185 protein-coding genes, 5 tRNA genes, 3 rRNA genes, 1 other RNA gene and 3 pseudogenes (1 of these 197 only partly in view) are annotated in these 230,686 nt (G+C 59.1%); 87 read left to right on the plus strand and 110 right to left on the minus strand.

The genetic code is table 11. The features are described from left to right. Nucleotides 1–898: 898 nt before the first annotated feature. The 8 genes from ACP3TY_RS21305 to ACP3TY_RS21340 all read left to right on the plus strand — a co-directional run bounded on the left by ACP3TY_RS21305 (nt 899) and on the right by ACP3TY_RS21340 (nt 11,668). Nucleotides 899–2,524 carry an ABC transporter substrate-binding protein gene (locus ACP3TY_RS21305; RefSeq protein WP_159815357.1) on the plus strand — a complete coding sequence of 542 codons (1,626 nt, stop codon included), beginning with the start codon at nt 899–901 and terminating at the stop codon, nt 2,522–2,524. A 299-nt stretch (nt 2,525–2,823) separates the two neighbouring features. After that, nucleotides 2,824–4,422 carry an ABC transporter substrate-binding protein gene (locus ACP3TY_RS21310; RefSeq protein ID WP_426618421.1) on the plus strand — a complete coding sequence of 533 codons (1,599 nt, stop codon included), beginning with the start codon at nt 2,824–2,826 and terminating at the stop codon, nt 4,420–4,422. A 174-nt stretch (nt 4,423–4,596) separates the two neighbouring features. After that, the gene (locus tag ACP3TY_RS21315) at nt 4,597–6,015 is read left to right on the plus strand and encodes an OprD family porin (RefSeq protein ID WP_426618422.1); all 1,419 of its coding nucleotides are present in this window, start codon (nt 4,597–4,599) and stop codon (nt 6,013–6,015) included. 76 nt (nt 6,016–6,091) lie between these two features. Beyond that, on the plus strand, nt 6,092–7,687 hold the full coding sequence (locus ACP3TY_RS21320; RefSeq protein ID WP_426618423.1) for an ABC transporter substrate-binding protein: 1,596 nt from the start codon (nt 6,092–6,094) through the stop codon (nt 7,685–7,687). A gap of 73 nt (nt 7,688–7,760) precedes the next feature. Beyond that, the gene (locus ACP3TY_RS21325; protein WP_053117067.1) at nt 7,761–8,771 is read left to right on the plus strand and encodes an ABC transporter permease subunit; all 1,011 of its coding nucleotides are present in this window, start codon (nt 7,761–7,763) and stop codon (nt 8,769–8,771) included. An 11-nt stretch (nt 8,772–8,782) separates the two neighbouring features. Then, a complete protein-coding gene (locus tag ACP3TY_RS21330; protein ID WP_159815353.1) occupies nt 8,783–9,709 on the plus strand; it encodes an ABC transporter permease subunit in 927 nt (308 codons plus the stop codon). A 10-nt stretch (nt 9,710–9,719) separates the two neighbouring features. After that, the gene (locus tag ACP3TY_RS21335) at nt 9,720–10,688 is read left to right on the plus strand and encodes an ABC transporter ATP-binding protein (protein ID WP_129389065.1); all 969 of its coding nucleotides are present in this window, start codon (nt 9,720–9,722) and stop codon (nt 10,686–10,688) included. Continuing rightward, the gene (locus ACP3TY_RS21340; protein ID WP_053117064.1) at nt 10,688–11,668 is read left to right on the plus strand and encodes a peptide ABC transporter ATP-binding protein; all 981 of its coding nucleotides are present in this window, start codon (nt 10,688–10,690) and stop codon (nt 11,666–11,668) included. Before ACP3TY_RS21335 ends, ACP3TY_RS21340 begins: the two co-directional genes overlap by 1 nt. 267 nt (nt 11,669–11,935) lie before the next feature. Here ACP3TY_RS21340 and ACP3TY_RS21345 read toward each other — a convergent pair whose 3' ends face one another. The 3 genes from ACP3TY_RS21345 to ACP3TY_RS21355 all read right to left on the minus strand — a co-directional run bounded on the left by ACP3TY_RS21345 (nt 11,936) and on the right by ACP3TY_RS21355 (nt 15,416). Continuing rightward, a complete protein-coding gene (locus ACP3TY_RS21345) occupies nt 11,936–12,352 on the minus strand; it encodes a hypothetical protein (protein WP_426618424.1) in 417 nt (138 codons plus the stop codon). A 305-nt stretch (nt 12,353–12,657) separates the two neighbouring features. Continuing rightward, the gene (locus ACP3TY_RS21350; RefSeq protein WP_426618425.1) at nt 12,658–12,918 is read right to left on the minus strand and encodes a hypothetical protein; all 261 of its coding nucleotides are present in this window, start codon (nt 12,916–12,918) and stop codon (nt 12,658–12,660) included. A gap of 914 nt (nt 12,919–13,832) precedes the next feature. Next, nucleotides 13,833–15,416, minus strand: coding sequence for a peptide chain release factor 3 (locus ACP3TY_RS21355; protein ID WP_053117061.1), 1,584 nt, complete (start codon nt 15,414–15,416; stop codon nt 13,833–13,835). 422 nt (nt 15,417–15,838) lie between these two features. On the opposite strand from ACP3TY_RS21355, the gene ACP3TY_RS21360 reads away from it, so the two are divergent. The 5 genes from ACP3TY_RS21360 (at nt 15,839) to ACP3TY_RS21380 (ending at nt 21,113) form a co-directional block, all read left to right on the plus strand. Next, the gene (locus tag ACP3TY_RS21360) at nt 15,839–16,555 is read left to right on the plus strand and encodes an ABC transporter permease (protein ID WP_053117060.1); all 717 of its coding nucleotides are present in this window, start codon (nt 15,839–15,841) and stop codon (nt 16,553–16,555) included. A gap of 21 nt (nt 16,556–16,576) precedes the next feature. Further along, entirely contained in the window at nt 16,577–17,482 is a 906-nt protein-coding gene (locus ACP3TY_RS21365; protein ID WP_426618426.1) for a glycine betaine ABC transporter substrate-binding protein, read from the plus strand. A 13-nt stretch (nt 17,483–17,495) separates the two neighbouring features. Beyond that, complete coding sequence (locus ACP3TY_RS21370; RefSeq protein WP_053117058.1) at nt 17,496–18,149, plus strand: ABC transporter permease; 654 nt, start codon at nt 17,496–17,498, stop codon at nt 18,147–18,149. Further along, entirely contained in the window at nt 18,146–19,303 is a 1,158-nt protein-coding gene (locus ACP3TY_RS21375; RefSeq protein ID WP_053117057.1) for a betaine/proline/choline family ABC transporter ATP-binding protein, read from the plus strand. Before ACP3TY_RS21370 ends, ACP3TY_RS21375 begins: the two co-directional genes overlap by 4 nt. A 646-nt stretch (nt 19,304–19,949) precedes the next feature. Continuing rightward, nucleotides 19,950–21,113, plus strand: coding sequence for a type III PLP-dependent enzyme (locus tag ACP3TY_RS21380; RefSeq protein ID WP_053117055.1), 1,164 nt, complete (start codon nt 19,950–19,952; stop codon nt 21,111–21,113). 51 nt (nt 21,114–21,164) lie between these two features. On the opposite strand, the gene ACP3TY_RS21385 is transcribed toward ACP3TY_RS21380, so the two are convergent. The 4 genes from ACP3TY_RS21385 to ACP3TY_RS21400 form a co-directional block, all read right to left on the minus strand. Next, nucleotides 21,165–22,058: a hypothetical protein gene (locus ACP3TY_RS21385; protein WP_426618427.1), complete on the minus strand. Its 894-nt coding sequence runs from the start codon at nt 22,056–22,058 to the stop codon at nt 21,165–21,167. A gap of 114 nt (nt 22,059–22,172) precedes the next feature. After that, complete coding sequence (locus ACP3TY_RS21390) at nt 22,173–24,437, minus strand: alpha-xenorhabdolysin family binary toxin subunit A (protein WP_426618428.1); 2,265 nt, start codon at nt 24,435–24,437, stop codon at nt 22,173–22,175. 162 nt (nt 24,438–24,599) lie between these two features. Continuing rightward, nucleotides 24,600–25,352, minus strand: a complete 753-nt coding sequence (locus ACP3TY_RS21395; protein ID WP_426618429.1) for a tetratricopeptide repeat protein — start codon at nt 25,350–25,352, stop codon at nt 24,600–24,602. After that, the gene (locus tag ACP3TY_RS21400; protein ID WP_426618430.1) at nt 25,349–26,029 is read right to left on the minus strand and encodes a Fe2+-dependent dioxygenase; all 681 of its coding nucleotides are present in this window, start codon (nt 26,027–26,029) and stop codon (nt 25,349–25,351) included. Before ACP3TY_RS21400 ends, ACP3TY_RS21395 begins: the two co-directional genes overlap by 4 nt. 207 nt (nt 26,030–26,236) lie before the next feature. Between ACP3TY_RS21400 and ACP3TY_RS21405 the strand changes: the two genes are divergently transcribed. Further along, nucleotides 26,237–28,552, plus strand: coding sequence for a TonB-dependent receptor (locus ACP3TY_RS21405; RefSeq protein ID WP_212544091.1), 2,316 nt, complete (start codon nt 26,237–26,239; stop codon nt 28,550–28,552). A 207-nt stretch (nt 28,553–28,759) separates the two neighbouring features. Continuing rightward, nucleotides 28,760–31,288: a PepSY domain-containing protein gene (locus ACP3TY_RS21410; RefSeq protein WP_426620510.1), complete on the plus strand. Its 2,529-nt coding sequence runs from the start codon at nt 28,760–28,762 to the stop codon at nt 31,286–31,288. 108 nt (nt 31,289–31,396) lie between these two features. Here ACP3TY_RS21410 and ACP3TY_RS21415 read toward each other — a convergent pair whose 3' ends face one another. From ACP3TY_RS21415 to ptsP, 4 genes are all read right to left on the minus strand, one after another. Continuing rightward, nucleotides 31,397–32,938, minus strand: a complete 1,542-nt coding sequence (locus ACP3TY_RS21415; protein WP_426618431.1) for an alkaline phosphatase D family protein — start codon at nt 32,936–32,938, stop codon at nt 31,397–31,399. A gap of 175 nt (nt 32,939–33,113) precedes the next feature. Then, on the minus strand, nt 33,114–34,847 hold the full coding sequence (locus ACP3TY_RS21420) for a PTS fructose-like transporter subunit IIB (protein ID WP_212544093.1): 1,734 nt from the start codon (nt 34,845–34,847) through the stop codon (nt 33,114–33,116). Between the two features lie 11 nt (nt 34,848–34,858). Next, entirely contained in the window at nt 34,859–35,800 is a 942-nt protein-coding gene (pfkB, locus tag ACP3TY_RS21425; RefSeq protein WP_426618432.1) for a 1-phosphofructokinase, read from the minus strand. Continuing rightward, complete coding sequence (gene ptsP, locus ACP3TY_RS21430; RefSeq protein WP_426618433.1) at nt 35,800–38,661, minus strand: phosphoenolpyruvate--protein phosphotransferase; 2,862 nt, start codon at nt 38,659–38,661, stop codon at nt 35,800–35,802. Before ptsP ends, pfkB begins: the two co-directional genes overlap by 1 nt. A 305-nt stretch (nt 38,662–38,966) precedes the next feature. Here ptsP and cra point away from each other — a divergent pair, with 305 nt between their 5' ends. Both cra and ACP3TY_RS21440 read left to right on the plus strand, forming a co-directional pair. Next, nucleotides 38,967–39,962, plus strand: a complete 996-nt coding sequence (gene cra / locus ACP3TY_RS21435; RefSeq protein WP_212544096.1) for a catabolite repressor/activator — start codon at nt 38,967–38,969, stop codon at nt 39,960–39,962. Between the two features lie 3 nt (nt 39,963–39,965). Then, the gene (locus tag ACP3TY_RS21440) at nt 39,966–40,742 is read left to right on the plus strand and encodes a TatD family hydrolase (protein WP_426618434.1); all 777 of its coding nucleotides are present in this window, start codon (nt 39,966–39,968) and stop codon (nt 40,740–40,742) included. 116 nt (nt 40,743–40,858) lie between these two features. On the opposite strand, the gene ACP3TY_RS21445 is transcribed toward ACP3TY_RS21440, so the two are convergent. The 5 genes and pseudogenes from ACP3TY_RS21445 to ACP3TY_RS21465 all read right to left on the minus strand — a co-directional run bounded on the left by ACP3TY_RS21445 (nt 40,859) and on the right by ACP3TY_RS21465 (nt 46,736). Further along, a complete protein-coding gene (locus ACP3TY_RS21445) occupies nt 40,859–41,788 on the minus strand; it encodes a methyl-accepting chemotaxis protein (protein WP_426620511.1) in 930 nt (309 codons plus the stop codon). Continuing rightward, a pseudogene (locus tag ACP3TY_RS21450) lies at nt 41,765–42,856 on the minus strand (methyl-accepting chemotaxis protein); the annotation flags it as partial. The pseudogene ACP3TY_RS21450 and the gene ACP3TY_RS21445, both read right to left, overlap by 24 nt. Before the next feature lie 247 nt (nt 42,857–43,103). Next, complete coding sequence (ampE, locus tag ACP3TY_RS21455) at nt 43,104–43,943, minus strand: regulatory signaling modulator protein AmpE (protein WP_053117042.1); 840 nt, start codon at nt 43,941–43,943, stop codon at nt 43,104–43,106. Next, a complete protein-coding gene (gene ampD / locus ACP3TY_RS21460) occupies nt 43,940–44,500 on the minus strand; it encodes a 1,6-anhydro-N-acetylmuramyl-L-alanine amidase AmpD (protein WP_053117041.1) in 561 nt (186 codons plus the stop codon). Before ampD ends, ampE begins: the two co-directional genes overlap by 4 nt. 64 nt (nt 44,501–44,564) lie before the next feature. Further along, nucleotides 44,565–46,736, minus strand: a complete 2,172-nt coding sequence (locus ACP3TY_RS21465) for a DUF1631 domain-containing protein (RefSeq protein WP_426618435.1) — start codon at nt 46,734–46,736, stop codon at nt 44,565–44,567. Nucleotides 46,737–47,111: 375 nt separating this feature from the next. Between ACP3TY_RS21465 and nadC the strand changes: the two genes are divergently transcribed. Next, nucleotides 47,112–47,960, plus strand: a complete 849-nt coding sequence (gene nadC, locus ACP3TY_RS21470; protein WP_426618436.1) for a carboxylating nicotinate-nucleotide diphosphorylase — start codon at nt 47,112–47,114, stop codon at nt 47,958–47,960. 88 nt (nt 47,961–48,048) lie between these two features. On the opposite strand, the gene ACP3TY_RS21475 is transcribed toward nadC, so the two are convergent. From ACP3TY_RS21475 to rlmE, 17 genes are all read right to left on the minus strand, one after another. Next, nucleotides 48,049–48,348 carry a DUF6388 family protein gene (locus ACP3TY_RS21475; protein ID WP_159812909.1) on the minus strand — a complete coding sequence of 100 codons (300 nt, stop codon included), beginning with the start codon at nt 48,346–48,348 and terminating at the stop codon, nt 48,049–48,051. Between the two features lie 229 nt (nt 48,349–48,577). Further along, nucleotides 48,578–48,653 (minus strand) — tRNA-Thr (locus ACP3TY_RS21480). A gap of 194 nt (nt 48,654–48,847) precedes the next feature. After that, nucleotides 48,848–50,953, minus strand: a complete 2,106-nt coding sequence (gene pnp, locus ACP3TY_RS21485) for a polyribonucleotide nucleotidyltransferase (protein WP_053117036.1) — start codon at nt 50,951–50,953, stop codon at nt 48,848–48,850. 193 nt (nt 50,954–51,146) lie between these two features. Continuing rightward, entirely contained in the window at nt 51,147–51,416 is a 270-nt protein-coding gene (rpsO, locus tag ACP3TY_RS21490; protein ID WP_003177875.1) for a 30S ribosomal protein S15, read from the minus strand. 142 nt (nt 51,417–51,558) lie between these two features. Further along, on the minus strand, nt 51,559–52,476 hold the full coding sequence (gene truB / locus ACP3TY_RS21495; RefSeq protein WP_053117035.1) for a tRNA pseudouridine(55) synthase TruB: 918 nt from the start codon (nt 52,474–52,476) through the stop codon (nt 51,559–51,561). A 4-nt stretch (nt 52,477–52,480) separates the two neighbouring features. Continuing rightward, the gene (gene rbfA / locus ACP3TY_RS21500) at nt 52,481–52,882 is read right to left on the minus strand and encodes a 30S ribosome-binding factor RbfA (protein ID WP_007915259.1); all 402 of its coding nucleotides are present in this window, start codon (nt 52,880–52,882) and stop codon (nt 52,481–52,483) included. Nucleotides 52,883–53,042: 160 nt separating this feature from the next. Beyond that, complete coding sequence (gene infB, locus ACP3TY_RS21505) at nt 53,043–55,574, minus strand: translation initiation factor IF-2 (protein WP_159812897.1); 2,532 nt, start codon at nt 55,572–55,574, stop codon at nt 53,043–53,045. Between the two features lie 27 nt (nt 55,575–55,601). After that, nucleotides 55,602–57,083, minus strand: coding sequence for a transcription termination factor NusA (nusA, locus tag ACP3TY_RS21510; RefSeq protein WP_426618437.1), 1,482 nt, complete (start codon nt 57,081–57,083; stop codon nt 55,602–55,604). A gap of 47 nt (nt 57,084–57,130) precedes the next feature. Then, complete coding sequence (gene rimP / locus ACP3TY_RS21515; protein ID WP_008088338.1) at nt 57,131–57,589, minus strand: ribosome maturation factor RimP; 459 nt, start codon at nt 57,587–57,589, stop codon at nt 57,131–57,133. 139 nt (nt 57,590–57,728) lie between these two features. After that, nucleotides 57,729–57,805: transfer RNA gene (locus ACP3TY_RS21520), tRNA-Met, on the minus strand. 97 nt (nt 57,806–57,902) lie between these two features. Continuing rightward, nucleotides 57,903–57,988 (minus strand) — tRNA-Leu (locus ACP3TY_RS21525). Nucleotides 57,989–58,010: 22 nt separating this feature from the next. Beyond that, entirely contained in the window at nt 58,011–58,397 is a 387-nt protein-coding gene (gene secG, locus ACP3TY_RS21530) for a preprotein translocase subunit SecG (protein ID WP_016986497.1), read from the minus strand. Between the two features lie 4 nt (nt 58,398–58,401). Beyond that, on the minus strand, nt 58,402–59,157 hold the full coding sequence (gene tpiA, locus ACP3TY_RS21535) for a triose-phosphate isomerase (RefSeq protein WP_053117032.1): 756 nt from the start codon (nt 59,155–59,157) through the stop codon (nt 58,402–58,404). 65 nt (nt 59,158–59,222) lie between these two features. Further along, nucleotides 59,223–60,560 carry a phosphoglucosamine mutase gene (glmM, locus tag ACP3TY_RS21540; RefSeq protein ID WP_053117031.1) on the minus strand — a complete coding sequence of 446 codons (1,338 nt, stop codon included), beginning with the start codon at nt 60,558–60,560 and terminating at the stop codon, nt 59,223–59,225. 16 nt (nt 60,561–60,576) lie between these two features. Next, complete coding sequence (folP, locus tag ACP3TY_RS21545; RefSeq protein WP_426618438.1) at nt 60,577–61,428, minus strand: dihydropteroate synthase; 852 nt, start codon at nt 61,426–61,428, stop codon at nt 60,577–60,579. Between the two features lie 8 nt (nt 61,429–61,436). Continuing rightward, nucleotides 61,437–63,347 carry an ATP-dependent zinc metalloprotease FtsH gene (gene ftsH, locus ACP3TY_RS21550; protein ID WP_053117029.1) on the minus strand — a complete coding sequence of 637 codons (1,911 nt, stop codon included), beginning with the start codon at nt 63,345–63,347 and terminating at the stop codon, nt 61,437–61,439. A 203-nt stretch (nt 63,348–63,550) separates the two neighbouring features. Then, nucleotides 63,551–64,180: a 23S rRNA (uridine(2552)-2'-O)-methyltransferase RlmE gene (rlmE, locus tag ACP3TY_RS21555; protein WP_053117028.1), complete on the minus strand. Its 630-nt coding sequence runs from the start codon at nt 64,178–64,180 to the stop codon at nt 63,551–63,553. A 101-nt stretch (nt 64,181–64,281) separates the two neighbouring features. Here rlmE and ACP3TY_RS21560 point away from each other — a divergent pair, with 101 nt between their 5' ends. Next, nucleotides 64,282–64,590, plus strand: coding sequence for a YhbY family RNA-binding protein (locus ACP3TY_RS21560; RefSeq protein WP_053117027.1), 309 nt, complete (start codon nt 64,282–64,284; stop codon nt 64,588–64,590). 9 nt (nt 64,591–64,599) lie between these two features. Here the strand turns inward: ACP3TY_RS21560 and ACP3TY_RS21565 are convergent, their stop codons facing one another. The 4 genes from ACP3TY_RS21565 to carA all read right to left on the minus strand — a co-directional run bounded on the left by ACP3TY_RS21565 (nt 64,600) and on the right by carA (nt 69,995). Continuing rightward, nucleotides 64,600–65,004: a hypothetical protein gene (locus tag ACP3TY_RS21565; protein ID WP_053117026.1), complete on the minus strand. Its 405-nt coding sequence runs from the start codon at nt 65,002–65,004 to the stop codon at nt 64,600–64,602. A gap of 28 nt (nt 65,005–65,032) precedes the next feature. Beyond that, nucleotides 65,033–65,509, minus strand: a complete 477-nt coding sequence (gene greA / locus ACP3TY_RS21570) for a transcription elongation factor GreA (protein ID WP_053117947.1) — start codon at nt 65,507–65,509, stop codon at nt 65,033–65,035. 2 nt (nt 65,510–65,511) lie between these two features. Next, a complete protein-coding gene (carB, locus tag ACP3TY_RS21575; RefSeq protein ID WP_426618439.1) occupies nt 65,512–68,733 on the minus strand; it encodes a carbamoyl-phosphate synthase large subunit in 3,222 nt (1,073 codons plus the stop codon). A 125-nt stretch (nt 68,734–68,858) separates the two neighbouring features. Continuing rightward, the gene (carA, locus tag ACP3TY_RS21580) at nt 68,859–69,995 is read right to left on the minus strand and encodes a glutamine-hydrolyzing carbamoyl-phosphate synthase small subunit (RefSeq protein ID WP_053117024.1); all 1,137 of its coding nucleotides are present in this window, start codon (nt 69,993–69,995) and stop codon (nt 68,859–68,861) included. Between the two features lie 288 nt (nt 69,996–70,283). On the opposite strand from carA, the gene ACP3TY_RS21585 reads away from it, so the two are divergent. Then, the gene (locus ACP3TY_RS21585) at nt 70,284–71,699 is read left to right on the plus strand and encodes a DNA cytosine methyltransferase (protein ID WP_053117023.1); all 1,416 of its coding nucleotides are present in this window, start codon (nt 70,284–70,286) and stop codon (nt 71,697–71,699) included. Between the two features lie 41 nt (nt 71,700–71,740). Here the strand turns inward: ACP3TY_RS21585 and ACP3TY_RS21590 are convergent, their stop codons facing one another. The 5 genes from ACP3TY_RS21590 to grpE form a co-directional block, all read right to left on the minus strand. Continuing rightward, nucleotides 71,741–72,478 (minus strand): PmeII family type II restriction endonuclease, encoded by a 738-nt coding sequence (locus ACP3TY_RS21590; RefSeq protein WP_159812894.1) that lies wholly within the window; start codon nt 72,476–72,478, stop codon nt 71,741–71,743. Nucleotides 72,479–72,557: 79 nt separating this feature from the next. Beyond that, on the minus strand, nt 72,558–73,364 hold the full coding sequence (gene dapB / locus ACP3TY_RS21595; RefSeq protein ID WP_212549748.1) for a 4-hydroxy-tetrahydrodipicolinate reductase: 807 nt from the start codon (nt 73,362–73,364) through the stop codon (nt 72,558–72,560). Nucleotides 73,365–73,373: 9 nt separating this feature from the next. Next, nucleotides 73,374–74,495: a molecular chaperone DnaJ gene (gene dnaJ, locus ACP3TY_RS21600; protein ID WP_426618440.1), complete on the minus strand. Its 1,122-nt coding sequence runs from the start codon at nt 74,493–74,495 to the stop codon at nt 73,374–73,376. A 296-nt stretch (nt 74,496–74,791) separates the two neighbouring features. After that, nucleotides 74,792–76,708 (minus strand): molecular chaperone DnaK, encoded by a 1,917-nt coding sequence (dnaK, locus tag ACP3TY_RS21605; RefSeq protein WP_158830202.1) that lies wholly within the window; start codon nt 76,706–76,708, stop codon nt 74,792–74,794. 102 nt (nt 76,709–76,810) lie between these two features. After that, on the minus strand, nt 76,811–77,377 hold the full coding sequence (gene grpE / locus ACP3TY_RS21610) for a nucleotide exchange factor GrpE (protein ID WP_053117018.1): 567 nt from the start codon (nt 77,375–77,377) through the stop codon (nt 76,811–76,813). Nucleotides 77,378–77,617: 240 nt separating this feature from the next. On the opposite strand from grpE, the gene recN reads away from it, so the two are divergent. Then, a complete protein-coding gene (gene recN / locus ACP3TY_RS21615) occupies nt 77,618–79,291 on the plus strand; it encodes a DNA repair protein RecN (RefSeq protein ID WP_053117017.1) in 1,674 nt (557 codons plus the stop codon). Between the two features lie 81 nt (nt 79,292–79,372). Here recN and fur read toward each other — a convergent pair whose 3' ends face one another. Then, nucleotides 79,373–79,777 (minus strand): ferric iron uptake transcriptional regulator, encoded by a 405-nt coding sequence (gene fur, locus ACP3TY_RS21620; RefSeq protein WP_008088309.1) that lies wholly within the window; start codon nt 79,775–79,777, stop codon nt 79,373–79,375. A 97-nt stretch (nt 79,778–79,874) separates the two neighbouring features. Between fur and ACP3TY_RS21625 the strand changes: the two genes are divergently transcribed. After that, nucleotides 79,875–80,402 carry an outer membrane protein assembly factor BamE gene (locus tag ACP3TY_RS21625; RefSeq protein WP_053117016.1) on the plus strand — a complete coding sequence of 176 codons (528 nt, stop codon included), beginning with the start codon at nt 79,875–79,877 and terminating at the stop codon, nt 80,400–80,402. 61 nt (nt 80,403–80,463) lie between these two features. Here the strand turns inward: ACP3TY_RS21625 and ACP3TY_RS21630 are convergent, their stop codons facing one another. Genes ACP3TY_RS21630 through ACP3TY_RS21640 form a run of 3 tightly spaced genes read right to left on the minus strand, consistent with a single transcriptional unit; the run spans nt 80,464 to nt 82,616 of the window. Continuing rightward, on the minus strand, nt 80,464–80,808 hold the full coding sequence (locus ACP3TY_RS21630; protein ID WP_426618441.1) for an RnfH family protein: 345 nt from the start codon (nt 80,806–80,808) through the stop codon (nt 80,464–80,466). Further along, on the minus strand, nt 80,771–81,205 hold the full coding sequence (locus ACP3TY_RS21635) for a type II toxin-antitoxin system RatA family toxin (protein WP_159812890.1): 435 nt from the start codon (nt 81,203–81,205) through the stop codon (nt 80,771–80,773). Before ACP3TY_RS21635 ends, ACP3TY_RS21630 begins: the two co-directional genes overlap by 38 nt. Nucleotides 81,206–81,212: 7 nt before the next feature. Next, a complete protein-coding gene (locus ACP3TY_RS21640; protein ID WP_426618442.1) occupies nt 81,213–82,616 on the minus strand; it encodes a sodium-dependent transporter in 1,404 nt (467 codons plus the stop codon). Nucleotides 82,617–82,735: 119 nt separating this feature from the next. On the opposite strand from ACP3TY_RS21640, the gene smpB reads away from it, so the two are divergent. After that, entirely contained in the window at nt 82,736–83,218 is a 483-nt protein-coding gene (gene smpB / locus ACP3TY_RS21645; protein WP_008088297.1) for an SsrA-binding protein SmpB, read from the plus strand. A gap of 119 nt (nt 83,219–83,337) precedes the next feature. On the opposite strand, the gene ACP3TY_RS21650 is transcribed toward smpB, so the two are convergent. Next, nucleotides 83,338–84,105 carry an FCD domain-containing protein gene (locus tag ACP3TY_RS21650; RefSeq protein ID WP_212544105.1) on the minus strand — a complete coding sequence of 256 codons (768 nt, stop codon included), beginning with the start codon at nt 84,103–84,105 and terminating at the stop codon, nt 83,338–83,340. 262 nt (nt 84,106–84,367) lie between these two features. Here ACP3TY_RS21650 and ACP3TY_RS21655 point away from each other — a divergent pair, with 262 nt between their 5' ends. The 8 genes from ACP3TY_RS21655 to ssrA all read left to right on the plus strand — a co-directional run bounded on the left by ACP3TY_RS21655 (nt 84,368) and on the right by ssrA (nt 93,303). Next, entirely contained in the window at nt 84,368–86,062 is a 1,695-nt protein-coding gene (locus ACP3TY_RS21655; protein WP_426618443.1) for a lactate permease LctP family transporter, read from the plus strand. A 150-nt stretch (nt 86,063–86,212) separates the two neighbouring features. Further along, nucleotides 86,213–87,037 (plus strand): (Fe-S)-binding protein, encoded by an 825-nt coding sequence (locus tag ACP3TY_RS21660; RefSeq protein ID WP_426618444.1) that lies wholly within the window; start codon nt 86,213–86,215, stop codon nt 87,035–87,037. After that, nucleotides 87,034–88,488, plus strand: a complete 1,455-nt coding sequence (locus ACP3TY_RS21665; RefSeq protein WP_426618445.1) for a LutB/LldF family L-lactate oxidation iron-sulfur protein — start codon at nt 87,034–87,036, stop codon at nt 88,486–88,488. The genes ACP3TY_RS21660 and ACP3TY_RS21665 overlap by 4 nt, the downstream gene beginning before the upstream one ends. Then, nucleotides 88,488–89,159, plus strand: coding sequence for a LutC/YkgG family protein (locus ACP3TY_RS21670; RefSeq protein WP_426618446.1), 672 nt, complete (start codon nt 88,488–88,490; stop codon nt 89,157–89,159). Before ACP3TY_RS21665 ends, ACP3TY_RS21670 begins: the two co-directional genes overlap by 1 nt. Continuing rightward, complete coding sequence (locus ACP3TY_RS21675; RefSeq protein ID WP_426618447.1) at nt 89,156–91,966, plus strand: FAD-binding and (Fe-S)-binding domain-containing protein; 2,811 nt, start codon at nt 89,156–89,158, stop codon at nt 91,964–91,966. The genes ACP3TY_RS21670 and ACP3TY_RS21675 overlap by 4 nt, the downstream gene beginning before the upstream one ends. A 129-nt stretch (nt 91,967–92,095) precedes the next feature. Next, entirely contained in the window at nt 92,096–92,374 is a 279-nt protein-coding gene (locus ACP3TY_RS21680; protein ID WP_053117007.1) for a hypothetical protein, read from the plus strand. Between the two features lie 160 nt (nt 92,375–92,534). Next, complete coding sequence (locus ACP3TY_RS21685; protein WP_053117006.1) at nt 92,535–92,810, plus strand: hypothetical protein; 276 nt, start codon at nt 92,535–92,537, stop codon at nt 92,808–92,810. A 96-nt stretch (nt 92,811–92,906) separates the two neighbouring features. Next, nucleotides 92,907–93,303, plus strand: a transfer-messenger RNA (tmRNA) gene (ssrA, locus tag ACP3TY_RS21690). Between the two features lie 143 nt (nt 93,304–93,446). Here ssrA and ACP3TY_RS21695 read toward each other — a convergent pair. The 3 genes and pseudogenes from ACP3TY_RS21695 to ACP3TY_RS21705 all read right to left on the minus strand — a co-directional run bounded on the left by ACP3TY_RS21695 (nt 93,447) and on the right by ACP3TY_RS21705 (nt 96,630). Then, a complete protein-coding gene (locus tag ACP3TY_RS21695; protein ID WP_426618448.1) occupies nt 93,447–94,358 on the minus strand; it encodes a restriction endonuclease in 912 nt (303 codons plus the stop codon). Between the two features lie 29 nt (nt 94,359–94,387). Beyond that, nucleotides 94,388–95,863, minus strand: a pseudogene (locus ACP3TY_RS21700) (type I restriction enzyme subunit R domain-containing protein); the annotation flags it as partial. Continuing rightward, nucleotides 95,827–96,630: a YeeE/YedE thiosulfate transporter family protein gene (locus ACP3TY_RS21705; protein WP_426618449.1), complete on the minus strand. Its 804-nt coding sequence runs from the start codon at nt 96,628–96,630 to the stop codon at nt 95,827–95,829. The gene ACP3TY_RS21705 and the pseudogene ACP3TY_RS21700, both read right to left, overlap by 37 nt. A 138-nt stretch (nt 96,631–96,768) precedes the next feature. On the opposite strand from ACP3TY_RS21705, the gene ACP3TY_RS21710 reads away from it, so the two are divergent. From ACP3TY_RS21710 to ACP3TY_RS21720, 3 genes are all read left to right on the plus strand, one after another. After that, nucleotides 96,769–98,175 (plus strand): DUF2252 domain-containing protein, encoded by a 1,407-nt coding sequence (locus ACP3TY_RS21710; protein ID WP_426618450.1) that lies wholly within the window; start codon nt 96,769–96,771, stop codon nt 98,173–98,175. A 310-nt stretch (nt 98,176–98,485) separates the two neighbouring features. Continuing rightward, nucleotides 98,486–99,073 carry a ribosomal protein S5-alanine N-acetyltransferase gene (gene rimJ, locus ACP3TY_RS21715; RefSeq protein WP_426618451.1) on the plus strand — a complete coding sequence of 196 codons (588 nt, stop codon included), beginning with the start codon at nt 98,486–98,488 and terminating at the stop codon, nt 99,071–99,073. A 69-nt stretch (nt 99,074–99,142) separates the two neighbouring features. After that, nucleotides 99,143–100,582: an ArnT family glycosyltransferase gene (locus ACP3TY_RS21720; protein ID WP_426618452.1), complete on the plus strand. Its 1,440-nt coding sequence runs from the start codon at nt 99,143–99,145 to the stop codon at nt 100,580–100,582. A gap of 124 nt (nt 100,583–100,706) precedes the next feature. Here the strand turns inward: ACP3TY_RS21720 and ACP3TY_RS21725 are convergent, their stop codons facing one another. Both ACP3TY_RS21725 and ACP3TY_RS21730 read right to left on the minus strand, forming a co-directional pair. Continuing rightward, entirely contained in the window at nt 100,707–101,525 is an 819-nt protein-coding gene (locus tag ACP3TY_RS21725; protein WP_426618453.1) for a phosphatase PAP2 family protein, read from the minus strand. After that, complete coding sequence (locus ACP3TY_RS21730) at nt 101,522–102,193, minus strand: histidine phosphatase family protein (RefSeq protein WP_426618454.1); 672 nt, start codon at nt 102,191–102,193, stop codon at nt 101,522–101,524. The genes ACP3TY_RS21725 and ACP3TY_RS21730 overlap by 4 nt, the downstream gene beginning before the upstream one ends. A gap of 389 nt (nt 102,194–102,582) precedes the next feature. Here ACP3TY_RS21730 and ACP3TY_RS21735 point away from each other — a divergent pair. Together ACP3TY_RS21735 and ACP3TY_RS21740 are read left to right on the plus strand one after the other, a co-directional pair. Further along, nucleotides 102,583–103,509, plus strand: a pseudogene (locus tag ACP3TY_RS21735) (methyl-accepting chemotaxis protein); the annotation flags it as partial. After that, nucleotides 103,504–104,367, plus strand: coding sequence for a methyl-accepting chemotaxis protein (locus tag ACP3TY_RS21740; RefSeq protein ID WP_371262359.1), 864 nt, complete (start codon nt 103,504–103,506; stop codon nt 104,365–104,367). The pseudogene ACP3TY_RS21735 and the gene ACP3TY_RS21740, both read left to right, overlap by 6 nt. A gap of 287 nt (nt 104,368–104,654) precedes the next feature. Here ACP3TY_RS21740 and ACP3TY_RS21745 read toward each other — a convergent pair whose 3' ends face one another. The 6 genes from ACP3TY_RS21745 to ACP3TY_RS21770 form a co-directional block, all read right to left on the minus strand. Next, nucleotides 104,655–106,046, minus strand: coding sequence for a DUF1329 domain-containing protein (locus ACP3TY_RS21745; RefSeq protein ID WP_426618455.1), 1,392 nt, complete (start codon nt 106,044–106,046; stop codon nt 104,655–104,657). Between the two features lie 131 nt (nt 106,047–106,177). Then, nucleotides 106,178–108,136 (minus strand): DUF1302 domain-containing protein, encoded by a 1,959-nt coding sequence (locus tag ACP3TY_RS21750; protein WP_426618456.1) that lies wholly within the window; start codon nt 108,134–108,136, stop codon nt 106,178–106,180. Between the two features lie 48 nt (nt 108,137–108,184). Continuing rightward, nucleotides 108,185–109,474: a phospholipase gene (locus ACP3TY_RS21755; RefSeq protein ID WP_426618457.1), complete on the minus strand. Its 1,290-nt coding sequence runs from the start codon at nt 109,472–109,474 to the stop codon at nt 108,185–108,187. A gap of 614 nt (nt 109,475–110,088) precedes the next feature. After that, nucleotides 110,089–111,657: an FGGY-family carbohydrate kinase gene (locus ACP3TY_RS21760; protein WP_426618458.1), complete on the minus strand. Its 1,569-nt coding sequence runs from the start codon at nt 111,655–111,657 to the stop codon at nt 110,089–110,091. A 20-nt stretch (nt 111,658–111,677) separates the two neighbouring features. Beyond that, a complete protein-coding gene (locus tag ACP3TY_RS21765; protein WP_426618459.1) occupies nt 111,678–113,273 on the minus strand; it encodes a glycerol-3-phosphate dehydrogenase/oxidase in 1,596 nt (531 codons plus the stop codon). Nucleotides 113,274–113,278: 5 nt separating this feature from the next. After that, nucleotides 113,279–114,874 carry an FAD-binding oxidoreductase gene (locus ACP3TY_RS21770; protein WP_426618460.1) on the minus strand — a complete coding sequence of 532 codons (1,596 nt, stop codon included), beginning with the start codon at nt 114,872–114,874 and terminating at the stop codon, nt 113,279–113,281. Nucleotides 114,875–115,083: 209 nt separating this feature from the next. Here ACP3TY_RS21770 and ACP3TY_RS21775 point away from each other — a divergent pair, with 209 nt between their 5' ends. Together ACP3TY_RS21775 and ACP3TY_RS21780 are read left to right on the plus strand one after the other, a co-directional pair. Next, a complete protein-coding gene (locus ACP3TY_RS21775) occupies nt 115,084–116,100 on the plus strand; it encodes an AraC family transcriptional regulator (RefSeq protein ID WP_053116985.1) in 1,017 nt (338 codons plus the stop codon). A 513-nt stretch (nt 116,101–116,613) separates the two neighbouring features. Next, entirely contained in the window at nt 116,614–116,979 is a 366-nt protein-coding gene (locus ACP3TY_RS21780) for a DUF6124 family protein (protein ID WP_212549777.1), read from the plus strand. Between the two features lie 266 nt (nt 116,980–117,245). On the opposite strand, the gene ACP3TY_RS21785 is transcribed toward ACP3TY_RS21780, so the two are convergent. The 4 genes from ACP3TY_RS21785 to ACP3TY_RS21800 all read right to left on the minus strand — a co-directional run bounded on the left by ACP3TY_RS21785 (nt 117,246) and on the right by ACP3TY_RS21800 (nt 121,451). After that, nucleotides 117,246–117,614, minus strand: a complete 369-nt coding sequence (locus ACP3TY_RS21785) for a glyoxalase superfamily protein (RefSeq protein WP_126359889.1) — start codon at nt 117,612–117,614, stop codon at nt 117,246–117,248. Nucleotides 117,615–117,748: 134 nt separating this feature from the next. Continuing rightward, entirely contained in the window at nt 117,749–119,224 is a 1,476-nt protein-coding gene (locus ACP3TY_RS21790) for an N-acyl-D-amino-acid deacylase family protein (RefSeq protein ID WP_426618461.1), read from the minus strand. Nucleotide 119,225: 1 nt separating this feature from the next. Next, nucleotides 119,226–120,086, minus strand: a complete 861-nt coding sequence (locus ACP3TY_RS21795) for a MurR/RpiR family transcriptional regulator (RefSeq protein ID WP_426618462.1) — start codon at nt 120,084–120,086, stop codon at nt 119,226–119,228. A gap of 15 nt (nt 120,087–120,101) precedes the next feature. Continuing rightward, entirely contained in the window at nt 120,102–121,451 is a 1,350-nt protein-coding gene (locus ACP3TY_RS21800) for a GntP family permease (RefSeq protein WP_159812847.1), read from the minus strand. Nucleotides 121,452–121,918: 467 nt separating this feature from the next. On the opposite strand from ACP3TY_RS21800, the gene ACP3TY_RS21805 reads away from it, so the two are divergent. Further along, the gene (locus ACP3TY_RS21805; protein ID WP_426618463.1) at nt 121,919–122,080 is read left to right on the plus strand and encodes a hypothetical protein; all 162 of its coding nucleotides are present in this window, start codon (nt 121,919–121,921) and stop codon (nt 122,078–122,080) included. Between the two features lie 10 nt (nt 122,081–122,090). On the opposite strand, the gene ACP3TY_RS21810 is transcribed toward ACP3TY_RS21805, so the two are convergent. From ACP3TY_RS21810 to ACP3TY_RS21825, 4 genes are all read right to left on the minus strand, one after another. Continuing rightward, on the minus strand, nt 122,091–122,708 hold the full coding sequence (locus ACP3TY_RS21810; protein ID WP_426618464.1) for a Fic/DOC family protein: 618 nt from the start codon (nt 122,706–122,708) through the stop codon (nt 122,091–122,093). A gap of 139 nt (nt 122,709–122,847) precedes the next feature. Further along, the gene (locus ACP3TY_RS21815) at nt 122,848–123,741 is read right to left on the minus strand and encodes an NAD-dependent epimerase/dehydratase family protein (RefSeq protein WP_426618465.1); all 894 of its coding nucleotides are present in this window, start codon (nt 123,739–123,741) and stop codon (nt 122,848–122,850) included. Between the two features lie 103 nt (nt 123,742–123,844). Further along, nucleotides 123,845–124,756 (minus strand): LysR substrate-binding domain-containing protein, encoded by a 912-nt coding sequence (locus ACP3TY_RS21820; protein ID WP_426618466.1) that lies wholly within the window; start codon nt 124,754–124,756, stop codon nt 123,845–123,847. A gap of 120 nt (nt 124,757–124,876) precedes the next feature. Continuing rightward, nucleotides 124,877–125,467: an NAD(P)H-dependent oxidoreductase gene (locus ACP3TY_RS21825; RefSeq protein WP_053117939.1), complete on the minus strand. Its 591-nt coding sequence runs from the start codon at nt 125,465–125,467 to the stop codon at nt 124,877–124,879. A 185-nt stretch (nt 125,468–125,652) separates the two neighbouring features. Here ACP3TY_RS21825 and ACP3TY_RS21830 point away from each other — a divergent pair, with 185 nt between their 5' ends. Beyond that, entirely contained in the window at nt 125,653–125,967 is a 315-nt protein-coding gene (locus ACP3TY_RS21830; RefSeq protein ID WP_426618467.1) for a putative quinol monooxygenase, read from the plus strand. Here the strand turns inward: ACP3TY_RS21830 and ACP3TY_RS21835 are convergent. Further along, nucleotides 125,957–126,721: a sulfite exporter TauE/SafE family protein gene (locus ACP3TY_RS21835; protein ID WP_426618468.1), complete on the minus strand. Its 765-nt coding sequence runs from the start codon at nt 126,719–126,721 to the stop codon at nt 125,957–125,959. The two genes, ACP3TY_RS21830 and ACP3TY_RS21835, sit on opposite strands and share 11 nt — an antisense overlap. A gap of 212 nt (nt 126,722–126,933) precedes the next feature. On the opposite strand from ACP3TY_RS21835, the gene ACP3TY_RS21840 reads away from it, so the two are divergent. Together ACP3TY_RS21840 and ACP3TY_RS21845 are read left to right on the plus strand one after the other, a co-directional pair. Continuing rightward, nucleotides 126,934–127,815, plus strand: a complete 882-nt coding sequence (locus ACP3TY_RS21840) for a LysR substrate-binding domain-containing protein (protein WP_426618469.1) — start codon at nt 126,934–126,936, stop codon at nt 127,813–127,815. Nucleotides 127,816–127,962: 147 nt separating this feature from the next. Then, complete coding sequence (locus tag ACP3TY_RS21845; RefSeq protein WP_103303269.1) at nt 127,963–128,313, plus strand: cupin domain-containing protein; 351 nt, start codon at nt 127,963–127,965, stop codon at nt 128,311–128,313. A gap of 335 nt (nt 128,314–128,648) precedes the next feature. On the opposite strand, the gene mmsB is transcribed toward ACP3TY_RS21845, so the two are convergent. Next, entirely contained in the window at nt 128,649–129,536 is an 888-nt protein-coding gene (gene mmsB, locus ACP3TY_RS21850; RefSeq protein ID WP_212544191.1) for a 3-hydroxyisobutyrate dehydrogenase, read from the minus strand. A 9-nt stretch (nt 129,537–129,545) separates the two neighbouring features. Continuing rightward, nucleotides 129,546–131,072 carry a CoA-acylating methylmalonate-semialdehyde dehydrogenase gene (locus tag ACP3TY_RS21855; RefSeq protein WP_400648894.1) on the minus strand — a complete coding sequence of 509 codons (1,527 nt, stop codon included), beginning with the start codon at nt 131,070–131,072 and terminating at the stop codon, nt 129,546–129,548. A gap of 149 nt (nt 131,073–131,221) precedes the next feature. Between ACP3TY_RS21855 and ACP3TY_RS21860 the strand changes: the two genes are divergently transcribed. Next, nucleotides 131,222–132,169: a LysR family transcriptional regulator gene (locus ACP3TY_RS21860; protein WP_426618470.1), complete on the plus strand. Its 948-nt coding sequence runs from the start codon at nt 131,222–131,224 to the stop codon at nt 132,167–132,169. On the opposite strand, the gene ACP3TY_RS21865 is transcribed toward ACP3TY_RS21860, so the two are convergent. From ACP3TY_RS21865 to ACP3TY_RS21925, 13 genes are all read right to left on the minus strand, one after another. After that, on the minus strand, nt 132,166–132,618 hold the full coding sequence (locus ACP3TY_RS21865) for an OmpA family protein (RefSeq protein WP_426620512.1): 453 nt from the start codon (nt 132,616–132,618) through the stop codon (nt 132,166–132,168). The two genes, ACP3TY_RS21860 and ACP3TY_RS21865, sit on opposite strands and share 4 nt — an antisense overlap. A 47-nt stretch (nt 132,619–132,665) precedes the next feature. Then, entirely contained in the window at nt 132,666–133,934 is a 1,269-nt protein-coding gene (locus tag ACP3TY_RS21870) for a diguanylate cyclase domain-containing protein (protein WP_426618471.1), read from the minus strand. Continuing rightward, on the minus strand, nt 133,931–134,506 hold the full coding sequence (locus ACP3TY_RS21875; RefSeq protein ID WP_159812829.1) for a YfiR family protein: 576 nt from the start codon (nt 134,504–134,506) through the stop codon (nt 133,931–133,933). The genes ACP3TY_RS21870 and ACP3TY_RS21875 overlap by 4 nt, the downstream gene beginning before the upstream one ends. 119 nt (nt 134,507–134,625) lie before the next feature. Continuing rightward, nucleotides 134,626–136,734: an exodeoxyribonuclease V subunit alpha gene (recD, locus tag ACP3TY_RS21880; protein ID WP_426618472.1), complete on the minus strand. Its 2,109-nt coding sequence runs from the start codon at nt 136,732–136,734 to the stop codon at nt 134,626–134,628. Next, complete coding sequence (gene recB / locus ACP3TY_RS21885; protein WP_426618473.1) at nt 136,731–140,420, minus strand: exodeoxyribonuclease V subunit beta; 3,690 nt, start codon at nt 140,418–140,420, stop codon at nt 136,731–136,733. The genes recD and recB overlap by 4 nt, the downstream gene beginning before the upstream one ends. Next, nucleotides 140,417–143,869 carry an exodeoxyribonuclease V subunit gamma gene (recC, locus tag ACP3TY_RS21890; protein WP_426618474.1) on the minus strand — a complete coding sequence of 1,151 codons (3,453 nt, stop codon included), beginning with the start codon at nt 143,867–143,869 and terminating at the stop codon, nt 140,417–140,419. Before recC ends, recB begins: the two co-directional genes overlap by 4 nt. A gap of 154 nt (nt 143,870–144,023) precedes the next feature. Next, nucleotides 144,024–144,139, minus strand: a 5S ribosomal RNA gene (rrf, locus tag ACP3TY_RS21895). A 156-nt stretch (nt 144,140–144,295) separates the two neighbouring features. Continuing rightward, nucleotides 144,296–147,189: ribosomal RNA gene (locus ACP3TY_RS21900) — 23S ribosomal RNA — on the minus strand. 247 nt (nt 147,190–147,436) lie between these two features. Beyond that, a tRNA-Ala gene (locus ACP3TY_RS21905) sits at nt 147,437–147,512 on the minus strand. A gap of 30 nt (nt 147,513–147,542) precedes the next feature. After that, nucleotides 147,543–147,619 (minus strand) — tRNA-Ile (locus ACP3TY_RS21910). Between the two features lie 81 nt (nt 147,620–147,700). After that, a 16S ribosomal RNA gene (locus ACP3TY_RS21915) occupies nt 147,701–149,237 on the minus strand. The 16S, 23S and 5S rRNA genes sit together here with 2 tRNA genes alongside, the layout of an rRNA operon. Before the next feature lie 575 nt (nt 149,238–149,812). Then, nucleotides 149,813–151,306, minus strand: coding sequence for a CoA-acylating methylmalonate-semialdehyde dehydrogenase (locus ACP3TY_RS21920; protein ID WP_053116963.1), 1,494 nt, complete (start codon nt 151,304–151,306; stop codon nt 149,813–149,815). A gap of 77 nt (nt 151,307–151,383) precedes the next feature. Then, nucleotides 151,384–152,733, minus strand: a complete 1,350-nt coding sequence (locus tag ACP3TY_RS21925; protein ID WP_008088681.1) for an aspartate aminotransferase family protein — start codon at nt 152,731–152,733, stop codon at nt 151,384–151,386. A gap of 138 nt (nt 152,734–152,871) precedes the next feature. Here ACP3TY_RS21925 and ACP3TY_RS21930 point away from each other — a divergent pair, with 138 nt between their 5' ends. The 7 genes from ACP3TY_RS21930 to ACP3TY_RS21960 all read left to right on the plus strand — a co-directional run bounded on the left by ACP3TY_RS21930 (nt 152,872) and on the right by ACP3TY_RS21960 (nt 160,840). After that, entirely contained in the window at nt 152,872–153,792 is a 921-nt protein-coding gene (locus ACP3TY_RS21930) for a LysR family transcriptional regulator (RefSeq protein ID WP_426618475.1), read from the plus strand. Between the two features lie 131 nt (nt 153,793–153,923). Then, nucleotides 153,924–155,312, plus strand: coding sequence for a uracil-xanthine permease family protein (locus ACP3TY_RS21935; protein ID WP_426618476.1), 1,389 nt, complete (start codon nt 153,924–153,926; stop codon nt 155,310–155,312). Between the two features lie 88 nt (nt 155,313–155,400). Then, on the plus strand, nt 155,401–156,051 hold the full coding sequence (locus tag ACP3TY_RS21940; protein WP_008088675.1) for a TetR/AcrR family transcriptional regulator: 651 nt from the start codon (nt 155,401–155,403) through the stop codon (nt 156,049–156,051). A 7-nt stretch (nt 156,052–156,058) separates the two neighbouring features. Beyond that, nucleotides 156,059–156,640 (plus strand): IMPACT family protein, encoded by a 582-nt coding sequence (locus tag ACP3TY_RS21945; protein WP_426618477.1) that lies wholly within the window; start codon nt 156,059–156,061, stop codon nt 156,638–156,640. Between the two features lie 607 nt (nt 156,641–157,247). After that, nucleotides 157,248–158,795, plus strand: a complete 1,548-nt coding sequence (locus ACP3TY_RS21950) for an ABC transporter ATP-binding protein (protein ID WP_426618478.1) — start codon at nt 157,248–157,250, stop codon at nt 158,793–158,795. 12 nt (nt 158,796–158,807) lie between these two features. Further along, nucleotides 158,808–159,914, plus strand: a complete 1,107-nt coding sequence (locus ACP3TY_RS21955) for an ABC transporter permease (RefSeq protein WP_158832351.1) — start codon at nt 158,808–158,810, stop codon at nt 159,912–159,914. Then, nucleotides 159,914–160,840 (plus strand): ABC transporter permease, encoded by a 927-nt coding sequence (locus tag ACP3TY_RS21960; RefSeq protein WP_008088667.1) that lies wholly within the window; start codon nt 159,914–159,916, stop codon nt 160,838–160,840. The genes ACP3TY_RS21955 and ACP3TY_RS21960 overlap by 1 nt, the downstream gene beginning before the upstream one ends. A gap of 41 nt (nt 160,841–160,881) precedes the next feature. Here ACP3TY_RS21960 and ACP3TY_RS21965 read toward each other — a convergent pair whose 3' ends face one another. Continuing rightward, nucleotides 160,882–161,313, minus strand: a complete 432-nt coding sequence (locus tag ACP3TY_RS21965) for a hypothetical protein (RefSeq protein ID WP_426618479.1) — start codon at nt 161,311–161,313, stop codon at nt 160,882–160,884. A gap of 83 nt (nt 161,314–161,396) precedes the next feature. Here ACP3TY_RS21965 and ACP3TY_RS21970 point away from each other — a divergent pair, with 83 nt between their 5' ends. From ACP3TY_RS21970 to ACP3TY_RS21980, 3 genes are all read left to right on the plus strand, one after another. Continuing rightward, nucleotides 161,397–161,747 (plus strand): MerR family transcriptional regulator, encoded by a 351-nt coding sequence (locus tag ACP3TY_RS21970; protein ID WP_008088665.1) that lies wholly within the window; start codon nt 161,397–161,399, stop codon nt 161,745–161,747. A 25-nt stretch (nt 161,748–161,772) separates the two neighbouring features. Next, nucleotides 161,773–162,456, plus strand: coding sequence for an SDR family oxidoreductase (locus ACP3TY_RS21975; RefSeq protein ID WP_426618480.1), 684 nt, complete (start codon nt 161,773–161,775; stop codon nt 162,454–162,456). Between the two features lie 300 nt (nt 162,457–162,756). Beyond that, nucleotides 162,757–164,115: an 8-oxoguanine deaminase gene (locus tag ACP3TY_RS21980; RefSeq protein ID WP_400752555.1), complete on the plus strand. Its 1,359-nt coding sequence runs from the start codon at nt 162,757–162,759 to the stop codon at nt 164,113–164,115. Nucleotides 164,116–164,239: 124 nt separating this feature from the next. Here the strand turns inward: ACP3TY_RS21980 and ACP3TY_RS21985 are convergent, their stop codons facing one another. Next, nucleotides 164,240–165,331: a calcium:proton antiporter gene (locus tag ACP3TY_RS21985; RefSeq protein ID WP_426618481.1), complete on the minus strand. Its 1,092-nt coding sequence runs from the start codon at nt 165,329–165,331 to the stop codon at nt 164,240–164,242. Nucleotides 165,332–165,606: 275 nt separating this feature from the next. On the opposite strand from ACP3TY_RS21985, the gene ACP3TY_RS21990 reads away from it, so the two are divergent. The 3 genes from ACP3TY_RS21990 (at nt 165,607) to ACP3TY_RS22000 (ending at nt 168,825) form a co-directional block, all read left to right on the plus strand. Continuing rightward, nucleotides 165,607–166,680 (plus strand): BMP family ABC transporter substrate-binding protein, encoded by a 1,074-nt coding sequence (locus tag ACP3TY_RS21990; protein ID WP_053116955.1) that lies wholly within the window; start codon nt 165,607–165,609, stop codon nt 166,678–166,680. A gap of 145 nt (nt 166,681–166,825) precedes the next feature. Continuing rightward, on the plus strand, nt 166,826–167,791 hold the full coding sequence (locus tag ACP3TY_RS21995) for a 2-oxoglutarate and iron-dependent oxygenase domain-containing protein (RefSeq protein ID WP_426618482.1): 966 nt from the start codon (nt 166,826–166,828) through the stop codon (nt 167,789–167,791). An 80-nt stretch (nt 167,792–167,871) separates the two neighbouring features. Then, complete coding sequence (locus tag ACP3TY_RS22000; protein ID WP_008082147.1) at nt 167,872–168,825, plus strand: adenosine deaminase; 954 nt, start codon at nt 167,872–167,874, stop codon at nt 168,823–168,825. Nucleotides 168,826–168,904: 79 nt separating this feature from the next. Here the strand turns inward: ACP3TY_RS22000 and ACP3TY_RS22005 are convergent, their stop codons facing one another. The 3 genes from ACP3TY_RS22005 to ACP3TY_RS22015 all read right to left on the minus strand — a co-directional run bounded on the left by ACP3TY_RS22005 (nt 168,905) and on the right by ACP3TY_RS22015 (nt 172,366). Then, nucleotides 168,905–170,278, minus strand: coding sequence for an MFS transporter (locus ACP3TY_RS22005; RefSeq protein WP_426618483.1), 1,374 nt, complete (start codon nt 170,276–170,278; stop codon nt 168,905–168,907). Nucleotides 170,279–170,386: 108 nt separating this feature from the next. Then, a complete protein-coding gene (locus ACP3TY_RS22010; protein ID WP_053116947.1) occupies nt 170,387–171,121 on the minus strand; it encodes an ArsR/SmtB family transcription factor in 735 nt (244 codons plus the stop codon). 315 nt (nt 171,122–171,436) lie between these two features. Then, nucleotides 171,437–172,366 (minus strand): LysR family transcriptional regulator, encoded by a 930-nt coding sequence (locus tag ACP3TY_RS22015; RefSeq protein WP_053116946.1) that lies wholly within the window; start codon nt 172,364–172,366, stop codon nt 171,437–171,439. A gap of 119 nt (nt 172,367–172,485) precedes the next feature. On the opposite strand from ACP3TY_RS22015, the gene ACP3TY_RS22020 reads away from it, so the two are divergent. The 3 genes from ACP3TY_RS22020 (at nt 172,486) to ACP3TY_RS22030 (ending at nt 174,195) form a co-directional block, all read left to right on the plus strand. After that, complete coding sequence (locus tag ACP3TY_RS22020) at nt 172,486–172,779, plus strand: putative quinol monooxygenase (RefSeq protein WP_426618484.1); 294 nt, start codon at nt 172,486–172,488, stop codon at nt 172,777–172,779. Nucleotides 172,780–172,811: 32 nt separating this feature from the next. Continuing rightward, complete coding sequence (locus tag ACP3TY_RS22025; RefSeq protein ID WP_426618485.1) at nt 172,812–173,825, plus strand: zinc-binding alcohol dehydrogenase family protein; 1,014 nt, start codon at nt 172,812–172,814, stop codon at nt 173,823–173,825. Between the two features lie 196 nt (nt 173,826–174,021). Then, a complete protein-coding gene (locus tag ACP3TY_RS22030; RefSeq protein ID WP_172680068.1) occupies nt 174,022–174,195 on the plus strand; it encodes a hypothetical protein in 174 nt (57 codons plus the stop codon). 5 nt (nt 174,196–174,200) lie between these two features. Here the strand turns inward: ACP3TY_RS22030 and ACP3TY_RS22035 are convergent, their stop codons facing one another. Next, the gene (locus tag ACP3TY_RS22035; RefSeq protein ID WP_053116943.1) at nt 174,201–175,403 is read right to left on the minus strand and encodes a multidrug effflux MFS transporter; all 1,203 of its coding nucleotides are present in this window, start codon (nt 175,401–175,403) and stop codon (nt 174,201–174,203) included. 170 nt (nt 175,404–175,573) lie between these two features. Beyond that, entirely contained in the window at nt 175,574–175,771 is a 198-nt protein-coding gene (locus ACP3TY_RS22040; protein WP_025111719.1) for a cation transporter, read from the minus strand. 148 nt (nt 175,772–175,919) lie between these two features. Between ACP3TY_RS22040 and ACP3TY_RS22045 the strand changes: the two genes are divergently transcribed. From ACP3TY_RS22045 to cueR, 3 genes are all read left to right on the plus strand, one after another. Beyond that, the gene (locus ACP3TY_RS22045; protein WP_053116942.1) at nt 175,920–176,303 is read left to right on the plus strand and encodes a hypothetical protein; all 384 of its coding nucleotides are present in this window, start codon (nt 175,920–175,922) and stop codon (nt 176,301–176,303) included. 198 nt (nt 176,304–176,501) lie between these two features. Beyond that, nucleotides 176,502–178,895, plus strand: coding sequence for a copper resistance metal-translocating P1-type ATPase CueA (cueA, locus tag ACP3TY_RS22050; protein ID WP_426618486.1), 2,394 nt, complete (start codon nt 176,502–176,504; stop codon nt 178,893–178,895). After that, a complete protein-coding gene (cueR, locus tag ACP3TY_RS22055) occupies nt 178,892–179,305 on the plus strand; it encodes a Cu(I)-responsive transcriptional regulator (RefSeq protein ID WP_064387762.1) in 414 nt (137 codons plus the stop codon). Before cueA ends, cueR begins: the two co-directional genes overlap by 4 nt. Here the strand turns inward: cueR and ACP3TY_RS22060 are convergent. The 3 genes from ACP3TY_RS22060 to ACP3TY_RS22070 form a co-directional block, all read right to left on the minus strand. After that, nucleotides 179,259–180,467 carry an MFS transporter gene (locus ACP3TY_RS22060; protein WP_426618487.1) on the minus strand — a complete coding sequence of 403 codons (1,209 nt, stop codon included), beginning with the start codon at nt 180,465–180,467 and terminating at the stop codon, nt 179,259–179,261. The two genes, cueR and ACP3TY_RS22060, sit on opposite strands and share 47 nt — an antisense overlap. A gap of 158 nt (nt 180,468–180,625) precedes the next feature. Then, nucleotides 180,626–181,522: a PA4780 family RIO1-like protein kinase gene (locus tag ACP3TY_RS22065; RefSeq protein WP_053116938.1), complete on the minus strand. Its 897-nt coding sequence runs from the start codon at nt 181,520–181,522 to the stop codon at nt 180,626–180,628. A 424-nt stretch (nt 181,523–181,946) separates the two neighbouring features. Then, nucleotides 181,947–183,224, minus strand: coding sequence for an acetyl-CoA C-acetyltransferase (locus ACP3TY_RS22070; protein ID WP_426618488.1), 1,278 nt, complete (start codon nt 183,222–183,224; stop codon nt 181,947–181,949). Between the two features lie 257 nt (nt 183,225–183,481). Between ACP3TY_RS22070 and ACP3TY_RS22075 the strand changes: the two genes are divergently transcribed. The 4 genes from ACP3TY_RS22075 to ACP3TY_RS22090 all read left to right on the plus strand — a co-directional run bounded on the left by ACP3TY_RS22075 (nt 183,482) and on the right by ACP3TY_RS22090 (nt 189,777). Then, a complete protein-coding gene (locus ACP3TY_RS22075) occupies nt 183,482–184,834 on the plus strand; it encodes a 3-oxoacyl-ACP reductase (protein ID WP_426618489.1) in 1,353 nt (450 codons plus the stop codon). 3 nt (nt 184,835–184,837) lie between these two features. Continuing rightward, nucleotides 184,838–185,692 carry a MaoC family dehydratase gene (locus tag ACP3TY_RS22080; RefSeq protein ID WP_426618490.1) on the plus strand — a complete coding sequence of 285 codons (855 nt, stop codon included), beginning with the start codon at nt 184,838–184,840 and terminating at the stop codon, nt 185,690–185,692. A 357-nt stretch (nt 185,693–186,049) separates the two neighbouring features. Beyond that, nucleotides 186,050–187,975 carry a collagen-like triple helix repeat-containing protein gene (locus ACP3TY_RS22085; protein WP_426618491.1) on the plus strand — a complete coding sequence of 642 codons (1,926 nt, stop codon included), beginning with the start codon at nt 186,050–186,052 and terminating at the stop codon, nt 187,973–187,975. 131 nt (nt 187,976–188,106) lie between these two features. Beyond that, entirely contained in the window at nt 188,107–189,777 is a 1,671-nt protein-coding gene (locus ACP3TY_RS22090; RefSeq protein ID WP_400648969.1) for a ShlB/FhaC/HecB family hemolysin secretion/activation protein, read from the plus strand. Nucleotides 189,778–189,907: 130 nt separating this feature from the next. Here the strand turns inward: ACP3TY_RS22090 and ACP3TY_RS22095 are convergent, their stop codons facing one another. From ACP3TY_RS22095 to ACP3TY_RS22110, 4 genes are all read right to left on the minus strand, one after another. After that, nucleotides 189,908–190,717, minus strand: a complete 810-nt coding sequence (locus ACP3TY_RS22095; RefSeq protein WP_426618492.1) for a hypothetical protein — start codon at nt 190,715–190,717, stop codon at nt 189,908–189,910. Nucleotides 190,718–191,429: 712 nt separating this feature from the next. Beyond that, complete coding sequence (locus ACP3TY_RS22100; protein ID WP_053116932.1) at nt 191,430–191,840, minus strand: response regulator; 411 nt, start codon at nt 191,838–191,840, stop codon at nt 191,430–191,432. A gap of 63 nt (nt 191,841–191,903) precedes the next feature. Then, on the minus strand, nt 191,904–192,116 hold the full coding sequence (locus tag ACP3TY_RS22105; RefSeq protein WP_159813475.1) for a Flp family type IVb pilin: 213 nt from the start codon (nt 192,114–192,116) through the stop codon (nt 191,904–191,906). A 118-nt stretch (nt 192,117–192,234) separates the two neighbouring features. Beyond that, the gene (locus ACP3TY_RS22110; RefSeq protein ID WP_053116954.1) at nt 192,235–192,441 is read right to left on the minus strand and encodes a Flp family type IVb pilin; all 207 of its coding nucleotides are present in this window, start codon (nt 192,439–192,441) and stop codon (nt 192,235–192,237) included. Between the two features lie 338 nt (nt 192,442–192,779). Here ACP3TY_RS22110 and cpaB point away from each other — a divergent pair, with 338 nt between their 5' ends. Genes cpaB through ACP3TY_RS22150 form a run of 8 tightly spaced genes read left to right on the plus strand, consistent with a single transcriptional unit; the run spans nt 192,780 to nt 200,235 of the window. Then, nucleotides 192,780–193,721 carry a Flp pilus assembly protein CpaB gene (gene cpaB / locus ACP3TY_RS22115; RefSeq protein WP_053116930.1) on the plus strand — a complete coding sequence of 314 codons (942 nt, stop codon included), beginning with the start codon at nt 192,780–192,782 and terminating at the stop codon, nt 193,719–193,721. A 20-nt stretch (nt 193,722–193,741) separates the two neighbouring features. Further along, nucleotides 193,742–194,965, plus strand: coding sequence for a type II and III secretion system protein family protein (locus ACP3TY_RS22120; RefSeq protein WP_212546352.1), 1,224 nt, complete (start codon nt 193,742–193,744; stop codon nt 194,963–194,965). Beyond that, nucleotides 194,962–196,152 carry a pilus assembly protein gene (locus ACP3TY_RS22125; RefSeq protein ID WP_053116928.1) on the plus strand — a complete coding sequence of 397 codons (1,191 nt, stop codon included), beginning with the start codon at nt 194,962–194,964 and terminating at the stop codon, nt 196,150–196,152. The genes ACP3TY_RS22120 and ACP3TY_RS22125 overlap by 4 nt, the downstream gene beginning before the upstream one ends. After that, nucleotides 196,149–197,417, plus strand: coding sequence for a CpaF family protein (locus tag ACP3TY_RS22130; RefSeq protein WP_053116927.1), 1,269 nt, complete (start codon nt 196,149–196,151; stop codon nt 197,415–197,417). Before ACP3TY_RS22125 ends, ACP3TY_RS22130 begins: the two co-directional genes overlap by 4 nt. Before the next feature lie 18 nt (nt 197,418–197,435). Beyond that, nucleotides 197,436–198,320 (plus strand): type II secretion system F family protein, encoded by an 885-nt coding sequence (locus ACP3TY_RS22135; RefSeq protein WP_212551574.1) that lies wholly within the window; start codon nt 197,436–197,438, stop codon nt 198,318–198,320. Between the two features lies 1 nt (nt 198,321). After that, complete coding sequence (locus tag ACP3TY_RS22140; protein WP_426618493.1) at nt 198,322–199,206, plus strand: type II secretion system F family protein; 885 nt, start codon at nt 198,322–198,324, stop codon at nt 199,204–199,206. Nucleotides 199,207–199,229: 23 nt separating this feature from the next. Then, nucleotides 199,230–199,952, plus strand: a complete 723-nt coding sequence (locus ACP3TY_RS22145; protein WP_053116924.1) for a tetratricopeptide repeat protein — start codon at nt 199,230–199,232, stop codon at nt 199,950–199,952. 10 nt (nt 199,953–199,962) lie between these two features. Next, nucleotides 199,963–200,235, plus strand: a complete 273-nt coding sequence (locus tag ACP3TY_RS22150) for a DUF3613 domain-containing protein (protein ID WP_053116923.1) — start codon at nt 199,963–199,965, stop codon at nt 200,233–200,235. Nucleotides 200,236–201,231: 996 nt separating this feature from the next. Here ACP3TY_RS22150 and ACP3TY_RS22155 read toward each other — a convergent pair. Then, nucleotides 201,232–201,999 carry a response regulator transcription factor gene (locus ACP3TY_RS22155; RefSeq protein ID WP_159813489.1) on the minus strand — a complete coding sequence of 256 codons (768 nt, stop codon included), beginning with the start codon at nt 201,997–201,999 and terminating at the stop codon, nt 201,232–201,234. A gap of 126 nt (nt 202,000–202,125) precedes the next feature. After that, nucleotides 202,126–202,596, minus strand: a complete 471-nt coding sequence (locus ACP3TY_RS22160) for an A24 family peptidase (RefSeq protein WP_426618494.1) — start codon at nt 202,594–202,596, stop codon at nt 202,126–202,128. Between the two features lie 75 nt (nt 202,597–202,671). Between ACP3TY_RS22160 and ACP3TY_RS22165 the strand changes: the two genes are divergently transcribed. Next, a complete protein-coding gene (locus tag ACP3TY_RS22165) occupies nt 202,672–203,127 on the plus strand; it encodes a TadE/TadG family type IV pilus assembly protein (protein ID WP_053116921.1) in 456 nt (151 codons plus the stop codon). After that, nucleotides 203,124–205,877 (plus strand): ATP-binding protein, encoded by a 2,754-nt coding sequence (locus ACP3TY_RS22170; protein ID WP_426618495.1) that lies wholly within the window; start codon nt 203,124–203,126, stop codon nt 205,875–205,877. The genes ACP3TY_RS22165 and ACP3TY_RS22170 overlap by 4 nt, the downstream gene beginning before the upstream one ends. On the opposite strand, the gene ACP3TY_RS22175 is transcribed toward ACP3TY_RS22170, so the two are convergent. The 5 genes from ACP3TY_RS22175 to ACP3TY_RS22195 form a co-directional block, all read right to left on the minus strand. Beyond that, nucleotides 205,874–207,871 (minus strand): pilus assembly protein TadG-related protein, encoded by a 1,998-nt coding sequence (locus tag ACP3TY_RS22175; protein WP_426618496.1) that lies wholly within the window; start codon nt 207,869–207,871, stop codon nt 205,874–205,876. The genes ACP3TY_RS22170 and ACP3TY_RS22175 overlap by 4 nt on opposite strands. 195 nt (nt 207,872–208,066) lie before the next feature. After that, a complete protein-coding gene (locus tag ACP3TY_RS22180; protein WP_053116918.1) occupies nt 208,067–208,624 on the minus strand; it encodes a DUF4136 domain-containing protein in 558 nt (185 codons plus the stop codon). A gap of 53 nt (nt 208,625–208,677) precedes the next feature. Beyond that, nucleotides 208,678–209,292, minus strand: coding sequence for a DUF4136 domain-containing protein (locus ACP3TY_RS22185; protein ID WP_053116917.1), 615 nt, complete (start codon nt 209,290–209,292; stop codon nt 208,678–208,680). Between the two features lie 12 nt (nt 209,293–209,304). Beyond that, nucleotides 209,305–210,054, minus strand: a complete 750-nt coding sequence (locus ACP3TY_RS22190; RefSeq protein ID WP_282359306.1) for a methyltransferase — start codon at nt 210,052–210,054, stop codon at nt 209,305–209,307. Continuing rightward, nucleotides 210,054–210,356, minus strand: a complete 303-nt coding sequence (locus tag ACP3TY_RS22195; RefSeq protein ID WP_053116915.1) for a MazG-like family protein — start codon at nt 210,354–210,356, stop codon at nt 210,054–210,056. Before ACP3TY_RS22195 ends, ACP3TY_RS22190 begins: the two co-directional genes overlap by 1 nt. A gap of 240 nt (nt 210,357–210,596) precedes the next feature. Here ACP3TY_RS22195 and ACP3TY_RS22200 point away from each other — a divergent pair, with 240 nt between their 5' ends. Continuing rightward, nucleotides 210,597–210,890 (plus strand): hypothetical protein, encoded by a 294-nt coding sequence (locus ACP3TY_RS22200; RefSeq protein ID WP_007914623.1) that lies wholly within the window; start codon nt 210,597–210,599, stop codon nt 210,888–210,890. A gap of 149 nt (nt 210,891–211,039) precedes the next feature. Beyond that, a complete protein-coding gene (locus ACP3TY_RS22205; RefSeq protein WP_053116914.1) occupies nt 211,040–212,389 on the plus strand; it encodes an MATE family efflux transporter in 1,350 nt (449 codons plus the stop codon). Here the strand turns inward: ACP3TY_RS22205 and ACP3TY_RS22210 are convergent. From ACP3TY_RS22210 to ACP3TY_RS22240, 7 genes are all read right to left on the minus strand, one after another. Further along, nucleotides 212,383–213,258, minus strand: coding sequence for an alpha/beta hydrolase (locus ACP3TY_RS22210; RefSeq protein WP_426618497.1), 876 nt, complete (start codon nt 213,256–213,258; stop codon nt 212,383–212,385). The two genes, ACP3TY_RS22205 and ACP3TY_RS22210, sit on opposite strands and share 7 nt — an antisense overlap. An 18-nt stretch (nt 213,259–213,276) precedes the next feature. After that, nucleotides 213,277–214,071 carry a DUF4123 domain-containing protein gene (locus ACP3TY_RS22215; protein WP_426618498.1) on the minus strand — a complete coding sequence of 265 codons (795 nt, stop codon included), beginning with the start codon at nt 214,069–214,071 and terminating at the stop codon, nt 213,277–213,279. Further along, a complete protein-coding gene (locus tag ACP3TY_RS22220) occupies nt 214,068–215,411 on the minus strand; it encodes a contractile injection system protein, VgrG/Pvc8 family (RefSeq protein ID WP_426618499.1) in 1,344 nt (447 codons plus the stop codon). Before ACP3TY_RS22220 ends, ACP3TY_RS22215 begins: the two co-directional genes overlap by 4 nt. Before the next feature lie 234 nt (nt 215,412–215,645). Continuing rightward, on the minus strand, nt 215,646–217,559 hold the full coding sequence (speA, locus tag ACP3TY_RS22225; protein WP_053116910.1) for an arginine decarboxylase: 1,914 nt from the start codon (nt 217,557–217,559) through the stop codon (nt 215,646–215,648). A gap of 219 nt (nt 217,560–217,778) precedes the next feature. Then, nucleotides 217,779–218,150, minus strand: coding sequence for a translation initiation factor Sui1 (locus ACP3TY_RS22230; RefSeq protein ID WP_007914613.1), 372 nt, complete (start codon nt 218,148–218,150; stop codon nt 217,779–217,781). 328 nt (nt 218,151–218,478) lie between these two features. Next, nucleotides 218,479–219,036 carry an NUDIX hydrolase gene (locus ACP3TY_RS22235; RefSeq protein WP_282358802.1) on the minus strand — a complete coding sequence of 186 codons (558 nt, stop codon included), beginning with the start codon at nt 219,034–219,036 and terminating at the stop codon, nt 218,479–218,481. A gap of 3 nt (nt 219,037–219,039) precedes the next feature. Beyond that, on the minus strand, nt 219,040–220,107 hold the full coding sequence (locus tag ACP3TY_RS22240; RefSeq protein WP_053116908.1) for a DUF2333 family protein: 1,068 nt from the start codon (nt 220,105–220,107) through the stop codon (nt 219,040–219,042). Between the two features lie 435 nt (nt 220,108–220,542). Between ACP3TY_RS22240 and gcbA the strand changes: the two genes are divergently transcribed. The 9 genes from gcbA to fis all read left to right on the plus strand — a co-directional run. Beyond that, the gene (gene gcbA, locus ACP3TY_RS22245; protein ID WP_053116907.1) at nt 220,543–222,213 is read left to right on the plus strand and encodes a diguanylate cyclase GcbA; all 1,671 of its coding nucleotides are present in this window, start codon (nt 220,543–220,545) and stop codon (nt 222,211–222,213) included. Nucleotides 222,214–223,167: 954 nt separating this feature from the next. Further along, nucleotides 223,168–224,211, plus strand: a complete 1,044-nt coding sequence (locus tag ACP3TY_RS22250; protein WP_426620514.1) for a methyl-accepting chemotaxis protein — start codon at nt 223,168–223,170, stop codon at nt 224,209–224,211. A gap of 247 nt (nt 224,212–224,458) precedes the next feature. Then, complete coding sequence (gene aroQ / locus ACP3TY_RS22255; protein ID WP_008078187.1) at nt 224,459–224,911, plus strand: type II 3-dehydroquinate dehydratase; 453 nt, start codon at nt 224,459–224,461, stop codon at nt 224,909–224,911. Nucleotides 224,912–224,959: 48 nt separating this feature from the next. Next, nucleotides 224,960–225,418: an acetyl-CoA carboxylase biotin carboxyl carrier protein gene (gene accB, locus ACP3TY_RS22260; RefSeq protein ID WP_008078186.1), complete on the plus strand. Its 459-nt coding sequence runs from the start codon at nt 224,960–224,962 to the stop codon at nt 225,416–225,418. A gap of 17 nt (nt 225,419–225,435) precedes the next feature. Continuing rightward, a complete protein-coding gene (accC, locus tag ACP3TY_RS22265; protein WP_102899385.1) occupies nt 225,436–226,794 on the plus strand; it encodes an acetyl-CoA carboxylase biotin carboxylase subunit in 1,359 nt (452 codons plus the stop codon). 237 nt (nt 226,795–227,031) lie between these two features. After that, complete coding sequence (gene prmA / locus ACP3TY_RS22270; RefSeq protein ID WP_053116905.1) at nt 227,032–227,910, plus strand: 50S ribosomal protein L11 methyltransferase; 879 nt, start codon at nt 227,032–227,034, stop codon at nt 227,908–227,910. 30 nt (nt 227,911–227,940) lie between these two features. After that, on the plus strand, nt 227,941–229,227 hold the full coding sequence (locus ACP3TY_RS22275) for a DUF3426 domain-containing protein (protein WP_426618500.1): 1,287 nt from the start codon (nt 227,941–227,943) through the stop codon (nt 229,225–229,227). A gap of 185 nt (nt 229,228–229,412) precedes the next feature. Continuing rightward, complete coding sequence (gene dusB, locus ACP3TY_RS22280) at nt 229,413–230,423, plus strand: tRNA dihydrouridine synthase DusB (RefSeq protein ID WP_053116903.1); 1,011 nt, start codon at nt 229,413–229,415, stop codon at nt 230,421–230,423. Continuing rightward, nucleotides 230,420–230,686 carry the 5' portion of a DNA-binding transcriptional regulator Fis gene (fis, locus tag ACP3TY_RS22285; protein ID WP_003221275.1) on the plus strand. 54 nt of this gene lie beyond the right edge of the window, so 267 of the gene's 321 nt are visible here — the first part of the coding sequence; the start codon lies at nt 230,420–230,422; the stop codon falls past the right edge of the window. Before dusB ends, fis begins: the two co-directional genes overlap by 4 nt.

Below are 230,686 nucleotides of genomic sequence, written 5' to 3' on the forward strand. Positions count from 1 at the left end.
AAACCCTCACCCTAGCCCTCTCCCTGAGGGAGAGGGGACTGATCGGGGTGTATGGGCGAGGTACGCCGACGTGAGATATCGAGTCGAACTCAGATTTTGAGAAGCCCACCATCGGCCCCCTCTCCCTCGAGAGAGGGCTGGGGGTGAGGGGCGATTCCAACGAAGATCAAAAGATCGCAGCCTTCGGCAGCTCCTACATGAAATCGCGGAAAACCCACGCCAACCACTAGGCCGAGTGTCAGCTCGCCTGCTTTTGATTTTGATCCTAGAGCCCGTCGGGAGGCTGAGCGGGAGGGATTCATACGGGGAAAGCATCGAGAGGAGGTGCAGCGAAGCAAACCGTAGGCGATGCCCCCGGATGAACCCGGAGCGAAGGAACCCGAGCCTTAGCGAGGGCCGGACGTCAGGGCACAGACCTTTTGGTTACTTTTGGGGCGTTTGCCAAAAGTGACCCGCCGTAAGGGCGGAACCATAATCCGCAACACCCGAAGAACCGGATATTCACCCAAGGCGCTACCAAAAGAAGCACCCCCAGTTGCACCCAGTACAACCTCCAAAAAATCCACAACCCAACCCCCACCAAGCCCCCACCCAAACCTCAGAAAAATCCTACAAAAACCAACAGTATAAATAAGTAACACCCAGCCCCACCCCGGCGCACACAACGTGACCAACGCACCGTTTTGGGGCTCCATTTGCACCGTAAAAAACCCGCGCAAACGGTCAAATGCGTCAAAACTTACACAGATGCGACATTAAGGTACGTACGTGCCACCGTTTAACGCTCGCACACACTCTGGATCTTGCAATGGGTATGGCCCCTGCATAAGTATCCGCAGGCACGACTCACGAGGTCGTACCTCACTACTAAAAAATGACAACAAATCATGAGGCCAACATGCTTAAACACGCGGTCATTCCGTTTCTAGTCGGCGCAGGCTTGTTAGCCTCCGCACCTTTCGCATCCGCTGCGACTAACCTGGTGTTCTGCTCCGAAGGCAGCCCGGCCGGTTTCGACCCGGGCCAGTACACCACCGGAACCGACTTCGACGCCTCAGCTGAAACCATGTTCAACCGTCTGACCCAGTTCGAACGCGGCGGCACTGCTGTGATTCCTGGTCTAGCGACCAAGTGGGACATCTCCGACGATGGCCTCACTTACACCTTCCACCTGCGTGAAGGCGTCAAGTTCCACACCACCCCGTATTTCAAGCCGACTCGTGAGTTCAACGCCGACGACGTGCTGTTCACCTTTAATCGCATGATTAACAAGGATGACCCGTTCCGTAAGGCGTACCCGACCGAATTCCCGTACTTCACCGACATGGGGATGGACACCAACATCACCAAGATCGATAAAGTCGACGACCACACCGTCAAGTTCACCCTGAAAGAAGTCGACGCCGCGTTCATCCAGAACATGGCCATGAGCTTCGCTTCGGTGCAATCCGCCGAGTACGCTGCCCAGCTGCTCAAGGAAGGCAAAGCCGCCGACATCAACCAGAAGCCGATCGGCACTGGCCCGTTCGTGTTCAAGAGCTACCAGAAAGACTCCAACATCCGCTACACCGGGAACAAAGACTACTGGAAGCCTGAAGACGTGAAGATCGACAACCTGATCTTCGCCATCACCACCGACCCGTCGGTACGTATTCAGAAGCTGAAAAAGAACGAGTGCCAGGTCACCCTGTTCCCGCGTCCGGCCGACCTGAAAGCGCTGAAAGAAGATCCAGCACTGAAGATGCCTGACCAGGCGGGTTTCAACCTGGGTTACATCGCCTACAACGTGATGGACAAAGTCAAAGGCAGCAACGAAGCAAACCCGCTGGCTGACCTGCGCGTGCGTCAGGCGCTGGACATGGCTGTGAACAAGCCACAGATCATCGATTCGGTTTACCAGGGCGCAGGCCAATTGGCCGTCAACGCCATGCCGCCGACGCAGTGGTCTTACGACACCACCATCAAAGATGCCAAATACGATCCTGAGAAAGCCAAACAGCTGCTCAAGGAAGCCGGCGTCAAGGAAGGTACCGAGATCGTTCTGTGGGCGATGCCGGTTCAGCGTCCATACAACCCGAACGCCAAACTGATGGCCGAAATGCTCCAGTCCGACTGGGCCAAGATCGGCTTGAAAGTGAAGATCACCAGCTACGAGTGGGGCGAGTACATCAAGCGCTCCAAAGGTGGCGAGAACCAGGCCATGATCATTGGCTGGAGCGGTGACAATGGTGATCCGGACAACTGGCTGAACGTGCTGTTCGGCTGCGACTCGCTCAGCGGCAACAACTTCTCCAAGTGGTGCGACAAGAAGTTCGACGGCCTCGTCAAAGAAGCCAAGCGCACAACCGACCAAGGTAAGCGCACCGAACTGTACAAAGAGGCACAACACGTCCTCAAAGATGCAGTCCCAATGACACCTATCGCTCACTCGACGGTGTACCAACCCATGCGCGCCAACGTGCAGGACTTCAAGATCAGCCCATTCGGCTTGAATTCCTTCTACGGCGTCAGCGTCAGCAAATAAGGCACTGCAGCGGCGACGTTTATGACGTCGCCGCTGTTTTACCTGCCGGGAAGTTAGGAATTTGCCTACAGCCGATTCCGCTGCAGACACCTGCAGTGGCGGGGCCGCGTCGCCTTTTCCTACGAGGTTTTCAGGCTTTTACGCATTTACTGCCAGGCCCACGGCTAATACCGTCGGGTTCTGACCAGTTTCTGTGTGGGCCACCGGTTTGCCGTACGTATTGGATTGAGCTCAATGCGACCACAACGTTTCAGGACGAGACGCGGCGCATTGCACAACACTAAAAAAGAGGGAGCGTCATGCGCCATACCTTGGTTTTTTCCGCATTGCTGGGCGCCGGCCTGATGGCCGCTACGTCCGCGAGTTTCGCCGCCAGCAAAAGTCTGGTGTTCTGCTCTGAAGGCAGCCCCGCGGGTTTCGACACCGCGCAATACACCACGGCCACCGATAACGATGCCGCCGAACCGATCTACAACCGTCTGGTCGAGTTCGAAAAAGGCGCGACCAATGTCGTACCGGGTCTGGCCACCAAGTGGGACATTTCCGAGGATGGTCTCAAGTACACGTTTCACTTACGTGAAGGTGTGAAATTTCATACAACGCCGTACTTCAAGCCGACCCGCGATTTCAACGCCGACGACGTGCTGTTCACGTTTAATCGCATGCTTGATCCACAGCAGCCATTCCGTAAGGCTTATCCGACCGAGTTCCCGTATTTCAACGGGATGAGCCTGAACAAGAACATCGCCAAGGTCGAGAAGACCGGGCCGCTGACCGTGGAGTTCACGCTCAACAGCGTCGACGCCGCGTTCATCCAGAACCTCGCCATGAGCTTCGCTGCCGTTCTGTCCGCCGAATACGCCGACAAACTGCTGGCCGACGGCAAACCGAGCGACATCAACCAGAAGCCAATCGGCACCGGGCCGTTCGTGTTCAAGAGCTATCAGAAAGACTCGAACATCCGCTTCACCGGCAACAAGCAGTACTGGGATCCGAGCCGGGTCAAACTCGACAACCTGATTTTCGCGATCAACACCGACGCCTCCGTGCGCGTGCAGAAGCTCAAGGCTGACGAGTGCCAGATCACCCTGCATCCGCGTCCGGCCGATGTCGACGCGCTGAAGAACGATCCGAAACTGCAACTGATCTCCAAACCGGGTTTCAACCTCGGTTACATCGCCTACAACGTCCGCCACAAGCCGTTCGATCAGCTCGAAGTGCGTCAGGCATTGGACATGGCGGTGAATAAACAAGGGATTCTCAACGCTGTTTATCAAGGCGCCGGCCAATTGGCCGTCAACGCCATGCCACCCACCCAGTGGTCTTACGACGACAGCATCAAAGACGCCGCCTACAACCCGGAAAAAGCCAAAGAGCTGCTCAAGGCTGCGGGCGTCAAGGAAGGCACCGAAATCACCCTGTGGGCGATGCCGGTGCAGCGTCCGTACAACCCGAACGCCAAACTGATGGCCGAAATGCTCCAGGCTGACTGGGCCAAGATCGGTCTGAAAGTGAAGATCGTCAGCTACGAATGGGGCGAGTACATCAAGCGCACCAAGAATGGCGAGCACGACGTCAGCCTGATTGGCTGGACCGGCGACAACGGTGATCCCGACAACTGGCTCGGCACGCTGTACAGCTGCGACGCCATTGGCGGCAACAACTACTCCATGTGGTGCGATCCGGCGTACGACAAGCTGATCAAACAGGCCAAGGTCGTCACCGACCGCGACCAGCGCACCGTTCTCTATAAACAGGCTCAGCAGTTGCTGAAACAGCAAGTGCCGATCACGCCTGTCGCCCACTCGACGGTCAACCAGCCGCTGAGCACGAAAATCGAAGGGTTCAAGGTGAGCCCCTTCGGACGCAACGTTTTCTCGGGTGTCAGCATCGATTAACCCAACCGATTAGCCGCAACGCTGAGGGGCCCGTCTAGCCCCTCACGCAAGCGCTTTGCCGAAATTCGCCAATCAGGCATTTGGCAAACGTTTGCGATGTGTGAATGAGTTCTAAACCAATAACCGGCCAACCCAAAAAAGCCGGCATAAAAAGAAAGTAAAGGAGCTTCACCCATGAAACTGAGCAGCACCGCGATACTGGCCTTGGCCATAAGCAGCATCACCGCAACCGCTTATGCGGAAACCCAGAGCCAGGCGTTCACCCCGGTGACGATCAACGACAAGAGCGCCCAGGCGGAAGCCACCGGTTTCGTCGAAGGTCAATCGATCAGCGGTTCGACCCGTAACTGGTACGCCAACGAGCAACTGAAGCGTGGCGCCAAGTTCGCCTACAAAAAGGACGGTCAACTGGCTGAGACTGATCGCCGGATCAACTGGGTTCAGGGCACCATCGTCAAGTACAACTCGGGCTTCACCGAGGGTACTGTCGGTTTCAGCACTGAAATCGCGGCCTACAACGCCCTCGCGCTGGAGCGTGATCGCGAGAACCTGGCCTCCGGTAACGGTGGCGCGCCGAAAACCGGCCCGGCCTCCGGTAACAACCGTACCCTGACCCATAAAGACAACGGCGAAGCGGTTGATCAGTGGAGCAAACTGGGTCTGGCCAACATCAAGGCGCGTGTTTCCAACACCACCCTGACCGCCGGCCGCATGAACTTCAGCAGCCCGCAAGTCGACGTGATCGGTAACCGTGCCCTGCCTTCGAGCTTCGAAGGTGTCGCGATCCACAGCGAAGAGCTCAACAACCTGGCATTCGACGTGGCGACCTTCGACCGCGTCTCGCCACGTTCGGAACAGAGCCTGCAAAAATTCCGCACCGAGTACGGTAACGGCCGGGTGGAGTCCGATCACGTCAAGACCGCCGGTATTTCCTACCAGCCATTCGCCAGCCTGACCACCAGCCTCTGGGGCACGCAGGCCGAAGACATCTGGAACCAGTACTACTTCGGCGCCACGCACGTATTGGGCGACAGCTCGGTACTGAGCCTGACCACCGGCCTGAACTACTACAAAACCGTCGACGAAGGCAAAAAGCTGCTGGGCGAAATCGACAACGATACCTACTCGCTGTCGTTCGGCCTGACTCACCTGGCCCACACCCTGACTTTCTCGTATCAGGAAGTGAACGGTAACGAGTACTTCGACTACCTGCACGAAACCAACGGCATCTACCTGGCCAACTCCCTGCTGTCCGACTTCAACGGCCCGAACGAGAAATCCTTCCAGGTTTCCTACGGCATCAACATGGCCGAATACGGCGTGCCAGGCCTGAAGTTCAACATCTACCAGGCGCGCGGCTGGGGCATCGACGGCACTCACTACAAGGGTGGCGGTTACGACGGCGTGCAGGCGATGGACGGCGAAACCCACTATGAATACGGCATCGGTGCAACCTACGCGGTACAGAGCGGCCCGCTCAAAGCCACCACGGTTCGCGGCACTTACACCGCTCACCGTGCCAGCGAAAACCAGGCTGACGGCAGCATCAACGAGTTCCGTCTGGTGACCACCATTCCGTTCAACATTCTGTAAAACGCCTGCCGACGGCTGACTCATGATGAGTCGGCCGTTCGGCTTTTTGTCTTCAACCGATTGCAGAGGGTTATCGATGAAAATGCTTCCCCTACGTGCGGCCATCGCGGCTGCGTTGCTGAGTGTCGCTGTTGGCGTCTCGGCCAAACCCCTAGTCGTCTGCACCGAAGCCAGCCCGGAAGGCTTCGATATGGTTCAGTACACAACTGCAGTCACGGCAGACGCTGTGGCCGAAACCATCTTCAACCGCCTGGCCGATTTCAAACCCGGCAGCACTGAAGTGATCCCGGCGCTCGCCGAATCCTGGGACATCAGCGAAGACGGTCTGACGTACACCTTCCATCTGCGCAAAGGCGTCAAATTTCACACCACCGAATACTTCAAGCCGACCCGCGACATGAACGCCGACGATGTGGTCTGGAGCTTCCAGCGTCAGCTGGATCCGAATCACCCGTGGCACAAACTGTCGAGCGTGGGCTTCCCGTACTTTGAAAGCATGGGCTTCAAAGAACTGCTCAAAAGCGTAGAAAAAGTCGACGACAACACGGTCAAGTTCACCCTGACCCGCCGCGAAGCGCCATTCCTGGCCGACATCGCGATGGCGTTCTCCTCGATCTACCCGGCCGAATACGCCGACCAGTTGCTCAAGGCCAACAAGACCGGCAACCTGAACAGCAAGCCGATCGGCACCGGCCCGTTCATCTTCCAGCGTTACGCCAAAGATGCGCAGGTACGTTTCAAGGCCAACCCGGACTACTTCCGTGGCAAGCCGCCAGCCGACGCGTTGATTCTGGCGATCGCCATCGACAACAACGTGCGCCTGCAAAAACTCAAGGCCAACGAGTGCCAGGTCACGCTATACCCGAAACCGGATGACATCCCGAGCATCAAGAAAGACAGCAATCTGAAAGTCGACGAACTGGACGCAATGACCGTTGCCTACATCGCCTTGAACACTCAGCACAAGTACATGAGTGACGTGCGGGTGCGTAAAGCGATCGACATTGCCTTCGACAAGGAAGCCTACGTCAACGCTGTGTTCGGCAAGGGCAACGCTACCGTAGCGGTCAACCCATACCCGCCGACCTTGCTCGGCTACAACCACGACCTGAAAAACCCGCCTCGCGACCTCGACAAGGCCCGCGCCCTGCTGAAGGAAGCCGGAGTACCGGAAGGCACCGTGTTTACCCTGTTTACCCGTAACGGCGGCGGCCCGACCAACCCGAATCCGATGCTCGGCGCGCAAATGATGCAGGCTGATCTGGCGAAAGTCGGGATCAAAATCGACATCCGCGTGATGGAATGGGGCGAAATGCTTAAACGCGCCAAGAACGGCGAGCACGACATGGTGTCTGCCGGATGGGCGGGTGACAACGGCGACCCGGATAACTTCCTGACGCCTATGCTCAGTTGTGAAGCGGCCAAGAACGGCGAAAACTATGCACGTTGGTGCAACGAGAAATTCCAGGCACTGCTGGATGAAGCACGGGCTAAAGTAGATCCGGCCGAACGCGCCGCGCTCTACGAACAGGCGCAAGTGCTGTTTAATCAGGATCAGCCATGGATCAGCATGGCCCACACCAGGATGTTCACGGCAATGCGCAACAACGTAGAGGGTTATCAAATCAGCCCTCTCACAACCAATAACTTCGCCACCACCCAGGTGAAGTAGATAAGAAACTCCCCGCGTCCCTGACCCCAGGGACGCCGGGCACGCCTAACCGGCTGATGAGGTACTACACAAGATGTTTAGTTTTATTGCCCGCCGACTGGGGTTATTGATCCCCACGTTTTTCGGCATCACCTTGCTGACCTTCGCGTTGATTCGCATGATCCCTGGCGACCCCGTGGAAGTGATGATGGGCGAACGTCGGGTCGACCCCGAAATGCACGCTCAGGCAATGGAACGCCTAGGTCTGAACAAACCGTTGTATGCCCAGTATCTGGACTACATCGGTAAACTGGCTCAAGGCGATCTCGGTGAATCCCTGCGCACGCGCACCAGCGTATGGACCGAGTTCTCCTCTCTATTCCCGGCGACCCTGGAACTGTCCATGGCCGCCCTGCTGTTCGCCGGCATTCTCGGCCTTCTGGCCGGGGTGATTGCGGCACTCAAGCGAGGATCCCTGTTCGACCATGGGGTGATGGGCATCTCCCTCGCGGGGTATTCGATGCCGATCTTCTGGTGGGGCCTGATCCTCATCATGTTCTTCTCGGTGAGCCTGGGCTGGACGCCGGTTTCCGGGCGGATCGACCTGCTCTACGACATCGAGCCGCGCACCGGTTTCATGCTGATCGACACGCTGCTGGCCGATGACGTCGGGGCGTTCTTCGACGCGCTGCATCACCTGATCCTGCCGGCCATCGTGCTCGGCACCATTCCGCTGGCGGTGATCGCGCGGATGACCCGTTCGTCGATGCTCGAAGTACTGCGCGAAGACTACATCCGCACCGCCAAGGCCAAAGGCCTGTCGCCGTCGCGCGTGGTGTTCGTCCACGGTCTGCGTAACGCGCTGATTCCGGTACTCACCGTGGTCGGCCTGCAAGTCGGCACGCTGCTGGCCGGTGCAGTCCTGACCGAAACCATTTTCTCCTGGCCCGGCATCGGTAAATGGCTGATCGAAGCCATCGGCGCCCGGGACTACCCGGTTGTGCAAAACGGCATCCTGTTAATCGCCTGCCTGGTGATTCTGGTCAACTTCGTAGTGGACATCCTCTACGGCTTTGCCAACCCACGCATCCGTCATCAGCGCTGAGGTCCAATCCAATGAGCACTCCAACTTCCTCAGTAGCGACGTCCGCCACCACCGCGGATCAAAGCCTGCTGTACCCGTCTCCGTACAAAGAATTCTGGCAAGCCTTCTCCAAGAACAAGGGCGCGGTCGCCGGCCTGCTGTTCATGTTGCTGGTGATTTTCTGCGCGCTGTTCGCGCCGTGGGTCGCCCCGCACAACCCGAGCGAGCAATACCGCGACTTCCTGCTGACGCCGCCGGCGTGGCTTGAAGGCGGGCAGATTCAGTTCCTGCTCGGCACCGATGAACTCGGCCGTGATTTGCTGTCGCGTCTGATTCAGGGCTCGCGCCTGTCGCTGCTGATCGGCTTGTCTTCGGTGGTGATGTCGCTGATTCCGGGGATCCTCCTCGGTCTGTTCGCCGGTTTCTTTCCGAAGATGATTGGCCCGACCATCATGCGTCTGATGGACATCATGCTGGCCCTGCCGTCATTGCTGCTGGCTGTGGCGATTGTCGCCATCCTCGGCCCTGGCCTGATCAACACCGTGATTGCGATTGCTGTGGTTTCCCTGCCGTCCTACGTGCGTCTGACCCGTGCCGCCGTGATGGGCGAACTGAACCGCGACTACGTGACCGCCGCGCGCCTCGCTGGTGCCGGTCTGCCGCGTCTGATGTTCATCACCGTGCTGCCGAACTGCATGGCACCGCTGATCGTTCAGGCGACCCTGAGCTTCTCCTCGGCGATTCTCGATGCCGCTGCGTTGGGCTTCCTCGGCCTTGGCGTACAACCGCCAACCCCTGAGTGGGGCACCATGCTGGCTTCGGCCCGCGACTACATCGAACGCGCCTGGTGGGTTGTGAGCCTGCCTGGTTTGACCATTTTGCTCAGCGTGCTGGCAATCAACTTGATGGGCGACGGTCTGCGCGATGCGCTCGACCCGAAACTCAAGAACGCCGCCTGAGGAGATTCCCATGTCACTGCTAGAAATCAAGAATCTCAACGTTCGCTTCGGCGACAAGACCGCGACCCCGGTGGTCGACGGCCTCGACCTGAAAGTCGACAAAGGCGAAGTACTGGCCATCGTCGGTGAATCGGGCTCGGGTAAATCCGTGACCATGATGGCGCTGATGGGCCTGATCGAGCATCCCGGCATCGTCACCGCCGACTCGCTCAACTTTGACGGCAAAGACATGCTCAAGCTGAGCAATCGTCAGCGTCGGCAGATCGTCGGCAAAGACCTGTCGATGGTCTTCCAGGATCCGATGACCGCGCTGAACCCGAGTTACACCGTCGGTTTCCAGATCGAAGAAGTGCTGCGTCTGCACCTGAAAATGTCCGGCAAGCAAGCGCGCAAACGTGCGATCGAACTGCTGGAAAAAGTCGAAATCCCGGGCGCCGCCAGCCGTATGGACGCCTACCCGCATCAACTGTCCGGCGGTATGAGCCAGCGCGTCGCGATCGCCATGGCGATTGCCGGCGAGCCGAAACTGCTGATCGCCGACGAACCGACCACGGCACTCGACGTGACGATTCAGGCGCAGATCATGGATCTGCTGCTGGCGTTGCAGAAAGAACAGAACATGGGCCTGGTGCTGATCACTCACGACCTCGCGGTCGTGGCAGAAACCGCCCAGCGCGTCTGCGTGATGTACGCCGGGCAAGCCGTGGAAGTCGGCCAAGTGCCGCAACTGTTCGACATCCCGGCGCACCCGTACAGCGAAGCGCTGCTCAAGGCGATTCCCGAGCACAGCCTTGGCGCCTCACGCCTGTCGACCTTGCCGGGCATCGTTCCGGGCCGTTACGACCGTCCGCAGGGTTGCCTGCTGTCGCCGCGTTGCCCGTACGTGCAGGACAGCTGCCGCGCGCAGCGTCCAGGCCTTGATCCGAAAGCCCACAGCCTCGCCCGCTGCTTCTACCCGCTGAACCAGGAGGTGGCGTAATGGCCGTCGTACTTACCGCCCGCGACCTCACCCGTCACTACGAAGTCTCCCGTGGCCTGTTCAAGGGTCACGCGACCGTGCGCGCCCTGAACGGCGTGTCGTTCGAACTGGAAGCCGGCAAGACCCTCGCTGTTGTAGGCGAGTCGGGTTGCGGCAAATCCACCCTCGCCCGTGCGTTGACGCTGATTGAAGAGCCTTCGTCCGGCTCGTTGAAAATCGCCGGACAGGAAGTCGCCGGCGCCGACAAGGCTCAGCGCAAGCAACTGCGCAAAGACGTGCAGATGGTGTTCCAGAGCCCGTACGCCTCGTTGAATCCACGGCAGAAAGTTGGTGACCAGCTCGGCGAACCGCTGCTGATCAACACAAACCTCTCCGCCGCCGAACGTCGCGAGAAAGTCCAGGCGATGATGAAGCAGGTCGGCTTGCGTCCTGAGCACTATCAGCGTTATCCGCACATGTTCTCCGGCGGCCAGCGTCAGCGTATTGCCCTGGCGCGCGCGATGATGCTGCAACCGAAAGTGCTGGTGGCGGACGAACCGACCTCGGCACTTGACGTATCGATTCAGGCGCAGGTGCTCAACCTGTTCATGGATCTGCAGCAGGAGTTCAACACCGCCTACGTGTTCATCTCGCACAACCTCGCGGTGGTGCAACACGTCGCCGATGACGTGATGGTGATGTACCTCGGCCGCCCGGTGGAAATGGGCCCGAAGAACGACATCTACGAACGCCCGCTGCACCCGTACACCCAGGCGCTGCTGTCGGCGACCCCGACCATTCACCCGGATCCAAACAAGCCGAAGATCAAAATCGTCGGCGAACTGCCTAACCCGCTGAACCCGCCACCAGGCTGTGCTTTCCACAAGCGCTGCCCGTACGCGACCGAGCGTTGCAGCACCGAAGAACCGGCACTGCGTCCGCTGGATAATCGGCAGGTGGCTTGCCACTACGCCGAGCAATTCCTCGACGGCGCGGCGTAAGCAAAACCTGCGAGGAGACACAAAACCTGTAGGAGCTGCGGCACGCTGCGATCTTTTGATCTGGATTTTAAGGATCAAAAGATCGCAGCGTGCCGCAGCTCCTACAGGAGTATCGCGAGGCAGTATTGATCCTCTTTGACTTCAACGGGATACAGATCACCCTCATCTGATTCAGCAACTGTGCGAAAGTGATTCTCTACCTATCAAAAAAAAACGAAGCGGACATCAATACAACGCTTTTCTCGCCAATAATCTCCTCATGCCAAACTATGAAAATCCTTTAAAATCAGCTTCAACCAAGACCTCGACTTCCTCCACCTGATCATGACTGTGCTGTAACGCCTTAACTTTGATAACAGCCTTCTGAAGCGCCTTATCGAATACTTCAATCTTTACCGTCCCAGAGTCAGCCCTGAATAAAACTCCGTCATCAGTTGAGAAAAACACATTCGCTTTACCCGGCAGCCCCCCAGCGGTTATTTCATAAGTTGTCCCCGCCACAATATCTTCCGCATCCACGTAAACATTAAGAGTATGAAGAATTCCTGATAAATTTTCAGCCCCAGCGAATCCAGTTATAGAACCACGCTGATATGCTTGAACATTAGTGGTTACAAAGCCTTCAACATTAAGGCCCGACGCTACCATTTGCCCTGTCGTTTGAGTATTCGCACTGTTTATCATAATGAAACTCCTTCCATTGGGTTTGATCTTTAAACCTCCAAATTACGAATGTATTTGTAATGACCCAATGAAGATTCGTCTACTGTCATATCTGACAGGTGTCTCTACATAATCCTGATAATCTGACAAACGGCTCCAGACGAAAATTCGATCTTGCTCGATCCGGACAACCCGTTGTTAGAACTGTAGGAGCTGCGGCACGCTGCGATCTTTAGATTCTGATTGATAAAATCCAGATCAAAAGATCGCAGCGTGCCGCAGCTCCTACAGGGATATCGCAACCAAGGGTTTATTTGATCTTAGAATTACGTCTGGCTATCGCCCTCATCCGAATCATCAGTGTCCGGCTCGTCAGTGGTCGAGTCGTCATCGTCGGCGGCACCGCCCTGCCCCTGATCGCCCGGCTCGGATTCGGATTTGGCGAGCATCAAACCGCTGTGCCCCACCTGCCCGTTGAAGGCCTGAGAATCATGATCCTCGCACTCGGCCCAGGCCGTCGCGGTGCCGAGGGACAGCATCACCATCACTTTCAATAGCAATAAAACGCGTAGCAATCTGCTCTTCATAGCCGACTCCATCCTTTTCCAGGTGAGACATACGTGCCTGACTGGCGCTGTGTGAAATCTAGTTCCGATCAGCCGTGTTCACCAGATAGGACGCTAAAGGCCGAGTGGAAATGCCCTCGAAGGACAGATTGCTTTTGAATAACACTGATAGCTGAATCACCTAAGTGAAGGTTTGTGCGGGGTGGACGAACGAGTGGCTTGGCGGGTCAACGGAATTTAAACAGCACAAGCACCGTACTGGCCAGCCAAACGTCGTGGCCAAGTACATCGAGAGATTACAAAAAACCGACTTGAGATCAAAAGCCCCTCACCCTAACCCTCTCCCGGAGGGAGAGGGGACTGATCTGAGGTGATTGGGAGAGGTAGGCCGACGTGGGATACCGAGTCGAGCCCAGATTCTGAAAGGCTCACAAATCGGCTCCCACTCCCTCTGGAGAGGCCTGGGCGGGCGGCGTTCCGATGAGGGGCAAAAACACCACAAATCCAAAGCCGAAACCTTGCTCCTCACCACTCAATAGGCCGAGTGTCAGCTCGCCTGCTCTTGATCTTGATCTTGATTTTGATCCACAGGCGACATCGGAAGGCTGAGTGGAGGGATTGATCCGGGCGTGGGAGCGCAGCGACCGTTTGGCGCAGCCAAACACAGCGAGAGGAGGTGCAGCGCAGCAAACCGTAGGCGCTGCGCCCGGATCGATCCCGCAGCGAAGGAACCCCGAGCCCCAGCGAGCGGGCCGCACGTAGGAGCAAGCGTTTTTTTGCTTACTTTTTTTAGGCGTTTGTAAAAAAAGTGAGTCGCCGTAAGGGCGAAACCGTAATCAGAAACTCCCGCAGAAACGGATATGCCCCCAAACCCAAGGCAATAAAAAACCCCCAAGGCATACACCTTGGGGGCTTCGGACAAAACAGTTCAGAGCTTAGTGATGCTCACGCGTCGCACGGAATTTCACATCCGGCCAACGCTCCTCCATCAACGCCAGATTAACCCGCGTCGGCGCCAGGTAAGTCAGGTGCCCACCGCCATCAACCGCCAGGTTCTCCACAGCCTTGTTGGAAAACTCCTCAAGCTTCTTCTTGTCGCTGCACTCAATCCAGCGCGCGGAATACACAGTGATCGGCTCATACGAGCACTCAACCTTGTATTCCTCCTTCAAACGGCTGGCGACCACATCAAACTGCAGCACACCCACGGCGCCAAGAATGATGTCGTTGCTGCGCTCCGGGAAGAACACCTGCGTTGCACCCTCTTCGGCCAACTGCTGCAGACCCTGACGCAACTGCTTGGACTTCAGCGGATCACGCAGACGCACACGACGGAACAGCTCCGGCGCAAAGTGCGGAATGCCGGTGAACCCGAGAACTTCACCTTCGCTGAAGGTGTCGCCGATCTGGATGGTGCCGTGGTTGTGCAGGCCGATGATGTCGCCCGCAAAAGCCTCTTCCAGTTGCTCACGCTCGGAGGAGAAGAACGTCAGGGCGTCGCCGATGCGCACGTCCTTGCCGGTGCGCACGTGGCGCATCTTCATGCCTTTCTCGTACTTGCCGGAGCAGATACGCATGAACGCGATACGGTCGCGGTGCTTGGGATCCATGTTTGCCTGGATCTTGAAGATGAAGCCCGAGAACTTCTCTTCGACCGGCTCAACGGTACGTTCGTTGGCGACACGGGCCAATGGACGCGGCGCCCAATCGACAACGGCGTCGAGGACATGGTCAACACCGAAGTTGCCCAAAGCCGTACCGAAGAACACCGGGGTCAGCTGACCGTCGAGGAATTCCTGCTGGTTGAATTCGTGGCAGGCGCCCTGAACCAGCTCCAGTTGATCGATGAAACGGTCGTACTCGTCACCCAGGTGTGCGCGGGCTTCGTCGGAGTCGAGTTTCTCGATGATCTTGGTTTCGGTGCGCTCGTGACCATGACCGGCGGTGTAAACAATGATGTAGTCATCGGCCAGGTGGTACACGCCTTTGAAGTCGCGGTAGCAACCGATCGGCCAGGTGATCGGCGCGGCTTTGATCTTCAGAACGGCTTCGATTTCGTCGAGCAGTTCGATCGGGTCGCGGATGTCACGGTCGAGTTTGTTGATGAAGCTGACGATCGGCGTGTCACGCAGACGGCAGACGTCCATCAGCGCGATGGTACGCGGCTCAACGCCTTTACCGCCGTCGAGCACCATCAGCGCCGAGTCGACCGCCGTCAAGGTGCGATAAGTATCTTCAGAGAAGTCTTCGTGGCCCGGGGTGTCGAGCAGGTTGATCATGTGTTCGCGATACGGGAACTGCATGACCGACGTGGTAATGGAAATACCCCGCTGCTTCTCCATCTCCATCCAGTCGGATGTCGCATGGCGATCGGATTTACGGGATTTCACCGTACCGGCCACTGCAATCGCCTTGCCCATCAACAGGAGCTTTTCGGTGATCGTGGTTTTACCGGCATCGGGGTGGGAAATAATGGCGAAAGTGCGGCGTTTCGCGACTTCGGCGGCCTGGTTGGTCATGGGAAATCGCCTGGCGGTGATTCAAAAAAGGGCGGCGAGTATAGCTTAAAAAGTAACCGCCGAACCACCGTCCCTCGGGCCCGCAAAACCCTGTAGGAGCTGCCGCAGGCTGCGATCTTTTGCTCTGTTGCGCTAGAACAAAGTCAAAAGATCGCAGCCTTCGGCAGCTCCTGCAGGTGGCCAGATGGCATCTTATGTGGGAACCTTTCAGCGCTCGGAGACGTCCATCCCCTGTTACGAATTTTCGTCAGGGGCTGAAAAATCAGCAAGTTAGCCTGACGAGGCTGCGCTCATGGCTCGCTTTCAGCCCCCTTTTGCGGCGCTGAAAAACGGCTACTTTTCGCGAACGACGCTCCCGGCAGCCAAGGTTTGGCCTGCCACACGGGACTGCGCTCGCCGACTACAAAAAAAGGAGTCCGCCTGTGGCTATCCGCTATGGCAAAGGGCTGATTGGAGGTGCGGTGGTGATCGCGCTCCTGGCCCTGCTGGTCCACTGGATCGGCATCAACACGATCGAACACTACCGCGACGATTTGTTGTTTTACCTGCAAGCTCATCTGATTCTCGTCCTCGCTTCAATGCTGGCCGCCCTTGTCGTGGGCATCCCCGCCGGCATCTTCCTCAGTCGCCCGACCATGGTCGGACGCGCCGAGCGCTTCATGCAAATCTTCAATATCGGTAACACCGTGCCGCCGCTGGCCGTGCTCGCGATTGCCTTGGGCGTCCTCGGCATCGGCAGTGGCCCGGCGATCTTCGCTTTATTCCTCGCCTCCTTGTTGCCGATTGTGCGCAACACCTACGAAGGCCTTAAAAACGTTCAGGGATCGCTTAAAGAAGCGGCCGTCGGCATCGGCATGACGCCGCGCCAGGTGCTGTGGAAAGTCGAATTGCCCAACGCCGTGCCGATCATTGTCGGCGGTGTGCGTGTGGCCCTGGCGATCAACGTCGGCACCGCGCCGCTGGCATTCCTGATCGGCGCCAACAGCCTCGGCAGTCTGATCTTCCCCGGCATCGCCCTGAACAATCAGCCGCAACTGGTACTCGGCGCTGCGTGCACCGCACTGCTCGCGTTGCTGCTCGATGGCGTCGTCACGCTTGCCAGCCGTCTCTGGCTGGAACGCGGTTTGCGCACGTCTTAAGGCTTTTGCGAAGGAATACCTATGAAACGATTTAGCTTGATTCTAAGCCTGATGCTGAGCAGCGCCCTGCTGTTCGCCGGCATCGCGCACGCCGCTGACAAACCGGTGATTCGCCTCGGCGCCCGGGTCTTCACCGAGCAGACCCTGCTCGCGGAAATCACCGCGCAATACCTGCGCAGCAAAGGCTACGACGCGCAGATCACTGGCGGTCTGGGCAGCAACCTCGCCCGCAGCGCTCACGAAAGCGGGCAACTGGACTTGCTCTGGGAGTACACCGGCGTGTCGCTGGTGGCTTACAACCATGTCACCGAGAAACTCGACAGCGCTCAGTCCTACGCCCGGGTGAAAGAACTCGACGCCAAAAAAGGCCTGATCTGGTTGACGCCGTCGAAATTCAGCAACACCTACGCCCTCGCGCTGCCGAAAAAAGTGGCTGAGGAATATCCGCAGATCACCAACATCAGTCAGTTGAACGAGGTGCTGCGCGCTGAAGCCAAGACCAATCATCTGGTGGCGCTGGACACCGAGTTTGCCAACCGCTCCGACGGCCTGATCGGCATGGTCGACCTCTACGGCATGAACCTGACCCGCAAGAACATCCGCCAGATGGATGCCGGGCTGGTTTACACGGCGTTGCGCAACGGTCAGGTGTTCGCCGGTCTGGTCTACACCACCGACGGCCGCCTCAGCGCCTTTGGCCTGAAACTGCTCGAAGACGACAAACACTACTTCCCCGATTACACCGCAGCCCCGGTAGTGCGCCAGGCAACACTCGACGCCAACCCGAAACTGGCCGAGCAACTCAAGCCGCTGGCCGAACTGTTCGACGACGAAACCATGCGCCAGCTCAACGCGCGGGTCGATGTCGATCATGAAAGCCCATCGTCCGTTGCCGCCGATTTCCTGCGCCAACATCCGCTGAATTAAAGGAGGAAAAGTCATGGAATTCTTCAACGCCTTTTCCCATCTCGACTGGCAACAGGTGATGCACCTGACCTGGCAGCACATCACCCTGGTCGGCATCGCTGTAACGTTGGCGATTGTCGTCGGCGTGCCGCTGGGCATTTTGATGACGCGCTTCCCGAGTCTCGCCGGCCCGCTACAGGCCAGCGCCACCGTGCTGCTGACCGTGCCGTCGATTGCGCTGTTCGGTTTGCTGCTGCCGTTCTACTCGAAGTTCGGTCAGGGCCTCGGCCCGATGCCGGCGATCACCGCCGTGTTCCTCTATTCACTGCTGCCGATCATGCGCAACACCTACCTCGCCCTCACCGGCGTCGAACCCGGCATACGTGAAGCCGCACGCGGCATCGGCATGACCTTCGGCCAGCGCCTGCGCATGGTCGAACTGCCAATCGCGGTGCCGGTCATCCTCGCCGGCGTGCGCACCGCCGTGGTGATGAACATCGGCGTAATGACCATCGCCGCGACCATCGGCGCTGGCGGCCTCGGTGTGTTGATCCTCGCTTCTATCAGCCGCAGTGACATGTCGATGCTGATCGTCGGCGCGCTGCTGGTCAGTCTTCTGGCCATTTTCGCTGACCTGTTTCTCCAATGGCTGCAACGCTCGTTGACTCCAAAAGGACTCCTCAAATGATCGAACTTCAAAACCTCAGCAAAACTTTCCAAAGCAACGGCAAAGACGTCAAAGCCGTGGACTCGGTGAGCCTGACCGTCAATGAAGGCGAGATCTGTGTGTTCCTCGGGCCATCGGGTTGCGGCAAAAGCACCACGCTGAAAATGATCAACCGCCTGATCAAACCGACCTCGGGCAAGATCCTCATTAATGGTGAAGACACCACCGATCTCGACGAAGTGACCCTGCGTCGCAACATCGGTTACGTGATCCAGCAGATCGGTCTGTTCCCGAACATGACCATCGAAGAAAACATCGTCGTCGTGCCGAAACTGCTCGGCTGGGACAAACAGAAATGCCACGACCGCGCCCGCGAGTTGATGAGCATGATCAAGCTTGAGCCCAAGCAGTATCTGCATCGTTATCCGCGTGAACTGTCCGGTGGTCAGCAACAGCGCATCGGCGTGATCCGTGCACTGGCAGCCGATGCGCCGCTGCTGCTGATGGATGAGCCGTTCGGTGCGGTCGACCCGATCAACCGCGAGATGATCCAGAACGAATTCTTCGAGATGCAGCGGGCGCTGAACAAGACCGTGATCATGGTCAGCCACGACATCGACGAAGCGATCAAACTCGGCGACAAGATCGCGATTTTCCGCGCCGGCAAACTGCTGCAGATCGATCACCCGGACACGCTGCTCGCGCACCCGGCGGACGATTTTGTCAGCAACTTCGTCGGCCAGGACAGCACGCTCAAACGCCTGCTGTTGGTGAAAGCGGAAGATGCGGCGGACAACGCGCCATCGGTGAGCCCGGAAACGCCAGTGGCCGATGCGCTGGAATTGATGGACGAACATGACCGTCGCTACGTGGTGGTTACCTGCGCCGACAACAAGGCACTGGGCTATGTGCGTCGTCGTGATCTGCACCGTCAGACCGGCACTTGCGCGCAGTTCTTGCGTGAATTCAACGCCACCGCCGCGTACGACGAGCATCTGCGCATTCTGTTGTCGCGCATGTACGAGTTCAACCGTTCGTGGTTGCCGGTGATGGACGCCGAGCGAGTGTTCCTCGGTGAGGTAACGCAGGAGTCGATTGCCGAGTATCTGAGCTCCGGCAAATCCCGCGGCGGCAAGACCAGCATCGTCTCGCCAGCTGAGGCCGTAGTCGCCTGATTTTCGGGCAAGAAACACAAATCCATGTAGGAGTGAGCCTGCTCGCGATTGGCAATCTCAGTCGATGAAGATGTCGACTGAAAAAAAGTCATCGCGAGCAGGCTCACTCCTACAGGATGGGGGTGTGACCAAGGCATTCACAAGGCGGAAAAGAATCTCAACACCCGCCACTCGGAATTGTTCTCGAACCTCCTGCTCAAACTAGCCAAATCCCCCCTCATACCCTCCCCTCGCCGCCAACGTCGCCGATGTTGCCGCCATCACACTTATCCACGACTTCGCCGACATAATCCGCGAACGTGCAGGTATTTTTAACACTTCAAAATTCTCGGGGAACATCTGTCCGTCATCTCGGTCGGCTACAAAGAGTGATCAAAGCGACGCACGTCAGAAGCGTGCAAAAACGCGACATTTTTAGTTGATCTCAGGCCCCTCACGCCCTAAAGTTCGCGCCGAACGTCCATGCTGGAAACGATCCATCCGGCTCAAGTACTGACGACGAGACAGCAAGGCCAAGGGCAAATCCGCCCGTGGCCTTTTTGCTTTCGGCGACATGCCTTGGGAAGTAGGCGAACCAAAGTGGGGATACGGAGGGCGTTCATTTGCACCCATTGTTTTTACGAGTTTGCCCATAGGAGCTCCCAGCATGTCGATCAATGTCGAAGACTATTTCGCGCGCGCCACTTTTGACAAAATGAAGGCGTTTGCCGACAAACAGGAAACCCCGTTCGTGGTGATCGACACCGCGATGATCAGCCAGGCCTACGATGACCTGCGCGCCGGTTTCGAATTCGCCAAGGTCTACTACGCGGTCAAGGCCAACCCGGCCGTCGAGATCATCGACCTGCTCAAAGAGAAGGGTTCGAGCTTCGACATCGCCTCGATCTACGAGCTGGATAAGGTGATGGATCGCGGCGTCAGCGCCGACCGTATCAGCTACGGCAACACCATCAAGAAATCCAAGGACATCCGCTACTTCTACGAGAAGGGCGTGCGCCTGTTCTCCACCGACTCCGAAGCTGACCTGCGTAACATCGCCAAGGCTGCACCGGGCTCGAAAGTCTATGTGCGCATCCTCACCGAAGGCTCGACCACGGCTGACTGGCCACTGTCGCGCAAATTCGGCTGCCAGACCGACATGGCCATGGATCTGCTGATCCTCGCTCGCGACCTCGGCCTGGTGCCTTACGGCATCTCCTTCCACGTTGGTTCGCAGCAGCGCGACATCAGCGTCTGGGACGCAGCGATCGCCAAGGTCAAAGTGATCTTCGAGCGTCTGAAAGAAGAAGACGGCATCCACCTCAAGCTGATCAACATGGGCGGTGGCTTCCCGGCCAACTACATCACCCGCACCAACAGCCTGGAAACCTACGCCGAAGAAATCATCCGCTTCCTCAAGGAAGACTTCGGTGATGACCTGCCGGAAATCATTCTGGAGCCAGGCCGTTCGTTGATCGCCAACGCCGGTATTCTGGTCAGCGAAGTGGTACTGGTCGCACGCAAGTCGCGCACGGCTGTTGAACGCTGGGTGTACACCGATGTGGGCAAGTTCTCCGGCCTGATCGAAACCATGGACGAAGCGATCAAGTTCCCGATCTGGACCGAGAAGAAAGGCGAGATGGAAGAAGTGGTCATCGCCGGCCCGACTTGCGACAGCGCCGACATCATGTATGAAAACTACAAGTACGGTTTGCCGCTGAACCTGGCGATTGGTGACCGGTTGTACTGGTTGTCGACCGGTGCTTACACCACCAGTTACAGCGCGGTTGAGTTCAATGGTTTTCCGCCGTTGAAGTCGTATTACGTGTAAGCGTCTTACCCGTAACGCAAAAAGCCCATGACCTGTCATGGGCTTTTTGCGTTACAGCCGGGTCAATTTGCCCAGTTGGTCCGACATGCTTTGCACATCGTTCAACGGCCCCTTGAGCATCGGCAGCGCAGATTTCGCCCGCGCCATCGTCATCGCCGGATAATGGTCTCGAAGCATCTGTTGCGCTTCATCCAGCATGCACGACATCCGATGGCAGAAATCGCTGAGGTTGTTCGCCGCACTGGCAGCGCGTCGGCGCAGGTTGAACAGAAACTCGACATGTTCTTTGGACTGCGCGATTCGCTCCTCATGCGAATACAACCGGCCTGGCTCATAAGTCGTGCCGGGCAGACCGATTTTACCCAGACTGTAATAGGCCTCGATCTTGGGGATCGGTTTATCGCACGTGCATATCGGCATCGTCAGGCACTCGATGAAACGCACGAAGATGCCGTGGATCGACTCGGCCAGTCCGATCACCCGGGTTTTGAAATTGAGCACCATGCCCCGATATTGCTCAAGCCGGCGATCCATTTCGCGCAGCACATCGATGATGCTTTCGGCAGGTGCATTACCCCAGGCAGGCGACCTCACCAGTGAAAATTGCCGCGGATCAATCGTGACGATCGTCTTTCGGCGATTGTCGGCCTCTGAAACGACTGCCTGAAACTCTTCGATAAAGGCAAAAATCTCAAGCAACACCTGCGCAGAACGGCTGCCAAGCGCCGGTGTGGCCACCTGTATCGCCCGCCAACACATTTCACTGGTTTGTGCAGCCTGCCTCAGGCTTTGAACATTCGGCGGCGGCACCATGATGTGCTTTTGCCGTTCGAAGATCCCGGTAAACTCGGTCATTTCCTGCAAGGCAGGGGGTAGATCCTGCAGAAACTTCACATACTGCTTCAATGCAGCGAAGTTTTTTTCTGCCAGTAAATATTCAAGCATCAGCCTCTCCTTAGTCTGATCGTACTTTTCATTGCCGATGGAACCGTGCCCATCGGCAATCCTGCGCGGGACTCTGATATCACACACAAATGCAGAGCACGCCTACCGGCAGACTCAGCGCTGCGGAACGGACAGCGGATTAAGGAAAGCGATAAACAGTGGCGCATGCTGTTTCAACGCGGCACTGAGTGCATCACAGTCGTCCGACACTTCGACATCGATTGCATCGCGCAACTGCTCAAAAGCATTCACGGCAGGACGGTAGGTGGCGGCATATTCGGCGCGACAGTCTTCCATGGCGTGAATGGCCTTCAGGTAAGTGACCTTGCCTTGCGAATCACGGATACCCGCGCGCTCGCTTTCAATCTCGGCCTGCACGCCATCGATTTTCAGCTTCAGCTTGTCGCTCTCACGCACCATGTCCAGGAAGCGCACAGACTCACGAATGCCAATAAGGGTTCGCTTCAGTTGGTCGATGGCCGCCATCACCAGTTTGATTTCCGGCGGAGCCAGGCCCAGTTCGGTGATCTTGGCGATGGTCAGCTCAACGTCCTTGCCCAGATTCTCGATACCGCTTTTTTCCAGCAGATTGACCCCGTCAATGATGACCTTTCGATCAGCCGCAAGCTCTGCAAGTTTGCTGTCCAGCTGCGCAATTTCTGCATCGGCCACGAGCGCGTCGCGCTGGAAATCGGCGATGTAAGCCTGCGTCAGACGCATATCAAACCGTGCATCAATATTGCGCAAGGCGTTACGCACCAGAGTTGCCTGCTTGGTCATGGCAGAGGAAATCGAACGCAAAATGTCCTTGCGCTCATCGTCGATTTCTTCAATGACCTCAGGATCGGTTTCTTTCAACCGATCCTTCTCGTTGCGGGCGAGACGTCGCAGGCAGTTTTGCAGATCATTCACTCCGGTCTGGGCCGAATCCTGCAATTGGTTTTGGCATTGCCCCATGCCACTCACAGTGCGCTTGAAGCGGTCAAACAGATCAGGCAGGTAACCCAGTTTAGTCTTCAAGACTTCTGCCTGAGTGCGAGCTTCACGCATCTGTTCGACAGTGGAGGCCAAAGTGGCCATGTCCACAGGCGGATAGCTCACTGTCGCGCTGAGACTGATCACACGCGAGGTTCGCGTGCTGAACGAATAGTTGCGCTCGTATTCTTCATCAGCCTCTTTGAAGACCTGAATAAGCTTGTCCGAGTCGGTCTCGATGGTTTTCCATGGCAGCACGACTTCTTCGAACTCGGTACCGAAGACCCGCAGGCTCAAGGCATCGTTGACGCGGCCCATCGCAGCGACCGAGTTGGAAATGTGCAGGTAGAGGCTTTTCCAGACATGCATCAGGTTCTGCGTGGCGATGTCGGCATCGATGGCCACGATCATCAGACTTTGCAGGTCATGTTTGACGCGGGCAAGAGAACCGAGTGTCTGGTTCTTGCTCGCCAACACCTGGATATCCCGTTCCTGTTCGGCATACAACGCTTTGCGTGCAGCACGAATATTTTCCGCCTCCACCCCCATGTAGATAGCCATGGCCAGGCCCACGATGTTCATCCCGGCGGCAGACTTCAATGCCTCCTGAACAGCGGCCTTGTATTCAGTGTTTTTGATATCGATTTCTTTGGCACGATTATCGATGTCATTCTTCAATACCTTGATATCTGCTGCCAACGTACTGCTGTCGATCAAGCCGACCCTGAGTTTGATATTGGGCAGGACATGTTCGCGCAGATCATAACCAAATAAGTCCAGGTCATTCTTGATGCCTTGCACATCGCTGAGGTTTTTATTGATCCGCTCGAATATTCGCTGCAGGTAATAGTCCAACGTCGCGATGGTATCCGGATCAATTTCAATATCCGGAAACTTGTCACCCAATTCAATTTCGAGAGCTTTAAGCTGGGCAAGTGTTTTAATCTTGTTTTTCTTGAGGAACGCGACCGAATCATCGTCGCTCAAGACTTCCTGAATCGCCTTGCCATAATTGAGCATGCTGCTGGCAAAGCTCTTCAGCCCCTGCCCGGTCATCATGATGCGTTCACGCAGCGGCGACCAGCGTCTTGCGTGGTTGCGGGTGTTTACAAAGGTCGAGAGGAAATCTGTCGGATTCAGCCCTGGGCCGCCGTTCTGCCCTGCGCCATAACGCAGATAATCTTCGACATCCTTCAGGGTATGCGGCAGCGCCAGGCCGGCGGCTTCATATTTACGCAAATCAATGATCTGCTTTTTAGTGAGGAGCAACCCTCTGTCGCGTACTACTTCATCGCCATCCGACGTCGATGCGTCACTTAGTAACTTTGGCGCCGCCGCCATCTGCATAACTTGTTCAGGCGAGGCATTATTCAGGGCATCGCCCCATAAGCTGGAAGAAGACATGATCATTCCTTTAATCAGTTTGGTAAGAACTTAAACTTGCCAGACAGACTTAAGCATAAAAGCCGCACTTAAAAAAAGCGCTTCATGACTTCAATATATTTATAAAGAATACTAACAACTGGACATACGACTCGATACTTGCGAACAGCGCCTTGAATTCAACTAGACGCTGATATGCCCTGCGCGTTCTTTATACTCTTGAGCCAATGCCTGAATGGCCGTGTGTGCTGCGCTCTCCAAAGTCTGGGCAGCCACGCCGAGAAACGCAGCATGCCCCCCGAACATTGCCTTGCGGTACCAGCCTGACGCCTCTTCAATCTGTGAGCGCTCGGCCAGCACGCTGGCATAACTGAACTGGCCACGGAAGTCGCCGGCCTGCGCCGAGCGGCGATACCAGTCGAAGGCTGCGGCAGGGTCCGCGCGACAATGGCGCCCCTCTTCAAGATAACGCCCGAGCAGGTTCATCGACTTGGCGTGTCCGGACTCGGCGGCCTGGCGATAAAGCGCCAATGCTTGCGGCTGATCGACCGCCACGCCGCGCCCGGTCGCCAAGAGATTTGCCAGGTTGTACATCGCCCAATCCAGGCCTGCCTGCGCCGCGACTCGATAATGCTGCGCGGCAACCCCGGCATCGGCGGCACACCCCCAGCCATGCTCATGACAACGCCCGAGCATGTTGCGCGCCATCAGGTGCCCGCGTCCGGCGGCGATGCCGAACCAGCGCAGCGCCAGCGGCGGGTCCTGCGCGATACCCTGGCCGTCCAGCAGGATTTGCCCGAGCAATGCCTGCGCTTCAACCTCGCCCTCGCCCGCTGCCAGCAAAATGGCTTGGGCCGCACGGGCCGGACTTTCAGTGAGCATGGCGCTGAGTTGTTCGCCGTTGAGGACTTCCTCGCGACGCAATAGAAAACTCATACCTCGACCCAGCGACGCAGCAGGTTGTGATAGGTGCCGGTTAAGCGAATCAGCGAAGGGTGATCGGGCATGTCTTGAGTGAGTTCCTGGATCGCGCCGTCCATCTCGAACAGCAGCGCGCGCTGGCTGTCTTCGCGCACCAGGCTTTGCGTCCAGAAGAACGACGCATAACGCGCGCCGCGAGTGACCGCGTTGACCTTGTGCAGGCTGGTGCCGGGGTACAACACCATGTCGCCGGCGGGCAGTTTCACTTGTTGCGTGCCGAAGGTGTCCTGAATCTCCAGTTCGCCGCCGTCGTAATCCTCAGGCTCGCTGAAAAACAACGTTGCCGACAGATCGGTGCGCACGCGCTCGATGCTGCCCTTCGGTTGGCGCACGGCGTTGTCGATGTGGAAATCGAAGCTGCCACCGGCCGTGTAACAGTTCACCAACGGCGGGAAGACTTTGTGCGGCAATGCGGCGGACATGAACAGTGGATTTTTCCACAGCCGCTCGAGCATCGCCGCGCCGATTTCCTTGGCCAGCGGATGGCCTTCGGGCAGTTGCAGATTGTGCTTGGCCTTGGCCGACTGGAAGCCAGCGGTGATCTTGCCATCGGCCCAGTCAGCCTGCTGCAAAGCCTGGCGAATGCGCTGCACCTCGTCTTTCGCGAACAGTGCGGGGATGTGCAGCAGCATGGCGATGTCACCTGATGGCAAAGAGGCGGCAATGGTATTGATTCTTATTTTCTGTGTAAAACCCGGGAGACGAATGAACTGGCAGAAACCGTAAGGTTAAATTGTAAAGAATGTAAATTCAGTGCGAATAACAATGTTTCGCAATTGATACGAATACCTGTTTACCCTATATTCCGCCGCCTCAAATCCTTGGGGAGGGGAATAAAAATGGCACGTCAACACGCACAATTACCGGTCAGTTCACCACGTCTGCTCGCCTCTGCAATCGGCGTCGCAATTACCGCCGGCTCCGCTGGCCAGATGGTGTTCGCTGCCGAGAAAACCGACAGCAAAGCGTCCGGCAATGCCATCGCTCTGGACGCCACCGCCATCACCGGCGAAGCGCAGGACTCGACGTCCTACCAGGTCGAAAAAGCCTCCTCGCCCAAGTACACCGCGCCGCTGGTCGACACGCCGCGCTCGGTCACCGTGATCCCGCAACAAGTACTTAAAGACACCGGCGCCCTGAACATGCAGGACGCGCTGCGCACCGTGCCGGGCATCACTTTCGGCGCCGGTGAAGGCGGCAACCCGCAGGGCGACCGTCCGTTCATTCGTGGTTTCGACGCCCAGGGCGACACCTACCTCGACGGCGTGCGCGACACCGGTTCGCAGAGCCGCGAAATCTTCGCCGTGGAAAACATTGAAGTCAGCAAGGGCCCGAACTCCGCCATCGGCGGTCGTGGCGCAGCAGGCGGCAGCATCAACCTGGTGAGCAAGAAAGCGCACCTCGGCAACTCGTTCGACGGTGGTTTCACCTGGGGTTCCGACCAGACCCAGCGTTACACCCTCGACGGCAACTACCAGTTCAGCGACACCGCCGCTGGCCGTCTGAATCTGATGAGCCACGAAAGCAACGTCGCCGGCCGTGACAAGGTCGATTACGACCGTTGGGGCATCGCCCCGTCTCTGGCGTTTGGTCTGGGCACCGACACCCGCGTCAACCTCGATTACTACCATCTGGAAAGCAACGACACTCCGGACTCCGGCGTGCCGTACACCATTCCGCTCGGCGGCTCGGCGGCACGCAGCAAATCCAATCCGGACAAGCCGTACTCGGGTGGCGACCACAGCAACTTCTACGGTCTGGATCGCGATTTCCGCAAGGGCCGCACCGACACCGCGACCTTCGCCATCGAACACGATTTGAGCGACTCGCTGACGATCAAGAACACCCTGCGTCATGGCACCAGCATGCAGGATTACATCCTGACCCAACCGGACGACAGCAAGGGCAACGTCAACAACGGTACGGTCTGGCGTCGTGCGAACACTCGGGTGAGCAACACCGAGACCACCACCAACCAGACTGACCTGTTCGGTAACTTCTACGTTGCAGGCTTCAAGAACAGCTTCTCCACCGGTGTGGAATACACCCGTGAGGAGAGCCAGAAGTCCTCGTACAACGTCAACACTGACACCACGCCGCGCACCACCGCCGCGACCACTAACTGCAACCCGGGGCTGATCGGCGCAGCCAGTGGCTACAACTGCACCTCGCTGTCAAACCCGAACCCGAACGATCCGTGGAACGGCGCGATCTCGCGTAACTACGCCGGCACCGACACCCAGTCCGATACGTACGCGCTGTATGCGTTCGACACCCTGGAGTTGTCCGAGCAGTGGCTGGTGAATATGGGCCTGCGTTACGACCACTTCGAAACCGGCTACAAGACTTACACCAACGCCGGCACCACCACTTCGAAGGGTGCTGACACCAGCGAGTTCGTCACCGGTCAGTTCGGCGTGGTTTATAAGCCAGCGGAAAACGGCAGCATCTATGCGTCTTACGCGACCTCTGCCACGCCGCCGGGCAACACCTTGGGCGAAGGTCAGGAAGGCAACCCGTTGGGCGGCAGCACTGACCGTGCCGGCAACCTGCTGAGCAGCGACATGGAGCCGGAAACCACCAAGAACTACGAAATCGGTACCAAGTGGGACCTGCTCAACGATCGTTTGTCGCTGACCGCTGACATCTTCCGCACCGAGAAAGAAAACGCTCGGGTACAAGTCGACACCACTTCGTACGAAAACGCCGGCAAGACCCGCGTGCAAGGTTTCGAACTGTCGGCCAGCGGCAAGATCACCGAGAAATGGCAAGTGTTCGCCGGTTACGCGTTCATGGACAGCGAGCAAGTTGACGGCGGCCCGCTGAACCGCGCCACCGACGGCAACGAACTGCCAAACACGCCGAAAAACAGCGCCAGCCTGTGGACCACTTATCAGGTCACACCGAAGCTGACCCTCGGTGGCGGCGCGTTCTATGTCGACGACGTTTACGGCAGCGTGGCCAACACCACCATGGTCGATTCGTATGTGCGTTACGACGCGATGGCGGCGTACAAGCTGACCAAGAACGTCGACCTGCAACTCAACGTGCAGAACCTGACAAACGAAACCTACTACGACAAAGCCTTCTCGACCCATTTCGCCAACCAGGCGGCGGGCCGTACGGCATTGTTGAGCACCAACTTCCACTTCTGACCCTGTAGGAGCTGCGGCACGCTGCGATCTGTTGATCCTGATCTTAAAAGTAAAAACAAAGATCGCAGCGTGCCGCAGCTCCTACAAAAACAGTCGGCCCCGTTCATTCAATTGAACGGGGCTTTTCTGCGTAATAAAGAACGCTTCTCGATAACCCACGGCATAATGCGCGCCGTGATGACAATTTCCGAACGGACGGCGAGTGACGTGTTGAAGAAAACCCTGTTCCAGTTGCACTGGTTTTTTGGCATCACCGCAGGCCTGGTGCTGGCGTTGATGGGCATCACCGGCGCGACCTATTCGTTTCAGGACGAAATCCTGCGGGCGCTGAATCCCTCCGTCCTGCAAGTGGAAAAACAAGTCGCCGGCGTCTTGCCACCGGTCGAACTGGTCGAGCGCATCGAAGCCGCGTCCGGCAAAAAAGTCTCGATGCTCTCGGTCGAGACCGACAGCGGCAGCGCAGCGAAAGTGTTTTTCACCCCGCCCAAGGGTGAACGTCGCGGCGAGATGCGCTACTTCGATCCGTACACCGGCGAGTTCATGGGCGATGCCGTCGGCCAGGACTTCTTCGGCCTGATGCTGCAACTGCACCGCTTCCTCGCCATCGGCGATACCGGCCGCAACATCACTGGCGCCTGCACGCTGATCCTGCTGTTTTTCTGCCTCTCCGGGTTGTACCTGCGCTGGCCGCGTCAGTGGAACAGCTGGCGTGTGTGGCTGACCCTCGACTGGAAGAAAAAGGGCCGCGCCTTCAATTGGGATCTGCACTCGGTGGCGGGTACATGGTGCCTGTTGGTCTATTTGCTGCTGGCGCTGACCGGGTTGTCGTGGTCGTACGAGTGGTACAACAAAGGCCTGACCAAACTGCTTTCCGATGCGCCGCAAAACGAACGCGTGCGCGGTGGTCGTGGCCCGGCACCGCAAGGCCCGGCGCCGACTGCCGATTACGCGGCGATGTGGAGCAGCATCTACAGCGCCGCCGGCCCCGGCCTGTCTGCCTACAACATTCGTATGCCGCCCGTGGCTGGCCAACCGGCGACCGTGTTTTATCTGCTGGAAAACTCGCCGCATGAGCGCGCGCTCAACCAGATCACCCTCGACCCGGCCACCGGCATCGTCAAACGCGTCGACCGCTACGCCGACAAGAGCTTCAAGGCGCAACTGCTGACCAGCATTTATGCACTGCACGTCGGCAGCTATTTCGGCCTGATCGGACGGATCATCATCACCCTCGCGGCGGTGTGCATGCCGCTGTTTTTCATCACCGGCTGGCTGCTGTACCTCGATCGTCGGCGCAAGAAAAAGCAGATCAAGGACGCACGTAAAGGCCTCGAACAACCGGCGGGCGATGCACCGGCGTGGCTGATCGGTTTCGCCAGCCAGAGCGGTTTCGCCGAACAACTGGCGTGGCAAACCGCCGGGCAATTGCAGGCCGCCGGTTTGCCGGTGAAGGTGCAGCCGCTGGCGAATGTCAGCGAGCAGGATCTGCGTGAATCGAACAACGCGCTGTTCGTCGTCAGCACCTTCGGCGACGGCGAAGCACCGGACAGCGCCCGTGGTTTCGAGCGCAAAGTGCTGGGCAAAGCTTCGACACTGGACAGCTTGAACTACGCGGTGCTTGGACTCGGCGATCGTCAGTACCAGCACTTCTGCGGCTTTGCCAAACGTCTGCATCAGTGGCTCGGCGAGCATGGTGGCAAGACACTGTTTGCGCCGGTGGAAGTCGACAGCGGCGATCCCTATGCGCTGCGTCACTGGCAGACGCAACTTGGTCTGCTCACCGGACAAGCGCCGGTCGATACCTGGCAAGCACCGAGCTACGACAACTGGACGCTGACCCGCCGCGAATTGATGAACCCGGACAGCAGCGGTTCGCCGGTTTATCTGTTGGGCCTGAGCGCACCGAACACCAGCAGTTGGCTGGCTGGTGATCTGGTCGAAGTGCTGCCGCGCAACTGCCCGTGGGTCATCGAACATTTCCTCGACGGCCTCGGTATTCGTGGCGAGACCATGGTGAAAATCAACGGCCTCGACGAGCCGCTGGAAGTTGCATTGGCTTCGCGTCAATTGCCGGAGCATCGCGCGCATCTGGTCGGTTTGCATGCGCAGTCGCTGGTCGATGCGATGGTGCCGCTGGCCATGCGCGAATACTCGATCGCCTCGATTGCCGCCGACGGTGTGCTGGAGCTGATCGTGCGTCAGGAACAGCATGCCGATGGCACGCTGGGCATTGGTTCCGGCTGGTTGACCGAGCATGCGCCGGTCGGTGGCAGCATCAGCCTGCGCGTGCGTCGCAACAGCGGGTTCCACCTGCCGAACGAGCCGGTGCCGATGATTCTACTGGGCAACGGCACCGGTCTGGCCGGGCTGCGCAGTTTGCTCAAGGCACGGGTTGCCGACGGTCAGCAGCGCCAGTGGTTGCTGTTTGGCGAGCGTAACCGTGAACACGATTTCCTCTGCCGTGCGGAGCTGGAAGAGTGGTTGATCAACGGTGATCTGGAACGGCTGGATCTGGCGTTTTCGCGGGATCAGGCGGAGAAGGTTTATGTGCAGGATCGCTTGCGTGAATCGGCGGGTGAGTTGAAGAAGTGGCTGGCGGATGGGGCTGTCATCTACATCTGCGGCAGCCTTCAGGGCATGGCTTCAGGCGTGGATCAGGTGCTCAAGGACATTCTCGGCAGCGCTGAAGTCGAGCGCCTGATCGAACAGGGCCGCTATCGCCGTGACGTCTACTGACACAGCGCTTTCCCTGTAGGAGCTGCCGCAGGCTGCGATCTTTTGATCTTGATCTTTTCAAAAGCAAAATCAAAAGATCGCAGCCTTCGGCAGCTCCTACAGAGGGGGTCAGACGGGTTGTAGTTTCTGCTCGAAAACCGCCACTCCATCCAGATCCCGCAACACTACACTCATCTCCCCGCTCTGCCCTTCAATATTCACCTCACCAAAAAACTGAAACCCGGCAAACGGCGAGGTGTTCTGTACCGCCGGGGCCTTCTCGAACACCACCTGTGGCCCAAAGGTTTTATCCAGCGGATTCGGCCCGAAACTCCCGGCATTCAACGGCCCCGCAACAAATTCCCAGAACGGCTCGAAATCCTGAAACGCCGCCCGATCCGGGTGATAGTGATGCGCCGCGCAGTAATGCACGTCCGCCGTCAAAAAGACGAAGTTGCGCACCTGCTGCGCGCGCAAAAAACCGAGCAATTCGGCGATCTCTAACTCACGTCCCTGCGCCGGGCCCGGGTCGCCATTGGCCACCGCTTCCCATCGCGCCACACCCGGACTGACTTCACCGTCCGGCACGCCAAGTCCGATCGGCATGTCCGCAGCAATGACTTTCCACTGTGCCTTCGACGCCTTCAATTCACGCTTGAGCCAGTCCAGTTGTTCACGCCCGAGAAACGGTTTTTCCGCGCCCAGATTGTCGTCATTCGCCTCGCGATAACTGCGCATATCCAGCACAAATACATCGAGCATCGGCCCGTAACTGAGCTTGCGATAGATCCGCCCGCCACCGTCGGCGGCCTGCAAACGCATCGGCGCATTTTCCAGCCACGCCTGCCGCGCGCGCCCCACCAAGGTGTGGATATCTTTTTCCTGATAACGCTCATCCAGTTGCTTGCCCGGCGACCAGTTGTTGACCACTTCATGGTCGTCCCACTGCCAGATCTGCGGCACTTCGGCGTTGAAGCGGCGGATGTTTTCGTCCATCAAGTTGTAGCGATAGTTACCGCGATAATCGTCGAGGGTTTGCGCGACTTTGCTCTTCGCTTCAGTGGTGAGATTGCGCCAGATACGCCCGCCTTCGGTGGTGAACTGCGCAGGCACCGGGCCGTCGGCGTAGATGGTGTCGCCGCTGTGGATAAAGAAGTCCGGCAGGCGCAAGCGCATGGCTTCGTAGATGCGCATGCCGCCGATGTCCGGGTTGATGCCGAAGCCTTGGCCGACAGTGTCGCCGCTCCAGACAAAACGGATATCGCGTCTGGCCGTCGGCACACTGCGCAAATGGCCGAACCACGGTTCGCTGGCGACGCCGGTCTGGGCGTCTTCGAAATACACGCGATAGAAAATCGCCTGATTGGCGGGAAGTCCGGTGAGCTCGACGCGGGCGGTGAAATCAGTACGCGCGTCGGCCAGTGCCGAGATGAATTTACGCGGGTTACCGAACAGGCTGCGGGTGTCCCACTCGACCACCATGCGCGCGGGGCGATCGCTGCGACTCCAGATCATCGCGCGATCGCCGAGCAGGTCACCGGACTGCACGCCATCGGTCAATTGCGGACGATCCTTGACCGAAGCAATCACCGCCGGCGCCAGCCCCGGCAGCAACAGCCCGGCGCCGATCCCTTGCATGACACGCCGGCGACCGAGATTGAAATCGCTCATGGGGTTCTCCCTGGAAAAAGGGAAACTTAAGCACGCCCACATGAAACAGACATGACACCCGCCCTTGTAGGAGCCGAGCTTGCTCGCGAAGAGGCCATGTCAGTCGACATCTTCGGTGAATGCCAGACCGCTTTCGCGAGCAAGCTCAGCTCCTACAAAGGTTTCGCGGTGTTAGTTAAGCCTTGGCAGGTTCGAGGGCCAGTTCGACGGCTTCGGGGCGTTTGACTGTGGCGTAGACGACAGCGGTCAACAAACTTCCGGCGACAATCGCCAGCAGATACAACAGCGCATGGTTGATCGCATTCGGAATCGCCAACACAAACAAGCCACCGTGCGGCGCCATCAGTTTGCAGCCGAAATACATCGACAACGCACCGGTCAACGCACCACCGGCAATGCTCGCCGGAATCACCCGCAACGGGTCTTTCGCGGCAAACGGAATCGCCCCTTCAGAGATAAAGCACAGCCCCAATACCAACGCGGCTTTACCCGCCTCGCGTTCGGTCTGCGCGAACTTGCGCCGCGCAATAAACGTGGCAATGCCCAGACCAATCGGCGGCACCATCCCCGCTGCCATCGTTGCCGCCATCGGTGCATAACTCTGCGACGCCAGCAGCCCCACCGAGAACGCGTACGCGGCTTTGTTGATCGGCCCGCCGAGGTCGACGCACATCATGCCGCCAAGCACCACGCCGAGCAGGATCGCGTTGGTGGTGCCCATGCTGTCGAGAAAACTCGTCAGCGCCAACAGCATCCCGGCGACCGGTTTGCCGACCACGTAAATCATCACCAGCCCGGTAAACAGACTGGCAAACAACGGGATGATCAGAATCGGTTTCAGCGCTTCCAGACTCTGCGGCAACGCTACATAACGGCTGATCGCCTTCGCCGCATAACCGGCGATAAAACCGGCGACGATGCCACCGATAAACCCGGCGCCCAACGTACTCGCGAGCAAGCCGCCAATCATTCCCGGCGCCAGGCCCGGACGGTCAGCAATCGAATAAGCGATGTAACCCGCCAGCAGCGGCACCATCAGTTTGAACGCGGTCTCGCCACCGATCTGCATCAGCGCCGCCGCCAGCGTGCCTTCTTCCTTGAACGCGGTGATGCCGAACACGAACGACAGCGCGATCATCAAACCGCCCGCCACCACCATCGGCAGCATGAACGACACGCCGGTCAGCAGGTGTTTATAGACGCCGGTTTTCTCTTGCCTGGCCGGTGCTTTGCCGTCACTCGCCGCGCTTTCCACAGCCCCTTCGGCCAAGGCTTTTTTCAGCGTGGCTTCGGACTGCTTCAACGCGATGCCGGTGCCGCAACGATAGATTTTCTTACCGGCGAAACGCTCGGTGGCGACTTCGATATCCGCCGCCAGCAACACCACATCCGCTTCAGCAATCGCCGCCGCGCTCAACGGGGTTTTCGCGCCCACCGAGCCTTGGGTTTCGACTTGCAGCTCATAGCCCAAACGCTTGGCAGTTTGCTGCAAGGCTTCGGCGGCCATGAAGGTATGAGCAACACCGGTCGGGCACGCGGTGATGGCGACGATGCGCGGCACACGCGACGCATCAGCGACCGGTTCAGCGGCGCTGGCAACGTAGACTGATGCCTCTTCCGCGCCACGCCGCAGCACCGCTTCGACATCCTGTAGCGCCTGTGCCGGGGCAATCTGGAAAACTCGCTTGCCGACAAAACGCGTCATGTCGACCGCCCCCGTGGCGACCAACAAAACCCACTCCGCCGCGGCAATCGTCGCCGCCGACAATTCGCGTTCCGGGTGCGCCGCATCGACCACTTCAACGCTGGTGCTCCAGCCCTGACGCTGCGCCGCCGCATCAAGCAAACGCGCACACAGCACACTGGTGACCATGCCGTTCGGGCAAGCCGTAACAATGGCTAATTTCATGACAAACCCTCTTATTGTTCTGTCAGGGGGCGCACGCGCACGCCCTGTTCGAGCTGCGCCAGTTGCGCACGGTCGTGGATGCCGAAACCGATCTGGGTCACCGCCATCGCCGCAATCGCGGTGGCCGTGCGCAGGGTCTGCTCGGGCGTGTCGGCGCTGAGCAAACCGTGGAGCATGCCGGCCAGCAACGAATCACCGGCACCGACCGTGCTGGCGACGCTGACCTTCGGCGGCGTGGCGTGCAGCGCCGAACCGACGCTGAACCAGTTCACGCCGTCAGCACCGTGGGAGATCACCACGTGCTCGATGCCTTGCGCATGCAAACGCGCCGCTGCCTGCGCTTCCGCCGTGTGCGAAACCACCTCGCAACCGAGCGCATCGGCGAGTTCTTCAGTGTTCGGTTTGATCAGCCATGGACTGGCTTTCAATGCTTCGCGCAACGCTTCGCCGCTGGAATCGAGGGCGACTTTCAAGCCGAGCTGATTGAGCCGTTCGATCAGCTCACGCAACCACTGCGCCGTGACGCCACGCGGCAAACTGCCGGCGACCACCACCGCGTCATGACCCGGTGCAATCTGCCCCAAACGATCAAGCAACGCCTGCTGCGCGGCAGCATCGACCACCGGCCCCGGGCCGTTGATGTCGGTGATGCGGCCGTCCTGTTCAGCGACTTTGATGTTGCTGCGCGTCTCACCCGGCACGCGGATAAATGCGTCGACAAAACCACGCTTGGCGAACAGGGTTTCGAACGCTTGCAGATTGTCTTCGCCGAGAAAGCCACTGACCGTCAGTTGATGACCGAGGTCGGCGAGCACCTGCGCGACGTTCACGCCTTTGCCGGCGGCATGGGTGTGCATCTCGTCGCTGCGGTTGACCTGACCGGCGTCCAGCCGTGGCAGTTCGACGGTAAGGTCGAGCGCCGGGTTGAGGGTCAGGGTAAGAATCTTGGCCATTACAGGGCCTCCACTAATGCGCGCACTTCGTTGGCGCTGCCCACGGCCAGGGCCTGTTGAGCAAGGGTTTGCGCCTGCGTCAGGCTGAGTTCACGGATGCGCGCCTTCACTTCAGCAATGCTGCGCCCGGACACGCTGAGCTCATCGACACCGAGACCAACCAGCACCGGCACCGCCAGCGGATCCGCCGCCAACTCACCGCAAACACCGACCCATTTGCCGTGGGCATGGGCCGCGCGCACGGTGATGTCGATCAGTTGCAGCACTGCCGGGTGCAGGCCGTCCGCCTGCGCCGACAAGGTCGGATGACCACGGTCGATGGCCAGGGTGTATTGCGTGAGGTCGTTGGTGCCAACGCTGAAGAAGTCGACTTCCTTGGCCAGCACCGGCGCCAGCAATGCGGCGGACGGCACTTCGATCATGATCCCCAGTTGCAGATCGGCGACCGGGATTTCCAGACGCAGACGCTCGGTCATGTCGCGGGCCTGACGCCATTCTTCAACGCTGCCGACCATCGGGAACATGATCCGCAACGGACGGTTATCCGCCGACCGCAGCAGGGCGCGCAGTTGCGCTTCCATGATCTGCGGACGTTGCAAGGTCAAGCGAATGCCGCGCACGCCGAGGAACGGATTTTCTTCTTTGGCGATCGGCCAATACGGCAGCGGTTTGTCGCCGCCGACATCCAGCGTGCGAACGACCAGCGGACGCCCGGCGAGGCCGTCGAGCACACGACGATATTCAGCTTCTTGCGTGGCCTCGTCCGGCGCTTGCGAATGGGCCATGAAAATCAGTTCGGTGCGCAGTAGACCGATGCCTTCGGCGCCCTGCTCTACCGCGCTGATTACGCCCGCGCTTTCACCGATGTTGGCAAACACTTCGACCGCGTGACCGTCGGTGGTGTGTGCCGGTTGGTGGCGCTGTTCGGCGGCAATCTTCAAGCGTTGTTCGCGGGTGTCGCGTTCTTCAGTGGCTCGTTGCAGGGTCGCAGCATCGGCGTCGACATGCAGGCGACCGCGTTGACCGTCGAGCAGCAACGGCGTGCCCGGCGCCAGCAACAACACTGCGGCGCCAGCACCGACCAGCGCCGGAATCCCGAGCGCTCGCGCAACGATGGCACTGTGCGCGGTGGCGCCGCCGCGTGCGGTGAGAATCCCCGCCACACGCGCCGGATCCAGCCGCGCGACGTCGGACGGGCCGACCTCGTCCATCACCAGAATGTACGGTTGCTCAGGCTCGCTCGGGGTTTGCACACCACACAGTTGCGCCAGCACGCGGCGGCCGATGTCACGCAGATCCGCCGCGCGCTCGGCGAGCAAGGCGTCTTGCAGCGATTCCTGTTGTTTGGCCGCCGCTTCGATCACCGCCATCCACGCCGCTTCGGCGCTTTCGCCTTGCTTGAGGCGGGTGTCGACTTCGTCGGTGAGTTCCGGGTCGTCGAGCATCTCCTGATGGGTGATGAAGATCTCGCGGATGGCTTTGGCCTTGCTGCGTTCAATCAGACCCTGAATGTCGTTGCGCACATCGCTGAGCGCTTGTTTGAGGCGCTCGCGTTCGATCGCGGCGGACTCGCCCCGCATCGGGTAATCGATGGTTTGTTGTACTTGAATATGCGCCGGGCCGATGGCAATGCCGGGCGCGGCGGGGATGGCTTGCAACTGAGTGCCGGACGCCGGGGCGACCAGCACTTCAGCGATGTCGGCAAAAACTTCACGGTGCTCACTGATGGCGGGCAGCGGCTCGACTTCTTCACCGAGACCTTCCTCGATAGCCGCAAGCAAGGCCGGCAAGGCGTCGCCAGCGATGCTCGGTTCGGCAATCAGCTCAAGCACCTGACCGCGACGGGCGCCGAGGCTGAGCAGTTTGCTCAAACTCTTCACCGATACAGCACTGTCCTGACCGTCGACGATGCGCACACGAATCTCACCATCAAAACGCTTCGCCAGTTGCGCGAGGATCTTCGCCGGACGCGCGTGCAAGCCGTGGGCGTTGGCCAGCGCAATGCGCGCGCTCGGCCAGTCGGCGGGCAATTCACCGCCGAGCACTTCAAGGACTTTGCGGCTGCTGGTGGCGCGGCCCAATTCATGGCCGCGACCTTCGATCAGCAATGCACACAAACGTTCGAGCAGCGCCTGGTGCGCTTCGCCGAGGCTGGCCAGACAGAACAGACCGCTGAGCGGCTGGCCGAGGTAGCGCATCGGTTTGTCCGGCGTGACGAACGCCAGGCCCGGACGCTTCACCGTTTGTTCGCTGTGCAACCACCACAAGCCGTCGCCCAGCGGCAGCGCTTCGACCTGTTGCAGCACCGCCGAGAAACCGTTGCTCACACAATCGGCCTGACGCAGCAAACGCGCGCCTCGCCAGACCAGTTCTTCGAAATCGTCAGCCGACACGCCGAGGCCGATCATCTGTGCATCCAGCGCCAGTTCCTGCGGCGCGCCTTGCAGCAGTTTCAGCAGCGCTTCCGGCGAACTGGCGCGACGCAGGGCCTGGCCCAGATCGGTCTCGCCGAGGGCGCGGGTCAGCAATTGCAGCAGACGCAAATGTTCGTCGGATTTGGCCGCGATGCCGATCGCCAGATAAACGATCTGGCCATCGCCCCAATCCACACCCTCAGGGAATTGCATCAGGCGCACGCCCGTGGCGAACACCTGATCGCGGGTTTCCGGGGTGCCATGGGGGATGGCAATACCTTGACCGAGAAAGGTCGAGCCCTGCGCTTCCCGGGCCTGCAAACCGGCGAGGTAACCGTCGGCGACCAGACCATCCGCCACCAGATGATCGGCCAGCAGTTGCAAGGCAGCGGGTTTATCCACAGCCGATTGGCCCATGGATATCTGCTCTATAGTGAGCTCGAGCATGCAATCTCCTTTTTGACGCTGGATGCGCCAGGTATTGTTTTGAATGGTCACAGCTTAGGCGCTGGATTGCTTCGCTTTTCAGCGGCAGTTTTGGCGGTTTCACGGCAGAACCGGCCAAAGGCGTCTAAAACGTAGAAAATACGCTTGCTGAAACGTTTAATCTAGATTGATCGGCACGTTACTCGATAATGTCCCATCCTTGAAGTCCAACTTGTCGGATGCGTTGCGACAATAGTCGTCTGCCCTAATCGGGTAGGATTGGCGAAAATGTTGCGGCAAGCTCGAAAAAACAAGGAAATCCCGGGTTGAAACTCAGTGATATCGCGCGGTTGGCCGGAGTGTCCGTGACCACCGCCAGCTACGTCATCAACGGCAAGGCCGAACAGCAGCGCATCAGCACCGCCACCGTCGAACGTGTGCGGGCGGTGGTCGATCTGCATGGCTTTACACCCAATCCTCAAGCGGCCGGGCTGCGCAGTCGGCATACGCGCACGCTGGGTTTTATCCTGCCGGATCTGGAAAACCCCAGTTACGCGCGGATCGCCAAGCTGCTGGAGCAAGGTGCGCGAGCGCGCGGCTATCAACTGCTGATCGCCAGCTCGGACGATGCGCCGGACAGCGAGCGCCAGTTGCTGCAACTGTTCCGCGCGCGTCGTTGCGATGCGCTGATCGTCGCCAGTTGCCTGCCGGCCGGTGATGACAGTTATCGGCAGTTGCAGGCCAAGGGCACGCCGATCATCGCCATCGACCGGGTCATGGAGCCGGAGCATTTTTGCTCGGTGATCAGTGACGACCGCGAGGCCAGTCAGCACCTGACGCAAAGCCTGCTCGAACCGCAGCTCAAGCAAATCGTACTGCTCGGTGCGCGGCCTGAGCTGAGTATCAGCCAGGAACGTGCCGCCGGTTTCAAACAAGCCTTGGCCGATTTCAAAGGCGAAGTGCTCGTGGAGCACGCCGAAGCCTTCAGCCGCGAATGTGGCAAGCAATTGATGGAAGAACTCCTGCAACGTCTGGGGCATTTGCCCGACGCGCTGGTGACAACTTCCTACGTGCTGTTGCAGGGCGTGTTCGATGCGCTGCATGACTTCCCGTTGAAATCGCGGCCGCTGCGCCTCGGCACCTTTGGCGACACGCAGTTGCTGGATTTCCTGCCGTTGCCGGTCAACGCCATGGCCCAGCAGCACCAATTGATCGCCGACAAGGCGCTGGAACTGGCGCTCGCTGCCGTCGAGCAATCGGAATACAAGCCCGGCGTGCAGGCCATTGCGCGAACCTTCAAGCAGCGTATTCACCGGGACTGAGCCGTGGAGCTGATCGACAGCCACACCCACCTCGACTTCCCCGACTTCGACGCCGATCGCCCGGCGTTGCTCGCCGAAAGCCGCGCCCTCGGGGTGCGGCGGATGGTGGTGTTGGGCGTGTACGAGGGCAACTGGCAACGGGTGTGGGATCTGGTGCAGAGCGATGCTGATTTGCACGCGGCGTTCGGCTTGCACCCGGTGTATCTCGATCAACATCGTCCTGAAGATTTGACGGCACTCGGTGATTGGCTGACCCGATTAAAGGGTCATCGACAGTTGTGCGCGGTCGGCGAGATCGGTCTGGATTACTTCATCGAAACGCTGGATCGCGAGCGGCAACAGTCGTTGTTCGAAGCACAGCTGCAACTCGCTGCGGATTTTCAATTGCCGGCGCTGATCCATGTGCGGCGCAGCCATGCAGCGGTGATCGCCACGCTCAAGCGCTTCAAGCTCAAACGCGCGGGGATCATCCACGCCTTTGCCGGCAGCCGTGAAGAGGCGCGGGAGTACATCAAACTCGGTTTCAAACTGGGTCTGGGCGGCGCGCCGACGTGGCCGCAGGCGTTGCGTATGCATCGGGTATTGGCGGACTTGCCGCTGGACTCGATCGTGCTGGAAACCGATTCACCGGACATGGCGCCGGCAATGTTTCCCGGTGTCCGCAATACACCGGCGCACTTGCCGGCGATTTGCGCGGCATTGGCTGAATTGATGCAGATCCCCCCACAACAACTCGCCGCCGCGAGCACCGCCAACAGCTGCGAAGTGTTCGGCTGGTAACACATCTCACCCTGTAGGAGCTGTCGAGTGAAACGAGGCTGCGATCTTTTGATCTTTGAAATCAAGAGCAAAAGATCGCAGCGTGCCGCAGCTCCTACAGGGGGTTTGTGTATGGCTCAGACGCGGAAGGCGCTGATCAGTTGTTTTAGCTCGACGACCTGGGCAGACAGCGCGCGACTGGCGTCTTCGGTCTGGTGCGCGCCTTGCGCCGTGCGCTCGCCGGCGCGATTGATCTCGACGATGTTCTGATCAATGTCATGGGCCACCGCCGTTTGCTGCTCCACCGCCGCCGCAATCTGCTGGTTCTGATCGACGATCATGCCCACAGCGCCGAGTATGTTTTCCAAGGCCTGCTGTACCTTTTCCGACTGCCCGACCGTGCCATTGGCCATCTGATGGCTGACGCCCATGGCCTTCACCGCCGCGCCGACACCGCCGTGCAACTTGGCGATCATCTGCTCGATCTCTTCGGTCGATTGCTGAGTGCGTTTGGCCAGCGTGCGTACTTCGTCCGCCACTACCGCAAAACCGCGGCCCTGCTCGCCAGCCCGCGCGGCTTCGATTGCGGCGTTGAGCGCCAGCAAGTTGGTCTGCTCGGCGATGCTTTTGATCACTTCCAATACGCGGCTGATCGACTGGCTGTCGCTCGCCAGTTGATTGATCACCAGCACCGACTGATCAATCTCGCTGGCCAACGCAGCAATGCTGCCCTGCTGCGACTCGACCAATCCACGCCCGCTGAGGGTTTCGTTATTGACGCTGTGGGCGCTGCTCACCGCCGCTGCGGCACTGCGCGCGACTTCCAGCGAGGTCGCCGACATCTGATTCATCGCCGTCGCCACTTGCTCGATCTGCGTGCGTTGCCCCGCGACTGCCTGATTACTCTGCGCCGAGACGTTTTCTACCTGCCCAGCCTGACGCTCGACTTCGCCAACTGTCTGGCCGACACGTTCGATCAGGTCGTGAATCTTCCTCACCGTGCCGTTAAACACTTCGCCCAACTCACCCAACTCATCGCGGCTATTGGCTTTGAAGTTGACCGTCATGTCACCCGCCGCAACCTTGTCCATCATCGCGCCGAGGCGTTTGAGCGTGGTGCGGGTCGAGGCGTAGAAACCACCATAGAGATAGAAAATCAGTACAAACACCACCGACAGCGCCACAGCCTGCAAGATCATGTGCGTGCGGTTATGCGCCAGACGTTGCTGCAATTGGCTGTCGAGAAATTTCAGCGAAGCTTCGTTGAGCGCGTAGGTTTTATCCATCAACGCGGTGACCTGGTCGTAAAACGCCTGCCACGGCGCATCGAGGGTGTCGGCCATCACCACCTGTTCTTCGAACAATTCGCTGGCTTGCTTCAGCGATGCCTTGCTGTTGTCGGCCTCGACGCTGAGGTCGTCCCGCGAGGATTTGCTGGAAGCGAGGGCGTCCTGCAGTTTCAAGCCGTACTCGCCCTGGAGTTTTTCGATCTTCACCAGCAGTTCGTCGAACCGCGTACTGGAGGCACTGTTGAGAAAGCCCTGCGCCAGCGAGTACGAACCGATCGCCCGGCCTTCGCCGAGGGTTTGGGTGACGCCGGGGGTGATCAGGGTGACCAGCTCGCTGAGCTGACGGATATCGCCCTGATTGTCGCGGCTCAAACCAGCCTGGCTGGTGATGATCTGGCTGAAAATCTGCGCACTGGCGAGTAATTTGCCGATCAGCGCACTTTTGCTTTGCAGTGAGCTTTCCACTTGCTGGGCTTTGAACGCGGCAATCATTTCATCGCGTTTGCCGTCGAACACCTTGATCTGCTCGGGATCGTCGGCCATCGCCGTCAGCCCTTGCAGGCGTGTCAGCACGGCTTGTTCGAGGCTGGTGATTTTCGATTCGATGTTGCCCGCCTTGCCAGACTGGCCAAGGGTGACGTTGATCTGCACCAGATTGTTGAGGGTTTCCAGATCCCGGCGCAGGGTCAGGCTGCTGCCCAGCAGATCGAGGCTCTGCAATTCGACGCGGGTGCCTTGGAATTCGCGATAGGAATCGCGCACCAGATAGAAATTGGTCACCAGCATCGGCACCAGGAACAGCACGCTGATCAAGCTGAACTTCATGCCGAAGCTCAGACGGTTCATCAGCGAGACGGCGGGATAGAGCAAGCTCTTCACTGGAAGTCTCCCTTGGTTTTTCTTGTTTTTATTGGCAGGCGCGGGACGACAGCAGATAGCCACTATCCGGCGCCATCACTGTATAGCTCAAATCGGCGGGAGGTTTTGTAACTTAAGGTTAACGAAAAAAAAGATCGCAGCCTGCGGCATCTCCTACAAAAACCAATCTCTGTAGGAGCTGCCGCAGGCTGCGATCTTTTGATCTTTGTTTAAATCAGTGAATCAAGACTGTCCACAGCGCAAACCCGGCATACCACAACACCGCCGCGCGCAGCAGCAGTTCCCACAGACTGTCGAGGGTAGTAATGCCTTCCGGCCCGACCGCAGCGGGCGGGATCTCCCCCGCTGCCAAGCCGACCTTGTTGATCAGTTGCGCAGCGCTGATATTCCAGTTCAGCAACTCATGCAACATCACCCGGCCAACCGCAACGAAATTGCCGACCAAGGCAAAACTCGCCGCCAGCAGTCGCACCGGTACCCAATCAAAGGCATGGCGCAATTGCGCGGCGCGTTCGACCAGCGCCGGGTTCGTGCCGTGTTCTTCAGCCAGCGCCAGCAAGCGATACGCCAACGCCGCCACCGGGCCGAGCACGAAGTACCAGAAGATCACCGCGAAAAAGCTCTGATAGGCCTCCCACAGCAAATGCCCTTGCACGCGATCGAGCAGCTCTTCGCCACTGTCGGCGCAGATATTCAGATCGCGCTTGGCGACATGCGCCGCCGCTTGCAGATCTTCACGGCGCCAGGCATCGCGGAACGGCCCGAGACCGCCGAGCAAATCGCCGCGTCCCAGACTGTAAATCACCACCAGCAGATGTACCGGCAACGCCAGCAGACCGTAAGCCACCGGTTCCAGCACCACCAGCAACAGCGCCAGCAGCGCCACCGGAAACAGCACCAGAATGGTCAGCACCAGCCACGGTTTACCCGCCAGTCGCTCGCTGCTTTCGAGTTTGTTCAGTTCGCGGATCCATCCGCCATCGCGTTGAACCCGATGGCGCAGGGCCGAGAACTTCTCGATCCAGACGGCCAGCAGTAACACCAGAAAACTCATTGTCCTTCCTCTTGTGCCAGGGCTGCGCGGTAACGCGCCCAGTCGAATGCCGGGCCAGGATCGGTCTTACGCCCGGGTGCGATGTCGCTGTGCCCGCAAATACGGGCGCCGGTGATGGCCGGAAATGCTCTTTGCAACTGACGGGTGAGCACGGTCAGCGCTTGATACTGCGCATCGGTGAAGGGCAGATCATCGGTGCCTTCGAGCTCAATGCCCACGGAAAAATCGTTACAGGTTTCGCGACCGTCAAAAATCGACACGCCCGCATGCCACGCCCGTTCCAGACAGGAGACAAACTGGGTGACCTTGCCGTCACGTTCAATCAGAAAATGCGCCGAGACGCGTAGGTCGGCGATCCCTGCAAAGTAGGGATGTTCGGTGACATCCAGACGGTTCTGGAAAAATTCCTGCACCTTGCCGGTGGCGAATTGCGCCGGTGGCAGGCTGATGTTGTGGATGACCAACAGGGAAACTTCGCCCGCCGGGCGTTCATTGAAATTGGGCGATGGGCACACCTGCACCCCGTGACACCACCCGCTAGCGGGATCCAGCTGCATAACGATTCCTTCAGCGCCGACTGTGTTGGCGTCCAGTATGCCGTGATCGGCACCCGGCGCGCGATCACTTGGAACGATTGAGTCGCCGCAGGTTGCCCAGCACCGACTCCAGTGCCCGGTCAAACAGCAAGGTGTCGTCCAGTGTTCGCGCGGCGCCACGCTGGAATTCCACCGCCAGTGCTGCGCGACTGCGCTCGAGGACTTTCATGCCAGTGCGGTCGACAAAGACGTATTTGTCAGTGGCGTCGATGATCGCCGCGAGTTTGCAGCGCAAGCTGTGTTCTTCGTCTTCCTGAAACGCCACCCAACTGCCCAGACGCAATTGATCGACCTGGCGCAGACCGGCGGCATCGTCCGGCAGATGCGTAGAGTTTTTCGCCATTGCGCCCTCATCGGCGGAAGGCAAAACAATCTGCTGCGAAACTTCGATCATCGGATCGGCCTCGCTGGCAGGTTCGAGCACCCTCACGTGCAGGGTTTCGAGCTCGCTGAAAAATTCGCTGGTGGCAAATGGATCGAATGCCGCACGAGTCAGGCCATCTCGCAGCGATTTGAGCAGGCCGGGCACCAAAGCCAACAGACGCAGACCGGATTCCGCGTCGTTGTGACGCTGCACGCTCCAGACCAGTTGTTCCATGGTCTGCACGTCGTCACGCCACTGGGCGGAAGCCTCGCCATGTTTGAGACAGGTCAGCAGCAGCACTTTGCTCCAGGCATCCTCAACAAACGTCACCACTGCCGGCGGCAACACTTTGCCCAACAGCGCTTGATTCAACGCCCGTTCGACCCGGCGCCTAGCCAGCTCGGTTTTCGCCCGGCCCTCTTCGGCATCGCGCAAACGTTGTTCAAGCAGTTCGCTGCGGCGGCGTTCGTCGCTGGTGAACGCGAGGAAGTCCGCCAACAGCTCGGAAAAAATTGCCGGATCGTCGACAAAATCCGTGAGCAGGCGCTGCACCACTTGTTCGATACGCAGATACAGGTTGTCGCGCGCTTCGTTGTCACTATCGCCCCAGCCCATTGCGGCAGCGGCGATTTCATTGAGCAGGCGCCGTGCCGGGTGGCTGCTGCGGCTGAAGAAACTCTTGTCGAGCACCGCCACTTTGAGCATCGGAATCTGCAATCGCGCGATCAGCGCTTTGAGCGAATCCGGCACATTACGGTCATCCAGAATGCATTCGAAGACCATGGCGATCAGGTTGATCACGTCTTCGTCCGCGCCCTCGACAATCCGTGATTTGCCACTTCTGAGGCTGACCCGCGTCAACAACTGTTCAAGCTGATTGCGCAGATCGAAATCGTCCTGCGCCGCGAGTGCCGGCACGTATTGTTGCAAGTGCGAGAGCAGACGCAGCAGGTCGCGGGTGCTGATCGGCTGCGTAGCAGCGCTGGGCTCGAGTGTTGGCGCGACGCTGCCGCGCACTTGCAGTAACAGTTCCTGCAACGCGGCGAAGACTTCTTGCACACCCTCGTCGGCCGGCAGCGGTTCTTCACTGTCTTCGCTGTGCACGTTGGCCATCGCGCGATCAAGCGCACGTCGCGCCGGCGCCGGCTTCAGCTCGGGCAGTACGCCGGTGACGCTGAGCAGTTGGTTGGCTTCGGCATACAACTGCTCGGTGTCGGCGAGGACATAGCGCTCGAACAGTTTGAGCAGGATCAGCTTGACCTTGATCTCCACGCCGAGGTTGCGCCCGGCCTGCAAGAAGTACTCACAGAGCATCGCCGGGGCGAGCGGGTTGTGCTGCGCGTCGAGAGGTTTGCCGAGCAAAACGCTGAGCCGTGCACTGAGTTGATCCAGCGCAAAGCCATCGCGCTTGAGCACCCGGCCAACCATGGTCTCAATCGCCACGCTGCGCTCCATGTCGTCGGTGCGTGGCGCCGACTCGTCGAACATCAGTGCGGGCGGCAAGGCGTTGGGTGAGGCGTCGTATTGAGTGAGGCCGACGAAAGCCTCGAAAAACAGTTCGAGAAAACCACGCTCGATGTTTTTGCGCTTCAGGCGCAGGTCGCGCATGGCTTCGAAAAAGATGTTCTGTTCGACGTCATTGCGTGCGCGATCCGCCATTTCGAAGAGAGTGTCGTCGGCGTTATCGAACAACTCCTGCAAGCCGTGGCGCAGTTGCTGCGCAGCCTTGTCGCGAACCTGAAGCAGAATCACAGGCAGGCGGGCGAGCGGCGAATGGTTCGCCTGATCCGTAGTCCCCTTGTGAAAAGGCACTACTTTCCCGTCGTTGTGCATCCAAGCCTCCTGAAACGGTGATTCAATCGGTCAAGCCAACCCGGATCCCCTGTGGGAGCGAGCCTGCTCGCGAAGGCGGTATGTCAGCCGCAGCAATGTCACTGAAAGAATGCATTCGCGAGCAGGCTCGCTCCCACAATTTCAATCAGGACGTCAAAGCCATGACGTCAAATGCAAGGCGGATTATCTTGCAAAAGGTGTCACCGCCGCTATAGCCGTCAGGGTTTCCCCTATACCTCGCCCCTTGCATTGACCACGTCGGCCGGCCTTTGCTCAAAGAAATTCGACCGGATGCAGTCAACCACGCACGTTCACGCCTTGGGTTGGCTCGCGCCATGCCCCTATAATCGAATCACTTTGTTTGTGGAGCCCGTTATGCCGAATCTACGTCTCGCCGATTTGACCGCCGAAATCGAAGCCAACGTGCGCCGTGCGTTGCTCGAAGACGTCGGCAGCGGCGACATCACCGCGCAACTGATCCCGGCCGAACGTCTGGCCAAAGCCACCATCATCACCCGTGACGACGCCGTCATCTGCGGCACAGCGTGGGTTGATACGGTTTTTCGTCAGCTCGACCCGCGCGTCGCGGTGCATTGGCAAGTAGTAGATGGTCAGCGGGTGAAACCCAATCAGCCGCTTTTTCATCTGGAAGGCCCGGCCCGTTCGCTGCTGACCGGCGAGCGCAGTGCGCTGAACTTCCTGCAACTGCTGTCCGGCGTGGCGACGCGGGCGCAGTACCTTGCGGATTTTGTCGGCGAGACTCAGGTCAAGCTGCTCGACACCCGCAAGACCCTGCCGGGGCTGCGTCTGGCGCAGAAATACGCAGTGACCTGCGGCGGCTGCCACAACCATCGCATCGGCCTTTACGACGCGTTCCTGATCAAGGAAAACCACATCGCTGCCAGCGGCGGAATCCCGCAGGCCATCGCGGCCGCGCACAAGATTGCGCCGGGCAAACCGGTGGAAATCGAAGTGGAAAGTTTGCAAGAGCTGAAAGAAGCGTTGGAAGCCGGCGCCGACATCATCATGCTCGATGAGCTGAGCCTGGGCGACATGCGCGAAGCCGTGCGCCTGAACGGCGGCAAGGCGAAACTGGAGGCCAGCGGTGGCATCAACGAAAGCACGCTGCTGCCAATCGCCGAAACCGGGGTGGATTACATCTCGATCGGCGCGATGACCAAGGATGTCAAAGCGGTCGACCTGTCGATGCGCTTGAGTCTTTAACAGCAGCGGCAAACTGCGAGCTACAAGCTACAAGCCACAGCGCTTTTGCTCCGACTTGTAGCTTGCCGCTTGAGACTCGCTGCTGCTCTTATACGACGAGATTATTCATCTCGCAGTACTCTTCCCAATCGACACCCAGCACTTCCGCCGCCTCTTTGTGCAGCACGAGGCGCTGCGCCTCGAACTCCTCCGGCGTGCTCGTGTACTTGAGCGTCAGTTCCCACGGCTGCAGGCCCTGGGCCTCGGCTTCGTCTTCGAATGCCCACTGAATCTGGTCTTTCTGATCGTCAGGACTCAAGTCCTTGATCTCTTCCAACAGCTGGGGCGCGTCGAGTTTGTATTTCTCCAGCGCTTGTTCGTGACGTTGCTCTTGAGTTAATTCGGTCATGGCGTTCTCGCTGATCGTAAGAATGGAGGATGGATCTGGATCATCAAGGATCTCTCTGACGCGGTTTTTTCCGGCCTTCGGAACCATTCGGGATCATCTGAAAACTGCTAAGCGATGCTCATGCAGGCACCGAATATAGGACGTTTGCATGACGAATTACACGGGTCTTTACATCTCTCTCACAAAAACTTTGACCTGAGGGACATAAATCGAGGGGGCATGAGGGAAATGGTGCCCGAGACAGGAATCGAACCTGCGACCTTCGCGTTACGAGTGCGCTGCTCTACCGGCTGAGCTACACGGGCGGTGGGCCAAACCTAGCACCGGTTTTCACAAAAGCAAAGATCGCAGCCTGCGGCAGCTCCTACATGATCGGGTTATCACACCACTTGTGTAGGAGCTGCCGCAGGCTGCGATCTTTTGATCTTTATGCCAGACAAAAAAATGCCCCACCGTTTTCACGGCGGGGCATTTTTATTGCGCTAACGCTTTGGGCTGATTAAACGCCCGAAGCCTTGGCTGCTGCCACGTCTTTGATGGACAGCTTGATACGGCCGCGGTTGTCCACGTCCAGTACCAGCACTTCCACTTCCTGGCCTTCTTTCAGGATGTCGGTCACTTTCTCTACGCGAGCGTCGCTCAGCATCGAAATGTGCACCAGACCGTCCTTGCCCGGCAGGATGTTGACGAATGCGCCGAAGTCGACGATGCGCTCAACCTTGCCCACGTAGATCTTGCCGATCTCGGCTTCAGCGGTGATGCCCAGAACGCGCTGACGTGCAGCTTCAGCAGCTTCCTTGGTTTCGCCGAAGATCTTGATCGAACCGTCGTCTTCGATGTCGATCGAAGCCTTGGTTTCTTCGCAGATCGCACGGATGGTCGCGCCACCTTTACCGATAACGTCACGGATTTTGTCGGTGTCGATTTTCATCGCGATCATGGTCGGAGCGTTGGCCGACAGTTCGGTACGCGACTGGCCAATGATCTGGTTCATCTGACCGAGGATATTCAGGCGCGCTTCCAGGGCTTGGCCCAGAGCGATTTCCATGATTTCTTCGGTGATGCCTTTGATCTTGATGTCCATCTGCAGCGCGGTAACACCTTTGGCGGTACCGGCTACTTTGAAGTCCATGTCGCCCAAGTGGTCTTCGTCACCGAGGATGTCGGTCAGAACGGCGAATTTCTCGCCTTCTTTAACCAGACCCATGGCGATACCGGCAACTGGCGCCTTCATCGGCACACCAGCGTCCATCAGGGCCAGGGAAGCGCCGCAAACGGAAGCCATCGAGCTCGAACCGTTGGATTCGGTAATTTCCGAAACCACGCGGATGGTGTACGGGAACACGTCAGCGGCTGGCAGCATGGCCGAAACCGAACGACGGGCCAGACGGCCGTGACCGATTTCACGACGACCAGCACCACCCATGCGACCACACTCGCCTACCGAGAACGGAGGGAAGTTGTAGTGCAGCATGAACGGGTCTTTTTTCTCGCCTTCCAGGGTGTCCAGCAGCTGTGCGTCACGGGCAGTACCCAGAGTCGCGACTACCAGAGCCTGGGTTTCACCACGGGTGAACAGCGCCGAACCGTGAGTCTTCGGCAGAACGCCGACTTCGATGTTCAGCGGACGTACGGTTTTGGTGTCGCGACCGTCGATACGTGGCTTGCCGTTTACGATGTTTTCGCGAACGGTGCGGTATTCGATTTCGCCGAAGGCAGCTTTGACTTCGCTGGACGAAGGCTGGCCTTCTTCACCGGACAGCTTGGCAACAACCTGATCCTTCAACTCACCCAGGCGAGCGTAACGGTCGGCCTTGATGGTGATGGTGTAAGCCTGGGAGATCGCTTCGCCGAACTCGGCACGGATAGCGCCCAGCAGTTCGGTGGCTTCTGGCGCAGGAGCCCAGTTCCAGGTTGGCTTGGCAGCTTCAGCGGCCAGTTCTTTAACCGCATTAATCACAACCTGGAATTCGTCGTGAGCAAACAGTACGGCGCCCAGCATCTGGTCTTCGGTCAGCTCTTTGGCTTCCGATTCAACCATCAGCACGGCGTCCGAAGTACCGGCAACGACCATGTCCAGGCTCGAAGCAGCTTGCTGCTCGTAAGTCGGGTTCAGCAGGTAGCCGGTGCTTTCGTGGAAAGCTACACGAGCGGCGCCGATCGGGCCGTCGAACGGAATACCCGAGATGGCCAGGGCAGCCGAGGTACCGATCATCGCAGCGATGTCCGGATCGGTCTTCTTGCTGGTGGAAACGACGGTGCAGACAACCTGCACTTCGTTCATGAAGCCTTCTGGGAACAGCGGACGGATCGGACGGTCGATCAGTCGGGAAGTCAGGGTTTCTTTTTCGGAAGGACGGCCTTCACGCTTGAAGAAACCGCCAGGGATCTTACCGGCAGCGTAAGTCTTTTCCTGGTAGTGAACCGACAGAGGGAAGAAGCCCTTGCCTGGATCGGCTTGTTTTGCACCGACTACAGTCACCAATACGCTGACGTCGTCGTCAACGGTGACCAATACTGCGCCGGAGGCCTGACGGGCGATACGGCCAGTCTCGAGGGTAACGGTCGATTGACCGAACTGGAATTTTTTGATTACCGGGTTCACGGTGTCCTACCTTCTTTGTGGCTCTTGGGGGAACTGGTTTCTTGCGAATTCTTGGGCAATGTCGGGAATCGGCCCAACGCCTGTCCAGGGTAAAACGTGTATCCAGATAAAACTTGAGGCTGGGAGCCTGCAAGCCGCCGGCGGTAAACCGCTGACGTCCGACAGACAACCAACCTCATAGCGCAATCACTGATTAGCGACGCAGACCCAGGCGACCGATCAGAGTCTGATAACGACCCAGATCCTTGCCTTTCAGGTAGTCCAGCAGCTTGCGACGCTGGTTTACCATGCGGATCAGACCACGACGGGAGTGGTGATCTTTACCGTTGGCCTTGAAGTGACCTTGCAGCTTGTTGATGTTGTGGGTCAGCAGTGCAACTTGCACTTCTGGCGAACCAGTGTCACCAACAGCTTGCTGGTAGTCAGCAACGATTTGAGCTTTTTCTTGAACGTCGAGAGCCATGAGGCAATCCTTTTATCAGGAAACTGTTTCAAAGAAACAGCTTCAACAGGCCAGGGACAAATCCCTGTATCTATAAATGAGTAGTGACCGTGCCTGTTAACAGCCACCCTCGCCAGCCTGCTTTGACACAGACCGGTTTCGGTCATTCCGACCGAATCAGTCGACGTGGCGCAATGCGCCCGTCTTCGCTCACTTCACCGATACCGATGAAGCGACCATTGTGATCCTGTACCCGCACCATGCCGAACTTCGGAGCATCCGGGGCACGTACCGGCTGGCCGTTGAGCCAGTAGAACGCGCTCGCTTCCGAGAAGTGCAGCAGCGGCCAATCCTGCAAGCCGCTGTCCGATGGCATCAGGAAGCGATCAACCGCTTCGTTGCCGCCTTCGGCATGTACCGCTTCCAGCTCTTCGAGGGTCACGGTCTGCGCCAAGGTGAAAGGCCCGGCCTGGGTACGGCGCAATTCAGCGACGTACGCACCACAACCGAGTTGCTCACCGATATCCTCCACCAGGGTGCGAATATAGGTGCCCTTGCTGCAATCCACCGCAAGACGCGCAGTATCGCCTTCGAAGGCCAGTAATTCCAAGCGCGCAATAGTAACAGAACGCGGTTCGCGCTCCACTACTTCGCCTGCACGCGCCAGCTTGTACAGCGGCTGGCCATCACGCTTGAGCGCCGAGTACATCGGCGGTATCTGACTGATTTGCCCACGAAATTTCGGCAATGCCGCTTCGACATCGGTGCGACCAACGGTCACCGGACGCTCCTGCAAAACCTCACCCTCGGCATCGGCCGTGGTGGTGGTCTTGCCCAGCTGCGCCAGGGTTTCATAGGCCTTGTCGGAATCGAGCAGGTATTGCGAGAACTTGGTCGCCTCGCCAAAGCACAACGGCAAGACGCCGGTGGCCAGCGGGTCGAGGCTGCCGGTGTGACCGGCCTTCTCGGCGTTGAGCAACCAGCGAACCTTCTGCAACGCGGCGTTGGAGGTAAACCCCAACGGCTTGTCGAGCAGGATAATGCCGCTGACGTTACGACGGATACGTTTGACCTGAGCCACCGAATTACTCCTTGGTGTCTTCAGGTTCAGCAGCGACCGGGTGCTGATTGTCTTCAGCCACGGCACGCTCGATCAGCGCTGACAAATGCGCGCCACGCACGACGGATTCGTCGTAGTGAAAGTGCAGTTGCGGCACGCTGCGCAGCTTCATTTCACGGGCCAGTTGCATGCGCAGGAAACCTGCGGCGGCATTCAGCACCTTGATGCTTTGCGCGATGTCTTCAGCGTTGTCCTGCCCCATTACGGTGATGAAAATCTTCGCGTGACCGACGTCACGGCTGACTTCAACAGCGGTAATGGTGACCAGACCCACACGTGGATCTTTGACTTCACGACGGATCAGTTGGGCCAGCTCGCGCTGCATCTGATCGCCGATACGTTGGGTACGGCTGTATTCTTTTGCCATGATTTTGTTACCTGTTACTGCCCTGCGGTGAAACCCGCAAGGTCTGAAAGCGGCAAACGCCCGGCCTGACAAATGCCAGACCGGGCGTTGCGTTTAGAGTCCTTGTGATGCGCCACACCCTTGAGTGCGGCCGGCCATCACGGCTCCTGAAGTGCGCGAGTTAGAGGCTGCGAGCAACCTGAACCTTCTCGAAGACTTCGATCTTGTCGCCGACTTTAACGTCGTTGTAGCTCTTAACGCCGATACCGCATTCCATGCCGGCACGTACTTCGGAAGCGTCATCCTTGAAGCGGCGCAGGGATTCCAGCTCGCCTTCGAAGATAACGATGTCTTCACGCAGTACGCGGATCGGACGGTTACGGTGCACAACACCTTCGATCACCATGCAACCAGCGATCGCGCCAAACTTCGGCGAACGGAACACGTCACGCACTTCGGCGATACCCAGGATGTTCTCGCGAACATCGCTGCCGAGCATACCGGTCAGGGCTTTCTTGACGTCTTCGATGATGTCGTAGATCACGTTGTAGTAACGCATATCCAGACCTTCCTGCTCGACGATCTTCCGTGCGCCAGCATCGGCACGCACGTTGAAGCCGAACAGTACAGCGTTCGAAGCCAGTGCCAGGTTAGCGTCGGATTCGGTGATACCACCCACGCCGCCGCCTACTACGCGCACTTGTACTTCGTCGTTGCCCAGGCCATTCAAGGCACCGTTCAACGCTTCCAGCGAACCACGGACGTCGGATTTGAGGACGATGTTGAGCGTCTTCTTCTCTGCCTGACCCATGTTTTCGAAGATGTTTTCCAGCTTGCCGGCGTGAGCGCGAGCCAGTTTGACTTCGCGGAACTTGCCTTGACGGAACAGAGCCACTTCACGGGCTTTCTTCTCGTCAGCAACAACGCTCATCTCGTCGCCAGCGTCCGGGGTACCGTCCAGGCCGAGGATCTCGACTGGGATGGAAGGACCGGCTTCTTTGATTGGCTTGCCGTTCTCGTCGAGCATGGCGCGCACGCGGCCATAGTTCGAACCGACCAGCACCATGTCGCCTTGGCGCAGGGTACCGTCTTGAACCAGAACGGTTGCAACCGGGCCACGACCTTTGTCGAGACGCGATTCAACCACAACGCCACGGCCAGGAGCCGATGGTGTTGCTTTCAGTTCGAGAACTTCAGCTTGCAGCAGAACGGCTTCCAGCAGCTCGTCCACGCCAGTACCGACTTTCGCCGAAACCGGAACGAACGGCGTATCACCGCCCCACTCTTCAGACGTCACGCCGTGAACCGACAGTTCGCTACGGATGCGATCAAGATCGGCGCCCGGCTTGTCGATTTTGTTCACTGCTACAACCAGTGGAACGCCAGCCGCTACCGCGTGCTGAACAGCTTCAATGGTCTGCGGCATCACGCCGTCGTCCGCTGCAACCACCAGGATCACGATGTCAGTCGCCTTGGCACCACGAGCACGCATTGCGGTAAACGCGGCGTGACCCGGGGTGTCGAGGAAGGTGACCATGCCGCGTTCGGTTTCAACGTGGTACGCACCGATGTGCTGGGTGATACCACCGGCTTCGCCAGCAGCTACCTTGGCACGACGGATGTAGTCGAGCAGGGAAGTTTTACCGTGGTCAACGTGACCCATTACGGTCACAACTGGCGCACGGGAGAACGACTCACCTTCAAACTTCAGGGACTCGGCCAGGGAATCTTCCAGGGCGGTGTCGCTGACCAGGGTCACTTTGTGGCCCAGTTCTTCGGCTACCAGTTGAGCAGTTTCCTGATCAAGCACCTGGTTGATGGTCGCTGGAGTACCCAGTTTGAACATGAACTTGATGATTTCAGCAGCCTTGACCGACATCTGATTGGCGAGATCGCCAACAGTGATGGTCTCGCCGATCTGCACATCACGCACGACAGGGCCGGTTGGGCTCTGGAAACCGTGCGCGTTGCGCTTCTTCAGCTTGGCCTTGCCGCGACCACCACGACGGAAGCCATCGCTTTCTTCGTCGGTAGTGCGTGGCGCCACACGTGGAGCCGGCGCTTTTTCTTTGACCGAGGCGCGATGCGGAGCGTTTTTGCGCTCGCCATCACCGCCACCGCTGCGACGATTGTTATCGTCAGCACGTGGCTTGTCCGGACGGCGCTGTTCGTTCTGCTTGTTGCGAACTTCAGCAGACGGAGCTGGAGCAGCGGCAGCGACCGGTGCGCTTTCGCGTACAGGTTCGGCAGCGGCAACCGGCGCAGCAGCAGGGGCGCTATTAGCATTCTGCGCAGCAGCAGGCTGGTTACGCGCTTCTACTTCGGCGCGTTGCTTGGCTTCTTCTTCAGCCTTCTGACGGGCAGCATTTTCTACTGCGCGACGCTCATCCAGTTCACGCTTGCGCTCGGCTTCGATTTCTTCCGGGCTGCGCTGTACGAAAACTTTCTTTTTGCGGACTTCAACGCTGATGCTTTTGCTGCCAGCAACACGCAGGGTGCTGGTGGTTTTACGCTGCAGCGTGATCTTGCGTGGTTCTTCCACTTTCGCCTTGTGGCTGCTTTTCAAGTGAGTCAGCAGGGACTGCTTCTCACTGTCAGTCACATTTTCTTCGGCGGCGGTGTGCGGCAGACCTGCCTCACGCATCTGCTGCAACAGGCGCTCTACCGGTGTTTTGACCTCATCGGCCAGTTGTTTCACCGTGACTTGCGTCATGCACTTCTCTCCTCAGGCCGCGCCTAATTACTCGAACCAGTGGGCTCGGGCGGCCATGATCAACTTGCCGGCACGATCATCGTCAATGCCGTCGATGTCGAGCAGGTCGTCAATAGACTGCTCGGCCAGGTCTTCGCGGGTAATTACGCCGCGCACCGCCAGTTCCATCGCCAAATCCTTGTCCATACCCTCAAGCGAGAGCAGGTCTTCGGCCGGATGGGCGTCTGCCAGCTTTTCCTCAGTAGCGATGGCTTTGGTCAACAAACGATCCTTGGCACGAGCGCGAAGCTCGTTGACGGTATCTTCGTCAAAGCCGTCGATGTTGAGCATTTCTTCCACCGGTACGTAGGCAATCTCTTCCAGGCTGGTGAAGCCTTCATCTACCAGCACCTGAGCCAGGTCTTCGTCGACTTCCAGCTCGTCGATGAAGTTGCGCAGGATGTCGCCGGTTTCTGCTTGCTGCTTAGCCTGGATGTCCGATTCGGTCATCACGTTCAGGGTCCAGCCAGTCAACTGGCTGGCCAGACGCACGTTCTGACCACCGCGACCGATGGCCTGAGCCAGATTGTCTGCGCCAACGGCGATGTCCATTGCGTGGGCATCTTCGTCAACGATAATTGCCGCAACCTCAGCCGGGGACATGGCGTTGATCACGAACTGAGCCGGGTTGTCGTCCCAAAGAACGATATCAACACGCTCACCGCCCAACTCACCCGACACTGCCTGGACGCGCGAACCGCGCATACCGATGCAAGCACCTTGTGGGTCAATGCGTTTGTCCTTGGAGCGGACGGCGATCTTGGCGCGCGAACCCGGATCACGGGACGCTGCCATTACTTCGATCAGGCCTTCAGCAATTTCCGGCACTTCGATGCGGAACAACTCGATCAGCATTTCCGGCGCGGTACGCGACAGGATCAGCTGCGGGCCGCGGTTCTCGGTGCGGATTTCCTTGAGCAGCGCACGCAGACGCACGCCGACACGGAAGGTTTCGCGAGAAATGATGTCTTCACGGGCCAGCAACGCTTCAGCGTTGTTACCCAGATCGACGATCACGTTGTCGCGGGTGACTTTCTTCACGGTGCCGGAGATGATTTCTCCCAGGCGCTCGCGATAAGCGTCGACCACTTGAGCGCGCTCGGCTTCACGCACTTTCTGCACGATGACTTGTTTGGCAGTCTGTGCAGCAATGCGGCCGAACTCGATGGATTCGATCTTTTCTTCGACGACGTCGCCAACGTTGGCACCCGGATGCGTTTCAGCAACCTTGCTCGGCCAGGTTTCGATGGCCGGATCGTCGAGATCATCCTCTTCGACGACCGTCCAGCGACGGAAAGTTTCGTATGCCCCGGTGTGGCGGTTAATTTCCACACGCAGGTCAACTTCGTCTTCAAAACGCTTTTTGGTAGCAGTGGCCAAAGCCAGCTCCAGCGCTTCAAAAATTACGCTTGCCGGTACGCCCTTTTCATTGGATACCGACTCAACAACCAGCAGTACTTCTTTGCTCATCGTACGCCTCGCCTTTCGCAAGCCATTGGATCCGCGGGATCCGCGTCTCAGTCAAAACTGGGAATAATGTTGGCCTTGTCGATCATATCGATCGGCAACAGGAATTCATGGTCGTCTACCTGCACCACGACATCCTGTTCTTCTACACCGCGCAGAAGGCCCTGAAAGTTGCGTCGACCTTCAAAAGGCGAGCGCAGCTTGATCTTCACTTGTTCACCGACAAACTGGGCGAACTGCTCAATAGTGAACAGTGGGCGCTCCATGCCAGGCGAGGAAACTTCAAGGGTGTATTCAACGGTGATTGGATCTTCAACATCCAGCACACCACTGATCTGACGGCTGACAATGGCGCAATCGTCCACCAGCACGCCACCCTCTTTATCGATATAAACGCGCAACATCGAGTGACGACCCTGAGCCGAAAACTCGATACCCCAGCATTCATAGCCCAGGGCCACGACCACCGGGGCCAGCAAGGCCTGCAACTCTTCTAGCTTGCTCGACACCTGAACCCCCTAGTGCATGATATGTGCATGCTTTGCAAAATAAAAAAATGGGCGAAACGCCCATCCTTGAAACGCCGTCGAACAGCGGCGTTGAAAGTGTCCAGCTAACAAAAAGCCCCTGAAAAGGGGCTCCTTAAACTGGTTGCGGGGGCCGGATTTGAACCGACGACCTTCGGGTTATGAGCCCGACGAGCTACCAGACTGCTCCACCCCGCGACAAAGCTGGGGCGGAAGTATACGACCGATCCCTTATAGGGTCAATGTAACCTTCCACCTGCAAGAAAGCCCGCAACAGCGGGCTCTCCTGACTAATTGGTACCGAGAAGGGGACTCGAACCCCTACACCCTATGGGCACAACCACCTCAAGGTTGCGTGTCTACCAATTCCACCACCTCGGCAAAACTACGTTTGAAACCCTTCTTACTTCTGCTCTTGAGCTGGAGGTACGTCAGTCGCTGGAGTAGCCGACTTTTGCTCTTGAAGCACCGGGACATCATCAGAAGCCGGTTGTTGTTGCTTAGGTACTTCCAACACTGCCGGGTTTGGCAAACCTGCTTGAGTCAGCTGGTGAGCTTTCTCTTTAGCAAAGTAACCTAACCCTAAGCTGGTTATGAAGAAACCGGCGGCAAGTATAGCAGTAAACTTACTAAGAAAGGTAGAGGAACCTTGGCTTCCGAACACAGTATTTGAAGCACCTGCTCCGAAAGACGCGCCAGCGTCCGCACCCTTACCCTGCTGCAGCAAAACCAGAGCAACTACGCCCAATGCACCCAGCAGATGAAAAACGACTACGACTGTTTCCAGCATTTTTTCAGTTTCCCGCGGCGCGACAGATCGCACCGAACTCATCTGCATTCAGGGAAGCTCCACCAATGAGCCCCCCATCGATATCCGGCATGCCGAACAGTTCGACCGCATTGGCCGCCTTCACGCTGCCGCCGTATAGAAGCCGCACACCTCGTGCGACTTCAGAATTCTCTGCCGCCAACTGCTCGCGAATGGCTTTATGCACATCCTGCGCCTGTTGCGGCGTTGCAGTCAGTCCGGTGCCAATGGCCCAGACAGGCTCGTAAGCAATGACTGCTTTTGCAAAAGCACCAACACCCAGCTCCTCGATGATACTGCCCAGCTGACGCCCGACAACCTCAAGAGTTTTCCCGGCTTCGCGCTGCTCGAGGGTTTCCCCTACACACAACACCGGAATCAAGCCACATGCCTGTGCCGCTGCGAACTTGCGATTCAGCATCCCGTCTCGCTCACCCATGATCTGGCGGCGTTCGGAGTGCCCGACAAGCACAAGGGAACAACCTGCATCCACCAACTGACTCGGTGCAATTTCACCGGTCAATGCACCTTGCATGGATTCCACCGCAGAATTCTGCGCACCGACCGAAATCGATTTACCTTTCAAGCCATCAACCACTTGATTGATATACAAGCAAGGCGGGAATACCGCGACATCAACACCGCTTGGCAAGGCCAGATGACGAAGGCCGTTGATCAGCTCAGCGACGCTGGCGCGGGTACCGTGCATCTTCCAGTTACCAGCTACCATAGGGCGACGCATGCTGTACCTCGTCGGTCAAAGTGGGCGCAGATGTTACCCAACACAATCATGCCTTGCAAGCCGAATCAGGCAGAAACTTCAGTTACCAGTTTTGCCAGTTCTTCGGCGTAGCTGCGAACCTGGGTTTCGTCCTCGCCTTCGACCATGACGCGCACCAGAGGCTCTGTCCCGGACTTGCGCAAAAGCACACGACCACGACCCGCCATTGCCTGGGTCACACGCGCACTGGCTTCCTTGACAGCAGGATGCTCCAGCGGATTATCGCCGCCGCCAAAACGCACGTTGATCAGCACTTGAGGGCACTTGCGCAGCGCCTGACGGCTTTGCGCCAGACCCTCGTTACGAGTCTTGAGCGCCATCAGCACCTGCAACGCCGCGATGATCGCATCACCGGTCGTGGTGTGATTGAAGCAAACGATGTGCCCGGAATTTTCACCACCGACCAGCCAGTTGCGTTCGAGCAATTCAGCAATCACATAGCGGTCACCGACATTGGCACGGATAAACGGAATTGAAAGCTCCGCCAGCGCCAACTCAAGACCCAGGTTGCTCATCAGTGTACCGACTACGCCGCCCTGCAGCTTGCCGCGCTCATGCAGGTCACGGGCGATGATGAACAACAGCTCGTCACCATCAACGATGGCACCGGTGTGATCGACCATCAACACGCGATCACCATCGCCATCGAAGGCAATACCCAGATCAGCATGCTCAGCCAGCACCGCCGCCTGCAACTGGCCCATATGGGTCGAGCCGCAGTTGTCGTTGATGTTCAGGCCATTAGGTTGCGCCGACAGCACCACCACTTCCGCACCCAGCTCACGGAACACGCTAGGCGCTACCTTGTAGGTCGCACCGTGGGCGCAGTCGATAACAATTTTCAGCCCGGAGAAGCTGGTACCGGTCGGCACACTGCTTTTGCAGAACTCGATGTAACGACCGGATGCGTCGTTGATACGCGACACCTTGCCGATCTTGCTCGACTCAACCACCGTCATCGGCGTATCGAGCAGCTCTTCAATCATCAACTCCAGCTCATCTGGCAGCTTGGTGCCTTTGCCGGAGAAAAACTTGATACCGTTATCGTCGTGTGGATTGTGCGAGGCACTGATCACAATGCCGGCTTCAGCCTGGAACGTACGCGACAGGTAAGCGATCGCGGGCGTCGGCATCGGGCCCAGCAGCATCACATCGGCACCCGCCGAAGTCAGGCCGGCTTCAAGCGCCGATTCGAACATGTAGCCGGAAATCCGCGTGTCCTTGCCGACCAGCACCTTGCAGGCACCCATCTTGCGGAACGCCATGCCGGCAGCCCAGCCAAGCTTGAGCATGAAGTCAGGGGTAATCGGGTATTCACCGACTCGACCACGAATGCCGTCAGTACCAAAATATTTCTTGCTCATAAGTGCTCCATCATTCTTATTCAGCTGATTCCACGGCCGCGAGCATCCGCACCACGTCTACCGTTTCCGCCACATCATGGACACGCAATATACGCGCACCTTTCAGCGACGCCAGTGCCGCCAGTGCCAAACCGCCGTGCAGCCGCTCACCGACAGGACGATTCAGCGCCTGCCCGATCATGCTTTTACGAGAAACGCCCACCAGCAGCGGCCGGCCCAACGCATGCAGGGCCTCCATGTGCTTGAACAAGCTTAGATTGTGCTGCAGGGTTTTGGCGAAGCCAAATCCCGGGTCGAGAATGATTCGCTCGGCAGGAATACCGGCAGCCGCACATTGCGTCATGCGCTCGGCGAGAAACTCACCGACTTCCCGAGTGACATCCTGATAGTGCGGATTGTCCTGCATATCGCCAGGCTCACCCAGCATATGCATCAGGCACACCGGCAAACCAGTTGCCGCTGCCGCATCCAGAGCACCATCACGCTGCAATGAACGGACATCGTTAATCAGGCCAGCACCGAGACGAGCCGTTTCGCGCATCACCGCGGGCGTCGAGGTATCAACTGAAATAACTACATCAAGTTCGCGATTGATCAGCTCCACGATTGGCGCGACGCGCTCAAGCTCTTCTAGCGGCGAAACCGCACGCGCACCGGGTCGGGTCGACTCGCCGCCAACATCGATCAGCGTCGCACCGGCGGCGACCATGGCTTCCGCGTGGCGCAGGGCCGCGTCGAGCTGGCTGTATTGGCCGCCATCGGAAAAGGAATCGGGAGTGACATTGAGAATGCCCATGACATGCGTATGGGCCAAATCAAGAACCCGGTTGCCGCAAGGCAACCGGGTCAGGGACTGTGCAAAAGTCATTTCAAACCTTAAACGTCAGCAGCCGGACCGCCAATCGGTGTTTCCGGACGCTCATCCTGTACAACCGGAGGCGGCGGCGGTGTACCCGTGCCACCCGACCAGTCGCGAGGTTCGCGAGGTGTGCGACCGGCCATGATGTCGTCGATCTGTTCAGCATCGATCGTTTCGTACTTCATCAGAGCGTCAGCCATGGCATCGAGCTTGTCACGGTTGTCCGTGAGGATCTGCTTGGCCGTGCCGTAGCATTGATCAATGATGCTGCGCACTTCGGAGTCGATGAGCTTGGCAGTCTCACCGGAGAAGCTGGCCGCCTGACCACCACCGCCGCGGCCGAGGAACACTTCGCCCTCTTCTTCGGCGTACATCAGCGGACCGAGTTTTTCCGACAGGCCCCATTTCGTCACCATATTCCGTGCAATCTGGCTGGCACGCATGATGTCGTTGGAAGCACCGGTGGTGACACCGTCGAAGCCCAGGGTCATTTCCTCAGCGATACGGCCGCCGTACAGCGAGCAGATCTGACTGATCAGTGCGCGCTTGGACAGGCTGTAGCGATCTTCTTCCGGCAGGAACATGGTCACACCCAGCGCACGACCGCGCGGGATGATCGACACCTTGTAGACCGGATCATGCTCAGGCACGACGCGACCCACAATGGCGTGGCCCGCTTCGTGATAAGCAGTGTTCTGCTTTTCTTTCTCGGACATGACCATCGATTTGCGCTCGGCGCCCATCATGATCTTGTCTTTGGCCAGTTCGAATTCTTTCATCTCGACGATGCGCTTGCCGCTACGTGCAGCGAACAGCGACGCTTCGTTGACCAGGTTAGCCAGGTCAGCACCGGAGAAGCCCGGAGTACCACGTGCGATCACGGCCGGAGCGACGTCGTCACCCATTGGCACTTTGCGCATGTGGACTTTGAGGATCTGCTCGCGACCACGGATATCCGGCAGACCGACCACAACCTGACGGTCGAAACGGCCCGGACGCAGCAGCGCAGGGTCGAGTACGTCAGGACGGTTGGTTGCAGCGATAACAATGATGCCGTCGTTCATTTCGAAGCCGTCCATCTCAACCAGCAACTGGTTGAGAGTCTGCTCACGCTCATCGTGACCACCACCCATGCCGGCGCCACGATGGCGGCCGACGGCGTCGATTTCATCGATGAAGATGATGCAAGGCGCGTGTTTCTTCGCCTGCTCGAACATGTCACGCACACGGCTGGCACCGACACCGACGAACATCTCGACGAAGTCAGAACCGGAAATGGTGAAGAACGGCACTTTGGCTTCGCCGGCAATCGCCTTGGCCAGCAAGGTTTTACCGGTACCCGGAGGACCGACCATCAGCACGCCGCGAGGAATACGACCGCCCAGGCGCTGGAACTTGCCCGGGTCACGGAGGAATTCAACCAGCTCGCCCACTTCTTCCTTGGCTTCGTCGCAACCGGCAACGTCAGCCAACGTGGTTTTTACCTGATCTTCGGAGAGCAGGCGCGCCTTGCTCTTGCCGAAGCTCATCGGCCCGCCCTTGCCGCCGGCACCGCCCTGCATCTGGCGCATGAAGAACATGAACACCGCGATGATCACCAGGATCGGGAAGCTGGCCACCAGAAGCTGGGTCCAGATGCTTTGCTGCTCAGGCTGTTTGCCTTCAACCACAACGTGATTGTCGACCAGATCGCCGATCAGGCCATTGTCCTGAATCGCCGGACGAATGGTCTTGAAGCTGTCGCCATCGTTGCGTTTGCCGGTAATCACATAGCCATCAACCGCTACGCGTTCGACCTTGCCATCCTTGACCTGCTGGATGAAGTCGGAATAGTTGAGGGTCTGCGGCTCGTTAGGGCTGGAGAAGTTGTTCATCACTGTCACCAGGACAGCCGCGATGATCAACCACAGGATCAGATTCTTTGCCATATCGTTCAATTAACTACCCTCTGAAGCAAGCTCCGCTACTGGCGCGCGCTTCGCATGATATTCACCGGCCTAACTTACTACATTACCTACGGCTCTGGCAGGCGCCGTCTGTAACCCTTTGTGAAACACTTTCTACACAATATTCGCTAATGCGCTCGGGGCGAAATACGAAAAACCTATCACCCCGCCAAAAAAACTCCGTTTTACTCACTACGCCCGCGGTAGCCCCAAGCCAGCATGTATTGCTCGCGGGAGGTGCCTCGAGAAGAGTCCGGCTTGATCATCTGGATCTTGTCGAACTTCTTGCGAGCATCCTTCAGGTAGGTATCGAACCCTTCACCCTGAAAAATCTTGATTACAAAATTACCGCCCGGCTTGAGGATTCGCTCCGCCAAGTCTAGCGCCAGTTCGCAAAGAAACATGGCTTTGGGCATGTCCACTTCGGGCGTACCACTCATATTGGGGGCCATATCGGAAATCACAAGGTCCACCTGCGAATTACCTACCGCCTCAAGGATCTGCGCGAGCACCGCGTCCTCAGTGAAGTCACCTTGAATGAAAGTCACGTCCGGAATGCTGTCCATTTCCAGAATGTCCGAGGCGATCAGACGCCCCTGACCGCCGATCAACCGGCTGGTGACCTGCGACCAGCCGCCAGGCGCTGCGCCCAGGTCGACAACGCTCATGCCGGGACGGATCAGCTTGTACTTCTCCTGGACTTCCAGAAGCTTGTAACTCGCACGCGAGCGGTAGCCATCCTTCTGGGCCTGCTTCACATACGGGTCATTAACATGTCTTTTCAGCCAACCAAGGCTTGTCTTGGAACGCGCCATTGGGCACCTCGATAATTAGGGTCGTGATTAATTGGGCGGATCCACGAGCCCTCGGGTAAAATGGCCGCCATTTTACAGAATCCAGACGAAAGGGTCAGATTATGCCGCTCACTCAAGAGCAGAAGAAACAGTACAAATCCATTGGCCACCATCTGAAACCCGTTTTGACGGTAGCCGACAATGGTTTGACTGAAGGTGTGTTAGCCGAATTTGAACGTGCATTGGCGGATCACGAGCTGATCAAGATCAAGCTCACCATCCTTGATCGCGAAGCGCGCCTGGCGCAAATCGCAGAGCTGTGCAAGGTCGGCAAAGCGGATCTGGTACAGGTCATCGGCAAGATGGCACTGGTGTATCGCAAGAACTTCAGCGCCAACAAGCAGCTGTCGAACGTTCATCGCTTCAAGTGATGACAGGGGTCAAGGGTGTGCTTCGCGCACCCTGACACTCCACCCCGGCACCGGTTGCATTACCAGTATCAAACCGGAAAAGCCCAGAATCAGAAAACTGAATTCCTGCCAGCGCTGCGCCTCTGGCCAGCCGACACGCACCGCGACAAACATCGCGCACGCGTACAACGCCATCAGCAGCACCTGCCCGCGAAAATCCCGCCATAGACTGGCAAGGCCTTCGGCCTGAACCAGCACCAAAGCCTGAAATATCACGCAAGCGGCAGCGAATCCCACCACCAGCACTTCAAATGCAGCGGCTACTTCATCGATCAGCAGCGGCGCCAGGCCAATTTTGCCCAGTGCCGGCTGCAAACCGAGATGAATAAGCCATAGACCGCCGACCCATAACATCTGGGTCAGCTGCCAAAGCATGGCGCCCGCGTGCAGCGGGCGCCCTTTTTCAGATGTGACGGACTTCGACAATCTCGTACTCGATCACGCCACCAGGCGTTTTAACCGCCACCACATCACCCTCTTCCTTAGCAATCAAGGCTCGGGCCAGTGGCGAACCGACGGAAATCTTGCCGAGTTTGAAGTCAGCCTCGTCCTCACCCACGATGTGGTAAGTAACGCGCTCATCCGTCTCGACGTTGGCAATTTCCACGGTCGTGCCGAAAATCACTTTGCCAGTGTGCGGGATCGACGTGACATCAATGATGACCTGATTCTGAATCCGGCCTTCGATGTCACGAATCCGCGCCTCGACCATGCCTTGCTGTTCGCGCGCGGCATGGTATTCAGCGTTTTCCTTCAAGTCACCCAGCTCGCGAGCCGTACCGATGTCCTGGCTGAGCTTCGGACGGACGACCTTGGTCAGGTGAGTGTGTTCTTCTTCCAGGGCTTTGGCGCCCTGAACAGTCATTGGGTATTTGGTTATGCTCATGCCTTCAATCCTGCGTGTAGATCTTGCAAGCGGCGCACGGTCTTTTCCGGACCGAACTTCAGCGCTTCACAGATAGCTTCGCCAGCAGCAATGGTAGTGGTGCAGTAGATCTTGTGCTGCAAGGCATTACGACGAATGGAGTACGAATCAGCGATCGACTGACGACCTTCGGTGGTGTTGATGATCAGCGTGACTTCGTCATTCTTGATCATGTCGACCACGTGCGGACGACCCTCGGTCACCTTGTTCACACGGCGCACTTTCAGACCTGCGGCTTCGATCAGCTTGGCAGTACCGGCAGTGGCAACCACTTCGAAGCCCAAGTTGATCAGATCACGGGCCACGCCTGCAACCAATGGCTTGTCGTCGTCACGTACGCTGATGAACGCAGTACCGCCGGTCGGCAGCACTTCGCTCGCGCCCATCTGGGCTTTGGCGAATGCTTCACCGAAGGTGTCGCCGACGCCCATCACTTCACCGGTCGACTTCATTTCTGGGCCGAGGATCGGGTCAACGCCAGGGAATTTGGCGAACGGGAAGACCGCCTCTTTCACGCTGTAGAAGTTCGGGATGATTTCTTTGGTGAAGCCGATTTCTTTCAGGGTCTTACCAGCCATCACGCGGGCAGCGATCATCGCCAGGGAGACACCGATGCACTTCGACACGAACGGTACGGTGCGGGAGGCACGCGGGTTGACTTCGATGACGTAAATGTCTTCGCCTTGCAGCGCCAACTGTACGTTCATCAGGCCGACAACGCCCAGCTCCAGGGCCATTTTCTTGACCTGTTCGCGCATCTCGTCCTGGATGTGCGCAGGCAGCGAGTACGGCGGCAGCGAGCACGCCGAGTCACCGGAGTGAACGCCAGCCTGTTCGATGTGCTGCATGATCGCGCCAATGACGACGTCTTTGCCGTCGCAGACCGCATCCACGTCCATTTCAATGGCGCAGTTGAGGAAGTGGTCGAGCAGCACCGGGCTGTCGTTGGACACTTTCACCGCATCACGCAGGTAGCGCTTGAGCTCTTCTTCTTCGTAAACGATTTCCATCGCGCGGCCACCCAGCACATAGGATGGGCGTACGACCAACGGGTAACCGATCTTGCTGGCGGCACGAATTGCTTCGTCTTCGCTGCGCACGGTGGCGTTTGGCGGCTGACGCAGGTTCAGGCGCTCAACCATTTGCTGGAAACGCTCACGGTCTTCGGCGCGGTCGATCGCGTCCGGGCTGGTGCCGATGATTGGCACGCCTGCGGCTTCCAGAGCGCGAGCCAGTTTCAGTGGAGTCTGGCCGCCGTACTGGACGATCACGCCTTTTGGCTTCTCGACGCGGCAGATTTCCAGCACGTCTTCGAGGGTTACCGATTCGAAGTACAGACGATCGGAGGTGTCGTAGTCAGTGGAAACAGTTTCCGGGTTGCAGTTGACCATGATGGTTTCGTAGCCGTCTTCGCGCAGTGCGAGGGCAGCGTGAACGCAGCAGTAGTCGAACTCGATACCTTGGCCGATACGGTTCGGGCCACCACCCAGAATCATGATCTTGTCGCGATCCGACGGCGCGGCTTCGCACTCTTCTTCGTAAGTCGAATAGAGATAAGCGGTGTCGGTGGCGAACTCGGCGGCGCAGGTGTCAACGCGCTTGTAGACCGGGAACACTTCCAGCTTGTGACGGTGAGTCCGCAGGTTCTTCTCGGTCACACCCAGCAGCTTGGCCAGACGCTGATCGGAGAAGCCTTTGCGCTTGAGCTTGTACATCACGTCGCGGTCGATCGCGGACAGACCGAGGGTCTTGACCTTCTCTTCGTCCTTGATCAGATCTTCGATCTGTACCAGGAACCAAGGGTCGATCATGTTCATCGCGAAGATTTCTTCGACGGTCATGCCGGCGCGGAAAGCGTCTGCCACGTACCAGATGCGCTCGGCGCCTGGCACGGTCAGTTCGCGCTTGAGCACGCTCATGCTTTCCGGGTTGCTCAGGTCGAGCTTCTCGTCCAGACCGCAAACGCCAACTTCCAGACCGCGCAGAGCTTTCTGCAGGGATTCCTGGAAGGTACGGCCGATGGCCATGACCTCACCGACCGACTTCATTTGCGTGGTCAGACGTGCGTCAGCCTTGGCGAACTTCTCGAAAGCGAAGCGTGGCAGCTTGGTGACGACGTAGTCGATCGACGGCTCGAAGGACGCCGGGGTTTTGCCGCCGGTGATGTCGTTCGACAGTTCGTCGAGGGTGTAGCCCACAGCCAGTTTGGCCGCGACTTTGGCGATCGGGAAACCGGTGGCTTTCGAAGCCAGCGCCGAGGAACGCGATACGCGCGGGTTCATTTCGATCACGACCATACGGCCAGTGTCCGGGCAGATACCGAATTGCACGTTGGAACCGCCGGTCTCGACGCCGATCTCGCGCAGTACCGCCAGGGAGGCGTTACGCAGGATCTGGTATTCCTTGTCGGTCAGGGTTTGTGCTGGAGCCACGGTGATCGAGTCACCGGTGTGCACGCCCATCGGGTCAAAGTTTTCGATCGAGCAGACGATGATGCAGTTGTCCTTTTTGTCGCGGACAACTTCCATTTCATATTCTTTCCAGCCGATCAGCGATTCGTCGATCAGCAGCTCTTTGGTCGGCGACAGGTCGAGACCGCGGGCGCAGATTTCTTCGAACTCTTCACGGTTGTACGCGATGCCACCACCGGTGCCGCCCATGGTGAAGGACGGACGGATGATGCACGGGAAGCCGAGGGTTTCGAGAACCGCGTTGGCTTCTTCCATGCTGTGGGCGATACCGGAGCGCGGGCACGCCAGGCCGATGGATTTCATCGCCTTGTCGAAACGCGAACGGTCTTCAGCCTTGTCGATGGTGTCGGCGTTGGCGCCGATCATTTCTACGCCGAACTTCTCCAGAATGCCTTCGCGTTCCAGGTCCAGGGCGCAGTTCAGAGCAGTCTGGCCGCCCATGGTTGGCAACACGGCGTCCGGACGCTCTTTCTCGATGATCTTGGCAACGGTCTGCCACTTGATCGGCTCGATGTAGGTCGCGTCGGCCATGTCCGGGTCGGTCATGATGGTGGCCGGGTTGGAGTTCACCAGGATGACGCGGTAGCCCTCTTCGCGCAGGGCTTTACAGGCCTGGGCGCCGGAGTAGTCGAATTCGCAGGCCTGGCCGATAACGATCGGGCCAGCGCCGAGAATCAGGATGCTTTTAATGTCTGTACGTTTTGGCATGGGTTTGTCACTCAAATCCGCAGGTCAGTCGGCAAGCCGTCTTGATCGATTTCTGAAGTCCCGAGGGGGCCGCCGGTGCCGGGGCCGCCCTCGAGGGCTTCTCTCTACAGTCTCAAGGCGAACGCTTAGCGTCGCTTGGCCATCTCGTTGATGAAGCGGTCGAACAGTGGCGCGACGTCGTTCGGGCCCGGGCTCGCTTCAGGGTGACCCTGGAAGCTGAACGCGCTCTTGTCGGTGCGCTCGATGCCTTGCAGGGTGCCGTCGAACAGCGATTTGTGGATCGCACGCACGTTGGCTGGCAGGGTTTCTTCGTCTACCGCGAAACCGTGGTTCTGGCTGGTGATCATCACAACGCCAGTGTCCAGATCCTGTACCGGGTGGTTGGCACCGTGGTGGCCATGGCCCATTTTCAGGGTCTTGGCGCCGGAGGCCAGAGCCAGCAGTTGGTGACCGAGGCAGATGCCGAATACCGGAATTTCGGTTTCCAGGACTTCCTTGATCGCCTTGATCGCGTAGTCGCATGGCTCCGGATCGCCCGGGCCGTTGGACAGGAACACGCCGTCCGGCTTCAGTGCCAGCACGTCGGCAGCGGGAGTCTGAGCAGGCACCACGGTGACGCGGCAGCCGCGCTCGACCAGCATGCGCAGGATGTTGACCTTGACGCCGTAGTCGTAGGCAACCACATGGTAAGGCAGCTCGGAAGCTTCGATGGTCGCGTGGCTGTCGGTCTTCAGATCCCAGACAGTCGAGCGCCATTCGTATTGCTTCTTGGTGCTGACGACTTTCGCCAGATCCATGCCCTTCAGGCCCGGGAAGCCTTGCGCAGCAGCGATTGCCGCTTCTTCGGAGATGTTGTCGCCGGCCATGATGCAGCCGTTCTGTGCGCCTTTTTCACGCAGGATGCGGGTCAGGCGGCGGGTGTCGATACCGGCGATTGCCACAACGTTGTTGGCTTTCAGGTAATCGGACAGGGACATCGTGTTACGCCAGTTGCTCGCTACCAGCGGCAGGTCACGAATGACCAGGCCAGCGGACCAGACGCGGTCGGACTCGGCGTCTTCCGGCGTGGTGCCGGTGTTGCCGATGTGCGGGTAAGTCAGGGTAACGATTTGTTGGGCGTAGGAAGGATCGGTAAGGATTTCCTGATAGCCGGTCATTGCGGTGTTGAACACCACCTCACCAACGGTCTGACCGTCGGCTCCAATGGCTTCGCCGCGAAAAATGCTGCCATCAGCAAGGGCGAGTATGGCTGGCTTAGTCAAGAAGACCTCCCGTAAATAAAGCATGAAGGGGCAATCGCAGGTTGTAAAAAAGCGGAGTGACGTATGGACACGTCACCCCGCTTCTTCACTGAATTATTCTGCGCGCTTTTAGTGGACACACTAAAGCTGTAGCTTACAGGAAAGACCTCGATTTCGGAAGGGCGAAACACACACAAACTCGCCTTATAAAGGCATGGCGACGCGCGGCCACAGTGATGGCACGGTTGACACCCCTTCACCCCTCTTTAGAATAGGTACCCATCTCAAGTTTCGAGCAAGAAACCCTGAATGAGTACCCACATCAGCATCGCTGACGCCGCCACGCTGCTGAATGTCAGTACGCAACGGGTCAGAACCCTTTGCCGCAACGGCGACCTCCAGTCCGAAAAGATCGGTAACACCTGGATCATCGACCACGCCAGCTTAAAAAATTACGGGCTCCGAACCGCACATATGATTGCACAAGATCACCCTGCTTACGCCGTGCAGACGTCGTCGAGCGAGCGCAAACCTATCGCTCTGAGTTTTTTCTCCGGCGCCATGGGCCTCGATCTCGGCCTGGAAAAGGCTGGTTTCGATATCCGCCTGGCCTGCGAATCGAACAAGCATTGCCGCCAGACCATCACCCTGAATCGCCCCAACACCGCGCTGCTCGGTGACATCAATGACTGCACCGCCGAGCAAGTGCTGGAAGCCGCACAGGTGCGCGCCGAAGACGTCGACCTGATCGTCGGCGGCCCGCCCTGCCAGGCCTTCAGCACCGCCGGCAAGCGCAAGGCGTTCAATGATGATCGCGGCAACGCCTTCCTCAAGTACATCGATCTGGCGCTGGAAATTCGCCCACGCTTCATCGTGATCGAGAACGTGCGCGGGCTGTTGTCGTGCCCAATGGATCATCGCCCGCACAATCAGCGCGGCAGCGAATTCCCCGATCTGTCCCTCGACGAAATGAAGGGCGGCGCGCTCAACTTCGTCATTAGCGTGCTACGACGTGCCGGCTACACCTGCACGTTCAACCTGTACAACTCGGCAAACTTCGGCACGCCGCAGATTCGCGAGCGGGTCATCATTGTCTGCTCCCGCGACGGCAAAGAAGCGCCATTCCTGACGCCAACCCACTCCGAAGACGGCTCCCACGGCCTGCCGGTCTGGAACAAGCTGCGCGGCGCACTGGTCGGTCTGGATCAGCACACGCACCTGAACTTCCCGGAAAAACGCCTCAAGTACTACCGCATGCTCACCGCCGGACAGAACTGGCGCAGCCTGACTCCGGACTTGCAGCAAGAAGCTCTCGGTAAGTCGTATTTCTCCGGCGGCGGCAAAACCGGTTTCCTGCGCCGTCTGCATTGGGAAAAACCCTCGCCGACGCTGGTCACTCACCCGGCCATGCCGGCCACCGACCTCGCGCACCCGGAAGAGGATCGCCCGCTGTCGATTCAGGAATACAAACGCATCCAGGAGTTTCCGGACGACTGGCAACTGGCTGGCCCGCTGATCGAGCAATACAAACAGGTCGGCAACGCCGTTCCGGTCAGCCTCGGCCACGCAGTTGGCAAATTGATTCGCGACCTGCTCAGCGGCACCGATCAGGCACCGCCGCAGGACTTCCGCTTCTCGCGCTACCAGGCCACGTCGCACAACGACTGGCTGCAAGTGTTCGAGCAGCAGAAGAAGAAGCTCCAATTCGACCTGGAACTGGCCTGATTCACTGCCGAGGGAGCGCCTGCTCCCTCACGCCTCACGCCTCACTCATCGCTTGAAGAGTTGAGGCGTACCAGACGATCCCACTGGATCGCACCCTCAGCGTTGCAAAACTCGCGGGTGAATTCTTCCGTGAACTGGTTGACCAGTTGCGTGTACGAGTCCTGGAATTGGGCATTACGCTCGTGCGCCTTAAAGCCCAGCGGCCCGATCAGCTCGACAAACAGATCCGGGTCGCCCGAGATAAACTCCCAGAAACGCTGCCCGCAGAGTTTGCTGTAGTCGCCCTTGTCCGGATTGTTATCACGCCCGTAGCAGCAACCGTTGACGGCAACGATGTTCAGGCCGGACTGGCTGGTACGCAACGTGCGCTGCGCCGTTTTGAAGTTGGTGCGCATTTGGGTGATCTGCGAGCTGTTGCCCCAGTTCGGCCCGGACTTGATCGCGACCAGATGACGGCGCCCGTCTTTATCAAACTCCAGATCAACACCGGCGACCGCTGACTTCCATCCTCCATAGGTCTTGCCATTGATGAAGATCGCCAGCCCTTCCAGCCAATCGCCGAACAGGGTTTCCTCGTTAGAAGACACGTGCGCATCAACAATCCCGCGAACGATCTGCTCCGCCGTCTGCATGTCCTTGGCTTTGAACATGTAGGGATTCTTGCGCTTGAGCACACTCTTGAGCTTCAACCGCGACAGGCTGTCGAGACGCTTCTGGTGAAACGTGCCGATATTGTCTTCGACGTACTTGGCCACATCGGCCAGATCCAATGGTTGCATCCGTTGCATTCCTTTCAAAAATTGAAACTTCAGACAAAACAAAGGCGCTTTACGCGCCTTGTTTTTTTTCACGATCGAATTACTTCAGATCGAGCACATCCTGCATGTCATACAGGCCCGGCTCACGCCCGTCGAGCCACAGCGCAGCACGCACCGCGCCCTTGGCGAAGGTCATGCGGCTGGAAGCCTTGTGGGTGATTTCCAGACGCTCGCCCTCACAGGCAAACAGCACGGTGTGATCGCCGACCACATCACCGCCGCGAACCGTGGCAAAACCGATGGTTTCACGCTCACGCGCGCCGGTGTGACCTTCACGCCCATAGACCGCAACCTTCTGCAGATCACGATCCAGCGCATCGGCAATCACTTCGCCCATGCGCAGCGCGGTACCCGAAGGTGCGTCGATCTTGTGCCGGTGATGAGCTTCGATGATCTCGATGTCAGCCTCATCGCCCAGCACCCGCGCGGTCATCTCGAGCAATTTCAGCGACAGGTTGACCCCGACGCTGAAGTTGGCAGCAAACACGATCGGGATATCTTTCCCGGCATCGGCCAGCAATTGCTTCTGCGCCGCGTCCAGCCCGGTGGTACCGATAACCATGGCTTTGCCTGCCTTGCGGCAGAACGCCAGGTTTTTCAGCATCACTTCGGGCAGGGTGAAGTCGATCAGTACGTCGAACTCTTCAGCCACGGCTTCGATATGACCGGACAGTGGCACGCCAATACGACCCAACGAAGCCAGCTCACCGGCATCGACGCCGATCAACGTGCTACCCGGACGCACCACGGCAGCGGTCAAACCGGTCAGCGGCGCGCGCTGTTGCACGGCTTCGACCAGAATCTTACCCATGCGCCCAGCAGCGCCCATCACAGCTATACGTCGCATGCCGACTCCTTACAGATCGCCGAAGAAACGCTTCACACCGTCAAACCAACCGGTGGTTTTCGGTGAATGGCTGTTGTCGTCGGCCAGCGAGCTGCGGAATTCTTCCAGCAGTTCGCGCTGACGACGGTTCAGATTCACCGGCGTTTCGACCGCAACGCGGCACATCAGATCGCCTGCACCGCCGCCACGCACCGGCGCAACGCCTTTGCCACGCACACGGAACTGCTTGCCGGTCTGGGTGCCTTCAGGGATTTTCAGTTTGACGCGACCGTCGAGGGTCGGGATTTCCAGCTCGCCGCCCAATGCTGCGTCGACGAAGCTGATCGGCACTTCACAGAACAGATGCTTGCCGTCACGCTGGAAGATATCGTGCTCGCGCACGTTGATGACCACGTACAGGTCGCCCGTCGGGCCGCCCTGCGTACCCGCTTCGCCTTCGCCGGACAGACGAATGCGGTCGCCGGTGTCGACGCCGGCCGGTACTTTGACCGACAGGGTTTTGTACTCTTCAACGCGACCGTCACCGTGGCAGGAATCGCACGGATCGGAAATGATCTTGCCTTGGCCATGGCAACGCGGGCAGGTTTGCTGCACCGAGAAGAAGCCTTGCTGCATGCGCACCTGACCGATGCCGCCGCAGGTTGGGCACGTCGATGGCGAGGAGCCTTTCTTGGCACCCGAACCGTCGCACGGCTTGCAGTTGACCAGTGTCGGAACGCGGATATTCACCGACGTGCCGCGCACCGCTTCTTCCAGATTCAGCTCGAGGGTGTAGCGCAGATCACTGCCACGCTGAGCGCCGCCACGACCACCGCCGCGACCGCCACCGAAGAAATCACTGAAGACATCGCCAAAGATGTCAGAGAAGTTCTGACCGCCAAAACCGGCACCGCCGCCCATGCTTGGGTCGACGCCGGCATGACCGTACTGGTCGTAAGCCGCACGCTTGCTGGAATCGGACAGTACTTCGTAGGCCTCATTGGCCTCTTTGAACAGTTCTTCCGACGCTTTGTCATCGGGATTACGGTCCGGGTGATGCTTCATCGCCAGACGACGATAGGCCTTCTTCAGGTCTGCATCGCTTGAGCCACGCTCAACACCCAACACTTCGTAATAGTCACGCTTTGCCATAAGTCTTCTGCACTCTTGAGGACGTCCGGCAAACCCCTCCTGAGGATCGCCAAACTCGTTGAGCCCCAATACAGGCCCGGACCCAACTCACGTCAATTCAACGATCCTGGTCTTTGATTCTGCGGTACTTGCGGCGCGAAAAGCAGGAGCATTCCCGGCCATACCGCCAGCATCCGAACGTTGTCGCATGCTGTAAAAATTCGCGTATTCCAGATACGCCAACGCGGGAGCTAGCTCCCGCGCGGCGACATCCTACCAGTCACTGCCCGAAGGCAGTCAACCGGCCGACCAACAACTTACTTGTGGTCTTTGACTTCTTCGAACTCTGCATCGACAACGTCGTCAGCCTTCTCAGCCGATTCGCCTTGCGGGGCTGCGCCATCAGCTGGCTGAGCCTGTTCGGCGTACATCTTCTGAGCAACCGGAGCGGAGACTTTCGACAACTCTTCAACCTTCGCTTCGATAGCAGCCTTGTCGTCGCCTTTGACAGCGGCTTCCAGAGCAACCACAGCCGCTTCGATCGCAGTCTTCTCTTCGGCGGTGACTTTGTCGCCCGCGTCAGCAACCATTTTGCGAGTCGAGTGAACCAGTGCATCACCCTGGTTACGGGCAGCGGCCAGTTCTTCGAACTTGCGGTCTTCTTCAGCGTTGACTTCAGCATCACGAATCATTTGCTGAATTTCGTCATCGGACAGACCGGAGTTGGCCTTGATCACGATCGACTGAGTCTTGCCGGTAGCCTTGTCTTTCGCGCCGACGTGCAGGATGCCGTTGGCGTCGATGTCGAAGGTTACTTCGATCTGTGGCACGCCACGTGGAGCAGGTGGAATGTCGGCCAGGTCGAACTTGCCCAAGGACTTGTTCTGAGTGGCTTGCTTACGCTCACCCTGCAGCACGTGAATGGTCACAGCGCCCTGGTTGTCGTCGGCAGTCGAGAACACTTGCGATTTCTTGGTAGGAATCGTGGTGTTTTTCTCGATCAGCGCGGTCATCACGCCACCCATGGTTTCGATACCCAGGGTCAGCGGGCTGACGTCGAGCAACAGAACGTCTTTCACGTCACCGGCCAGAACAGCGCCCTGAATCGCAGCACCCATGGCAACAGCTTCGTCCGGGTTAACGTCTTTACGTGCTTCTTTACCGAAGAAATCGGTTACCAGCTTCTGTACCAGCGGCATACGGGTCTGACCACCGACCAGAATCACGTCGTTGATCGCGCCAACGTCCAGACCAGCGTCTTTCATGGCGATGCGGCAAGGTTCGATGGTGCGCTGAACCAGGTCTTCAACCAGTGCTTCAAGCTTGGCACGCGAGATTTTCACGTTCAGGTGCTTAGGACCGGTCGCATCTGCAGTGATGTACGGCAGGTTAACGTCGGTCGACTGGCTCGAGGACAGTTCGATCTTGGCTTTCTCAGCGGCTTCTTTCAGGCGCTGCATCGCCAGCGGGTCACCTTTGAGGTTCATGCCGCTTTCTTTCTTGAATTCGTCGACGAGGTAGTCGATCAGACGAATGTCAAAGTCTTCACCGCCCAGGAACGTGTCACCGTTGGTGGCCAACACTTCGAACTGGTGCTCGCCGTCAACTTCAGCGATTTCGATCACGGAGACGTCGAAAGTACCGCCACCCAGGTCATAAACGATCACGGTGTGATCGCCCTTGGCCTTGTCCATACCGTAAGCCAGAGCGGCTGCGGTTGGTTCGTTGATGATACGTTTTACGTCCAGACCCGCGATGCGGCCGGCGTCTTTGGTCGCCTGACGCTGGCTGTCGTTGAAGTAGGCCGGAACGGTAATGACCGCTTCAGTCACTGGCTCGCCGAGGTAGTCTTCGGCGGTCTTCTTCATCTTCTTCAGAATTTCAGCCGAGATTTGTGGCGGCGCCATTTTCTGGCCGTTCACTTCAACCCAGGCGTCGCCGTTGTCAGCCTTGGCGATCTTGTACGGAACCATCTGAATGTCTTTCTGCACAACTTCTTCGTCGAAACGACGACCGATCAGACGCTTTACTGCGTACAGAGTGTTGTGCGGGTTGGTCACAGCCTGACGCTTGGCCGACTGACCTACCAGGATTTCGCCATCGTTGGCGTAAGCGATGATCGACGGCGTGGTACGCGCGCCTTCAGCGTTTTCAATAACTTTTGCTTTGCCGTTTTCCAGCACGGAGACGCAGGAGTTGGTGGTCCCCAGGTCGATACCGATAATTTTGCCCATGTTAACTCTCCCGAAACTTTGGATTTGGATGCCGCAGCAGTGGTGGCTGACTGCGGTAGCACTTAAACGCTTGACTTCTAAATGGGGGCCTTGCGGCTAATTTCAAGCCTTCTCGTCAATCGAAGGCGAAATTGGCGCAGGCGCCTTGCTGACCACAACCATGGCCGGGCGCAACAGGCGACCGTTGAGCTGGTAGCCTTTCTGAAACACCTTCAGAACGCTGTTCGGTTCTACGTCGGCGCTTTCTTGTGCAGCCATCGCCTGATGGTAAACAGCGTTGAACGGTTCGCCATGCGGATCGATCGCTTCAAGCTGATAACGCTTGAGGGTGTCGTGGAACATTTTCAGCGTCAGCTCGATGCCTTCACGCATCGGACGGATGCTTTCGTCGTCCGGGTTCGACAACTCGAGACCGCGCTCCAAACTGTCGACGATCGGCAGCAGGTCGCTGGCGAATTTCTCCAGGGCGAATTTGTGCGCCTTCTCGACGTCCAATTCGGCACGGCGGCGGACGTTCTGCAGATCGGCAGCTACGCGCAGAGATTGATCTTGCGCTGCGGCCAATTGCTCTTCGAGCACTTGCACACGGGTCGCCAGGTCATCACTCGAACCTTCCGGCGCCTGAGGGGCATCTGGGTTTTGCGTATCTACTGTCTGTTCGTCAGCCATAGAATTCTCCTTTCAATTTCTTCCGCGAGCCTGACCCGCGCTTCTGTCCCGATATATGGGGCCGCAAAATCAGGCTTCAAGGGCCTTCAAGCATTAACCCTACAAAAAAGTGCCGCATTCTCATTCCCTGATGCGCTAAGAAGTTTTGCGGTTCAAGCAAATCGAGCTAAGCGAGGGCATTGTCAGGCCGAAACAAAACACTGTATAAATAACCAGACCTAAAGCCTGGGAGCGGCCTTTATGCTGGTGCACCTGTCCGTACATAACTACGCCATCGTTGAACATCTCGATCTCGAACTTGATCGCGGGATGAGCGTGATCACAGGGGAAACCGGCGCCGGCAAGTCGATCATGCTCGACGCCCTCGGCCTGACCCTGGGCGATCGTGCCGACAGCGGCGTGGTTCGCCCGGGCGCCGACAAGGCCGACATCCTCGCGACGTTCGATCTGGTCGACATCCCCGAGGCCAGCGCCTGGCTGGCCGAGCGCGATCTGGACATCGACGGCCCGTGCATCCTCCGTCGGGTCATCACCAGCGAAGGCCGTTCGCGTGGCTACATCAACGGCACGCCCTGCCCGCTCGGCGACCTCAAGTCCCTTGGCGAATTGCTGATCGATATCCACAGCCAGCATGAACACCAGTCGCTGCTGAAAACCGATACCCATCGCCGTTTGCTCGACGAATACGCCGGCGCGACCGATCTGGCCCGTCAGGTTCAACTGGCTGCCCAGCGCTGGCGCCAGACCCGTCAGGAACTGGAGCGCCTTTCCAATTCCGGCGACGAACAACGCGCGCGCCATCAACTGCTCAGCTATCAGCTCGAAGAACTGGAAAACCTCGGTCTCGGCGATAACGAACTGGAGCAACTGGAGCAGGAACACAAGAATCTGACCAACGCCGAAACCTTGCTGGGCATTTGCCGGCAAGTGGTCGAGCAATGCAGCGAAAGTGACTCGGGTAATGTCCTGAACGCACTGACCGCCAGTCTCAATCGCCTGTCGAGCGTGAATAATTCGGTCGGTGCTCTGGGCGAAGCCAGCAGCTTGCTGACCAGCGCGCAGATTCAGGTTGAAGAGGCTGTCGGTGAACTCAATCGCTTCCTCGACAACTTCGATGCCGATCCGGCACGCCTGCAATATCTGGAAGAACGCCTCGACGCTATTTATACGCTGGCGCGCAAACACCGAATCCAGCCGACCGAAGTCGCGGAAATGCAGCAGAAGCTGCTGGATGAAATCGAAACCCTGAATGCCAACGACGAATCCATCGAGCGCCTGGGTGAGGAGCTGGCGTCTTACGCCCGTCATTATCAAGAGAAGGCCCGCGAGCTGAGCGATCTGCGCCATCAGGCCGCCGGCAGCCTTGCCAGTGCAGTGGAACAAGAGATTCAGCGTCTGGGCATGCCCGGCGGCCGATTCACCATCGAGCTGCGCGCCAACAGCAGTGACGAACTGCTGCCGAACGGCTTGGAACAGGTCGAATTGTTGGTCAGCGCCAACCCTGGACAACCGTTGAAGGCGTTGGCGAAAGTGGCGTCCGGTGGTGAGCTGTCGCGGATCAGCCTGGCGATTCAGGTGATCACTGCGCAGACATCCCGGGTGCCAACGCTGGTATTCGACGAAGTGGACGTGGGCATTGGTGGCCCGACGGCGGAAATTGTCGGCCAGTTGCTACGTCGTTTGGGTGAACGCGGGCAGGTACTGACGGTGACGCATTTGCCGCAGGTGGCCGCGCAGGGTCATCAGCACCTGTTTGTGCACAAGGTGCGTGGCGATGAGGCAACCCACACAGCTGTGTCCAAGCTGAGCAAGACCGAACGAATAGAAGAAGTCGCGCGGATGCTCGGCGGCATCGATCTGACCAAGGAATCGTTGGCTCACGCGAAAAAAATGGTGGTTACGGCGAAAGTTTAAGATTTTGAAACAATAGAAAGCACGAAGGCGACCCTTGGGTCGCCTTCGCTCGTTTCGCAAACCTGAATTCGCGCGACATGCTTACTTTTTCTTGCGGACGTACAGCACCAGGTTGTGATCAACCATCTCAAAGCCATGCTTCTCGACGATCGACTTCTGAAGTTTTTCGATTTCTTCGTCGAAGAACTCGATCACTTCACCGGTTTCCACGTTGACCATATGGTCATGGTGGCCACCGTCAGCCAGTTCGAATACCGCGTGGCCGCCGTCGAAGTTGTGACGGACCACCAGGCCAGCTGCTTCGAACTGGGTCAGAACACGGTAAACCGTGGCCAGACCGACGTCCTCGCCAGCTTCCATCAACGCCTTGTAGACGTCCTCGGCACTCATGTGACGCTGCTCGGTAGAGTCGAGCATTTGCAGGATCTTGACCCGTGGCAGGGTCACTTTGAGGCCGGCTTTGCGTAGTTCGCTATTTTCAACCATGGTCAGCTTTCTCGCGATGCTGCTTCGCAGCTTCTCTTAATGCGGGTATGATCGGCGTTTACGTTGTCCCAGCCAAGATAGTGGAAGTCGCCCACCGATGCAAAACACCAAGCTCTTGCTAACCAGTTTCACCTTTGTGGGACTGCTCGCACTCGCCGGTTGTTCATTCCCCGGGGTTTACAAAATCGACATCCAGCAGGGCAATGTCGTCACGCAGGATATGATAGACCAGTTACGCCCGGGAATGACCCGGCCGCAAGTACGGTTTATTATGGGTAACCCCCTGCTGACCGACACGTTCCATGCCGATCGCTGGGATTACCTGTATAGCCTGCAACCGGGTGGCGGTGAACGCCAACAGGAACGCGTCAGCGTTATCTTCAATTCTAACGACCAGCTTGTCAGCTTGTCCGGTGACTTTATGCCGGGCGTCAGCCGTGACGAAGCCATTCTCGGTAAGGACAGTGGCACTAACGTGACCGCTCCTGCTGAAAACACCGAGAAGCCAGCACCGGAAAAACCGGTCAAGCCAGGTTCCTTGCTGGATCAGATCCAGAAGGACGTCGATGGTGTGGAAACCGTTCCGGTTCCAACACCAGAGCCGCTGGACACCACGCCGCAATAATTTGCGACGCAATAAAAAACCCGGAAATTCCGGGTTTTTTATTGTCTGGCGTTTGGCTTATTTAAAGATTTCGCGCTTTAGCCTCAGCTGCTTTGGCCGCACGCAAGCGTCGAACTTCTTTCGGATCAGCGAGCAGAGGGCGGTAAATCTCAATGCGCTCGCCTGCCTGAATCACCCGCGAGTCTGGATCCGGCACGACCTTGCCGAAAATCCCCAACGGACATTCCGCCAGATTCAGCTCAGGAAACTCTTCAGCAATCCCCGAAGCGAGCACCGCAGCACGCACTGTCGTGCCCTCTGCCACGCTGACCGTGCCCAGAACCTGGCGATCAACCGCGGCATACACCACTTCTATCTCGATCACCGGCTTAACCCTGCATCTGCTTGGCGCGCTGGCAGAACGCATCCACCAACGTGTTGGCAGCCTGATTGAACAGCGGCCCCAACGTCGCACGCACCAGCGGCCCGGCGTAATCGAACGATAAATCCAGGCTGATCTTGCAGGCCTTCTCGTTCAACGCCTTGAATACCCAAACGCCGTGCAACTGGTTGAACGGGCCTTCCTCAAGATTCATCTCGATCGACTGTCCCGGCACCAGCGTATTGCGCGTGACGAAATGCTGACTCAGCCCGCCCTTCGCCACGCCAACACTGGCGCGCATGTGCTCAGGCGAGCTTTCCAGCACCTCAGCCGCCGAGCACCACGGCAGAAATTCCGGGTAACGCGCCACGTCGTTGACCAGGTCGTAAAGGAATTGCGCCGGGTATGGCAACAGGGCTGAGCGTTGAATATGAGTCGTCATGTAAGCGTTACTTCCAGAGCTGAGCGGCAAACACTACAACAATGCCGATTGGCGCCACGTAGCGCATCAAGAACAGAGACAGGGCAAACAGTTTCGGGTTGCGGATCGACAACTCGTCACGCACCGCTTCACGCCCCATCACCCATCCGGCGAACAATACAAAACACAGGCCACCGAGCGGCAACATCATCCGCGAGGTGAAGAAATCGATCACACCGAAGAAGTCCAGACCGCTCTTCGCACCCCATTGGTAGAGGTGGAACAGACCGTCTTCGTTCACGAAAAATTTGGCTTCCTTCCAGATATTGAAGGAGAACACCGTGCCCAAACCGACGAACCAGCAGGTAAACGCCAACCAGAACGTCACCCAGGCGCGGCTGACTTTGGTGCGTTCAACCAGATACGCCACCATCGGCTCGAGCAGGGAAATCGCCGAGCTCCAGGCCGCGACGGCGACCAGCACGAAGAACACCACGCCCATCAATTGGCCGAAGGCTACGTTACCAAAGGCAAATGGCAGGCTGACGAACATCAGGCCCGGGCCTTCGCTCGGGTTCAGGCCGGCGGCGAAGACGATCGGAAACAACGCCAGACCGGCGACCAGCGAGACAAAGGTATCAAGCAGCGCCACGCCGACCACCGTGCCGGACAGCGACGCGTTCTTCGGCATGTACGCGCCGTAGATCATGATCGAGCCGACGCCAACGCTCAGCGAGAAGAACGCGTGGCCCATCGCAGGCAGCAGACCGTCGAGAACTTTTTCCGGGTGGAAGTCGAACATGAAATGCACGCCTTCCATGAAATGCCCGGTGGTCATGCTGTAACCCAGCAGAACCAACACCATCACAAACAGCAACGGCATCATGATGCGCAAGCTGCGTTCCAGCCCGGCGACCACGCCTTTAGCGATGACGAAGGCGGACAGCAGCATAAAAATCGTGTGCCAAAGTGTCAGGCGCCATGGATCGGCGATGACATTGCCGAAATACGTGCCGACTTGATCGGCCGTCGCGCCTTGGAAGTCACCGCGACCCATGTCGACGATGTAATCCAGCGACCAGCCGCCGACCACACTATAGAAAGACAGGATCAGCAATGCCGTGATCATCCCGGCAAACGCGCCCCACGACCATCTGGCCGAGTGCCCGGCTTCCAGCGCCAATACCTTCAAGGCGTTCGCCGGACTCTGCCGTGCGCGGCGGCCAATCAGGGTTTCAGCGAGCATGACCGGGATGCCGATCAGGGCGATACACGCCAGAAACATCAGTACAAACGCACCGCCGCCGTAGACCCCGACCATGTAGGGGAATTTCCAGATACTACCCAGTCCCACGGCCGAACCGGTCGCGGCGAGTATGAATACCCAGCGGCTAGCCCAACTGCCGTGGACAGAAACCTTGTCTGTCGACATCGTTTATCACGCCCAAGCGTTAGAAAAAGAGGCCGCATTGTCCGGGATTCACTCAACCTGCTCAAGCACGCAGCATCACCGTAGCCGACGGCCGTTTATCTCCATATAATGCCGCCCCTATGGCTAAACAGAAGAAACACCCAACAGGGACCATCGCGCAGAACAAAAAGGCGCGACACGATTACTTCATCGAGCATAAGTTCGAGGCTGGTCTGGTCCTGGCCGGCTGGGAAGTAAAAAGTCTGCGGGCAAGCAAGCTACAGCTGGTTGACAGCTATGTCCTGCTCAAGGATGGCGAAGCGTGGCTGCTCGGTAGCCACATCACGCCTCTGATGACCGCAAGTACCCACGTCATCGCTGACCCGGTGCGCACACGCAAATTGCTGCTCAACCGCCGCGAGCTGGAAAAGCTTGCCGCGATGGTGCAGCAAAAGGGTTACGCCTGCGTCTGCCTGTCCTGGTACTGGAGCAAGCACATGGTCAAGTGCGAGATTGCTCTGGGCAAGGGCAAGAAGGAATACGACAAGCGTGACACCGAGCGCGAACGCGACGCCGGTCGTGAGCTGCAGCGTGCTGTGCGCAACAAGGGCAAGGAAGACTAGTCTTCGCCTTTGGAAGCAAAGATCGTCCGATCGCGGCCCGAGCCTTCGGCAGCTCCTACACAGGAATTCGCATTTCCCTGTAGGAGCTGCCGCAGGCTGTGATCTTTTGCTTTAAAAAATCACATGCCCTTGCGCCGCTCCGCCCGAGCCATGCGCTGAACCTCCTGCCGCACCTCTTCCAGCACTTCCTGCACATACAAAATGTGTCGGCTGGAGACTTCCCGCGCCTGCTCCGCGCGACCTTCAATAATCGCCAGATACAATTCCCGATGCTGGGTGATCAGCATGTCGCGGGTTTCCGTGCGCTGCTTGTACATGCCGCCAATGTTGGTCACCACGTTGCGCTTGAGCAAATCGAACAAGCCACGAATGGTGTGCAGCAACACCGCGTTATGACTGGCTTCAGCAATCGCCAGATGGAATTTCGCATCTGCCGCGCCCTCCTCCACCCGACTGACTTCGTCGTGGCGCGAGTAGCAATCCTGCAACTCATCGAACGCCGCCGTCAGCCGTTCACGATCGACGTCCGTCGCGCGCAATGCTGCGTAATAGGCACACGATGCCTCCAGGGTGTGGCGAAACTCGAGCAAGTCGCGCTGCGCTTCAGGATTGTTTTCGAGCAGATGCAGCAGCGGATCGCTGAACGTCGAGCCCAGGCTTTCCACCACATAATTGCCGCCGCCCTGACGGCTGACCAGCAAGCCTTTGGCCGCGAGCTTCTGAATCGCCTCACGCAATGACGGACGCGATACGCCGAATTGCTCGGCCAGCGTGCGCTCCGCCGGAAGCCGTTCACCGGACTTCAGCGTGCCCTCAAGGATCATCCCCTCGAGTCGCTCGACAATATCGTCAGACAAACGGCGCTGACGTATCTGATCAAACCCCATAACTCACTTCTCCACGATCCCGACCGCTCGCCGGGCTCTCTATTCTGGCCTATCGGCGCCTTGCCGACACCTACCAGACGCCACTTCGTCGAAGCGGATCAGACGCGATCTGCGCTGCACGTTCGACAAAAGTTTTAGGGCGACAAATTGACACACCGACACCAAGGCTTTTACCCTAGCCAACAGCGATTGTAAATTGGTCTTACCAATTAACCAAGAACGCTGACAGTGCCTGACCAACAACAATTAGGGGCCACCCCATATGCAAACCTGGCAACAGCTCTACAGCCCGCTCGGCAGTCTCGGCGTGTCCGCACTCGCGGCCGTCATCCCCATCGTGTTCTTTTTCCTCGCGCTGGCGGTGTTCCGTCTCAAGGGCCACGTGGCCGGGAGCATCACCCTCGCCCTGTCGATTGCCGTGGCGATCTTCGCGTTTCAGATGCCGGTCGACATGGCTTTCGCCGCCGCCGGTTATGGTTTCGCCTACGGTTTGTGGCCGATTGCCTGGATCATTGTCGCGGCGGTGTTCCTCTACAAACTGACGGTGAAAAGTGGTCAGTTCGAGGTCATTCGCAGTTCGGTGTTATCGATTACTGACGACCAGCGCCTGCAAGTGCTGCTGATCGGTTTCTGCTTCGGTGCATTCCTGGAAGGTGCCGCCGGTTTCGGCGCGCCCGTGGCGATTACTGCGGCATTGCTTGTCGGACTGGGCTTCAACCCGCTGTACGCCGCTGGCCTGTGCCTGATCGCCAACACCGCACCGGTTGCGTTCGGCGCCTTGGGGATTCCGATCATCGTTGCCGGCCAAGTGACCGGGATTGACGCGTTCAAGATCGGCGCCATGACCGGTCGCCAACTGCCGCTGCTGTCGCTGTTCGTGCCGTTCTGGCTGGTGTTCATGATGGACGGCCTGCGCGGCGTTCGTGAAACCTGGCCGGCTGCATTGGTCGCGGGCCTGAGCTTCGCCATCACCCAATACTTCACCTCCAACTTCATTGGCCCGGAACTGCCGGACATCACTTCGGCGCTAGCGAGCCTGATTTCCCTGACCCTGTTCCTCAAAGTCTGGCAACCGAAACGCGCCGCCGGCGCACAAATCGCAGGCGCTACCTCCAGCGCAGCGATTACCGCCAGCGTCGGTGGTTTCGGCCAGAAGCGCACCACCGTGGCTTCGCCTTACAGCCTCGGGGAAATTTTTAAAGCGTGGTCGCCGTTCCTGATCCTCACCGTGCTGGTGACCATCTGGACGCTGAAGCCTTTCAAAGCGATGTTCGCCGCTGGCGGCTCGATGTACAGCTGGGTGTTCAACTTTGCGATTCCGCACCTTGATCAACTGGTGATCAAGACCGCACCGATCGTTGCTGCGCCAACCGCGATTCCAGCGGTGTTCAAACTCGATCCGATTTCCGCGACCGGCACGGCGATTTTCTTCTCGGCGCTGATCTCGATGCTGGTGCTGAAGATCAATTTCAAAACTGGTCTGACCACTTTGAAAGAGACTTTCTACGAACTGCGCTGGCCTATTCTGTCGATCGGCATGGTGTTGGCGTTTGCTTTCGTCACCAATTATTCCGGCATGTCCTCGACCATGGCCCTCGTGCTGGCCGGCACTGGCGCGGCGTTCCCGTTCTTCTCGCCGTTCCTCGGCTGGCTCGGCGTGTTCTTGACCGGTTCCGATACATCGTCCAACGCACTGTTCAGTTCGCTGCAAGCGACCACTGCACACCAGATCGGCGTTAATGACGTCCTGCTGGTAGCGGCCAATACCAGCGGCGGCGTGACCGGCAAAATGATCTCGCCACAATCGATCGCCGTGGCCTGCGCCGCGACCGGTTTGGTGGGCAAGGAATCGGATCTGTTCCGCTTCACCCTCAAGCACAGCCTATTCTTTGCAACGATTGTCGGTCTGATCACCCTGGCTCAGGCCTACTGGTTCACCGGCATGCTGGTGCACTAAACCTACAAGAACCATGGAAAAAACCGACGCCGGTTCGTGATGCCGGCGTCAGCAATTCACCACCCGGTCTGTAAGGCTGCTGAAAGCAACACTCTCTATATTCAGCAGCCTCAGCGGACGGATAACCGGGTTCACCCGGAGACACGCCTGATGAGCGAGCTTTTTTACAACGCTGTGCCGAACGCGACCCGCGTGGCACCGCCACTGCCCGAACCTCGGCAATACCCCAGCGAGAAACCGTCGCGGGTTTATCTGTTCGGGACGTGCGTGGTTGATCTGTTCTACCCCGAAGCCGGTATGGACGCGATCCACTTGCTGGAGCGCGAAGGGATTCGGGTCGAGTACCCGCAAGGGCAGAGCTGCTGCGGTCAACCCGCCTACACCTCGGGTTACACCGAGCAGGCGCGGACGGTAGCGCGCTCGCAACTGGCGCTGTTTGCCGGCGATTATCCGGTGGTGGTGCCGTCGGGTTCCTGCGCGGGCATGCTGCGCGAGCATTACGCCGACTTGTTCAAGGACGAGCCGGACACGTTGAAACAGGTTCAGGCCCTCGCGGCCCGCACCTATGAACTGGCCGAGTTTCTGCTGTTCGTCTGCAAGGTGCAGCTCAAGGACAGCGGCGACCCGGTCAAAGTCGCCCTGCACACTTCGTGTTCGGCACGCCGCGAAATGAACACCCACCTGCACGGTCGCGAGTTGTTGGCGCAGTTGAGCAACGTGGAACGGGTCAACCACGACCACGAAAGCGAATGCTGTGGCTTCGGCGGAACATTCAGCGTCCGTATGCCAGACATTTCCGGCGCGATGGTGGCTGACAAGACCCGATCGCTGAAGGATTCCGGCGCGCATCAGGTCTTGAGCGCCGACTGTGGCTGTTTGATGAACATCAACGGCGCATTGGAGAAACAAAAAGAAACGCTACGCGGGCAACATCTCGCCAGCTTTCTGTGGCAACGAACCGGAGGTGCGCAATGAGCACTTCCGCGATTATTCCTACGGTCGCCGTAGAAGAAGATTTCCGCACCCGGGCGCACAACGCCTTGGGTGATCAGCAGTTGCGGAAAAACTTCCGTACTGCGATGGATTCACTGATGACCAAACGGGCAGCGGCTTTCGGCGATGCCCACGAAAGAGAACACTTGCGTGCTCTGGGCAACTCGATCAGAGCCCGCGCGCTCTCCAAGTTGCCCGACCTGCTCGAGCAACTGGAAACAAACCTGACCCGCAACGGTGTGACAGTGCACTGGGCGGAAACGGTGGACGAGGCCAATGGCATCGTCTTATCGATCATCCGTGCTCACGAGGCGCGGCAAGTGATCAAGGGCAAATCGATGGTCAGCGAAGAGATGGAGATGAACCATTTCCTCGAGGCTCAAGGCATTGAATGCCTGGAGTCGGATATGGGGGAATACATCGTCCAGCTCGACCACGAGAAGCCTTCACACATCATTATGCCGGCGATCCACAAGAATGCCGGTCAGGTCGCGTCCTTGTTCCACGACAAACTTGGCGTGGAATACACCAAGGACGTTGACCAACTCATTCAAATCGGTCGCAGAGTCCTGCGGCAGAAATTCTTCGAAGCGGACATCGGCGTCTCCGGTGTCAACTTCGCCGTCGCCGAAACCGGCACCCTGCTGCTGGTGGAAAACGAAGGCAACGGCCGTATGACCACCACCGTGCCGCCGGTGCACATCGCCGTCACCGGCATCGAAAAGGTTGTGGAAAACTTGCGCGACGTGGTGCCGTTACTGTCGCTGCTGACACGCTCGGCGCTGGGCATTCCGATCACCACTTACGTCAACATGATCTCCGGCCCGCGCAAAGAACACGAACTCGACGGCCCGCAGGAAGTGCATCTTGTGCTGCTCGACAACGGTCGCAGCCAGGCTTTCGCCGACAGTGAATTGCGTCAGACCCTGAACTGCATCCGCTGTGGCGCCTGCATGAACCATTGCCCGGTATACACCCGCGTCGGTGGTCACACTTATGGCGAGGTGTATCCGGGGCCGATTGGCAAAATCATCACCCCGCACATGGTTGGCCTGGCCAAGGTTCCGGATCACCCGAGCGCGTCATCGCTGTGCGGTGCCTGCGGTGAAGTCTGCCCGGTAAAAATTCCCATCCCGGCAATCCTGCGGCGCTTGCGCGAAGAAAACGTCAAAGCCCCGGACAGTCCCCATCAAGTGATGCGCGGTCAGGGCAGCAAGTATTCGCGCAAGGAACGTTTTATCTGGAACGCCTGGGCCAGGCTCAACAGCTCGCCAATTTTGTATCGATTATTCGGATTCTTCGCCACGCGCCTGCGGGCGCTGACGCCAAGCAACGTCGGCCCGTGGACACAAAACCACAGCGCCCCAAAACCCGCCGCCCGCTCACTGCACGACATGGCCCGCGAGCATCTGGCCAAACAGGGAGATCGCTGATGAGCGCCAAGCAAAATATCCTCGGCAAACTGCGGAAAAGTCTGACCGGCACCACGCCGATAGCCGACGACTTCGATATCGATCTGGTAACGCAGCCGTACACCTACAGCGCCGAACAACGCATCCCGCAACTGCGCAAACTGATGGAAGCGGTACACACCGAAATCCACATGACCTCGGGCGAAGAGTGGCCAGCGCTGCTTGCGCAATTGCTGCGTGATCGTCAGCTACCGAGCCTGTTGATTGCACCGACTACCGCCCACGGGCAGAAAATCACACAACACTGGGCGAATAATCCTGAGCTGCCGACGCTGAAATCCTACGACCGGCCGATGGAAGAATGGAAAGCCGAACTGTTCAACGACACTCCGGCCAGCCTCACCGGCACCCTTGGCGCGATCGCCGCCACCGGCAGCCTCATCCTGTGGCCAACCCGCGAAGAACCACGGCTGATGAGTCTGGTGCCGCCGGTGCATTTCGCTCTGCTCAAGGCCAGCGAAATCCGCGACAACTTTTATCAGGTTCAACAGGAATTCGAATGGGCGCAAGGCATGCCGACCAATGCGTTGCTGGTGTCCGGCCCGTCGAAAACCGCCGACATTGAACAAGTGCTGGCCTACGGCGCCCACGGCCCGAAAGACCTCGTGGTGCTGATCCTGGAGGACCAATGACGCTTCCAGTGAATTTCCTGCGTGATGCGCAGCAACTGATTCCGGCCGAGCGCCGTTTTGATGATCCGTTATCGACGCTGGCCTTCGGCACCGATGCGAGTTTTTATCGGCTGATTCCGCAGTTGGTGATCCGCGTTGAATCTGAAGACGAAGTCGTGGCGCTGCTGAAGTTGGCTCAACGTGACCATGTCCCGGTGACCTTCCGCGCGGCGGGTACCAGTCTGTCCGGGCAAGCAATCAGCGATTCCGTGTTGATTGTGCTTGGGGATAACTGGAACGCGCGCGAGATTCGTGGCCAAGGTACGCAAATCCGCCTGCAACCGGGCGTGATTGGTGCGCAAGCCAATGCGTGGCTGGCGCCGTTCGGACGCAAGATCGGCCCGGATCCGGCGTCGATCAATGCCTGTAAAATCGGCGGCATCGTCGCCAACAACGCCAGCGGTATGTGCTGCGGCACCGCGCAAAACACCTATCACACGCTGGCCGGCATTCGTCTGGTGCTGGCCGATGGCACACGGCTCGATACCGAAGACGCGGCGAGTGTCGCGGCATTCCACGCCAGCCACGGCGATCTGCTTGAACGCTTGGCGACTTTAGGCCGCGAGACCCGCGCCAACGCCGAACTCGCTGCACGAATCCGCCACAAATACCGTCTGAAAAATACCACCGGCCTGTCACTCAACGCCTTGGTGGATTTCGATGACCCTGTGGATATCTTGAGCCACTTGCTGGTCGGCTCCGAAGGCACGCTCGGCTTCATCAGCGCGGTGACGTACGACACAGTAATCGATCACCCGAACAAGGCCTCGGCGCTGATCGTCTTCCCCGATGTGGAAACCTGCTGCAACGCGGTTACCGTGCTGAAAAGCCAACCGGTGTCCGCCGTAGAACTGCTGGATCGCCGCAGTCTGCGCTCGGTGCAAGACAAACCCGGCATGCCCGCTTTCGTACAACAGCTGTCGAAGAATGCCTGCGCCTTGCTGATCGAATCCCGCGCAGCGACCTCTGCACTCCTACAGGAACAACTGGCGCAGGTCATGGCGTCGCTCAATGGTTTCCCGGTGGAGAAGCAGATCGACTTCACCGAAGACCCTGCCGAAAACGTCAAACTCTGGGCCATTCGCAAAGACACCTTCCCTGCCGTCGGCGCCGTACGTAAAACCGGCACCACGGTGATCATCGAAGACGTGACCTTCCCGGTCGAACAACTGGCCATCGGTGTGAACCGCTTGATCGAGTTGTTCGACAAACATTCCTACGACGAAGCGATCCTTTTCGGACACGCGCTGGAAGGCAATCTGCACTTCGTCTTCACTCAAGGCTTCAACAACCCGGAAGAAGTCGCACGCTATCAAGCGTTCATGGATGACGTCGCGCAACTGGTCGCCGTGGAGTTTGGCGGCTCGCTGAAAGCCGAACACGGCACCGGGCGCAACATGGCGCCGTTCGTGGAACTGGAGTGGGGCAGCGACGCTTACCAACTGATGTGGCAGCTCAAACGGCTGCTCGACCCTAACGGAATTCTCAACCCGGACGTGGTGCTCAGCGAAGATCCGCAGATCCACCTCAAGCACCTGAAGCCACTGCCGGCGGCCGATGAGATTGTGGATAAGTGCATCGAGTGCGGCTTCTGCGAACCGGTTTGCCCGTCGAAAGGACTGACCCTGAGCCCGCGCCAGCGCATCGTGATCTGGCGCGATATTCAGGCGAAAAAACGTGCCGGCGTCGACACCACCGAACTGGAAAAAGCCTACGAATACCAAGGCATCGAAACCTGCGCCGCCACCGGTCTCTGCGCACAACGTTGTCCTGTAGGCATCAACACCGGCGAGCTGGTGAAAAAGCTCCGTGGCCGACACGCAACGCATCAGAAAACGGCTGACTGGATTGAAGGAAATTTCGCCAAGACTCTGCAGGGGGCACGCTTCACTCTGCATGTCGCTAATGGTGCGCGGATGATGCTCGGCGCGCCGCGTCTGGCGAAACTGTCGGCAACGATTACGCGCCTGTCCAAAGGCCAGGTACCGTTGTGGACAAATGCGATGCCGCAACCGGAGAAAGTCATTCGCTTCAGCCCGAACGTGTCGGACGAACGCCCGCGTGTGGTGTATCTGGCCGCGTGTGTCTCGCGAGTCATGGGCCCGGCGGCGGGTGATAAAGAGCAGATGTCGCTCTACGACAAAACCCGTGGTCTGCTGGAAAAGGCCGGTTACCAAGTGGTCTTCCCGGACAATCAGGACAACCTCTGCTGCGGTCAGCCCTTCGCCTCAAAAGGCTACGCCGAGCAAGCCGAACACAAGCGTCAGGAGTTGATCAGCGCCTTGCTCCACGCCAGTCGCGGCGGTCTCGATCCGATTTATTGCGACACCAGCCCATGCACGTTGCGCCTGGTTCAAGACGGAGGAGAAACCCGTCTGGATCTGTACGACCCGGTGCGCTTCATCCGTACGCATCTTCTCGATCGACTGGATTTCACCCCGCAAGACGCACCGATTGCCGTGCATGTGACCTGCAGCACTCAGCACCTGGGCGAAAGCCAAGCGTTGATCGATCTGGCGCGCAAATGCAGCAAAACCGTGGTGATTCCGGAAGGCATTCACTGCTGCGGTTTTGCCGGCGACAAGGGCTTCACCACGCCGGAGCTGAACAGCCATTCGCTACGCACTTTGAAGGACGCGGTGCAACATTGCAGTGAGGGAATTTCCACCAGTCGCACCTGCGAAATCGGCCTGACGCAACACGGCGGCATCGACTATCACGGTCTGGTTTATCTGGTCGATCGAGTCACTCAGGCGAAGGCCTGCTGAAGAAAACAGAACCCTTGCGCAAGACCGCAGTCCACAGAACAGGCCCCGAACACTCGGGGCCGTTCCTTCTTTCGGTGACCGGCACTCCGGGTCAGCGAAGTCTGGATCCCTCAGCGCAAGGAGATACACATGAAACGTTCTGTACTGCTCGGTCTGTTCGTTACTGCCTCGGTGATGGCGTCGACTTCGTTTGCCGCTGGACCAGACAGCCTGTGCGAAGCCAATCTGCAAACCATCAATAACGCGAAATCGGAGTATCAGACTTCATCGGAGCTGAACGCGCGCGTCTCCGCCAGTGTGGCAAAAGCCCAAGCCCTCAAGGCCCAAGGCAAGATTGACGACTGCGTCGCGGAAACCCAGCAAACAATTCTGGAAATCCAGAAAACCTCGGGGGACACCAAGAAGTGATCGTGAGCAGGCGTTTTGATACCAGATGTAAAAAAAACCGAATTCCTGCGTAGCGCGACGGTCGATTGAACAGGCCCTACGCTAACGTAGCCTGTTATGACCTCGGCATCGCCGCCAGACCGTCCGGCAGCACCGAGACCTACCGTTCAAGGAGATACCCATGAAGCATTCTGCAATTGCTGGATTGTTCATCGCTGGTGCACTTCTGGCGTCGCCGGTGTTTGCGGCGGATAAAGACCTGTGTGCCGGGAATCTTCAAGTTATCAAAGACTTTGTCACCAGCCAGCCTTCCATTCCGGAAACCTCGCTGAACAACGTCAAGACCGCCCAGGAAGACGCCATGAAGGCGCAGGCTGCCGGGGACGATGGCAAATGCGTTGAAATCACCAACGGCATGATCACGAAAATGCAGATCCGCAATCCAACGCGTAACTGACACACCCGGAAGCCAACCTTCGGGTTGGCCTTCCCGGCCGATTGACGTACACTGCACAGGCTTGTTGCTCAAACAGATGTACTGAGCAATGAGTTCGGGGCCGTTTAGGATTCGACGCCGGTTGCGAAACTTTAGGTGCATGCCGACTTGGTAACAGAAGTCGTAAATCCACTGTTGCAACTACTTATAGTTGCCAATGACGAAAACTACGGCCAGGAATTCGCTCTCGCTGCGTAAGCAGCCTTAGCCCTGAGCTTCTGGTACCTTCGGGTCCAGCAATCACCAGGGGATGTCTGTAAACCCAAAGTGATTGTCATATAGAACAGAATCGCCGTGCAGTACGTTGTGGACGAAGCGGCTAAAACTTACACAACTCGCCCAAAGCACCCTGCCCTTCGGGTCGCTGAGGGTTAACTTAATAGAAACGGCTAAGCATGTAGTACCGACAGCGGAGTACTGGCGGACGGGGGTTCAAATCCCCCCGGCTCCACCAAATAAGCGTTACAAATCAGGCACTTAGCGTTTCTCGCAGGTGCCTTTTTTGTGCCTGCCAGATCCGTTTTGATTCTGGAAAATGGCGTGATGGAAGCCGTAGAAGCCAAACCGAATTTCGATAAACGCTGTCATAGCAACGAGTCACTCTCCCGCGAAGTAATCACTGTCCAGCTGCTTCACCTCGTAGACCTGCTTAACGCTGACGCCCAAATTGTTCTCGACCATCAGCCGCGCAAGCTCAACGCCATCAATCAGCACAACTTTGATATCCAATCCAAGCGCGGCAGTGCGGGCTCCGTCGGAGAACTCCGAGGTGGTTATAAACACCCCCTTGCGCGCACGCTGGCGAGTCAGTGCGCCGATAAATTTGTCGATCTCCGGGCGATGCACCGTGTTGGCCCAGCGTTTTGCCTGCAGGTAGATCACGTCGAGGCCAAGCGTGTCTTCTTTGATGATGCCGTCGATGCCGTCATCATTGGTCGCCTGGGTCGCTTTTCCGGCCTCCTTGCGCGAACCGCCGTAACCCATAGAGATCATCAGATCGACCACCAACTGTTCGAAGAAGCTGGGGGTGGCCGCCCGAACTTGCGCCAGCAATTCCTCTACGAGGGATTGCATCAACGCCTGATGCGCATCGGCCAACTGCTCGTCTGGTGTAATTTCGGCAATATCAACATTGAGCATGGCGGATGCTTCAACAGATTGAGGCTTGGCCGTATGGAAATCCGCAAACTCGGGAAACTGCTTTAACCAGCTCACCGTGATTCGCTGCGGCCCCTTGGCCAAAGCATCGAGACCGCGTGGGGTGATCTGCACCATGCCCTTGGCTGGAATGCAGAGCAGCCCCGCCTTGTTCAAATAAGTGCGAGCCCAGCCTACGCGATTGTTAATCACCGTCTGATGACCGGAAGGCAGGCGTTCCTTACGTTCGTCCTCGGTCAGTTGAAACTGATCCGCCACTTGCTCACGCAACTCATTGAGCGGCAGCGACTCACCGTTTTGAACGGTGCTCAGCACTGGACGCATCACGCTTTGAAAATCCGGAATTGCCACAATTACTCCCTATCCCTGCTCGCGACTTTCTAGTCGCCGCGCACGCCGCTGTCATCGAGGGCTGCGGCTGTCTTCAGCATCTTCAAAATCACCAGTGCAAACGCCCGGCTCTTCGTTTCGTTATCCAATACTTCCAGTGACAGCTTCTCGTGGTCGGTCATGGCGTCCAGCACGGTGTCGAGGACGCGCTTGGGAAACAGGCCGTGCATCACTTGATCAACCGAATGGTTGTTCACCTGGGCCATCACATCTTCCTGGCGGCTGATGCGCTGAGCAATGCCAGTGAGAAATTGCAGTTGATCGTCATCGCTAACTTCAGCACCGAAGATATCGTTCAATGCATCAATGATTTCCGACAAACGCTTCTTCTCTGGGTCATGGGGCTTCCCGCTGCCCACATCACTGCCAGGTTTAAGAGTGTACTCGCCAGTTTCCTCGTGCAGGCGAAGCTGGTGTTCGGCGCGCTTACTCAGGCGGTAGTGGCTCAACTGCAACTCGCCCACATCGACGTCGTCTTGTAGCAGGCGATCTACACGCAAGAGCGGATGCAGGTGCTTTGCGTACACACACAACTGCTCCAGCTCACGATCCTCGTAAGGCACTATCTGCGAAAGAAACTCGTACAGGCGCACAAAGCCTTGCAGGTTCTTGCGGAACAGGTCGAGCTGATCAACCTGCTCACCGGCTTCTTTCAGCGCGTGCTCGGCTTTTTTCAAGCCGACGCTATCCCCATTGGCTTCAGCGGTTCGTTTGTAATCAAGCGCCTGCTGACGAGATTCAAGCGAGAAGGCATAGCGCTTGGCAAAACGCTCTTTGGCCGGCGCGCAGTAATAACTGAGCTTGCTGGCTTGCGCCTTAGGGTCGAAGAAGGCCAAGGCAAACGCTTCTACCTCTTGCCAGTAATAGATGCCCTCGGCATCTAGCTTCTTCTGCAGGTCATAAATGATCTGCGGGTCGGTCACATCAGTCAGCTCGGCCTTGGTGTAGTACGGCAAGAAGGCGTCGAGAATATCCTGCGGCTCGTTAAAGAAGTCGAGGATAAAGGTTTGCTTGTTGTCACCAAAGGTGCGGTTCAACCGCGATAGGGTTTGCACGCAGTCCACACCTTGCAGCTTTTTGTCGACGTACATGGCGCACAGCTTGGGCTGATCGAAGCCGGTCTGGTACTTATTGGCCGCGATCATCACGTTGAAGTCTTGGGTGTCGAAAGCGTCCGCCAGGTCGCGACCGTTAAGGCCCGCGTTGAGCAGGCTACTATTTTCCGTCACCTCTTCGGGGATTACTTCATCCGATAATACGCTTCCGGAGAACGCCACCAGCGGGTGCACATCGTTGTAACCCATCTGCTGCACATAAGCTTTTAATGCCAGCTGATAACGGACAGCTTCTTGACGGCTGCTCGTCACTACCATGGCCTTGGCCTGACCATTGAGCAGACCGCGAATATTGGCGCGAAAATGCTCGACGATCACCTCGACCTTCTGGCTGATGTTGTACGGGTGTAAATCCCCATCAGCATCCCGGCCAGTAAATGCCGAACAACCGGCAACCACTGCAACCGCTGATAACAAAACGTCCGTCGCTGCAACGTGTACACCAGCATCCCCAGCAGCAACATGCCAAACACCGCCACTCGCTGAACCGTCAACGCGCCCTCATCCATCGCCCAGAACATCCGCGACAAGTCATAAAAGAACACGCTCGGCGTCCACTGCGGTTCGAACGTGTAGAGCGCGCTGGTCAGAGCGCCGAGCAGCAGGCTCGAAACCACCACACGCCGATCGCCATGCATCTGTGACAAAAACACCAGAACCAGTAAGACGATGCCGATAGTCAGCCAATACTGATGGCTGGATATCTCCGCCATGTGCTGAATCTTATGTTCAGTGAGCATGTTGAGGTGGTGCCAAAGCACGATGCCCAGCACCCAGCCGATCACTGTAAATATTTTCGCCAGATGACCGCTGGCGAGTTTGGTCAGGGTGCCGACGCTGCATCCGTCGTTGAGCACCGAGGCGATACCGAACAACAAGCCGCCAAGCACCAGTGACCAATAGCCCACTTCAGGAATAAACAGCGGCTGACTGAACCCGGACAATCCGTACAACGGCCCCAGCAACAATCCAAACAGACCGCAGGAAACCAGCGACACAAACAGTGTCGGCCGGCGTCGCAACAATTGCCCGACCGCGTTGACCAGGCACATGCCCATGCGTTGGGACACCAGGCCAACAAGGAAGGCCAGCAGTAGCGAAATCAACAGTGAAAGCACAAGGCTCTCCGTTTTTGGAACGTGAGGTCGGTTGGACGTTATCGCAGATCGCGCGCGGTGCAAACCTTGCGGGTGAAGTGCGAAAGCGCTTCTACACTCACAGCGCACATGCCATTCAACGTCGACACCCGAGTGATCATGACTTCCTTAAAAGACCGCATGCAAACCGGCAAGGACGCACGCAAGCAGTGCCCGCGTAGTGCTCAGGCTTCGACGGGCAAGATGAGTCGTGATCCGATTCCGCTGATCAAGGCGTCGAGTCAAGGGCGTGTCGAGTCGTTGGTGGAGTTGCGTTACGGACGGATGCTGGTGTCGCCGTTTACGTTTTTTCGCGGCAATGCGTTGTTGCAGGCGCATGACTTGTCGAGCACGGCGACCATGGGTTTGATTTCGCCGATCTGCGGTGATTGTCATCTGATGAATTTCGGTGGTTTCGCCACGCCGGAGCGCAATCTGCTGTTCAGCGTCAATGATTTTGACGAGGCACATCCCGGGCCGTGGGAGTGGGATTTGAAACGTCTGGCCGCCAGTTTGGTGGTTGCCGCGCGCGACTTGCGCCACGGCGATTCGGTCGAAGAGTCGGTGTGTCGCGACATGATCGGCGCGTATCAAGCGACCCTGCTGGAGTGCGCCGAACAGAGTTCGCTGGAGAACTGGTACGAGTCGATCAGTTACACCGACTTGCTCGCGCAGGCGCGCAAAACCACGCTTGAACACGTGCAGCGCGCTATCGAAAAAGCTGAGCAGCGCACTCACGCAGGACTGCTGCCGAAGATCAGCGAGCGCGATAAACACGGGCGTCTGATTATTCGCGATGACTTGCCGGAAATTTTCCATCTGCACAACAACTCCACGTTGCTCGATGCCGAGGATGACTGGCTGCGACTGTCGGACTGGCGTCCGCTTTACGAGATGTTCATGCGCGATTATCGCGGCACGCTGCAACCTGATCGTCGCGAATTGTTGTCGCGGTTTCATGTGCAAGACATGGCGTTCAAAGTGGTCGGCGTCGGCAGTGTCGGCACCCGTTGTCTGGTGGCGCTAATGACCGACGATCAGGAATTTCCGCTGTTTCTGCAATTCAAGGAGGCGCGGCGCTCGGTGCTTGCCGATTACGTCAAAGGCAAATCGCCGGTGCGCCACGAAGGTCAGCGCGTGGTCGAGTGTCAGCGTTTAATGCAGGCGGCCAGCGATCTGTTTCTCGGCTGGACGACGGGGCCCAACGGTCGGCATTTCTATGTGCGGCAACTGCGCGACATGAAAATCTCCGCCGAACTGGAAACCTTCGACGCTGAAACGTTCGCCGCCTATGGACGGGTTTGCGGTCGTGCGTTGGCCCGCGCGCATGCGAAAGCGTCCGGGCAAGCCGCGCAAATCAGCGGCTACATCGGCAAAAGCGATGCGCTGGCCGATGCGTTGTTGAAGTACGCGCAAAGCTACACCGCGCAAAATGAACGCGACTTCGAACGCTTTCAATTGGCCTGTCGCAAAGGTCGATTGCGCGCACGTTCGGAAGCCGACTTTACCGCTGATTACCTGCCTTGAACCGGGCTAGAGCGGCCGCAAACGAGATGAATTTTTCTTCACTGCCCCTGCCCGACCGAACCTGTAAAGTTCGCTCGCTCATTCAAGAAACTACGGTTCGCCCGCGCTCCTGCGGGCTTTTTTTTGCCTGAAATTCCTCATCGTTCAAGGTTTCCCGTGTAGGCGCTGCCGAAGGCTGCGATTTTTTGATTTTGAAAACGCAGGAGCGAAAGATCGCAGCCCTCGGCAGTTCCTACAGAACATCAACCGGTTTGTATTTTCTGCGGTGTCGGGCAATGCTGTCTGACAACCCCGCCGACCGGAACGTCCGATGCCGCTGTTGACCCTGCCCTGCCAACGCCTGACGCTGGCGATTCTTGCCCCGGATCAGGCGGAACTCGAAAGTGAGTTCTATCGCCGCAACCTGCGCCATCTCGCGCCGTGGTCGCCGATCCGTACCACTGAATATTTCTCCACCGCGCAAATCCGTCGACGTCTCGAGATTCAGGCCAGTGCGTTTGAGGCCGGGCTGGCGATGCATTTCGCGCTGTTGTCGCCGGACGGCCAGCAGATGATCGGCGCGTGCAATTTCAGCGGGGTTATTCGCGGGGCTTTTCAGGCGTGTTATCTGGGTTATCACATCGATGAAACCCATCAGGGCCAGGGTTTGATGCAGGAAGCGCTGGAGGCTGGCATCGCGTACATGTTCGAGGGGCAGAATCTGCACCGGATCATGGCCAACTATATTCCCGGCAACGAGCGCAGTGCGCGGTTGCTGGAGCGCTTGGGTTTCGAGCGTGAGGGTTACGCCAAGGCGTATCTGAACATTGCCGGACGCTGGCAGGATCATGTGCTGACGGCGCTGGTCAATCCGCGGTTCGAAACACCGGACAAACGTTGGTCGCGACCACTCGCTTAAGCTTCACGAATTGTTCAGCATTGCCGACGTATGCTCGGGGTTCCCGCCCCTTTCGGTAGCCTGAACGCCATGTCGCGTGCCGTCACTTCGCTGTTTCTGCTTGCCGCCCTGCTGTTTTTCTTTGCGCTGGGCAACCATCAGTTGCAAGGCTCCACCGAGGCCCGCGTCGCCGGCATCGCCATGGAAATGCACCTGGACAATGACTGGGTGACGCCGCGTCTGTTCGGCGAAGCGTTTCTGGAAAAACCCCCACTGAGTTTGTGGCTGGACGCCGGTGCAATGCGCGTGTTCGGCGTTTCGCCGTGGGCGGTGCGGTTGGCCTCGGCGGTGGCCGGGTTGTTTAGCGTGATGTTGTTGTACGGCATGTTGCGTCGCTTCGAGCGGCCGAAAAGGGTCGCTTGGACGGCGGGGATTCTGCTGGCGACCATGGCCAGTTACTGGAGCAACGTACGTGGCGTTGGCGAAGACGCGCTGCTGGCGCTCGGCGTGACGGCGGCGTTGTTGGCGTTTTTTCAGGCGCAGCGAGTGCCGACGCTGGGCAATTCGCTGCTGTTTGTCGTCGGCATCGCCATCGCGACGCTGAGTAAAGGCGTGCTCGGTTTGGCGATGCCTGGCGTGGTGATTTTTGCTTATCTGCTGGCGGACAACCTGATCGACCGGCGCCTGAAGATCAGAGATTGGTTGCGGCCGGGATTGCTCACCGTGGTCGGTTTGATTCCGCTGCTGATCTGGCTGGTGGTGCTTTATCAGCATGGCGGTGCGCAAGCGGTCAGAGAGGTGTTGCTGACCAACAGTGTCGGACGTTTCAGCGGATCGTTCGTTGAGGCCGGGCATTACGAGCCGTTTTATTACTACCTCGCCAAGCTGCCGCAAGCGTTTTTGCCGTGGAATATTCTGGTGTATCTGGGGCTGTGGCACTTCCGTAAAGAGTTGAAGGCTAATCGGTATCTGCTGTTTTTCAGCCTGTGGATCGTGGCGCAGTTTGTGATGCTGACGTTGGCGTCGAGCAAGCGCACGGTGTACTTGATGTCGATGACGCCGGCGGCTGCGGTGATCGCGGCTGAGTATGCATTTGTGTTGTTTGAGCGGTTGAAAGCGTACGAATCGGCGAATCGATTTGTAGGCTGGATCGCTCGACGACGTCAGGCATTGGCGTTCGGCTTATTGGCTGTGGTGATCGCCGGTTATCTCTTTGCGGCGCAGTGGGCGCTGCCGAATGCGGATAAACACCTGTCGTTTCTGCCGCTGACGGAACACATTCAATCGCTGCAGGCCAGTGGTCATCAGGTGGCGTTGTTTCAGGCGAATGAGCGGGTGGGCGGCGCGAGCGTGTTTTATACGCAGAGTGTGCTGAAGGGACTGGATACGGAGGCGCAGTTACGGGAGTTTCTGGGAGCGGCAGCGACGAATGTGGCGGTGATCTCGGCGGATACTGAGCCTGTAGCGCCGCTGAAAGTGCTGAAGACCATGAAGGTTGGGCGGCAGGCTTACTACTTCGTCGGCTATTGAATTCTTTTGTAGGAGCTGAGCTTGCTCGCGAAGGCGTCATCACATACGCCACATCCATTGCCTGATGCATCGCCTTCGCGGGCAAGCCTTGCTCCTACAGTTTTCGCGTTCGGCCACTAATCATTCAGTTGGTTGCCGGGGCTGGTACGGATAACTGTCGTTGCAGCTTCTCCAACACCGGCATCTCCAGCCGCGCCCGTCCATAAAACGCCAACGCTGTCAGCAAACACGCCAGCCAGACAAAGATCCCAGCCCAAAACGTGTGGGACATGTAGTGCCAGCCTTGCAGGACGCGCGTCGTGCCGTAGACAAAACCGAGCAACAACGAGCCCCACAAAATCGCCTTGGAAAATCGCCACTGGTAGCGTCGCGCAACAAAGTACAGCGCCAGCATGGTGAAACCACCCGACGCGTGCCCGCCCGGCCAGCAACGGCCCTCGCCCGCTTCATGGAACAACTGGAAATTCTCGTACCACTCGACATGAGCCATTTTGCCGCCGTACAGCGTGGTCTCGATCGGACAGTAAACGCTGGTGTGCGCCTTGAGGAAGTGAATCACCCCGGTGCAAACGGCGAACGCCACCACGACGAAGAAAAAATCCCTACGATGATCAGCGGCAAAGCGCAGCACCGGCGCGACTCGGCTGCGCTGCAGAAAGGCACCCAGTCGTGGCCGCTTCTGCGGGCTGACCAATGGCCAGATCACCGAGAGCATCGCACCGATCACGGCAATCTCGCCCGTCCAGTTCGGAATGATCCGCGCCCATTTGTGCGTGAGTTTTTCGAAGAAGTGGATTTTGTCGAGCGGGAAAGTCTGAGTCAGCGGATCGAACAACAGGTTGCTGAAAGCGATGTCGATTTTGGTCATGTCGAACAGCAGAAACACCACCGCTGCACAGAGCAGCGGGATGCCAAAGTTGTAAGCGTAGAAACGCGCTTTCATCGGGTGGTCACCGTGCGCCAGTCGGAGGCTTCAATGAAGCCGAGCATCTGTGGGGCCGCCGGATTGGCAGCGGCGACAAACAGCGAAGAACCGTAGCCGGGATCGGAGGGCGGTACGTTCAGGTCTTTCTCCAGTTGCCCCATGCATTCGCTGTGGGTCACCAGGATCAAATTGCGCCCCGGCACTTTGTGCGCCAGCGCGTCCTGCAACATCCGGCCCTTGCAACTGATCAACCAGTCGGCGGCGGTGGAGGTCTTGGTGAACATGTAACCGGCGGTCTGCACGGTGCGCTCGATAGGGCTGTTGTAGAGGTCGGCGTTGCTCAGGCCCAGTTGTTCAAACTGCGAACCCACCGCATCCGCGACACTGCGCGAACGTTGAGTGATGCCGTCATTGCCGCTCAGGCACGGTGCCTTGGAGTGATCGCAGCGTTCGACGTGGCGCACCAGCACGATCATGTCGCCTTGCGCCCAGCCCTGCGCCAACGCCTGCGCGCCGGCGACATTGCCGTGGGCCAGATCCGGTACAGCTGCGGGTGCCAGCAACCACAAGGTCAGCGGAATCACCAGCACGGAGGCGGCCAACACCACCCACGTGTTGCGAAAACGCGCCAAACCGCTCAGATCGATCGAGCGTTTGACGCCGAACAGATTCAGTCTCAATTCCACAAAAAGCCGCCTCACCGGCATGCATCACTTGTCATTCGATGCGGCGAAGGTACAGAGGCGGGCGTGGGCAGCCAGTGAAACCCATGTGAAAAAAGTCTTGGGATCCTTTGTTACAAATTCCGTAGGACAAAATCCTTTCAGCTCTCGGCATTGCGGCCGATACAGACCTGCTAACACCCTTGCTGGCTCAAAAAAACAACAATCTTCCAGCCTAACCGACGACCAAGAAACCCAACGTTTCTGGAGGATTTTTGATGAATAGCTGGTTCGGCAACATCAGCGTGAACATGAAATTGGGCCTGGGCTTCGGCCTGGTGCTGGCCCTGACCTGCGTCCTGGCCCTGACCGGTTGGACCAGCCTCGGCGGCCTGATCGACCGCAGCAACTGGATGAGCGACATCACCCAGCTCAACTCCGGCCTGACCAAACTGCGCGTGGTGCGCCTGCAATACATGCTGACCAACGGCGACGAAACCGCCGCGCAAAACGTGCAGACCACCCTTGAAGCCTTCGCCGCGCAACAGCAGAAGTTGATCAGCAGCTTCAAGAGCCCGGAGAACGTCAAGTTGCTCAAGGCGCAGGCGGCGACCATCGCTGAATACCAGACCTCGCTGAACAAAATGCGCAACGCCTACCGCACCGCCAACAGTGCGCGCGACGCCATGAGCGTGAATGCCGACGCCGCGTATCGTCAGATCGAATCGATCAGCAAACATGTGCAGCAAATGGACATGAGCGAGCAACGTTTCGAACAGTTCCAGGCCATCACCACGGCCAAGGAAGCGTTCATCCTCACCCGCTACGAAGTGCGCAGCTACATGGCCGCCACCAACGCCGACACCGAGCAGAAAGCCGTCGCCCAACTCGACGTGGCGATCGCCAGCCTCAAGCAATTGAACGTGCATTTCGCTGACACTCAGGCAGATGCCCTGCGTCAGCTGGAGACCGCGCTGGTCAATTACCGCAGCGCCTTGCAGGCGTTCAAGAACGCCAACAGCGAAGCTGTGCAGGCGCGCAAGGAAATGACCGATCAGGGCGCGACCATCGTCACCCAGAGCGAGCAGCTGTATCAGATTCAACTCGATCGCCGTGACGCCGAAAGCGCTCAGGCCCGTACTCTGCAACTGATCAGCACCCTGCTGGCGTTGCTGGTTGGCGTGATTGCCGCCGTGCTGATCACCCGTCAGATCACCCGTCCGCTGCGCGAAACCATGGCCGTGGTCGACCGCATCGCCAGCGGCGACCTGACCCACAACGTCATCGTTACCCGTCGCGACGAACTCGGTGTGCTGCAACAAGGCATCGCGCGCATGGGCGTGACCCTGCGCGATTTGATCAGCGGCATCCGCGACGGCGTTACCCAGATCGCCAGCGCCGCCGAAGAGCTGTCGGCCGTGACCGAACAGACCAGCGCCGGGGTGAACAGCCAGAAAGTCGAGACCGATCAGGTCGCCACTGCGATGCACGAAATGACTGCCACCGTGCAGGAAGTTGCGCGCAACGCCGAGGAAGCCTCGCAAGCTGCTGCCGCCGCTGACGGCGAAGCCCGTGAAGGCGACAAAGTGGTCAACGAAGCCATCGCGCAGATCGAACGTCTGGCCAGCGAAGTGGTGCGTTCCACCGAAGCCATGAGCGTGCTGCAACAGGAAAGCGACAAGATCGGCAGCGTCATGGACGTGATCAAAGCCGTCGCCGAACAAACCAACCTGCTCGCGCTCAACGCCGCGATTGAAGCCGCGCGCGCCGGTGAAGCCGGTCGCGGGTTTGCCGTGGTTGCCGACGAAGTACGTGGCCTGGCCCAGCGCACGCAGAAATCCACCGAAGAAATCGAAGGCCTGGTCGCCGGTCTACAGAACGGCACCCAGCAGGTTTCGGCGGTGATGAACAACAGCCGCGCCCTGACCGACAGCAGCGTCGCGCTGACCCGCAAGGCCGGCCTGTCACTGGAAAGCATCACCCGCACGGTGTCGAATATTCAGTCGATGAACCAGCAGATCGCGGCGGCGGCTGAACAGCAGAGCGCAGTGGCGGAAGAGATCAGCCGCAGCATCATCAACGTGCGCGACGTCTCGGAACAAACCGCAGCGGCGAGTGACGAAACGGCGGCGTCGAGTGTGGAGCTGGCGCGGTTGGGTGGGCAGTTGCAGCAGATGGTCAGCCACTTCCGCGTTTGATCTTCACCTTGCAGTGAATGAAAGAACTTCGCGAGCAGGCTCGCTCCCACAGTTACAAGGTCGATCACACAATGTGTGAACACCTTCAAAACCTGTGGGAGCGAGCCCGCTCGCGAAAGCGTCAGACCTGCCACCTCGATATCCCGAAAAAACCCCGGTACCCGTAGGAGCTGCCGCAGGCTGCGATCTTTTGATCTTCACTTTTGAACCATCAGAAGCCAGATCAAAAGATCGCAGCCTGCGGCAGCTCCTACAGAAATCCTGTTCGATCGCGAGTTAATGGATCCTCACCGCGTGCCGCGTTGGCGCAACGCCGACGGCATAAAGTACGCATCCTCGGGCACCGGCTGGGCGAAATCCACGGTCTCGGCTTCTTCGTTGTCGAGGTTCTGCACGTAGTAACGACGGGCCTGCAAATCATGGAAAACGTCCAGCGCGCTCCACGTGGTGGGCAGGTCGTAGAAGTTTTTCAGGTAGGCCATCGACACGCGCCACAGCTCCCCTCGCCCGTCGTATTGATCGACCAGCGCAGCGCCCCAGCTGTCTTCATCGAGGAACAACACGCGTTTCGAGTAGATATGCCGCGAGCCCGGTTTCAAGTTGCCTTCCACCACCCAGACCCGGTGCAGTTCGTAGCGGGTGTATTGCGGGTTGAGGTGGCCCGGGGTGAGCAGTTGCGCGTACTTCACGTCGGGGCTGGAGACTTTGTAGTTGTTGTAGGGAATGTAGATTTCCTGTTTGCCCTTGAGCTTCCACTCGTAGCGATCCGGCGAGCCGTTGAACAGGTCGGTGTCGTCGGCGGTGCGCAGGCCATCGGAGGATGAGATCGGCGTGTCGTACGCGAGATTGGGCGCGCGGCGTACGCGGCGTTGGCCGGCGTCGTAGACCCAGGCCTGGCGCGGATCTTTGAGCTGGTCGAGGGTTTCGTGAACGAGGGCTGCGCCACCGGCCAGACGCGCCGGACTTTTTACGAAGGCGAGGTAGTAGAACAGGATGTTTTTCAGGTCGGCGAACTGGCCGTTCGGGCGGTAGTAGTTGAACAGTGCTTCCTGTTGCGACGTCACCAGCGCAAAGCTGCCGTTGCGCTGCACCGGCGCTTCGGAAGCGCGGCGCACGACGTAGATGCCGCGATAGCGGGTGATGTGGTTCCACAGCACTTCGACGCCGTCCTTCGGCACTGGAAACGGTACACCGCCGTAGGCATCGGAGAAACCGCTGCCGCCTTCGAGCAGTTTCGCCGAGGTCGCGTTTTTCAAGGTGTTGTCGTACAGCCACTGCGGCGCCGAGCCGGAGCGACGGGACGGGTAGATCGGCATCTGAAAGGTGTCGGGATAGCTATTGAACAGCGCGATCTGGCCGGGGCTGAGGTGGGCTTTGTATTGGTCGAGATTGGCTTTGGTGATGGTGAACAGCGGTTTGTCCGCCGCGTATGGATCGGGGTGATGCTGACCCGGTTTGTAGCCGGCCGGGGCTTGGGTGATGCCGCCCGTCCAGGCCGGGATGGTGCCGGCGGCGTTGCCAGCCCGCTCGGCGCCCATGGGGGTCAGGGTGGTTTTCAGTTGCTCGGCTTGTTGCGGGGTGATGGCGGCCAGGGCGGTGCTGGCGGCCAGGGCGGTGCTGGCGGCCAGACCTAGAACAAGCCCGAGCGAAGCCCTGGTGAATCTTGAAGTGTGAACCATGATCTTCTCCAAAATACAAAAAACTGTGGGAGCGAGCCTGCTCGCGAAAGCGGTGTGTCAGTCGACATCAATGTTGAATGTGCCGGCCTCTTCGCGAGCAGGCTCGCTCCCACAGGGGATCTGTGTGGTCTTTAAAGGAAATACTTGAGGTTGAACCCGACGTTGTCGCGGTCGCGGATGCCGTTGTTTTGTCCGCCGCCGTAGAACTCGGTGTACTGCAACTCGGCTTCAAGCTTGTTCTGGTAATTGGCCTTGATCCCCAGCGTGTAAGCCTTACGACCTTCGATGGTGTTGCCGGCCTGGTAGCTGTTGCCCTGAAAGTCGTCTTTGTAAACGATGTAAGGCGAGACGTTGACCCCGGCGTACACGTCGTTCCACGTGCCGTTGAGCATCGCCGTGTAGCTGTAGGAATCGCGGTTGACCTGATCGTCGCGATCACCACCGGACACATAGGAATAGTTACCAGTCCCCGCGTAATAACGCGTGCTGCCGTCATAAGCGGTGTATTGCAGATTGCTGCCACGCAGATGTTCCGAGGCCAGTTCGAAGATGCCGAACAGCGAGTCGAACGAGGCGGTCGGGCCGAAGTTGTAGATGGTGCCCAGCGAGGTGTTGAACGCTTCGACGCGCTCGGCGTTATTGATCTCGCTGTTGAGATTGACCATCTGCCCGCCGACGTTGATCGACCGGCCCGTCACCGCCACCGCCGCACCGTTGGCCAGGTCGCCGATCAAATCGTTAGTGGCCGCGACGCCAATCGGCAGGTTCGGCCGATAAGCGATTTCACCAAACACCGAGGCCTCGCCCAGCGTGGTGTTGAAGCTGAAGCCGTACATGCGGATGTCTTCGGCGTAACGACGATGCGCCTGAATGTTGCCCATCACATCGGCCGTGGCCAGACCGCCGGCAAGCGCCCCGGCCTGATCGCCGGCAACGCCGGACAACAGGTTGGTCAGCGCATCCATGTCGATGCCCTTGTACCCGCCCAGATCCGCCGCGATGGTCGGTTCCTTGGCGTGGTAGTTGACCATGTACAAACCGAACTCGGTGCTGTTGAGCTGCTCGGCGATGTAGCGGAAAGCGAAACCGAACTGCCCGTCGTTGCGCGCGTTGTAGTCCTTACCGATCGACGCCACTTTCAACGTGTTGCCGTACGCAGGCGTCACACCGTTGGCGTACAGACCGGTGGTTTGCAAAGCCGAACTCAGTAACGGGTTGTTACCCAGTGCGCTGTACAGGCCGATGACGTTGCCAAACCCCGGCACCGGCGTATCGAGCGCGGTGCCGCTGAAGTTGTTGTAACCAGTGTTGCCGCCATCGGCGAACAGGTCGGTTTGCGAGTAGAAAGTGCCGACCGGATCGATGCGGGTTTCTTTCCAGTTGGTCTGATAGAAACTCTCCATGGTCAGCGAATCGGTGAGGCCGACGTTGAAGCTCAGCGCCTCTACCGGCACCAGCACTTCCTTAACTTCGGCGCCGGGCAAACGGTACTTGGCCGCGTCAACCGGGTTGGTGGTGTTGATCCCGCCGCGATAGAAAATCCCCTCGCCCCAGTTGAACACTTGTCGACCGACTCGGGCGGTCACCGGCATCTGCGCGACGTCCCAACTGCCGTGCACATACGCGTCGAGCATCTCGATGCGGCTGCCGGCAATATCGCGGGTCTGGCTGGTAAACCGGTCGTCCTGCGGGTAGCTCTGGCTCGGTTGCGAGGGACTGTTGTTGTCGTAGTAGTTGTTGCGCTTGTCCATCAGCTGCGTGTCATAAAACCCCGTGCCGCGCATGAACAAACCGTAGTTCTGATAGTTGGCTTCAAGCTCGGAAGTGATCTTGTACACCTCGGAAACCAGCCCGGTGTCGAAGTTGCGATTGCCGTCGTTGGTGTTGACGTCATCGTTGGATTTGTCGCGGCCCTGCACCCGCCACATACGACCGTACGACAACGTCGTGTCGATCGAACCGGTGACCTGTTTGTCCATGAAGCTGAACTCCACCGCGTGCGCCGCATCGACTGCGCACAGTTGCAGCAGCCCTGCCAGGCCGACACCGGGGAGCACCGCGCCCGTCAGGCGCAATCGAGTGCTGATCATGTGTTCCTCCTTCCCTGTTTTTTATTGTTTTTTGTCCTGTCGCGGTGGCTAGGGCGCCAATCCCGCGCTGACGTAAATCCGGCTGTGCGCGCCGAAATGGCCGAGCAGTTTGAACAGCTGTTGATTGAGTGCCGGATGGTCGAAATCTTCGCGTTGCAGCTGATTACCGCTGCTGAAATCACTAGTGAGTGGCGCCGTTTCCAGCCACTGGCCGATCGCTTCGTCGAAGGCGGCGGAATCATCGACCGACTCGGCGCTGACCACTTCGCGCAGGTAGTCGACCGAGTACGGCGGATAGGATTTGTCTTGGGCGACATCGGTGTAAGCGTCGAGCATCGGATGCGGATTGCCGGCACGCAGCAAACGCCGCAGCCAGGTGGATTGATACTTTTCGACTTCCATGTGCCGGGTCGCAACGCGTTCGATGGAGGCCTGTTTGTCGGCGGCGAAACCGGCCAGCGCCTTGCCTTCCAGCAGCAGAAGACTGGCGAGGTCGACGCCCGGCAATGGCTTGGCGTGATACGGCTGTGTCAGATCCTGAACGTGGTGCAGGCCCCAGCCGAGAAAGCGATAACCCCAATACGGATGGCCGCTGGCAAATGCCAGTCGCGCCAGGCCCATGTATTGATACGCGCGCCAGTCCGGCCAACTGCGTTCGAGGAATCCGGCAGCGGCATAGACCACCGGGCTTTCGTGGAAGAAGCCCATGTGGAACGGCGCTTGCGAGCTGTACTGGAAACGCTCGTCACCAAAGGGTTGCGGGCCGAAGCCGTAGCGCGCGCCAGCGTCGCCGGGGTTGTCAGTGAAGAGGTTGATGTCGTGGCCGTAATCCGGTTCGTCGGCGGCGCTGGCCAGCACCGCGAGTGCTGCGACTTTTTCGTGGTTGGCGACGACGATAAAGCGCTGGCGATTCCACGGTGACAGGGTTTGTTCGACCATGACTTGATTGGCCTGCAAATGCTCGCGCTCGGGCAGGTCTTTGCCGGGTAATGGCTGGATGACCATCGCCAGATGAATCTGCGGATTGATGCGCATCGCGGTGAAAAAGTCGTGGCGCAGATTGTCACTCGGCGTGGCCGGTAATTTCAGCGCATCGGGGCGTGGCGGGTATTGAGCGAAGTGTTCGCGGGCGAAGGTTTCCTGCTGCTCCAGCAATGTGCTGATCGCTTGGTATTGCAGCGTGAGGAAGGTTTCCAGCTGCTCGACTTCGACGGTCGGCGCATCGCGCAAAGCCGGCAGATCCTGCAACGCCAGGTAGCTGCCCACCGTATGGTTCGACCAGCCCCAAGCACTTGGGGCCGTTGCACAAAGCAGCAACAGGAGGAATGTCAGCTTCATTGCCGGGTTCTTATTGGAGGTGCCGTGGGGAATGAGCCTAACAACCGCCCCCGCCGCTGACACTGTCCGATCTCACCAGAAAAAGTCTCCGATGGCGCCAATTCAAATCTCAACACGATCCCTGTAGGAGCTGCCGAAGGCTGCGATCTTTTGATGTTGATCTTAAAAAACAAGATCAAAAGATCGCAGCCTTCGGCAGCTCCTACAGGGGGAATTGTGGTGTGCTTTTTAGGCGGGGTAGCCGGTGATTTTGCGGATGCTCTGGTACAGCGGTTTGAGCTGGCGGTACGCCATTTCAGGTGACGATACGATCCCTGTAGGAGCTGCCGAAGGCTGCGATCTTTTGATGTTGATCTTAAAAAACAAGATCAAACGATCGCAGCCTTCGGCAGCTCCTACAGGGGATTTGAAGTGTGCTTTTTAGGCGGGGTAGCCGGTGATTTTGCGGATGCTCTGGTACAGCGGTTTGAGCTGGCGGTACGCCATTTCAGGTGACGATACGATCCCTGTAGGAGCTGCCGAAGGCTGCGATCTTTTGATGTTGATCTTAAAAAACAAGATCAAAAGATCGCAGCCTTCGGCAGCTCCTACAGGGGGAATTGTGGTGTTGCTTTTCAGGCGGGGTAGCCGGTGATTTTGCGGATGCTTTGGTAGAGCGGTTTGAGCTGGCGGTACATGCGCAGGTAAACCTCTTTGTACAGTTGCTCGTAGATTTTTTGTGCCTCGGGTTGGGGGTGGAAGACCGCGCCTACTCGGGTCATTGCCGCGATGGCCGTGGGGAAATCTGCGTGCAATCCGAGCCCCACTGCACAGCAGATCGCCGCCCCCAAGCCAGATGCTTCGTACACATGCGGACGCTCCGCCGGCAGGCCGAAAATATTCGCCGTAAGCTGCATCGCCGCATCGCTCTGCGAACCGCCACCGGCCACGCGCAGGCGCTTTATCGACACCTTCGAACGCCGCTCGATGTTCTCCATGCCTTGGCGCAACGCATACGCCAGCCCCTCAAGAATCGCCCGGTAAATATGCGCGCGGGTGTGCACATCGCCGAAGCCGATCATCGCGCCCTTCGCTTCCACGCCCGGCTCACGAATCCCCGGCGACCAGTACGGTTGCAGCATCAAACCCATCGAGCCCGGTGGCACCGCATCGACCAGCGCATCGAACAATTGCTCCGGCTCGATGCCCTGCTCTTTGGCCTGCTGCATCTCGCGCAAGCCGAACTCGTTCTTGAACCAGCTGACCATCCAGTAACCGCGATAAATCATCACCTCGCAGTTGAACTGATCCGGCACCGCCGAGGGGTACGGCGGAATCAACGGGACGATTTCCAGATAGCGCGAACGGGTGCTGGTGATCGTCGCCGTGGTGCCGTAGGACAGGCACACCGTGCCCGCATCGACCACGCCGGCACCGACCACTTCACACGCCTTGTCGGCACCCGCCGCAATCAGCGGCAAGCCTTCGGGAATGCCGGTGTGGCGAGCCGCTTCAGCGGTGATGTAGCCGAGGGTTTCACCGGGTTTGTGCAGGGTCGGCAATTGCTCGGGACGTACCGCCAGCGCCTGCCATTTCCAGTCACTCGGCGCGGCCCATTTCAGCCGTTTGAAATCGAACGGCAGATAGCCAACGCAGCAACCCACCGAGTCGACAAAGCGCCCGCACAGTCGATGGGTGAGAAACCCCGACAGCAGCAAAAACTTGTCGGTCGCCGCCCACACCTCTGGCTGATGCTGCGCAATCCAGTTCGCCTCAGCCTGGGCACGAAAATAATCCACCGTGCCCTGCGCGCCGACCAGTCTGAACAACCAGCCCCACGGCCCTTTGATCCCGCCCTCGACTTCACTCTGGCGCTGATCGAGCCACAAAATTGCCGGACGCAGCGGTTTGCCCTCCGCATCAACATTGATCACCGTGCCGCGCTGAGTGGTCAGGGAAACGCCAGCAATCTGCGAACGATCAATGCCGGTTTGCGCCCAGACTTGCTGACACGCCTCGCCGAGTTTCGCCCAGTAATACTCCGGATCCTGCTCGGCCCAACCCGGTTGCGTCGAGTAATACGCCTGCAGTTCGACCTTGCCTTTGCCGAGCAAATTGCCCTGCAAATCGAAGAGCAGCGCACGCACGCTCTGGGTGCCGTTGTCGATCGCCAGCAGGTAACGCTTGTTCGGGTGGTTATCCATGGAGCTCTCTTCAAGGGGCATCAAGGCGTGGCATCCGGCAGACCGTGATGGCGTTTCCACAACGCCCGATAACGCTGAATTTCCTGCTGCCAGTATGCGTCGCTCCAGCCGAGTCGTGGCTGGCAGATTTGGCGGATGGCGGTGAAATGGTCTTCGCCACCGTGAGGCAGCAAAAGGCCGAGACGCGTGCGGCGCAACAGTAGATCGTCGAGGTGCAGAACCATTTCCGCTTCGCAAGCGAAGGCCAGTTCCGCCCACAAGGTGTCCGTGATGCCAACCGTGTCGTGGCCGACTTCTTTGATCAATTGCGCCAGCCTCGGCAGGTTTCGGCCATGCCTTCCGGCCAGTCGTCGCCACTGCTGACTGCTCAATTCTGCAATCGCCAGCGCAGGTACGGCGGCAAACACCGGCGCGGCGTCATCGACGAAGGGACGTTCGAGCATGTCCGCGCAGGCCTTGAGCACTTCGATGGCTTGCGGGCGGAACGTGGTCAGTTTGCCGCCGGCCAGCGTCACGCAACCGGGCTCCTGCCACAGCACATGTTCACGGGTTTCGTTCGACGGTTGGTTTTGATTATTGCCCGCCGTACTGCCAACCACCGGACGTACGCCCGACCAGGTCGATAGCACGTCATTGGCCGTCACTTCTGCGCCGGGGAATTGCTGTGTGCAGGCAGCCAGCAGATAGTCGAGTTCTTCGCCGCTGATGCTCGCGCTGTGATCCAGATCTTCGCGATGATCGAGATCCGTGGTGCCGACCACCGTCGCGCCCTCCCACGGAAAAACGAACACCGGACGGCGGTCGCGCTCATGCAAAAACGTGAACGCCTGCGCCACGGGTAAACGCCAACCCGGCAGCAACAAATGACTGCCGCGCAACGGCCGTAATTGCCGTGGCGCCTCAGTCGGCCGCAAGCGTTCAGCCCAGGCGCCGGTGGCCACGGCGATCACGCCACAGCGCAATTGCAGAGTCGCCCCGGCCTCGCAGTCTTCGATCTGAACGCCGCACACTCGCCCGTTTTCTCGCAGCAAATGCTCGACGCGGACGCCATTGACCACGACCGCGCCATCCGCTCGCGCCTCGCTCAATACGCGCATCACCAGTCGTGCATCGTCCGTCAGCGCATCGACAAAACTGGTGCCGCCGAGCAAGTTATTTTCCTTCACGCCCGGCGCCAGATATCGGAGCTGTTGTGCATCATGAAAACGATGGCTGCGCCGTCCGGCCAAAGCATCGTAAACGCTCAACAAACCACCCAACACCCGAGGCCCGGGAAAGCCGCCGCGATAGTGCGGCATCATGAAACTCATCGGCTCGACCAGCCCCGGCGCTTCGTCGAGCAAGCGCTGACGCTCGCGCACCGAATCGCGGGTCAGGCGCCACTGGCCCTTGGCGATGTAACGCAAACCGCCGTGTACCATTTTCGACGATCGACTGGAGGTGCCCCAGGCAAAATCGCGCTGTTCCAGCAACAGGCAGCGCCAGCCGCGACGCGCCGCTTCACGCAGGATTCCGGCGCCGCTGATACCGCCGCCGATGACGATCAGATCCCAGGTTTCATCCGCCAGTGTTGGCAGAGTCTGCTGGCGCCATGCGGCGTTCCAGTCCTGACTCATGGCCGTCACTCCGGCAACAGCGTGCCGGGGTTGAGGCGCCCGGCCGGATCGAAGTGTTTACTCAGCGCCTGCAAGGTATCCATCGCCAGTGCGCCCTTCTCGCGCAACAGGTACGGCGCGTGATCCTTGCCGACGCCGTGTTGGTGACTGATGGTGCCGTGGTTGTCGACGATGGTCTGGCTGGCCGCGTGTTTGAGCGCCTGCCAGCGCGCCAGCGTCGCGGGGTAATCCGCCGCCGGGCGAAACACGTAGGTGGTGTAGATGCTCGAGCCTTCACCGTAAACGTGGGACAGGTGAGTGAACACATGCACCCGCTCGCCCTCAGCGGCCAAGGCCTCGCGCAGGCTGTTTTCGATGAGGTTGAGCAGGTTGTCGACGTTGCTCCAGTCGGTGGCGGTTTCAAGGGTGTCGACGACGTAACCGGCGTTCCACAGGTTCTCGCGCAGGTAGGGGAAACGGAAGCGGTTCTGCGCCCATTTCTTGCCGAGCAAAGTGCCGGTGAACACGCCGCCGAAGGCCTTCAGATGTTGGCGCGCCTGTGTCAGCGACAATGCGTTTTGCCGACGATTGCCGGTGACGCCGAAGGTCAGCAGGCATTTGCCCTCTGCTGCCCCCCTTAGCTTCAGATACTTTTCCAGCCAGGCGATTTGTTGCGGATGACCGGCCAGCGCCAGTTGCGTTTCGGTTTCCACGGCGTTGGATAAACGCAGCATCGACAGCGGCACGCGTGCCTGGGCCAATTGGCGAATGGCTCTGAGAGCCTGCGGCCAGTCGGGGAGAAAAACGCCGTAGAAACGTTCATCGGCAGGCAGCGCGCTGACCCGCACTTTGACCTCGGAAATGATCCCGAAACGGCCCTCGCAACCGAGCACCACTTCGCGCAAATCGGGACCGGCAGCCGAAGCCGGAAAGGTTGGAATGTGCATTGGCCCGGCAAAGGTTTCCAGCGTTCCGCCCGCAAACAGTTGCTCGATCCGGCCATAGCGCAACGACTGCTGACCGCTGGAACGACTGGCAACCCAACCGCCCAACGTCGACAACTCCCACGACTGCGGAAAATGCCCCAGCGTGTAGCCCCGCGCACGCAACTGACTTTCCACCTGCGGCCCGCTCGCACCGGGGCCGAACGTCGCCAGCAGGCTTTGTTCGTCGAGGTCGATCAGGCGATTCATTCGCGCCAGTGACACCGTCACCACTGGCCGCGCTGAATCCGGCGGATTGATGTGCCCGGCCACCGAGGTGCCGCCGCCATACGGGATCAGGCACAAGTCCTGTTCGTGGGCGAGCGCCAGCAATTGGCGAATATGTTCAGCGGTCTCGGGAAACGCCACCGCATCGGGATAATTGCCCAGCGCACCTTCGCGCAACGCCAGCCAGTCCGGCAGGCTCTGGCCCCGCGCATGCAACAAACGATCATGAGCATCGATACTGTACAAAGTGTGCGCCGACAACCGCGAGGCCGGCACACGCGCCAATGCGGCTTCAAGCGTGGCATCGGGCAGCGCGCGCCCCTCGCCCAGTCGCTCATGAAGAAACTCCGCGCCCTGGGCCGGCAGTTCGACCACCGTGGTTGCATCTCCCCAGCCGTTCCAGCGTCGCATGCGTGTGTCCTTTTTTGCCGTCAGATCAGTGATATTTCAGGCCCCCATACTAGCCAGCGACCGCAAAGTGTCACGGTCGCATCCGGCCAGTTCGTGTAGCCAATTGAGTCAAACGTCGCGCAAGCGTCAGCCATTTACTTTAGTCGTGGTTTCAAATTACCTTTCAGGCATTCATCCGCCCACGCGGCCGTCGATCAAAGGAAGGGATCATGCAATCGCTCGGCTTCACCTCAGTTCCGCCCCTGCTCAAATACCTGCGCCACGCCGAACAACTGGGCATGGCCGTCGAACCGGCGTTGGCGGCGGCGGGTTTGCAGGCGCAGCAGTTGAGCGACAACACCCTGCGTTTGCCCGGTGAGGCACATGAGCGGCTGCTGGATTATTTCTGCGAACACTCGGGGGATCCGTTGTTCGGGCTCAACGCGGCGAATTTCGTCCTGCCCAATTCGTGGAGCGTGCTCGGTTACATCACCATGAACTGCGCGACGTTGGGCGATGCGATGAGCCGGATCATGCCGTTCGAAAAACTGGTCGGCGACATGGGCGTGAGTCGCGCCGAGGTGCTGGATGGCCACGTGCATTTGATCTGGACGTGCCGTTATCAGCGCCCACGGATTCGCCGGCATCTGGTGGAAAACGTGCTCGGTTCATGGCTGCAATATGCACGCTGGATCGCTGATACGCAGATGTCGCCGGCCGCTGTGTGGCTAGAACACTCGTGCCCGGCTGAGGCGACGCCTGCGCAGTACGAGGCGTTTTTCGATTGCCCGGTGGTGTTTGATCAGGCGTATTCGGCGCTGATCGTGCCGCTGGCGTATTTGCAGTTACCGCTGCGTCAGGCCGATGCGCAGTTACTGCGCACCCTGGAGGAACATGCGCTGGGGTTGATGGCAACGCTGGAGGATGCGTCGCTGGAGCAGCAGGTGAAGAATATTCTGCGGCAGTTGCTTAAGGAAGGCTTGCCGCGCAAGGAACAGGTGGCTGAACATCTTGCGGTGTCGGTGCGTACGTTACAGCGCCAGTTGCATCAGGCGGGGACGTCGTATCAGCAGATTCTGGATGATTTGCGCCAGGAACTGGCTGAGCATTATTTGCTCAACAGTACGTTGCCGATTCAGGACATTGCGCAGTATCTGGGGTTTACCGAACCGAGGTCGTTTCACCGCACATTCAAGAGCCGACGCGGGATGCCGCCGGGCGAGTTTCGGCAGATGCATCGGGGGTGATTATCCGGGCCTCTTCGCGAGCAGGCTCGCTCCCACATTGGGTCGGCGGTGAACATCAACTTTGTGAACAACGGAGATCAACTGTGGGAGCGAGCCTGCTCGCGAATGCGCCAGTTGCCGCACCCAATTCCTACAGGTAAATCTTCGATACTTGAGCGCAATAAACATCCAGCATCACAGGTGTTTAAAGACACCCGGCGTTACGCGAAACAGCCCACAAATCCTTGCGCCATAACCTACGCCTACGCCAGAATCCGCCGGCTTGTGCGCCCTGAGCATGCTGCGTAACTTGATTGCGTCACTGATTTCCAGTGATCGGGTTTAGTAGCCCGGAATATTTGGGGCGTATAGCTCATCAAGCAATCGGGTCTTGCCTGAACGTTATGGTGGCTGTGCGTAGGGCGCCCTCGGGCGCGCCGGTTTCCCAGATCCCCGGTCTACTAACCTGCGCATAGCTGCCTCCACTTCTTTTAGTAGAGAAGCGGTGGCCAGCTTAATTTGAGGATCTGGTTAATGTTCAAAGTTACGCCAAACCCGCCGGCCACCGACCCGGCATCCCCCTACGAATCCCCCGACTCCAGAAAATTCCACGAAGCCGCCGAGCGCGCGCTCGACCACTACCTCGGTCCGACGAACGCCGACCTCATGGCCACGCCCTATTCGCCCAACACGCTGTACATGGCCAACCCCGCAGCAAACACCGAATCCCTGCTGACCGACGCCAGCGAAACCCTTGGCTCGGCCACCGTCATGCTCAACAACCATGCCGCGCAGGTTGAAGGCACCCATCGCAAGACTTTGCAGGGCATTGCGCAAGTGGTGATGGTGGCGGAAATGGCGGTCAATCGCGTGCTGGATCAGTTAGTGCCGACCGAGTAACGCAAGAGCCCGCGGCCCAACAGGAAGGGTTGGATGGCGGGCTTCTTTTTGCGGTGTGCCATGTTCCCCTCACCCCAGCCCTCTCCCGAGGGAGAGGGGGCCGACCGAGGTGTCTGGCGCTATACATCGACCTGAATGACCGAGTCGATTATGGATTCGACCGAGCTGGTTCAGGTCGGTGTATCTCTCAAGCATCCCCGGATCGGTCCCCTCTCCCTCCGGGCGGTCCGACGTTTCGGGAGGGCTAGGGTGAGGGGCTTTTCGTTCTAGAGGCTGATCGCATTGGTAAACACCAGCCGATTGCCGAACGGATCGGCAATCGTCATGTCCTGACTCCCCCACGGCATCGCCTGAATCTGCGGGTGCGAGAACTTGTAGTCCTTGGCGATCAATTGCTGCTGAAACGCCTCCAGCTCATCCGTCTCGATACGCAGCGCCGAACCCGGGCTCGCGTCGCCATGGTGCTCGGACAAATGCAGCACACACTCGCCACGCGACACCTGCAGGTACAGCGGGAAATTCGCTTCAAAGCGATGCTGCCAGTCGATCTTGAATCCGAGAAAATCGACGTAAAACTCTACCGCTTTGGCTTCATCGAAGATCCGCAGGATCGGGGTGGTTTTGCCGAAGCTCATGGGGTGCTCCCTGACTGGTTGGCCCCACAGTGTAGACGGGGTGGATGTCAGGAATTCGGCTTGTTGATGGCTTTCTTTAATCTCAGATTGCCACTATTAGACATAGATCAAAAGATCGCAGCCTTCGGCAGCTCCTATAGGGGGGATTTCGACTGATGAAACCCTTTGCGTAAATCCCCGTCCCGCGCCAGAAACCGCCCTTCCCTGCGCCCATTTGCCTGCCCGTCGCGGTAACTCAACACGCCATTGATCCAAACCCCGTCAATGCCCTGCGCCGCTCTTTGCGGATCGTTGAAATCCGCGACATCACGCACCGTCGCCGGATCGAACAACACCAGATCCGCCCAATACCCTTCACGAATCTCGCCGCGCGCCTTCAAACCAAACCGCGCCGCCGACAGCCCGGTCATCTTGTGCACAGCGGTGTGCAGCGGAAACAGGCCGACGTCGCGACTGAAATGGCCCAACACCCGTGGGAACGCGCCCCACAAGCGTGGATGCGGGAACGGATCTTCCGGCAGTCCGTCAGAACCGACCATCGAAAGCGGATGAGCGAGGATTCTTCGTACATCCGCCTCGTCCATGCCGTAGTACACCGCACCCGCCGGTTGCAAGCGTTTCGCGGCATCAAGCAGCGGCAGATTCCATTCCGCAGCGATGTCGATCAAGTCGCGACCGCTGACTTCCGGGTGCGGCGTCGACCAGGTGATGGTGATGCGATGCGCATCGGTGACTTGCTTCAAATCCAGCGTCGAAGAACTCGCCGCATACGGGTAACAATCGCAGCCGACCGGGTGGGTTTTCGCGGCCTCTTCCAATGAAGCGAGGAGCTCAGGACTGCGCCCCCAGTTACCCACGCCGGCACACTTGAGGTGGGAAATAATCACCGGCGATTTGGCGTGACGACCGATCTGAAACGCCTCGCCCATCGCCTCCAGAACCGGGGCGAATTCGCTGCGCAAATGGGTGGTGTACACCGCGCCGAATGCCGTGAGTTCTTCGGTCAGTTGCATCACTTCATCGGTGGACGCGTTGTAAGCGCTGGCGTAGGCCAGACCTGTGGATAAACCTAACGCACCGTCCTCAAGGCTTTCACGCAATTGCTCGCGCATCGCGGCGATTTCTTCGGGTGTCGCAGTGCGCAACAGGTCATCCAGATGATTGCTGCGCAGCGCCGTGTGGCCGATCAGCGCGGCGACGTTCAGCGTGGTGTTCGCCGCTTCGACTGCCGCGCGGTAATCGCTGAAACGGGGATAAACGAACGCCGCCGCCGTGCCGAGCAGGTTCATCGGATCCGGCGGATTGCCTTTCAAACTCACGGGCGAGGCGCTGATCCCGCAGTTGCCGACAATCACCGTGGTCACGCCTTGGCTGAGTTTTGGCAGCATCTCTGGCTGACGAATCACCACCGTGTCGTCATGGGTGTGCACGTCGATAAAACCCGGCGCCAGCACGCGGCCAGCGGCGTCGATTTCTTCGGTCGCCGTGGCCTCGGACAAATCGCCGATGCGCTCGATACGGCCATCGCGGATGGCCACGTCGGCCTGGTAGCCGGGCGTGTTGCTGCCGTCGATGATCAAGGCGTTGCGAATCAGGGTGTCGTACAACATGTCAGTCTCCCAGCGGCAGGTGATCGTCGCCGCCACGGTATTCGTCGAGGGCCAGTTTGATCCGCCGCAGACGTTCTTGATTGTCTTCAGGATTGGCCAGCGCCAGCTCGGTGGCGAGCACGTCGATGGCGAGCAGCATGCCGTAGCGCGCCGCCGTCGGTTTGAAAATGAACGAGGTTTCCGCGCTCTGCAGCGGCAGCACGACGTCGGCCAGTTCGGCCAGCGGCGAGTCGGCGCGGGTGATGGCGAGAATGCGTGCGCCGTAGTTGCGTGCCAGTTCGACGGTCTCGAGCAGCTCCGGGGTGATGCCGGTCAGCGAGCAGACGATGACCACTTGTTCGGCGTTGAGGCTGGCGGCGGTGACGCGCATCATCACCGCGTCATGACACACCGCCACCGGATAGCCGAGGCGCACCAGCCGCACCTGCAATTCATCGCTGCACAGGGTCGAACAACCGCCCATGCCGAAGGCGTGAATCATCCGCGCCTGGCCGAGCAATCTCACTGCATCGGCGAAGCGTGATTCATCGAAACCGGCCAGATGCTGACGCAAGGTGGTTTCGATATCGCCGACGATTTGCCCGTAGAAAGCTGACTGCTCGGGCGTACCGGCAGGGTCGAGAAAACGGCTGCCAACCCCGCTGGCCTGGGCCAGTTGCAGACGCAGATCACGCAGGTCACGACAGCCAACCGTGCGGGCGAAACGCGACAGCGTGGCGGTGCTGACTTCGGCGCGTTGCGCGAGGTCTTCGAGGCTGGCACTCGCGGCGAAACCGACGTCGTCGAGCATCAGCCGGGCGATACGGCCTTCGCCGGCGCTGAAGAAATCCTGACGGGCGCGGATCTGATAAAGGATGTCCATGACGGCTGGCTCCGGTTACAGCAGGTAAGAAAGACCGAGGGTCATTGCAAAAGCGACCACCGAAATCAGGGTCTCCAATACAGTCCAGGTCTTGAAAGTCTGGGCGACCGTCATGTTGAAGTATTCCTTGATCAACCAGAAGCCGCCGTCGTTGACGTGGGAAAAGATAACCGACCCGGCGCCGGTCGCCAGCACCAACAGCTCAGGGTGGGGATATCCCAGACCAATGGCCACCGGCGCGACCACGCCCGATGCGGTGGTCATGGCCACGGTCGCGGAGCCTGTGGCGATGCGCATCAGCGCTGCAAACAGCCAGCCCATGATCAGCGGCGACAGGTGAAATTCGTGAGCGAGGCCGACGATCTGATCGGTCACACCGGCATCCACCAGAATGCGGTTCAAACCGCCGCCAGCGCCGACCAGCAAAGTGATACTGGCCGTTGGCGCGAGGCATTCGTTGGTGAACTTGAGGATCGATTCACGGCTGAAACCCTGAGCGATACCCAGCGTCCAGAAACTCAGCAACGTCGCCAGCAACAGCGCGATCACCGAGTTGCCGATGAACAGCAGGAACTGGTTGAAACCGCTGCCCGGCGTGGAAATCAGGTTGGCCCAGCCACCGATCAGCATCAACACCACCGGCAACAGAATGGTCGCCATGGTGATGCCGAAACCCGGCAGTTTGTCGCGCGGTTCGCGATCGAGGAATTGTCTTTCCAGCGGGTTATCCGCCGGCAAATGAATGCGCGGCACGATGAATTTGGCGTACAGAGGGCCGGCAATGATTGCCGTCGGAATGCCGATGGCAATCGCGTAGAGCAAGGTCTGCCCGACCGACGCCTGATAGGCCTGCACCGCCAGCATCGCCGCCGGGTGCGGCGGCACCAGCGCGTGCACCACCGACAGACCGGCGACCATCGGCAAACCGACCATCAGAATCGACACACCCACACGGCGCGCCACGGTAAACGCAATCGGCACCAGCAAGACGAAACCGACCTCGAAGAACAGCGGCAAACCGACCAGAAACGCGATGCAGACCATCGCCCAGTGCGCGTTCTTCTCGCCGAATTTATCGATCAACGTGCGCGCCAACTGCTCGGCGCCGCCGGACTCGGCCATCATCTTGCCGAGCATCGTCCCCAGCGCCACCACCAGCGCAATATGTCCCAGCGTCTTGCCCACCCCGGCCTCATACGCCCCGACAACCCCGGAGGCCGGCATCCCGGCCACCAGCGCCAGGCCGATGGAAATCAAGGTAATGACAATGAACGGATTAAGCCGGTAACGGGCGATCAACACGATCAAAGCAATGATGGCAACGGCTGCATAAACCAGCAGCCAATAGCCGAAGTCAGGCGTCATGCGGTACTCCTCGAAAGGGTCACGTTCGAATGGGTTGTGAAACTCATAAATCATTTCGAGATCGAGATTTCAAACCGCATGAAAGTAATTTTCGTGGAGAGGTAAGAGATGTCGTAAATAGATATGTTTTGTCGCGATTAATGAAAATCCACCCAGCGAATTTTCATGTCCACACAAGACCTGTAGGAGCTGAGCTTGCTCGCGAAGACGATGTCACATCCAACATTTCTGTCGACTGACACAGCGCTTTCGCGAGCAAGCTTTGCTCCTACAGTTTGAGTGCATTCCTTCAGTCAAAATGCGGACACCTGTGGGAGCCAGCCTGCTGGCGATGGCGGTTGCAGATTCAACGTAGAGGCTGACTGAGTAATCGCTATCGCTGGCAAGCCGGCTCCCACGGGGCAGCGATGTTCTGAGGATTGAATCAGGCGCTATACTCGGGCAACGACACTTATGGAATAACTGCCATGACAACCACACACCGCACCAGAAAGAAGCTGACAGCCGAGGCGCTAATTCGCTCGATTGCCAGTTCGACAGCCATTGAAACCGGCCAGAGTGTTGAAGTGATCGAACTTAAGCTAAAGCTAAAATCCAGCAAGTTCCTGCACCTCGCCCTAGCGAAGTAAAGCCATCCACTCAAGTCCACAATGCCTGCCTCACCCAGTACTTCATGGGTTCGTAGTTGCAATTCAGACCTTGGTTGATGGCAGCAAAGTAAGCCTCTCTGTTTCGCTCCCAACTGCTGTAGTCCAACGGTACGTAGCCCGCCTGAACCGCCATGACATCCGCCAGCAATCGCGACAAGCGTCCATTACCCTCTCGAAACGGATGAATCAGGATGAACTCGACGTGCGTTACCGCAATAGCGTGAATCAGGTTCTCATCCAAATCCGGTTTGCACGGTGTGTACTTGGCAAGACAGTCCTTTTGAAAGCCATCGAGCAATCGAGGAATCTGCGCTGCAGCAGCGAAAAAGAAATCATCCTTGCCCAGGTTCACACTGCGAACATCACCAGCCCAAAGGTAGATGTTCCCCAGCCAATATCGATGCCAGTCCTTCAAATCCTGAACAGTTATTGAACGAGCGGGCAAATGCTCGATGATCACGGACTGATAAAGCTTTTCCAGCAGAATCAGCTCTGCGTCCTCCATGTCCTCAGAATCAGTTATTCCCAGCTTATTGCTCAACACTTGTTCATTCGAACCCGATTGAAAGCTGCCCTGCGCTCCCTCAGCGTCGTAACGATCAGTCATCCCTGTCCCTTCTGAACTCACAATGTTCAAGGCACCATAGATCCGGCATATCAGGAGAGCAAAACCTGAAACGAAAACGGCCACCCGAAGGCAGCCATTTAGAGGATTGATCGCCAAGCCCGCCGGGCTTTAACGCTGGTTAAACCATTTCGTTACGAATCCATTCAACCACTGACGTGCGCTTCGGCGTCCAGCCCAGTATTTCGCGTGCATGTTTGCCGCGCACACGACTGTTGGAACCGAGGCCATAGTTGGCCATTTCATAGCCCCATTCGGCTTCAGCGTCTTTCAATGGCCAGTCTTGCGGTTGGCCCAGGTTCAGCGCTGCGGCCATGGCGGAGGTCATGTCGATAAACGACGCTTCGCCGCTTTCAACAAAGTAGAAAGTGCCCGGAACGTTTTTGGTCAGCGCCAACAGGTAAAGGGCAACGACGTCTTCGATGTGCACGTTGGACCAGATGTTCTGGCCTGTGCCGACGTGGCGAACGACACCGCTTTTGCGCGCTTGTTTGAGCAATCGCGGCAACTGCACGCTGTCACGTTTGACGCCCAGGCTATGCCCGTAGATCAGCGTGTTGCAGATGACGGCGGAGTTCACGCCGTCCTTCGCCGCTGCGAGGATCAAGTTGTCGATGGCCACGCGTGCGGCTTTATCGACGGTCGGCTCCGGCAGATTGTCTTCGTAGTAGATGACGTCGCTGGACTTGCCGCCCGACGCATCGCCAACGATGCTCGAACCGCTGGTGTGCAGGAACACTTTGTTGGTACCGCGCAAAGCATCGAGCAACGCTTCCACCGCGCCGCGATGGTCGCTGCTGGCGGCGTTGATCACGGCGTCGGCGGCGCGGGCCTGTTCGGCGAGCAGTGCTTGGTCGTCGAGTGTGCCGATAACCGGGGTGATGCCGAGTGCTTTCAGCTCATCAGCTTGTTCAGCGCTGCGCACCAGGCCGGTGACGTTGTGCCCGGCCTGAACCAGACCGGTAGCGATCGAGCCGCCGATAAAACCGGCAGCGCCGGTGACGAATACGTTCATGGAGAAACTCCCTGCGTGAGTAAGTGATGGGACGAGTATCGGCCCGTGAGCCCGGGGGAAAAACCCGCTCCCGCCCAATTTACTCTTGCGCAGAGGTCACGAATCAGCCTTTGAAATCGGCGCTGGCGTAGGCGGCGAGTTTGCTCTGGATGAAGTCGAGGAAGCACTGAATGCGCAGCGCCAGTTGCGAGTTACGGTAGTACACCGCGTTGATCGGCTGGCGATAACCGCTGTTGAATTCACCGAGCAGGACTTTCAAACGGCCGGCGCGGATGTCGTCGATGGTCATGAAGTGCGACAGGCAAGCGATGCCCTGCCCTTCCAGCGCCAGATGCCGCACAGTCTCGCCGCTGGAGGCGCTGATCGCCGGGGTGATCGGCCAGCGATCGCCGTGCACATAGCGCAGCGGCCATTGGTTAAGGCCTTCGTTCTGAGTGAAGCCGAGCAAAATGTGTTCGCTCAGATCAGCGACTTGCTGCGGCGCGCCGTGCTTTTCCAGATACGCAGGACTGGCGACGATCAGCAGCGGACTGCAACCGAGCGAACGTGCGTGCAGCGTCGAATCGGCAAGGGTGCCGATGCGGATGGCGATGTCGGTGCTTTGTTCCAGCAGGTCAATGATCAGGTCATTGCTGTTCAGTTCTAGCTGAATGTCCGGGTAGAGCCGGCGGAATTCGTCGATGTAGGGGACGACGGCGTGGAGCATGAACGGCGACGCCGCGTTGATGCGCAAACGCCCGGACGGAGTTTGCTGGCGTGAGGACAGGCGTTCTTCGAGTTGATCCATCTGATCGAGAATCAGCTTGGCGTGCTCGAAAAAGTACTTGCCCTCCTCGGTCAGATCCATGCGCCGCGTGGTGCGGTTGATCAGCGTGGTGTCGAGTTTGGCTTCCAGCTTCGACAGCGTGCGGCTGACGGCCGACGGTGTTTGCCCGACCTGCTCCGCAGCGGCGGAGATGGAACCGCACTCGATCACGCAGACGAAAATCTGCAACTCATCGGATCTGGCTTTCACGGGTGTCCTCTTTGAGATCGCCAAGATCGCAACCTTCGGCAGCTCCTACATGTGAACTTTGTAGGAGCTGCCGCAGGCTGCGATCTTTTGCTGTTACCACCGATAGTAGCCCTAAACCACTCAAGCCTTAAGGCCAAACACCTCGGTCAGATGCTGCTCATAACGCGCCACATCACCTTCGATGTTCGGACGCTTCATCACATCCACACACAAAAACGTCGGCAACGCGGTCATGCCCAGAAACTCGTTGGCCTTGTGGAACGGGAAGTACACCGCATCAACACCTTTGGCCTCAAAGAAATCGGTCGGGTCATCGAAAGCTTGCTGCGGTGCGTTCCAGGTCAGCGACAGCATGTATTGCTTGCCCTGAATCAGACCGCCGCTGCCGTACTTCTGCGACGCATCGGAGCGGGTGCGGCCATCGCTGGCGTAGAGGCTGCCGTGGCCTTCGGTGAAGACTTCGTCGAGGTACTTTTTCACCGTCCACGGCGCGCCCATCCACCAGCCCGGCATCTGATAAATGATCACGTCGGCCCAGAGGAATTTCGCCACTTCTTCAGCGACGTCGTAGCCCTCATCGATGAAGGTGGTTTTGACATCACAACCGCCGCGATCCAGCACGCTCAGCGCGGCTTCGTGCAGGGTGGCGTTGTAACGACCATCAGAGTGGGCGAATTTTTTACCGCCATTCAGCAACAATACTTTTTTCATGAGAAAGCCTCGGCGCAGCCATTCCGGCTGGGTGGAGAAGGGAAACTGGAATGGCGGCAGGTTAACCATCTGCCTCGCGCGGAATAAGCCGTGATTGCGCAAAATTCTTTTGACCAAAAAGCACGAATCGAACACAGATTGTTGCCATAGCATGCTCGGCCATCTGTATTTGAGGAGTCGTTGTGATGAGTGAACGCCAGGGTTTTATCCTGCACGCCAAGACCCGCCCGGAAAAAGCCGAGGCCTTTGAAGCGCTGTTCCGCGCTTATGTTGAACCGAGCCGCGCCGAGCCCGGTTGCATCGAGTACCACATGCTGCGCGACAAGGAAGATCCGTCGCTGTTTCTCTTCTACGAGATCTGGGAGAGCCAGGCACACCTGGATGTGCACTCGAGTCTGCCGCACATGAAGGCGTTTTTCGCCGAGCGCATGGACTATCTGGAACGCGATTTCGACATTCGCGCCATCGACATGCTCAGCGCAGCCTCGGCTAACCGCTGATCAATAAGTGGGCGCCGAGCGCGCCCAGACCGATGAAGAAAACCCGTTTGAATAATACGGCGCTGATGCGTTGCCGCAGCCATTGGCCGAGCAACATGCCCAGCACGGCGGGGATCAGCGCCAGCAGCGAGGCGCTCAATTCACCGCCGCCGAGTGCGCCGCGCCAGAGCAAACCGCCGGCCAGCGCCAGAGTCGAAACGGTGAAGGACAGGCCGAGTGCTTGCACCAGTTCATCACGGTTCAAACCCAGTGCTTGCAGGTAGGGCACCGCCGGAATCACGAAGACGCCGGTGGCTGAAGTGATGACGCCGGTGATCACACCGCAGACCGGGCCGAGCCAGGGTTCGTGGCGGGGATTTACGCTCAGCGTCGGCAGGAACAATCCGCTCAGCGCATACAACAGCAACGCCGCGCCGAGCCCGCGTACCACCCAATGTCCCCCGGCCATGCCGATCCACAACGTGCCGATGCCGGTGCCGAGGAAGATCATCAACAGCATCGGCCAGAGGCGTTTGATCAGGCCTTTTAAATGCCCGCCGAATGCCAGTTGCCAGAGGTTGGTCAGGGTAGCCGGGATGATCAACAACGCGGCTGCCTGCGATGGCGCCATAGCCAGACCGAGCAGGCCCATGGCGACGGTGGGCAGGCCGAGACCGATGATGCCTTTGATCAGGCCGGCGAGGATGAAGGTGGCGATGACCAGCAGGGACAGGGTCAGGCCCAGGTATTGGTAGAAGTCTGTGAGTGTGTTCATGGCGGTACTGTGCGCCAGTCGAGGTTGGCTGAAAATCTGCCATATACTGAGGGTGCCTCTTCCAGAGCAAGAGGCTTAAATTTTTTTGAAGCTTCTGGCCTCATCGCGAGCAGGCTCACTCCTACATTAGATCGGTGGCGAACACAAAACCTGTAGGAGTGAGCCTGCTCGCGATGGGGCCGGCCTAAACACCACAAAAACCGGCTGCCGACATGCACTTCGACCTCACCGACCTGCGCCTCTACCTGCACATCCTCGACACCGGCAACATCACCGCCGGCGCCGCGCGCAGCCATTTATCCCTTGCCGCCGCCAGCGCCAGAATCCGCGCCATGGAAGCCTCGCTCGGCACCGACTTCCTCGAACGCGGTCGCCGTGGCGTCACCCCGACCCCCGCCGGCAAAGCCCTCGCCCATCACGCGCGCATCCTCCTGCAACAAGCCGAACGTATGCAGCAGGATCTCGCCGACTACGCCCAAGGCGTCAAAGGCCAGGTGCGGCTGCTGTGCAACACGACGGCGATCACTGAATACCTGCCGGAAGTGCTCGCCGATTTCCTGCGCAATCACCCCAATCTCGACATCGATTTGCAGGAACTGCCGAGTGCGCGCATCACCCACGCCTTGCGCGAAGGCGCGGCGGATCTCGGTATAGTCTCCGACGCCGTAGACACCCGCGACCTACAAACCCAACCCTTTCGCGATGATCCACTGGTACTGATTCTGCCCCTCGATCACCCGTTGTCTGACGCCGACGAGGTCAGTTTCAGCGATGCGTTGCACCACGATTTTGTAGGACTCAGCGCCAACAGCGCTTTGGCGATCTATCTCGAAGAACAGGCCCTGCACAGCGGCGCCCGCATGCAGGTGCGTATCCGCGCCGACGGTTTCGACGGCGTGATGCGTATGGTCAGCCGTGGCGCCGGGCTCGCCATCGTGCCACTGGCGGCCATCGAACGCGCGGCGCCACGCAGCTTCAAAAGCGTTGCGCTCAACGAACCGTGGGCGCGTCGCACCTTGATGCTCTGCGCCAAGGACTTCACCGCCCTGCCGGGTTACGCCAAAGCCCTGCTACACGCCTTGACTCTCCCCTAAGGGGCAGACTTCATCCAAACAGATTCAGCCGCTGGAAAAACTCTGAACGTGCGCGCGTTTCTGAGCAGCTCGATGTCGACCCCAGACAACTGGGCAGCGCCCGGGCGCTATACGGTGCGACTTCAATTCCTTCTGCCCGGAGCTCCCATGACCGCGACCGCCCCAATCACCGTTCTGCGCGACACCCACCCGCTGCCGGTACTCGATGCCTGCAAATGGGAAAAACTCGAGGGCGACCCGCACACCGTCAACCTCAACGCCTACACCAGCGAAGACGGCAGCAAGATCATGGGCACGTGGATCTGCACGCCGGGCAAGTGGCGCGTGGAATACGTGAAGTGGGAATACTGCCATTTCCAGGAAGGCTACTGCGTGATCACCCCGGACGGCATGGCGCCGATTCACTTGCGTGCTGGCGACATCTTTGTCATTGAGCCGGGGATGAAAGGTACGTGGGAAGTGGTTGAGACGGTGCGTAAGTATTTCGTGTTTGCCTGATAAAGCAAAAGATCGCAGCCTTCGGCAGCTCCTACAGAGATACGTTTCCTGTAGGAGCTGCCGCAGGCTGCGATCTTTTTTTGGCACAAAAAAGCCGGGAAATCACCCGACGTGATTTCCCGGCAACACCTACTGCAAATTTTTAAACACACCCCAATGATCCCTATGGAAATAGAGATTCCTGTGGCGAGGGGATTCATCCCCGCTCGGCTGCGCAGCAGTCGCAAAACCTGAGCACTCGGTTTACCTGACACACTGCAGGGGGCTGCTACGCACCCCAACGGGGATAAATCCCCTCGCCACAAAAAGCCCTTCCACCTCAAATTTTTGAACAGTTACTGCGGTTTCCGGTAGCTATTGATAATCGCCGAGAAATCTTTCCCGCCATCCCCACGCTGACTCATCGCCTGATACAACTGCTGCGCCACCGCGCCAAGCACCACCGGCTGATGTGCCTGACGCGCTGCTTCCGTCGCCAGGCCTAAATCCTTCAGCATTAATTCCGCACCAAACCCACCGGTGTACCCCCGCGAAGCCGGCGCCGTTTCAACAATCCCCGGCCACGGGTTGTACATCTCCGAACTCCAGCAACGTCCGGTCGAGCTGTTGATGATCCCGGCGAGCACCGACGTATCAATCCCCAACGCATCGCCCAGCGCCATCGCTTCACTGACGCCAACCATCGAAATCGCCAGCAGCAAGTTGTTGCAGATCTTGGCGATCTGCCCGGTGCCGACTTCACCGCAATGCACAATGTTGCGGCCCATCTGCGCCAGCACCGGTTGCAGGGTGGCGAACAGTTCTGGCGTGGCGCCGACCATAAAGGTCAACGTCCCGGCCGTCGCGCCGCCCGTACCGCCAGACACCGGCGCATCCGCCATGGCCACGCCTTGTTTGGCGGCAGCGGCAGCCACATCACGCGCCGTCTGCGGATCGATTGTGCTGCAATCCACCGCCGGCACGCCTTTGCCAATCCCGGCCAAAACGCCGTCCTCACCCAACCAGACACTGCGCACATGCACAGCCGCCGGCAGCATGGTGATCACCAGTTCTGCATCCTCGGCCGCCTCACGCGCCGAAGCGCGAATGCTGCCGCCGAGTTGTTCCAGTTCCGCCAACACGGTTTTGTTGAGGTCGACCAGGTTCAGCGAATGGCCAGCCTTGATCAGGTTGCGCGCCATCGGCGCGCCCATGTTGCCCAGCCCGATAAATGCGATTTTCATGGCCGATCCTCAGCGCAGATTGATGGTGGTGTTCACGCCGTCGTTGACGCTGTCGTCGTCGAACCAGCGCGCCGTGACCGTTTTGGTCTGCGTGTAGAACTGCACCACTTGCTTGCCGTACGGGCCGAGGTCGCCGAGTTTCGAACCGCGCGAACCGGTGAAGCTGAAAAACGGCACTGGCACCGGAATCGGGATGTTGATGCCGACCTGGCCGACGTCGATTTCCGTCTGGAATTTACGCGCCGCTGCGCCGCTCTGGGTGAACAGGCCAGTGCCGTTACCGAACGGGTTGGCATTGACCAGCGCGATGGCTTGATCAAGGGTGTCGACTTCCAGCACCACCAGCACCGGGCCGAAGATTTCCTGGGTGTAGATCTGCATGTCGGTGGTCACGCCCGAGAACAGGGTCGGGCCGACAAAGTTGCCTTGCTCGTAACCCGGCACCTTGATGTCGCGGCCGTCCAGTTCCAGCTTGGCGCCTTCCTTGATGCCGCTTTCGATCAGGTCGAGAATTCGTGCCTTGGCTTTTTTCGAGATCACCGGGCCAACGTCGGTGCCCGGCTCGCTGCCGGCATTGACGGTGAGTTTCTGCGCCAGCGCTTTCAGATCCGGCAACCATTGTTTCGCCGCACCAACCAGCACCACCACCGAAGTGGCCATGCAACGTTGCCCGGCCGCACCGAAACCGGCGCCGACCAAGGCATTCAGCGCTTGCTCGCGATTGGCGTCGGCCAGCACCACAGCGTGGTTTTTCGCGCCCATCATCGATTGCACGCGCTTGCCGTGCTTACCGGCCAAATCGTAAACGTGAGTGCCAACGGCGGTCGAACCGACGAAGGACACCGCTTTGATGTCCTTGTGCGTGCACAGGCCATCGACCACGTCTTTACCGCCATGAACCACATTCAACACGCCCGCCGGAACGCCCGCCTCGACGGCCAACTCAACCAGCAACATCGTCGACAGCGGATCCTGCTCCGAAGGCTTCAACACAAACGTATTGCCGCAAGCGATGGCCATCGGGAACATCCACAGCGGAATCATCGCCGGGAAGTTGAACGGCGTGATGCCGGCGCAAACGCCGATTGGCTGGCGCAAGGTGTAGGTATCAACACCGCCCGCAACGTTTTCAGCGAATTCGCCCATTTGCAGGGTGCCAATGGAGCAAGCGTGCTCAACTACTTCCAGGCCACGGAAAATATCGCCCTCGGCGTCGGCAATGGTTTTGCCCTGCTCGGCGCTGAGCACCACGGCGATGCGTTTGGAGTGTTCGCGGATCAGCGCTTGCAGCTTGAGCATGATGCGCATCCGCGCGCCGATCGGAGTCAGTTTCCAGGTCTGGAAGGCACGCTGTGCGGCGCTGACAGCGGCATCGACTTCAGCGGCGGTGGCGAACGGGACTCTGGCCAGTACTTGTTGAGTGGCCGGGTTGACGATGTCGTGCCATTCGGTGGTCTGCGATTCGACCCATTCGCCGTCGATCAGCAGCTTGACCTTCTGCAGCGTGGTTTCGTTGGGCGTAAGCGATGCGTTCATGCTGGTCTCCGAAACTTGTTTTTATCGTAGGAGCCAAGGCGAAGGGTTCGCCTTGAGATGAGGCGTGTGTCACGAATTGGTTGTCGGACTGTTTTTGGAGTATAGATGTGCAAACTTCTAATAAGAACGCACATATAAGCCCGTCCATCATGCAAAAAAACATCACCTCTCTAGGCTCGCTGAACTGGGACGACCTCAAGTTTTTCCTCGAAGTCGCCCGCACCCGCAAGGCCAGCACTGCCGCCAAACGGCTCGCCGTCGACTACACCACGGTGTCGCGACGGATCAGTTCGCTGGAAGCGGCGCTCGGCACGCTGCTGTTTGAAAAGTCGCGCACCAGCGGTTTCGTCCTGACCGCCGAAGGCCAGCGTTTGCTCGGTTATGCCGAGTCGATTGAAAGCACGTTGCACATGGCTTGCGAGCAGGTTTCAGGCTCCGGCGTCGCCTTGTCCGGCCACGTGCGCATGGGCTGCACCGAAGGCTTCGGCAGTTTTTTCATCACCCCGCAACTGAGCCATTTCGTCGACGCCTACCCGGCGATCTCGGTGGACATCCTGCCGCTGCCGCACTTCATCAGCCTGTCCAAACGCGAGGCCGACATCGTCATCGCCCTCGAACGCCCGGAACACGGGCTGTACGTCTGCTGCAAACTCTGCGACTACCGTTTGCAGCTCTACGCAACCCAGGACTATCTGGACAAACACCCACCGATCCGCCGCCCGGCAGATTTGGGCAAGCATCAATTCATCAGTTATGTGGACGATCTGGCGTTCAGCTCGGAGCTGCTCTACCTGGCCAACGTGCTGCCCGGTGCCCACGCGAATTTACGCAGTACCAGCGTGATCGCGCAATTCGTCGCAGCGCAGCAAGGCCGCTCACTGGCGATTCTGCCGTGCTTCCTCGCCGCGCAGGATCCGCGCTTGCTGCCGGTGCTGCCGGAGGAAATCAACATCACCCGGCAGTTCTGGATGTACTGCCGGGAGGATTTGAGGAAGTTGAAGCGGATTACTTTGTTGTGGGATTACATTCGCGAGGTGACTGAACAGAATCAGGGTCTGTTGATGGGCGAGACCCGCGAGATGCAGTTCGCCGATTAGTCGGCGCTGACCACGATCGACACCCGGCGGTTTTCCGTGCGGCCGGCGGCGGTGCTGTTGGAAGCCACCGGGTCTTTGCTGCCCAGGCCTTGCAGCTGGATGTTCTCTTGCTTCATGCCGACGGTGCTGAGCACGGCGGCCACACTTTTCGCGCGGCGCAGCGACAGTTGCTGGTTGTAGGTTTCTTTGCCCGATGCATCGGTGTGGCCATCGACTCGCACGCGTTCAATGCCGACACCGAGCAAGGCTTTGCCGATGCGCTCGACGATTTCGGTGCTTTGATTGTTCAGGCTTTCGACGTCGCTGCCAAACAGCACTTTGCCCGACAGGCCAAATTCCCAGCCCTCATCGGTCAGCTCGAAACCTTGTTGTTTGAGCACGGCGACTTGCGCCGGGGTCAGGCCTTTTTGCGGCGCGGTCTGGCAACCGGTCAGGGCCAATACGGCCATCAACAGCACGGCGGAGAACAATCGAAATGGAAGTTTGAACACGGGAATCAGCTCCTGGTTTGAACGGGATCGACCGGGTGCTCCGACCCGGCCGTGAATTGCGCGCCACGGGAGAGGCGCTTGGCTTGATACATCGCCGCGTCGGCAGCGTTGAGCAGGGCGCCGGGGGTGGCGCCATGATCAGGGAAAACCGCGATGCCGATACTGAGCGACGTCACGACACTGGTGTCGCCGGGCAACGTGATGGGCGTGTCCATGCTGGCGAGAATTTTGTCGGCAATGCGTTCGGCATCTTCGATCTTGTGCAACGGCGTGAGCAGCACGGCGAACTCGTCACCGCCCAATCGCGCGACCAGATCTTCTTCACGCAACTGTGCGCGGACACGATTGGCAATCGCCACCAGCACTGCGTCGCCGGCGGCATGGCCGAAATTGTCATTGATGCCTTTGAAACGGTCGCTGTCGAGAAACAGCACCGCCACGCGCTCGTTGAGCTTGCTGGCGTTACGCAGGGCACGCATCAAGCGGCCTTCAAAAAAGGCGCGGTTCGGCAGACCGGTAAGGCTGTCGTGACTGGCCTGGTGCGCGAGGGTTTCGTTTTCGCTTTGCAGGTTGCTCTGCCAGGATTCGAGTTCGTCGAGCAGGGCATTGAAGTCGTTGCCGAGGTTGTCCAGTTCGGCGATTTGCGCCGGTGGCACGCGGCGATCCAGCGCCCGTTCGCTGCGCGCGGCGTGGGCCACGGTGGCGAGGCTGCGCAGCGGGCCGATGATTTCACGCAGTTGCCGACGGGCCAGATAGATCGCCACAAAGGCGCTGATCGCGGTGCAAAGAATGATCCCCGCCAGACCGCTCAGCAGAAAGCGCATGAGGCTGCCGCCGTGTCCGGTGAGCAGGATGCGGCCGATTTCATGCTCTTGATGCACGATCGGCAGGCTGATCGGTTTTTCCAGAAGGGCGCGGGTGATCTGCATTTCCAGATCGGAGAACAGGCCGTTTTCCGCGCGATGCCAGCGCGCCAGCAATTTTCCCTGAGCGTCCAGTACTTGCGCGTCGGCGACTTCTTCGGTCGAGGCGATCATTTCCAGCGCTTCCGTCGCCGCCGCTTTGTCGTTGAACACCACCGCGGCTTCGACGGTGTAGCTGATCGAACGGGCGATCAGATGCAGATTGTGGTCGGCATAAACCCGCAGCGCCAAAACACCGAGCAGCGTCAGCGAGACACTGGCCATCGCTACCGCCAGTAATGCCACGGTTAAATGTCCACGGCCCAGTACCGAGCCCAACGTGGAGCGCTTATTCGATCTGAACAATTTCATGGGGCCGCCGATTTACGGCGCGACAACTGCAGCACGCTCGGGTGAATGCGCACGCCACTGCGGGCAACGGAGTCGAGATTGACTTCAAAGGACACCTGCTCGTCGCCGACGCGCAGGCAGAACAGACTGCCGACCGTGCATTGGTCGTCGGCTTCGCTGATGCTAAGCACCGGGTGTCCGATCAATGCGGCGAACAGGCGACTGCGCTCATCGGCGGTGAGCTTGCCGATGTACACGGCATTGCATTCGCTGACGATGGCCGGGTTATCGGCCAGCAAGCGGCGCACGACAACCGGTCGGCCGGTGGCTTGAGTGGTGCCTTTGACCAGGTCGTCGGTGTATTCGGTAGGGCCGACGATGCACAGACGCAATTGCGCAGGCTCTACCGGCCAGCGAGCATAACTGAGGATGCCCAGCACGACTTGGGTGACAGATTTGGCGCGTTGTTCGGCCATGCCCGTCGGCGCTTGCGGTTGTGCGACGGCCACGCTCGTCAACAACCAGAGCAGGCCGACAAGCAACGCGTGCTTGCAGCCAACCACGCGCTCTGCCGCCCAGACAGACACCTTCATGCAGGGATTCTCTTGGATCTTACCGAAATGATGCCGCAACGATAGCACAGCGGCGAATGGCCAGCGAGGCAGCGACCTCTGACTGGTCGGTCAGAAACCGCTGGCCGTCATCGCGATTATCATTCAGGAGACTGGGCGCCCTCCTCCAGTTCCAGCATCAGTCCGCTGAGGCGTTTGACCTTGCGTTGTACGGCCTCTTCAAATACCCCGGCACGCGGCTCGATCAGGGTGAACCAGTGCTTGGCGCGGGTGATTCCGGTGTAGATCAACTCCTTGGTCAGCACCGGATTCAAGGCATCCGGCAGGATCAACGCGGTGTGGGCGAACTCAGAGCCCTGAGATTTGTGTACGGTCATGGCGTACACGGTTTCTACATCGTTGAGTCGGCTCGGCAGGACGAAACGCACGCCGCCCTGACCGTCATTGCGCGGAAACGCCACGCGCAGCACCGGTTTGCCGGCGTCGGGCCCTTCACGTTCCGGCAGTTTGAGGGCGATGCCGATGTCGCCGTTCATCAAGCCCAGGCCGTAATCGTTGCGGGTCATCAGCACCGGCCGACCTTCGTACCATTGCTGGTCGTGCTCGATCAGCCGGGCCTTGAGCAACGCCGCGGTGATGCGCTGGTTCAAACCTTCAACGCCCCACGGGCCCTTGCGTACCGCGCACAACAACTGGAAGGTGTCGAACGCCTGCAAGACGTCGCGGGCCCAGAGAATCCAGTCCGGATGTTCCAGCGGTTTGCCAGATGCAGGGCGTTGATTGCGCAGCACGCTCAGGTAATGCCGATACCCCTGCGGGCCCTCGCCATGACCGTCGAGCAGCAGCCGCTCGAGTTTGTGATCGTGCTCGCCCTTGAGCGGCAGCGAAAACACATCGTCATAGTGCCCCGCCGCGAGCAATTGCCGCGCCTCTTCCGGAAGCTGCTGATTGACTCGCCGCGCCAGTTGGCCGATGCCGCTGCCCTCACCGAAACGCCGCGAGTGGCGCAGCATCACCACTTGTTGAGCCAACGGATGCGAGCCGTCGGAATCCTCATGCAGACCGCTGTCCAGCAAAGACTCACCGCTGACCGACTCCAGCCACTGCCGGGTTTGCCGGTTGTACCAACCACCCTCGGCATCGCGGCACAGATCACCCAGCACCGCACCAGCCTCAACGGACGCCAACTGATCCTTGTCGCCGAGCAACACCAGTCGCGCATGGGCCGGCAAGGCGTCGAGCAGATTGGCCATCATTTCCAGGTCGATCATCGAGGCTTCGTCGACCACCAGCACATCCAGCGGTAGACGATTACCGGCGTGATGGCGGAAATGTCGGGTGCCCGGACGACTGCCGAGCAAACGGTGGACGGTAGTCACGTCGCAAGGGATTTTCGCCCGCACATCTTCGCTGACTTTCAGCGATTGCACTTGCTGGCTGATCGACTCGGTCAAGCGTGCGGCAGCTTTACCGGTGGGCGCTGCCAGGCGAATGCGCAACGGATGGCCGGCCTCCACCGCCGGCGCCTGCAGCAATGCCAGCAAACGCACGACAGTGGTGGTTTTGCCGGTGCCGGGGCCGCCGGTGACGATGCTGAAGGCACCGCGCGTGGCGAGCGCACAAGCGAGCTTTTGCCAGTCGATGACCTCGCCGGACTTGGCTGAACCGAACAGCTCATTGAGTCGCTGCGGCAGATCGGCCGGCGTCGTTTCGGATTGGGCGAGACGCTGGCGCAACGCGGAATCGATACGCCGCTCGTAAGCCCAGTAGCGCCGCAAGTACAGACGCTTCGAGGACAACACCAGCGGGCGTTGCTGAGCTTCTTCACTGGTATCGGCAGCCAGAGCGACCAGAGCGCTGCCCGCAAGAGCCTTGCACCAATGAGCACCGTCGAGCGCCTCAAGCAATTGCGAAGGCAGCAACAAGACGCCACCCTGCACATCGCCTTCGGGCGGCAATGACAGCGCAAAGTCCGGCGCTTTGAGGGTTTCAAACAGATCCAGACAAACGTGACCATGGCCGAGTTGATGGCTGGTCAGCGCCGCCGCGAGCAACACCAGCGGATCGGTGTCCGGTTCGAGCTCATGCAGAAACGCCACGAATGCCTTGTCCAGTGCACGCAGCCAGCCGCGCTCGACCCAGCGGGTAAGCAAGAGCAACAAGTCTTCGGCACGGGTCAGCGGCGAAAGTCTCGACAGGCTGTCGGCGGCCAAAGGCGTCGGCAGCAGATCGGCGAAGGTGCGGCTCATAGCAAGACTCCCTGTTCCCACGCGGGTTCGGCCTTGGGCTCGGGTTTGCCCTGAAACAGCCGATCCAGACGTTCGATCAATTCACGGGGTGGCCGGGCGAAGTACACCCCGCGACTGTCTGCGCGGGTGCCACGCAGGAAAAGATAAAGCGCACCACCGACATGCCGGTCGTAGTCATAGTCGGGCAACCGCGCCTTGAGCTGACGGTGCAAGGCCAACAGGTACAAGACGTATTGCAGGTCGTAACGGTTGTCGAGAATCGACTGTTCCATGGCTTGCTCGGTGTAGGCGAAATCATCGACGCCCAGCCAGTTGGATTTGTAGTCGGCCACGTAGTAACGGCCATCGTGTTCGAAGGTCAGGTCGATAAAGCCCTTGAACATGCCGTTGAGCTGCACCGGTTCGGCAGCCACCCGCGCCACGCCGTTGTGGGTGTGCTGACGTACCAGCTCATCGAGTTTGAGCACATCGACTTTATGGCTGGCGAACCAGAATTCCATCTCGACGCGATACTGCGTTAACTGCTCAAGCACCACCGGCGGTTGCCCGGCGCCGATCGGCAGCGGCGATTTGAGGAGGTGTTGCAACCAGTCGCTCAACGTGGTGATCCAGCCTTCCCAGCCGCGCAGGTTGCAACGCCGGCCGATCGCGTCTTCCACGGCTTTGGGCGTGACGGCGAAACCGTCATCCCCTGCCCACTCCAGCAAACCGTGAAGGAATGTCCCGGGGTTGGGGCCACGCGGGAAGCGATGGATATCGGCACCGCCAGCGATGATTTCGCGTGGTGCATCCGGATCGAGGCGTTCGTCATCGAAGAGCTTTTGCGCCTGCGGACTGTCCGGCGCCTCATCGCTGCCGACGCTCAAAACGTCGCTGATGCGCAGCGCACTGTACGAGGCGATCCACCAGTTCTCGCTGGCCTTGCGCTTGGGCACAAGCGTGGCGCTGAGAACCGCTTCGTTGCGCGCAGGTTCGTAATGTTCGGTGCTGGCCGGTGGCATTTCACCGACACTGATTGCCGGGCAGTCCTGCTGCAAATCTCGCAGCCAGCTATTCAAACCGCTGGACTCACCTAACGACGCACCACCGCCCAACAGATAACCCAGAGCCGACAGGTGCAGCACCGAACTGTTGTTATTGCCGCGTTTGAGATCGGTCACGCCCAACCAGCAGGCGTGTTGCGCACGTGTCAGCGCTACGTAGAGCAAACGCAGGTCTTCAGCCAGACGTTCGTCATCGGCCAACGCAATCAGCTCGGGCGTCGGTTTCAGACTCAATTGAGCGTTGCCTGTCGCGTCGTGGTAATGCAGCGGCAAGCGGCTACCGTCGACCGGTTTAGCCGAGCAGATGAACGGCAGGAACACCAACGGATATTCCAGGCCTTTCGATTTGTGGATGGTCACCACTTTGACCAATTGCTCATCACTTTCGAGGCGCAGAATCTGTTCTTCGCCAGCCTGCCCGGACAAGGCCAGCAGCTCGGCCAGATGCCGGATCAGCGCTTGTTCGCCGTCGAGTTCAGCAGCGGCTTGCTGCATCAATTCGGACAAGTGCAGCAGGTTGGTCAGCACGCGCTCGCCATCACTGCGGGCAATCAATGTCTGTGGCAAATGGAAGTCATGCAGCAGACGCCGCAGCATCGGCAGCACGCCCTGTTTGCGCCACAACTCGCGATAGCCACGGAACTGCATGACGCGGGATTCCCACACCAGTTCGTCCTGATTCAAACGCTCCAGTTCGGCCAGCGGCAGGTTCAGCGTGATGCAGGCCAGCGCGGCTTTCAGAGAACGTTCAACGTCAGGCTCGGCGCAGGCCTTGAGCCAGGACAGCAAGTCTCGGGCCTCCTGCGCGGCAAACACGGAATCCTTGTCGGACAGATAAACGCTGCGCACGCCACGAGCGGCCAGCTCACCGCGTACGGCCTGCGCCTCTTTACCGTCACGAACCAGAATCGCGATGTCGGAAGGTCGCAGGCCTTTGAAGTCTTTGCCCTCCCGCACAAATCCAGCATTGCCGGTTTGCCCGCCATTGAGCAACGCGGTGATTTCACTGGCGCAGGCGGCAGCCAGTTGTTGGCGATACACCGCGCCGGCCAACGGCTGATCGCTGGACAACTGCCAGACGTTCAGCGCCGCGACTTCCTGCCCGGCAATTTGCAGGTGTTCTTTGCGGCCCTGTGAGTCGACGGGTTGAAACGGTACCGGGTTCTCGCCACTTTTCTCGCGGAACAAAAACGCGCCGCGTCCCAGCTCGCGGGACTCGGCGCGTTCGAATACGTGATTGACCGCTTTCACCATGCCGTGGCTGGAACGGAAGTTGGTGCCCAGGGTATGCAAGCGGCCGGTCGTAGCCTTGCGCGCGCGCAGATAGGTATAGATGTCCGCACCACGGAAGGCGTAGATCGCCTGCTTGGGATCGCCGATCAGAAACAGCCCGGTGTCAGGACTGTTTTCCTCGATGCGATAGATGCTTTCGAAGATCCGGTACTGCACCGGATCGGTGTCCTGGAATTCGTCGATCAGCGCTACCGGGAACTGCTCGCGAATCAGCGTTGCGAGACGCTCGCCACCTTCTGATTGCAGCGCGGCATCGAGGCGCAGCAGCATGTCGTCGAAGCCCATTTCGGCGCGGCGACGTTTCTCTTCTTCAAAGCGCGCACCCACCCATTTCGCGGCGTGCTGCAGGACGGCGGCGTCTGGCGTGGGCAAGCCATCCAGACTCGACTTGAGTGCGGGCATGGCATCCAGCCCCGGATGACTCGGTGCCTGACCTTTCCACGCTTCGGCCATGCCGTCGGGGGTCAGTCGGGTGAAGCCGGTGCCGATATCCAGTTGCTCCATGGATTCATCTTCGGCCCAGCTTTTGAGCTTCTCGAACCAAGGTTCAAAGTAGCGCGCCTGCATCTTGCGACCGTCGACGGTTTTGCTGGCAACGCCTTGATGACAGATGGCGAGCAACTCATCGGCCCACTGCCGCCACGGCATTTTCAGCTCGACCAATGCTGCGCGACGCTCCAGCAAGCATTCCTCGATCAGCTCGGCAGGGGCCTTGCCTTCGTCCCTGTCGCGCTCGCTGGCGAACAGTCCACGGACACGCGGCAACAGCGCTGCCGGCCCACCCCAATTGTTGCGAACCCAGTTCAGCGCATCGCCCTGCATCGGGTAGCAGAACAGCCGCCAGTAATCGCGCAGTACTTCGCCGAGCAGATCGCTGTGATCGGTTTCCAGCGATTGAGTAAACAGGCTGCCGCTGTCGAATGCGTGCTCGCGCAGCATGCGCTGGCACCAACTGTGAATCGTCGAAACGGCGGCTTCATCCATCCACTGTGCGGCGATGTCGAGACGATTGGCGCAGCCGGGCCATTGTTGTGGCTCGAACTGTTCGCGCAGTTCGGCGATGAGCGCGTCGGGCGCAGGCGTCTCGTCGCGGAAGAATCGCGCAGCTTCGGCCAGACGCGTGCGGATCCGTTCGCGCAGTTCTTTGGTCGCTGCGTCCGTGAAGGTCACCACGAGAATTTGTGGTGGCAGCAGGTCGCGACCGAAGCCATTGACGTCGCCGCCATGACCTAGGATCAGCCGCAGATAGAGTGCAGAAATGGTGAACGTCTTGCCGGTGCCGGCGCTGGCTTCGATCAGTTGGCTGCCGTGCAGCGGGAAGGCCAGTGCCAGTGGAGTTTTGCTGCTCATGCGCGCGCTCCTTCACTGGACAATGAACGCCAAGGCGCTTCCAGCAGTGGCCGATAGAGCGCGTGGCACCAACCGGAGAATGTTTCATCGGCGAGCAAGGCATCGAAGTCGGCAAATTGTCGAGACAACGCCGGGCTTTCACGGCGCTCACCTTCACTGGTCTGGCCGTCACCTTCATAGGCTTTGCGCGCGGCGGCTTCGGCCTTGAGTGGGTCGGTCTGGGACAGCCAGGCGAACGCCGTTTTTACTGCAATCGGCAGTGGTTGGCGCATGCCGGTCTGCCAGGCGAGCAGCAGATCGCTGAGGATGCGAACCGCGCGGTCTTTTTCCATGGGCTCCAGCAGCAGTGAATCGTCACTCGCCACCAACGCAGTGGTTAACGACAGTCCGCTGGCACAGGCCACCAGATGGTTGACCCACGGTTTGGTCAGCCGATGCCATTTGCGGCTTTTGATCGAGCCGATACTGTTGGGAATGGTTGTGACCGACAACACGCCACCATCGGCGCGCTCGTGCAAACCCGAGAGCCAGCCTTCAAGGCGCAAGCCCTGCAATTCAAGGCTGATCGGAATTGCGCTGGTCAGCGGGGTCGGCCACAACGTCAGCAGTTGTTGGTAGCGTTGCAGCAAGTCCGGCAGCGGCTCGATCAGCTCGCGTTGCAGGCATTCGCCAAAACCGGCCATGGGCAGCAACCCACTGTTTTGCAGGCGACGGGCCTGAGATTCGAGGGCCTGATCGATATTGTCCGGCTGCCTCATTGCGGCTTCGAGCAGACGGTCGCTGAGCGTGTAGCGCTGCAAAGCGTCGAGCACGAACGGCTCTTCGTCCGCGAGCGGCGCCTCGGCGGCTTCGAAATAGACCTTGAGGCGCTGGGTAAAAAAGTGTCGAACCGGGTTGCGCAGGAAGTCCTGTAACAGGGCGAGGGTCAACGGTTCCTCTTGGACATAGGGCGCAAGCAGTTCCACAGCGGTTTGAGATCCGTGCTGTTGGTGCAGCACCTGCCATTCGCTGGCATAGCTGAAGAGCTGATCGCCCTCATGAAAATAGCGCGCACTGAACGGTTGCAACGGATGCTCCTCGGTCATGGCGCTCAAAATATCCTGGGTCTCGTCGAGCAATCGCCAGCCGCTGGCGAGGTGATCGCGTAACTGGCCGATCAGCACCGAAGCAGGCCGCTCGCTGTTGTCGCGAATGCTGCGGCCGACCCAACTGATGTAGAGCTGATTGCGCGCGGACAGCAATGCTTCGAGCAACAGATAACGGTCATCCTCACGCCGCGAACGGTCGCCGGGACGGTAATCGCTGCCCATCAAATCGAAGTCGAGCGGCGGTTGTGCACGCGGATAATCGCCATCGTTCATCCCCAGCAGGCAGACCAGTTTGAACGGGATCGCACGCATGGGCATCAGCGTGCAAAAGTTCACCGCGCCGGCGAGGAAACGCTGCGATAAACGCCCCTGATCCAGACCGGCGAGCCAGGCTTCACGGACGACAGTCAGCGGTAACTGATCGTCGAGACCGACGGCCTCGCAAGTCTCCAGCCAGGTTTCGCGAAGCTCTTCGAGTTGGGTGAGCAAATAGTCGTCATGCTCGTTGCTGGCTTTGAAGAACAATTGCATCAGCGCCTGCAACCGGTAGCCCCACTCTTTGGGTTGAGCCGGTTGCATCAATTCCTGATGAGCGAGCTCCAAGGCATCGAGCAGTGCCACCAGTGGCCCGATCAACGCGGCGTCCAGTCCGCCGATTTCATCGTAGGGTTCGATACCGGCGCAGGCATTCGCACTGCCGACGGCGTAACCCAGCAGCATCCGGCGCAGGCCGAAGTGCCAGCTGTTCTGCTCCAGCTCATCCGGCAAACCGAGGCCTGCGCGTTGTTCGGCGCTCATGCCCCAACGCACACCGGCGCCTTCGATCCAGCGATGCAGCGTCGGCAGGTCGCGCTCTTCCACACCGAAACGAGCGCGCAGTGCAGGAACGTCGAGCAGGTCGAGGATTTCGCTGACGGGGAAGCGGCTGTCTGGCAGCTTTAGCAGGTGCTCGACTGCAATCAGCAAGGGGTCACGGCCGCGTTGGCCCTGATCCGCCAAGGTGAATGGGATAAATCGCGGATCATGGCGATCAAGCTGGCCGAATACGGCACGGATGTGGGGCGCGTAGCTGTCGATGTCCGGCACCATCACGATTACATCACGGGGACGCAGATCGGGATTGGCACTGAAGCGTGCGAGGAGTTGGTCGTGAAGGATTTCCACTTCACGCTGAGCGCTGTGAGCAATGTGAAAACGGATCGAATGGTCTTGTGTCAGATCGACAGCTGGCCAGAGCTCGCGTGTCTCGTTGAGCGGGCGCAGTTCGAGGATGTCGTTCTGAAGTTGGTTGAGCAGGTTCTCGGGTTGAGTATCGCTGAACAGGTCGATGCGACCGTCTCGGAAAGCCGCGCGATAACTGTTGGGATCGTCGTAGCTGTCGAGCAGGTTGATGTAGTCGCGGCCCTGCTTGCCCCATGCAGCTAGCAGCGGATGGGCGTGTTGGTGCAATGCGTCCGGATCGAGTACGACGGGCATACCGCTCTTGCGTGCCTGGCGTTTGTACTGGTGTCGCAGCAGATCCTTATCGGCAACGATATCGGCCCAATGGTGGCGACATGGATTGTGCACACAGAGCAGAACCTGACTGAAACGTGCGAGCCCGGCCAAAGCTTCGAGCACCTGAGCCGGCAGGGAAGAAATCCCGAAAACGATCACTCGTGAGGGCAGGCCGGCGGGTGCCTCTTTGAGGGTGTTGATGCGCTCGATAAATCGTTGATGAACACCGGCGCGACTTTGCGCCATGCCTTGTTCACCTACATCCTCCAGCAGCGCACGCCACAGTTCAGCCTGCCAGCAGCTCGCGGGCGCCAGTGGCTTTATTTCACCTCGGACATTTCGGATTTGGTGCAGCCCTTCGGCCCAATCTTCGAGCCAGTCGGCCCGATAGACCTGGTACTGGTCAAAGAGATCCGCCAGTCGCTCGGACAACTGGTAACGCTTACGCAAGTCAGTGTCGTGAGTGAGGAAGCGCTGCAACGGCTCGAAATGCGGGCGCTCGATCACTTGAGGTAGCAAGCGCATCAGGCGCCAGGTCAGCGGGGCTTTATCGAGCAGGGATTTCGGTGGGATTTCATCACGGCCCAACACCATCCGGTACAGCTGCCACATGAAGCTGCCGGGCAGCTGCACATCGATAGCAGCTGCAATACCGCAGCCACCGAGGTCGTCTTCTTCAGGGTCTTCAGCCAAGGCCAATTTGAGCCACTGGGCGATGCCGTTGCTTTGTACGAGGGCAATTTCGTTTTCCAAGGGCGCCAGTGGATAGCGCCGCATTATGCTGATCACCAGGCTGCGCAGTTCGTCCAGGCTATTGCTCTGAACCACCATGAATGCAGCGTTGAGGGACTGGGCGCCCGGCATAAAGGATTCCTTGGAAAAGTGCGAAAGCCAGGGCAGAACCTTAGCATTGTCAGCAGGTTGTGACAGCCGGACGACGCCGTTGAATGATGTAGGAACTTTCCTGCGGGCAAAACAAAACCCCAACTGCTTTCGCAATTGGGGTTTCGGAATTTAATCTTGACGATGACCTACTCTCACATGGGGAAACCCCACACTACCATCGGCGATGCATCGTTTCACTGCTGAGTTCGGGATGGGATCAGGTGGTTCCAACGCTCTATGGTCGTCAAGAAATTCGGGTACTGAGTCGTGGCCAGATGGCCTCGCTTCAGCAAATTGGGTATGTGACAGCTTTCGGTGCTTGTGAACATCGAACTTTCGGTTCGTTTCGTCTTCACACACCGCAATCTGATGCTCTCTCGAGTAGTCAAATTGCTTGGGTGTTATATGGTCAAGCCTCACGGGCAATTAGTATTGGTTAGCTCAACGCCTCACAGCGCTTACACACCCAACCTATCAACGTCGTAGTCTTCGACGGCCCTTCAGGGAACTCAAGGTTCCAGTGAGATCTCATCTTGAGGCTAGTTTCCCGCTTAGATGCTTTCAGCGGTTATCTATTCCGAACATAGCTACCCGGCAATGCCACTGGCGTGACAACCGGAACACCAGAGGTTCGTCCACTCCGGTCCTCTCGTACTAGGAGCAGCCCCTCTCAAATCTCAAACGTCCACGGCAGATAGGGACCGAACTGTCTCACGACGTTCTAAACCCAGCTCGCGTACCACTTTAAATGGCGAACAGCCATACCCTTGGGACCGGCTTCAGCCCCAGGATGTGATGAGCCGACATCGAGGTGCCAAACACCGCCGTCGATATGAACTCTTGGGCGGTATCAGCCTGTTATCCCCGGAGTACCTTTTATCCGTTGAGCGATGGCCCTTCCATACAGAACCACCGGATCACTAAGACCTACTTTCGTACCTGCTCGACGTGTCTGTCTCGCAGTCAAGCGCGCTTTTGCCTTTATACTCTACGACCGATTTCCGACCGGTCTGAGCGCACCTTCGTACTCCTCCGTTACTCTTTAGGAGGAGACCGCCCCAGTCAAACTACCCACCATACACTGTCCTCGATCCGGATAACGGACCTGAGTTAGAACCTCAAAGTTGCCAGGGTGGTATTTCAAGGTTGGCTCCACGCGAACTGGCGTCCACGCTTCAAAGCCTCCCACCTATCCTACACAAGCAAATTCAAAGTCCAGTGCAAAGCTATAGTAAAGGTTCACGGGGTCTTTCCGTCTAGCCGCGGATACACTGCATCTTCACAGCGATTTCAATTTCACTGAGTCTCGGGTGGAGACAGCGCCGCCATCGTTACGCCATTCGTGCAGGTCGGAACTTACCCGACAAGGAATTTCGCTACCTTAGGACCGTTATAGTTACGGCCGCCGTTTACCGGGGCTTCGATCAAGAGCTTCGCGTTAGCTAACCCCATCAATTAACCTTCCGGCACCGGGCAGGCGTCACACCCTATACGTCCACTTTCGTGTTTGCAGAGTGCTGTGTTTTTAATAAACAGTCGCAGCGGCCTGGTATCTTCGACCGGCATGAGCTTACGGAGCAAGTCCTTCACCCTCACCGGCGCACCTTCTCCCGAAGTTACGGTGCCATTTTGCCTAGTTCCTTCACCCGAGTTCTCTCAAGCGCCTTGGTATTCTCTACCCAACCACCTGTGTCGGTTTGGGGTACGGTTCCTGGTTACCTGAAGCTTAGAAGCTTTTCTTGGAAGCATGGCATCAACCACTTCGTGTTCTAAAAGAACACTCGTCATCAGCTCTCGGCCTTAAGATCCCGGATTTACCTAAGATCTCAGCCTACCACCTTAAACTTGGACAACCAACGCCAAGCTGGCCTAGCCTTCTCCGTCCCTCCATCGCAATAACCAGAAGTACAGGAATATTAACCTGTTTTCCATCGACTACGCTTTTCAGCCTCGCCTTAGGGACCGACTAACCCTGCGTCGATTAACGTTGCGCAGGAAACCTTGGTCTTTCGGCGTGGGTGTTTTTCACACCCATTGTCGTTACTCATGTCAGCATTCGCACTTCTGATACCTCCAGCAAGCTTCTCAACTCACCTTCACAGGCTTACAGAACGCTCCTCTACCGCATCACCCGAAGGTGATACCCGTAGCTTCGGTGTATGGTTTGAGCCCCGTTACATCTTCCGCGCAGGCCGACTCGACTAGTGAGCTATTACGCTTTCTTTAAAGGGTGGCTGCTTCTAAGCCAACCTCCTAGCTGTCTAAGCCTTCCCACATCGTTTCCCACTTAACCATAACTTTGGGACCTTAGCTGACGGTCTGGGTTGTTTCCCTTTTCACGACGGACGTTAGCACCCGCCGTGTGTCTCCCATGCTCGGCACTTGTAGGTATTCGGAGTTTGCATCGGTTTGGTAAGTCGGGATGACCCCCTAGCCGAAACAGTGCTCTACCCCCTACAGTGATACATGAGGCGCTACCTAAATAGCTTTCGAGGAGAACCAGCTATCTCCGAGCTTGATTAGCCTTTCACTCCGATCCACAGGTCATCCGCTAACTTTTCAACGGTAGTCGGTTCGGTCCTCCAGTTAGTGTTACCCAACCTTCAACCTGCCCATGGATAGATCGCCCGGTTTCGGGTCTATTCCCAGCGACTAGACGCCCTATTAAGACTCGCTTTCGCTACGCCTCCCCTATTCGGTTAAGCTCGCCACTGAAAATAAGTCGCTGACCCATTATACAAAAGGTACGCAGTCACAGAACAAAGTCTGCTCCCACTGCTTGTACGCATACGGTTTCAGGATCTATTTCACTCCCCTCTCCGGGGTTCTTTTCGCCTTTCCCTCACGGTACTAGTTCACTATCGGTCAGTCAGTAGTATTTAGCCTTGGAGGATGGTCCCCCCATATTCAGACAAAGTTTCTCGTGCTCCGTCCTACTCGATTTCATGACCAAGAGATTTTCGCGTACAGGGCTATCACCCACTATGGCCGCACTTTCCAGAGCGTTCCGCTAATCTCAAAGCCACTTAAGGGCTAGTCCCCGTTCGCTCGCCACTACTAAGGGAATCTCGGTTGATTTCTTTTCCTCAGGGTACTTAGATGTTTCAGTTCCCCTGGTTCGCCTCTTGCACCTATGTATTCAGTACAAGATAACCATCTTATGATGGCTGGGTTCCCCCATTCAGACATCTCCGGATCAAAGTCTGTTTGCCGACTCCCCGAAGCTTTTCGCAGGCTACCACGTCTTTCATCGCCTCTGACTGCCAAGGCATCCACCGTATGCGCTTCTTCACTTGACCATATAACCCCAAGCAATCTGGTTATACTGTGAAGACGACATTCGCCGAAAATTCGAATTTCTCAATTAAGAGAACTCACAAATTTTACCTTAGCCTGATCCGTTACCAGTGAAAGTAACGTTCAGTCTATCTTTCTATCACATACCCAAATTTTTAAAGAACGAACTAGTCAAAGACTAGAAATCAACATTCATCATCACAACGATGGAATGCTCATTTCTAAGCTTTCAAACTTCAGAAGCAGTAGTGGTGGAGCCAAACGGGATCGAACCGTTGACCTCCTGCGTGCAAGGCAGGCGCTCTCCCAGCTGAGCTATGGCCCCGTATTTCTACAGGCGTTTCCCACACAAAATTGGTGGGTCTGGGCAGATTCGAACTGCCGACCTCACCCTTATCAGGGGTGCGCTCTAACCAACTGAGCTACAGACCCAATTTCGGGCTGCTTCTTTCGTCTTCTTCAATGAATCAAGCAATTCGTGTGGGAGCTCATGGAGCAGCTGATGTCGTCGATTAAGGAGGTGATCCAGCCGCAGGTTCCCCTACGGCTACCTTGTTACGACTTCACCCCAGTCATGAATCACACCGTGGTAACCGTCCTCCCGAAGGTTAGACTAGCTACTTCTGGTGCAACCCACTCCCATGGTGTGACGGGCGGTGTGTACAAGGCCCGGGAACGTATTCACCGTGACATTCTGATTCACGATTACTAGCGATTCCGACTTCACGCAGTCGAGTTGCAGACTGCGATCCGGACTACGATCGGTTTTATGGGATTAGCTCCACCTCGCGGCTTGGCAACCCTTTGTACCGACCATTGTAGCACGTGTGTAGCCCAGGCCGTAAGGGCCATGATGACTTGACGTCATCCCCACCTTCCTCCGGTTTGTCACCGGCAGTCTCCTTAGAGTGCCCACCATAACGTGCTGGTAACTAAGGACAAGGGTTGCGCTCGTTACGGGACTTAACCCAACATCTCACGACACGAGCTGACGACAGCCATGCAGCACCTGTCTCAATGTTCCCGAAGGCACCAATCCATCTCTGGAAAGTTCATTGGATGTCAAGGCCTGGTAAGGTTCTTCGCGTTGCTTCGAATTAAACCACATGCTCCACCGCTTGTGCGGGCCCCCGTCAATTCATTTGAGTTTTAACCTTGCGGCCGTACTCCCCAGGCGGTCAACTTAATGCGTTAGCTGCGCCACTAAGAGCTCAAGGCTCCCAACGGCTAGTTGACATCGTTTACGGCGTGGACTACCAGGGTATCTAATCCTGTTTGCTCCCCACGCTTTCGCACCTCAGTGTCAGTATCAGTCCAGGTGGTCGCCTTCGCCACTGGTGTTCCTTCCTATATCTACGCATTTCACCGCTACACAGGAAATTCCACCACCCTCTACCATACTCTAGCTCGACAGTTTTGAATGCAGTTCCCAGGTTGAGCCCGGGGATTTCACATCCAACTTAACGAACCACCTACGCGCGCTTTACGCCCAGTAATTCCGATTAACGCTTGCACCCTCTGTATTACCGCGGCTGCTGGCACAGAGTTAGCCGGTGCTTATTCTGTCGGTAACGTCAAAACAGCAAAGTATTAATTTACTGCCCTTCCTCCCAACTTAAAGTGCTTTACAATCCGAAGACCTTCTTCACACACGCGGCATGGCTGGATCAGGCTTTCGCCCATTGTCCAATATTCCCCACTGCTGCCTCCCGTAGGAGTCTGGACCGTGTCTCAGTTCCAGTGTGACTGATCATCCTCTCAGACCAGTTACGGATCGTCGCCTTGGTGAGCCATTACCTCACCAACTAGCTAATCCGACCTAGGCTCATCTGATAGCGCAAGGCCCGAAGGTCCCCTGCTTTCTCCCGTAGGACGTATGCGGTATTAGCGTTCCTTTCGAAACGTTGTCCCCCACTACCAGGCAGATTCCTAGGCATTACTCACCCGTCCGCCGCTGAATTAAGGAGCAAGCTCCTCTCATCCGCTCGACTTGCATGTGTTAGGCCTGCCGCCAGCGTTCAATCTGAGCCATGATCAAACTCTTCAGTTCAAACATCTTTGGGTTTTTAAGAAACCCTAAACTTGGCTCAGCAATCGTTGGTTACATCTTTGATTTCTCGCGGAGTAACTTGTGATGCTGATAATCTTGTTGACCATCAGTCTGACTCCACAAGCACCCACACGAATTGCTTGATTCAGTTGTTAAAGAGCGGTTGATTAAGATCTTTCGTCTCAACCGAGGCGCGCATTCTACAGCAGCCTCATTTGCTGTCAAGTGATTATTTTCAGAAGTTTTCGAAGAATTCTTCAACAACTTCAACCACTTGCGCTTCAGATCTCTCGTCAGCGGGAGGCGAATTCTACAGCGTTACACGCTGCTGTCAACACCTCTTTTTCAACTTCCTTTTGGCTTCGATGAACTGAAGCACTTTCTGCCGAAAACTGCGTAACTCGTTGAATCTCAAGTAGTTTTCCGTTTCGACTGCGCCGGAAGTGGGGCGAATTATAGACGCTTGGGATCTGTCGTCAACGTCTATTTTCATATTTCTGTCACAAAGGTCAAAAAAGCCCGCAAACACGAAGGCCGACCCCAAGGGGTCGGCCTTCGTAGCCCTGCCCTTCTACTTACAAGCTAGGGAAGGCGAACTGCGAAGCCTCGTGGCTCGCACGCTGCGGCCAGCGCTGGGTGATCGCTTTGCGACGGGTGTAGAAGCGCACGCCGTCCGGGCCATAAGCGTGGAGGTCGCCAAACAGCGAACGCTTCCAGCCGCCGAAGCTGTGGTAAGCCACCGGTACTGGCAGCGGCACGTTGACGCCAACCATGCCGACTTCGATCTCGTCGCAGAACAGACGCGCCGCTTCACCGTCACGGGTAAAGATGCAGGTGCCGTTGCCGTATTCGTGATCGTTGATCAGTTGCATGGCTTCTTCCAGGCTGTTCACGCGAACGATGCACAGTACCGGGCCGAAGATCTCTTCTTTATAGATGCGCATTTCCGGGGTGACGTTGTCGAACAGGCAGCCACCGAGGAAGAAGCCTTCTTCATGACCAGCGACGCTGAAACCACGACCGTCGACCACCAGGGTCGCGCCCGCTGCCACGCCGTCATCTACGTAACCGCTGACTTTGTCGCGCGCCTGACCGGTGACCAGTGGGCCCATGTCCAGACCGCACGAAGTGCCGGCACCGATTTTCAGCGCCTGAATCTGTGGCACCAGTTTCGCCACCAGCGCATCTGCAACCTGGTCGCCAACACACACGGCAACAGAAATCGCCATGCAACGCTCGCCGCACGAACCGTACGCCGCGCCCATCAGTGCGCTGACCGCGTTATCCAGATCGGCATCCGGCATCAGCACTGCATGGTTCTTCGCGCCGCCCAGTGCCTGCACGCGTTTGCCGCGCTTGGTGCCTTCTGCATAGATGTATTCAGCAATTGGCGTCGAGCCGACGAAGCTCAGCGCTTTGACTTCCGGCGCTTCGATCAACGCGTCCACCGCAGTCTTGTCACCATGAACCACGCTCATCACACCTTTCGGCAGGCCGGCTTCCAACAGCAGCTGAGCGATCAGCAGTGTCGAGCTTGGGTCACGCTCGGACGGCTTGAGGATGAAGCAGTTGCCGCAGACGATCGCCAGCGGGTACATCCACAGCGGCACCATGGCCGGGAAGTTGAACGGAGTGATGCCGGCAACGATGCCCAGCGGCTGGAAGTCCGACCATGCGTCGATGTTCGGGCCGACGTTGCGGCTGTACTCGCCCTTGAGGATTTCCGGGGCGGCGCAGGCGAATTCGACGTTCTCGATGCCGCGCTTCAGTTCACCGGCGGCGTCTTCGAGGGTCTTGCCGTGTTCTTCGCTGATCAGTTGCGAGATGCGCGCTTCGTTCTGCTCGAGCAGTTGCTTGAAGCGGAACATCACCTGGGCACGTTTGGCCGGTGGCGTGTTGCGCCAGGCCGGGAACGCAGCCTTAGCGGCATCGATGGCTTTCTGGATGGTTTCGCGGGTTGCCAATGGCAGCTTGTGGATAGCCTGACCGGTGGACGGGTTGAACACATCAACCGCGCGACCGTTCTCAGTCACCAGTTCGCCATTGATCAAATGCGGGATAACGCTCATCGAAAACTCCTGAATTCATGTCCACGGGCACCCGGTTAAGGAGTGCCCATTTTTGTAGGTATATATAGAAGGAAAAATCAGTCGAGCTTGTTCAGCACTTCGCCGACCGCGTCGAACAGGCGATCGAGGTCTTGCGGCTTGCTGTTGAAGGTTGGGCCGAACTGCAGGGTGTCGCCGCCGAAACGTACGTAGAACCCGGCTTTCCACAGAGCCATGCCCGCTTCGAACGGACGCACGATGGCGTCGCCGTCACGCCCGGCAATCTGGATCGCACCGGCCAGACCGAAGTTACGAATGTCGATCACGTGCTTGGAGCCTTTCAGGCCATGCAGCGCGTTTTCGAAGTGCGGCGCGACTTCAGCGACGCTTTGTACAAGGTTTTCTTTTTGCAGCAGGTCGAGTGCTGCCAGGCCAGCGGCGCAAGCCACCGGGTGCGCCGAGTAGGTGTAGCCGTGCGGGAATTCCACGGCGTATTCCGGCGTCGGCTGATTCATGAACGTCTGATAGATCTCAGAGCTGGCAATCACCGCGCCCATCGGGATCGCGCCGTTGGTGACTTGCTTGGCGATGCACATCAGATCCGGGGTCACGCCGAAGGTGTCGGCGCCGAACATATTGCCGGTACGACCGAAACCAGTGATCACTTCGTCGAACACCAGCAGGATGTTGTGCTGATCGCAGATCTCGCGCAGACGTTTCAGGTAACCCTGTGGCGGTACCAGCACGCCAGCGGAACCGGCCATCGGTTCAACGAATACCGCAGCGATGTTCGAAGCATCGTGCAGTTCGATCAGCTTCAGCAGCTCATCGGCCAAAGCGATACCGCCCTGCTCCGGCATGCCACGGGAGAACGCGTTGCTTGCCAGCAACGTGTGCGGCAGGTGATCGACGTCCATCATCGCCTGACCGAACAGTTTGCGGTTGCCATTGACGCCGCCGAGGCTGGTGCCGGCGATGTTCACGCCGTGGTAACCACGGGCACGGCCGATCATTTTGGTTTTGGTCGCCTGACCTTTCAGGCGCCAGTAGGCACGCACCATTTTTACCGCGGTGTCGGCGCACTCGGATCCCGAGTCGGTGAAGAACACGTGATTCAGATTGCCCGGGGTCAGCTCGGTGATTTTCTCGGCCAGTTGGAACGACAGCGGGTGACCGTACTGGAAGCCCGGCGAGTAATCGAGGGTGCCCAACTGCTTGGAGACCGCTTCCTGAATTTCCTTGCGGGTGTGACCGGCGCCGCAGGTCCACAGACCGGATAGCGAGTCGTATACCCGGCGACCCTTGTCGTCGATCAGCCAGCTGCCTTCGGCGCCAACGATCAAACGCGGATCGCGCTGGAAGTTGCGGTTGGCGGTGTACGGCATCCAGTGCGCGTCCAGCTTCAATTGGCTGGCCAGTGGCGACTGAGCGTTTTCAGGCATGTTCATCGGGCAAAACCTCGCAGGGCATAAGCGTCAGGGAGATAAAAAGCGTTGTTGCAGCTAAATTGCCACGGCGATAAAGTCGGTGAAATTCAACTCTTCTAACCTTCAGTTAGATCTTTGCTAAACAATGAGAACAATAAGATGAGCAGCCGCCGCCCCGATCCGCTGGCCCAGGTCAGTGATTTTGATATTCGCCTGCTGCGGATTTTTCGCAGCGTGGTCGAGTGCGGTGGCTTCTCGGCGGCGGAGACTGTGCTCGGCATCGGTCGCTCGGCGATCAGCCAGCAGATGAGTGATCTGGAGCAGCGCCTCGGTTTGCGTCTATGCCAGCGTGGTCGCGCCGGATTTTCGCTGACCGAAGAAGGACGCGAGGTGTATCAATCAGCCTTGCAACTATTAAGTGCGCTGGAAAGTTTTCGCACCGAGGTCAACGGCCTGCACCAGCATTTGCGCGGTGAGCTGATCATTGGCCTGACCGACAACCTCGTCACCCTCCCCCACATGCGCATCACCCACGCCCTCGCACAACTGAAGGAGCGCGGGCCGGATGTGCAGATTCAGATCCGCATGATTGCGCCGAACGAAGTCGAGCAAGGTGTGCTCGATGGCCGCCTGCATGTCGGCGTGGTGCCGCAGGCCAGTGCCTTGTCGGGCCTGGAATATCAGCCGCTGTACAGCGAGCGTTCGCTGCTTTATTGCGCGGTGGGGCATCCGCTGTTTTATGTTGATGACAAGCAACTGGATGACGAACGCCTGAACAGTCAGGACGCGATTGCGCCGACGTTTCGTTTGCCGGCGGATATTCAGGCGCATTACCAGGCGCTCAATTGCACGGCCAGTGCTTCTGACCGTGAGGGCATGGCGTTTTTGATTTTGACCGGGCGTTACATTGGGTATTTGCCGGATCATTACGCCAGTCTTTGGGTGCAGCAGGGGCGTTTGCGTGCTTTGAAAGCAGGGACGCGGTTTTACGATTTGATTCTGGCATCGGTCACGCGCAAGGGGCGGCGCCCTCATTTGGTGCTGGAGAGCTTTTTGGAGAGTTTGGCGGCGACGCGTTGAAGGCAAGATCAAAAGATCGCAGCCTGCGGCAGCTCCTACATTTGCGGGTTATTTGCCGATAAAGCTGAGCAAGTGGACAGGTTTTTGCAGAGGGGGAATTACTTCGTTCCTTTGATAAGAAGCCTTAAGCCATGCAGCCAGATTCCGCACCGTCCAGCGACTTGATCTACGGCCTCAACGACCGCCCCAAACCACTCGCCGCCACCCTTGCCGCGCTGCAACACGTGCTCGCCAGTTTCGTCGGCATCATCACCCCGCCGCTGGTGATTGGTTCGGCGCTGGGGCTGACCGCTTATCTGCCTTACCTGATCAGCATGGCGTTGATGGTGTCGGGCGTCGGCACCTTTATTCAGGCGCGGCGGCCGTTCGGGATTGGCGCCGGGATGATCTGTCTGCAAGGCACCAGTTTCGCCTTTCTCGGTGCGGTGCTGTCGGCGGGGTTTCTGGTCAAGCAACGTGGCGGCAGCCCGGAAGACATTCTGGCGATGATCTTCGGCGTGTGCTTTTTCGGCGCGATCGTGCAGATCGTCCTCAGCCGTTTCATCGGGCAATTGCGTCGAGTCGTTACCCCGCTGGTGACCGGGATCGTCATCACCCTGATCGGCATCAGTCTGATCAAAGTCGGTATCACTGATCTCGGAGGCGGTTTCAATGCGCCGGACTTCGGTGCGCCGGGCAATCTGGCGCTGGGGGTGTTTGTGTTGCTGACGATCATTCTGCTCAACCGATCCAACACGCCGTGGGTGCGCTTGTCGGCGATCATCATCGGATTGGTGCTGGGCAGTCTGGCCGCGTGGTTCAGTGGGAAACTGGTGCCGCAGCCGTTGCCCGACTTGCCGCTGGTGAGTTTTCCTACCCCGTTCAGGTTCGGATTCAGCTTCGACTGGACAGCTTTCCTGCCGGTCGCGCTGATTTATCTGATCAGCACCATCGAAACCGTCGGTGACCTCACCGCCAACTGCATGCTCGCCCGTCAACCTATCAGCGGCCCTTCATATATAAGCCGCCTGCGCGGTGGCGTGCTCGGTGATGGCGTGAGCTGCATGATCGCCGCGACCTTCAGCGCTTTCCCCAACACCACGTTTGCGCAGAACAACGGCGTGATCCAGTTGACCGGCGTCGCCAGCCGCTACGTCGGGCTGTACATCGGCGCGATCCTGTTTTGTCTCGGACTGTTCCCGATGATCGGCGCGGTGCTGCAACAGATTCCGAAACCTGTATTGGGTGGCGCGACTCTGGTGATGTTCGGCGCGGTGGCCGCGGCCGGCGTGCGCATCCTCGCGCAGTCGTCGCTGGATCGGCGCAGCATGTTGATCATCGCCACATCGTTCGGCGTTGGTCTGGGCATCGCCGCGCAACCGAACCTGTTGCACCTGCTGCCGAAACTGGTGCAGAACCTGTTCGACTCGGCAATCACCAGCGGTGGCCTGACCGCCATCATCCTGTGCCTGTTGCTGCCGGAGTCGAAAACCGAAGCCGCTGAAACACACGCGCCGCTGAACAAGATCGAACAGGCGTAACGGTTTTATCGCGCAAGGACTTGTCGGATGCCTGTGGGTGCGCTATCAACGCAACTGGTTGCACCCACAGACAAACCCGGAAGTGCCTATGACCTTTGAAGTCCCAGCCCATGGCGGCAAACCCGCCAGCCGCATTCGTCAGAAGAACGAAGAGACCATCCTCAAAGCCGCCGAAGACGAGTTCGCCCGTCACGGGTACAAAGGCACCAGCATGAACACCATCGCGCAGAATGCCGGGTTGCCCAAGGCGAACCTGCATTACTACTTCACCAACAAACTCGGTTTGTACGTGGCGGTGCTGAGCAACATCATCGAGTTGTGGGACAGCACCTTCAACACACTTACGGCCGAGGACGATCCGGCCGAAGCGCTGACCCGTTACATCCGCGCGAAAATGGAATTCTCCCGTCGTCAGCCGCAAGCCTCGCGAATCTTTGCGATGGAAGTGATCAGCGGCGGCGAATGCCTGACCGAATATTTCAATCAGGATTACCGCGCCTGGTTCACCGGCCGTGCGGCGGTGTTTCAGGCGTGGATCGATGCGGGCAAAATGGACGCGGTTGATCCGGTGCATCTGATTTTCCTGTTGTGGGGCAGCACCCAGCACTATGCCGATTTCGCCACGCAGATCTGTCGCGTCAGCGGTCGCAGCAAGTTGACCAAGCAGGACATGGAAGACGCCGGCAACAACCTGATCCGCATCATTCTCAAAGGCTGCGGCCTCACTCCTTCTCTATAAGACGTTTATGCCTTTCACCCTCAGCGGTTTTTGCGAGTACCGCGAAGAGATTCGCAAAAGCCGCTTTATCACCTTCGCCACACCGATCGGCAGTCCTGCTGATGCGCAGGCGTTCTTTGAACAGCACAGCGATTTGAATGCTTCGCACAATTGCTGGGCTTGGAAACTCGGCGATCAATATCGCAGCAATGACGATGGCGAACCGGGCGGTACTGCGGGGCGCCCGATTCTGGCGGCGATTGAAGCGCAGGATTGCGATCAGGTCGCGGTTTTGGTCATTCGTTGGTACGGCGGGATTCAACTCGGCACTGGTGGTTTGGCCCGGGCCTATGGCGGTGGGGCGAACAAGTGTTTGCAGACGGCGGCGAAGGTTGAGTTGATCAGTCGGGTGGCGTTGAGTTGTGCTTGCGGGTTTGCCGAGTTGGCGTTAGTGAAGTTGCGCGTGGCGGATTTGGGTGGGCTGGTTGTTGAAGAGAATTTTACGGCGAATGGGGTTGAGTTGAAGTTGGCGGTGGGTGAGGCGCAGATTTCGGTGTTGCAGGGGCAGTTGGCGGATTTGAGTCGTGGGCGGATTTTGTTGCAGCGGTGAAGCAAGGTCAAAAGATCGCAGCGTTCCGCAGCTCCTACAATTGAAATGCGTTTCCCTGTAGGAGTTGCCGAAGGCTGCGATGTTTTGGGGCGGATGCGAAATTTCATATTCCGCAAACTTGCCCACATCTGCTGTGCACCCGACTGTGGATAACCTGAGCACATAACGCTGTAACCCTTCAGTCACGTGGCTTTGCGCGGTTTGTTCACTTTTCGTTCAATTTGCCCGACGAAATGTAATTTTCAAGCAGAAACAATCAGTTAGCCGCGTTTATCACCATTAGAAGAAAGCACCACAGTGCTTATGCCCGACGTTTCGGCTTGCGCACAATAACTGTGGAGCAACCTGTGGATAACCCGTTCATGACCGCCGCAGTCGCAGGTTCTGCCTAGCCCCCACGGGTTTGCTCGTTTTTTGATCAGTTGCCAACGGGCAAAACTGGAGCCCGATCAACGGCTTTGCGCTGTAATGGTGCTGCGAATCCCGCCGATTTTCAGCGCAATGCTCTGCGCCGAGCGCCCGCACCCGCAGCCCGCTCGGGTTCCTGACTCAATGGCCAGGAAATTGCTTTATCCACAGGCACAACTCCAAGCAAGTCGAGCCTGTCATGCCAATTGCTTCTACTCCTGCGCGCCTGCAACTGCGCCACATCAGCAAACGTTATCCCGGTTGTCTGGCCAACGACGCCATCGACCTGAGCATTGCGCCCGGTGAAATTCACGCCCTGCTCGGGGAAAACGGTGCGGGCAAAAGTACGTTGATGAAGATCATTTACGGCGTCACCCAGGCCGACGCCGGGGAAATGCTTTGGCAGGGTCAGCGAGTCAGCATCCGCAATCCGGCGCAGGCACGGCAGTTGGGCATCGGTATGGTGTTCCAGCACTTCTCGCTGTTCGAAACCCTCAGCGTCGCGCAGAACATCGCGCTGGCGATGGGCGCGAAGGCTGGCACGCCGAAACAACTGGAACCGAAAATTCGCGAAGTGTCGCGCCGCTACGGCATGGCGCTGGAGCCGGAGCGACTTGTCCACAGCCTGTCGATCGGTGAACGCCAGCGCGTGGAAATCATTCGTTGCCTGATGCAGGACATTCGTCTGCTGATCCTCGACGAACCGACGTCGGTACTGACGCCGCAGGAGGCAGACGAATTGTTCATCACCCTGCGCCGTCTCGCCGCCGAGGGCTGCAGCATTCTGTTTATCAGCCACAAACTCGGCGAAGTTCGCGCGCTGTGTCATAGCGCGACGGTTCTGCGCGGCGGGCGCGTGGCCGGGCATTGCGTGCCGGCCGAATGCTCGGATCAGCAGTTGGCGCAGTTGATGGTTGGCGAAGCGGCGGCGTTCATCGGTGACTACCCAAAGGTCAGCGGCGGCGCGGCGTTTTTGCAGGTGAAGGGCTTGAGCTGGCACAACCCCGATCCGTTTGGTTGCTCGCTGACTGGCATAGATGTGCAGGTACGCAGCGGTGAAATCGTCGGTATCGCCGGAGTTGCGGGCAATGGCCAGGATGAGTTGCTCGCCTTGCTCAGTGGCGAACAAACCTTGCCTCGGGCGGAAGCTGCAACCATTCGATTCGCCGAGCAACACGTCGCCGATCTGCGCCCGGACGCGCGACGCAAATTGGGCTTGGCGTTCGTCCCCGCCGAGCGCCTCGGCCATGGTGCGGTGCCGGAATTGAGTCTGGCCGATAACGCTCTGCTCACCGCTTTCCAACAAGGCTTGGTCAGCCACGGTTTGATCGAACGCGGCAAAGTCGAAGCCCTCGCCCAACAAATCATTCAGCGCTTCGGCGTAAAAACTCAGGACACGCAAACCGCCGCGCGCAGCCTGTCCGGCGGCAACTTGCAGAAATTCATCCTCGGCCGCGAAATCCTTCAGCAACCGAAACTGCTGATCGCCGCGCACCCGACCTGGGGCGTCGATGTCGGCGCCGCCGCGACCATCCACCGTGCGTTGATCGCGTTGCGCGATGCCGGTGCGGCGATTCTGGTGATTTCCGAAGACCTCGACGAACTGTTCCAGATCAGCGACCGCCTCGGCGCGTTGTGCGGTGGACGTTTGTCGGCGTTGCACAACACGGGCGATACCCAACTCAGCGACGTCGGCGGCTGGATGGCCGGCCAGTTCGATCATTCACCTTCAGCCGCCACGGTTTAACGGAGTTTCCACATGCTGCTTTCCCTCGAACCCCGTGGCCAGCAATCGCGCTTGATGCTGTGGTGCTCGCCGTTACTGGCGGCAGCGCTGACGCTTGGCTGCGGCTCGCTGCTGTTTATCGCCCTCGGTCATGACCCGCTGCAAACCTTGCACACGCTGCTGATCGCACCGGTCAGCGATATGTATGGCGTCTCCGAATTGCTGGTCAAAGCGTTGCCGATTCTGCTCTGCGCTTTGGGCCTGGCGGTGGCCTATCAGGCGCGGATCTGGAACATCGGCGCTGAGGGGCAATTGCTCCTCGGCGCACTCGCCGGCAGTGCGTTGGCGGTAAACATTATCGACATGCAAAGCCGTTGGGCGCTGGTGTTGATTCTGCTCACCGGCACCCTCGCCGGCGCGGCATGGGCCGGGCTGACGGCATGGTTACGCACACGTTTCAACGCCAACGAAATTCTCACTAGCATCATGCTCAATTACATCGCCCTGAACCTGCTGCTGTTCTGCGTGCACGGGCCGCTGAAGGATCCGGCCGGGTTCAACTTTCCCGAGTCGGCGATGTTCGGCGACGCGAGCCGTTTGCCGTTGTTGATGGAGGATGGCCGCGTGCACGCCGGGGTGTATTTCGCCCTGCTCGCACTGGTCGCGGTGTGGGTGTTGTTGCAGAAAAGCTTTGTCGGTTTCCAGATCAAAGTGCTCGGGCTAGACAAGCGTGCGGCGGGGTTTGTCGGCTTTCGCGAGAAGCGTTTGATCTGGTTGGCGCTGTTGATCAGCGGCGGTTTGGCCGGGCTTGCCGGTGTCTGCGAAGTCACCGGGCCGATAGGTCAATTGGTGCCGCAGGTGTCGCCGGGTTACGGCTATGCGGCGATTACCGTGGCGTTTCTCGGACGCCTCAATCCGATCGGGATTCTGTTTTCTAGCCTGTTGATGGCGCTGCTGTACATCGGTGGCGAGAGCGCGCAAATGACGATGAATCTGCCGCAAGCAATCACCCAGTTGTTTCAGGGAATGATGCTGTTTTTCCTGCTCGCCTGTGACGTGCTGATCCTCTATCGGCCACGCCTGAATCTGCGCTGGGTGAAGCGCACGTCGACCACCGCCGTAACCGCCGGAGCGCTGTGATGGATATCGATCTGTTGAGCAATATTTTCTACGCCATGGTGCGTTGCGGCACGCCGCTGTTGCTGGTGGCGCTGGGTGAGCTGATCTGCGAGAAGAGCGGTGTGCTCAATCTTGGGCAGGAAGGGATGATGCTGTTTGGCGCGGTGATCGGTTTTATCGTCGCGCTGAACAGCGGCAACCTGTGGCTGGGCGTATTGCTGGCGATGTTGGCCGGGATGCTGTTGTCGTCGCTGTTTGCGCTGGTGGCGCTGGTGTTCAATGCCAATCAAGTGGCAACCGGTTTGGCTCTGACGATTTTTGGTGTCGGGCTGTCGACCTTTGTCGGCGCGGCCTGGGTGGGTAAACCACTGGCCGGTTTTGAGCCGTTGGCGATTCCTTATCTGAGTGAAATTCCGCTGATCGGGCGGATGCTGTTTGCTCAGGATCTGCTGGTGTATCTGTCGTTCGCGCTGTTTGCGCTGGTGGCGTGGGTGATCATCAAAAGTCGTGTCGGGTTGATCATTCAAGCCGTGGGCGAGAACCCGGATGCGGCCAGTGCGATGGGCTTGCCGGTGCTGACCGTGCGTACCTTGGCGGTGCTGTTTGGCGGGGCAATGGCCGGGTTGGCCGGGGCTTATTTGTCGCTGGCGTATACGCCGATGTGGGCGGAAAACATGACCGCCGGGCGTGGCTGGATTGCGTTGGCGCTGGTGGTGTTTGCCAGTTGGCGGGTGTGGCGGTTGTTGCTCGGGGCTTATTTGTTTGGGCTCGCCAGCATCCTGCATTTGGTCGCGCAGGGGTTGGGGCTGGCGATTCCGTCGAGTTTGCTGGCGATGCTGCCGTACGTGGCGACGATTTTGGTATTGGTGCTGTTGTCGCGGGATGCGGTGCGTACAAGATTGTATGCACCGGTTTCGTTGGGGCAACCTTGGCAGGCCGGGCATTGATGCGGTGACCTTGTTGGCCCTATCGCGGGCAAGCCTTGCTCCTACAGAGAGCGTCTTGCATCACCTGTAGGAGCATGGCTTGCCAGCGAAGGCGCCCGCACAGGCAATACTTGAGCAATGCCCCACGCCAGTTCAAAGACCAGGAAAACAATCAGAATCGAACTGGCACCACGGGCAAGCGCATACCCCTGCCAAGCCGCAAACAAAAACCGCGCCACCGCGTCATACCGTCCATAAACCGCCTGCGGATCACGAATCCGCAGCACCGCCCACACGCACACCACCGACCCCAACAGATTCGCCATCAACATGTGCACAGGCTGAAACGCCGGCAATTCGCCGGGCAAATCCAGTGCGCTCAACAACCCGTGCACAAGCGCAAAACTCCATGGCGTGGCAAACGCTGCCGTGACGATCAAGTCATACCAGGCACTGCCGCGCACCACGTGGCGATACTGCGTTGAAGTCCACATCGTCCTTGCTCCAGAAATTCAGGGAGCAACCACGGTAAAGCCTGGAGTATGCTCCAAGGTCAATAGCCCTTTTGAGAGTCGCCATGCGCATCGGTGAATTAGCCCTGGCCAGCGCCGTCAGCCGTGACACCCTGCGTTTCTATGAGCAACGCGGGCTGATTGCGGCGCAGCGCAGTGCCAATGGTTACCGCGACTATCCACCGGAGATGGTGCAACTGGTGCTCTATATCAAAACGGCGCAGCGTCTGGGATTTACCCTCGGCGAGATCGGTGACAGTGTCGCGGCGTTGTGGAACGCGCCCGATCCGGACAACGCCGTGGCGCAACTTCTGCGCGACAAACTGCAACTGATCGAAACCCGCATGAGCGAACTCGACGTACTGCGGCAAGAGCTGCAACTTCGGCTCGGTCAGGCCTGTCCATTGAATCCATGATCCTCATTCATCAAGGAAGCCCCTCATGTCTGCAAAAAACGCACTGATCATCGGCGCCTCCCGGGGCCTTGGCCTCGGTCTGGTGAAAACCCTGCTGGCCGACGGCTGGCAGGTCACCGCCACCGTGCGCAATCCTGCCAATGCCGATGCGCTTCAAGCATTAGGCAAGGTGCGGATCGAGAAGCTCGACATGGACGATCAGCAAGCGGTGATCGCCCTGAGCCAACAGCTCAAGGGCGAAACGTTTGATCTGCTGTTCGTCAACGCCGGGGTCAAAGGCCCGGCCGATCAGACCCCGGGCGGCGCGACATTGGCCGAAGTCGGTCAGTTGTTTTTCACCAATGCGGTGGCGCCGATCAATCTGGCGCAGCGTTTTGTCGGGCAGATCCGCGAAGGCAGCGGTGTGCTGGCGTTCATGAGTTCCGGGCTGGGCAGCGTGACCGTGCCGGACGCGCCGGAGCTGGCGCTGTACAAGGCCAGCAAGGCTGCGCTGAATTCGATGACTAACAGTTTTATCACGCAATTGGGCGAGCAGAAGATGACCGTGTTGTCGCTGCATCCGGGTTGGGTGAAGACGGACATGGGTGGCGAAGGCGCGGATCTGGATGTGGAAACCAGCACCCGTGGGTTGGTTGATCAGGTGAATGCGTACACCGGCAAGGGCGGGCATCACTTCATCAACTACAAGGGCGAAACCATTCCCTGGTAATTGATGATCCCCTGTAGGAGCTGCCGAAGGCTGCGATCTTTTGATTGTAAAAAACAAGATCAAAAGATCGCAGCCTTCGGCAGCTCCTACAGGTTTGCGCATTTTGTTTGGAATGCGCGTTGTCGGATCATCGCCATTGGTTTGTGTATTTTGGGTGTGTGGTGAATGGTCGGGTTGGGCTTGCCCGATGCGGCGTTTTGTTTGAAACTGCGCACCTCGTCCCCGCGGCGACCCTGGATCAGCAGACAGGGCATCACTGAGCTGGCAACCCTGAACCCAATTTTCAGAGGAGCCGGCAACATGCCCGCGACCCGTACCTGGTTAAAAAATCCCCTCGCTATTTTCACCTCCAACGAGCTCGATGCCCGTGGCGGTCTTGTCGTGCAAGACGGTGTCATCGTCGAAGTGCTGGCTGCCGGCCAACAGCCGTCGGCGCCGTGCAATGAAGTGTTCGATGCCCGCGAGCATGTGATCCTGCCGGGCCTGATCAACACCCATCACCATTTCTATCAAACCCTCACCCGCGCCTGGGCCCCAGTGGTCAATCAGCCGTTGTTCCCGTGGCTGAAAACCCTGTACCCGGTGTGGGCGCGTCTGACACCTGAGAAACTCGCGCTCGCCACCAAAGTCGCGTTGGCCGAGTTGCTGCTGTCCGGTTGCACCACCGCTGCCGACCACCACTATCTGTTCCCGGACGGCCTGGAAAACGCCATCGACGTGCAAGTCGAAACCGTGCGTGAATTGGGCATGCGCGCCATGCTCACTCGCGGCTCGATGAGCCTCGGCGAGAAGGACGGCGGCCTGCCACCACAACAGACCGTGCAGGAAGGTCAGGTGATTCTCGACGACAGTCAGCGCCTGATTCACGAGTACCACGAGCGTGGCGATGGCGCGCAGATCCAGATCGCGCTCGCGCCGTGCTCGCCGTTCTCGGTGACCCCGGAAATCATGTCGGCCAGTGCTGATCTGGCGAACAAGCTCGACGTGCGCCTGCACACACACTTGGCCGAAACCCTCGATGAAGAAGATTTCTGCCTGCAGCGTTTCGGCCTGCGCACCGTCGATTATCTCGACAGCGTCGGCTGGCTCGGCCCGCGCACCTGGCTGGCCCACGGCATCCATTTCAATCCGGACGAAATCGCTCGCCTCGGTCAGGCTGGCACCGGCATTTGCCATTGCCCGAGTTCGAACATGCGTCTGGCTTCCGGCATCTGCCCGAGTATTGATCTGACTGACGCCGGTGCGCTGTTTGGTCTGGGCGTCGATGGTTCGGCGTCTAACGATGCCTCGAACATGATTCTCGAAGCGCGTCAGGCGCTGTACATCCAGCGTCTGCGTTACGGCGCCGAGAAGATCACCCCGGAACGCGTGCTGGGTTGGGCAACCAAGGGTTCGGCGAGCTTGCTGGGCCGAACCGACATTGGTGAGATTGCTGTGGGCAAGCAGGCGGATCTGGCGTTGTTCAAGCTCGATGAGCTGCGTTTCTCCGGCAGCCATGATCCGATTTCGGCGCTGCTGTTATGCGGCGCGGATCGTGCGGATCGGGTGATGATTGGTGGCAAGTGGCGCGTGGTCGATGGGCAGGTTGAAGGCCTTGACCTCAAAGGCCTGATCGCCGATCACAGCCAGGCGGCCCGCCAACTGATCGCCGGCACCTGATACACCGCCGTTCAAAACTGTGGGAGCGAGCCTGCTCGCGAAGAGGGAGTGTCAGACAACATGGTTGTTGAATGACACACCGCTTTCGCGAGCAGGCTCGCTCCCACAGGGGATTCGGCCAGGGTTAAAGGCCGAGCAGGGAAAGCATGATGAACGTCGCAAACAGCACGAAGTGCGTCATGCCTTCAATGGCATTGGTTTCGCCGTCATTGAGGTTGATCGCACTAACGATCAACGTCAGGAAAATCATCACCGTCTGCACTGGCGTCATCGCCATCTGAAACGGCTGGCCGGTATACAGCGCCATCGCCTCCATCACCGGCACCGTCAGAATCACCGTCGACAGTGACGCGCCCATCGCAATGTTCACCACCGACTGCATGCGGTTGGCCAATGCCGCGCGCAACGCGGTCAAAATCTCCGGTGCCGCAGAAATGGCCGCCACCAGAATCGCCGTGATCACCGGCGGTGCGCCCGTGCCTTCCAGGCCCAGATCGAGGGTCTTCGACATCACTTCGGCCAGTGCGCCGATCACCACAATGCCAAACACCAGAATGCCGATCGACAGGCCGATGCTCGGTGCTTTCGCCTGCGCGTCCTGCGGTTCTTTCTTGCGGCGTTTATCCGGATAGCTGTAGCTGAAAAAGTAACTGTGCGGGCCGACCTGCATGCGCAGAAACAGCGCGTAAAGCACCACCATCGCACCGATGGTGAACGCCGAATAAATCTTCCAGTTGGCCTCGGGAATAAACTCCGGCACGACCATCGACACGCCCATGGCGGTGAGGATCATCACGCTGTAGCTACGCGCCGAATCGTCGTTGTAGGACTGTTCGCCGTGTTTGATCCCGCCCATCAGCGCGGCGAGGCCAAGGATGCCGTTGATGTCGAGCATCACGGCGGAATAGATCGTATCGCGCACCAACGTCGCCGAGGCTTCGTTGCTCATCATGATCGCCAGAATTACCACTTCGACCAGCACGGCGGCGAGCGTGAGGATCATCGTGCCGTAAGGGTCGCCTATCTTTTCGGCGAGCAATTCGGCGTGATGGGCGACGCGCATCGAGGCGGCGACGATGAAGGCGATCAGCACCAGACCGGCAGTCAGCGCGACGATCTGGCCGCTGTGCAACATCCAGTGTTCCAACGGATAGGCGACGCACGCGGCGATGACGGCCAGTAGCAGAAAACTTTCTTGCTTGAGGATGGTGAGCATGGACGGGCCTTTTACCGAAGAGTGCGAATGAGCTACTGACTGCGGAGCGGCGCTAACGTTTCGTTACACATTAGCGCACCAAGCGATGGCGTGAACTCGCGGACTTGCACTGCGTTGGTTCTGGCGCTGAAAAGATCGCAGCCTTCGGCAGCTCCTACAGGTTGCGCATTCCCATGTAGGAGCTGCCGAAGGCTGCGATCTTTTTTGTTTGTTGTCCTGTTGGTCAGCAATTTGCATTGCCCCTGATCACACACAACAAAATGGAGTTCGAATTCATGCAAATACGTCCGCTGCACAAACTGCTGTGCGCCGCCCTCGGTCTGGGGATCAGCCTGAGCGCCAGCGCTGCCGATCCGCTCAAGGTCGGTTTCGTTTACATCGGCCCGATCGGTGACCACGGCTGGACGTATCAGCATGAGCAGGGGCGCAAGGCACTCGCCGAGAAGTTCGGCAATCAGATCACCACCAACTACGTCGAGAACGTCGCAGAAGGCGCCGACGCCGAGCGGGTCATCCGCAACATGGCCAAGGACAAATACGATCTGATCTTCACCACCTCGTTCGGCTACATGAACCCGACGCTGAAAGTCGCCAAACAATTTCCCAAGGTGACCTTCGAACACGCCACCGGCTACAAACAGGACAAGAACCTCGGCACCTATCTGGCGCGCACCTACGAAGGTCGCTACGTCGGTGGCTTCCTCGCGGCGAAGATGACCAAGACCAAAAAAATCGGTTACGTCGCCTCGTTCCCGATCCCCGAGGTGATCCGCGACATCAACTCGATTCAACTGGCGCTGAACAAATACAACCCGGGCACCGAGATCAAAGTGGTGTGGGTCAACTCGTGGTTCGATCCGGGCAAAGAGGCCGACGCGGCCAACGCGCTGATCGATCAGGGCGTCGATGTGGTGTTCCAGCACACCGACAGCCCGGCGCCGATTCAAGCCGCCGAACGTCGTGGCGTGTATGCGGTGGGTTACGCCTCGGACATGGCGCACTTCGGCCCGAAAGCGGTGCTGACCTCGATCGTCAACGACTGGGCGCCGCACTATATTCAGGCGACGCAAAGCGTGATCGATCACACCTGGAAATCCCAGGATTACTGGGGCGGGCTGAAGGAAGGCACGATTGAACTGCCGATCAGCGATCTGGTGCCAGCGCCGGTGAAAGCCGAGGCCGAGCAGATTATTGCTGACATCAAAAGCGGTGCGTTCCAGCCGTTCACCGGGCCGATCAAGGATCAGGCCGGGGTCGAGAAAATCCCAGCGGGCGTGAGTGCGACGAATGCGGAACTGGCGTCGATGAACTACTACGTAGAAGGCATGAAGGCCGAGATGCCGAAGTAAATTTTTACTAGTCACACATAACCCTGTGGGAGCGAGCCTGCTCGCGAAAGCGGTGTGTCATCAAACAAAAATGTTGTCTGACACTCCCTCTTCGCGAGCAGGCTCGCTCCCACAGTTGGATCTTCAGCGTATTCAAGGATTGTGTATGGATCAGCTTCCGATCATCGACATCAGCCCGCTCTATTCCGACGACGAAAACGCCTGGCCTGCGGTGGCCGAGCAGATCGACCTGGCCTGCCGCGAATGGGGCTTTTTCTACATCAAGGGCCATCCGATTTCAGCGCAGCGCATCGACACGGTGCTTGATCAGACTCAGCGTTTCTTCGCCCTGCCCGCCGCAGAAAAACTCAAGATCGACATCACCCAGACCCGCCACCATCGCGGTTACGGCGCCATCGCCACCGAACAACTCGACCCGAGCAAACCCAGCGACCTCAAAGAAACCTTCGACATGGGCCTGCACTTGCCGGCCAACCATCCCGAAGTGCTCGCCGAAAAACCGCTGCGCGGCCCCAACCGCCATCCAACTCAACCCGGATGGGCTGAATTGATGGAGCAGCACTACCTCGACATGCAAGCCCTCGCGCAAACCCTGCTGCGCGCTATGACCCTCGCCCTCGACATCGAACGCGACTTCTTCGACAGCCGCTTCAATGAACCCGTCAGCGTCCTGCGCATGATCCATTACCCACCCCGCCACACCGCCAGCTCCGCCGAACAGCAAGGCGCCGGCGCGCACACTGATTACGGCTGCATCACCCTGCTCTATCAGGACAGCGCCGGTGGCCTGCAAGTGAAAAACGTCAAAGGCGAATGGATTGACGCACCACCGATTGACGGCACTTTCGTGGTCAATCTCGGCGACATGATGGCGCGCTGGAGCAACGACCGTTATCGCTCGACCCCGCACCGGGTGATCAGCCCGCTCGGGGTAGATCGCTATTCGATGCCGTTCTTTGCCGAGCCGCACCCGGACACGCGCATCGAATGCCTGCCCGGATGTCAGGACGCACAGCATCCGGCGAAATATCCGACGACCACTTGCGCCGAATTCCTGCTGTCGCGCTTCGCCGATACCTACGCTTATCGCCGCGAGCAGGAAGCCGTTTGATGGATCGCTTGGTCAGGTTTTGCCAATTGTTTCGGCGAGCATCTGTAGAATGCCGTCATTGCACCTGATGAGAAAAGAATATGTACGACTGGCTCAACGCCTTGCCCAAGGCCGAACTGCACCTGCACCTGGAAGGCTCGCTGGAGCCCGAGCTGCTGTTCGCCCTGGCCGAGCGCAACAAGATCGCCCTGCCGTGGAACGACGTGGAAACCCTGCGCAAGGCTTACGCCTTCAACAACCTGCAGGAATTCCTCGACCTGTATTACCAGGGCGCTGATGTACTGCGTACTTCGCAGGATTTCTACGACCTGACCTGGGCGTACCTGTTGCGCTGCAAGGCGCAGAACGTGATTCACACCGAACCGTTCTTCGACCCGCAGACTCACACCGACCGGGGCATTCCATTCGAGGTGGTGCTCAACGGCATCGCCGCCGCATTGAAGGATGGCGAGCAGCAACTGGGCATCACCAGCGGTCTGATCCTCAGCTTCCTGCGCCACTTGAGCGAAGAAGAAGCCGAGAAAACCCTCGACCAGGCGCTGCCGTTCCGTGACGCGTTTGTCGCTGTCGGCCTCGACAGTTCCGAGATGGGCCACCCGCCGAGCAAGTTCCAGCGCGTGTTCGATCGTGCCCGTCACGAAGGCTTCCTGACCGTTGCCCACGCTGGCGAAGAAGGCCCGCCGGAGTACATCTGGGAAGCCATCGATCTGCTGAAAATCCAGCGCATCGACCATGGCGTACGCGCCATCGAAGACGAGCGACTGATGCAGCGGATCATCGACGAGCAGATCCCGCTGACCGTGTGCCCGTTGTCGAACACCAAGCTTTGCGTGTTTGATCACATGTCGCAGCACAACATTCTCGACATGCTTGAGCGTGGCGTGAAGGTCACGGTGAACTCCGATGACCCGGCGTATTTCGGTGGTTATGTGACCGAGAACTTCTACGCGCTGCATGAGCATTTGGGCATGACCCAGGATCAGGCCAAGCGCCTGGCGCAAAACAGCCTGGATGCGCGCCTGGTAAAACCCTAAAAGCAAAAGATCGCAGCCTGCGGCAGCTCCTACAGGTGTACACATAACCCTGTAGGAGCTGCCGCAGGCTGCGATCTTTTCAGGCCACCTCGGTCAGCTCTTCGAGGGTCTTGCCCCGCGTCTCCATCCCGAACAACCACACCACCCCCGCCGCTATCGCGAAGCACGCCGCACCCAGCGCGAATACCCCGCCCTGCCCGGTAATCGGAAACACCAGCCCGGTCACCAATGGCCCGAGCAACGATCCCACACGGCCAATCGCCGAGGCAAAGCCCGAGCCCGTCGCGCGCGCCGACGTTGGATACAACTCCGGCGTGTAGGTGTAAAGCACCGCCCACATACCAAACAGAAAGAACTGCATCAACAACCCGGTGCCGATCAGCAGCGCCACGTTGCCGCCGAACACCGCGCTCTGCCCATACAGAAACGCCATCACCCCGCCGCCGAGCAGCGTAACGATGCACACCGGTTTACGCCCCCAGCGCTCGACCAGCCACGCCGCCATCAGAAACCCGGGAATCCCGCCCAACGAAATCAGCACCGTGTAATACACCGACTGCGTCACGGCAAAACCCGACTGTTGCAGCAGCGCACTCAGCCACGACGTCAACCCGTAAAAGCCGAGCAGTGCGAAAAACCACAGACTCCAGATCATCGTCGTGCGCTGGCGATACTGCGGTGACCAGATTTGCTTGAGCGCCGAAAAGAAGTTACCCGGCGGCGTCACGGTGCGCGGCAAACGAACCGGTTCCGGCAGCGCCGCACCGCCGAGGGAGGATCGCACCCGCGCTTCGATGCCGTTCAACACCTTGTCCGCCGCTTCATCATGCCCAGCCTGCTCCAGCCAGCGCGGTGATTCAGGAATGAAAAAACGAATGGCCAACACAAACACCGCCGGTATCGCCAACACCAAAAAGATGTCGCGCCAGCCAATCAGCGGCAGCAGAAAGTACGAAAGCACGCCCGCCGCAACAAAACCCAGTGGCCAGAAACCGTCCATCAAGGCGATATAACGCCCTCGCCGCTGTGCCGGAATCAGCTCCGACAGCATCGACTGAGCAATGGGAAACTCCATACCCATGCCGATCCCCAACAGGATGCGGAACAACGTCAGCGCCTCAACCGTTTGCGCCGTCGAGCACAGATAACTGGCCACGCCCCACAAGACGATGCTCCACTGGAACACCGGTTTGCGCCCGAAACGGTCGGCGAGCATGCCCGACAACGACGCGCCCAGCACCATGCCGAAAAAGCTCGAACTGGCGAGCAACCCGGCCTGCGCACTGCTCAGTCCGAACTCGGCCTTAATCGAGCCGAGCAAAAACGTCATCATCGCCAGATCCATCGAATCGAAGAAAAACGCCAAGGCAATGATGATGAAAATGATCCGGTGATAACCGCTGATCGGCAGGCGTTCCAGCCGCTCTGCCGCACTGAAGTGTCGAGTGTCCATGCCGCCTCCCCCCATCCGAAAAGTCCCCGGATCGAGTGTGCGCGATCGCGTTCAGGCGTTCGTGCTGGATGCGACCTGTTCGCAGCCGTGGGCGACGCGGCGACTGCTCTACAACGCCATTTCCAGCTCGGTCTCCCTGGCGAAGCGATGGATTTCGCGCTGGCCGGTGGCGGTCAATTGCAAGGCGCGGGAGTCGTGGGGCAATGTCAGCCAGCCGGATTGCATGAACAACTGCAACAGCGCCGCGCCGAGGGTGCCGCCCATGTGCGGACGTCTTTCGCTCCAGTCCGGGCAGGCGCAGGCGACTTGCACGTTGCGATGGGCCAGCGCCTGAATGAACACCCCGCGCTTGGCCAGTTGTGTCGAACCTTTGTGCGTGACCACCACGCGCTGTTCGATCTGCTCGATCCAGCCGGCATCGAGCAAACGTTGATACAAATCGGCAGCGAGCGTGCCGCCGAGGTGGTCGTCGCAGAAACGTGCGCGCAGCAGTGACGACGGCGCCGTCTGCGGTTTGGCAATCGGCGTTGCGCGTTTGAACACGGCGGGAATGTCGCGGGGTGCGCTGGCGATGGTGGCGCTGGCCAGGGCTTCGATTGCCGCGCCGACCTCGGGCGCCGACAGACGGAAAAAGCGCTTGCGCCCACGCACTTCGACTTTCAACAGGCCGCCAGTGGAGAGTCGCGCCAGATGAGCGCTGGCCGAGGACGGCGATAACCCCGCCAGCAACGCCAGCTCTTCGGTTTGCCGCGCCGAGCCATCCATCAAGGCCCACATCATCGCACTGCGCTTGGGGTCAGCCAGCAACGTGGCGATCTGGCTGATGCAAGGTGCATGTTCCATATATTCACTCCCTGTTGAATCGTATCGTCTACTGCTCGCAGACATCTTGACCACTAATGAGTCGTCGGCCAAGACGCGAAATACGCCATGTACCGGGGCCATGCTGGCCACTGACGCAATCTGCCTGGGCACTGAATCAGTCGCCGTTGCGCGCCCGTCACCCGTTCCCGGCGACGGGCGGTGAAGGTCTGTGGATCGGGGTGTCGGTACGGCATGAGGCGGCCGCTAGTATAAGCGGGTTACAGGCTGCGTCCCGCGCCGCGGCCTGCACGGGTGGTGATTGTTGCTGAGAGAAATTTCTCTATTTACCTGCGACTAATGATCAACTTTCGAGAAAGCGGGAAATTGACTACTCAATTCAGCGCATCGGCTGGCGAGCATTTCCCTCAGAAGGTTCACTGGCTTACTCAATTGAGCGCGATGGGCGCACAACAAATTCAGCGGAGCGCGCTCACATAACAGCTCCGGAAGCAGCACTTTGAGGCGTCCGGCGAGGACATCGGCGCCGACGTCGAGCCAGGATTTGTAGGCGATGCCTGCGCCTGCCACTGCCCACAGGCGCACGACATCGGCGTCGTCACTGAAACGGTCGCCACTGACCGTCAGCCCGACTTCGCGCTTGCCGTCGTGAAAACTCCAGTGGTCGTGAACCCGGCTGCCGAGCATGTACAGCAGGCAATTGTGTTGCGCCAGTTGTTCAAGCTGACGCGGTTCGCCGTGTCGGGCCAGGTACGCCGGGGAGGCGCAGAGTACGCGCCGGTTGTGCGGGGCGATCGGCATGGCGACCAGACTGGAATCTTCCGGTTCGCCATAGCGCAAGGCGATGTCCACGGGTTGACGGAACAGGTCGGCGATGCGATCACCGAGCAGCAAGCGCACGGTCAGTTTCGGGTGCTCGCGCTGAAACTCATCCAGCCACGGCAGCAACAAATTGCGACCGAAATCCGAGGGTGCCGATAACTGCAAGATCCCGCTGACCTGATCCTGCCCGCTGGCCAGCAAGCGCCGCCCTTCATCGAGATTGCTCAACGCCGCCCGCGCGTATTCGAGAAAACCCTCGCCCTCGGCGGTCAGGCGCAAACTGCGGGTCGAACGCGCCAGCAGACGCGCGCCGAGTTGCTGTTCGATGCGCTTCAACGCCGCGCTCGCCACGGCGGCGGACATGTCCATCACCCGCGCTGCCGCCGACAGGCTGCCCAGATCCGCCGCCCGGACAAACAACTGCAAGTCATCGAAACGCAGCATTCCCAGCTCCGATTATCAAAAAAATATTGAAAGAGACTGCTGTTTTAGCCGGTTTTATCCCGCAGAGAAATAGCTAATCATCCGCTCATCGAATTCATCCCGCTTCTCTGGAGCCGCGCATGTCCCAGCCATTCACCGCCATCGCTACCCTGATCGCCAAACCCGGCCAGCAGGACGCCCTCGAACAAGCCCTGCGGGCCTTGGTTGAACCGAGCCGCGCCGAGGACGGTTGCAGCCAGTACGACTTGCACCGCGACCTCGCCGACCCACAGGTTTTTTATGTGATCGAACATTGGGCCAGCGAGGAAATCCTCCAGACGCACAACGCCAGCGCGCATTTCCAGAATTTTCAGGCCACTGCCTCGCAGACCATCGAACACTTCGAACTCAAGCGCCTCGGCGCGATTGCCTGATTCCTTCTTCTATTACCTGTACGGAGCCACTCATGAAAGCCATCGCCTATTACGCGTCCCTGCCGATCAGCGACGCCAAGTCCCTGCAAGACATCGAACGGCCAGAACCGGTCGCCGGCCCGCGCGACCTGCTGGTTGAAGTCAAAGCCATCTCGGTCAATCCGGTCGACACCAAAGTGCGGCAAAACGTGGCGCCGGAACACGGCGCGGCGAAAGTGCTGGGCTGGGACGTCGCCGGTGTGGTCAAGGCTGTCGGCAGCGACGTGACGCTGTTCAAGGCTGGCGACAAGGTTTTCTACGCAGGTTCCATTGCCCGCGCTGGTGGCAACAGTGAACTGCACACAGTAGATGAGCGCATCGTCGGCCATATGCCGAAATCCCTCGGTTTCGCCGAAGCCGCTGCGTTGCCGCTGACCGCGATCACCGCGTGGGAATTGCTCTTCGAACGTCTGCAAATCCGCGAAGGCAAAACCGATGAAGGCCAAAGCCTGCTGATCGTCGGCGCGGCCGGCGGTGTCGGTTCGATTCTCACTCAGTTGGCCAAGCAACTCACCGGTCTGAAAGTGATCGGCACTGCTTCTCGCCAGCAGACCAGCGATTGGGTGAAAGAACTGGGCGCCGATCTGGTGATCGATCACAGCAAGCCGTTGAGCGAAGAACTGAAACGCGCCGGGATCGACAACGTCACTCACGTCGCCAGCCTGACCCAGACCGATCAGCATCTGGATCAACTGGTCGAGGCGTTGGCGCCGCAGGGCAAACTGGCGTTGATCGACGATCCGAAGTCGCTCGATATCACCAAGCTCAAGCGCAAGAGCCTGTCGCTGCACTGGGAGTTCATGTACACCCGCTCGCTGTTCGAGACGCCGGACATGATCGAGCAGCACAACCTGCTCAATCGTGTGGCTGAGCTGATTGATGCGGGGACGTTGAAGACCACGGTGGGCGAGCATTTTGGTGTGATTAATGCGGCCAATCTGCGTCGGGCGCATGAGTTGCTGGAGAGTGGCAAAGCCAAGGGGAAAATTGTTTTAGAAAGTTTCTAAAGACAAAAGATCGCAGCCTTCGGCAGCTCCTACAGGGGTGTAGAGCCACGGTGGAGTGGGCGCGGCCGTGTAGGAGCGGCCGCTGGCTGCGATCTTTGCCGTCAGTCAGATGGCTGACCCTTGTCACAATTGCGATGGTATTCAGGACTACAATCGAAGCCTCTGCGGTACATCTTTTACGCAAAGGAGGTCAGCAATGAAGATCCTGATAAAAGAAGTGGCAAAGTCTCAATGGCAGGTTCGTCTCGACCAGCACGCCGTGACATTCCGCAGTGAAGCCGAAGCCCTGGCCTTCACTCGCACCCTCGAAGCGCGAATATTCGCGCCCCATCAGATTCCCGACCGCAGCCAGCAGCGCGCCGCCGGCTGAGTGTTTCAGACCTCGGCTTGAGCCTGCGCCAGCGCCCGGGCGTTTTGCAGACGCCGGGTCAGCATCGCGACGCACACCACCAACAAACCGCAAACGCTGATGACAATCGCCATCGGCACGGCGGTGCCGTCGTGCAACACACCGACCAGAGCCGAAGCCCCGGCGGCGACGCTGAATTGCATGCAACCGAGCAACGCCGACGCACTGCCGGCGCGCCCGCCCTGCCCGTTCATCGCGCAAGCGGCGGCGTTGGGGCTGATGCAGCCAAGGCTCGACACGCAGATAAACAATGGAATCAGCAGCGGCCACAACGATTCGGTGTGCAAGGCGCTGACCGCCAATAACGTCAGGCCCGCTGCCAGATAAACCCAGACTGCACGCGCCAGCAGGAATGCCGGGCCACGCTTGGCCAACAGCCGCGCGTTGACCTGCGCCACCAGAATGAAGCCCGCCGCGTTGGTGCCGAACAGCCAGCCGAAATGCTCGGCGGGCACGCCATACAGTTTGATGAAGATAAACGGTGAGCCGGCGATGTAGGCGAACATCCCGGCGATGGCGATGCCGCCGGTCAGCGCGTGGCCGAGGTAAACGCGATCACTCAGCAGGCGTGCGTACTGGCGAAAGGCACCGGACAACGGTTGGCGCGGCATGCTCGCTGGCATACTTTCCGGCAGACCGAGCGCGACCGCGAGGCCGGCCAGGGCGCTGAAACCGGTCAGCACCAGGAAGATCGACTGCCAGCCGGTGGTGTTGACCAGCAAACCGCCGAGCATCGGCGCCAGAATCGGTGCCAGCCCCATCACCAGCATCAGCTGCGAAAACACCTTCGCCGAGCCGACGGCGTCGCATTTGTCGCTGACCACGGCGCGGGAAATCACCATGCCCGCACAGCCGCCCAACGCCTGCACGAAGCGCGCGCCGATCAGCCATTCGAGGTTCGGCGCATAGGCGCAGGCCAATGAAGCGAGGGTGAACAGGGTCAGGCCGACGAGCAGCGGAATGCGCCGACCAAAGCGATCCGCCACCGGGCCGTAGGCCAACTGGCCGAGGGACAAACCGGCGAAATAGGCGGCCAGGGTCATCTGCACGTGCTTCTCGTCGGTGGCGAACGCCAGCGCCATCGCGGGAAACGCAGGTAAATAAAAGTCGATCGCCAAGGGCCCGAAGGCGGTCAAGGCACCGAGAATCAAAATGGTACGGAAGTTCATCAGGCATCCAGTCAGGCAAGTCGGCAGCCCGACAGTCTAGCTGCGGCTGGACGCCTTGAACATTCCGATAGCTCGCTAACTATAAAAACAGCAAAAGATCGCAGCCTTCGGCAGCTCCTACATGAATGCGTCTTCTGTAGGAGCTGCCGAAGGCTGCGATCTTTTTGTTTCTAGGCGAGTTTGACGGCGTAGCCCTCTTCGCTGATGACCTCGATCACCTGCTCGGCACTCAGCGCACTTTCAACGCCCACTTCTTTCGCCGCCAGATCGACGCGCACGCTGGCCGCCGGGTCTTTGGCCTGCACGGCGTTAGTGATGGCTTTGACGCAGTGGCCGCAGGACATGCCTTGAACGTTGAACACTTGCATGGAATGACTCCTTTGAGTGAGGTTGCCGGCAGTGTCGAGCTTGCCACGATGGCAAGGTCAAGTTCTGCAATCACCTGCCGGGCTGGCAATCGGCGCCGCGCTCGGCCAAACTGCGTGCATCAATGACTTAAATTCAGGAGATTCAGCCATGCGCTGGTCAGCTTTCAGCCTGTTTGGCTTGCTCAGCCTCTTTGCCGCCGTCCCTCAAGTGCAAGCCGCCGGGGAGGATTACGCGGTGCTGATCATCTCCCGCGAGCGTCTGGAAGTGTCGACCTCCTGCGAGATTGGCGTGTATATCCAGGATCAGCTCTCGGCGCGGCTGCTGCAGGAGCAAAGTATTTCCTTCAACCTGCCGCCGGGCACCGTGTCGCTGCGCTTGAAGTTGCTGCCGGGGCAAGTCGCCGGTTGCAATCCGGGCATGCTTGCGCCGGGTTCGCAGGAGATCAAACTGCGTGCCGGGGATGTGCTGAAGTATCGCTTGGCGATGAATTCCGAAGGCGTCTACCTGAAACGCGCCGATCTCGAATACTGATTTATGCGCGTGATCGTTCCCACGCTCCGCGTGGGAATGCAGCCATGGACGCTCCGCGTCCCGATGCGTGACGCAGAGCGTCACAGGAGGCATTCCCACGCGGAGCGTGGGAACGATCACGGTAGGAAGATTGGCGCTTGACCTTGCCCGCATGGCAAGGTTGATCCTTGTAGGCATCTACTACAGGGAGTACGACCGATGTCCGATTCCATCACTTTCGATCTGCCGATTGCCGGCATGACCTGCGCCAGTTGCGCCGGGCGTGTCGAGCGGGCTTTGAGCAAAGTCAGCGGCGCCAGTGCCGTCAGCGTCAACCTCGCCACCGAGCAGGCCCGTGTGCAGGCGCCGGGCGACAGCCTTGCGGCTTTGATGGAAGCGGTCGAGCGCGCCGGTTACAGCGTCCCGCAGCAAACTCTCGAACTGAATATCGAAGGCATGACCTGCGCTTCCTGCGTCGGCCGCGTCGAGCGCGCCCTGAACAAAGTCCCCGGGGTGAAAAGCGTCAGCGTCAACCTGGCCAACGAACGCGCCCACCTCGAATTGCTCGGCCACGTCGACTCACAAACCCTGCTAGACGCGGTGAGCAAGGCCGGCTACTCGGCCAGCGTCTGGCAAGCCGAACACCCGCAAACCGATAACCAACAGCAGAAGCTCAAGCACGAACGCTGGGCGCTGATCTGCGCGATCGCCCTCGCCTTGCCGTTGGTGGCGCCGATGCTGCTGCAACCGTTCGGCATTCACTGGATGCTCCCGGCCTGGGTGCAATTCGTCCTCGCCACGCCGGTGCAATTTATCTTCGGTGCACGGTTTTACGTGGCGGCGTGGAAAGCCGTACGGGCCGGTGCCGGCAACATGGACTTGCTCGTTGCCCTCGGCACCAGCGCCGGTTATGGCTTGAGCCTTTATGAATGGGCCACCGCTGCCGGGCGCATGCCGCATCTGTATTTCGAAGCGTCGGCGGTGGTGATTGCCTTGGTGCTGCTCGGCAAATACCTCGAGAGCCGCGCCAAACGCCAGACCGCCAGCGCCATCCGCGCCCTCGAAGCCTTGCGGCCGGAACGGGCGATTCAAGTGATCGACGGCCGCGAACAAGATGTCGCCATCAGCGCCCTGCGCCTCAATGATCTGGTGCTGGTCAAACCCGGCGAACGCTTTCCCGTCGATGGCGAAGTCATTGAGGGCCAGAGCCACGCCGACGAAGCGCTGATCAGCGGCGAGAGCCTGCCCGTGCCGAAACAACCGGGCGACAAAGTCACCGGCGGCGCAATCAACGGTGAAGGTCGCTTGTTGGTGCGCACTCAGGCGCTCGGCGCCGAGACTGTATTGGCGCGGATCATTCGCTTGGTCGAGGACGCCCAGGCAGCGAAAGCACCGATCCAGAAACTGGTGGATAAGGTCAGCCAGATTTTCGTGCCGACCGTGTTGCTGATTGCCCTGGCCACGTTGATGGGCTGGTGGCTGTACGGCGCGCCGCTGGAAACCGCGCTGATCAATGCGGTCGCTGTTCTGGTTATCGCTTGCCCCTGTGCACTGGGCCTCGCCACGCCGACCGCGATCATGGCCGGCACCGGCGTCGCCGCACGCCACGGCATTCTGATCAAGGACGCCGAAGCGCTGGAACGCGCCCATGAAGTCAGCACTGTGGTGTTCGACAAGACCGGCACGCTGACCTCCGGCACACCGCGCATTGCCCATTTCAGCGCGGTCGATGGTGATGAAAACAGGCTGCTGACACTGGCCGGCGCCCTGCAACGCGGCAGTGAACACCCGTTAGCCAAAGCGGTGCTCGACGCCGCTGCTGAACGCAATCTGCAGGTGCCTGATGTCAGCGACAGCCAGTCGCTGACCGGTCGCGGCATCGCCGGTAATCTCGATGGCCGACGTCTGGCGTTGGGCAATCGGCGCATGCTCGACGAAAGTGGTTTGAGCACCGGCAACCTGAGCGAATCCGCCCAAGCCTGGGAAGCTGAAGGTCGCACGTTGTCGTGGTTGATCGAGCAAAGTCCCGAGCCGAAAGTGCTCGGTTTGTTCGCCTTCGGTGACACATTGAAACCCGGCGCGCTGGAAGCCGTGCAGCAACTCGCCGCACGAGATATCCACAGCCATTTGTTGACCGGCGACAACCGTGGCAGCGCTCGCGTGGTCGCCGAAGCGCTGGGCATCAGCAGCGTTCACGCCGAAGTGCTGCCCGCCGACAAAGCCGCCACCGTCGCCGAATTGAAAAAAACCGGCGTGGTCGCGATGGTCGGCGACGGCATCAACGACGCCCCGGCCCTCGCCGCTGCGGACATCGGCATCGCCATGGGCGGCGGCACCGACGTCGCCATGCACGCGGCGGGTATCACTCTGATGCGCGGCGATCCACGGTTGGTGCCGGCGGCGCTGGAAATCAGCCGCAAGACCTACGCGAAAATTCGTCAGAACCTGTTCTGGGCCTTTGTCTACAACCTGATCGGCATTCCGCTGGCGGCGTTCGGCTTCCTCAATCCGGTATTGGCCGGGGCGGCGATGGCGCTGTCGAGCGTCAGCGTGGTGAGCAATGCGCTACTGTTGAAAACCTGGAAACCCAAGGATCTGGAGGAGCACCGATGAACATCGGTCAAGCGGCCAAACACAGTGGCCTGAGCGCGAAAATGATCCGCTATTACGAATCGATCGGCCTGCTCAAAGCGGCGCATCGCACCGACAGCGGTTACCGGGTTTACGGTGACGATGACCTGCACACGTTGGCGTTTATCAAGCGCTCGCGGGACTTAGGCTTTTCACTGGAAGAGGTCGGCAAACTGCTGACCCTCTGGCAGGATCGCCAACGCGCCAGCGCCGATGTGAAGGCGTTGGCGCGTCAGCACATCGACGAGCTGAATCAGAAGATCCGCGAACTCGGCGAACTGCGCGACACCCTGCAGGATCTGGTCGAGCACTGCAACGGCGACCATCGCCCCGACTGCCCGATCCTCAAGGAGCTGGCGTCGGGCTGCTGCGCACAACCCGCGCGCGTTTGAGCGCCAACAGTTTCACCGTGAGCAATGTGCAAAGCGGAATACCGTGGAACAACATGACCACGGCACCCGGCGTCCACCACGCGTAGAACGGCGCAGCGATGAGCATGCCGATGCCGAAACCGGTCATTTGCAGCAACGTCAGCACGCTGAAGATTGGCAGGCGCAAGTGCTCGGGCTCGCGTTGCAGACGGGACATCAGGCCGACTTCGGAAAAGCCATCGCCCAGCCCCGCCGGCAATGAAAACAGCAGCAATCCGTAGAGGCTGTGCTGCTGGAACATCAGAATGAAGCCGCAAGACATCAGCGCCACACCGAAGAAAAACCGCCGCTCCAGATGGATATTGTCCGAGCCTTTGAGGCGACTGGCGATGCGCGCGCCGAGCAGTTTGCCGCTGGCCCACACAGCGAGCATCAGGCCCAACGTGGTACTCGCCGAATCGGGCGTGAGCAGTTTCGAGATGATCGGAAAACCGACGTTGTGCGCGGCGCTGCCCAAGGTGTCGGCCATCGTCACCGCGAGCATCGCGGCAATCACCGGCGCACTGCGCAAACCGTACTTAAGCGCTGACCATTCACCGCGTTCGGGTTCCTCGTTGATCGTGGGAGCGTCGAAGCGCAACGGCACGATCAACAGCGCCGCGAGCAGATAGGTCACGGCATTCAAAGCGAATACCGTTTCAAATCCGAATGCAGCTACCAGCAAACCCGATACGAGACTGCCGCCGACCATGGCTGCGGAAGACGCCGAAGTGATCCAGGCGTTGGCTTTGAGCAGTTGATCGGCGGGGATTAGACGCGGCAGCTGACTGTTGAGGCCGATGGCGAACATCGAATTGCCCAGGCCGAGGCCGAAGGCAATGAGCGGCAATAACCAGACCTGCTGGCTGACCGGCACGATCAATAGCAAACCGAGCACGCTGGCGCGCAACAGGTCGAAGGCAATCAGCGGCGCGCGACCGCTCCAGCGCCGGTAAACCGCAGTGCCGATGAGGCTGGCAAAAATCCCGCCGCCGACGCGACTGGCGAGGAAGATGCCGACGCTCATGGAGCTGTTGCTGAGCAGGTAGACGTAGGTGGCCAGCGCGACCATGTTGAGGAATGCGCCGAAATCGGAGATGAGCCGGGCGGTGATGATCAGTTGGGTGTTGCGTTGGGTACTCACATACGATCCTTGTAGGAGCTGCCGAAGGCTGCGATCTTTTGATCCTGTTCTGATCGATCGCCAAGATCAAAAGATCGCAGCCTTCGGCAGCTCCTACAAGGATTGGTGGTGTGCTGAAGACAAAAAACCCGGCCGAAGCCGGGTTTCTGTTCAAACGATCACTGCATCCACGGGGGTGGCGGTGGTTCTTCTGATTTGCCTTTAGGCTCGTCATCCGCCGCACGGATCGCTTGCTTGCGCTCTTCATCAAGCCGCGCCGCTTCGATCTCGCGGATAACCCCGCCGACATCCGCCAGCTCTTCCGGCTCGTCGAACTCACCGGTCAGCACACTGTTCGGGTGCAAGGTGCCGGCTTCGTACAGCGCCCACATTTCTTTCGCGTACTTGGTCTTCTTCAACTCCGGCGCAAAGCGACCGAAGTACGAAGCCATGTTGCCAACGTCACGTTCAAGCATGCTGAACGCGTGGTTGTTGCCGGCAGCATCGACCGCTTGTGGCAGGTCGATGATCACCGGGCCGGTCGGTGTCAGCAGCACGTTGAACTCCGAGAGGTCACCGTGCACCAGACCGGTACACAACATCAGCACGATCTGCGAAATCAGGAACGCGTGATATTCACGGGCCTGATCGGCTTCCAGTACCACGTCATTAAGACGCGGCGCCGCATCGCCGTATTCATCGGCCACCAGTTCCATCAGCAGCACGCCTTCGAGGAAGTCGAACGGCTTGGGCACGCGCACACCGGCGCCAGCCAGACGGAACAGCGCCGCCACTTCGGCGTTCTGCCAAGCGTCTTCGGTCTCTTTGCGACCGAATTTCGAGCCCTTGGCCATCGCGCGCGCCTGACGGCTGTTACGCACCTTGCGGCCTTCCTGATACTCGGCTGCCTGGCGGAAACTACGTTTGTTTGCCTCCTTGTAGACCTTGGCGCAACGTAACTCGTTGCCGCAGCGCACCACATAAACAGCTGCTTCTTTACCACTCATGAGTGGTCGCAGCACCTCGTCAACCAGACCGTCTTCGATCAGCGGTTCAATGCGTTTTGGAGTCTTCATCAGCTTTTATTGTGGGTCCTTTATTACCAAACACGCGAATGTCACTCGTTATACGGCAATCCTCGCAGTACGGGGAGGGGTTGCCGACCTGTGAACGTTGTCGATGCACACACTGTGCCGGATTAATCAGGGCCAACCTGCGTAGACCGCTGCGAATAATAGCTGACAGCGTGGTACTTGTTGGTATCGGCCGGTGAGGGGATTTGCGACAGAATCTGACATTTGTGGTTTCGCCTTTTTACCCTCACCCCAGCCCTCTCCCGGAGGGAGAGGGGGCCGACCGAGTTGTCTGGCGTTATACATCGACCTGAAACACCGCGTCGATTTTTGGATTCGGTGCAGCACTATCAGGTCGGCGTACCTCGCAAGCATCCCCCAATCAGTCCCCTCTCCCTTTGGGAGAGGGCTAGGGTGAGGGGTTCTTCTAGCGTTCGATGATCGCGGTAACACCTTGCCCGCCAGCAGCACAAATCGAAATCAGACCTCTCCCCTTGCCCGCCGCCTCCAGCAGTTTGGCCAGGTTGGCGACGATGCGTCCCCCCGTAGCGGCGAACGGATGCCCCGCTGCCAGCGAACTGCCCTTCACATTCAGCCGGCTACGATCAATCGACCCCAACGGCGCATCCAGCCCCAACCGGGATTTGCAGTATTCGGGATCCTCCCAAGCCTTGAGCGTACACAACACCTGCGCCGCAAACGCTTCGTGAATTTCGTAGTAATCAAAATCCTGCAAGCTCAGCCCGTTGCGCGCCAGCAAGCGTGGCACCGCATACACCGGCGCCATCAACAGGCCCTCGGCACCGTTGACGAAGTCCACCGCCGCCGCTTCACCATCGCGCAGATAGGCAAGAATCGGCAAGCCGCGCTCCTTCGCCCACTCTTCACTGCCGAGCAGCACCACCGAGGCGCCATCGGTGAGTGGCGTGGAGTTGCCCGCCGTCAGCGTGCCTTTGGCGCTTTTCTCGAACGCCGGTTTCAGCGTGGCGAGTTTTTCCAGGGTCAGATCCGGGCGCAGATTGTTGTCGCGGGTCAGGCCAAGGAACGGTGTCATCAGATCGTTGTGCCAGCCTTCGCTGTAGGACGCCGCCAGTTTTTGGTGACTTTCGAGGGCCAGTTGATCCTGCTCTTCACGCGGAATATTCCAGGTCTGCGCCATCAGTTCGCAGTGTTGGCCCATCGACAGGCCGGTGCGCGGTTCGCCGTTGCGCGGGAATTCCGGGATCAGGTGTTGGGGCCGCAGTTGCAGAAAGGTTTTCAGTTTGTCGCCGGTGGTTTTCGCGCGGTTGGCTTGCAGAATGATTTTGCGCAGGCCTTCGCTGACGCTGATCGGCGCGTCCGACGTGGTGTCGACGCCACCGGCAATACCGCAATCGATCTGGCCGAGGGCGATTTTGTTGGCGACCAGCAATGCGGCTTCCAGACCGGTGCCGCAGGCTTGCTGGATATCGTAGGTCGGGGTGGCTGGCGACAAACGCGAGCCGAGGACGCATTCGCGGGTCAGGTTCATATCCCGTGACAATTTAAGCACCGCGCCCGCCACCACTTCGCCGATGCGCTGGCCGTGGAGGTTGTAGCGTTCGATCAGGCCTTCGAGCGCGGCGGTGAGCATCACCTGATTGCTGGCCGTGGCGTACGGCCCGTTGGAACGGGCGAAAGGGATACGGTTACCGCCAATGATCGCGACGCGGCGCAGCTGACTCATGAATAACTCCTTTTCCACATTATCGAATTTGATGCTGTTCCTGTGGGAGCGAGCCTGCTCGCGAAAACGTCGGCACATTCAGCCAGTTTGGTGACTGATGTACCGCTTTCGCGAGCAGGCTCGCTCCCACAAGTACCGCATTTATCTGCCAGACCTGCTAAACCTCAGTGTTCTAGCGTAGGCCCAATTGCGTGGATCGAACGATTGATTGCCATCGGTAGTCCACACTTTGAACCCCAACTTTTGGAGAGCGTTCCATGTCTGACCGCTATATCGACTTCGCCAACTCGTCCTTCGGCCATCGTCTGGTCGGGGCGCTGGGCCTGCCGTCGCCGGTGCGACTGGAGCGCTGGCAGGCTGGGCGCCTGCGGCCGGTGGAAGGTGCGCTGCTGATCGGTGGCGGGCCGCTGGCCGAACGCGTCAGCACATTTGCCAACCGTCTGACCGAAAGCATTTACCGCTACGGCGAGCAACCGGCGACCGCCACCGAATGGATTCCCGGCCATGGCCCGAAACTAAAAGCCGTGGTGTTCGACGCCAGCGAATTGCAGCACACCGACCAGCTCAAGCAACTGCGCGAATTCTTTCAGCCGCTGATGAAGAATCTTGAGAGCAGCGCGCATCTGGTGATTCTGGGGCGCGCCCCGGAAACTCTCCGCGATCCATTCGCCTCCAGTGCACAACGCGCGCTCGAAGGTTTTTCGCGTTCGCTGGCCAAAGAACTGCGCAGCGGCGGCACGTTGCAACTGATTTATGTCGGCGAAGGTGCCGAGGATCAACTGGAAGGCCCGCTGCGGTTTTTCCTCTCGCCGAAAAGTGCGTTTGTCTCCGGACAAGTGATTCGTCTGACCGCGTGCGCCACACAAGTCACTGACTGGACGCGTCCGCTGGCCGGTCGCAAAGCGCTGGTCACCGGTGCGGCACGCGGTATCGGCGCATCGATCGCTGAAACCCTCGCCCGCGATGGCGCGGAAGTGATTCTGCTCGACGTGCCGCCAGCGAAAACCGATCTCGAAGCCCTCGCCGCCCGCCTCGGTGGTCGCGCGATCACCCTCGATATCTGCGCCGAAAACGCCGCCGCGCAACTGAGTGAGCAACTGCCTGACGGCCTCGACATTCTGGTGCATAACGCCGGCATCACCCGCGATAAAACCCTGGCCAACATAACCCCGGAATTCTGGGACGCGGTGCTCGCGGTCAATCTCAACGCGCCGCAAGTGCTGACCAAAGCGCTGCTCGACAACGGCACGCTGCACGACGATGCGCGAGTGATTCTGCTCGCCTCGATCAGCGGCATCGCCGGCAACCGTGGGCAAACCAACTACGCCGCGAGCAAGGCCGGTTTGATCGGTCTGGCGCAAGCGTGGGCGCCGACGCTGCTGGAGCGTGGCATCAGTATCAACGCGGTCGCACCCGGTTTTATCGAAACGCAGATGACCGCGCACATCCCGTTCGGTTTGCGTGAAGCCGGGCGGCGCATGAGTTCGCTGGGCCAGGGCGGCTTGCCGCAAGACGTCGCCGAAGCCGTGGCGTGGCTGGCGCAACCGGGTACCGGCGCGTTCACCGGTCAGGCGTTGCGGGTTTGTGGGCAAAGTGTTTTGGGAGCTTAAGGCATGAGCATCGAATGGCACACGCTGGATCGCGAACCGAGCCTGCCGGGGCTTTACGCACGGGCCGCGACGCGACGCAAAATCACCGGCACCACCCTGCCCGACAGCGGTTTGCGCTGTTGGGTCGATGTCGATGGCAAGCGCCTGGCGGACTATCGCAAGGTCTGCGGCTTTGCCGATGACGGGCTGTTGCCGCCGACTTATCCACACATCCTCGCGTTCGCGTTGCAGATGCAATTGCTCACGGCAAAAGAATTTCCGTTTCCGCTGCTGGGGCTGATTCATTTGAGCAATCGCATTCGCGTGTTGCGGCCAATGGGCGGGATCAGTCGCGCGCAGGTCAGCATGCGTGTGCACAACTTGCAACCGCATCCCAAAGGCGCAACGTTCGATGTGCTGACCACGCTGGACGATCAACTAGGGCCGTTGTGGGAAGCGGAAAGTCAGATGCTTTGTCGCGGGGTGAAGCTCGACGGCGAACCAGTTGATCCGAATTGGGAGCCTGCGCAAGCGTTAAGCGAATTGGCGCAGTGGAAAGCGCCGGCGGACATTGGCCGGCAGTACGCCAAGGTTTCCGGTGACTACAACCCGATTCACTTGAGCGCCGCGAGTGCCAAGCTGTTTGGTTTTCCTACGGCCATTGCTCATGGTTTGTGGAACAAGGCACGGACATTGGCGGCACTGGCCGATCATTTGCCCAAGGCCAATCTGGAAATCACTGTGCACTTTCGCAAGCCGGTGCGACTGCCGAGCGAGGTGACGTTGCTGGCGAGTGCGGCGGGGTCGAGTGGTGAGTTGCGATTGGTGGGTGCGGAAGATCTGGAGCATATGGTTGGCCTGTGGCAACCGATCGCGTAATAAACGCAGAACCCTTGTGGTGAGGTGGCACAGAGGATTGTGTCGATCCCGGAAACGGGGAAATTTGACCTGTTAATTGTGTATATATCACTTAAGTTTTCCCGCCTCCCCTCCCTTCCAATGAAAAAATCCAAGCCTTGATTTTCAAGGCTTTTTTTTTGCGCGTTTATCACCTCGGTATTAGTCCTTAGGCGCTGCAAACGGCCCTCTATATAAAGGCGTTAATACCAACTTGAGAATGGCGGGAACCCGCGCCTGGACTGAGATTGCAGCAACGGACGAGGACATTGCCGGCGACATGAATCGGCGAGTCATCGAAGGCAACGAACGTTGTGACAGGTGCAAGGAATCTCGATCATGAAAACTCAAGTCTGGTCAAAATCTGCAATCGCTTTGGCAGTGGTTCTCTCTCTCGGTCTGGCCGGTTGCAGCAGCGGCGGTGGCGGCCATCACAGCAGCTCCGGCAGTTCTGCGCCGGCCAGCGACAGCGCTGCGGGTGGCGCCGGTGGTAGCGGAGATACTGCGGGAACTGGCGGCACAGGCGGTACCGATGGAACCGGTGGTACGGGCGGAACGGGTGGTACCGATGGAGGCACTGCGGGCACCGGTGGTACGGGCGGTACCGGTGGAACCGATGGCGGCACCGCAGGAACCGGTGGCACGGGCGGCACGGGCGGTACCGGTGGCGGTACCGCGGGAACTGGCGGCACGGGTGGTACCGGAGGCACCGATGGCGGCACCGCGGGAACCGGTGGCACGGGCGGTACCGGTGGGACTGGAGGCACAGGCGGAACCGGTGGCGGCACTGATCCGACCAATCCAACCAACCCGACCAACCCGACGGATCCAACCAACCCGACCAATCCCACCGTCCCTACTCTGGTGACCACGACATTGGTGAAAGATGTCGGCACTACCGTCAGCGGCGTCGGCAGCGGCGTTGGCCAGGTCGGCGATTCCCTGAGCACTGTTCCTGTGGTGGGTGGCGTTGTGCAAAGCGTTGCCAACACCACCGGCAATGTCGTCAGCACCTTGGGTGACGGCTTGGGCAACGGCATCGGCAAACTGGCCAGTACGCCGAATGGCGTGGGGGTGACTGCTTCGTCGGTGGGCGGTGTAGTGACAGATCTCGGTAATGGCGTGTCCGATGTCAGCGGCAAACTGGCCACGGCAACCAGCAGTGTTCCCGTCGTTGGCGGTGTCGTCACCAAAGTCGCTCCTTTGCTGGATGGCGTCGGCGAAAAAGTCACCATGATCGGTGACACGCTAAGCATCGCGACCACCACCGGGCCTCTCGGTGGCCTCACTACCCAGGTCAGTCAGAAACTGGTGCCGGTAATCGCGATGGTTGAAAGCACCACCACCAAAATCGGCGGCGCCACGGGTCTCGGCTCGCCACTCAATGGGCTGACCCAACAACTCGGCGCGACCGTGAACGGCCTCGGTAGCAAAGTGACTGCCACCGGTAATGGCAACCCCGTCACTAACACCGTCGGCGGCGTGCTGAGCAATGTCGGCACCGCCGTTGGCAAGGCCGGTGGCCTGGTATCAAGCGGCACCGGTGGTGGCGATTCCGGCGGCATCGGTGGCGGACTTGGCGGCATCGGCGGCGCGCTGGGCGGCACCGGCCTGCTGCAAACCGTCGGCGGCGCGGTGGCCAATGTTGGCAGCGGCTTGAGCACTGGCAACAGCGCACTGGCAGCACCGGGCGGCACCGTCGTCTCGGTCGGCAACACCGTCGCCTCGCTCAACACGGCTCTGGGCGGTTCGGGCACACCGATCACCGCACCGACCGCAACCCTGGCAACCATCACTAACACCGTCAGTACAGGCATTGCTCCGGTCACGGTAGCCGTCACCAGCCTGACGCAAAATGTCGGCGCAGCGACCGGCCTTGGCAGCCCGGTCTCCAGCCTCACCGCACAAGTGGGCGGCGCAGTCAGCAATCTGGGTGGCGGCATCGCCGGTGCCACAAGCAACCCGGTACTCAGCGCCGTCGGTGGCACCGTCGCCAGCGTGGGCACCACCGTCGGCGCTGTCGGAGGCCTGGTCAACGCTGGCACGGCGGGCGGAGGTACTGGCGCGACAAACCCGGTCACCTCACTGGTCAGTAACGTCGGCGCCACCGTCGGCAATACGGTCAACACTGTCGGCGGCACTGTCGGCGGCGTACTCAACACAGTCACCAGCACCGCGTCCGGCGCTGGCGGCACCGCCACCGGTGGTGGTCTGGGTGGCGTACTCGGTGGTCTGACCGGCGCCCTGGGCGGCAACAAACGCTAAATTGCACCTGGCCGATTCGACGGCCTCACCTACAGCGCCTACGCTTGGTTGAGGGCGGAAGATTCCTACGAGTCTTCCGCTTTTTTCTTAGGAAAAATCAGCCCGGTGCTGTGATGACCACGGAGTGTCCTATGCGCGTAATGGCGTCTTTGCTGTTCCTCAGCCTCAGTTCCACTGCCCTCGCCGACACCCTGCCGACCTTTCTCAATTCCAACGAAACCATCCGCAACCTGCCCGTGCCCAACCTGCCGGCCGATGCCTATCGCCCGAACGCCGCGCCCGTGCAAGTCCCGGATCCCGGCGCTGCGGCCGCGCAGCCGTTGATGATGAGCACCAAGATCAACCTGAAAACCGTGCAGATCGAAGGCGGCACGATCTACCCGCTCACTGAACTGGCGGAAAACTACAAGCCCCTGATCGGCCGCGAAACCAGCCTCGCCGATCTGATTGAAGCCACGCGCAACATCACCCGCCGTTATCAACAGGACGGCTACCTGTTGTCCTACGCGTTCCTGCCGCAACAGAAATTCGACGACGGCGTTGCGCGCGTGGTGTTGGTGGAAGGTTACGTACGCGACGTACAAGTCGAAGGCGACGTCGGCCGCGTCAGAGGTCTGCTGGATAAATTCATCACAAAAATCCAGGCCGAACGCCCGCTGACCCGCAAGACCTTCGAACGCTACACCACGCTGATGACACGCATCCCCGGCGTCACCATCCAGGCGCAAGTGCCGCCACCGGGCACCACCGACGGCGCCACCACCCTGATCGCCCAGGCCAGCCGCAAGCCGTTCACCAGCACGCTGAGCACCACCGAAGACAACCGCAACGGCACGCAGGCGTTGCTCGGTGTCAGCAGCAACTCGCAAACCTCGATGGGCGAACAACTGACCCTCAGCGGCTTGTTCCCGCCAGGTGACGATGACGAACATTACTACCGCGCCGACTACAGCCAATTCCTCGGATCCGAGGGCACACAACTGGCCCTGTCCGCCTCACGCTACCGCGCCGACCCCGGCACCAACCTGCGACTGGACAACGGCCTGGAACTCAAACCGCACCGCGAAAACGATCGCTACTCGATCGGCTTCACCGTTCCCCTGATCGCCGCCTCCAACGAGCTGCTAACAGCCGGCTCGCGCCTCTACGCCGTCAACGACAAAACCCGCTACAACGTCGTCGGCTACCCGCTGAGCGTCGAAGAACGCACCGACATCCGCGCCCTCGCCTTCGAAGGCGACTGGCGCAAAGCCGATGCCAAACAACTGCGCATCCTCAGCGCCGGCCTCTACCAGGGCCTCGACAGCATGGGCGCAAAAACCAACAACAGCGCCATCGACCTCGACTTCTTCCGCGCACGACTGTCCGGGGTGCAGAGCGACAAATTCTTCGACAACTGGCAAGGCGTACTCTCGGCCGCCCTGTACTGGAGCGACGACAGCGTGCCCGACAGCGAACGCGCGGTATTTGGCGGACAGAATTTCGGTCGCGGCTATCCCGATGACCAGGCGTCCGGCGACAAAGGCTGGGGCGTGGCATACGAGGTCAACTACAGCTACAACCGCGAAGGAAGCTGGGTGCGGATACTGCAACCGTATGTAGTGCTGGATCGCTCGCGCAGCTGGTTCAATCAACTGCCGGTGCAAGCGAACAGCTTGTCCTCGGCGGCGCTGGGGTTACGGTTTGGCGATGCCAAGTACTACAACATCGCGCTGGAAGCGGCGAAGGCAATGTCGGATGAAGCGCTGGATACTTTCAATCGGCGGACGCGTTACAGCATCAGTTTTAGTTATCAGTTGTAGGGGGCGGTGCTTGGGAGGGCGCTTTCGCGACGCAGGTTCGTAGAGCCTGTTTTTGTTCGCAAACAATACCGGTCTTGAGGCAAAAAAAACGCCATCCTCATCTTTCGGACGGCGTTTTTCTTTCCAGACATCAGTCAACCCTATCTACCGACACAGGTGTCAGTTGAATCTCGAACTGGAAAAGCCTTGAGGATGGGCCGACGTTACCGACTCGGTCTTCATATATGTAATAAAAGAAAAAAACCCCATCACCGTTGTCTTCAACTGACGCCCTTGGAATCTTTATTTGAATCGGTGCAGATATATCATCATCTACAACATGTCTGTCGACATAAATTCCGGAGTTACGGCTTCCGTAATAACCCATGCAGACATCGCCCTGCTTAACATCTGCAGGGGTGGGAATGATCATAGTGATATCCCCAAGAGCATCCAGAATTTTGCGCGTGACAACACCCTTGATGATCTCAGATGGCGGAACCGCCGCAATACCAGGATTACCGTAATTGGGGGCAACTCTGTCAATTACAAACTCTGAAGTATCAGATTTGTGGGCATTACCCAAATAGTGAACCATATAAGACAAACGAAATAATCCCATCGTATCCGTGAAAGCACCCGCCAGTGTCATTTCAAATTTGACTGGAGGCGGAATGGGTACGTCCATCCAATGAGAAACCAGTTCGGAACCGTTTTTTAACAAGACCATAAATGCGTCACCCTGTGCTAGCCCCGGAGGTAGCCACAGATCCTCCACAATCACCCTGCAATCCTTGCCCTGACGACTCCTTTGTAATTTAGTCGCCTTATCACCCGGCAGTGCTGGCAACAGGTTTTCAACCACAGGCGCCTTACGGGCTTGTTGACTGACGGGCACGGACACTACATCCAATTCTCTTAGAACGGCCTCAGCGTCGGATAACAACTTCTGCTCAGACATCACTTGATTTCCTTTTCAAAGAATTTACCAAGCCTTCCAGGACTAATTCCCTGCAGAAAAGCTGGCGAAAACAGATCTCAGTGAATACCAAACGCAGGCGACTGCCTACTGTCAGAAATTACAGGTCTAACTACCGCTCGTCGTAGTTCACGTTTGTGCGCTATAAGAAAAGTACGATATCCACCTACTGAATGGAGGCGCCCCCCTTGTCAGCTGCCGAAGGCTGCGATCTTTTGATGTTGTTTTTAAGAGCAAGATCAAAAGATCGCAGCCTTCGGCAGCTCCTACAGGTTGGGGATATTCAGGTAAAGATTAGTCGGCTCTCAGGCCGCCTTCGCGATCAAGCTCGGCTCCTACGAAGATCAAAAGCCGAACGTGCCGTGCTTCTCACCACTCAATAGGCCGAGTGTCCGCTCGCCTGCTTTTGATCTTGATCTCGGAGCCCGTCGGCAGGCTGAGTGGAGGGATTGATCCGGGGTGGGAGCGCAGCGACCGTTTGGCGCAGCCAAACACATCGAGAGGAGGTGCAGCGAAGCAAACCGTAGGCGATGAACCCCGGATCAATCCCGCAGCGAAGGAACCCGAGCCCAAGCGAGGGCCGAACGTCAGGGCAAAGCGTTTTGGTTACTTTTGGGCGTCTGCAAAAGTGACCCGCCGTAAGGGCGGAACCCATACCCGCCATCACAAAAAAAACGGATATACCCCAAAAACCTCACCCCCGCCCAACCCCCCTAGGCTTGGGAAACAAATTATCCAAAGTCTCAAACAACCTCACGTGATAAATCGGCTTGCGAAACAGATCCACCACCTGCAACCGCAGCAAATCACTGACATCCTCCATATCCGCATGCCCCGACATCACAATCACCGGCAAATGCGCCCGCGACGTATGCTCACGCAAGCGCTTGATCAACGACATGCCCGACTCCTCAGGCATACGCAAATCGGTAATCACCAACGCAATATCCGGATGCCGCGTCAAATGATGCAACGCCAACTTCACCGACGTCGCCGTATGACACACAAACCCCTCACCCTCCAGCAACTCAGCCAGCTCCAGCAACGCATCCTCTTCATCGTCAACCAGAAGCAACTGTTGGCGCGGCAGCGAGGAAGCAGTCATGGGCAATCCCTTAAAAGCCGAAAGTGAACCCGAGTGTAGCGCGTCATTCGCCCATCATCGCAATCAGGGCGTCTGCACCGGAGCCGCTGGCGGGGTTCCGCCCAAGGACGTCAGCACACTGCTGAAAATGGCATAGACCTTCGCTCCGATCGGCGTAACAAACACCACGACCACAACAGCGACCATCGCCACCACAATCGCGTACTCGATGGCCGACGCCGCCTCGGTGCTCCCCAGGAACGAGCGCACACGAGCAATCACATATTCAAGCAACATGGCTATTCTCCTTCGCGCCAGCCACTGGCCGGACACGGAAAATCCAACAGCCTCGTCAAAGCCTGAGCCCGCTATTCGTCAGCGCGCACAGGCCATGAAAAAGGAAGAGTGAGTTCGATCAGATACCGGGCTTGGTCTGCGCCGTACCGCCAAGCTTGGTCAGAATGACGTTGAAAATCGCCAGTACCTTATCGCCGACAGGTGTCACAAATACCACGACAACCACGGCGACCATCGCCACAACAATCGCGTATTCAATAGCCGACGCCGCTTCGTCGCTTTTGCAGAATGTCCGGGCATGCGCCCGCAGATAGTCGAGAGTCATACGAAACATACGTCCACTCCTTCGCGCCTTTGGCGCCGATGTCACGCTACAGCGGCAAGGTTCCACCGTGCCATTTGAGCATTGTCAACAAACCCCCTCCCAACAACTGTAAGAACGGATTAATTACAAAGGATTAGTCCATTGGTGATCGGCCGTTTCCTGCTGTTAATTGGCCAACACCCCTACTTTAGTCAGTTATTTGTCTGTCACTAATGGCGTTTTGGCTTGGATCAGCTAGCGTGGAAATAGCGAAATAGTTGAATGTTCATAGCTGCCGGATTGCGAAATCTCTCGTTGAAAAAAGCGGTGGGTCGTGCAGCAGGAAAGGGAGAGCCGTCATGAACAGTCGCGTCACCATGGGCCTTGCAGCAGTGTTGTTGCTCGGCGCCGTTTTTGTCGGTTACTGGGGGCTGGTGCTCAGCCGCCAACCGGCACCTGTTGCCGAGGCGCCTGCCGCGCCGAACGTCACCGTTGAAAAAACTGTCGCGATCGCCGAAGACCAGACCCGCCAACCGGTGGTGGTGCTGCTCCACGACGTGCCACCGTTTTCGCCGCTGACCGCCGCCGACGTCACCGTGGAAAAACTGCGCAGCGCCCCGGCCGGCAGCTTGAGCAGCGTCGATCAAGCGGTCGGCCGCACACCATGGCGGCACCTCAGCGCCGGCACCTGGCTGAACGATGAAAGCTTCTCCGCCGGTGGCTCACTGGCACGCATGATCCACAGCGATGAACGCGCGCTGACCGTGGCCGTCGACGAAGTTATCAGCGCTGCCGGGCAATTACTTCCCGGTGACTACGTCGATGTCCTCCTCTACCTGCGCCAGGACGGCAGCAACTTGCAGCAGTCGGCGCAAATCGTTTTACCGGCCATGCGCGTGCTCGGCGTCGGTGATCAATACGGCCTGACCAACGACGGTCAACCCGCCTCCCCCGCGCTGAGCGCCGACGAAAAAATCAAACAGGATCAGCGCCGCATCGCCGCGCGCACCGTGGTGTTGGCGGTACCGGAACAACTGCTCAGCCGGATGATGCTCGCCACCCAGGTCGGCACCTTGCGCCTGGCCGTGCGCAGCAGTGAAGAACAACGTCTGGCGAAATACTGGGCCGGCGAAAGTCAGGCGCCCGCCCACATCGATAACGCCAACAGTCAACTCTTCCAGTTCACCCAACTGGCCCTCGGCGCGGCGCCAAAAGTGCCGTCCAGCGGTGGCTCCGGCGCCGTTGCACGGCCGGCGGTGGAGATCATTCGCGGCAACCAGATCACTCAACAAACCCCATGATTGCGCAAGGATCCAAGTGCATGCCGAGTCGTTGCTGGCCGACCTTAAAACCAATGCTGCAGGCCATGTTGTTGATGGGCCTGTCCATGGACGCCGTGTGGGCGGCCACCGGTAATTGCTCGGCACTCGGGCGCATGCCGCCGGTGATCGAGATCGGCGAGGGCTTTCAACAGGATGTGCAATCACCGGTGGCGATCACGCGGCTGGCGATTGGCGATCCGAAAATCGCCGACGTGCACGCCAACGGCAGCTCGTCTTTTCTGCTCACCGGCGTCGCGCCCGGCGCCACCAGCCTGATGGTCTGGACGTCGTGCTCCAGCGAACCGCGCCAAAGCATGGTGTTCGTGCAAGGCGCCGCCACCGCCGCACTCACCGGTGCCAGCCTGCCGCCGTCAGAAGATCCGACCCTGCCGTCGCAAGTGCAGACCGACATTCGTTTCGTCGAAGTCAGCCGCACCAAACTCAAGGAAGCCACCGCCTCGTTGATCGGTGTGCGCGGCAACTTCCTGTTCGGCTCGCCCGGCACATTGCCGAATATCGATGGTGTGCCGCAGCCACGCTTGCCGGTGAACAACGGTCTGTTCAACTTCTCGTGGATCGGCGGCAAGACCATGGCGATCATCAATGCGCTGGAAGGCAGCGGCTTCGCTTACACCTTGGCGCGGCCGAGTCTGGTGGCGCTGAGCGGCCAGAGCGCAAGCTTTCTCGCCGGCGGCGAAATCCCGATTCCGGTGCCCAGCTCCGGCAGCGACACAGTGACCATCGAATACAAGGAATTCGGTATTCGTCTGACGCTGACGCCGACCGTGATCGACCGTAATCGCGTCACCCTCAAAGTCGCACCAGAAGTCAGCGAACTGGATTACGCCAACGCCATCAACATCGGCGGCACGCCAGTGCCCGCGCTGACCGTACGCCGCACTGACACCAGTGTGTCACTGGCCGACGGCGAAAGTTTCGTCATCAGCGGTTTGATCAGCACCACCAACACTTCGCAGGTGAACAAGTTTCCTGGCCTGGGCGACATCCCGGTGCTGGGCGCATTTTTCCGTGATTCGCAGATCAAACGCGAAGAGCGCGAACTGCTGATGATCGTCACCCCGCACTTGGTGCAGCCGCTGGCCGCCGACGCGCAACTGCCGTCGTTGCCGGGGGAAAAACTGCGCAACTACGACCCGAATTTCTATCGCATGTTCTTCCTCGAAAACGGCAATTTCGACAAGCGCAGTGGGTTGTCCCAATGAGCCAGAGCCTGAGCCAGACGTTCCTCGCCATCACCCGCAACAGCACCGATCTGGAATGGCTGCAAAGCGCCCTCGCGCCGCTCGGCCAAGTGGTCAGCGCCGGTGGCGGCAGCCTCGACGAATTGCTCGCGCTGGTCGATGTCACCTTCGCCAATCTGGTGTTTGTCGGCCTTGATCGCGAACACGTCGTGGCGCAGAGCGCGCTGATCGAAGGTGCGCTGGAAGCCAAACCGATGCTGGCGATCGTCGCCCTCGGCGACGGCATGGACAATCAGCTTGTGCTGAATGCAATGCGCGCCGGCGCACGGGATTTCGTCGCCTACGGTTCGCGCTCCAGCGAAGTCGCAGGATTGGTGCGGCGCCTGAGCAAACGTCTGCCGCCGGTGGCACCGAACACGCAACTCGGTGGCCTGACCGTGATGTATGGCGTGCAGAGCAGCTCCGACGGCGCACTGCTGGCCAATCACATGGCGATGGTCGTGCAAAAGAGCGGTCAGCAAACCTTGCTCCTCGACCTCGGTCTGCCCCGTGGTGACAGCCTCGCGTTGCTGGGGCTGGAGAGCTCGTTCCACTTCGGCGACGCTCTGCGCCATCTAAGACGCCTCGACGCCACGCTAATCGACAGCGCTTTCACCAGCGCCGAAGCCGGGCTGCGCATCCTCGCTTACGCCAGCAGTGACGAGCCGCTGGAAACCACCAGCGCCGCCGAATTGTTCATGCTCCTCAGCGCCCTGCGTCAGCACTTCCAGCACATCGTCGTCAACCTCACCGGGCAAGCCGACAGCGAAGCCTTGCGCACTTTTGTCAGCCATTGCGACAAGCTGCTCTGGTACACCGATCAGAACGTGCTCAACTGCCGACGCAACCTCGCCGTGCTCAATAACTGGCGCGAGAAAGGCATGAAACTCGACCACGGCCGACTGCTGATCGACCGCTATTTAAGCAACGTCGCGCCGGATGCGGAAACCCTCGGCAAGACCTACAACCTGGAAGTTATCGCGGTTCTGGCGGCCAACGCCGAAGTCCGTCTCAACGCGAAAAATCAGGGTGTCAGCCTGTTCGAACTGGCGCCGCGAGAAAAACTCACGCAAAGCCTGCGGGCCCTCGGCGAACGTCTGGCGAAACGCTCCGAAGGGCTGGCGAAACCGAAAGTCACCTGGTTCGGGCGTCTGCGAGGCAACACATGAGCAGCGAAAAACTCTTCGGCTCGCCGCAACGCGGGGCGGTGGGCAACACCGACCACGAAGGCCTGAAACTGGTGCTGCACCGCTACATCATCGATGCCATCGAAGAGTCGGGAAAAAACCTGCTGGAGGGTTCGCGCCAGCAACTCGCGCAATTCGTCACCGACAAAGTCGCTGAATACATCGCCCGTTTGCACCTGGCGATCTCGCGTTATGAGATGGAGCGGCTGGGCGAAGAAATCGTCGACGAGCTCACCGGTTTCGGCCCACTGGAAGTGCTGTTGCGCGATCCAACGGTGACGGAAATTCTGGTCAATGGCCCGCACCGGGTGTTCATCGAACGCGACGGCGTGCTGCATCAAAGTGACCTGCGTTTTATCGATGCGCATCACGTTGAACGGGTGATGCAGCGGATTCTCGCGCCGCTCGGTCGGCGTCTCGATGAGTCGTCGCCAATGGTCGATGCGCGCCTGCCGGATGGCAGCCGGGTCAACGCGATCATTCCGCCGATTGCACTCGACGGCCCGTGCCTGTCGATTCGGAAATTCCGAAAGGACATGCTGAAAAGCAGCGACCTGATGGCGATGCAAACCATCGATCTGCAGATCTTCGAATTCCTTCAGGACGCGGTCGGCAAGCGCTGCAACATTCTTATCAGCGGCGGTACCGGCACCGGTAAAACCACGCTGCTCAACATCCTCAGCCAATTGATCAACCCGCACGAACGTCTGGTGACCATCGAAGACGTCGCCGAATTGCAGCTCGGCCACCCGCACGTGGTGCGTCTGGAAACCCGTCCGCCGAATGCCGAGGGCCACGGCGAAGTGAAGGCCAGCGACCTGATCCGCAACGCCCTGCGGATGCGCCCCGACCGCATCATCCTCGGCGAGATTCGCGGCGTCGAAGTGGTCGATGTGTTGACCGCGATGAACACCGGCCACGACGGTTCGATGAGCACCGTCCACGCCAACAATGCGCAGGATGCGCTGCTGCGTCTGGAGACGCTGGTCGGGCTGACCGGTCGCGCCATCGCCGAGCGCACCTTGCGCCAGATGATCTGCGCGGCGCTCGACGTGATCATCCAGTTGACCCGCATGCCCGACGGCCGCCGCTGCGTCAGCGAAGTGGTGGAAGTGGTCGGCATCCGCGAAGACGTCTACGTCACCAACACCCTGTTCCGCCTCGACCGCCGCACTGGTTTCGGCTTCCTCCGCGAAGCGGTCAATCCGGCGGGCGACAAGTTGCGCCACGAGACTCATCTGGGCTGACGGCAAGGAGCACGGAGCATGCTGGGACCGGTCATTCTCATCACCTTGTGTCTGGTTTTGCTCGGGCTGTCGATCCGTTTGTTTCTGCACGGCATACGCAAAACCGCCAACGAAAAAGTCCTCGGTCGACTGGCCGCCGGGCAACCGCAACTGGCCGAAGAAAAACCGAAATGGGTGGGCCTTGAGCGGATGTTTTTGCGCGCAGGTTTGGGCCGTCCGACCGAGCGTTTCGGCTTGTGGATGAGCCTGTGGGCGGTCTCCATGGGTCTCGGTTATCTGCTGTTCGACTGGGTCGGTTTGCTGGTGATGCTGGTCGCTCCGCCACTGATTTTGCGCCTATACATCGCCTTCCTTTATCGGCGCCGAATCAAGCGCATGATCGAGCAACTGCCGCAGTTACTCGATCACACCGTGCGCAGTTTGAAGTCCGGGCGCACCTTGAGCGACGCGGTCATGGGCGGCATCGAGGCCAGTGACGATCCGCTGAAAAAAGCCATGGGCCGGGTGCAGCGCAACGTACAACTGGGGGTCAATCTGCCCGACGCCGTCAGCGACTTTGCCGAGCTGTACGAGCAGGACGAATTGCGCATGTTCGCCCTCGGCCTCAAGGTCAATCACCGCTACGGCGGCAACGCCAGCGAGCTGCTGGAGAACCTGATCAAACTGATCCGCGAACGCGATCAGGGCGCGCGTCAATTGCGCGCCCTCACCGGAGAAACACGGATGACTGCGTGGGTGCTCGGCTCGCTGCCGATCATCCTCGTCAGCTATTTCATGCTGACCAATCCCGGCTACATGCTCGGCATGTGGCACGACTCGGGCGGCCACACCATGCTGATCATCGCAGCGCTGTTGCAAGTGTTCGGATGCCTGGCGCTGTGGCGCATGTTGCGGAGTGTTTGACATGCTCTATCTCGCCGCCCTGATGTTATTGCTTGGCGCCCTGCTGCTGGTGGCCAACCACTTGCTCACCGAGCGCCGTCGCGTACGTCAGGTCAACCAGCGTTTGCAGGGGCATCTGGTGCGCGAAAACCGCTTCGGCACTTGGTTGCGCGCGTTCGGCAACACGCGTTTTGGTCGGCGCTCGGTAACCATCGACAGCGAAACCCAAACCCTGCTCAGCCGCATTGGCTGGCGCCGCGCCAACGAACGCGCGCTGTTCGCCGCCTGCCAGATCGGTACGCCGTTGCTGACCTTAGGGCTGGCGATTTTTTTACAGGAAGTTTTTTTCCCCCACGCCGACAACCGCTGGATCATGCCGATGCTCGCTGCCGGCGCCGGTTACCTGTTGCCCAAACGCCTGCTCGCCTACGCGGCCGGGCGTCGGCAGAAAATCATCTCGGTGGAAATTTCCACGTTCATTCCGCTGCTGCGCATCCTCTTCGAATCCGGCATGGCCGTGGAGCAGGCACTGCGCGTGCTGAGCATCGAGGGGCAAAAACTGCTGCCGGAACTGACCAGCGAACTGCGCCTGATCCTCGTCCGTGTCGACTCCGGCCTGGAGCTCGGTCAGGAGCTGAACAAAGCCGCAGTGATGCTCGCCGTCGACGAATTCACCGACACCTGCGTGATCCTTCAACAACTGATCCAACAGGGCGGCGGCGCGATGAAATCGCTGCTGGCGCTCAAACAACTGCTGGATGACCGGCGCCTGACACGTTTGCAGGAATACATCTCGAAGATGTCGGCAAAAATGTCGGTGGTGATGATGTTGTTTCTGTTCCCGGCGCTGCTGATCGTCCTCGCCGGCCCCGGCTTCACTGCGATTACCCGGGCGTTTGCATCCTGAATCCGACTCATGGAGCGTGTTTGATGAAAGTACTGATAGTCATCGCCAGTCTGCTGCTGCTCGGCGGTTGCGCCACCAACGGCCAGGCGCCGTGGACGTCGTTACTGTCGCCGTCCAGTTGCAGCAAACTGTCCTCGGAACAGGAACTGGCGCTGAACCTGGCGGACGACCTGGCCAACGACGGCAAACTGCACGCCAGCCTCGCCAACCTCGAAAGCCTGCCGGACAACCTCAGCGAAGTGCGTCTGCGCAAAGCCAAGGTCTATCGCCTGCTCGGCCGCAGCGAAGCCGAACCGCTTTACCGCAGCCTCGTCGGCGGCTGCCTGACCGCCGAAGCCGAACACGGCCTCGGCCAACTCTATGCCGCGCGCGGCGACAACGGCCAGGCCCAGGCGCACCTGCAACGCGCCGTGCGCTTGGCGCCCACCGACGAAAAAATCCGCAACGACCTGGGCGTGGTCTACCTCAACCAACTGCGCCTGAACGACGCCAGCTTCGAATTCCTCACCGCCCTCGAACTCAAGCAGAACAACCAACTGGCGGCGCAGAACCTGGTCACCTTACTGCTCTACCAGAACAACTGGCCGCAAGCCGCCGAAATCGTCAGCCGCGCCAAACTGACCCCGGATCAATTCACCGAAGCCCAGGAACGCGCGGAAAAACTCAAAGCCCCGGTCAAAGCCAAACCCGCGGCCAGCAACCAGGTCGCGGTCGTCGCCGACCCACTGCCGTCCTCGATCAAATAAGGAGACAGCCATGAACCCCGTCAAAGGCCTGTGCTACCTGACCCTGCTCAGCCTGCCCCTCAGCGCCCACGCCATCGACGCCGGCCCCGCCTCGGCGCAACAACAGGAAACCGAAGGCTGGCTCGTCCTGCAAAGCCGCAACCAGGCCGCCTCGAAAAACCCACAACCGGCGACCGCCACTGAGCGTGAATTGGCGATGCAGCGCTGGATCAAAAAATACAAATACGAAATCCCGGATCTGTATGACCCGGATGCGGGCGGGAAGATAGAGACCAAGAACTAACAGACCCCATAACCTGTAGGAGCTGCCGAAGGCTGCGATCTTTTGATTTCGTTTTTTAAGACAAGATCAAAAGATCGCAGCCTTCGGCAGCTCCTACACAGGATGAGTGCACGCTCGGCCGCCGCGCATGATCTGAAAGCCCCTCACCCTAGCCCTCTCCCGGAGGGAGAGGGGACTGATCGGGCTGTTTGGGCGAGGTACGCCGACCTGAAATACCGAGCCGAACACAGACTCTGAAAACCACAAAAATCGGCCCCCTCTCCCTCGGGAGAGGGCTGGGGTGAGGGGCAGCCTCAACACAAAACCAAAGCCGAACACGCCACGCTCTTAACCACTCGACACGATGAGCGCAAGCTCGGGTGCAGCTTTTGATCTTAGAGCCCGTCGGGAGGCTGAGCGGGAGGAATTCGTACGGCGAAAGCATTGAGGTGCAGCGAAGCAAACCGTGGGCGATGCCCCCCTAGCCGAAGGCTGCCGCGTATGATCTGAAAGCCCCTTACCCTAGCCCTCTCCCAGAGGGAGAGGGGACTGATCCGGGTGTTTGGGCGAGTTACGCCGACGTGGGATACCGAGTTGAACTCACATTCTGACAAGCACAAAAATCGGCCCCCTCTCCCTCGGGAGAGGGCTGGGGTGAGGGGCGAATCCAACGAAGATCAAAAGATCGCAGCCTTCGGCAGCTCCTACATGAAATCGCGGCGATCCACGCCAACCACTAGGCCGAGTGTCAGCTCGCCTGCTTTTGATTTTGATCTTAGAGCCCGTCGGGAGGCTGAGCGGGAGGGATTCATACGGGGAAAGCATCGAGAGGAGGTGCAGCGAAGCAAACCGTAGGCGATGCCCCCGGATGAACCCGGAGCGAAGGAACCCGAGCCTTAGCGAGGGCCGGACGTCAGGGCAAAGACCTTTGGTTACTTTGGGGCGTTTGCCAAAGTGACCCGCCGTAAGGGCGGAACCCATATCCGCCCCAACACAAACAACGGATATGTACCCAAATCAGTGCGCCGTAACCCGCCCCCGCCCAGGCGAAAGCGCCAACGCCAACTGCGTCCGATTATGCATATGCGTCAACCTTAAAACCTGCGAAACATAAAGCTTCACCGTGTTCTCGGTAATCCCCAACTCACAAGCAATCTGATAATTCGTCTGCCCCTTCCCCACCAACCGCGCCACATCCAACTGCCGTGGCGACAACTGATTGAAAATCTCCGGCATCTCCGCCGCCTCAACCTCCCCACCCAACCTATCCCGCACCACCGTCGCAGGACTACGCCGAACCTTATCCAGATCCTGATAAAGGTCATCAATCGACTCAGACAAAAACTGCAACTTCTGATTCAAATGCCCCAACTGCACATTCTTGTGCCGCTCCTGCAACGCCAACTCCTGACGCTGCAAACCCTCCAGCAACTCCGCCAGATCAATCGGCTTCTGATAATAATCAGCGATTCCCGCGCGCAACGCCTTGATCACGTCCTGCTTGTCCGCCCGCCCGGTCAACATGATCGCCTCGAACGCGCGCTGTTTGCCGGCCAGGCGTTGCAACGCCTGCACCAGTTCAATGCCATCCATCCCCGGCATGTGCAGGTCGCACAAAACCAGACCAATCTGCGCGTCTTCAGTAAAACGCTCGATCGCCTCTTGGCTGGAAACGCAGGGGACGCAGCGATAACCGCTGGACTCGAGAAACTCGCACAACTCCTCGACAATCAAGGGTTGATCATCAACCACGAGGACTTTTACCGCAGACGTAAGCTTGTTCACGTGCCACTCCATGCCCTAGGCCAAAGCTGACCATTCCTGTACTGACAGCTCTCGGCTGTATAACCAGCTTCTTTGAAAGTAGACGTACTTTCCGACTATGTACATAGGACTAGTGGCACCCGGCGACTAGTGGATCCAATAGAAAGCCAGCCCCGTGCCGAGTAGCACAAACGGCGCAAATGGCAGCTTTTTTGACGATCCCGGGCGCAAATATCGAAGACGATCTCTAAGCCCTTGACTCATATGCAGCCAGACTCTTGGCGCGAGCAGCAGCCAGAGCACGCTGGCGATGCCGGCGCCGACAAATGTCCAAAGAACGAAAATACCGTCCGTCGCAAGGCCCAGAGCTGTCATTAGTTTCACATCACCGGCGCCCATGCGGCCCATCAAATAACCCGGCAGGGTAAACGCCAACGCCAACAAAACCGCCCAGCCGCCCTGCCCGGCCTGAGCACCCAGCCAGGTGCTGCCGGTGGCCAATAAAAACCCCAGCGCCAAGGCACCGACACCGACAGTCAAGAGATTGGTGATGCGCCGCTGCCGGGCGTCCTGAGCGGCGCAAACCAGCAGCCATACGAGAAGGATAAAACTCTGCATCCGGTAAAAACCGTCCGTTTTTGCTGAATGATTCTATGCTGATACTACGCAGTGACTGTCAGGGTAGACGCACTCATGAAAAACGGCTTTCGGAAGTCGCAAAAAGGTGCGGTGGCGATTGAGTTCGCCTTGGTGTTCGTGATCTTTTTTGCAGTGTTTTACGGCTTGATCAGCTACAGCCTGCCGTTCGTGATGATGCAATCGTTCAATCAGGCGACGGCTGAAGCGGTGCGCCGTAGCGTCGCCATTGACCCGACGACGCCCGGTTATGCGACGGCGGTCGTCAATGCTGCGAATGCAGCGCTGACTCAACAATTGTCTTGGGTGCCGTCGTCGTTCAATTTGGTGATTGGCACCGATACCAGCGCGGTTTTCGACAGCACTAAAGGTCTCAACGGCACGCTCACCGTCAGCGTCAATTACCCGGTCAGCAAGCTCAATCAAGTGCTGCCATTTCTGGTGCTGCCGGGAGTTGGCACCGTGCCCAGCCTGCCGACCAATCTGACCGCCCAATCGAGTCTGCAATTTTGACGGTGGGCGATAAACTTTTCGGGCGGTTGCTCAAGCGTTCAGCGGTCGCCGCTCAAGAACCGCTGGAGCCTCTGGTCTCGCCGATGCTGGGCCTGCACATTCATCTCGACGATGACGGCGCGGTGTTGCAGATGGCCGGGCCGTTGCGCCATGTACTGGAACAACAGAAACCTCACGCTCAACCATTGCCACTGAGCGACTACTTGCTCGCCCACAGTTGCCTGGCCATCGAGGGCCAGCCGAGTGATTGGCAGGGGCAACTGCTCGATCTCGACTTCGCCTGCCTCGGCGATCAGGTGCTGCATTTGCGCGGCTGGGCGCAGCGCTGGGGCAACGGCTGGCTGTTGCAGTTGATGGACATCGCCGACTTGCTCATCGAACGCCAGCAAGCGCGCCACCACGACGCCTGCCAAGTGATCGCCGGGCAAATCAGCGAACAATTGCGCAGTTGCGGCCCGTTGCGTTTGCCGGTGATTGTCAGCGAACAACTGCAAGTCATCGCCCAGCGCTGGCACATCCCTTGTCTGGCATTGGCGCTGCTCGATGAACAGGAACAGGGCTGGCAAATCTATCGACAGTTCCAGGCCCATGACGCGCCGACGCTGTGGCACGACGGTCAGCGACTGGGCACGCCGCTGGACAGTTTGAACGGCACCGCGCCGCAGCGACTCGATGCGCATCACGGCCTCAACGAACATTCGCGGGTGCAGATTATCTTCGGCAACGCCGACGGTTTTGCCGTGCCCTACAGCGATGATCGCGGCGTGGTCGCATGGCTGCTCTGCGGTTTTTACGACGTTGATCACGCTGCGCCCTATCTGACCGTGCGCGACTGGATGTGGCTGGCAAGTTCACTGGCGGCGCCGTTGCTCGGGCGTCTGCGTGAGCAGCAGCATCATCGCCAGCACGAACGTCTGGAATCCCTACAGACCTTGCTCGGCACCGGTTGGTGGGAAATCCCCGGTGTCGGCGATGCGGTGCAATTGGCACCGTCATTGGCGGCCGCCCTGCATCTGCAGGCGACACGATTGACCCAGGAAGAATGGCTGACGCAGATCCATCCTGCCGATCGCGAGGAAATGCGCAGCGGCCTGCACGCCCTGCAACAACACGGCGAGCCGCTGACCCTAAGCGTGCGTCTGCACCCTGCGGATAACAAGCAGGCGCCAACGTGGTTTCGCGTGCAAGGGCAAGTCACCGGCAGCGCCGAACACCGGCGGCTGGTCGGTTTCATGCTCGACATCAGCGACATCAAAAACCAGCAGCAACTGGCCGCCGCCGCCCATGCGCGGCTGGACAATCTGATCGCCAGTTCACCGGCGGTAATTTACGTGCAGCACTACGCCGAAGGTGCGTTGCAACCAGCGTTTTTCAGCGCCAGCCTGCAACCGCTGCTCGGTTTGCGTCTGGAAGATTGCAGCTCGGCGGCGCTGATCGAACGCCTGCATCCGGAAGATCGCGAGGTGTATTTCCAGCGTACTCGGCAGTTGCTGCGCGAAGGTTCGGTGCGTGCGCGTTATCGCCTGCGTGACAGCCGTGGCGATTATCACTGGCTGCTCGACGAGGCCAAACTGCTGCGCAACGACCTCGGTTTGCCGGTCGAAGCCGTTGGCCTGTGGCTGGATGTCACCGATGCGACGCTGGCCGCTGAGCGGATCAAACAAAGCGAAGAGCGCTACCGGATTCTGGTCGAAGATTCACCGGCGATGATCTGCCGCTATCGCCCGGATCTGACCCTGACTTTCGGCAACCGGCCACTGGCTAACTATCTGGAATGCACGCCGGAGCAATTGCCGGGCATCGATCTGGGCACCTGGATGTCCGACGAGCAGCGCGCTGCTTTCGTCCAGCGCCTGACGCTGCTGACCCCGGACAACCCGGTGAGCACCGCCGAAATCAGCCTGCAATTGCCTGGCCGCGAACATGCCTGGTGGGTGTGGTCGGATCGCGGCGTGTTCGATGAGCGCGGGCAGTTGCTCGAAGTGCAAGCGGTGGGTCGCGACAACACCGAAGTGCGCCGCTCGCAGCAGCAGCTCACGCAGAGCGCAAAAATGGCCACCCTCGGCGAGATGGCCACGGGGCTCGCCCACGAAATCAATCAGCCGTTGAACGTGATGCGCATGGCTATCGTCAACGTGCTCAAGCGCTTGAGCAATGGCGATGTGCAGGTCGATTACCTGACCGACAAACTCAACCGCATCGACGCGCAGGTGCAGCGCGCGGCCAAGGTTGTCGATCACATGCGCGTGTTCGGCCGCCGTTCGGAGATCGAGCAACAACTGTTCAATCCGGCCTCCGCCATCGAAGGCACGTTGTCGCTGTTGGCTGAAGGCATGCGCGGTAAAGGCGTGGATCTGCGCATCAGCGACACCGGTTTTCAGGTGCAGGTGCGCGGTTATGTCGATCAACTGGAGCAGGTGTTGATCAACCTGATGGTCAACGCCCGCGATGCGTTGTTGAGCAAGCGTGAGAAGGATTCGAGCTTAAAACCGTGGATTTCGATTTATGCCGAGCGTGATGAAGTGAAGGTCAGGCTGTGGGTCGAGGACAACGGTGGCGGCATTGACCCGCGTTTGCTCGAGCGGATTTTCGAGCCGTTTTTTACCACCAAACCTATTGGTGTCGGCACGGGGTTGGGGCTGTCGGTGAGTTACGGGATCATCGACAACATGGGCGGGCTTTTGAGCGTGCGCAACTCGGTCGAGGGCGCGCGGTTTTGCATTGAACTGCCGATTTCGGCGGACGATTAGATGACTAGATAGGCTTTGCCGGTTTGCCCGCAGGTCATGTTGGCGCCGACGTCGACGTCCATCAGGTTGATGCCGAGGCTTTTTAGCAGGTTGTTGAGAATAGGATCCAGCAACGGACTCAGCACAGCGGTGACCGCTGGGAGTAAACGGTTGGTGACGTCACTGATCAGTGACGCGACGCCGGTGACAATGGCACCCAACGGATTGCTGCCCAGCGGTCGATAGACAATCAGGTTGACCCCCGCCAGCGTGTTCGACAGGCTGTTGACGATGTTGGTAGTCGGCACGGCCGCCTGAATGCTCGGCGGCAATTTCAGGTTGGCCGGGGTGGCGAACGGCGTTGAGCTGGAGAACACCAGATCCTGCGAGTTTTGCGCGACGCTGGTGTCGAGCATGATGCCGATACCGCCAGCGCCGAAAGGGACGTGGGTGGATGCATCACAGGTTCCGAGCCCGAGGATTTTGTGGCAGGTGACGATACCCAGATCGATCAATGCCAACGGCGCCACCGTCGGTTCGGCAGCCGAAGAGAACGCATTGGTCGGGTCGATCTTGCCGAGTTTGAGGTCGGCAATCGACGTGATGGTGTGGGCGGTCAGGCTTTTGGTGCCGGTAGCGCCCGTCGGGCAGCGGAAATCGGTGACATAACTTTTCGCACCGCCAACATCCAGGCTGATGTCGATTCGCGGCGTCGGCAGCAGTTGCGGATCCAGTTGCTCGCAACCCGCGCCAAGCAGACAGCCCAGCGAGTTCAGCGTGCCGACCAAGTCCAGACTCAGCAGCGCATTGAGCGTCGGCGTCAATGCACCGACTAGTCCAAGCACGGCGCTGGTCAGCCCGGTCACGCCGCTCAGCACCGGCAGATTCGTTGAAATCAGCGTGCGAATTTGCGCAGTGCGCACATAAATCCGGTTCGCCCCCAGCGGATCAACCTTGGCCAGCGCCGGATCACCAATCGCAGAAAACTGCGGCGGCTCGATCACCTTCACTTTCACCGTGACATTCGCCAGCCCCAACACACTGATCGGCAACGTCGCCGCCACCGCGCTTTTGCTGTTGGCCAGTTGAATCACGCCCTGCACCAGTTGCAGCAGTTGCAGATTGGCGTCGAGCCCCGCCGCCGTGGTGCCGGTCTGCAATTGCAGAATATCGCCAAGTTTGACCGGCGCCGCGTTGATCGCCGCCACCTGCAACTGGCCCAGTGCAGTGATCACATCCGCCGTCGCGCCGTTGAGTTGCACCACCGTCGCGGCGGCCTGAATCAGTTGGGTGACCGTGGCCTGGGTGTTGAGCAGCTGCGTGTAATTGCCGGCGGCGACATTGAGGTTGATCGCCAATTGGTTGAGGTAGCTGAGCAGGTTGATATCGGTGTTGAGCAAACCGTTCCAGCCCAGCGCCGTGAGGTTGACGTTGCCGCCCAGCAGCCCGGAAAACAGCGGATTGAGGATGTTCGATTGCGCGGTATTGATCGTGGCCAAGGTGCTGCGAATGTTCAGTTGGGCGATGGTCGGCTGGGGTTTCGCGGCGACGGCCGTGGCGTTGAGCGTGGTGTTGAGGCTGACCGACGTGCCGCTGAACAACGCCTGCACGCCGCCGGCAAAACTGGTGGTGAGGGTGTGACTGCCGACTACCCGCACTGCTGCCGCTTGCGTGGCATCGGCGGTGAAGGTGCGCAGTCCGGTTGCGGCAGTAACTAACGATCCGCAAGTGGTGGCGAGGGTGTTGTTGGCATCGACGGTAAAACCATTGCGCACCGCGCTTTGCCCGGCGTAAGTGGCAGCGGTCAAACCGGGCAGACAGTTGCCGCCACGGCTCACCGCTTCCAGCGCAGCGTTATCCACCACCCGCTGCAATTTGCGCTGCTCCATGTACAAGCGCCCGGTGTCGACCACCAACAGCATCGCCACCAGCGCCACACTCAGCGTGGCAGCCGCCATCAACCCGATCGCCCCGCGTTGCCGGGCCGGGCCATTGAACTGCGAACGAGGCGACATGGCGCACTCCTTTGCCGGCGCACTGCCGAGCGCAACCTCCATTGATGCGATTGAGTGTAGACGCGCCTGCAAACGAACGCTGACGAATCCCTGTAGGAGCTGCCGAAGGCTGCGATCTTTTGATCTTGCTTTTAAAAAAACAGATCAAAAGATCGCAGCCTTCGGCAGCTCCTACAGGGGATTTTTTACATCATTTCAGCGCGGTGGGTAGTTAGCGAGGATTCGGGTGACGGTCTCGCGGATGGCGTTGCTGCGATCTTCCGGGTTCGGTTTGCTGGCGAGCATTTGCTCGTCGCTGCCGCGCCACACCAGTTTGCCGTCTTTGCCGTCGAGCAAGTCGATCTGGATGGTCGCGACTTTGTAGGTGATGTTGCGTGTTTCGTTATACATCGGCGCGCCCCAGTAGCCATTCCACGGACCACCCCAACCGCCGCCGTAGTTGGTCGTCACTTGCTGCTGACGATCCTCGACGATCAAGTAAGTCTGCACACTCAAATCACCCTTGGCCCCGGCAGCGGCTGGGCGCAAACCGCGCTGATCGAGTTGATCGGTGACGGCCTGGCGGATGCGTTGCTCGGTCAGGTCGCTTTTGATCCGTGGATCATCCGGGCGATATTGCAGGGCGGGTTCTTTCCAGCTCCAGTTGCGATACGCAGCAAAATCGCGGCTGGCGTCGAAGTCATGATTGACCTGATTGGCGGCGCAGGCGCTGAGCAACGCGGCCATGGCCAGTAAGGCGAGACGACGGAACATGGTTTTTCTCCGGTAGAAGACATGACCTGCACAAGCTTCTCATTTGCAAGAAGCTAACTGGGAGGATACGCCGACATGGCCTTTTCCACAGCCTCCCGGATCGAATCAGCTTGATCACTCTGGTTGCCACGGGTGCCTGTTTCGGCGCTGGAACTCCAGACCGGTTGTCCGGTACCGGCGTCGAACAGATCCACCTGAACGACGACCACTTGTTCGGAGTACGTGCGCACGATCGGCACGCTGTTGTACATCCCGTAACCCCGACCATAACGATCATAGCCACTGTATCCGCCGCCGTAGTAGCCGTAATCGTCCTGCACCTGACGCAAGCGTGTTTGCAGACTCAGATTGGCGCTGACCAACAGGTCGGCCGGACGATTGTCGTGCAGCGGGCGCAGACCTCGCTGATCCAGCGCGTTGCTCACCGCCTCGGCCACTTGCGCCGAATCCGCCCATGCCGTGCCCGGCGGCAATTGGCCGTTGAGCCAGGCCCAGCTGCGATAGCGCCCGTAATCACGCGGCGGCGCCGGATAAGCACTGCGATCAAAGGTGTTGGCGGCTTGCGGCGGCGCCGGCGGCAAGGGCCGCGATTGCGCCACGTAAGGATTGCTGCCCTCGCAGGCGGCCAACCCCAGACAGATCAGCAATAACCCGGATTGAGCTTTCATTTCGCGCTCCGATCAGATCGGCCGGCAGATCCAGTGCAAGTAACGCCCAAGCCCGGCGAAGCTTGGGTGGCGACGGTGAGCGAGCTCCATCTCGAGCAAATCGACGAGTTCGGCGCGGGCCTGGAATTCCACCGGCATGTAGTCGTGGAAAACCCGGATCCCGCTCTGAGTTTCGACCTGCCACAACCCTTCGAGTTGCGTTGCCAATTCCCGTGGATCGAGGGGCTGCTGCGGGGTCAGGCTCTGCTTTTCACCGGCCATGTCGTTCTTGCGCATTTTCTTGAAATGGCCTTTGAGCAGGTTGCGGTAAATCAGCGCGTCACGGTTGTAGAACGCCAACGACAGCCAGCCGCCGGGCTTGGTCAATTGATGCAGCACCGGCAGGATCGCGTGGGGTTCGGCGAGCCACTCGAGCACGGCGTGGCAGATCACCAGGTCATACGGTTCGGTGAGTTGCCCGAGCAACGCCTGCCACGGTGCCTGAATAAACGTCGCGGTCTGCCCGGCTTCGGCGAAACGCTGGCGCGCACCTTCGAGCATCGGCTCGGCCGGTTCGGTGAAGGTCACCTCGTGGCCACGCTCGGCCAGCCACAGCGACATGTGGCCTAGGCCGCCACCGATGTCGAGCACGCGCAACGGCCGATCCGGCAGCGCTTCAGCGAGGTCGGCCTGCAACACCGCGAGGCGAATCGCGCCTTTGGCACCGCCGTAGATTTTTTCGGCGAAACGCGTCGCCAACTGATCGAAATGCCGGTCGCTCATCAGCTGAACCGCCGTTCGCTGTCGGCGAGCTTGGCGCGCACCACTTCATTCATGTCCAACCCCAACTCGCTGCACAGCAGCAACAGGTACAGCACGATGTCGCCGACTTCCTGCCCGGCATGGGCGAGTTTGTCAGCGGGCAACTGGCGCGACTGGTCTTCGCTCAGCCACTGGAAGATTTCCACCAGCTCAGACATCTCGACGCTGGCGGCCATGGCGAGGTTTTTCGGGCTGTGAAATTGCCGCCAGTCATTGCGGTCGCGAATGGCGTGCAGGCGTTCGGTCAGTTCAACAAGGTTCATCGGGCTCTCCTGAAGGCGTATAGCTTCAAGCGGATGCCCGCTGAAGGCAAGGCCCTCTGTAGGAGCTGCCGCAGGCTGCGATCTTTTGACATTGATCTTGAAAAACAACATCAAAAGATCGCAGCCTGCGGCAGCTCCTACAGGTTTTCCGTTCGGCGTTGCATTGGGCCATACTCGTGGCAGGGAACTCGGCCACCTGCGTTGTGGCCCAAGGCTCAGCTCTTTCATCAGGATGCACACATGCAGGTAGAAAGCTTTTTCGAATGGCTCGGCCAGGCGCTCGGGTCGGTGATCCGCTTTATCGTCGATGGCCTCAGCGGGCTGTTCAATATTCTGAGCAATGCCGGCGGCAACTTTGTCGACGGGCTGGCGAAGACGCTGGGGATGGACACGTCGATCATCAGCATCATCGCGCTGATTGTCGGGTTGATGCTGTTGTGGTCGGCGATTCGGGCGTTTATGAATGCGTCGATCATTGCCGGGATTATCTGGTTGTTGCTGGGGTTGTGGTTGCTGAGCTGGATTATTCACTGACACCACCGCCCTCCTGTAGGAGTGAGCCTGCTCGCGATAGCGGTGGTTCAGTTGAAACATCTTTAGCTGACACACCGCTATCGCGAGCAGGCTCACTCCTACAGGGGATTGCGTTAATCGCTACAATGCCGCTCCCCCAAGGAGCCCGCATGTCCAACCTGACCACCGACTGGCGCGACCGCCCGACTCACCGCAAGGTCTGGGCGCTGGCTGCGCCGATGATCCTTTCGAATATTTCCGTGCCGCTGGTGGCGCTGGTCGACAGTACTGTCATCGGCCATTTGCCCCACGCCCATCAATTGGGCGCAGTGGCGGTCGGCGCCAGTCTGTACACCTTTCTCGCCTGGGCCATGGGATTTCTGCGCATGGGCACCACCGGTTTTGCCGCGCAAGCCGCCGGGCGCAGCGATGGTGCGGCGTTGCGGCAGATTCTCTTGCAAGGGTTGCTGCTGGCGATGGGTCTGGCGCTGGTGCTCGGCACCCTCGGCGTGCCGTTGAGCGGCGTGGCTCTGCATTTCATGCAGCCGTCGGCGGAGCTGGATCAGCTCACCCGGGAGTTTTTCCATACGCGGCTGTTCGGCCTGCCAGCGGCGCTGGCCAGTTACGCGCTGGTCGGCTGGTTCCTCGGCACGCAGAACGCGCGGGCGCCGCTGGCGATTCTGCTCAGCACCAACCTGATCAACATCGCCCTCAATCTGTGGTTCGTCATCGGTCTGGACTGGGGCGTGGTCGGTTCGGCCCGCGCTTCGGTGATCGCCGAATGGAGCGGCGCCCTGCTCGGCCTCTACATGACCCGCAAAGCCCTGCGCGCGTATCCGGGGCACATTGCCTGGGCGGCGTTGAAGCTGTGGCAGAGCTGGCGCCCGTTGCTGGCGGTCAATCGCGACATTTTCATCCGCAGCCTCGCCCTGCAATCGGTATTTTTCCTGATCACTGTGCAAGGCGCGCGGCTGGGCGATGCGACCGTCGCCGCCAACGCGTTGCTGCTCAACGGCTTGCTGCTGACCGCCCACGCCCTCGACGGTCTGGCCCACGCCGTCGAAGCCCTCTGCGGCCACGCCATCGGCGCGCGTGATCGCCTCGCGTTGCGTCGATCGTTGGTGGTGGCTGGCGGATGGTCATTGATCGCCAGCGTCGGTTTTGCCGTGCTGTTTCTGCTCGGCGGGCATCTGTTTATCGAGATGCAGACCAACATCCAGAGCGTGCGCGACACCGCATTTATCTACCTGCCCTACCTCGCCGTGCTGCCGTTGATTGCGGTGTGGAGCTACTTGCTCGATGGCCTGTTCATCGGCGCCACCCGCGCGCGGGAAATGCGCAATGGCATGTTGATGACCGTGGTTCTGCTGCTGCCCTTCGCCTGGGCGCTGCAAGGTCTGGGCAATCACGGCCTGTGGATAACGTTTCTGCTGTTCATGGTCTTGCGCAGCCTGACGCTCGGCGCGCAAGCGCTGTGGCTCAAACGCAATGACGGCTGGTTCAACGGCGGCGCTCACTGAGTGGGCGTGTGCTCGATGAAGCCGACCACCTGATCGAGCACCGGCGCCAATCGCCGCAACGGTCGCGACAGTGTCGCCACCAATGTGATGTGGCTGGGCCGCGAGTAATACAAATCTTGCACCGGCACCCCGGCTTCGCGCAGTTTGCGAGCGAGGCCGCCGCTGTTGCGCGTCGGATTGACCAGATCATCCTTGCTCGCGGCAATCAGCAACGCCGGTGGCGCGCCGCGACTGACATGGTTGATCGGCTGCGATTGCGGCGGCGAATTCGGCCAGAAAAACACCGGACGCACATCAGGGTTCTCGATCGGCAGAAAATCATACGGCCCGGCCAGACCGATCCATCCGCTGAGATCTTTCGGCGACATGCCGACCTTCCCCAGCAAATCGCCATCCAGCGCCAGCATCGCCGCGTTGTAGGCGCCGGAGCTGTGCCCCATCAAATACAGGCGCTGCGGGTTCCCTGAATATTCGCTGATGTGTGCCTTGGCCCACGCCACCGCCCGCGCGCCGTCTTCGAGAAACAGTGGATAACGCACCTGCGGATACAGCCGATAATCCGCAACCACTGCGACAGTTCCGCGCGACGCCAGCGCTTCGCCGACAAAGGTGTAGTCACCACGGTCGCCGCTGTTCCAGCTGCCGCCGTAGAAAAACACCACCACCGGCGCGTCCTTGAGCGGATGACGCGGCACATAGACGTCGAGCCTCTGCCGTGGATCATCGCCATAGGCAATGCCAGAGGTTTTATCGAAGGTCTCTTCGGGCGTCAGGGCGTTGAGCACCTTCACCGGCGAACAACCGCCCAGCACCAACAGTAAAATCCCGCCGATCAGCACGCCAAACCGTTGCCGCAAAGTGCCTGCCATGGATGCCGAACCTCTGATTCAGGGTTGATCGTTCTGCCACTGAAGACGCACATGGTCGAGCCCTTCCTGCTGGGTCAATCCCGCCGGCGGCGGCACCAACACAGCGCGCGGATGCAGCAAGCGTAGCCATAACCAGCCGTCGAGCACGCCACGGTCGCTGAAGCCCAGCGCCAGACCTTGTTGAACATGGGAGGCCATCGCCGCGTAGTCGGTTCCAAGCGATTGGCACCAGCGCCAGATGTGCTGCTCCAGCAGACAGGTTTGCAGGCGCTCGCGTTGCTGCGCGGTCAGATTTTCTTCAACCCCGAGCGGCGCCACCGCCAAGCGTGGATTGCGCAATTGCTGCCAGCCGTGACTGCCGATTGCCCGGTCGGCCCAGGTGCCGCCGTACCAACGTAACTGCTGGATTGGCCCGAGCCAGCGGCTCAATTCGCGGGCATCGCAAGCGTCGAAGAAATAGCTCGCAGTCTGGCGGTTGTAGAAACTCAGCAGCGCCCGGTGATGCAGGCCGAACGACACGGTGAGCATGCGCCGCAAGTGCTGCAGCAATTCCGCGCTCGACACTTCGCTATCCAGCAACAAGCCGCGCCAGGTCTGCGGGTCGCGCTGACAGCATTCCAGCAGCGCCTCGCTGTCGTGCAACTCGATCAATAAAGGCCCGTGCTCGCGCAGCGGTTGAAACTCCGTGGCATCGAACAGCCAGAAGTGCCGCAAGCCGGCAAACTCTTCACGCAGATTCTTCAGCGCCTGCGGTGCTTCCTGGACATCAAGCAGCAGCCATTGCGCCAGCGGGTCGAGCATGACGTCGCTCATCCGCGACCGCTCTGGTCGAGTTCACTGACCAACCGGCAGCTGCAGATTGATTCGCGACAATGGCTGTAACTGCCGCCGCCGGGGATCAGGCACAGCAGCAGCAACGGTTGCGCCGACTTCAGCCATTGCGGCAGGCCTTCGGTGATGATCTGCTCCGGCAACGGGGTATCTTGCTCAGGCTCTTCATCGGCCAGCGGCGCCTGTAAAACCCCGCTGATCACCGGTTGATCCGGATCGCCTTCAAGAAAACTCACCACCACCTCGACCCCTTCGCGCAGCAATGGCAACGCTTGGTCGGCCAACGCCGGCGCCAGCGGCAGCCAGCAATGACTGGCCGCAGCGCCTTCGCCCTGATACAGCCAGTCGAACTGCACCGCCACCGGCCGCGAGCGATCCGGACGCGGCTCGTCGACCGCCACCACCCAGGCCCGTTGCAAACTGTGCATGCGTGGGCGCGCGGGTACGGTTTCCGGTACCGGCGCGGCATCCTGCAAGACCGCGAAAATCCGGTTGGCGTAAGGCTGTTCGAGGGACATGTCAGCGTGATGTTCAACGCGGGACAGCAGCCATTCACGATTGCACTCGGCAAATGGATGCCCCGCCAGCGGCAACCAGCGGCCACTGCGCAAGCAGGCCAGATCGGTTTCGCCCTCGGCCCTCTGCGCCGCTTGCGTACCGCCCTCGCTCGGCGACCATGCGTTGTGCAATTGCCAGCGACGCACCGCCGGCGCTTCGTCTTCTATCACGTCAGCAAATTGCGCGGCACCGGCCCGAGGCAATTGCGCGACATCGTCACCGAACACCAGACAATGGCCGTCACGCCGATGCTCGAAGTGATAGTGGATGCCCGCCTGCGCGCACAACCGCTGCAGCAGTTGCAGGTCGGACTCGCGGTATTGGGTGCAGAACGCCAACGGCGGATAGTCGCCGCCCAGCTCGAAGCGTCGCTGCCCACCGCTGATCCCGTGTTCCTTGAGCACTTGCGCGAGAATCTGCGGCACCGAGCAACCACTGAACACCCGCTGACTGAAACGCAGCGCCAGGCAGTTCAATTTTGGCCCCAGCCGCGCGCGGCACAGGCGGACGCCCGGGCCATGCTCGTGCTGAACCAGGCTGTGCAATTGCCCGTGCACACCGTTGCGCAGCGCATCGAAATGCAGGAACACCGAACGGTGCAGCAGACCGGCGAGATCCAGTTGCACATCGTCGATCAACACATCGATCTCAAACGCAAAGGGTTCGCTGAGGGCTTCGTTACCGGTAAACGCCAGCACTTCGAAGGCGTCGGACAGACCCGCTACATCGAGACGAAAGGTCGGCTCGTTGACTGGATCAAACATAGGCGGATCTCTACAGGAGGGGCGGCCGGGGATTCTCGCCGAGACCCATGGCTGAGTAGAGTGCCGAAGTACAACTTAGGAAATGACCTACGCGAAAAGCAGACCGGATGACTTTGCTGGCCGGGATGGCCAAGGATTTCGCGGGGAAGTTGGGATATGTCCCACCGGGTTATCCGAATTTTCCACAGCCTGCGGGGAAAATTTCAGACAACCCGGTTTAAGGACAACCTGCCGTCAGGAAGACAGGTAGGAGGAGCGGGTCAGACCCAGACGCAAGGCATCGAGGAATTGCGTGCGCTCGCTGGCACTGATGCGGGCACTGGCGCACTTGTCGCGGTAGTGAGTCATCAGTTCTTCCGGCGACAAGTGCACGTAACGCAGCATGTCTTCGATGGTGTCGTGGGTCTCGATGCCGGCGTGGTACACGCTGCCATCGGCGTTCTGGTAGATGTTCACCGAGTCGGTATCACCGAACAGGTTGTGCATGTCGCCAAGGATTTCCTGATAGGCGCCCACGAGGAACACGCCCAGCAGGTAGTCTTCGCCTTCATTCAAACCGTGTACCGGCAGGCTGGTTTCGATGCTCTGCTCGTCGACGTACTGATTGATCTTGCCGTCGGAGTCGCAGGTCAGATCCTGCAGCACGGCACGGCGCAGCGGCTCTTCGTCGAGACGGTGCAGCGGGATGATCGGCAGTACCTGATCGATCGCCCAGGTGTCCGGCAGGCTCTGGAACACCGAGAAGTTGCAGATGTACTTGTCGGCCAGTTTGTCGTTGAGCTCGTCGAGCACCTGACGGTGCGAACGCTGACGCGCTTTCAGCGAGTTGTGCAGGCGACGGCACACGGCGAAGTAGCACTGCTCGGCCAGGGCTTTTTCAGCCAGGGTCAGCTTGCCGTCGGCGTACTGCGCGGCCACGTCGCTCATGTAGTGAGTCGCGCGCCAGTAGGTTTCGGTGACCATTTCAATGTCGGTCGGGCCGAGCAGGTCAACCAGCCACTGCACGGTTTCCGGCAACGCTTCCTTGTTTTCGATCTGCGGGATTTCGTCGTTGTGCTTCTCGACGTCAGTCACCTGCACCACCAGCATCGCGTGGTGCGCGGTCAGCGAGCGGCCGCTTTCGGAGAAGATGTGCGGATGCGGCAGGGCCTGCGCATCGCAGAATTCCTTGAGCATGCCGACCACAACACCGGCGTAATCGTCCATGTCGTAGTTGATCGAGCTGGCGTTGCGCGAGTGCGTGCCGTCGTAGTCGACGCCCAGACCGCCACCGACGTCGATGTGATCGACCGGCAGACCGAGGTTGCGCAGCTCGCCGTAGTAACGGATCGCTTCTTTGAAACCATGCTGATAGTCAGCCAGGTTGGCAATCTGCGAACCCATGTGGAAGTGCAGCAGGCGAATGCCCTGATCCAGACCGGCCGCGCGGAAGCGCTCGACCACCGACAGCAATTGCGCCGCCGACAGACCGAATTTGGATTTCTCGCCACCGGTGTCCGCCCACTTCGACGAGGCCAGCGACGACAGACGCACGCGCAGGCCGACCTGTGGCTTGACCTTCAGCGAGGCGGCTTCTTCGATCACCAGAGCGACTTCGGATTCTTTCTCAATGACGATGAATACGTTGTGGCCAAGCTTCTGCCCCATCAGCGCCAGACGAATGAACTCGCGATCCTTGTAACCGTTGCAGACGATGGTGCCGCCCTTCGGCGCCAGTGCCAGCACGGCCAGCAGCTCAGGCTTGGAGCCGGCTTCCAGACCAATGGACACGTCCTTGGTGGCGATGATGTTCTCGATCACCGCTTCTTGCTGGTTAACCTTGATCGGGTACAGCGCGGTGTACTTGCTCTGGTATTCCAGACGCTCGATGTTCGCATCGAAGGCGCCGGTCAACTGGCGGACACGGTCTTGCAGGATGTCGGGGAAACGAACCAGCAACGGCAAGGACAAACCGCTTTTGCGCAGTTGGTCGACTTGCTCGAACAGGTCGATAGGCGAGCTGCTCGGGCCGTTCGGACGAACTTCGACGCGACCGGCTTCATTGATCGCGAAATACCCGGCCCCCCAATGGCGAATCCCGTAAACACTGCGGCTGTCCGCAACTGTCCATTGGCTGCCATCGTCTTTACGTGTGCGTCGTACGGACATCGAAGTCCCCTATAAAGAAGTCATAGTGCGTCGCCTGAACGCAGGCTGGCGCAGTCTAAAGAATGAAAATGACGATTCGTCAGCGCGGCGGTAGACCGCGCTGACCGCGTGGAGTTTAGAAACCGGTCATGAACAGGCTCTGTGAAAACCATGGAGACGACGCCGGATCTGAATGAATTCAGCGCCGGATCAAGCCGCAGATGGATTTCACAGAGGCTGCTAGCCGCCGGACTTCTTCGCTTTGAAACCGTGCTTGATCAGCTCAGCCAAGAGTAGCTCGACATGATCGCCCTGGATTTCGATGATCCCGTCTTTCAGCGCCCCGCCAGTGCCGCAACGTTTCTTCAACGTTGTCGCCAACTCTTTGAGCGCGTCTTCGGCCAGTGGCACGCCGGTGATGGTGGTCACCGTCTTGCCGCCGCGGCCCTTGCTCTCGCGACGCACGCGGGCAATGCCGTCCCCTGCCGGGATCACGGTTTGTTTGCAGATACAGGCGTCCACCGGCTTACTGCATTCCGGGCAATGACGACCTGCGTCGGTGGAAAATACCAGGCCACCAAGGGCGGCGAAGGATGCGGCTTTTTTGGCCACCGGCAATCCTCTTGGGAGGACAAAGACTGATCGCGACCTTGGGCAAGGTCATCGACCGCGAAGCCCCACTCAGGCAGGGGCAGCGCTACTGCACCGGATATCGATTCCTGGACGGCTCAATTGCTGAAATGTAGGAGCTGCCGAAGGCTGCGATCTTTTGATCTTTTTTAAAGGCCAAGATCAAAAGATCGCAGCCTTCGGCAGCTCCTACAGATTCCCCACAGGCCAGCAGTCAATCAGGCCAACCTCAAACTATTCGGTGCAGCTTGAAAAGGTCGCGCAGTGTAACGGCAAAAAACCCGATTGCTAAGTGCCAATCAGCGCCAATTTATGTGTTCTTTGCGACGTCGCTTTGTTGCGCCTTGAGATAGCGCTTCAACGCGGCCAGCGAGTCCGGGCAGTAAGGCTTTTCCCGGATTTCCTGCATGACCTGCTCGACCGGAATAAAGCGCGCTTCCAGCACCTCTTCCGGCTGCAGTTTCAGCGGGCCGTCCCAGACGGCGGAAAACGCCGAACACCAGAGACGGTTGCCAGTGTCTTCGAAGTAGAAATGATCGTGGGCGGTCAACTCCACACCGCTGACGCCCAACTCTTCTTCCAGCTCACGGGCGGCCGACTCGGCGTAAGTCTCGTCAGCCTGCACCATGCCACCCGCCGCGACATCCCAATAACCGGGATAAATCGCCTTGCTCAAAGTGCGCCGATGCACGCAAAGCTCACCGGCGGAATTGAACAGCATGATGTAAGTGCCGCGACCGATCAGCCCGCGTTCGCGCAGATCGGCGCGCACCAGAGCGCCGAGCAGGTTGTCCTGCTCGTCGACCCAGGCAATTTGTTCGGCATCGGAGGCGGCACGGTGCGCCGCCTCTTTCGCGCTATCGGACATGACTCATCCCTGATTAAGCAGTTGACGCAGATCGATCACAGCAGCGTTCGCACGGGAAATATAGTTGGCCATGACCAGCGAGTGGTTGGCCAGCACGCCGAAGCCGCTACCGTTAAGAATCATAGGACTCCACACCGGTTCCTGCGAGGCTTCCAGTTCACGAATGATCTGACGCACGCTGACGGTGGCGTTCTTCTTCGCCAGTACATCGGCGAAGTCTACTTCGATAGCGCGCAGCAAGTGCGACAGCGCCCAGGCCTGACCGCGTGCTTCGTAGAAGACGTTGTCGATCTGCATCCACGGCGTCTCGACGATTTCCTCATCGACCTGCGGCACTTCACCCACCGCCGGGGTTTCGGTTTTCAGCGCGGTGTTCAGCTTGACCCGACCGACACTGGCCGACAGACGTTGCGACAGCGAACCCAGACGGGTGCCGACATCGCCCAGCCAGTTGTTCAGGTTGTCAGCACGCGCATAAAACAGTGCGTTTTTCTGGCTCGGATCCGACAGGCGCGCCTGATAACGGCTCAGCGAGTTGATGCCCTCCTGATACTCGGACTCGCTGGAAGGCAGAACCCAGCTCTTGTTGTCGAAGTTGAAACGCGGCTCGGCCTTGGCCAGATCGGCGTCTTCCGCCGACTGCGATTGCGAACGGGCGAAGTCTTTACGCAGGGCACGGGTCAGGTCACGCACCTGAACCAGCACGCCGTATTCCCAGCTCGGCGTGTTGTCCATCCACAGGCCTGGCGGGAAGCGGTCGTTGGAAATGTAGCCGCCCGGTTTGTTGAGCAAGGTGCCGGCGACGGTCTTCAGAGTTTCGACCGTGGTGTAGCCGATGACCATTTGCTTGCCTTCTTTCTCGGCAGCCACTTGCGCGTTTTGTGCGACCGGAAACAGCGCCGGCTCCTGGCTCCAGTACCAGCCGAGGCCGATGGTCACCAGCAGATAAATGCCGATCAGCGTGGCCAATGCGCGGCTGAACAGCAGCCCGCCAACATAGCTGCGGGTGGCCGACTTGGGCTCGGCGGCACGTTCAGGCGCGCTGCCCGCGCGGTTTTTCCAGTCCAGCATGGCGATATCCTTTCAATCACTTGGGTTCAACGGTTCGACCACAACCATACAACAACGTGCCAGAGCCGGGCACCCGCGAGTAAAGATAAGCCGCAAATCATGCGGGCGAATGACGCTTCGCGCCGAACTAAGGGTTTCCCTGATAGCCGAGGGCCGATCACCCGCATGCAGGCGCTTGAAAACAATCGAAAAGCGCACTCACCGCGATGATAAAAGTGCGGGCAAAAAATTCATCCGAAAACTACCCGACCTCTATTACGCTCCCGGCACACGGGGGCTTCACCGACGAGCAGGTCGAAAACAAAACCGATCGGTCAGAAACTGAATGATGACGCATTGCAGATTATTGCAGTACGACGCTCGTGTAAGGGAAAAGAGGTGCTAGCATAGAGCCACCAGTCGCCCTCAGCATGCAGCCTAACTAGTAGTCAGGATATGACCGAGCCAGAAGACCCCAGCCGTGAGCGTCTCAAGCACCACTTTGCCCAGCGGGTAATTCATCAGGCACGTCAGATTCTTGAGATATGGCAGCGCCTGCAACGCAGTGAGTGGTCCACCGTTGACCTCGCCGAACTGAGCGAGGCGAACTTGCGCCTGCTGCGTTTTGCCGAGCGCTTCGAACAGCCCGAACACACGCAACTGGCGCACCACATCAGTCAATCGCTGCAAGCAGTGGATGCCAATCGCGGCCGTCTCAGCAGCGGTCTGATCACCGACCTCAATCGTTTGATGCAGCGCTTGTCGCGCACCGGCCTGCGTCATGGCGATCAACTCGACCAGACCTTCCTGCCGCCGCTGCGCAAGCCGATCTACGTGATGCTGCAGGATCACGACCGCGCCGAGCGTCTGGCCAAACAACTGGAATTCTTCGGTCTCAGCGCGCAGGCGCTGGACAGCGTGGCAGCCTTTCGTTCGTCGATGGTCGAGCGCTTGCCCGCAGCCATCGTCATGGACGTGGACTTCAGCGGGGCCGGCATCGGCCTGAAACTCGCCGCCGAAGCGCAGGTCGGTCTGGATGAACCGCTGCCGCTGCTGTTCTTCAGCCTGCACGAAACCGACACCCCGACCCGCCTCGCCGCCGTGCGCGCCGGCGGCCAGGAATTCCTCACCGGCACCCTTGAAGCGTCGAGCCTGCTGGAGAAAATCGAGGTCCTCACCTGCGTCGCCCAGTACGAACCTTATAAAGTGCTGATCATCGACGACTCGCGTGCGCAGGCCCTGCACACCGAGCGTCTGCTCAACAGCGCCGGCATCGTCACGCGCACGCTGATTGAACCGATTCAGGCGATGGCCGAACTGGCGGATTTCCAGCCGGATCTGATCATCCTCGACATGTACATGCCGGCCTGCACCGGCACCGAGCTGGCCAAAGTGATTCGCCACAACGATCGTTATGTCAGCGTGCCGATCATCTATCTGTCGGCCGAGGACGATCTGGACAAACAGCTCGACGCGATGAGCGAGGGCGGCGATGACTTCCTGACCAAACCGATCAAGCCGCGCCACCTGATCACCACCGTGCGCAACCGCGCCGCCCGCGCGCGCAACCTGAAAGCACGGATGGTGCGCGACAGCCTTACCGGTCTGTACAACCACACGCACATTCTGCAATTGCTCGAAGACTGCTCGTTCCGCGCCCGCCGCGAGAGCAAGCCGCTGAGCTTTGCGATGCTCGACATCGACCACTTCAAACGGGTCAACGACAGCCACGGCCACCCGATGGGCGACCGCGTGATCAAGAGCCTCGCACTGTTCCTCAAGCAGCGTCTGCGCAAGACCGATTTCATCGGCCGTTACGGCGGCGAAGAATTCGCCATCGTCATGCCCGACACCGATATAGAGGCTGCGCACAAAGTGCTCGACGAAATCCGCCAGCGCTTCGCCGAAATCCATTACCCGGCACAACCGCAGGATTTGTGGTGCACCTTCAGCGCCGGCGTGGTGGAAATGCACGACGACTGCGACAGCCTGATGATGGCCAGCCAGGCCGACGAGGCGCTGTACCGCGCCAAGGGTGCCGGGCGCAATCGCGTGCAGTCGGCGCGGGAATCAAAGCAAAGTGCCACCTTTTCATCAGATTCCACTGATTCGGTCATAACCCTGTAACAGAACCGCAATAAATTCAGGCGCTTACCATTTCTGCCGTTGGTAGTCGTCATGCGCCTGAAGTTGCTCACCAATCTCAATACCCTGCTGCTGGTCGCCGTGTGTGTCGCACTCGGCGCCACGCTGTGGTGGTCGCAAAAAGCCCTCGAACGCCCGTATCTATTGATGGAGCGGTATCTGGGGTTGTCACAGCAATTTCAGAACGAGGTCGCTCGTAACGTCGAGGACTACCTCGCCAGCGGCGACGCCTTGCGCCTGAGCGCCGCCAGTCAGGCCATTGATGGCTTGCACAAAGAACTCGGCGAACTGCCGCCGGCGCTGGCCGATACCCTGCGCCCGAGCCTGGCGGAGCTGGATGAATTCAGCAAAACCGATCTGCTCGCCGCCGGCAAACTGGCCGGTGATCCGCAGGCCTTGCTGTTGCAGGCCGAGCGCGAATTGAGCGCCAGCCTTGAGCAACTCAGCACCTACGCCAACGGCAACTCGGGTTACCTGACGCCGCTGCTTGCCGCCTCGCAACATCTCGGCAAATTGTCGCTGGCACGGGACAAACTGGTCAGCAGCGGGCGCAGTGAATTGGCGGCGGACGTTGAGCGTGAAGTCAGCAACATCAGCACGCAGGCGCAAGCGATTGATGCCCTGCCCTTGCTCGGCGTTGTCGCGAAAAGCGAATCCGGCAGCGACGATTTCGCCGCGATGATGGGCATCGAGAACACTGAAAAAGCCGTCGCCGAAGATGCCGGTGTCGGCCTCAAACGCGAACTCAACAGCCTGCTCGGTCGTTATCCGGCAGAGCTGGCGCGCACCCGCGAGCAGATCCAGAAACGCAGCGATCTCAGCGCCGCCACCCACCAGAAAATCGCCGCCGTGCAGCAGGCCATCGCCGGACTCGAGCCGGTGGTGCGTGCGCAGCACGGACAAATTCAAGGCGAAGTCCGCCTGATGCAGGGGGTAATGATCGGCCTGATTCTGCTGATCGCACTGTTGATCGATACCTTACAGCGGCGGCTCTCGCGCACCCTGACCAACCTCGCTCCAGCGCTGTCGACCTGGGCTGAAGGCGATTTCAGCCGCGACATTCATCTGGGCAAAACCAACCGCGAACTGCGAGACATCGAGGCTTCGCTCAATCGCTTGCGCGCCTATCTGGTGGATCTGGTCGGGACGATTCGCGGCAATGCGGAGCAAGTCGCGGGCAGCAGCCGCACCCTCGCCGAGCTGAGCAACGATTTGCACAGCGGCGCCGAGCATCAGGCCGGCGACACCGCGCTGATCCGCGATTCCCTCGGCGAACTGGAGGCGACGATTCAACAAGTGGCCGGTGACGCGCGACAGGCCGCCGATGCCAGCCGTCATGCCGGACTGGCCGTCGAACATGGCCAAACCGTGATTGGCCAGAGCCTGACCGGGCTGCACGCCTTGGTCGGTGAAGTGCAAGGCAATGCGCAGATGATCGAACATCTGGCTGAGGAGTCGGCGACCATTGGCGGCGTGTTGACGGTGATTCGCTCGATTGCCGATCAGACCAATTTGCTCGCGCTGAACGCGGCGATTGAAGCGGCGCGGGCCGGGGAAATGGGTCGTGGTTTTGCCGTGGTCGCCGAGGAAGTGCGTTCGCTGGCGCAGCGGACAGCCGGGGCCACGGCGGAGATTCAGACGTTGATTGCCGGCCTGCAAACGGCGGCGCGGCAATCGGTCGAAGGCATGCGCGCGCAGGTCGAACACGCCGAAGCCACGGCCAGTCAGGCACAAGCAGCGGACGGAGCGCTGGATAAAATTGTTGGCGCGATCCAGACCATTTCCGACACGGCCATCCGCATTGCCGACGTGACGGCGCAGCAAAGTGGCGCGGTCAGTGAGATTCGCGATCACAGTGAGCGAATTCATCAGTTGGGTGGGGATAACTTGCTGCGGATCGGTCGTGGGCGCGAACAGGGCGAAAATCTGCTGGTTCTCGGCGGCCAGCTGCATACCGCCGTTCAAGCCTTCCGCGTCTGACAAAAATCCCTGTAGGAGCTGCCGAAGGCTGCGATCTTTTGATCTTGCACCTGAAAATCAAAAGATCGCAGCCTTCGGCAGCTCCTACAAGGATTGCCACAAATGACCGGATCCAGACCCTCGGTCACATATTTTGCGCAAACATCGCCCATCGTGCTGGCTATTGCATAGAACTGGACAGTCACAAAGTCTTTGCGGCATAGTCGCCGGGTTCTGAACATTGCTCACCCATAACAAGGACACGCAGATGGCAACCCTACTGGTGCTGCACGGCCCCAACCTGAACCTGCTCGGCACCCGCGAACCCGGTACTTACGGTTCAACGACCCTGGCGCAGATCAATCAGGATCTGGAGCGCCGCGCCCGTGAAGCCGGCCACCATCTGCTGTATCTGCAAAGCAATGCCGAGTACGAATTGATCGACCGGATCCACGCCGCGCGCGGCGAAGGTGTGGATTTCATCCTGATCAATCCAGCAGCTTTTACACACACAAGTGTCGCATTACGTGACGCGCTGCTGGGAGTGAGCATCCCATTCATCGAAGTGCATTTGTCCAACGTGCACAAACGCGAACCTTTCCGCCATCACTCTTACTTCTCCGACGTAGCGGTGGGAGTGATCTGCGGCCTTGGCGCCAGCGGTTACCGACTGGCCCTGGAGGCTGCACTAGAACAGCTTGAAACACCGGCAACGACTTGAAATACAAGCGTTAAGCGCCCCTGACCGACCCTTGGGAGTTGATGATTCATGGATATCCGTAAAGTTAAGAAATTGATCGAATTGCTGGAAGAGTCCGGCATCGACGAGCTCGAGATCAAGGAAGGCGAAGAGTCCGTACGCATCAGCCGTCACAGCAAAACCCCGGCTCAGCAGTATTACGCGCCGGCTCCGATGCAAGCACCGGCTGCCGCACCTGTTGCTGCTCCGGTAGCGGCTGCAGCCCCGGTTGCCGCTGCTGCGCCAGCGCTGAACGGCACTGTTGCCCGTTCGCCGATGGTCGGCACGTTCTACCGTAAATCTTCGCCAGCTTCGCCAGCCTTCGTTGAAGTCGGCCAGACCGTGAAGAAAGGCGACACTCTGTGCATCGTCGAAGCCATGAAGATGATGAACCACATCGAAGCTGAAACCAGCGGTGTGATCGAGTCCATCCTCGTCGAAGACGGCCAGCCGGTTGAGTACGACCAACCGCTGTTCACCATCGTTTGAACTGCGGAGAGCCTTTGATGACTGCGAAGTTGGAAAAAGTTCTGATCGCGAACCGCGGTGAGATCGCCCTGCGGATTCTGCGTGCCTGCAAAGAGATGGGCATCAAGACCGTCGCCGTTTACTCCAAGGCCGACAAAGAGCTGATGCACCTGGGTCTGGCAGACGAATCCGTCTGCATCGGCCCGGCGTCTGCCGCTCAGTCCTACCTGCACATCCCGGCCATCATCGCTGCCGCTGAAGTGACTGGCGCTACCGCCATTCACCCAGGCTACGGTTTCCTCGCGGAAAACGCCGATTTTGCCGAGCAAGTCGAGAACTCCGGCTTCGCTTTCATCGGCCCGAAAGCCGACACCATTCGCCTGATGGGCGACAAGGTTTCGGCCAAGCACGCGATGATCGAAGCAGGTGTGCCAACCGTTCCAGGTTCCGACGGCCCATTGCCGGAAGACGAAGAAACGGCGCTGCGCATTGGTCGTGAAGTCGGCTACCCGGTGATCATCAAAGCCGCTGGCGGCGGTGGTGGTCGCGGCATGCGCGTGGTGCATAAAGAAGAAGACCTGATCGCCTTCGCCAAACTGACCCGCACCGAAGCTGGCGCGGCGTTCGGCAACCCGATGGTGTATCTGGAAAAATTCCTGACCAACCCGCGCCACGTCGAAGTTCAGGTGCTGTCCGACGGCCAGGGTCATGCGATCCACCTGGGCGACCGCGATTGCTCGCTGCAACGTCGTCACCAGAAAGTTCTCGAAGAAGCGCCGGCACCGGGCATCGACGAGAAGGCTCGCGAAGAAGTACTGGCTCGCTGCGTCAAGGCGTGCATCGACATCGGCTACCGCGGCGCGGGTACTTTCGAGTTCCTGTACGAGAACGGTCGTTTCTACTTCATCGAAATGAACACCCGTGTTCAGGTGGAGCACCCGGTTTCGGAAATGGTCACCGGCATCGACATCGTCAAGGAGATGCTCAGCATCGCCGCTGGCAACAAGCTGTCGTTCACTCAGGATGATGTGGTAATCCGCGGTCACTCGCTGGAATGCCGGATCAACGCTGAAGACCCGAAAACCTTTATGCCGAGCCCGGGTACGGTCAAGCATTTCCACGCTCCAGGCGGCAACGGCGTTCGCGTCGATTCGCACCTGTACAGTGGCTATGCCGTTCCACCGAACTACGACTCGCTGATCGGCAAGCTGATCACTTACGGCGCGACCCGCGACGAAGCCATGGCGCGCATGCGCAATGCCCTGGACGAAATCGTGGTTGACGGGATCAAGACCAACATCCCGCTGCACCGTGATCTGGTTCGTGACGAAGGCTTCTGCAAGGGCGGTGTGAACATTCACTACCTCGAGCACAAGCTGGCTGGCGAGAAGCACTAAGCTTCAGCCCGCACCAGACAAAGCCGCCCTCGGGCGGCTTTGTTGTTTCTGCAGCAAAGTCAAAAGATCGCAGCCTTCGGCAGCTCCTACATTGGAATGCAAACTCCTGTAGGAGCTGCCGAAGGCTGCGATCTTTTGATCTTCAAGCATGTTCGTGTTCTGCCGCGCGCTCGCGTAAACTTGCGCGCTTCTCGCCGGCCGCTAGGCTGCAATCAATATTTTTCAAAGGTGCCCGCCATGCCTTGGCTGCAAGTACGTCTCGCCATCAGCCCGGAACAAGCCGAAACCTACGAAGACGCTTTCCTTGAAGTGGGCGCCGTGTCGGTGACCTTCATGGACGCTGAAGATCAGCCGATCTTCGAACCGGAACTCAATACCACCCCGCTGTGGGCGCACACTCATCTGCTGGCGCTGTTTGAGGGCGGCACCGAACCGGCACCGGTTCTGGCCCATCTCGAACTGCTGACCGGCAGCCCGCTGCCCGAGCATCACAGCGAAGTCATCGAAGATCAGGATTGGGAACGCAGCTGGATGGACGGTTTTGAGCCGATGCGTTTCGGTCAGCGTCTGTGGATTGTGCCGAGCTGGCACGCCGCGCCGGAGCCTGACGCGGTCAACCTGCTGCTCGATCCGGGCCTGGCTTTCGGCACCGGCACCCACCCGACCACCGCGCTGTGCCTGGAATGGCTCGACGGTCAGGATCTGAAAGACTGCAACGTGCTCGATTTCGGTTGCGGTTCGGGGATTCTGGCCATTGCCGCCCTGTTGCTCGGCGCGAAAGAAGCGGTCGGCACCGACATCGATGTGCAGGCGCTGGAAGCATCGCGCGACAACGCCGGGCGCAACAACATCGCTGATGAACTGTTCCCGCTGTACCTGCCGGAAGATCTGCCGCAGGTGCAAGCCGATGTGCTGGTCGCCAATATTCTCGCCGGCCCGCTGGTTTCGCTGGCGCCGCAACTGTCCAGCCTGGTGAAATCCGGTGGCCGTCTGGCGTTGTCGGGCATTCTTGCCGAGCAAGGTGATGAAGTCGCCGCCGCTTACGCGCAGGATTTCGACCTCGACCCGATCGCCAATCGCGATGGCTGGGTGCGCATCACCGGCCGTCGGCGCTAATATGACCGCCTGCACAATCCGGATCGCCGCATGACCGACAGCTTCGTCACCCAGTGCCCGCATTGCCAAACCAGTTTCCGTGTCAGCCATGCTCAATTGAGCGTGGCCCGCGGGGTGGTTCGCTGCGGCTCTTGTCTGCAAGTGTTCAACGCGGCCAAACAGCTGCTGGAGCAACACGCCGGCAAGGACGCGGTGACGCCGGTCGCGCCATCGATTGTCGAGCCTGCGCCGATTGTCGAGGCCGCGCCCGTTATCGAGCCGCCGCCCATCATCGAGCCGCCCGCACCGCGCGCCATCAGCCAAAAACAGTGGAGCGCGTCCGAGCTTGACCTCGACAGCCTCGATCTGGACGAAGAACTCGCCCGCCTCGAACAACGGGAAATCCAGCCGACCACCGAATTCGGTCGTCAACGCGAAGATTCCCTGAGTGCTCGCCGCGACAGCCCTGAGCCGGATGAAACGGTCTGGCGCGACACTCTTTTCAGCGAACGCGCCGATGAGCACGCCGCCGAACACGAAGAGCACGAAGAACACGAGCCAGAAACCGTCGACATCGAGCCGGTGAAATCCGCGCGCACCGAGCCTTCGTTGTCGCTGGAACCGGTGGATCTCGACGACGAGCCGGCCATCCCGCAATTGCGCCTGCACGACCCGATCGATCCGAACGCCCGTCGCGAACGTTTGTCCGCCAGCGACGACAGCGAAGACGACGACCTGCCAACGATCACCCCATTGCGCAAAAAGCGTGACCGCGCAGACCCCGGCGTGCGCGCCGAAGTCCTGCAGGATCTGACCGACGACCCGCTGCAACTCGACTGGCAGAAGCGCCGCTCGCCGTGGGGCCGGCGCATGCTTTGGCTGTTGTTGGTGCTGCTGGCGGCGGGTGGTCTCGGCGCGCAGTACGTTGCTTACCATTTCGACGAACTGGCGCGGCAGGATCAATACCGGCCATGGTTCCAGGAGATCTGCCCGCAGATCGGCTGCACTGTGCCGTCGAAAGTCGACATTGCCCGCATTAAAAGCAGCAATCTGGTGGTGCGCAGCCATCCGGAGTTCAGCGGTGCCTTGGTGGTCGACGCGATCATCTATAACCGCGCGACATTCTCGCAGCCGTTTCCGCTGCTGGAACTGCGTTTCGCCGACCTCAACGGTCACTTGATTGCCAGTCGTCGGTTCAAACCCGGCGAATACCTGAGCGGCGATCTCGAAGGATTGGCGGAAATGCCACCACAGACGCCGATCCACATTGCGCTGGATATTCTCGATCCAGGCCCGAAAGCGGTGAATTACAGCCTGAGTTTTCACTCGCCCGAGTGAATCGCTTCACCGTTTCTCGATTGACGGCAGTTTTCTGACTGAGCGGCGGGCAACCAAACCGCTGGCAATAACAGAATAACTGTTCAGATTTTGTTCAATTCAGCCTTTATCCAGTCATCGAGAGCGGGTATCATGCCAACCCTTTTTCGAACTCTCATGATCCGGCCCCACTTCAGGGAAGTCCTATGTCGGCGGTACGCATCGGCCCATACATATTGCAGAACGGCTTGATTCTCGCCCCGATGGCGGGTGTCACCGATCAGCCCTTTCGTCAGCTGTGCAAGCGTTTGGGCGCAGGGCTTGTAGTCTCGGAAATGGTCACCAGCGACATGAGCTTGTGGAACACCCGCAAGTCGCGCATGCGCATGATCCACGAAGGCGATCCCGAGCCACGCTCGGTACAGATTGCCGGTGGCGACGCGCAGATGCTGGCGGATGCAGCCCGGGCCAACGTTGAGCTGGGCGCACAGATTATTGATATCAACATGGGTTGCCCGGCAAAGAAGGTCTGCAACAAGGCCGCCGGTTCCGCGTTGTTGAAAGATGAAGCACTGGTGACCGAGATCCTGCAGGCCGTTGTGGCTGCGGTTGATGTGCCGGTCACCCTGAAGATCCGCACCGGTTGGGATCGCGACAACAAGAACGGTCTGACCGTGGCGAAGATCGCCGAGCAGGCCGGGATCACCGCGCTGGCAGTGCATGGCCGCACTCGCGCCGATCTGTACAAAGGTGAAGCCGAATACGACACGATTGCCGCGATCAAGCAGGCCGTGTCGATTCCGGTGTTTGCCAATGGCGACATTGATTCGCCGGAGAAGGCCCGTTACGTGCTCGACGCGACCGGAGCCGATGGCCTGTTGGTAGGCCGCGCCGCCCAAGGGCGGCCATGGATTTTTCGCGAGATCGATCATTACCTGCGCACGGGCGAGAAATTGCCGGCGCCGCAGTTGATCGAAGTGGAACACATACTGCTAGAGCATCTGGCCGCACTTCACGCTTTCTATGGGGATGTGATGGGCGTGCGCATTGCGCGCAAGCATGTGGGCTGGTATCTCGCAACCTTGCCGGGCGCCAAGGAGTTTCGCGCCCACTTCAATCGTTTGGATGGTACGGAAACACAATGCGCCAATGTTCGGGAGTTCTTCGCCGAGCATTACAAGAGCCTGACAGGGGACGAAGAAGGGGTGGCCGCATGACGATGATGACCGAGACTTTAGTGAGTGGAACAGCACCCGTGAGCGACAACGTGAATTTGAAACAGCACCTCAATACCCCGAGCGAAGAAGGTCAGACCCTTCGCGGGAGTGTCGAGAAGGCGCTGCACAATTATTTCGCCCACCTTGAGGGCGCGTCCGTCACGGATGTGTACAACCTGGTGCTCTCCGAAGTCGAGGCGCCCCTGCTCGAAAGCGTGATGAATTACGTCAAGGGCAACCAGACCAAGGCCAGCGAGCTGCTC

Origin of the sequence: Pseudomonas rustica, from assembly GCF_049959085.1 — a bacterium.
Classification (GTDB): Bacteria; Pseudomonadota; Gammaproteobacteria; order Pseudomonadales; family Pseudomonadaceae; genus Aquipseudomonas; species Aquipseudomonas rustica.

Bases quoted from the DNA above. Each gene is read 5' to 3' on its own strand.
- ACP3TY_RS21305 (WP_159815357.1), top strand. From the start codon at position 899: ATGCTTAAACACGCGGTCATTCCGTTTCTAGTCGGCGCAGGCTTGTTA.
- ACP3TY_RS21310 (WP_426618421.1), top strand. From the start codon at position 2,824: ATGCGCCATACCTTGGTTTTTTCCGCATTGCTGGGCGCCGGCCTGATG.
- ACP3TY_RS21315 (WP_426618422.1), top strand. From the start codon at position 4,597: ATGAAACTGAGCAGCACCGCGATACTGGCCTTGGCCATAAGCAGCATC.
- ACP3TY_RS21320 (WP_426618423.1), top strand. From the start codon at position 6,092: ATGAAAATGCTTCCCCTACGTGCGGCCATCGCGGCTGCGTTGCTGAGT.
- ACP3TY_RS21325 (WP_053117067.1), top strand. From the start codon at position 7,761: ATGTTTAGTTTTATTGCCCGCCGACTGGGGTTATTGATCCCCACGTTT.
- ACP3TY_RS21330 (WP_159815353.1), top strand. From the start codon at position 8,783: ATGAGCACTCCAACTTCCTCAGTAGCGACGTCCGCCACCACCGCGGAT.
- ACP3TY_RS21335 (WP_129389065.1), top strand. From the start codon at position 9,720: ATGTCACTGCTAGAAATCAAGAATCTCAACGTTCGCTTCGGCGACAAG.
- ACP3TY_RS21340 (WP_053117064.1), top strand. From the start codon at position 10,688: ATGGCCGTCGTACTTACCGCCCGCGACCTCACCCGTCACTACGAAGTC.
- ACP3TY_RS21345 (WP_426618424.1), bottom strand. From the start codon at position 12,352: ATGATAAACAGTGCGAATACTCAAACGACAGGGCAAATGGTAGCGTCG.
- ACP3TY_RS21350 (WP_426618425.1), bottom strand. From the start codon at position 12,918: ATGAAGAGCAGATTGCTACGCGTTTTATTGCTATTGAAAGTGATGGTG.
- ACP3TY_RS21355 (WP_053117061.1), bottom strand. From the start codon at position 15,416: ATGACCAACCAGGCCGCCGAAGTCGCGAAACGCCGCACTTTCGCCATT.
- ACP3TY_RS21365 (WP_426618426.1), top strand. From the start codon at position 16,577: ATGAAACGATTTAGCTTGATTCTAAGCCTGATGCTGAGCAGCGCCCTG.
- ACP3TY_RS21370 (WP_053117058.1), top strand. From the start codon at position 17,496: ATGGAATTCTTCAACGCCTTTTCCCATCTCGACTGGCAACAGGTGATG.
- ACP3TY_RS21375 (WP_053117057.1), top strand. From the start codon at position 18,146: ATGATCGAACTTCAAAACCTCAGCAAAACTTTCCAAAGCAACGGCAAA.
- ACP3TY_RS21380 (WP_053117055.1), top strand. From the start codon at position 19,950: ATGTCGATCAATGTCGAAGACTATTTCGCGCGCGCCACTTTTGACAAA.
- ACP3TY_RS21385 (WP_426618427.1), bottom strand. From the start codon at position 22,058: ATGCTTGAATATTTACTGGCAGAAAAAAACTTCGCTGCATTGAAGCAG.
- ACP3TY_RS21390 (WP_426618428.1), bottom strand. From the start codon at position 24,437: ATGTCTTCTTCCAGCTTATGGGGCGATGCCCTGAATAATGCCTCGCCT.
- ACP3TY_RS21395 (WP_426618429.1), bottom strand. From the start codon at position 25,352: ATGAGTTTTCTATTGCGTCGCGAGGAAGTCCTCAACGGCGAACAACTC.
- ACP3TY_RS21400 (WP_426618430.1), bottom strand. From the start codon at position 26,029: ATGCTGCTGCACATCCCCGCACTGTTCGCGAAAGACGAGGTGCAGCGC.
- ACP3TY_RS21405 (WP_212544091.1), top strand. From the start codon at position 26,237: ATGGCACGTCAACACGCACAATTACCGGTCAGTTCACCACGTCTGCTC.
- ACP3TY_RS21415 (WP_426618431.1), bottom strand. From the start codon at position 32,938: ATGAGCGATTTCAATCTCGGTCGCCGGCGTGTCATGCAAGGGATCGGC.
- ACP3TY_RS21420 (WP_212544093.1), bottom strand. From the start codon at position 34,847: ATGAAATTAGCCATTGTTACGGCTTGCCCGAACGGCATGGTCACCAGT.
- pfkB (WP_426618432.1), bottom strand. From the start codon at position 35,800: ATGGCCAAGATTCTTACCCTGACCCTCAACCCGGCGCTCGACCTTACC.
- ptsP (WP_426618433.1), bottom strand. From the start codon at position 38,661: ATGCTCGAGCTCACTATAGAGCAGATATCCATGGGCCAATCGGCTGTG.
- ACP3TY_RS21445 (WP_426620511.1), bottom strand. From the start codon at position 41,788: ATGACGGTCAACTTCAAAGCCAATAGCCGCGATGAGTTGGGTGAGTTG.
- ampE (WP_053117042.1), bottom strand. From the start codon at position 43,943: ATGAGTTTTCTGGTGTTACTGCTGGCCGTCTGGATCGAGAAGTTCTCG.
- ampD (WP_053117041.1), bottom strand. From the start codon at position 44,500: ATGCAGCTGGATCCCGCTAGCGGGTGGTGTCACGGGGTGCAGGTGTGC.
- ACP3TY_RS21465 (WP_426618435.1), bottom strand. From the start codon at position 46,736: ATGCACAACGACGGGAAAGTAGTGCCTTTTCACAAGGGGACTACGGAT.
- nadC (WP_426618436.1), top strand. From the start codon at position 47,112: ATGCCGAATCTACGTCTCGCCGATTTGACCGCCGAAATCGAAGCCAAC.
- ACP3TY_RS21475 (WP_159812909.1), bottom strand. From the start codon at position 48,348: ATGACCGAATTAACTCAAGAGCAACGTCACGAACAAGCGCTGGAGAAA.
- rpsO (WP_003177875.1), bottom strand. From the start codon at position 51,416: ATGGCTCTCGACGTTCAAGAAAAAGCTCAAATCGTTGCTGACTACCAG.
- rbfA (WP_007915259.1), bottom strand. From the start codon at position 52,882: ATGGCAAAAGAATACAGCCGTACCCAACGTATCGGCGATCAGATGCAG.
- infB (WP_159812897.1), bottom strand. From the start codon at position 55,574: ATGACGCAAGTCACGGTGAAACAACTGGCCGATGAGGTCAAAACACCG.
- nusA (WP_426618437.1), bottom strand. From the start codon at position 57,083: ATGAGCAAAGAAGTACTGCTGGTTGTTGAGTCGGTATCCAATGAAAAG.
- secG (WP_016986497.1), bottom strand. From the start codon at position 58,397: ATGCTGGAAACAGTCGTAGTCGTTTTTCATCTGCTGGGTGCATTGGGC.
- tpiA (WP_053117032.1), bottom strand. From the start codon at position 59,157: ATGCGTCGCCCTATGGTAGCTGGTAACTGGAAGATGCACGGTACCCGC.
- glmM (WP_053117031.1), bottom strand. From the start codon at position 60,560: ATGAGCAAGAAATATTTTGGTACTGACGGCATTCGTGGTCGAGTCGGT.
- folP (WP_426618438.1), bottom strand. From the start codon at position 61,428: ATGACTTTTGCACAGTCCCTGACCCGGTTGCCTTGCGGCAACCGGGTT.
- ftsH (WP_053117029.1), bottom strand. From the start codon at position 63,347: ATGGCAAAGAATCTGATCCTGTGGTTGATCATCGCGGCTGTCCTGGTG.
- rlmE (WP_053117028.1), bottom strand. From the start codon at position 64,180: ATGGCGCGTTCCAAGACAAGCCTTGGTTGGCTGAAAAGACATGTTAAT.
- ACP3TY_RS21560 (WP_053117027.1), top strand. From the start codon at position 64,282: ATGCCGCTCACTCAAGAGCAGAAGAAACAGTACAAATCCATTGGCCAC.
- ACP3TY_RS21565 (WP_053117026.1), bottom strand. From the start codon at position 65,004: ATGCTTTGGCAGCTGACCCAGATGTTATGGGTCGGCGGTCTATGGCTT.
- carB (WP_426618439.1), bottom strand. From the start codon at position 68,733: ATGCCAAAACGTACAGACATTAAAAGCATCCTGATTCTCGGCGCTGGC.
- ACP3TY_RS21585 (WP_053117023.1), top strand. From the start codon at position 70,284: ATGAGTACCCACATCAGCATCGCTGACGCCGCCACGCTGCTGAATGTC.
- ACP3TY_RS21590 (WP_159812894.1), bottom strand. From the start codon at position 72,478: ATGCAACCATTGGATCTGGCCGATGTGGCCAAGTACGTCGAAGACAAT.
- dapB (WP_212549748.1), bottom strand. From the start codon at position 73,364: ATGCGACGTATAGCTGTGATGGGCGCTGCTGGGCGCATGGGTAAGATT.
- dnaJ (WP_426618440.1), bottom strand. From the start codon at position 74,495: ATGGCAAAGCGTGACTATTACGAAGTGTTGGGTGTTGAGCGTGGCTCA.
- dnaK (WP_158830202.1), bottom strand. From the start codon at position 76,708: ATGGGCAAAATTATCGGTATCGACCTGGGGACCACCAACTCCTGCGTC.
- grpE (WP_053117018.1), bottom strand. From the start codon at position 77,377: ATGGCTGACGAACAGACAGTAGATACGCAAAACCCAGATGCCCCTCAG.
- recN (WP_053117017.1), top strand. From the start codon at position 77,618: ATGCTGGTGCACCTGTCCGTACATAACTACGCCATCGTTGAACATCTC.
- fur (WP_008088309.1), bottom strand. From the start codon at position 79,777: ATGGTTGAAAATAGCGAACTACGCAAAGCCGGCCTCAAAGTGACCCTG.
- ACP3TY_RS21625 (WP_053117016.1), top strand. From the start codon at position 79,875: ATGCAAAACACCAAGCTCTTGCTAACCAGTTTCACCTTTGTGGGACTG.
- ACP3TY_RS21630 (WP_426618441.1), bottom strand. From the start codon at position 80,808: ATGCGTTCTGCCAGCGCGCCAAGCAGATGCAGGGTTAAGCCGGTGATC.
- ACP3TY_RS21635 (WP_159812890.1), bottom strand. From the start codon at position 81,205: ATGACGACTCATATTCAACGCTCAGCCCTGTTGCCATACCCGGCGCAA.
- ACP3TY_RS21640 (WP_426618442.1), bottom strand. From the start codon at position 82,616: ATGTCGACAGACAAGGTTTCTGTCCACGGCAGTTGGGCTAGCCGCTGG.
- smpB (WP_008088297.1), top strand. From the start codon at position 82,736: ATGGCTAAACAGAAGAAACACCCAACAGGGACCATCGCGCAGAACAAA.
- ACP3TY_RS21650 (WP_212544105.1), bottom strand. From the start codon at position 84,105: ATGGGGTTTGATCAGATACGTCAGCGCCGTTTGTCTGACGATATTGTC.
- ACP3TY_RS21655 (WP_426618443.1), top strand. From the start codon at position 84,368: ATGCAAACCTGGCAACAGCTCTACAGCCCGCTCGGCAGTCTCGGCGTG.
- ACP3TY_RS21660 (WP_426618444.1), top strand. From the start codon at position 86,213: ATGAGCGAGCTTTTTTACAACGCTGTGCCGAACGCGACCCGCGTGGCA.
- ACP3TY_RS21665 (WP_426618445.1), top strand. From the start codon at position 87,034: ATGAGCACTTCCGCGATTATTCCTACGGTCGCCGTAGAAGAAGATTTC.
- ACP3TY_RS21670 (WP_426618446.1), top strand. From the start codon at position 88,488: ATGAGCGCCAAGCAAAATATCCTCGGCAAACTGCGGAAAAGTCTGACC.
- ACP3TY_RS21675 (WP_426618447.1), top strand. From the start codon at position 89,156: ATGACGCTTCCAGTGAATTTCCTGCGTGATGCGCAGCAACTGATTCCG.
- ACP3TY_RS21680 (WP_053117007.1), top strand. From the start codon at position 92,096: ATGAAACGTTCTGTACTGCTCGGTCTGTTCGTTACTGCCTCGGTGATG.
- ACP3TY_RS21685 (WP_053117006.1), top strand. From the start codon at position 92,535: ATGAAGCATTCTGCAATTGCTGGATTGTTCATCGCTGGTGCACTTCTG.
- ACP3TY_RS21710 (WP_426618450.1), top strand. From the start codon at position 96,769: ATGACTTCCTTAAAAGACCGCATGCAAACCGGCAAGGACGCACGCAAG.
- rimJ (WP_426618451.1), top strand. From the start codon at position 98,486: ATGCCGCTGTTGACCCTGCCCTGCCAACGCCTGACGCTGGCGATTCTT.
- ACP3TY_RS21720 (WP_426618452.1), top strand. From the start codon at position 99,143: ATGTCGCGTGCCGTCACTTCGCTGTTTCTGCTTGCCGCCCTGCTGTTT.
- ACP3TY_RS21725 (WP_426618453.1), bottom strand. From the start codon at position 101,525: ATGAAAGCGCGTTTCTACGCTTACAACTTTGGCATCCCGCTGCTCTGT.
- ACP3TY_RS21740 (WP_371262359.1), top strand. From the start codon at position 103,504: ATGGGCGTGACCCTGCGCGATTTGATCAGCGGCATCCGCGACGGCGTT.
- ACP3TY_RS21745 (WP_426618455.1), bottom strand. From the start codon at position 106,046: ATGGTTCACACTTCAAGATTCACCAGGGCTTCGCTCGGGCTTGTTCTA.
- ACP3TY_RS21750 (WP_426618456.1), bottom strand. From the start codon at position 108,136: ATGATCAGCACTCGATTGCGCCTGACGGGCGCGGTGCTCCCCGGTGTC.
- ACP3TY_RS21755 (WP_426618457.1), bottom strand. From the start codon at position 109,474: ATGAAGCTGACATTCCTCCTGTTGCTGCTTTGTGCAACGGCCCCAAGT.
- ACP3TY_RS21760 (WP_426618458.1), bottom strand. From the start codon at position 111,657: ATGGATAACCACCCGAACAAGCGTTACCTGCTGGCGATCGACAACGGC.
- ACP3TY_RS21765 (WP_426618459.1), bottom strand. From the start codon at position 113,273: ATGAGTCAGGACTGGAACGCCGCATGGCGCCAGCAGACTCTGCCAACA.
- ACP3TY_RS21770 (WP_426618460.1), bottom strand. From the start codon at position 114,874: ATGCGACGCTGGAACGGCTGGGGAGATGCAACCACGGTGGTCGAACTG.
- ACP3TY_RS21775 (WP_053116985.1), top strand. From the start codon at position 115,084: ATGCAATCGCTCGGCTTCACCTCAGTTCCGCCCCTGCTCAAATACCTG.
- ACP3TY_RS21780 (WP_212549777.1), top strand. From the start codon at position 116,614: ATGTTCAAAGTTACGCCAAACCCGCCGGCCACCGACCCGGCATCCCCC.
- ACP3TY_RS21785 (WP_126359889.1), bottom strand. From the start codon at position 117,614: ATGAGCTTCGGCAAAACCACCCCGATCCTGCGGATCTTCGATGAAGCC.
- ACP3TY_RS21790 (WP_426618461.1), bottom strand. From the start codon at position 119,224: ATGTTGTACGACACCCTGATTCGCAACGCCTTGATCATCGACGGCAGC.
- ACP3TY_RS21795 (WP_426618462.1), bottom strand. From the start codon at position 120,086: ATGGACATCCTTTATCAGATCCGCGCCCGTCAGGATTTCTTCAGCGCC.
- ACP3TY_RS21800 (WP_159812847.1), bottom strand. From the start codon at position 121,451: ATGACGCCTGACTTCGGCTATTGGCTGCTGGTTTATGCAGCCGTTGCC.
- ACP3TY_RS21805 (WP_426618463.1), top strand. From the start codon at position 121,919: ATGACAACCACACACCGCACCAGAAAGAAGCTGACAGCCGAGGCGCTA.
- ACP3TY_RS21810 (WP_426618464.1), bottom strand. From the start codon at position 122,708: ATGACTGATCGTTACGACGCTGAGGGAGCGCAGGGCAGCTTTCAATCG.
- ACP3TY_RS21815 (WP_426618465.1), bottom strand. From the start codon at position 123,741: ATGAACGTATTCGTCACCGGCGCTGCCGGTTTTATCGGCGGCTCGATC.
- ACP3TY_RS21825 (WP_053117939.1), bottom strand. From the start codon at position 125,467: ATGAAAAAAGTATTGTTGCTGAATGGCGGTAAAAAATTCGCCCACTCT.
- ACP3TY_RS21830 (WP_426618467.1), top strand. From the start codon at position 125,653: ATGAGTGAACGCCAGGGTTTTATCCTGCACGCCAAGACCCGCCCGGAA.
- ACP3TY_RS21835 (WP_426618468.1), bottom strand. From the start codon at position 126,721: ATGAACACACTCACAGACTTCTACCAATACCTGGGCCTGACCCTGTCC.
- ACP3TY_RS21840 (WP_426618469.1), top strand. From the start codon at position 126,934: ATGCACTTCGACCTCACCGACCTGCGCCTCTACCTGCACATCCTCGAC.
- ACP3TY_RS21845 (WP_103303269.1), top strand. From the start codon at position 127,963: ATGACCGCGACCGCCCCAATCACCGTTCTGCGCGACACCCACCCGCTG.
- mmsB (WP_212544191.1), bottom strand. From the start codon at position 129,536: ATGAAAATCGCATTTATCGGGCTGGGCAACATGGGCGCGCCGATGGCG.
- ACP3TY_RS21855 (WP_400648894.1), bottom strand. From the start codon at position 131,072: ATGAACGCATCGCTTACGCCCAACGAAACCACGCTGCAGAAGGTCAAG.
- ACP3TY_RS21860 (WP_426618470.1), top strand. From the start codon at position 131,222: ATGCAAAAAAACATCACCTCTCTAGGCTCGCTGAACTGGGACGACCTC.
- ACP3TY_RS21865 (WP_426620512.1), bottom strand. From the start codon at position 132,618: ATGGCCGTATTGGCCCTGACCGGTTGCCAGACCGCGCCGCAAAAAGGC.
- ACP3TY_RS21870 (WP_426618471.1), bottom strand. From the start codon at position 133,934: ATGAAATTGTTCAGATCGAATAAGCGCTCCACGTTGGGCTCGGTACTG.
- ACP3TY_RS21875 (WP_159812829.1), bottom strand. From the start codon at position 134,506: ATGAAGGTGTCTGTCTGGGCGGCAGAGCGCGTGGTTGGCTGCAAGCAC.
- recD (WP_426618472.1), bottom strand. From the start codon at position 136,734: ATGAGCCGCACCTTCGCCGATCTGCTGCCGACGCCTTTGGCCGCCGAC.
- recB (WP_426618473.1), bottom strand. From the start codon at position 140,420: ATGAGCAGCAAAACTCCACTGGCACTGGCCTTCCCGCTGCACGGCAGC.
- recC (WP_426618474.1), bottom strand. From the start codon at position 143,869: ATGCCGGGCGCCCAGTCCCTCAACGCTGCATTCATGGTGGTTCAGAGC.
- ACP3TY_RS21920 (WP_053116963.1), bottom strand. From the start codon at position 151,306: ATGAGCGTTATCCCGCATTTGATCAATGGCGAACTGGTGACTGAGAAC.
- ACP3TY_RS21925 (WP_008088681.1), bottom strand. From the start codon at position 152,733: ATGAACATGCCTGAAAACGCTCAGTCGCCACTGGCCAGCCAATTGAAG.
- ACP3TY_RS21930 (WP_426618475.1), top strand. From the start codon at position 152,872: ATGAGCAGCCGCCGCCCCGATCCGCTGGCCCAGGTCAGTGATTTTGAT.
- ACP3TY_RS21935 (WP_426618476.1), top strand. From the start codon at position 153,924: ATGCAGCCAGATTCCGCACCGTCCAGCGACTTGATCTACGGCCTCAAC.
- ACP3TY_RS21940 (WP_008088675.1), top strand. From the start codon at position 155,401: ATGACCTTTGAAGTCCCAGCCCATGGCGGCAAACCCGCCAGCCGCATT.
- ACP3TY_RS21945 (WP_426618477.1), top strand. From the start codon at position 156,059: ATGCCTTTCACCCTCAGCGGTTTTTGCGAGTACCGCGAAGAGATTCGC.
- ACP3TY_RS21950 (WP_426618478.1), top strand. From the start codon at position 157,248: ATGCCAATTGCTTCTACTCCTGCGCGCCTGCAACTGCGCCACATCAGC.
- ACP3TY_RS21955 (WP_158832351.1), top strand. From the start codon at position 158,808: ATGCTGCTTTCCCTCGAACCCCGTGGCCAGCAATCGCGCTTGATGCTG.
- ACP3TY_RS21960 (WP_008088667.1), top strand. From the start codon at position 159,914: ATGGATATCGATCTGTTGAGCAATATTTTCTACGCCATGGTGCGTTGC.
- ACP3TY_RS21965 (WP_426618479.1), bottom strand. From the start codon at position 161,313: ATGTGGACTTCAACGCAGTATCGCCACGTGGTGCGCGGCAGTGCCTGG.
- ACP3TY_RS21970 (WP_008088665.1), top strand. From the start codon at position 161,397: ATGCGCATCGGTGAATTAGCCCTGGCCAGCGCCGTCAGCCGTGACACC.
- ACP3TY_RS21975 (WP_426618480.1), top strand. From the start codon at position 161,773: ATGTCTGCAAAAAACGCACTGATCATCGGCGCCTCCCGGGGCCTTGGC.
- ACP3TY_RS21980 (WP_400752555.1), top strand. From the start codon at position 162,757: ATGCCCGCGACCCGTACCTGGTTAAAAAATCCCCTCGCTATTTTCACC.
- ACP3TY_RS21985 (WP_426618481.1), bottom strand. From the start codon at position 165,331: ATGCTCACCATCCTCAAGCAAGAAAGTTTTCTGCTACTGGCCGTCATC.
- ACP3TY_RS21990 (WP_053116955.1), top strand. From the start codon at position 165,607: ATGCAAATACGTCCGCTGCACAAACTGCTGTGCGCCGCCCTCGGTCTG.
- ACP3TY_RS21995 (WP_426618482.1), top strand. From the start codon at position 166,826: ATGGATCAGCTTCCGATCATCGACATCAGCCCGCTCTATTCCGACGAC.
- ACP3TY_RS22000 (WP_008082147.1), top strand. From the start codon at position 167,872: ATGTACGACTGGCTCAACGCCTTGCCCAAGGCCGAACTGCACCTGCAC.
- ACP3TY_RS22005 (WP_426618483.1), bottom strand. From the start codon at position 170,278: ATGGACACTCGACACTTCAGTGCGGCAGAGCGGCTGGAACGCCTGCCG.
- ACP3TY_RS22010 (WP_053116947.1), bottom strand. From the start codon at position 171,121: ATGGAACATGCACCTTGCATCAGCCAGATCGCCACGTTGCTGGCTGAC.
- ACP3TY_RS22015 (WP_053116946.1), bottom strand. From the start codon at position 172,366: ATGCTGCGTTTCGATGACTTGCAGTTGTTTGTCCGGGCGGCGGATCTG.
- ACP3TY_RS22020 (WP_426618484.1), top strand. From the start codon at position 172,486: ATGTCCCAGCCATTCACCGCCATCGCTACCCTGATCGCCAAACCCGGC.
- ACP3TY_RS22025 (WP_426618485.1), top strand. From the start codon at position 172,812: ATGAAAGCCATCGCCTATTACGCGTCCCTGCCGATCAGCGACGCCAAG.
- ACP3TY_RS22030 (WP_172680068.1), top strand. From the start codon at position 174,022: ATGAAGATCCTGATAAAAGAAGTGGCAAAGTCTCAATGGCAGGTTCGT.
- ACP3TY_RS22035 (WP_053116943.1), bottom strand. From the start codon at position 175,403: ATGAACTTCCGTACCATTTTGATTCTCGGTGCCTTGACCGCCTTCGGG.
- ACP3TY_RS22040 (WP_025111719.1), bottom strand. From the start codon at position 175,771: ATGCAAGTGTTCAACGTTCAAGGCATGTCCTGCGGCCACTGCGTCAAA.
- ACP3TY_RS22045 (WP_053116942.1), top strand. From the start codon at position 175,920: ATGCGCTGGTCAGCTTTCAGCCTGTTTGGCTTGCTCAGCCTCTTTGCC.
- cueA (WP_426618486.1), top strand. From the start codon at position 176,502: ATGTCCGATTCCATCACTTTCGATCTGCCGATTGCCGGCATGACCTGC.
- cueR (WP_064387762.1), top strand. From the start codon at position 178,892: ATGAACATCGGTCAAGCGGCCAAACACAGTGGCCTGAGCGCGAAAATG.
- ACP3TY_RS22065 (WP_053116938.1), bottom strand. From the start codon at position 181,522: ATGAAGACTCCAAAACGCATTGAACCGCTGATCGAAGACGGTCTGGTT.
- ACP3TY_RS22070 (WP_426618488.1), bottom strand. From the start codon at position 183,224: ATGAGTCAGCTGCGCCGCGTCGCGATCATTGGCGGTAACCGTATCCCT.
- ACP3TY_RS22075 (WP_426618489.1), top strand. From the start codon at position 183,482: ATGTCTGACCGCTATATCGACTTCGCCAACTCGTCCTTCGGCCATCGT.
- ACP3TY_RS22080 (WP_426618490.1), top strand. From the start codon at position 184,838: ATGAGCATCGAATGGCACACGCTGGATCGCGAACCGAGCCTGCCGGGG.
- ACP3TY_RS22085 (WP_426618491.1), top strand. From the start codon at position 186,050: ATGAAAACTCAAGTCTGGTCAAAATCTGCAATCGCTTTGGCAGTGGTT.
- ACP3TY_RS22090 (WP_400648969.1), top strand. From the start codon at position 188,107: ATGCGCGTAATGGCGTCTTTGCTGTTCCTCAGCCTCAGTTCCACTGCC.
- ACP3TY_RS22095 (WP_426618492.1), bottom strand. From the start codon at position 190,717: ATGTCTGAGCAGAAGTTGTTATCCGACGCTGAGGCCGTTCTAAGAGAA.
- ACP3TY_RS22100 (WP_053116932.1), bottom strand. From the start codon at position 191,840: ATGACTGCTTCCTCGCTGCCGCGCCAACAGTTGCTTCTGGTTGACGAT.
- ACP3TY_RS22105 (WP_159813475.1), bottom strand. From the start codon at position 192,116: ATGTTGCTTGAATATGTGATTGCTCGTGTGCGCTCGTTCCTGGGGAGC.
- ACP3TY_RS22110 (WP_053116954.1), bottom strand. From the start codon at position 192,441: ATGACTCTCGACTATCTGCGGGCGCATGCCCGGACATTCTGCAAAAGC.
- cpaB (WP_053116930.1), top strand. From the start codon at position 192,780: ATGAACAGTCGCGTCACCATGGGCCTTGCAGCAGTGTTGTTGCTCGGC.
- ACP3TY_RS22120 (WP_212546352.1), top strand. From the start codon at position 193,742: ATGCCGAGTCGTTGCTGGCCGACCTTAAAACCAATGCTGCAGGCCATG.
- ACP3TY_RS22125 (WP_053116928.1), top strand. From the start codon at position 194,962: ATGAGCCAGAGCCTGAGCCAGACGTTCCTCGCCATCACCCGCAACAGC.
- ACP3TY_RS22130 (WP_053116927.1), top strand. From the start codon at position 196,149: ATGAGCAGCGAAAAACTCTTCGGCTCGCCGCAACGCGGGGCGGTGGGC.
- ACP3TY_RS22135 (WP_212551574.1), top strand. From the start codon at position 197,436: ATGCTGGGACCGGTCATTCTCATCACCTTGTGTCTGGTTTTGCTCGGG.
- ACP3TY_RS22140 (WP_426618493.1), top strand. From the start codon at position 198,322: ATGCTCTATCTCGCCGCCCTGATGTTATTGCTTGGCGCCCTGCTGCTG.
- ACP3TY_RS22145 (WP_053116924.1), top strand. From the start codon at position 199,230: ATGAAAGTACTGATAGTCATCGCCAGTCTGCTGCTGCTCGGCGGTTGC.
- ACP3TY_RS22150 (WP_053116923.1), top strand. From the start codon at position 199,963: ATGAACCCCGTCAAAGGCCTGTGCTACCTGACCCTGCTCAGCCTGCCC.
- ACP3TY_RS22160 (WP_426618494.1), bottom strand. From the start codon at position 202,596: ATGCAGAGTTTTATCCTTCTCGTATGGCTGCTGGTTTGCGCCGCTCAG.
- ACP3TY_RS22165 (WP_053116921.1), top strand. From the start codon at position 202,672: ATGAAAAACGGCTTTCGGAAGTCGCAAAAAGGTGCGGTGGCGATTGAG.
- ACP3TY_RS22175 (WP_426618496.1), bottom strand. From the start codon at position 207,871: ATGTCGCCTCGTTCGCAGTTCAATGGCCCGGCCCGGCAACGCGGGGCG.
- ACP3TY_RS22180 (WP_053116918.1), bottom strand. From the start codon at position 208,624: ATGTTCCGTCGTCTCGCCTTACTGGCCATGGCCGCGTTGCTCAGCGCC.
- ACP3TY_RS22185 (WP_053116917.1), bottom strand. From the start codon at position 209,292: ATGAAAGCTCAATCCGGGTTATTGCTGATCTGTCTGGGGTTGGCCGCC.
- ACP3TY_RS22190 (WP_282359306.1), bottom strand. From the start codon at position 210,054: ATGAGCGACCGGCATTTCGATCAGTTGGCGACGCGTTTCGCCGAAAAA.
- ACP3TY_RS22195 (WP_053116915.1), bottom strand. From the start codon at position 210,356: ATGAACCTTGTTGAACTGACCGAACGCCTGCACGCCATTCGCGACCGC.
- ACP3TY_RS22200 (WP_007914623.1), top strand. From the start codon at position 210,597: ATGCAGGTAGAAAGCTTTTTCGAATGGCTCGGCCAGGCGCTCGGGTCG.
- ACP3TY_RS22205 (WP_053116914.1), top strand. From the start codon at position 211,040: ATGTCCAACCTGACCACCGACTGGCGCGACCGCCCGACTCACCGCAAG.
- ACP3TY_RS22210 (WP_426618497.1), bottom strand. From the start codon at position 213,258: ATGGCAGGCACTTTGCGGCAACGGTTTGGCGTGCTGATCGGCGGGATT.
- ACP3TY_RS22215 (WP_426618498.1), bottom strand. From the start codon at position 214,071: ATGAGCGACGTCATGCTCGACCCGCTGGCGCAATGGCTGCTGCTTGAT.
- ACP3TY_RS22220 (WP_426618499.1), bottom strand. From the start codon at position 215,411: ATGTTTGATCCAGTCAACGAGCCGACCTTTCGTCTCGATGTAGCGGGT.
- speA (WP_053116910.1), bottom strand. From the start codon at position 217,559: ATGTCCGTACGACGCACACGTAAAGACGATGGCAGCCAATGGACAGTT.
- ACP3TY_RS22235 (WP_282358802.1), bottom strand. From the start codon at position 219,036: ATGTCCGATAGCGCGAAAGAGGCGGCGCACCGTGCCGCCTCCGATGCC.
- ACP3TY_RS22240 (WP_053116908.1), bottom strand. From the start codon at position 220,107: ATGCTGGACTGGAAAAACCGCGCGGGCAGCGCGCCTGAACGTGCCGCC.
- gcbA (WP_053116907.1), top strand. From the start codon at position 220,543: ATGACCGAGCCAGAAGACCCCAGCCGTGAGCGTCTCAAGCACCACTTT.
- ACP3TY_RS22250 (WP_426620514.1), top strand. From the start codon at position 223,168: ATGATCGGCCTGATTCTGCTGATCGCACTGTTGATCGATACCTTACAG.
- aroQ (WP_008078187.1), top strand. From the start codon at position 224,459: ATGGCAACCCTACTGGTGCTGCACGGCCCCAACCTGAACCTGCTCGGC.
- accB (WP_008078186.1), top strand. From the start codon at position 224,960: ATGGATATCCGTAAAGTTAAGAAATTGATCGAATTGCTGGAAGAGTCC.
- accC (WP_102899385.1), top strand. From the start codon at position 225,436: ATGACTGCGAAGTTGGAAAAAGTTCTGATCGCGAACCGCGGTGAGATC.
- prmA (WP_053116905.1), top strand. From the start codon at position 227,032: ATGCCTTGGCTGCAAGTACGTCTCGCCATCAGCCCGGAACAAGCCGAA.
- ACP3TY_RS22275 (WP_426618500.1), top strand. From the start codon at position 227,941: ATGACCGACAGCTTCGTCACCCAGTGCCCGCATTGCCAAACCAGTTTC.
- dusB (WP_053116903.1), top strand. From the start codon at position 229,413: ATGTCGGCGGTACGCATCGGCCCATACATATTGCAGAACGGCTTGATT.